The 230686-nt window shown below is 53.6% G+C and carries 208 protein-coding genes, 2 tRNA genes, 2 pseudogenes and 2 other annotated features (1 of these 214 cut by a window edge); of the genes and pseudogenes, 136 read left to right on the top strand and 76 right to left on the bottom strand.

What is annotated here, in order from left to right; all coding sequences use genetic code 11:
* The 3 genes from U8T64_RS01060 to U8T64_RS01050 form a co-directional block, all read left to right on the top strand.
* On the top strand, nt 1–604 hold the 3' end of the coding sequence (locus U8T64_RS01060; protein ID WP_322180097.1) for a xylulokinase. Its footprint begins 1022 nt before the window's first position; 604 of the gene's 1626 nt are visible here — the last part of the coding sequence; the start codon falls outside the window, past its left edge; its stop codon occupies nt 602–604.
* Nucleotides 605–703: 99 nt separating this feature from the next.
* Nucleotides 704–1771 (top strand): M23 family metallopeptidase, encoded by a 1068-nt coding sequence (locus tag U8T64_RS01055; RefSeq protein WP_322180095.1) that lies wholly within the window; start codon nt 704–706, stop codon nt 1769–1771.
* Between the two features lie 96 nt (nt 1772–1867).
* Nucleotides 1868–2701 carry a D-alanyl-D-alanine carboxypeptidase family protein gene (locus U8T64_RS01050; RefSeq protein WP_322180093.1) on the top strand — a complete coding sequence of 278 codons (834 nt, stop codon included), beginning with the start codon at nt 1868–1870 and terminating at the stop codon, nt 2699–2701.
* A gap of 169 nt (nt 2702–2870) precedes the next feature.
* On the opposite strand, the gene U8T64_RS01045 is transcribed toward U8T64_RS01050, so the two are convergent.
* On the bottom strand, nt 2871–4571 hold the full coding sequence (locus U8T64_RS01045; RefSeq protein ID WP_322180092.1) for a glycoside hydrolase family 2 protein: 1701 nt from the start codon (nt 4569–4571) through the stop codon (nt 2871–2873).
* 127 nt (nt 4572–4698) lie between these two features.
* Nucleotides 4699–5442: a helix-turn-helix transcriptional regulator gene (locus U8T64_RS01040; protein WP_322180090.1), complete on the bottom strand. Its 744-nt coding sequence runs from the start codon at nt 5440–5442 to the stop codon at nt 4699–4701.
* 622 nt (nt 5443–6064) lie between these two features.
* Between U8T64_RS01040 and U8T64_RS01035 the strand changes: the two genes are divergently transcribed.
* The 7 genes from U8T64_RS01035 to U8T64_RS01005 all read left to right on the top strand — a co-directional run bounded on the left by U8T64_RS01035 (nt 6065) and on the right by U8T64_RS01005 (nt 16534).
* Complete coding sequence (locus U8T64_RS01035; protein WP_322180088.1) at nt 6065–6985, top strand: ABC transporter permease; 921 nt, start codon at nt 6065–6067, stop codon at nt 6983–6985.
* Between the two features lie 37 nt (nt 6986–7022).
* A complete protein-coding gene (locus tag U8T64_RS01030; RefSeq protein ID WP_322180086.1) occupies nt 7023–7919 on the top strand; it encodes a carbohydrate ABC transporter permease in 897 nt (298 codons plus the stop codon).
* A gap of 38 nt (nt 7920–7957) precedes the next feature.
* Nucleotides 7958–9523 carry an ABC transporter substrate-binding protein gene (locus tag U8T64_RS01025; protein WP_322180084.1) on the top strand — a complete coding sequence of 522 codons (1566 nt, stop codon included), beginning with the start codon at nt 7958–7960 and terminating at the stop codon, nt 9521–9523.
* Nucleotides 9524–9882: 359 nt separating this feature from the next.
* The gene (locus U8T64_RS01020; protein WP_322180082.1) at nt 9883–11451 is read left to right on the top strand and encodes a response regulator; all 1569 of its coding nucleotides are present in this window, start codon (nt 9883–9885) and stop codon (nt 11449–11451) included.
* 34 nt (nt 11452–11485) lie between these two features.
* Complete coding sequence (locus tag U8T64_RS01015; RefSeq protein WP_322180079.1) at nt 11486–13333, top strand: cache domain-containing sensor histidine kinase; 1848 nt, start codon at nt 11486–11488, stop codon at nt 13331–13333.
* An 89-nt stretch (nt 13334–13422) separates the two neighbouring features.
* On the top strand, nt 13423–15648 hold the full coding sequence (locus tag U8T64_RS01010; protein ID WP_322180077.1) for a pyruvate formate lyase family protein: 2226 nt from the start codon (nt 13423–13425) through the stop codon (nt 15646–15648).
* Between the two features lie 4 nt (nt 15649–15652).
* On the top strand, nt 15653–16534 hold the full coding sequence (locus U8T64_RS01005) for a glycyl-radical enzyme activating protein (RefSeq protein WP_322180075.1): 882 nt from the start codon (nt 15653–15655) through the stop codon (nt 16532–16534).
* A gap of 68 nt (nt 16535–16602) precedes the next feature.
* Here the strand turns inward: U8T64_RS01005 and U8T64_RS01000 are convergent, their stop codons facing one another.
* From U8T64_RS01000 to U8T64_RS00980, 5 genes are all read right to left on the bottom strand, one after another.
* Nucleotides 16603–16797, bottom strand: coding sequence for a type II toxin-antitoxin system HicA family toxin (locus tag U8T64_RS01000; protein WP_322180073.1), 195 nt, complete (start codon nt 16795–16797; stop codon nt 16603–16605).
* Nucleotides 16790–17014, bottom strand: coding sequence for a DUF1902 domain-containing protein (locus U8T64_RS00995; RefSeq protein WP_322180071.1), 225 nt, complete (start codon nt 17012–17014; stop codon nt 16790–16792). The genes U8T64_RS01000 and U8T64_RS00995 overlap by 8 nt, the downstream gene beginning before the upstream one ends.
* A 95-nt stretch (nt 17015–17109) precedes the next feature.
* Nucleotides 17110–17838 carry a Fic family protein gene (locus tag U8T64_RS00990; protein WP_367575385.1) on the bottom strand — a complete coding sequence of 243 codons (729 nt, stop codon included), beginning with the start codon at nt 17836–17838 and terminating at the stop codon, nt 17110–17112.
* 173 nt (nt 17839–18011) lie between these two features.
* Nucleotides 18012–18087, bottom strand: a tRNA-Lys gene (locus tag U8T64_RS00985).
* A 97-nt stretch (nt 18088–18184) separates the two neighbouring features.
* Nucleotides 18185–20368 carry an alpha-galactosidase gene (locus U8T64_RS00980; RefSeq protein WP_322180069.1) on the bottom strand — a complete coding sequence of 728 codons (2184 nt, stop codon included), beginning with the start codon at nt 20366–20368 and terminating at the stop codon, nt 18185–18187.
* A gap of 179 nt (nt 20369–20547) precedes the next feature.
* Here U8T64_RS00980 and U8T64_RS00975 point away from each other — a divergent pair, with 179 nt between their 5' ends.
* Complete coding sequence (locus U8T64_RS00975) at nt 20548–21285, top strand: hypothetical protein (RefSeq protein ID WP_322180067.1); 738 nt, start codon at nt 20548–20550, stop codon at nt 21283–21285.
* Nucleotides 21286–21610: 325 nt separating this feature from the next.
* On the opposite strand, the gene U8T64_RS00970 is transcribed toward U8T64_RS00975, so the two are convergent.
* The 6 genes from U8T64_RS00970 to U8T64_RS00945 form a co-directional block, all read right to left on the bottom strand.
* Nucleotides 21611–22186: a DUF4364 family protein gene (locus U8T64_RS00970; RefSeq protein ID WP_322180064.1), complete on the bottom strand. Its 576-nt coding sequence runs from the start codon at nt 22184–22186 to the stop codon at nt 21611–21613.
* 44 nt (nt 22187–22230) lie between these two features.
* Nucleotides 22231–23430: an L-serine ammonia-lyase gene (locus U8T64_RS00965; RefSeq protein WP_322180062.1), complete on the bottom strand. Its 1200-nt coding sequence runs from the start codon at nt 23428–23430 to the stop codon at nt 22231–22233.
* A 107-nt stretch (nt 23431–23537) separates the two neighbouring features.
* Complete coding sequence (locus tag U8T64_RS00960; protein ID WP_322180060.1) at nt 23538–24389, bottom strand: TolB family protein; 852 nt, start codon at nt 24387–24389, stop codon at nt 23538–23540.
* 57 nt (nt 24390–24446) lie between these two features.
* Entirely contained in the window at nt 24447–25175 is a 729-nt protein-coding gene (locus U8T64_RS00955; protein WP_322180058.1) for a PHP domain-containing protein, read from the bottom strand.
* Between the two features lie 71 nt (nt 25176–25246).
* Complete coding sequence (locus tag U8T64_RS00950) at nt 25247–26638, bottom strand: MATE family efflux transporter (protein WP_322180057.1); 1392 nt, start codon at nt 26636–26638, stop codon at nt 25247–25249.
* A 36-nt stretch (nt 26639–26674) separates the two neighbouring features.
* Nucleotides 26675–27379, bottom strand: coding sequence for an HAD family hydrolase (locus U8T64_RS00945; protein WP_322180055.1), 705 nt, complete (start codon nt 27377–27379; stop codon nt 26675–26677).
* A gap of 555 nt (nt 27380–27934) precedes the next feature.
* Here U8T64_RS00945 and U8T64_RS00940 point away from each other — a divergent pair.
* Nucleotides 27935–29608, top strand: a complete 1674-nt coding sequence (locus U8T64_RS00940; RefSeq protein ID WP_322180053.1) for a glycoside hydrolase family 3 N-terminal domain-containing protein — start codon at nt 27935–27937, stop codon at nt 29606–29608.
* Between the two features lie 127 nt (nt 29609–29735).
* Nucleotides 29736–29990, top strand: coding sequence for a sporulation transcriptional regulator SpoIIID (locus U8T64_RS00935; RefSeq protein WP_322180051.1), 255 nt, complete (start codon nt 29736–29738; stop codon nt 29988–29990).
* A gap of 55 nt (nt 29991–30045) precedes the next feature.
* On the opposite strand, the gene U8T64_RS00930 is transcribed toward U8T64_RS00935, so the two are convergent.
* The gene (locus U8T64_RS00930) at nt 30046–31641 is read right to left on the bottom strand and encodes a glycosyltransferase-like membrane protein (RefSeq protein ID WP_322180049.1); all 1596 of its coding nucleotides are present in this window, start codon (nt 31639–31641) and stop codon (nt 30046–30048) included.
* Nucleotides 31642–31790: 149 nt separating this feature from the next.
* Between U8T64_RS00930 and U8T64_RS00925 the strand changes: the two genes are divergently transcribed.
* Together U8T64_RS00925 and U8T64_RS00920 are read left to right on the top strand one after the other, a co-directional pair.
* Nucleotides 31791–32876 (top strand): LB_356 family protein, encoded by a 1086-nt coding sequence (locus tag U8T64_RS00925; RefSeq protein ID WP_322180047.1) that lies wholly within the window; start codon nt 31791–31793, stop codon nt 32874–32876.
* Nucleotides 32877–32885: 9 nt separating this feature from the next.
* Nucleotides 32886–34343 (top strand): MBOAT family O-acyltransferase, encoded by a 1458-nt coding sequence (locus U8T64_RS00920; RefSeq protein ID WP_322180045.1) that lies wholly within the window; start codon nt 32886–32888, stop codon nt 34341–34343.
* Between the two features lie 780 nt (nt 34344–35123).
* Here the strand turns inward: U8T64_RS00920 and U8T64_RS00915 are convergent.
* Complete coding sequence (locus U8T64_RS00915; RefSeq protein WP_322180043.1) at nt 35124–36344, bottom strand: 6-phosphofructokinase; 1221 nt, start codon at nt 36342–36344, stop codon at nt 35124–35126.
* Between the two features lie 779 nt (nt 36345–37123).
* On the opposite strand from U8T64_RS00915, the gene U8T64_RS00910 reads away from it, so the two are divergent.
* The 5 genes from U8T64_RS00910 to U8T64_RS00890 all read left to right on the top strand — a co-directional run bounded on the left by U8T64_RS00910 (nt 37124) and on the right by U8T64_RS00890 (nt 43315).
* A complete protein-coding gene (locus U8T64_RS00910) occupies nt 37124–38149 on the top strand; it encodes a TRM11 family SAM-dependent methyltransferase (protein ID WP_322180041.1) in 1026 nt (341 codons plus the stop codon).
* A gap of 43 nt (nt 38150–38192) precedes the next feature.
* Complete coding sequence (locus tag U8T64_RS00905) at nt 38193–38873, top strand: response regulator transcription factor (RefSeq protein ID WP_322180039.1); 681 nt, start codon at nt 38193–38195, stop codon at nt 38871–38873.
* Nucleotides 38870–40135: a HAMP domain-containing sensor histidine kinase gene (locus tag U8T64_RS00900; protein ID WP_322180037.1), complete on the top strand. Its 1266-nt coding sequence runs from the start codon at nt 38870–38872 to the stop codon at nt 40133–40135. The genes U8T64_RS00905 and U8T64_RS00900 overlap by 4 nt, the downstream gene beginning before the upstream one ends.
* Before the next feature lie 77 nt (nt 40136–40212).
* Nucleotides 40213–40971, top strand: a complete 759-nt coding sequence (locus U8T64_RS00895) for an ABC transporter ATP-binding protein (RefSeq protein WP_322180035.1) — start codon at nt 40213–40215, stop codon at nt 40969–40971.
* 1 nt (nt 40972) lies between these two features.
* Nucleotides 40973–43315 (top strand): ABC transporter permease, encoded by a 2343-nt coding sequence (locus tag U8T64_RS00890; RefSeq protein WP_322180033.1) that lies wholly within the window; start codon nt 40973–40975, stop codon nt 43313–43315.
* Between the two features lie 365 nt (nt 43316–43680).
* Here U8T64_RS00890 and U8T64_RS00885 read toward each other — a convergent pair whose 3' ends face one another.
* Nucleotides 43681–44709 carry an aldo/keto reductase gene (locus U8T64_RS00885; protein ID WP_322180031.1) on the bottom strand — a complete coding sequence of 343 codons (1029 nt, stop codon included), beginning with the start codon at nt 44707–44709 and terminating at the stop codon, nt 43681–43683.
* 235 nt (nt 44710–44944) lie between these two features.
* Between U8T64_RS00885 and U8T64_RS00880 the strand changes: the two genes are divergently transcribed.
* The 4 genes from U8T64_RS00880 (at nt 44945) to U8T64_RS00865 (ending at nt 48350) form a co-directional block, all read left to right on the top strand.
* The gene (locus U8T64_RS00880; protein WP_322180028.1) at nt 44945–45355 is read left to right on the top strand and encodes a DUF4854 domain-containing protein; all 411 of its coding nucleotides are present in this window, start codon (nt 44945–44947) and stop codon (nt 45353–45355) included.
* Between the two features lie 114 nt (nt 45356–45469).
* Nucleotides 45470–46009, top strand: a complete 540-nt coding sequence (locus U8T64_RS00875) for a DUF4854 domain-containing protein (RefSeq protein ID WP_322180026.1) — start codon at nt 45470–45472, stop codon at nt 46007–46009.
* A 169-nt stretch (nt 46010–46178) separates the two neighbouring features.
* Entirely contained in the window at nt 46179–46991 is an 813-nt protein-coding gene (locus U8T64_RS00870) for a sugar phosphate isomerase/epimerase family protein (protein ID WP_322180024.1), read from the top strand.
* Nucleotides 46992–48350 carry a serine hydrolase domain-containing protein gene (locus U8T64_RS00865; protein WP_322180022.1) on the top strand — a complete coding sequence of 453 codons (1359 nt, stop codon included), beginning with the start codon at nt 46992–46994 and terminating at the stop codon, nt 48348–48350.
* A 610-nt stretch (nt 48351–48960) separates the two neighbouring features.
* On the opposite strand, the gene U8T64_RS00860 is transcribed toward U8T64_RS00865, so the two are convergent.
* Together U8T64_RS00860 and U8T64_RS00855 are read right to left on the bottom strand one after the other, a co-directional pair.
* Entirely contained in the window at nt 48961–49893 is a 933-nt protein-coding gene (locus tag U8T64_RS00860) for a M28 family peptidase (protein WP_322180021.1), read from the bottom strand.
* A gap of 15 nt (nt 49894–49908) precedes the next feature.
* A complete protein-coding gene (locus tag U8T64_RS00855) occupies nt 49909–51288 on the bottom strand; it encodes an MATE family efflux transporter (RefSeq protein WP_322180019.1) in 1380 nt (459 codons plus the stop codon).
* 321 nt (nt 51289–51609) lie between these two features.
* Between U8T64_RS00855 and U8T64_RS00850 the strand changes: the two genes are divergently transcribed.
* The 4 genes from U8T64_RS00850 to U8T64_RS00835 all read left to right on the top strand — a co-directional run bounded on the left by U8T64_RS00850 (nt 51610) and on the right by U8T64_RS00835 (nt 55976).
* Entirely contained in the window at nt 51610–51816 is a 207-nt protein-coding gene (locus tag U8T64_RS00850) for a DUF378 domain-containing protein (RefSeq protein ID WP_322180017.1), read from the top strand.
* Nucleotides 51817–51902: 86 nt separating this feature from the next.
* A complete protein-coding gene (locus U8T64_RS00845; protein WP_322180015.1) occupies nt 51903–53510 on the top strand; it encodes a peptidoglycan D,D-transpeptidase FtsI family protein in 1608 nt (535 codons plus the stop codon).
* 788 nt (nt 53511–54298) lie between these two features.
* Complete coding sequence (locus tag U8T64_RS00840; RefSeq protein ID WP_322180013.1) at nt 54299–55129, top strand: class I SAM-dependent methyltransferase; 831 nt, start codon at nt 54299–54301, stop codon at nt 55127–55129.
* 19 nt (nt 55130–55148) lie between these two features.
* Nucleotides 55149–55976 carry a phosphoribosylaminoimidazolesuccinocarboxamide synthase gene (locus U8T64_RS00835; RefSeq protein WP_322180011.1) on the top strand — a complete coding sequence of 276 codons (828 nt, stop codon included), beginning with the start codon at nt 55149–55151 and terminating at the stop codon, nt 55974–55976.
* Nucleotides 55977–56973: 997 nt separating this feature from the next.
* Here U8T64_RS00835 and U8T64_RS00830 read toward each other — a convergent pair.
* Nucleotides 56974–57423: a DUF6650 family protein gene (locus U8T64_RS00830; RefSeq protein ID WP_322180009.1), complete on the bottom strand. Its 450-nt coding sequence runs from the start codon at nt 57421–57423 to the stop codon at nt 56974–56976.
* Between the two features lie 316 nt (nt 57424–57739).
* Nucleotides 57740–57826 (bottom strand) — tRNA-Leu (locus tag U8T64_RS00825).
* A gap of 291 nt (nt 57827–58117) precedes the next feature.
* Here U8T64_RS00825 and U8T64_RS00820 point away from each other — a divergent pair.
* The 3 genes from U8T64_RS00820 to U8T64_RS00810 are packed head-to-tail and all read left to right on the top strand — an operon-like array spanning nt 58118 to nt 60910.
* Nucleotides 58118–58918 carry a DeoR/GlpR family DNA-binding transcription regulator gene (locus tag U8T64_RS00820; protein WP_322180007.1) on the top strand — a complete coding sequence of 267 codons (801 nt, stop codon included), beginning with the start codon at nt 58118–58120 and terminating at the stop codon, nt 58916–58918.
* On the top strand, nt 58893–59657 hold the full coding sequence (locus tag U8T64_RS00815) for an alkaline phosphatase family protein (protein WP_322180005.1): 765 nt from the start codon (nt 58893–58895) through the stop codon (nt 59655–59657). The genes U8T64_RS00820 and U8T64_RS00815 overlap by 26 nt, the downstream gene beginning before the upstream one ends.
* A complete protein-coding gene (locus tag U8T64_RS00810) occupies nt 59633–60910 on the top strand; it encodes an MFS transporter (protein WP_322180003.1) in 1278 nt (425 codons plus the stop codon). Before U8T64_RS00815 ends, U8T64_RS00810 begins: the two co-directional genes overlap by 25 nt.
* Before the next feature lie 56 nt (nt 60911–60966).
* Here U8T64_RS00810 and U8T64_RS00805 read toward each other — a convergent pair whose 3' ends face one another.
* The 6 genes from U8T64_RS00805 to U8T64_RS00780 form a co-directional block, all read right to left on the bottom strand.
* A complete protein-coding gene (locus tag U8T64_RS00805) occupies nt 60967–62364 on the bottom strand; it encodes a response regulator transcription factor (RefSeq protein ID WP_322180001.1) in 1398 nt (465 codons plus the stop codon).
* Nucleotides 62365–62371: 7 nt separating this feature from the next.
* On the bottom strand, nt 62372–62680 hold the full coding sequence (locus U8T64_RS00800; protein WP_322179999.1) for a sensor histidine kinase: 309 nt from the start codon (nt 62678–62680) through the stop codon (nt 62372–62374).
* Nucleotides 62577–63455: an MBL fold metallo-hydrolase gene (locus tag U8T64_RS00795; protein WP_322179997.1), complete on the bottom strand. Its 879-nt coding sequence runs from the start codon at nt 63453–63455 to the stop codon at nt 62577–62579. Before U8T64_RS00795 ends, U8T64_RS00800 begins: the two co-directional genes overlap by 104 nt.
* Nucleotides 63456–64184: 729 nt before the next feature.
* A complete protein-coding gene (locus tag U8T64_RS00790) occupies nt 64185–65480 on the bottom strand; it encodes a HAMP domain-containing sensor histidine kinase (RefSeq protein ID WP_322179995.1) in 1296 nt (431 codons plus the stop codon).
* 34 nt (nt 65481–65514) lie between these two features.
* A complete protein-coding gene (locus tag U8T64_RS00785; protein WP_322179993.1) occupies nt 65515–66189 on the bottom strand; it encodes a response regulator transcription factor in 675 nt (224 codons plus the stop codon).
* A gap of 56 nt (nt 66190–66245) precedes the next feature.
* The gene (locus U8T64_RS00780; protein WP_322179991.1) at nt 66246–67091 is read right to left on the bottom strand and encodes an arsenic efflux protein; all 846 of its coding nucleotides are present in this window, start codon (nt 67089–67091) and stop codon (nt 66246–66248) included.
* Between the two features lie 144 nt (nt 67092–67235).
* Here U8T64_RS00780 and spoIIR point away from each other — a divergent pair, with 144 nt between their 5' ends.
* From spoIIR to U8T64_RS00760, 4 genes are all read left to right on the top strand, one after another.
* Nucleotides 67236–67865 carry a stage II sporulation protein R gene (gene spoIIR / locus U8T64_RS00775; RefSeq protein WP_322179989.1) on the top strand — a complete coding sequence of 210 codons (630 nt, stop codon included), beginning with the start codon at nt 67236–67238 and terminating at the stop codon, nt 67863–67865.
* A gap of 372 nt (nt 67866–68237) precedes the next feature.
* Nucleotides 68238–69299 carry an A/G-specific adenine glycosylase gene (gene mutY, locus U8T64_RS00770; protein WP_322179987.1) on the top strand — a complete coding sequence of 354 codons (1062 nt, stop codon included), beginning with the start codon at nt 68238–68240 and terminating at the stop codon, nt 69297–69299.
* A gap of 524 nt (nt 69300–69823) precedes the next feature.
* A complete protein-coding gene (locus tag U8T64_RS00765; RefSeq protein WP_322179985.1) occupies nt 69824–71458 on the top strand; it encodes a putative polysaccharide biosynthesis protein in 1635 nt (544 codons plus the stop codon).
* A gap of 106 nt (nt 71459–71564) precedes the next feature.
* On the top strand, nt 71565–72083 hold the full coding sequence (locus U8T64_RS00760; protein ID WP_322179983.1) for a CarD family transcriptional regulator: 519 nt from the start codon (nt 71565–71567) through the stop codon (nt 72081–72083).
* Nucleotides 72084–72660: 577 nt separating this feature from the next.
* Here U8T64_RS00760 and U8T64_RS00755 read toward each other — a convergent pair.
* The 9 genes from U8T64_RS00755 to U8T64_RS00715 all read right to left on the bottom strand — a co-directional run bounded on the left by U8T64_RS00755 (nt 72661) and on the right by U8T64_RS00715 (nt 83863).
* Nucleotides 72661–73851 carry a uroporphyrinogen decarboxylase family protein gene (locus U8T64_RS00755; protein WP_322179981.1) on the bottom strand — a complete coding sequence of 397 codons (1191 nt, stop codon included), beginning with the start codon at nt 73849–73851 and terminating at the stop codon, nt 72661–72663.
* Nucleotides 73852–73863: 12 nt separating this feature from the next.
* Nucleotides 73864–74931, bottom strand: a complete 1068-nt coding sequence (locus U8T64_RS00750) for a uroporphyrinogen decarboxylase family protein (RefSeq protein ID WP_322179979.1) — start codon at nt 74929–74931, stop codon at nt 73864–73866.
* Nucleotides 74932–75419: 488 nt separating this feature from the next.
* Nucleotides 75420–77336 (bottom strand): helix-turn-helix domain-containing protein, encoded by a 1917-nt coding sequence (locus tag U8T64_RS00745; protein ID WP_322179977.1) that lies wholly within the window; start codon nt 77334–77336, stop codon nt 75420–75422.
* 145 nt (nt 77337–77481) lie between these two features.
* Nucleotides 77482–78429: a DUF1861 family protein gene (locus tag U8T64_RS00740; RefSeq protein ID WP_322179976.1), complete on the bottom strand. Its 948-nt coding sequence runs from the start codon at nt 78427–78429 to the stop codon at nt 77482–77484.
* A 177-nt stretch (nt 78430–78606) separates the two neighbouring features.
* Nucleotides 78607–80151 (bottom strand): extracellular solute-binding protein, encoded by a 1545-nt coding sequence (locus tag U8T64_RS00735; RefSeq protein ID WP_322179974.1) that lies wholly within the window; start codon nt 80149–80151, stop codon nt 78607–78609.
* A gap of 104 nt (nt 80152–80255) precedes the next feature.
* Nucleotides 80256–81140: a carbohydrate ABC transporter permease gene (locus tag U8T64_RS00730; RefSeq protein ID WP_322179972.1), complete on the bottom strand. Its 885-nt coding sequence runs from the start codon at nt 81138–81140 to the stop codon at nt 80256–80258.
* An 18-nt stretch (nt 81141–81158) separates the two neighbouring features.
* Nucleotides 81159–82118, bottom strand: coding sequence for an ABC transporter permease (locus tag U8T64_RS00725; protein ID WP_322179970.1), 960 nt, complete (start codon nt 82116–82118; stop codon nt 81159–81161).
* Nucleotides 82119–82440: 322 nt separating this feature from the next.
* Nucleotides 82441–83418 (bottom strand): uroporphyrinogen decarboxylase family protein, encoded by a 978-nt coding sequence (locus U8T64_RS00720; RefSeq protein WP_322179968.1) that lies wholly within the window; start codon nt 83416–83418, stop codon nt 82441–82443.
* Nucleotides 83419–83605: 187 nt separating this feature from the next.
* A complete protein-coding gene (locus U8T64_RS00715) occupies nt 83606–83863 on the bottom strand; it encodes a hypothetical protein (protein WP_322179966.1) in 258 nt (85 codons plus the stop codon).
* Between U8T64_RS00715 and U8T64_RS00710 the strand changes: the two genes are divergently transcribed.
* The 6 genes from U8T64_RS00710 to U8T64_RS00685 all read left to right on the top strand — a co-directional run bounded on the left by U8T64_RS00710 (nt 83843) and on the right by U8T64_RS00685 (nt 89971).
* A complete protein-coding gene (locus U8T64_RS00710) occupies nt 83843–84244 on the top strand; it encodes a DUF2089 domain-containing protein (RefSeq protein WP_322179964.1) in 402 nt (133 codons plus the stop codon). The genes U8T64_RS00715 and U8T64_RS00710 overlap by 21 nt on opposite strands.
* A gap of 1 nt (nt 84245) precedes the next feature.
* On the top strand, nt 84246–84506 hold the full coding sequence (locus U8T64_RS00705; RefSeq protein WP_322179962.1) for a hypothetical protein: 261 nt from the start codon (nt 84246–84248) through the stop codon (nt 84504–84506).
* Nucleotides 84503–85747, top strand: coding sequence for a DUF4097 family beta strand repeat-containing protein (locus U8T64_RS00700; RefSeq protein ID WP_322179961.1), 1245 nt, complete (start codon nt 84503–84505; stop codon nt 85745–85747). The genes U8T64_RS00705 and U8T64_RS00700 overlap by 4 nt, the downstream gene beginning before the upstream one ends.
* 38 nt (nt 85748–85785) lie before the next feature.
* Nucleotides 85786–86976, top strand: a complete 1191-nt coding sequence (locus U8T64_RS00695) for a DUF4097 family beta strand repeat-containing protein (protein WP_322179959.1) — start codon at nt 85786–85788, stop codon at nt 86974–86976.
* Nucleotides 86977–87549: 573 nt separating this feature from the next.
* Complete coding sequence (locus U8T64_RS00690; protein ID WP_322179957.1) at nt 87550–88407, top strand: DUF362 domain-containing protein; 858 nt, start codon at nt 87550–87552, stop codon at nt 88405–88407.
* 34 nt (nt 88408–88441) lie between these two features.
* Nucleotides 88442–89971, top strand: coding sequence for a DUF5605 domain-containing protein (locus U8T64_RS00685; RefSeq protein ID WP_322179955.1), 1530 nt, complete (start codon nt 88442–88444; stop codon nt 89969–89971).
* A gap of 489 nt (nt 89972–90460) precedes the next feature.
* Here the strand turns inward: U8T64_RS00685 and U8T64_RS00680 are convergent, their stop codons facing one another.
* The 4 genes from U8T64_RS00680 to U8T64_RS00665 all read right to left on the bottom strand — a co-directional run bounded on the left by U8T64_RS00680 (nt 90461) and on the right by U8T64_RS00665 (nt 94966).
* Nucleotides 90461–91471 carry a Gfo/Idh/MocA family protein gene (locus U8T64_RS00680; RefSeq protein ID WP_322179953.1) on the bottom strand — a complete coding sequence of 337 codons (1011 nt, stop codon included), beginning with the start codon at nt 91469–91471 and terminating at the stop codon, nt 90461–90463.
* A complete protein-coding gene (locus tag U8T64_RS00675) occupies nt 91468–92340 on the bottom strand; it encodes a sugar phosphate isomerase/epimerase family protein (protein ID WP_322179951.1) in 873 nt (290 codons plus the stop codon). The genes U8T64_RS00680 and U8T64_RS00675 overlap by 4 nt, the downstream gene beginning before the upstream one ends.
* 3 nt (nt 92341–92343) lie before the next feature.
* Nucleotides 92344–93498, bottom strand: coding sequence for a Gfo/Idh/MocA family protein (locus U8T64_RS00670; RefSeq protein WP_322179949.1), 1155 nt, complete (start codon nt 93496–93498; stop codon nt 92344–92346).
* Between the two features lie 100 nt (nt 93499–93598).
* A complete protein-coding gene (locus U8T64_RS00665; protein WP_322179947.1) occupies nt 93599–94966 on the bottom strand; it encodes a PepSY1/2 domain-containing protein in 1368 nt (455 codons plus the stop codon).
* Between the two features lie 188 nt (nt 94967–95154).
* Here U8T64_RS00665 and ruvC point away from each other — a divergent pair, with 188 nt between their 5' ends.
* The 14 genes from ruvC to spoVAD all read left to right on the top strand — a co-directional run bounded on the left by ruvC (nt 95155) and on the right by spoVAD (nt 110892).
* Nucleotides 95155–95679 carry a crossover junction endodeoxyribonuclease RuvC gene (ruvC, locus tag U8T64_RS00660; protein WP_322179946.1) on the top strand — a complete coding sequence of 175 codons (525 nt, stop codon included), beginning with the start codon at nt 95155–95157 and terminating at the stop codon, nt 95677–95679.
* Between the two features lie 60 nt (nt 95680–95739).
* The gene (gene ruvA / locus U8T64_RS00655; RefSeq protein ID WP_437125988.1) at nt 95740–96342 is read left to right on the top strand and encodes a Holliday junction branch migration protein RuvA; all 603 of its coding nucleotides are present in this window, start codon (nt 95740–95742) and stop codon (nt 96340–96342) included.
* Nucleotides 96343–96345: 3 nt separating this feature from the next.
* Complete coding sequence (locus U8T64_RS00650; RefSeq protein ID WP_322179942.1) at nt 96346–96885, top strand: AlkZ-related protein; 540 nt, start codon at nt 96346–96348, stop codon at nt 96883–96885.
* 24 nt (nt 96886–96909) lie between these two features.
* Nucleotides 96910–98031 (top strand): Holliday junction branch migration DNA helicase RuvB, encoded by a 1122-nt coding sequence (ruvB, locus tag U8T64_RS00645; RefSeq protein WP_322179940.1) that lies wholly within the window; start codon nt 96910–96912, stop codon nt 98029–98031.
* 64 nt (nt 98032–98095) lie between these two features.
* Nucleotides 98096–99448, top strand: coding sequence for a phosphoglucosamine mutase (glmM, locus tag U8T64_RS00640; protein WP_322179938.1), 1353 nt, complete (start codon nt 98096–98098; stop codon nt 99446–99448).
* Between the two features lie 295 nt (nt 99449–99743).
* Complete coding sequence (locus tag U8T64_RS00635) at nt 99744–100625, top strand: class I SAM-dependent methyltransferase (RefSeq protein ID WP_322179936.1); 882 nt, start codon at nt 99744–99746, stop codon at nt 100623–100625.
* Nucleotides 100626–100654: 29 nt separating this feature from the next.
* The gene (locus tag U8T64_RS00630) at nt 100655–102487 is read left to right on the top strand and encodes an energy-coupling factor transporter ATPase (protein ID WP_322179934.1); all 1833 of its coding nucleotides are present in this window, start codon (nt 100655–100657) and stop codon (nt 102485–102487) included.
* Nucleotides 102484–103296: an energy-coupling factor transporter transmembrane component T family protein gene (locus tag U8T64_RS00625; RefSeq protein ID WP_322179932.1), complete on the top strand. Its 813-nt coding sequence runs from the start codon at nt 102484–102486 to the stop codon at nt 103294–103296. The genes U8T64_RS00630 and U8T64_RS00625 overlap by 4 nt, the downstream gene beginning before the upstream one ends.
* 125 nt (nt 103297–103421) lie before the next feature.
* On the top strand, nt 103422–104141 hold the full coding sequence (truA, locus tag U8T64_RS00620) for a tRNA pseudouridine(38-40) synthase TruA (RefSeq protein ID WP_367575389.1): 720 nt from the start codon (nt 103422–103424) through the stop codon (nt 104139–104141).
* 17 nt (nt 104142–104158) lie between these two features.
* Nucleotides 104159–105430: a DUF5711 family protein gene (locus U8T64_RS00615; protein WP_322179928.1), complete on the top strand. Its 1272-nt coding sequence runs from the start codon at nt 104159–104161 to the stop codon at nt 105428–105430.
* Nucleotides 105431–105568: 138 nt separating this feature from the next.
* Nucleotides 105569–106258, top strand: coding sequence for a CvpA family protein (locus U8T64_RS00610; protein ID WP_322180470.1), 690 nt, complete (start codon nt 105569–105571; stop codon nt 106256–106258).
* Between the two features lie 67 nt (nt 106259–106325).
* Nucleotides 106326–106970 (top strand): CDP-alcohol phosphatidyltransferase family protein, encoded by a 645-nt coding sequence (locus tag U8T64_RS00605; RefSeq protein ID WP_322179926.1) that lies wholly within the window; start codon nt 106326–106328, stop codon nt 106968–106970.
* A 63-nt stretch (nt 106971–107033) separates the two neighbouring features.
* The gene (locus U8T64_RS00600; protein ID WP_322179924.1) at nt 107034–109310 is read left to right on the top strand and encodes an ATP-dependent Clp protease ATP-binding subunit; all 2277 of its coding nucleotides are present in this window, start codon (nt 107034–107036) and stop codon (nt 109308–109310) included.
* Between the two features lie 577 nt (nt 109311–109887).
* Nucleotides 109888–110892, top strand: coding sequence for a stage V sporulation protein AD (gene spoVAD / locus U8T64_RS00595; RefSeq protein WP_322179922.1), 1005 nt, complete (start codon nt 109888–109890; stop codon nt 110890–110892).
* 523 nt (nt 110893–111415) lie between these two features.
* Here spoVAD and asnA read toward each other — a convergent pair.
* Together asnA and U8T64_RS00585 are read right to left on the bottom strand one after the other, a co-directional pair.
* Nucleotides 111416–112417, bottom strand: a complete 1002-nt coding sequence (gene asnA / locus U8T64_RS00590) for an aspartate--ammonia ligase (RefSeq protein ID WP_322179920.1) — start codon at nt 112415–112417, stop codon at nt 111416–111418.
* 44 nt (nt 112418–112461) lie between these two features.
* Nucleotides 112462–113001 (bottom strand): DUF6106 family protein, encoded by a 540-nt coding sequence (locus U8T64_RS00585; RefSeq protein ID WP_322179918.1) that lies wholly within the window; start codon nt 112999–113001, stop codon nt 112462–112464.
* Nucleotides 113002–113453: 452 nt separating this feature from the next.
* Between U8T64_RS00585 and pheS the strand changes: the two genes are divergently transcribed.
* The 4 genes from pheS (at nt 113454) to U8T64_RS00565 (ending at nt 117627) form a co-directional block, all read left to right on the top strand.
* Nucleotides 113454–114482: a phenylalanine--tRNA ligase subunit alpha gene (gene pheS, locus U8T64_RS00580; protein ID WP_322179916.1), complete on the top strand. Its 1029-nt coding sequence runs from the start codon at nt 113454–113456 to the stop codon at nt 114480–114482.
* A gap of 62 nt (nt 114483–114544) precedes the next feature.
* Nucleotides 114545–116911, top strand: a complete 2367-nt coding sequence (gene pheT, locus U8T64_RS00575; protein WP_322179914.1) for a phenylalanine--tRNA ligase subunit beta — start codon at nt 114545–114547, stop codon at nt 116909–116911.
* 103 nt (nt 116912–117014) lie between these two features.
* Nucleotides 117015–117275 carry an IreB family regulatory phosphoprotein gene (locus tag U8T64_RS00570; RefSeq protein ID WP_322179912.1) on the top strand — a complete coding sequence of 87 codons (261 nt, stop codon included), beginning with the start codon at nt 117015–117017 and terminating at the stop codon, nt 117273–117275.
* A gap of 34 nt (nt 117276–117309) precedes the next feature.
* Nucleotides 117310–117627, top strand: a complete 318-nt coding sequence (locus U8T64_RS00565) for a hypothetical protein (protein WP_322179910.1) — start codon at nt 117310–117312, stop codon at nt 117625–117627.
* Between the two features lie 285 nt (nt 117628–117912).
* On the opposite strand, the gene U8T64_RS00560 is transcribed toward U8T64_RS00565, so the two are convergent.
* Nucleotides 117913–118350, bottom strand: coding sequence for a carbohydrate ABC transporter permease (locus tag U8T64_RS00560; protein ID WP_322179908.1), 438 nt, complete (start codon nt 118348–118350; stop codon nt 117913–117915).
* A gap of 266 nt (nt 118351–118616) precedes the next feature.
* On the opposite strand from U8T64_RS00560, the gene U8T64_RS00555 reads away from it, so the two are divergent.
* From U8T64_RS00555 to U8T64_RS00465, 19 genes are all read left to right on the top strand, one after another.
* Nucleotides 118617–119600: a DUF6017 domain-containing protein gene (locus U8T64_RS00555; RefSeq protein ID WP_008978068.1), complete on the top strand. Its 984-nt coding sequence runs from the start codon at nt 118617–118619 to the stop codon at nt 119598–119600.
* Between the two features lie 31 nt (nt 119601–119631).
* Nucleotides 119632–119853: a DUF5348 domain-containing protein gene (locus tag U8T64_RS00550; RefSeq protein WP_002569164.1), complete on the top strand. Its 222-nt coding sequence runs from the start codon at nt 119632–119634 to the stop codon at nt 119851–119853.
* A 41-nt stretch (nt 119854–119894) separates the two neighbouring features.
* The gene (locus U8T64_RS00545; RefSeq protein WP_002569165.1) at nt 119895–120371 is read left to right on the top strand and encodes a PcfB family protein; all 477 of its coding nucleotides are present in this window, start codon (nt 119895–119897) and stop codon (nt 120369–120371) included.
* Nucleotides 120368–122176: a VirD4-like conjugal transfer protein, CD1115 family gene (locus tag U8T64_RS00540; protein ID WP_016289916.1), complete on the top strand. Its 1809-nt coding sequence runs from the start codon at nt 120368–120370 to the stop codon at nt 122174–122176. The genes U8T64_RS00545 and U8T64_RS00540 overlap by 4 nt, the downstream gene beginning before the upstream one ends.
* Nucleotides 122163–122333, top strand: a complete 171-nt coding sequence (locus tag U8T64_RS00535; RefSeq protein WP_002569167.1) for a hypothetical protein — start codon at nt 122163–122165, stop codon at nt 122331–122333. The genes U8T64_RS00540 and U8T64_RS00535 overlap by 14 nt, the downstream gene beginning before the upstream one ends.
* Nucleotides 122334–122740: 407 nt before the next feature.
* Nucleotides 122741–122956 carry a Maff2 family mobile element protein gene (locus tag U8T64_RS00530; RefSeq protein WP_002569168.1) on the top strand — a complete coding sequence of 72 codons (216 nt, stop codon included), beginning with the start codon at nt 122741–122743 and terminating at the stop codon, nt 122954–122956.
* A gap of 19 nt (nt 122957–122975) precedes the next feature.
* Nucleotides 122976–123845, top strand: a complete 870-nt coding sequence (locus U8T64_RS00525) for a VirB6/TrbL-like conjugal transfer protein, CD1112 family (RefSeq protein WP_016289915.1) — start codon at nt 122976–122978, stop codon at nt 123843–123845.
* A gap of 177 nt (nt 123846–124022) precedes the next feature.
* Entirely contained in the window at nt 124023–124424 is a 402-nt protein-coding gene (locus tag U8T64_RS00520; protein ID WP_067539664.1) for a PrgI family protein, read from the top strand.
* The gene (locus tag U8T64_RS00515; RefSeq protein WP_067539662.1) at nt 124375–126813 is read left to right on the top strand and encodes a VirB4-like conjugal transfer ATPase, CD1110 family; all 2439 of its coding nucleotides are present in this window, start codon (nt 124375–124377) and stop codon (nt 126811–126813) included. The genes U8T64_RS00520 and U8T64_RS00515 overlap by 50 nt, the downstream gene beginning before the upstream one ends.
* On the top strand, nt 126810–127769 hold the full coding sequence (locus U8T64_RS00510; RefSeq protein ID WP_008978036.1) for a DNA-methyltransferase: 960 nt from the start codon (nt 126810–126812) through the stop codon (nt 127767–127769). Before U8T64_RS00515 ends, U8T64_RS00510 begins: the two co-directional genes overlap by 4 nt.
* Nucleotides 127770–127804: 35 nt before the next feature.
* Nucleotides 127805–129874 (top strand): C40 family peptidase, encoded by a 2070-nt coding sequence (locus U8T64_RS00505; RefSeq protein WP_322179889.1) that lies wholly within the window; start codon nt 127805–127807, stop codon nt 129872–129874.
* Between the two features lie 38 nt (nt 129875–129912).
* A complete protein-coding gene (locus tag U8T64_RS00500) occupies nt 129913–130191 on the top strand; it encodes a DUF4315 family protein (RefSeq protein ID WP_002569175.1) in 279 nt (92 codons plus the stop codon).
* On the top strand, nt 130184–130885 hold the full coding sequence (locus U8T64_RS00495) for a DUF4366 domain-containing protein (protein WP_002585094.1): 702 nt from the start codon (nt 130184–130186) through the stop codon (nt 130883–130885). Before U8T64_RS00500 ends, U8T64_RS00495 begins: the two co-directional genes overlap by 8 nt.
* Entirely contained in the window at nt 130882–131070 is a 189-nt protein-coding gene (locus U8T64_RS00490) for a hypothetical protein (protein WP_002569177.1), read from the top strand. Before U8T64_RS00495 ends, U8T64_RS00490 begins: the two co-directional genes overlap by 4 nt.
* Before the next feature lie 15 nt (nt 131071–131085).
* Entirely contained in the window at nt 131086–133176 is a 2091-nt protein-coding gene (locus U8T64_RS00485) for a DNA topoisomerase 3 (protein ID WP_008978034.1), read from the top strand.
* Between the two features lie 214 nt (nt 133177–133390).
* Complete coding sequence (locus tag U8T64_RS00480) at nt 133391–136963, top strand: YodL domain-containing protein (RefSeq protein ID WP_322179885.1); 3573 nt, start codon at nt 133391–133393, stop codon at nt 136961–136963.
* A 3-nt stretch (nt 136964–136966) separates the two neighbouring features.
* Nucleotides 136967–137920 carry a hypothetical protein gene (locus tag U8T64_RS00475; protein WP_322179883.1) on the top strand — a complete coding sequence of 318 codons (954 nt, stop codon included), beginning with the start codon at nt 136967–136969 and terminating at the stop codon, nt 137918–137920.
* 2 nt (nt 137921–137922) lie between these two features.
* Nucleotides 137923–138129 (top strand): transposon-transfer assisting family protein, encoded by a 207-nt coding sequence (locus U8T64_RS00470; protein WP_322179882.1) that lies wholly within the window; start codon nt 137923–137925, stop codon nt 138127–138129.
* Entirely contained in the window at nt 138126–138491 is a 366-nt protein-coding gene (locus U8T64_RS00465) for a cysteine-rich VLP domain-containing protein (RefSeq protein ID WP_002585089.1), read from the top strand. The genes U8T64_RS00470 and U8T64_RS00465 overlap by 4 nt, the downstream gene beginning before the upstream one ends.
* Before the next feature lie 177 nt (nt 138492–138668).
* On the opposite strand, the gene U8T64_RS00460 is transcribed toward U8T64_RS00465, so the two are convergent.
* From U8T64_RS00460 to U8T64_RS00445, 4 genes are all read right to left on the bottom strand, one after another.
* Nucleotides 138669–138920 (bottom strand): helix-turn-helix domain-containing protein, encoded by a 252-nt coding sequence (locus U8T64_RS00460; RefSeq protein ID WP_002585088.1) that lies wholly within the window; start codon nt 138918–138920, stop codon nt 138669–138671.
* A 65-nt stretch (nt 138921–138985) separates the two neighbouring features.
* A complete protein-coding gene (locus tag U8T64_RS00455) occupies nt 138986–140332 on the bottom strand; it encodes a relaxase/mobilization nuclease domain-containing protein (RefSeq protein ID WP_322179873.1) in 1347 nt (448 codons plus the stop codon).
* Nucleotides 140293–140622, bottom strand: a complete 330-nt coding sequence (locus U8T64_RS00450; protein WP_002569185.1) for a plasmid mobilization protein — start codon at nt 140620–140622, stop codon at nt 140293–140295. The genes U8T64_RS00455 and U8T64_RS00450 overlap by 40 nt, the downstream gene beginning before the upstream one ends.
* 269 nt (nt 140623–140891) lie before the next feature.
* Nucleotides 140892–141245 carry a helix-turn-helix transcriptional regulator gene (locus U8T64_RS00445; protein WP_016289106.1) on the bottom strand — a complete coding sequence of 118 codons (354 nt, stop codon included), beginning with the start codon at nt 141243–141245 and terminating at the stop codon, nt 140892–140894.
* 182 nt (nt 141246–141427) lie between these two features.
* Between U8T64_RS00445 and U8T64_RS00440 the strand changes: the two genes are divergently transcribed.
* The 11 genes from U8T64_RS00440 (at nt 141428) to U8T64_RS00390 (ending at nt 149530) form a co-directional block, all read left to right on the top strand.
* On the top strand, nt 141428–142072 hold the full coding sequence (locus tag U8T64_RS00440; protein WP_322179858.1) for a TetR/AcrR family transcriptional regulator: 645 nt from the start codon (nt 141428–141430) through the stop codon (nt 142070–142072).
* 78 nt (nt 142073–142150) lie between these two features.
* Nucleotides 142151–142987 (top strand): ABC transporter ATP-binding protein, encoded by an 837-nt coding sequence (locus U8T64_RS00435; protein WP_016289108.1) that lies wholly within the window; start codon nt 142151–142153, stop codon nt 142985–142987.
* A gap of 2 nt (nt 142988–142989) precedes the next feature.
* A complete protein-coding gene (locus tag U8T64_RS00430) occupies nt 142990–143760 on the top strand; it encodes an ABC transporter permease (protein ID WP_016289109.1) in 771 nt (256 codons plus the stop codon).
* A 90-nt stretch (nt 143761–143850) separates the two neighbouring features.
* Nucleotides 143851–144177, top strand: coding sequence for a PadR family transcriptional regulator (locus U8T64_RS00425; protein ID WP_016283901.1), 327 nt, complete (start codon nt 143851–143853; stop codon nt 144175–144177).
* 99 nt (nt 144178–144276) lie between these two features.
* The gene (locus U8T64_RS00420; protein ID WP_016283902.1) at nt 144277–145005 is read left to right on the top strand and encodes an ABC transporter ATP-binding protein; all 729 of its coding nucleotides are present in this window, start codon (nt 144277–144279) and stop codon (nt 145003–145005) included.
* Entirely contained in the window at nt 145005–145727 is a 723-nt protein-coding gene (locus tag U8T64_RS00415; protein ID WP_016289110.1) for an ABC transporter permease, read from the top strand. Before U8T64_RS00420 ends, U8T64_RS00415 begins: the two co-directional genes overlap by 1 nt.
* Before the next feature lie 34 nt (nt 145728–145761).
* The gene (locus tag U8T64_RS00410; RefSeq protein WP_016289111.1) at nt 145762–145950 is read left to right on the top strand and encodes a cysteine-rich KTR domain-containing protein; all 189 of its coding nucleotides are present in this window, start codon (nt 145762–145764) and stop codon (nt 145948–145950) included.
* 474 nt (nt 145951–146424) lie between these two features.
* Nucleotides 146425–146865, top strand: a complete 441-nt coding sequence (locus tag U8T64_RS00405; RefSeq protein ID WP_016289112.1) for an RNA polymerase sigma factor — start codon at nt 146425–146427, stop codon at nt 146863–146865.
* Nucleotides 146846–147106, top strand: a complete 261-nt coding sequence (locus U8T64_RS00400; RefSeq protein ID WP_016289899.1) for a helix-turn-helix domain-containing protein — start codon at nt 146846–146848, stop codon at nt 147104–147106. The genes U8T64_RS00405 and U8T64_RS00400 overlap by 20 nt, the downstream gene beginning before the upstream one ends.
* Nucleotides 147107–147585: 479 nt before the next feature.
* Nucleotides 147586–147753 carry a TnpW family protein gene (locus U8T64_RS00395; protein WP_244324802.1) on the top strand — a complete coding sequence of 56 codons (168 nt, stop codon included), beginning with the start codon at nt 147586–147588 and terminating at the stop codon, nt 147751–147753.
* A gap of 100 nt (nt 147754–147853) precedes the next feature.
* Nucleotides 147854–149530, top strand: coding sequence for a recombinase family protein (locus tag U8T64_RS00390; RefSeq protein WP_016289114.1), 1677 nt, complete (start codon nt 147854–147856; stop codon nt 149528–149530).
* Between the two features lie 311 nt (nt 149531–149841).
* On the opposite strand, the gene U8T64_RS00385 is transcribed toward U8T64_RS00390, so the two are convergent.
* Nucleotides 149842–150078 carry a hypothetical protein gene (locus U8T64_RS00385; protein ID WP_322179852.1) on the bottom strand — a complete coding sequence of 79 codons (237 nt, stop codon included), beginning with the start codon at nt 150076–150078 and terminating at the stop codon, nt 149842–149844.
* 247 nt (nt 150079–150325) lie between these two features.
* On the opposite strand from U8T64_RS00385, the gene U8T64_RS00380 reads away from it, so the two are divergent.
* Nucleotides 150326–150742, top strand: a complete 417-nt coding sequence (locus tag U8T64_RS00380) for a YjdF family protein (protein ID WP_322179850.1) — start codon at nt 150326–150328, stop codon at nt 150740–150742.
* A 165-nt stretch (nt 150743–150907) separates the two neighbouring features.
* On the opposite strand, the gene U8T64_RS00375 is transcribed toward U8T64_RS00380, so the two are convergent.
* The 13 genes and pseudogenes from U8T64_RS00375 to U8T64_RS00315 all read right to left on the bottom strand — a co-directional run bounded on the left by U8T64_RS00375 (nt 150908) and on the right by U8T64_RS00315 (nt 161063).
* Nucleotides 150908–151321 (bottom strand): hypothetical protein, encoded by a 414-nt coding sequence (locus U8T64_RS00375; protein ID WP_322179848.1) that lies wholly within the window; start codon nt 151319–151321, stop codon nt 150908–150910.
* Complete coding sequence (locus U8T64_RS00370; protein WP_322179846.1) at nt 151318–152481, bottom strand: relaxase/mobilization nuclease domain-containing protein; 1164 nt, start codon at nt 152479–152481, stop codon at nt 151318–151320. Before U8T64_RS00370 ends, U8T64_RS00375 begins: the two co-directional genes overlap by 4 nt.
* Nucleotides 152482–152682, bottom strand: coding sequence for a hypothetical protein (locus U8T64_RS00365; protein WP_322179844.1), 201 nt, complete (start codon nt 152680–152682; stop codon nt 152482–152484).
* Between the two features lies 1 nt (nt 152683).
* Nucleotides 152684–153040, bottom strand: a complete 357-nt coding sequence (locus tag U8T64_RS00360; protein ID WP_322179842.1) for a plasmid mobilization protein — start codon at nt 153038–153040, stop codon at nt 152684–152686.
* A gap of 463 nt (nt 153041–153503) precedes the next feature.
* Nucleotides 153504–153953 carry a DUF6194 family protein gene (locus U8T64_RS00355; protein ID WP_322179840.1) on the bottom strand — a complete coding sequence of 150 codons (450 nt, stop codon included), beginning with the start codon at nt 153951–153953 and terminating at the stop codon, nt 153504–153506.
* Nucleotides 153954–154156: 203 nt separating this feature from the next.
* On the bottom strand, nt 154157–154582 hold the full coding sequence (locus U8T64_RS00350; protein WP_322179839.1) for an RNA polymerase sigma factor: 426 nt from the start codon (nt 154580–154582) through the stop codon (nt 154157–154159).
* A gap of 62 nt (nt 154583–154644) precedes the next feature.
* Complete coding sequence (locus tag U8T64_RS00345) at nt 154645–154827, bottom strand: hypothetical protein (protein ID WP_322179837.1); 183 nt, start codon at nt 154825–154827, stop codon at nt 154645–154647.
* A 290-nt stretch (nt 154828–155117) separates the two neighbouring features.
* A pseudogene (locus U8T64_RS00340) lies at nt 155118–155304 on the bottom strand (cysteine-rich KTR domain-containing protein).
* Between the two features lie 18 nt (nt 155305–155322).
* Nucleotides 155323–155625, bottom strand: coding sequence for a response regulator (locus U8T64_RS00335; protein WP_367575384.1), 303 nt, complete (start codon nt 155623–155625; stop codon nt 155323–155325).
* 1 nt (nt 155626) lies between these two features.
* Complete coding sequence (locus U8T64_RS00330) at nt 155627–156385, bottom strand: ABC transporter ATP-binding protein (protein ID WP_322179834.1); 759 nt, start codon at nt 156383–156385, stop codon at nt 155627–155629.
* Nucleotides 156386–156403: 18 nt separating this feature from the next.
* Nucleotides 156404–158791, bottom strand: a complete 2388-nt coding sequence (locus U8T64_RS00325) for an ABC transporter permease (protein ID WP_322179832.1) — start codon at nt 158789–158791, stop codon at nt 156404–156406.
* A 764-nt stretch (nt 158792–159555) separates the two neighbouring features.
* Nucleotides 159556–159929 (bottom strand): annotated as a pseudogene (locus U8T64_RS00320) (TnpV protein).
* Nucleotides 159930–160037: 108 nt separating this feature from the next.
* Nucleotides 160038–161063 carry a GNAT family N-acetyltransferase gene (locus tag U8T64_RS00315; protein WP_322179830.1) on the bottom strand — a complete coding sequence of 342 codons (1026 nt, stop codon included), beginning with the start codon at nt 161061–161063 and terminating at the stop codon, nt 160038–160040.
* A 291-nt stretch (nt 161064–161354) separates the two neighbouring features.
* Here U8T64_RS00315 and U8T64_RS00310 point away from each other — a divergent pair, with 291 nt between their 5' ends.
* From U8T64_RS00310 to U8T64_RS00295, 4 genes are all read left to right on the top strand, one after another.
* On the top strand, nt 161355–162245 hold the full coding sequence (locus tag U8T64_RS00310) for a GH25 family lysozyme (protein ID WP_322179828.1): 891 nt from the start codon (nt 161355–161357) through the stop codon (nt 162243–162245).
* 46 nt (nt 162246–162291) lie between these two features.
* Nucleotides 162292–163200: a glycoside hydrolase family 25 protein gene (locus U8T64_RS00305; RefSeq protein ID WP_322179826.1), complete on the top strand. Its 909-nt coding sequence runs from the start codon at nt 162292–162294 to the stop codon at nt 163198–163200.
* A 163-nt stretch (nt 163201–163363) separates the two neighbouring features.
* Nucleotides 163364–163912 (top strand): sigma-70 family RNA polymerase sigma factor, encoded by a 549-nt coding sequence (locus U8T64_RS00300; RefSeq protein ID WP_322179824.1) that lies wholly within the window; start codon nt 163364–163366, stop codon nt 163910–163912.
* On the top strand, nt 163893–165449 hold the full coding sequence (locus U8T64_RS00295) for a DUF4179 domain-containing protein (RefSeq protein ID WP_322179822.1): 1557 nt from the start codon (nt 163893–163895) through the stop codon (nt 165447–165449). The genes U8T64_RS00300 and U8T64_RS00295 overlap by 20 nt, the downstream gene beginning before the upstream one ends.
* A 67-nt stretch (nt 165450–165516) precedes the next feature.
* Here the strand turns inward: U8T64_RS00295 and U8T64_RS00290 are convergent, their stop codons facing one another.
* From U8T64_RS00290 to U8T64_RS00280, 3 genes are all read right to left on the bottom strand, one after another.
* Entirely contained in the window at nt 165517–165837 is a 321-nt protein-coding gene (locus U8T64_RS00290; RefSeq protein WP_322179820.1) for a type II toxin-antitoxin system RelE/ParE family toxin, read from the bottom strand.
* Nucleotides 165824–166096, bottom strand: coding sequence for a type II toxin-antitoxin system prevent-host-death family antitoxin (locus U8T64_RS00285; RefSeq protein ID WP_322179818.1), 273 nt, complete (start codon nt 166094–166096; stop codon nt 165824–165826). Before U8T64_RS00285 ends, U8T64_RS00290 begins: the two co-directional genes overlap by 14 nt.
* A gap of 77 nt (nt 166097–166173) precedes the next feature.
* Entirely contained in the window at nt 166174–166842 is a 669-nt protein-coding gene (locus U8T64_RS00280) for an HAD family hydrolase (protein WP_322179816.1), read from the bottom strand.
* Nucleotides 166843–167039: 197 nt separating this feature from the next.
* Here U8T64_RS00280 and U8T64_RS00275 point away from each other — a divergent pair, with 197 nt between their 5' ends.
* From U8T64_RS00275 to U8T64_RS00265, 3 genes are all read left to right on the top strand, one after another.
* Complete coding sequence (locus U8T64_RS00275) at nt 167040–168215, top strand: NAD(P)-dependent malic enzyme (protein ID WP_322179814.1); 1176 nt, start codon at nt 167040–167042, stop codon at nt 168213–168215.
* A 25-nt stretch (nt 168216–168240) separates the two neighbouring features.
* Nucleotides 168241–168837, top strand: coding sequence for an ECF transporter S component (locus tag U8T64_RS00270; protein WP_322179812.1), 597 nt, complete (start codon nt 168241–168243; stop codon nt 168835–168837).
* A 463-nt stretch (nt 168838–169300) separates the two neighbouring features.
* Nucleotides 169301–170899: a trypsin-like peptidase domain-containing protein gene (locus U8T64_RS00265; protein WP_322179810.1), complete on the top strand. Its 1599-nt coding sequence runs from the start codon at nt 169301–169303 to the stop codon at nt 170897–170899.
* Between the two features lie 636 nt (nt 170900–171535).
* Here the strand turns inward: U8T64_RS00265 and U8T64_RS00260 are convergent.
* On the bottom strand, nt 171536–172237 hold the full coding sequence (locus U8T64_RS00260) for a DNA alkylation repair protein (RefSeq protein ID WP_322179808.1): 702 nt from the start codon (nt 172235–172237) through the stop codon (nt 171536–171538).
* 23 nt (nt 172238–172260) lie between these two features.
* Nucleotides 172261–173370, bottom strand: a complete 1110-nt coding sequence (locus U8T64_RS00255) for an MGDG synthase family glycosyltransferase (RefSeq protein ID WP_322180468.1) — start codon at nt 173368–173370, stop codon at nt 172261–172263.
* A gap of 317 nt (nt 173371–173687) precedes the next feature.
* Here U8T64_RS00255 and U8T64_RS00250 point away from each other — a divergent pair, with 317 nt between their 5' ends.
* The 5 genes from U8T64_RS00250 (at nt 173688) to U8T64_RS00230 (ending at nt 180607) form a co-directional block, all read left to right on the top strand.
* Nucleotides 173688–175253 carry a VanW family protein gene (locus U8T64_RS00250; RefSeq protein WP_322179806.1) on the top strand — a complete coding sequence of 522 codons (1566 nt, stop codon included), beginning with the start codon at nt 173688–173690 and terminating at the stop codon, nt 175251–175253.
* A 51-nt stretch (nt 175254–175304) separates the two neighbouring features.
* On the top strand, nt 175305–177218 hold the full coding sequence (locus U8T64_RS00245; RefSeq protein WP_322179804.1) for an NAD(+) synthase: 1914 nt from the start codon (nt 175305–175307) through the stop codon (nt 177216–177218).
* A 110-nt stretch (nt 177219–177328) separates the two neighbouring features.
* The gene (locus tag U8T64_RS00240) at nt 177329–178372 is read left to right on the top strand and encodes a D-2-hydroxyacid dehydrogenase (protein ID WP_322179802.1); all 1044 of its coding nucleotides are present in this window, start codon (nt 177329–177331) and stop codon (nt 178370–178372) included.
* A 375-nt stretch (nt 178373–178747) separates the two neighbouring features.
* Nucleotides 178748–179878, top strand: a complete 1131-nt coding sequence (locus U8T64_RS00235) for a cysteine desulfurase family protein (RefSeq protein ID WP_322179800.1) — start codon at nt 178748–178750, stop codon at nt 179876–179878.
* 33 nt (nt 179879–179911) lie between these two features.
* The gene (locus tag U8T64_RS00230) at nt 179912–180607 is read left to right on the top strand and encodes a DEAD/DEAH box helicase family protein (protein ID WP_322179798.1); all 696 of its coding nucleotides are present in this window, start codon (nt 179912–179914) and stop codon (nt 180605–180607) included.
* A gap of 65 nt (nt 180608–180672) precedes the next feature.
* Here U8T64_RS00230 and U8T64_RS00225 read toward each other — a convergent pair whose 3' ends face one another.
* The gene (locus tag U8T64_RS00225) at nt 180673–183015 is read right to left on the bottom strand and encodes a SpoIIE family protein phosphatase (protein ID WP_322179796.1); all 2343 of its coding nucleotides are present in this window, start codon (nt 183013–183015) and stop codon (nt 180673–180675) included.
* 320 nt (nt 183016–183335) lie between these two features.
* Nucleotides 183336–183546, top strand: a binding site (T-box leader).
* Between the two features lie 57 nt (nt 183547–183603).
* Between U8T64_RS00225 and U8T64_RS00220 the strand changes: the two genes are divergently transcribed.
* The 11 genes from U8T64_RS00220 (at nt 183604) to U8T64_RS00170 (ending at nt 201422) form a co-directional block, all read left to right on the top strand.
* Nucleotides 183604–184794, top strand: a complete 1191-nt coding sequence (locus tag U8T64_RS00220) for an aminotransferase-like domain-containing protein (RefSeq protein WP_322179794.1) — start codon at nt 183604–183606, stop codon at nt 184792–184794.
* Between the two features lie 37 nt (nt 184795–184831).
* Nucleotides 184832–185830 carry a tryptophan--tRNA ligase gene (trpS, locus tag U8T64_RS00215; RefSeq protein ID WP_322179792.1) on the top strand — a complete coding sequence of 333 codons (999 nt, stop codon included), beginning with the start codon at nt 184832–184834 and terminating at the stop codon, nt 185828–185830.
* A 39-nt stretch (nt 185831–185869) separates the two neighbouring features.
* Nucleotides 185870–189199 carry a PD-(D/E)XK nuclease family protein gene (locus U8T64_RS00210; protein WP_322179790.1) on the top strand — a complete coding sequence of 1110 codons (3330 nt, stop codon included), beginning with the start codon at nt 185870–185872 and terminating at the stop codon, nt 189197–189199.
* 5 nt (nt 189200–189204) lie between these two features.
* Nucleotides 189205–192708, top strand: a complete 3504-nt coding sequence (gene addA, locus U8T64_RS00205) for a helicase-exonuclease AddAB subunit AddA (protein WP_322179788.1) — start codon at nt 189205–189207, stop codon at nt 192706–192708.
* A gap of 381 nt (nt 192709–193089) precedes the next feature.
* Nucleotides 193090–194409, top strand: coding sequence for an alpha-L-fucosidase (locus tag U8T64_RS00200; RefSeq protein ID WP_322179786.1), 1320 nt, complete (start codon nt 193090–193092; stop codon nt 194407–194409).
* A 92-nt stretch (nt 194410–194501) separates the two neighbouring features.
* Entirely contained in the window at nt 194502–195251 is a 750-nt protein-coding gene (locus U8T64_RS00195) for a copper homeostasis protein CutC (RefSeq protein ID WP_322180466.1), read from the top strand.
* Nucleotides 195248–197704, top strand: a complete 2457-nt coding sequence (locus tag U8T64_RS00190) for a transglutaminase domain-containing protein (RefSeq protein ID WP_322179784.1) — start codon at nt 195248–195250, stop codon at nt 197702–197704. Before U8T64_RS00195 ends, U8T64_RS00190 begins: the two co-directional genes overlap by 4 nt.
* Nucleotides 197705–197789: 85 nt before the next feature.
* Nucleotides 197790–198311, top strand: a complete 522-nt coding sequence (locus U8T64_RS00185) for a nitroreductase family protein (RefSeq protein WP_322179782.1) — start codon at nt 197790–197792, stop codon at nt 198309–198311.
* A gap of 101 nt (nt 198312–198412) precedes the next feature.
* Nucleotides 198413–199804 (top strand): extracellular solute-binding protein, encoded by a 1392-nt coding sequence (locus tag U8T64_RS00180; protein ID WP_322179780.1) that lies wholly within the window; start codon nt 198413–198415, stop codon nt 199802–199804.
* A gap of 9 nt (nt 199805–199813) precedes the next feature.
* A complete protein-coding gene (locus U8T64_RS00175) occupies nt 199814–200119 on the top strand; it encodes a hypothetical protein (RefSeq protein ID WP_322179778.1) in 306 nt (101 codons plus the stop codon).
* 313 nt (nt 200120–200432) lie between these two features.
* Nucleotides 200433–201422, top strand: coding sequence for a LacI family DNA-binding transcriptional regulator (locus U8T64_RS00170; RefSeq protein WP_322179776.1), 990 nt, complete (start codon nt 200433–200435; stop codon nt 201420–201422).
* Between the two features lie 144 nt (nt 201423–201566).
* Here U8T64_RS00170 and U8T64_RS00165 read toward each other — a convergent pair whose 3' ends face one another.
* Nucleotides 201567–202445 (bottom strand): aldose 1-epimerase family protein, encoded by an 879-nt coding sequence (locus U8T64_RS00165; protein WP_322179774.1) that lies wholly within the window; start codon nt 202443–202445, stop codon nt 201567–201569.
* Nucleotides 202446–202583: 138 nt separating this feature from the next.
* Between U8T64_RS00165 and dtd the strand changes: the two genes are divergently transcribed.
* The 4 genes from dtd to U8T64_RS00145 all read left to right on the top strand — a co-directional run bounded on the left by dtd (nt 202584) and on the right by U8T64_RS00145 (nt 205150).
* Complete coding sequence (gene dtd / locus U8T64_RS00160) at nt 202584–203039, top strand: D-aminoacyl-tRNA deacylase (protein ID WP_322179772.1); 456 nt, start codon at nt 202584–202586, stop codon at nt 203037–203039.
* 10 nt (nt 203040–203049) lie between these two features.
* Nucleotides 203050–203406, top strand: a complete 357-nt coding sequence (locus tag U8T64_RS00155) for a VOC family protein (protein WP_322179770.1) — start codon at nt 203050–203052, stop codon at nt 203404–203406.
* Between the two features lie 210 nt (nt 203407–203616).
* Nucleotides 203617–204525, top strand: coding sequence for an acyltransferase domain-containing protein (locus U8T64_RS00150; protein WP_322179768.1), 909 nt, complete (start codon nt 203617–203619; stop codon nt 204523–204525).
* A 115-nt stretch (nt 204526–204640) separates the two neighbouring features.
* A complete protein-coding gene (locus U8T64_RS00145) occupies nt 204641–205150 on the top strand; it encodes a helix-turn-helix domain-containing protein (RefSeq protein ID WP_322179766.1) in 510 nt (169 codons plus the stop codon).
* Between the two features lie 122 nt (nt 205151–205272).
* On the opposite strand, the gene U8T64_RS00140 is transcribed toward U8T64_RS00145, so the two are convergent.
* Together U8T64_RS00140 and U8T64_RS00135 are read right to left on the bottom strand one after the other, a co-directional pair.
* A complete protein-coding gene (locus U8T64_RS00140; RefSeq protein ID WP_322179764.1) occupies nt 205273–206850 on the bottom strand; it encodes a serpin family protein in 1578 nt (525 codons plus the stop codon).
* Nucleotides 206837–207388 (bottom strand): RNA polymerase sigma factor, encoded by a 552-nt coding sequence (locus U8T64_RS00135; RefSeq protein WP_322179762.1) that lies wholly within the window; start codon nt 207386–207388, stop codon nt 206837–206839. The genes U8T64_RS00140 and U8T64_RS00135 overlap by 14 nt, the downstream gene beginning before the upstream one ends.
* A gap of 738 nt (nt 207389–208126) precedes the next feature.
* On the opposite strand from U8T64_RS00135, the gene thyX reads away from it, so the two are divergent.
* The 7 genes from thyX to U8T64_RS00100 all read left to right on the top strand — a co-directional run bounded on the left by thyX (nt 208127) and on the right by U8T64_RS00100 (nt 213926).
* On the top strand, nt 208127–208885 hold the full coding sequence (gene thyX, locus U8T64_RS00130) for an FAD-dependent thymidylate synthase (protein WP_322179760.1): 759 nt from the start codon (nt 208127–208129) through the stop codon (nt 208883–208885).
* Nucleotides 208886–208969: 84 nt separating this feature from the next.
* Complete coding sequence (locus U8T64_RS00125) at nt 208970–209650, top strand: dTMP kinase (protein ID WP_322179758.1); 681 nt, start codon at nt 208970–208972, stop codon at nt 209648–209650.
* Nucleotides 209647–210198 (top strand): DJ-1 family glyoxalase III, encoded by a 552-nt coding sequence (locus U8T64_RS00120; RefSeq protein ID WP_322179756.1) that lies wholly within the window; start codon nt 209647–209649, stop codon nt 210196–210198. The genes U8T64_RS00125 and U8T64_RS00120 overlap by 4 nt, the downstream gene beginning before the upstream one ends.
* A gap of 60 nt (nt 210199–210258) precedes the next feature.
* Nucleotides 210259–210831 (top strand): 5-formyltetrahydrofolate cyclo-ligase, encoded by a 573-nt coding sequence (locus U8T64_RS00115; RefSeq protein ID WP_322179754.1) that lies wholly within the window; start codon nt 210259–210261, stop codon nt 210829–210831.
* A 28-nt stretch (nt 210832–210859) separates the two neighbouring features.
* The gene (mltG, locus tag U8T64_RS00110) at nt 210860–212179 is read left to right on the top strand and encodes an endolytic transglycosylase MltG (RefSeq protein ID WP_322179752.1); all 1320 of its coding nucleotides are present in this window, start codon (nt 210860–210862) and stop codon (nt 212177–212179) included.
* Between the two features lie 26 nt (nt 212180–212205).
* Entirely contained in the window at nt 212206–213432 is a 1227-nt protein-coding gene (locus tag U8T64_RS00105) for a peptidase U32 family protein (RefSeq protein WP_322179750.1), read from the top strand.
* Complete coding sequence (locus U8T64_RS00100) at nt 213426–213926, top strand: GNAT family N-acetyltransferase (protein ID WP_322179748.1); 501 nt, start codon at nt 213426–213428, stop codon at nt 213924–213926. Before U8T64_RS00105 ends, U8T64_RS00100 begins: the two co-directional genes overlap by 7 nt.
* A 405-nt stretch (nt 213927–214331) precedes the next feature.
* Here the strand turns inward: U8T64_RS00100 and argS are convergent, their stop codons facing one another.
* The 6 genes from argS to U8T64_RS00070 all read right to left on the bottom strand — a co-directional run bounded on the left by argS (nt 214332) and on the right by U8T64_RS00070 (nt 220309).
* Nucleotides 214332–216023: an arginine--tRNA ligase gene (gene argS, locus U8T64_RS00095; protein WP_322179746.1), complete on the bottom strand. Its 1692-nt coding sequence runs from the start codon at nt 216021–216023 to the stop codon at nt 214332–214334.
* Between the two features lie 34 nt (nt 216024–216057).
* Nucleotides 216058–216393 carry a hypothetical protein gene (locus U8T64_RS00090; protein WP_322179744.1) on the bottom strand — a complete coding sequence of 112 codons (336 nt, stop codon included), beginning with the start codon at nt 216391–216393 and terminating at the stop codon, nt 216058–216060.
* 191 nt (nt 216394–216584) lie between these two features.
* Nucleotides 216585–217034 carry a YwiB family protein gene (locus U8T64_RS00085; protein WP_322179743.1) on the bottom strand — a complete coding sequence of 150 codons (450 nt, stop codon included), beginning with the start codon at nt 217032–217034 and terminating at the stop codon, nt 216585–216587.
* Nucleotides 217035–217082: 48 nt separating this feature from the next.
* Nucleotides 217083–217895, bottom strand: a complete 813-nt coding sequence (murI, locus tag U8T64_RS00080) for a glutamate racemase (RefSeq protein WP_322179741.1) — start codon at nt 217893–217895, stop codon at nt 217083–217085.
* Nucleotides 217896–217953: 58 nt separating this feature from the next.
* Complete coding sequence (locus U8T64_RS00075) at nt 217954–219048, bottom strand: D-alanine--D-alanine ligase family protein (protein ID WP_322179739.1); 1095 nt, start codon at nt 219046–219048, stop codon at nt 217954–217956.
* Between the two features lie 82 nt (nt 219049–219130).
* Nucleotides 219131–220309: an MFS transporter gene (locus tag U8T64_RS00070; RefSeq protein ID WP_322179737.1), complete on the bottom strand. Its 1179-nt coding sequence runs from the start codon at nt 220307–220309 to the stop codon at nt 219131–219133.
* 101 nt (nt 220310–220410) lie between these two features.
* Here U8T64_RS00070 and U8T64_RS00065 point away from each other — a divergent pair, with 101 nt between their 5' ends.
* The 7 genes from U8T64_RS00065 to U8T64_RS00035 all read left to right on the top strand — a co-directional run bounded on the left by U8T64_RS00065 (nt 220411) and on the right by U8T64_RS00035 (nt 225511).
* Nucleotides 220411–221190: a DUF7674 family protein gene (locus tag U8T64_RS00065; RefSeq protein WP_322179733.1), complete on the top strand. Its 780-nt coding sequence runs from the start codon at nt 220411–220413 to the stop codon at nt 221188–221190.
* A 238-nt stretch (nt 221191–221428) separates the two neighbouring features.
* Nucleotides 221429–221578 (top strand): 50S ribosomal protein L33, encoded by a 150-nt coding sequence (gene rpmG / locus U8T64_RS00060; RefSeq protein WP_322179730.1) that lies wholly within the window; start codon nt 221429–221431, stop codon nt 221576–221578.
* 12 nt (nt 221579–221590) lie between these two features.
* Complete coding sequence (gene secE / locus U8T64_RS00055) at nt 221591–221839, top strand: preprotein translocase subunit SecE (protein WP_322179728.1); 249 nt, start codon at nt 221591–221593, stop codon at nt 221837–221839.
* A gap of 43 nt (nt 221840–221882) precedes the next feature.
* The gene (nusG, locus tag U8T64_RS00050; protein WP_322179727.1) at nt 221883–222404 is read left to right on the top strand and encodes a transcription termination/antitermination protein NusG; all 522 of its coding nucleotides are present in this window, start codon (nt 221883–221885) and stop codon (nt 222402–222404) included.
* Between the two features lie 201 nt (nt 222405–222605).
* Nucleotides 222606–223031: a 50S ribosomal protein L11 gene (gene rplK, locus U8T64_RS00045; protein ID WP_322179725.1), complete on the top strand. Its 426-nt coding sequence runs from the start codon at nt 222606–222608 to the stop codon at nt 223029–223031.
* A 56-nt stretch (nt 223032–223087) separates the two neighbouring features.
* Nucleotides 223088–223780 (top strand): 50S ribosomal protein L1, encoded by a 693-nt coding sequence (gene rplA / locus U8T64_RS00040; protein ID WP_322179723.1) that lies wholly within the window; start codon nt 223088–223090, stop codon nt 223778–223780.
* 1059 nt (nt 223781–224839) lie between these two features.
* Nucleotides 224840–225511 (top strand): hypothetical protein, encoded by a 672-nt coding sequence (locus tag U8T64_RS00035; protein ID WP_322179721.1) that lies wholly within the window; start codon nt 224840–224842, stop codon nt 225509–225511.
* A 279-nt stretch (nt 225512–225790) separates the two neighbouring features.
* On the opposite strand, the gene U8T64_RS00030 is transcribed toward U8T64_RS00035, so the two are convergent.
* A complete protein-coding gene (locus U8T64_RS00030; protein ID WP_322179719.1) occupies nt 225791–226150 on the bottom strand; it encodes a helix-turn-helix domain-containing protein in 360 nt (119 codons plus the stop codon).
* A 122-nt stretch (nt 226151–226272) separates the two neighbouring features.
* On the opposite strand from U8T64_RS00030, the gene U8T64_RS00025 reads away from it, so the two are divergent.
* From U8T64_RS00025 to U8T64_RS00005, 5 genes are all read left to right on the top strand, one after another.
* The gene (locus U8T64_RS00025) at nt 226273–227532 is read left to right on the top strand and encodes an S-layer homology domain-containing protein (RefSeq protein WP_322179717.1); all 1260 of its coding nucleotides are present in this window, start codon (nt 226273–226275) and stop codon (nt 227530–227532) included.
* Nucleotides 227533–227569: 37 nt separating this feature from the next.
* Nucleotides 227570–227741, top strand: a sequence feature (ribosomal protein L10 leader region).
* A 27-nt stretch (nt 227742–227768) separates the two neighbouring features.
* Nucleotides 227769–228299, top strand: a complete 531-nt coding sequence (gene rplJ, locus U8T64_RS00020; RefSeq protein WP_322179715.1) for a 50S ribosomal protein L10 — start codon at nt 227769–227771, stop codon at nt 228297–228299.
* Between the two features lie 78 nt (nt 228300–228377).
* Nucleotides 228378–228761 carry a 50S ribosomal protein L7/L12 gene (gene rplL, locus U8T64_RS00015; RefSeq protein ID WP_322179713.1) on the top strand — a complete coding sequence of 128 codons (384 nt, stop codon included), beginning with the start codon at nt 228378–228380 and terminating at the stop codon, nt 228759–228761.
* Between the two features lie 218 nt (nt 228762–228979).
* Nucleotides 228980–230131: a glycoside hydrolase family 27 protein gene (locus U8T64_RS00010; protein WP_322179711.1), complete on the top strand. Its 1152-nt coding sequence runs from the start codon at nt 228980–228982 to the stop codon at nt 230129–230131.
* Nucleotides 230128–230331, top strand: coding sequence for a hypothetical protein (locus U8T64_RS00005; protein ID WP_322179709.1), 204 nt, complete (start codon nt 230128–230130; stop codon nt 230329–230331). Before U8T64_RS00010 ends, U8T64_RS00005 begins: the two co-directional genes overlap by 4 nt.
* Nucleotides 230332–230686: the final 355 nt, after the last annotated feature.

Here is a 230686-nt window from a genome sequence, read left to right as displayed (position 1 = left end):
GCTTTTAGAGGCGGCGGGCACAAAACCTTCCAAGTCTCGGCTTTACGAGCTGCTGTACCATCAGGCCCTGAAGGGAGAAGAGGACTGCGGCGGCGTGCTGAGCTACAACTGCTACTCCGGCGAACCGGTAGCGGGCCTGGAGGACGGCTGCCCCCTGATCGCGCGAAGCCCGGACAGCCGCCTGACGCTTCCCAATTTCATGCGGGCGCAGCTCTATGCCGCCATGGCTACCCTGCAAATGGGCATGGAGCTTCTGTTCCGGGAGGAACACGTCACGCTGGAAAAGCTGTATGGACACGGCGGGCTGTTCAAGACAAAGGGCGTGGCCCAAAGGCTTCTGGCCGGGGCGCTGAATGTGCCTGTGGCGGTGTTGGAAACCGCTGGGGAGGGCGGCCCCTGGGGCATGGCGCTGCTTGCCATGTACCGGAAAAACCGGGAGCCGGGCGAAACCCTGGAGCACTATTTGGAGCAAAAGGTATTTCAAAGCGCCGCCGGAAGCTGCGCCCAGCCCCTGCCGGAGGACGTCTCCGGCTTCCAAAGCTATATGAAACGGTATCGCGGGGGCCTTACTGCGGAGCGGGAGGCGGCAAGGGCGCTGAAATAATTTCCGGTTTCGGAGGTCAGGAGCCTCTCGCGGGTTCTAAAATCTCCCGATTTCAACATAGCATAGCCTGAGAGATTTTGAAACCCGGGTGGTATGGCTATGTTCCTGACACTGAGACTTCGTAAAAAGCTCCTGTTGACCGCGCTGGTATTTTGTTGTATTCTATTGGCATTGGCCGCCGGTTTTTTTCTGCTGCCGAATTCCTTTGCCGCCACAGCCCAGACGGAAAAGAAGGACTATATCAAATGGGTGGATTTCACCGTGCCGGAGGGCCCTTTGCAGGACGCTTTGGAGGCGGATCTTGCCACCTATGGCGATCCGGAAAATCCCCATGTGAGCTGGGTGGAGCTGCTGGCGTATCTGGGCGCGAAATACGGCGGGGATTTTTCCCGGTATCAGAAGAAAGATCTTACCGCCCTGGTGGAGCGGACAAAGGAAGGCGACTCCATCTCCGCGCTGGCTTCCGAGATGAAGTATTACAGCTATTACCGGGAGGCTTACGGCGCGGTACTGGACGGTCTTGTGGGCGAGTATGAAGAGGAAACGGAGACCGGCTGGGAAAAGCGGTATGGTCTTCGGGGCTGTTCCCCCATTGCCAAAACCTTTCCCTACAGCGATTACGATGATTTCGGTGCGGGCCGCAGCTATGGCTACAAGCGAAAGCACTTGGGCCACGATATGATGGCGGCGGTAGGCACACCGGTGATCGCTGTGGAATCCGGCGTGGTAGAGGCCATGGGCTGGAACCAGTACGGCGGCTGGCGGCTGGGCATTCGCAGCTTTGACGGAAAGCGCTATCACTACTATGCCCATCTCCGGCAGAACCGCCCCTATGCCGAGGGCCTGGCGGTAGGCCAAACCGTCATGGCGGGAGACGTGATCGGCTATGTGGGCCGCACCGGCTACAGCGCCACGGAAAATACCAACAATATCAATGTGAGTCATCTGCATTACGGTTTGCAGTTGATTTTTGACGAATCCCAAAAAGAGGGAAATAACGAGATCTGGGTGGACGTATATGCCCTGTGCAACCTGCTGCGAAGCCATCAAAGCGAGGTGAGGCGGGACGACGCCACCAAGGAATGGAGCCGGGTGCGGGCCTGCCGGGAAAAGATTCCGGAGGATTGCTTCACCCCTCCGCCTTCCTCGGAGGAAGCTTCTTCCTGAGAGCCTGAAGGAGCCCGGTTACATTTTTCAGGCAGCGGCGCTCTTTAAGATATAAGGAAGTCAAACAGCACGGAATGAGAAAAGGAGAAATGTTTCATGAATAAAGCAGAGCGGGAGCGCTCCCGTATGCAAAGAGAGCAGATCCGAAAACGCAATCTGCGAATCATAAAGCTTTTGGGGATCGGCGTGCTGGTGATCGCTTCGGTTTCCCTGTTTGCCTCCGCTCTTTCGGGCTTTGTCTCTTCTCCGGAGGAGGAAAACGCCTCTTCCGGCCAGCCTCATATTGCCGTTAATTCTTCCGCCGTGTCCGCGACGTCCGCCCTCACCCCTTCTCCAAAACCGGCCGATCCCCGGCTGTCCGATCCTCTTCTGGTACTGGTAAACAGCGAAAATTCTCTGCCGGACGGCTGGCATGTTACGCCGAGAACCATTGCGGGAGAGGAGCAGGTGGACGAGTGTGTTTATGAGGATCTCAGCGCTTTGCTGGCGGCGGCAAGCGAGGACGGCGTCACTCTCTGGATCGCTTCCAGCTACCGCAGCGTGGAGCTACAGCAGGAAATTCTGGACCGGGCCGTACAGGAGCGGGTCTCCCAGGAAGGCATGACGGAGGAAGCCGCCCTAGAGGACGCCCTTCGCACCATCAACCGCCCCGGCTACAGTGAACACCATACCGGCCTGGCTGTGGATTTCAACGATGTCAGCGACGATTTCGAGGAAACCGAGGCCTACCGCTGGCTGGAGGAGCACGCCGCAGAATACGGCTTTGTGCAGCGCTACAAAAAAAGCAAGGTCAGCGCTACCGGTATCGATAACGAAAGCTGGCATTACCGCTATGTGGGAAAAGAATACGCCCAGGAAATGGAACGCCTGGATCTCTGCCTGGAGGAATACCGGGACTATCTCAAAAACAATTATCAAAAAAGCGCCTGAAAAGGCGCTCTTTTTGCCTTGGAAGAGACGTTTTTTGCCTGAATAAGGCATTTTGCCGTCCAAGGTCCGGCCTCTGGCAGTCGCTCCCGAAAGAAATCTTAGAAACCAAAAAAAGCAGAAGAACAGCCTGGAAAAACGCTGTTCTTCTGTTTTTTTACTCAAAAATATATCAGTCCTCTATAGCGGCCTTTTTCCGGTTGATGCTTTGAATGCGCTCCAAATCGAATTTCGGCTGACGGTCGTAAGTATAAAGGCCGTTTACCTCCTGTTCGATATCGTACAGCTGGGTATAGCAGAAGCCCAGAATATAAGGGTTCTCCAGCAGAGCGGTGGTCAGGCCGTCGTAGCGCTTGTAGAAGGCTTCGTCGTCCTCCGGGGATTCTCCGTAGCCCCAGCCCAGCTCCTTGTCGGAGGCCCGGCTGATGCCGCCGTATTCGCTGACAAAAACGGGCTCGCCCAAACGGTACTGCTGGCGGTCGTTGCAGTGGTTTTCCAGGAGCCCCTCGGAAATCTTTTCAAAGCGCTTCGCGAAGGTCTCGGGGTTCTGGTCGTAATCGTGCACATCGAAAATATCGGTGACAACATGGTAATTTCCACTGGTATCGATACAGGGACGGGTGGGATCCAGATCCTTTGTCAAATCATACACGGAGGAAAGCAGGGGGTTCCACTGCCGTTTATTGTCGTAATCCCAGGTTTCATTGAAGGGGCACCAGCCGATGATGGAAGGGTGGTTAAAGTCCCGGTTTACCGCCTCCCGCCAGCCCCTGAGATAATCGGGAAGCGCCTCCATGCGGGAATGATCCAGCCCCCAGTTGGGGTATTCGCCCCACACCAGATAGCCCATTTTATCGCAGTGATATAAAAACCGGGGCTCAAAAACCTTTTCGTGCAGTCTGGCCCCATTGAACCCGGCGGCCAGAGAAAGCTCGATATCCTTCACAAGGGCCTCCTCTGTGGGGGCGGTATAGATCCCATCGGGGTAAAAGCCCTGATCCAGCACCAGCCGCTGGAACACCGATTTCCCGTTCAGCAGGAACCGGTAGCCGTCCATTTTTACTTCCCGCAGGCCAAAATAGCTTGTTACCCGGTCTTCTCCGAAGGTAAGCCGCACATCGTAAAGCCGCCCGTTTCCCAGCTCCCATAAATGCTCTTCGGCAAGGGCCACCTCGCCCCGGATCACGCCGGTACCGGAGGAAAGCGCGGCGCTTCCCATGGCTTTTCCCTGATAGGAAACGTCCACATGCAGGTTTTCTTTCCCGGTGTGGTACACTTCAAACAGCAGCCGGCGGTTTTTTACGTCGGGGATCAGGCGGAAGCGCTCAATATGATTTTCGGGAACATGCTCCAGCCATACGGTTTGCCAGATGCCGGTGGTTCTCGTATAATCGCAGCCGGAGGAAAAATACCGGTGCGCCTGCTTGCCGCAGGGCTGAAGGCCGCTTCGGTTGTCGTCCTCCGCGCATACAGTGACCACATTGACGCCATCGGCAAGAAGCCCGGTAATATCAAATTGGAAGGGCGTATAGCCGCCGGTATGCGTACCGGCCTCCTCTCCGTTGAGATACACGGTGGTTTTGTAGTCCACAGCGCCGAAATGAAGCAGTACTCTACCGCCGTCCCGCCAGGTATCCGGCACGGAAAACTCCCGGCGATACCAGACGCAGTTCATAAAATCCTTATATTCTATCCCGGATAGTTTGCTTTCCGGGCAGAAGGGGACCAGGATCTTTTTGTCCAGCTTTTGGGCCGTGGGAAGTCCACGCTCCCTGCCGGTGGCGCCGAAATCAAAGGAAAATTCCCATTCCCCGTTGAGATTTTCCCAGGCTTCCCGGTAAAACTGCGGATTTGGATGCTCCGGTCTGACCATACGATCAAGCTCCTTTTGTAGGCCTGCATTCCGGCAGGGCCTGTATTTTTTCAGCTTTTATTCTACCGGGAAAAGCGCTGCCTCACAATGATGAAAAGTCCCGCTCACTTGATGTTTTGTCCGGATTTTATCTCCGTGGGGGCTGCCCGTAATACTTTTTATAGGAGCGGGTAAAATGCTCTACGCTGTGAAACCCTACCTCTTCCGCCACGGCGGCCACGGTTTTCCACTGGTTGGTAAGGAGCACCGCGGCTTTTTCCATACGCACCCGCAGCAGATCTTGCTTAGGGGAAGAGTGAAAATAACGTCTGTAGGCCTCGTAAAATGCGGTTCGGCTCATGCACATTTTAGCGCACAGCTCTGACACGGAAGGGGTCAGGGAGCAATCGGCCAGTATTTCATACCGCAGCGCTTCCAACTGCTCCTTCAGAGGGTCGTTTTTGGGGGAGGCGGCGCTTCTTCGAAGCAGAATGAGAAGCCGGAGCATAGCGGCATGGATCATCTCACGGTGCAGCTCGCCTCCGGTCAACAGCTCTTCCTTGATCTCCAGCGCCAGCTGGTTCAGCTGCTCAAAACAGGCGGGGTAAAAGAAGCGGTTCGTTTCCACACAAAGCTCGTTCACTTCCTGCGCGGAAACAGTAAAGTGAATATAGGTGTTGATAAAATCAGGAGCTCCACAGAACCGATGGGCGTCCCGGGGCCCCAGCAAAATGCAGGCGTGACGCTTTGTAAGGATCTCTTCCTCTCCGCGCCAGTACTTCATAGGCGCGGGAAAATACAGGAACAGATAGTCCCCGCTGCCGCCGGGCCGCAGTATTTCGGCCCCTTCCGCCTCTTTTTTCATGTAGTCCGCAAAGTTTACTGTGATCACGGTGATCTCCGCCTTTGTAAGTTTTTGCCAAGGTGTATTTTGTCCAAGTTTCGCAAAGCTACCACAAAAGCATAGCACAGCAACGAGGGAAAGACAAGGCGGCTCCTGCTTCGGCTTCGGCCGGAAACGGCTGTCCCCGTTGTTTTCCGGCGAAAAACGGAAAAAGAATACAACTCAGCCTGTCGATAAACCCTCTTACCATCAGAAACGGAAGGGGGAAGAGTGTGAAAAAGCTGCTTTGCAGCTTCTAGGGACCATCAGGGGCGCTGGCCTCCGGTGGAGACTGCCCAGCGCCGTTCTCGTTTGTCAACTCGGTCGGTACTAAACGTGCCCCACTGGGGCACAGCACCCGAACCGACAGACGAGGCCCCTCTCTCGCGTTTCAATCAGCGCCTATTGGAAAAATCTATGATTTTTCCAATAGGTTTGTGCGGGGCGAAAATCTTTTTTGACTTGCACAACTGCATAGTATTTTCCTTAGAAACGCAGTTTTGTCTGGTTAATATTTCCCGAAAAATGTGGTACGCTTTCCTTAAAGCAGCACACGCAATACAACGTTTGAAATTGTGCGGTATTGCCTTAACAAAATTTTTGAATCAGGGAAACATAGGAGGGAAGGGCATTGAAAAGGCACGGCTTTTTTCATGAACTGAAAAAGAACAGGGCGTTGTTTTTGATGGCGTTTCCGGCCATGGCACTGGTGCTTGTCATGTCGTATCTGCCAATGTCCGGCCTGGTGGTGGCCTTCAAAAATTATCGCTTCAATTTGGGAGTGTTCGGCAGCGACTGGTGTGGCTTTGAAAATTTCCGGTATCTGTTTGTTTCCGGAACGGGCTGGAATATTACCAGAAACACGATAGTGTACAATCTGATCAATCTGGTCACCTCGCAGGCCCTGGCCATTGTTGTAGCGATCATTATTTCGGAACTAAACGGCCGAATCTTCAAACGGGTCACTCAGTCGGTCATTTTCCTGCCGTACTTTATTTCCTGGGTCATTGTGGGAACCTTCGTTTTTAATATTTTCAACTATGAAAGCGGTGTTCTGAATAATGTGCGGGCCGTTTTGGGAATGGAACCGGTGAACGTGTACTCCATGCCGGGGATCTGGCCCTGGATCGTCTGCGCTTTCAACGCGTGGAAGTGGGTGGGCTATAACTCCATCATTTATATCGCCGCCATCACCAATATCGACATGGAGTGCTATGAGGCCTCCGATATTGACGGAGCCAACATTTTCCAAAAGATCTGGTACATTACGCTGCCGTCCATGAAGCCCACGATCATCACCATGGTTTTGCTGCAGGTGGGGCGGATCCTGCGGGGGGACTTTGAGATGTTCTATCAGATCGTGGGAAACAACGGCCAGCTTTTTGATAAAACCGATGTGATCGATACCTACGTGTTCCGCTCTCTGCTGATGAACTCCAACCTGGGCATGACGGCCGCCGCAACGCTGTACCAGTCTGTCCTGTGTTTTGTGATCATCATGGTCGTCAATCAGGTCGTGAAGAAGATAGAAGCAGATTACGCGCTGTTTTAAGGTCAGGATGGGCATTGGATCGAACGGAGGGGTCGCTGTGCAGAATAGAACCAGAATCAAGCTTACAACATCCAGAATTATTTTCAATATCATTTCCTATCTATCTCTGACCTTTATCGCCTTACTGTGCCTGCTGCCGTTTATCATGCTGATTTCCGGTTCCTTTACTTCAGAGCAGGCGATCCGGTTTGAGGGCTACAGTATCTTTCCGCGGGAATTCACCACGGAAGCGTATGAAATGATTTTTAAGTATCCGGAAAAAATCCTTAAAGCCTACGGCGTTTCCATTTTTATTACGGTGATTGGTACGATAGCCGGCCTGTTTTTCCTGACCATGACGGCCTATGTTATCAGCCGAAAGGATTTCAAATACAGAAATGTGATCTCCTTCTACTTCTATTTCACAACTCTGTTTAACGGCGGTATGGTATGCACCTACATTTTCTATATCCAGTACCTTCACCTGAAGGATAATCTGCTGGCGCTGATCCTTCCGATGATGAATGTGTTCTACCTGCTGATCATGAGAAGCTTTATCGCCGCCATTCCGGTGGCGTTGATCGAATCGGCGAAGATCGACGGCGCGGGAGAATTCCGAATCTTTATCCAGATCATTCTGCCGCTCTTAAAGTCCGGGCTTGCGACCATTGGCCTTTTTATTGCGCTGGGCTATTGGAATGACTGGTACAATGCCATGCTGTATCTGAATTCGGAAGAGAAATATCCTCTGCAATACATGCTGTATAACATGCTGCAAAAGCAGGAGGCAATGGCGCAGATGGCCAGTCAGGTGGGAAGGCGCGTGGAAAACCTGCCTACCAGTGGCCTGAAGCTGGCCATGGCGGTGGTGGCTACCGGCCCCATTGTATTGCTGTATCCATTTGTACAGAAATATTTTGTCAAGGGAATTACGATCGGTTCCGTCAAAGGATAACCGACCTGTAAATAAAAATTTATCTGGAGGAAAATTCTATGAAAACCAAGCTAGTCAAAGCTGCGGCTCTGCTGTGCGCCCTTGCCATGATGCTGGGTGTTTTCGCAGGCTGTGGGAACCAGAATTCCGGCAGCAAAGCGCCGGAAAGCTCTGCCGCTGCCAGCACTCCCGAGTCTTCCAAGACACCGGAGTCCTCTGAAGTAGCGGACAATTCCAATGGGCTCGACACCTCCGAAGAGGTAGAGCTGACCCTCTATCTCATCGGCGACAGGCCCGCAAAGCAGGACGAGATCGAGGAGAACTACAATGCTCTCTTCAAGGAGAAGCTCAACTGCACCATTAAGACCAACTACCTGAGCTGGGCTGAGTACAGAAATAAGTACCCGCTGATCTTCTCCTCCGGAGAGGAGTTCGACATGGCGTATACCGCCAACTGGCTGAACTACTACTCTCTGGCGCAGAAGGGCGCTTTTAAGAGCCTGGACGAGCTGTGGCCCACCTATGCGCCCAACAATTTCTCCAAGCAGTCTGAAAGCGCAAAGCAGCAGGCCACGGTAGACGGCCACTACTATGCGATCCCCACGCTGTTCAGAACCTATAATATTTACGGCCCCATCTATCGTACTGACATTCTGGAGGGTACGGACTGGGATGGCAAAATGGAAAATCTGAACGATTACGAGACCTATCTTTCCTATGTGAAGGAAGCCGCTCCGGAAATGGAACCTGTGGCCATTGTTTCCGAGGGCTCTGAAATCGATGAGCTCTTCATGCAGGAGAGAGGCCTGTATCCGGTAAAGGGCGCCAACGGCGATTTCCTGTGGCTGGATCCTCAGGAGGCTGAGCCCAAGATCTTCACCTACTACGATTATGAGAAGACCCCTGAGTTCCTGGAGCTGGTAAATCGCTGGAACGAAGCAGGCTACTTCACAAAATCCGCTCTGTCCGATACCGATTCCGCCAAGGTGGAAAGCGGAAAGGCTGCCAGCCGTATTAAGAACGGCGGTACTTATGAGGGCGAGCACATGAAGCACCCTGAGTGGGGCTTCAAATTCGCAAACTTTATTGGAGATGTTTCCTACAGCTCCTTCATGCAGGACGGCTTGGCCATTTCCAACACCTCTAAGAATCCCGAGAGAGCCCTGGCTTGGTATGACCTGATCACTGGTGATGAGGAAGCCTTCCGCGCGTGGGACTACGGTATCGAGGGCACTTCCTATGAAGTGATCGACGGCCAGGTGAAAATGCTCAATACCGATGACTATGCCGAGTCCTCCCTGTGGGCGGCCCGCACCCCCGACTTCTTTCTGCCCGTATACGGCTCTCCCAGCGATCTGAGAGAGATGGAGAAGGCGAGCGACGCTAAGATCCAGGACGGCGTAGGCTGCCAGAAGTTCCGCGGCATGAACATCGATACCTCCAAGGTGGAAACCGAGTATGCCGCGTGCATCAACGCCCATCAGCAGTACTGGTGGCCCCTGGAGCTGGGCTACACCGACCCGGTAACAGGCCTGGAGGAGTACAAGCAGAAGATGCAGGCTGCCGGGATCGACAAAGTGATCGAGGAATTCCAGAGACAGCTGGACGAGTACCTGAAGCAGTAAGCACAGGCAGAGCTTTCTGTTCTGTCCGGGTGACGCGCATTGCGCGAGAGATCAAATACACGGAAATCATACGGTCTGTGAAGCTGCAGGTGAAAGCCTGTGGAAGGAAACAAAACCATGCAGCGTTTTGGCTGCATGGTTTTGTTATTCCGGGTTCAACGGGGAAATAGTGGACAGCTTAACCGGTTTGGAGAAGAGTCTTTTGGAATTTGTGGAAAACTTTGGAAGCATGTGATATGCTGAGCAGGGAAACACTAATTCTAAGTAATATCAAAAAAGGGACTCCTTTTCAAGCGAAGCTATCAGATCTTGTGAAAGCTTATACTTTTGCGGACGGGGGATTTGGAAAGGGGAGGCGCATGATACAACTGCTGCTTGTAGAGGACGAGGCCAAAACAAGGAATGGACTCTTAAATCATATTGACTGGAAAAATCTGGGGATAGATATGCTGCAAACAGCCCAAAGCGCGGAAGAAGCCCTGGAGCTTTGTGAAGAATATCAGCCGGATATCATTCTTTCCGATATCCGCATGAGAAAAATGAATGGGCTGGAGATGTGCTTTGCGCTGAGAGAAAAATATCCGCACTGTAAAATCATCATTATCAGCGGCTATGCGGATAAGGAATACCTGAAGGCGGCCATTGAGCTGGGGTCCATCAGCTATGTGGAAAAGCCCATTGATCTGGAAGAACTGGAGCATGCTATCAAGAAAACGGTAAAAGCTGTTTTAGAGGATCGAAATTCGATCCGAAACAATGAACGGCTGCTCCAAAACCAGGAATTCCTCAAAAAGGAAACCTTTTTGTCGCTGCTCAGGGCGCATAAGGCTGACGGTCCTTTGGAGCTTTCCGAATTGCTTTTGCGGGAGTACGAAAGCTATCGGGTCTGTGTGCTGCGGTTTTCCAAACCAGTGCTGCAAACAGTCTTAAAGAAAAAGGAGGTCCTTCAGCGCCTGAAGCCGGAAGAGCTTTCGCGGGCAGGCGGATTCCTTTACGGCGAATTTACAGATAACCGCCATATGGTGCTTCTTTTGTGCGGGGAAAGCTTACTGATCTCAGAAAAAAGTGAGATCGTCAAACGCCTGGAAGCAGTATGTGAAAAGCCCTGTGGGGAGTTGTCGGTTTTTCTGGCTTTGGGAGATCTTGTGGACACTCCCTGCCAAATTCACAGCTCCTACGAGCATGCCCGGGAAGCGGAGAAAGCCGTTTTTTACAAGGGTTATTCCCACCGGGAATCCTATTGTGAAAAAAAGGAAAAGAAGATCGTGCTGAACCAGGAGGATATGGGGAGCTTTAAGAGCTTTCTGATCCGGGGAGATCAGGAGGCCGCCCGGCGCCATATTCGGGAATTAAGTAAAACCCTTCGGGAAATGCAGGCGGAAGCTTCAGCGTATGTTTTGAGCATTTATTTTGAGCTGGAAAAGCTTCTGATCGCTGAGCAGGAAAGGCTTTCTCTGGAAAGCAGGGAAAAAAGAGAAGAAAAATATCAGGTGGAAATACAGGCTATCGAGGGAATGGATACCATCTCGGAAATTGAGGCACACCTGGTCTCACAAATCGAAGAGCTTTTCACCATGGCGCAGAAAGATCAAAGCAGCAGCCTTATGATCACACGGGTCATGCGGTATATCAACGAGCATTATCAGCAGAAGAATCTTTCCGTAAAACAGATCGCCGCCGAGCTCTACATTACACCCACGTATCTTTCCTCTCTGTTTAAGAGAAAAACCGGAAATACCCTTGGGGAGTATCTGACCAAAGTGCGAATGGAACGGTCCGTGCAGCTGCTTTCCGACCTGCGTTTGAAAACCTATGAGGTAGCGCTGGCGGTGGGCTATGAGGATCCCAACTATTTTGCGAAGGTCTTTAAGAAGGAGTACGGAATTGCGCCTTCAGAATATCGGGAAAGAAAGCTTGGGGCGGAATAATAGCATGCTTTTGCGGCGGAGAGGTGTGGGAACCATGAGAAAACTAAGAGCGCAGCTGGGCAAAATGATTCGCCGCTGTTCTATGTATATGAAGCTGACGATCTCCTTTTCCATTGCGATCATCAGCATATTGATGATCGTTATGATCGTGCTGAGTCATTTGGTCAATTACAATGATCGGGAAAAGATTTTATTTTCCGCAAACCAGTCCTTTGAACAGACGAATTCCTTTATCCAAAATTATCTGGATACCATGGTGTATGTATCGGATCAAATTTATTACAATCACGATGTGCAGGAGCTTTTGAAGCTGAACAGCTCCGGGGAAGAGCGGCAGCTTGGAGAGCAATACCGGGATTTTTTGCGCCTGGACAGTGTTTTGCGCACAGCAGAACTGGTGGAAACCATTTACATGGCCCGGCTTTTTGTGCCGGACAGATTGACCTATTCCAACAACATGCGGCATTTTGAAAAAGTGTCAGCGCTGGAAAACAGAGAAGATTACGGAGAGCTTCCAAGAAATGGAGATTACAGCTTCTTTACTGTTCCGGAAAAAATCATCATGCCGGGAACAAATTATGAGGTGGAGGTAGTTTCCCTGCTCCGGCTGATCCTTACAACAGACGGTACTATTCAGCCTATCGGCGTGGAGCAGATCGGGATCCAGACCTACAAGATAAAAAGTGTACTGGAAAAATCCAAAATCACAAAATCGGGTATTGTGTATCTGGTAAACAGCGAGGGGCAGCTTATCAGCTGCTCTGATGAAAACCACAGCCTGCTTCAGGAGCTGCGGCAAAAGAGCGGGACCCTTGATTTTTCAGCGAAGGGTTCCTGGAATGAGATCTCGCTGCTGGGAGACGGATATTATGTAAATAAAACTTATCTCGATACGGCAGACTGGTCTCTGATCGCGCTGATCCCCCAGGGAGAAATTTTGCAGCAGAGCAGGCAGCTGCAATCCATCATTTTTGTATTGACTCTTGTAGCGATCATTGCGGTATTCCTGGTTTCCAACAGGATCTCAAGATACTACACCAGCCGTTTATCTTATCTGACGGAGATGATGCGCAAAGTTCCAAACGGAACGCTGGAGCTTGACCTGGAAACAGAGGAGCTCGATGAGATCGGAGAACTGTTCCGCAGCTTTTCCAATATGACCCGGCAGCTGGATCTGCTGATGGAGGAAAAATATAAATCCGGCAAGGCGGTAAAGGCAGCCCAGCTGCAGGCGCTTCGGGCACAGATAAACCCCCACTTTTTGTATAACACCCTGGATTTGATCAACTGGGAGGCCATCGATCACAACGTGCCGGAGATCTCTCAAATTACAAAAAGCCTGTCCCGGTTTTACAGGATCAGCCTGAATAAAGGCATGGAAATTGTAACGATCGAGCAGGAGCTGAATCACGTTCAGGCTTATGTTACGATCCAAAATTATCATTTTGACGGCATGATCCGGCTGCATCTCGATGTTCCTGAAGAAATACGTCAATATTCCTGTATCAATATCATTATTCAGCCCATCGTGGAAAATTCCATCATTCACGGAATGGGGGAAACTCCGTGTGACCGGGAATATCCCATTTACATTTCTGCCTCTTTGGAAAACGGGGATATTGTGCTTACCGTTCGGGACGAGGGCATAGGAATGAGCGGTGAGCAGATCAAGGATATCCTGAATTCCAAATCCTCCCGGGACGCCGGCTATGGGATCAAAAATATCGACCTGCGCTTGAAGCTGAATTACGGCGAACAGTATGGGCTGAGCTATGAAAGCGAACTCGGAAAGGGTACCACCGCCAGGCTTCGGATCCCGGCCTGTAAGGAGGGAAAGGAGGAAAATTTTTCTTCCCAAAAGGAAGGCCCGGAAAACCCGTAGGTTTTTCCTTGAAATCACAGTTTTTCCCGGTTATTTTTTCCGGGGAATTGTGGTACTTTGAAGCTACTAAAAGAAAAGAGGGTGTCGTCATGGAGCAGAGCATACAGATGATCAAACACGCGGTGGAATTCACAGAGATTTATAAGCGCAACAGCGGCGATAAGTACCTGCGGGAAGCCAGATGTGTCGCTTACCAGCTGGAGCACATCCTGCAGCCTCTGGAGCCGGGGGACCGGCTGGCGGGGATGATGCGCCATGAACTGGTGGGATTTTCCTCGCAGTACGGCGGGATCTATACATACTATTTCCACGAGCCTGAGTTTTTGGCGGCCTTTCAGGACTGCAAGGAAGAGCTGGACGAGACGACCCGCAAAAAAGCGGAAGTCGCGCTGGAATTCTGGAAGCTGGAAAACACTAGAAAAAAGGTGACGGATCGTTTTATCCACCGATACGGCTTTGAAATGGGCTACAGCTTTCACAGCGCCGGGTTCGCAAACTGCGATTGCCGGGTAGCCGGAACCAATGTGGATTTTCAAAAGCTGATCCGCCTGGGCTTGGACGGCCTGGACGAGGAAATAGACCGCTGCGCCGCGGAAAAGGAAAACGGCGGTTTTTATCAGGCGCTGCACCTTTGGGTGGACGCCGTGAGAAATGCCTGTGCAAGATACGCCTGGGAAGCGAGAGCCCTTTCCGAAACGGGAACAGAGGAGCAGCAGGCCAGATTTCAGAAGCTTTCTCAGGCGCTGGAAAACATTCAGCACAAGGCGCCGGCAACCTTTTTGGAAGGCCTGCAGCTGATGTGGGTCTACTCCGTGTGCAGCGACCTGATGAACTACGGCCGTATGGACGACTATCTGGGAGACCTGTACGCCGAGGATCTTCAGGAGGGAAGGCTTACCGAGGAAGAGGGTGTTCAGCTGATCCTGGGCCTCTATCAGCATTTCAGAACTATCGATAAAATGCACGACTGCCGGGTGATCATCGGCGGGCTTGGCCGACATGCTCCCGACCATGCCGATCAGCTGGCCATGGCGTTTATGGAGGCCTCCAGAAGATTTAAGGAAACCGTTCCCCAGCTTACCCTGCGGTATCATGTGGGAATGAGCGAGGAGGTTCTCAGGAAAGCTCTTCAGGTCAATGCGGAGGGCTGTACCTTCCCCATTCTGTATTCCGATGAGACCAACGTTCCGGCGGTGGAAAAGCTGTACGGGGTAACGAGAGAGGAAGCGGAGCAATATGTGCCCTTTGGGTGTGGGGAATACGTTCTTGTGGGGCAAAGCACCGGCACGCCCAACAACGGCGTGAATCTCCTGAAGGCTCTGGAAATCCTGCTGCACCGCGGCTATGATAAATTCTTTGAGGTGACCGTGGAAAAGGAGCTGCCGGAGCTTCGGGAGTACAGCTCCTTCGAAGAGCTGTACCGGGCGCTGTTTTCCATGATGGAGCCCACGCTTCAAAGGCTGGCGGTACATAAATTTCTAAACTATCGGGTGGCGGGAGAAGAGGCGGGCTATCTCCACCTGAGCCTTTTGATGGACGATTGCCTGAAGCGGGGCAAGGGGCTTTTGGAAGGCGGCGTGCGTTATTTGAACGCGGCAAGCGAGGTCTTCGGGATCATCAGCGCGGCGGACAGCCTGACGGCTATCAAAAAGCTGGTGTTTGAGGAAAAGCGCCTGACTTTAGAAGAGTTGGTAGCCATTTTAGACGCAGATTTCGAAGGGTACGAAACAGAGCGCAAGTGGATGCAGGCAGCGCCCAAATACGGCAACGACCTGGAGGAAGCGGATCAAATGGCGGTGCGCCTCTTCAACGATATTGCCGCGCTGACCAGCAGCTGCGGGGAAAAGGCAGGGCTGAACCGGTATCATATCGTCAGCGTCAACAACTCTATGAGCGCGGAATGGGGCTATTACTGTGAAGCCTCCGCCTGCGGCCGGAAGCGCGGCGAGGCAATCTCCAACGGAAACGGTCCCTCCATCTCGGCGGATAAAAACGGCATTACGGCCCTGCTGAATTCCATGGCAAAATTCCCCGCGGAAAACCACGCGGGCGTCATCAACAATCTGCGGCTGACCAAGGAGCTGTTTGCCTCTTCTTTTGAAAAGGTCAAGTTCCTGGTGCAGACCTTTTTGGAAAACAACGGCGTACAGCTGAATCTCTGCGCGGTGGGGAAAGAAGACCTGGAAAACGCCATGAAGCATCCGGAACAGTACCAGAACCTGATCGTGCGTATCGGCGGGTTCAGCGCGCGGTTTGTTACGCTGGAGCCCTCCGTCCAGCGGGAGATCCTGACCAGAACCACCTACGAAGGGTAACGCCATGAAGGGGATCGTGTTAAATATTCAAAGATTCTGCACCCAGGACGGCCCCGGCATTCGGAGCACGGTATTCCTGAAGGGCTGTAACCTGCGGTGCCGGTGGTGCCACAATCCCGAAAGCTTTCAAATTGCTCCTCAGTTGGGGTATTCCAGCCGCAAATGCATCGGCTGCGGGGCCTGCGCGGCTGTGTGCCCCCAGGGGGTCCACCGGGTCTCACCGGAAAAAGGGCACGAGATCGATTTCTCAGCATGTATCGCCTGCGGAAGCTGTGTGGAGGCCTGTCCGGCGGAGGCCCTGAGCACGTTCGGAAGCTCCATGGAGGCGGAGGAGGTGCTTGCGGAGCTCAGAAAGGACCGAAAGTTTTACGAGCGCTCCCAGGGTGGGATCACCTTTTCCGGCGGCGAAGCCACCGTGCAGTTTGAATTTTTACTGGAGTTGCTGGAGCTTTGCAAACAGGAGGGTTTTTCCACTGCCCTGGAAACCAACGGCGCTTTTTCCCTGGAACGGGCGGAAAAGTTGTGCGGGCTGGTCGATCTGTTTCTGCTGGACTACAAGCTGGGGCCTTCCGGGGATCAAAAGAAATGGCTGGGGGGAAACGGCCTCGATATCCGTCCCCTTTTGGAATACCTGCGTCAAAACGGGAAGCCCGTCATTTTGCGCTGCCCGATCATTCCGGGGGTCAATAATACGGAAGAGCATTTTTCCCAGATCCGCGCCCTGCGGCGGGAGTTTTCCAATATCGGGCAGGCGGAGATCATGGCGTACCACGATATCGGAAAAGGCAAGTGGAGCGAGATCGGGCTGAAATACCGGCTGGGAGACCTCAAAACAGTCCCGGCGGTGCAAAAAGCAAGCTGGGAGTCCAAGATCGGAGAGGAATAAAGCTATCAACTGAAAACAGCCTGACTTTCTCGGAAAGGAAAGTCAGGCTGTTTGAGATTTTAGCTGATTCAAAATTTGTAATCAATGCCGCTTTGCTTCAAAACAGCATTTGCGGTATGGCGGGATTTTATTTTTGTGTCCACGGTAACGTGACGATTAGTAATAGGACTGTACCATATATCATGGTCTCCCTTACCTCTGCGAACAAATTTACAATGATTTTCCCGAAGAATATCCCGCACTTTTTTCTCATACTCAGCCATTTATCGTGATCCTTTCCCGGCGTTCTGATAAAAAACGTAAAGAAAGCGGTTTTTCGTCGGGGTGGTTCAGTTCAATAAGCTCCGGCGCGGCAAAGCGCACCCGCTCTAAAAGTGCATCGAACGAACCAGATTCCATTACTAAACCGGGTATATCCTGGCTTGTGGCAATCCATACCCCTGCTTCTTCATCCCATGACAGCTTTACAATATACTCCATAAACAAGCCTCCTTTTACTTATTATATAGCATTTTTTCTTTTTGAAAATCAATAGATTTAGAAATTTGGAAAAGGTCTATATCTGATCCTGCCAATCAGCAAATAATGCTCAGGTATTCGTCCAGACGCTGCTCTTCCAGGGCGGCAATGATCTCGATGAAGGGCTGCAGGTCGTGGTGTACGGCATAGGTGTCCAGCGCTTCGTAGTATTCCAGGCGGTTTTCCTTTGCAATAGAAACAGGCAGAAAATCAGCGGCCATAAGCTGGTAATTCATGATCATGCGAGAGGCTCTGCCGTTTCCGTCTGAAAACGGGTGAATACGTACAAATTCTGCATGTGTCCAGGCGGCAGACTTTATGGCGCTTCGGTTTGCTTTTTGAGAAAGAGCGGCAAAAAAATCTTTGATCTGCCAGTACATTTCGCTGGGAGGAGACGGTTTGTGGCTGGCGCCGGAAATCCGAACTTCCATATTCCTGTAAATGCCGCCTGCCTGAATATTTTCCATCAGCCGCGCATGAATTTCCTTGACGATGGGTTCGCTCAAGGAACTGCCCTCTGCAATGCGTTCTTTTACATAGGAGAACGCACGGGCATGATTTGTAATCTCGTAAATTTCCCGCAGAGTTTTGCCGGCTACGGACAGGCCGTCTTCCAAGAGGGCCTTGGTCTCAATAAGTGTTAAGGTGTTTCCCTCAATGGCAGTGGAATTGTGGGTGTATTCAATATCAAAGGCCAAATTGAATTTCCCTATCACATCACTTGGAATATGGCGCAGCATCTCCTGAAGCCGATTCCTTTTTTCGCAAAGCCGCTGATAGTCCAAATGCTCCGCCTCCCTTCGGATATCTCCTTGTTTCGTGGAAAAATTGCTTTTTATGATCGATTGCCGAAAGTGGTCTTAACTTTTCAAAAGATGGCATAGAATACGGTGAAAAATGAAGAGTGAATAGTGAAAAAGTAAAAATCGACAAGTTCCCTGGGAAACTTGCCGATTTTTGGTGACCCATCGGGGATTTGAACCCCGGACACCCTGATTAAAAGTCAGGTGCTCTGCCAACTGAGCTAATGAGTCAGATCGGCTGTCCGCCGGGCAGGTGGACAGCTTTCTTATTATAGCAAGGAAAAACCTGGCTGTCAACCAGAAATTCTTGCGGCCGGGATTCCGCTTTTTAGCGGGCGGTGAAATGCTTTACAAGGCTTTCGCCGTCCTCCGGCCAGCGCCCGGAGGCGGGGCTCAGGTTTATTCCGGCGTGCATCAGCAGGGCTCCGGAATAGGTTTCCCCGGTTTCCTCATCGGTATACCGCTTTTCCGGGTCAAGGCCCCGCAGGCATTTATGCTGGAACAAGTTTTCCGGTCTGCGCATGACCACACGGGTAAACAGAACCTCGGTTTTATCCGGGCTCACAAATTCCCAGTCGCAGAGGAAGGGATCCTCCGTGGGGGCGGTAAGGCGGTAAAAATCGCCGTAGCGGATCAGCTCGTAATACTTGTGGTATTCTGCCACCTGCTTCTTGACGGTCTCCTTTTCCTGGGCGGTCAGCTTCCGGGGGTCCAGCTCGTAGCCAAAGGTGCCGCACATGGCCACATTGCCCCGGGTGGTGATATCGGTTCTGGGGTTGGCGGACACGTGAGCGCCGATGGAAGCGATGGGGTAGCAGAGGGAAGCGCCAAACTGAATGGTCAACCGCTCAATGGGGTCGGTGTTGTCGCTGGCCCAGATCTGGGGGGAATAGTACAGCATGCCCGCGTCAAAGCGGCCGCCGCCGGAGGAGCAGTTTTCCAGCAGAATATGGGGGAAAGCGGTGGTGACCCGATCCATCAGGTCGTACACGCCCAGCACATAGCGGTGGAAAAATTCTCCCTGCCGCTCGGGGGGCAGGGCCAGGCTTGCCGCCTCGGAAATGTGGCGGTTGCAGTCCCATTTGATATAGGCGATATTGGCTTTGGAGATCACCTCGTACATCTGCTGGAAAATGTAGTCCCGCACGTCCTCACGGGTCATATCCAGCACGCACTGGTATCGGGAAAGGGACTTTTCCCGGCCGGGGGCGCAGATGGCCCAATCGGGGTGGGCCCGGTACAGGTCGCTGTCTGGGTTTATCATTTCCGGCTCATACCAGATGCCGAATTGAACGCCCAGGGCGTTGACCCGGTCTGTAAGCTCCTTTAAGGTGCCGCCCAGCTTTTCCTCGTTGACGGACCAGTCTCCCAGGGCCCGATGATCGTCAAAGCGGTTTCCGAACCAGCCGTCGTCCATGACCAGCAGCTCAATGCCCAGCTCTTTGGCTTCCTTGGCGAATTCTACCAGCTTATCGCCGTCAAAATCGAAAAAGGCGGCCTCCCAGCTGTTGATAAGCAGAGGACGCTTCTTTTTCGTCCATTCACTGCGCATCAAATGGTCCAGGTAGAAATGGTGGAAGGTGCGGCTCATGCCGCCCAGCCCGTTTTCGGAATACACCAGCACCGCTTCCGGGGAAACAAAGCTTTCTCCCGGCTCCAGCCGCCAGCGGAAGCCCTCGGGGTTCACGCCCGCCAGCACCCGGGGACAGCCCCTGGTATCCACCTCCACGTCCAAGGAAAAATTGCCGCTGTAGATCAAATTGATCCCGTAAGCGTTTCCGGTTTCCTCCGTGGCGCTGTGGTCGATCAGGGCCAGGAAGGGGTTGTGGTTCGGCCCGGTCATGCCCCGCTTGGAGCGGATCGCCTGAATGCCGTGCTGCAAAGGGTGGCGCACGGTGGTGTTTTCCTTGGCCCATTTGCCGTACATGTGTACCGCGTCCAGCTCCATGCCGGGCAGCTCCAGACAGGCGCTGGAAACCTGCTCCAGCTCTACCGGGAAAGAGCCGCCGTTTTCCACCCGCACACTGCGGGCCATGGCGCCGTACCCCTCGAATACGGTGTACAGCAGGAACACCTTTACCCCGGTAACGGCGTCTATTGTCTCAATTTCCAGAGTCTCCGCCTCGTCCTCCCTGGCGAAGGTGGCGGGCAGGCCGGGAAGCCCGGGCTTTCCTTTAACGATCTTATGGGAAACATACCGCGCGTCGGTGACCGTGTTGCCGTCCTTCCCCTGAACGGAAAGGGCGGAAATGCGGAAATCTCCCGCGCCGCTGCCGGGATATTCCATGGGGGTGATATCGGCGGAAAACAGGGGATCCTTCACACCGTGGGCATAGGGACTGAGAGAATCGAACCAGCCCCGGTACATCAGGTGCTTCAAATTGGTATCCGGCAGTTTTGCGCCGTAGTACAGATGCACCAGATAGCCCTGGTCATACACCAGAAAGGCATAGGTGGAGGTTTTGGAATCCAGCTTAAAAATTTTTGTTTTTTCGTCAAAACTGATAGGCATAAAACGCCTCCATATCCAAAATAATTACGGCACCATTCTAACACAGGAAAAACAGAGGAACAAGGCCTTTTGGAAAAGAAGCGTGTTTTTTGATAGAAAAGACCGGTTTCTTTCTCCTCGCTTACTTTTCGTTTCCTGAACCGCTCTATATGGACAGAGAAAAGGGAGAAGGGTACGGCATGGGAAAGCGGAGGAGAAAAAGCAGAAGAAGGAATCATTTTGGAAAATGGATTCTGGCTCTGACCGGCATCGCAATGGCGGTGGTCCTGTTTTCCGCTCAGCTCCTATTTCCGGAGGAGGCCGCCCCACCTCCCGCGCACCGGGAGCCGTCTGCGCCGCCCAGGGAAGAGAGCGGCGAGGAAGCGCTCCAAATACGCCTCCAGGAGCTGGAAGCCCGGTTCCCTTCGGGAAGCTACTGGAATCATTGCGGACACGAGCTGTCCCCCGGAGAAGAGAGCTGGAGCATTGTAACGGAAATTCCCTGTGACCATGAGGCCTTGGGAAAAGAATACTGCAATTCCTACCGGGGCGCCACAGACGAGTTTTTCCCCTTTTATGACGGCAGCCAGTGCCTGGGCTTCAGCAGCATGCTCAGCGACCAGCTTTTCGGGGCGGACGCGCCCGTCTCTATGCACCGCAGCTACGAAAGGCTCCGGCCCGGCGACCAGATCCGCCTGACGGTGGAAAACCACTCCATGCTGGTGATCGGAAAAAGCGAAGCCGGCGTCGCCGTGGCGGAGGTCAACGCGGACTATAACACCTGTCAGATCAGCTGGGGCAGAGAGCTCAGCCGGGAGACCCTGGAGAACTATGGAGAAGAGATCGAGTATTTTACCAGGTATTCCGATGACGGCGAAGCAGTTTTCCTGATCGACAGCGCGGAAGGGAACGATACGAACGGGTCTGTTGAGCTATAGGAGCTCCCGGCAGAAAAAGGGCAATGAGAAATTAGAAATGAACAATGAGGAATGAAGGGCAATGACAGAGCGATAAATGATAGTTTGTCTCCTTTAGGCTCCCCTTACCGTGTAAGGGGAGCTGTCAGCCAAAGGCTGACTAAGGGGATTGGAAGCCAGCGATTTTATACAGCTTTCTGCGCAAGCCCGATCCCTTCCACCGCCGTTCGGCGGTCCCCCTCCCCTTGTAAACAAGGGGAGGCTAAGGGCAAATAAATCCCAATTTATCGAACTCCGCCCCTAAAATTGCTCATTGCTCATTCCTAACTGCTCATTATTTCTGCTTCTATTTTTCAAAATAAGAGCGGGCGTATTCCTTGTCTCCGGTCAGGGCGGAAAGCAGCAGCTTGTAGATGCCTTCGGGGTTTTGGTAAAAATTTTGCTCAATGAGCTTTGCCTGGTTTTTGTCCGGCGCGTAGAGGGAAATTTCCATCAGATCCAGAGCGCCGCCGGAAATATGGCAGGTCACGTGAAAGCCGTTTTCCGTTTCCGCAAGCTCTACCCGGTTTTCCCGGCGAGCCTTGCTGTCCGCCATCAGCCGCAGGGCGGCCTCTAGCGCCTTATCCCGCACGGAAAGGGGCAGGGTGGCGTCCAGGCTTTGGGCAATCTCCCGCCCGGCGGGGGTCACGGTGTAAAGGCCCTCCTCGTCCTGCCGGAGGTTTCCCTGCCGAAGCAGGGCCGCTAAAGCGTCTCCCACCTCAAAATAATTTGCCAGGGCTTTTTCCTGTACGATTTGAGAAATGCTTTCGCCGGAAAGGGGCCCGTTTACGCTGTTCAAAATATAGCACAGCAAAATACGGATATCGTTCTGATTCCAAAGGCCGCCCGGCTCCACGCCGCCGGTAAAGGCGTTCGATTCCATAGGCTTTCTCCCTTCTTGGAGCTTGTACCGGTGGTGCAAGCTTTTTATTCCGTGTAGACCTTCGCAAGCCCGCCCTCGCTGGTTTCCCGGTACTTGCTGAACAGATCCCGGCCGGTTTCGTACATGGTTCTCACCACCATGTCAAAGCTGATCTTTCGGGTATAGGTGAGGAAATTCGCCAGGCTCAGGGCATTGATGGCCCGCATGGCCGCCACGGCGTTGCGCTCAATGCAGGGGATCTGCACCAGGCCGCCGATGGGGTCACAGGTCAGGCCCAGGTGGTGCTCCATAGCCACCTCCGCCGCGTATTCGATCTGATCCAGCTCCATGCCGAACAGCTCCGCCAGCCCGGCGGAGGCCATGGAGCAGGCGCTGCCGATCTCCGCCTGGCAGCCGCATTCCGCCCCGGAAATGGAGGCGTTGGTTTTGATGATGTTGCCGATGATCCCGGCGGCGGCCAGCGCGTGAAGGATCTCCGTGTCGGAAAAGCCGTGCCGCTCCTGTTCGTAAAGCATTACGGCGGGCAGTACGCCGCAGGCCCCGCAGGTGGGGGCGGTGACAATGGTGCCGCCGCCCGCGTTTTCCTCGCTGACAGCATAGGCGTAGGCGCACACCACCCGGTTTTCCCGGGTTTCCGCGCTTTCGTCAATGTGGCGCTGGCGGAAGAGAAATTTAGCCTTCCGCTGTACGTTCAGCCCGCCCCGCAGAACACCCTCGGCCTCCAGGCCGTTTCTGGCGGCGGCCTTCATGCAGTCCCAAACCTCTGCAAGATAGTCCCACAGCTCCGGGCCCTCGCGCTCTTCGGCGAACTGCCACAGCCTCAACTTTTTTTCCTGGCAGTAGGCCTTCACCTCCGCAAAGGTGTTCAGGGGGTAAATATCCTGCGGGGCCTCCGAGCCTCGTCCCTCGATCTCGATTTTTCCGCCGCCTACGCTGTACACCCGCCAGGAGCCCAGGCTTGTCCCGTTCTGAAAAGCCTCCAGCTCCATGGTGTTGGGGTGCTTCAGCTCCGTGACCTCCGTGTTGAAGAGCACCCCGGCATAGAGCGGCGCGAAAGCGTCCTTGACGGCCACATCGGTCAAGTGCCCTCGTCCGGTTTTGGCCAGGGAGCCGTACAGCGTGGCCTGAAAGCTGTCCGCCTGGGGAAAGGCCTTCCGAAACAGGGCGGCGGCGTGAGACGGCCCCATGGTGTGAGAACTGGAGGGTCCCCTGCCGATTCGATACAATTCCTTTAGTGATTCCATAGCTTCTCTCCAAAAGCAAGGTTGTTTGTAAGGCCTTGGCCTCTATGGCTTTAGTATGCCCGCTTCCCACAAGAAAGTCAAGGGGAGAAACAGCCCATTGAAAAGAATCAGCCCAGCCGGTAGCTGACAAAGGCGAGCCGCTTCCCGCAGGGGGACCAGCTGTTGACGTTTAAGGTGCCCTGTCCGCCGAACAGGCTGCACAGCACCGTGTCCTCCGTGCCGTCCGGATCCATGAGATGGATCTCCACGTTTTGATTGGCAGGGTGGTCTCCGGGTTCCACATCTCCCTTGTGATAGGCGATATAGGCTACTTTTGTACCATCGGGGGAAAGATGGGGGAACCAGCAGTTCAGATCCTCATGAAAGGTGACCCGGGTTTGGACGCTGCCGTCCGGGGTCATGCGCCATATCTGCATCAGCCCGGTGCGCACGGAATTAAACCAGATCTGTCTGCCGTCCGGGGAATACTCCGGGCCATCGTTCAGGCCGGGGGCGTCGGTAAGCCGCCGCTCCTCGCCGCCCTCCACGGGAATGGTGTAAATATCGAATTCGCCATTTCGCTCCGCGCAGTAGGCCAGGGTGCTTCCGTCAGGCGACCAGCCGTGCAGATAGCTGGGAGAAGCCTCTGTGACCGGGCGAAGCTCCCTGCCGGACAGGGGCATCACATAGATCCTGGAGCGCCAGTTTCCGGCAGTTCCCTGGCTGATGCCCACGAATTTTCCATCGGGAGAAAGCACATGATCGTTGTTGCAGTAATCGGCAAGTCCCTCTCCAATGCGGACGCTTTCCCCTGTAGCAAGGTCGAAAAGCCACAGCCCGCCGCCGGCGTTGTACAGAAGCTTTTTACCGTCCGGCAGCCAGTTGGGGGCTTCGATCAGGTGATCGAATTCCCGCAGGACCGTGCGGATGCCGGTGGAAATTTCCACGGTCTCTAAGATGGAAGTGACTTTTTGCTCCATGAAAAAGATCCCCTTATAGAAAAATGATATTGTACAAAGCTTCGCGCAAAAGGCGCTTCAGAGGCTTATGGGAACGGTTTCCCCGTTGATGATCAGCCCGTACTTTCCGCTTTTCAGAGCTTCCACCAGCTCTTTTCCCGTGGGAACCGGAGTTTTGAAGGCAAGGCCCGTCCTGCCGATGGAGGGACCGTTTGCCCGGTGCTCGTCGCCGCCGGAGGTGGGAAGAAGACCGTGTTTTTTCGCGAATTTGGCAGCCTTTTTGTTTTCTTCCTCACTGTTGTAAAAATTAAAGATTTCCACGCCGTCCAAAAACTGAGGCTGGGGCTTTACCGCCATGTTGATGTAGTCCCGGTCCCGGAAAGGGTGGGCCATGGAAAGAAACCCGCCCGCCCTGTGGACCAGATCGGCGTATTCCTCTAAGGGGAGCAGGTGCAGGCCGGGATTTTCCAGCAGAAAGGGCAGGTCGATTCCATAGGTGAGAACTTCCTTGCCGTCTCCATAGTGGTGCTCCAAGCCGAACAGCACGGAAAAGCCCCGGGCGGCGCCCCACGCTGCGGCGGCCTCATAGGCGGCATAATAGCGCCGCATTTTTTCCTCCCAGGGCAGGGTACGGTCCACAGCGGAATTTCCCCGCAGGAAATGATCGGTCAGCACCATGCCCGCATAGCCCGCACGAAAATAGGCCTCCGCCATCTCCTGGGGAGAGCTTCTCGCACAGGCGCTGCACCAGCAGCAGTGACAATGTGTCTCATAACGATAGGGGTAACGCTCTGAAAGTTCCTTCATACACAAGCATCCTTTTCTATGGCCGTCGTCTAAACGCCCTTCTCTAACAACTAACAACTGACGGCTAACTACTATTTCACTACATTATTGGCCCAAATGCCCGAGCGGATCATCAGCCCGCCGATCACGACCTTGATAATATCCGCGCACTGTACGCAAAAGAACACGCCCACCACGGAAAGGCTGGTAAAGGTACAGGTCAGGTAGGCGATGGGCAGGCAGACCACCCAGGTAAACACGCAGTCAAAGAGAAAGGTGATAAAGGTCTTTCCCCCGGAGCGAATGGTAAAGTAGCAGCCGTTGATGTAAGACATCAGGGGCATAAAAGCGCCCACTATCATCAGCAGCCGGGTGGCGGTTTCCCGCACGGCAGGCTCGGTGTTGTAAATATAGGGGATAAAGGGGGAGGTGCCAATGATGATCAGTCCCACGCCCAGGTTGGCGATCACTGTAAGAAACAGCAGTTTCCGCACGGCGTCCTTGGCCCCCTCAATATCGTTGGCGCCCAAAAGCTGCCCGGAAAGAATGCCCACGGCGTTTCCCGAGGCCATGATCAAAATGGAAAACAGGTTGTACACAGTAGATTCAATATTCGCGGCGGCCACCGCGGTAAGGCCCCGGGTGGCATAACACACCTGGATCGCCGCCATACCCATGGCCCACAGGGCTTCATTCAGCAGCAGCGGCGTGCCGGTTACGGCAATGCGCTTGACCAGGGGCAAGGGCACCCGGAAGCTGCGAAAGGCTCCTACCAGGAAAGGAAATTTGTGCTTGTGGCGGTAGGTGCGCACAATGAGATAAAAAGCCTCCAGATACCGGGCGATCACAGTGGCCAGGGCCGCACCCGCTACCCCCATTTTGGGGAAACCAAAGCTGCCGAAGATCAAAAGATAATTCAAAACCAGGTTGACGGAAATGGCGATCACGCTGGCGATCATGGGAGAAACAGTCTCCCCGGCGTCCCGCAGAACGCTGGAGAAGCACTGCACCGCCACAAAGGGGAGCAGGCCCCACAGGATCACGTTCATATAGCTTTTTGCATAGCCCAGGGTCGCCGCGATATCCGCCGCGCTGGAGGCCTCTTTGTTGAGGTACAACCCGAACAGCTGCTCCCCGAACAGAAAAAACACGCCGATCCCCAAAAGCAGCACCACAAAGGCAAACAAAACGCGGAAGCGGAAGGTGTCCCGCACGCCCTTCTGATCACCCTTGCCGAAAAACTGCGCGCCGAAAATGGACGCGCCGGACAGGCCGCCGAAGATGGTAAGGTTAAAAATAAAGACGATCTGGTTGACAATGGCAACGCCGGACATGGGCGCGGTGCCCAGCCGGCCTACCATCACGTTATCCAGCAGGTTTACGAACTGGGTAATGCCCTGCTGCACGATCATGGGCAGCACAAGCTGCATCACCGTGGCGTAAAAGGCCTTATCCCCTATGTATTTTTTCCGAAATTGGGACATCAAAAAGAATTCCTCCTCAAAATGAAACAAAAAAGCTTATAAAATGCCGGAAAGACTTTCCCCGAAGGGCTCCTCCGGGGGGCAGAGCTCAGTGATCAATTCTCCATAGTCCGAAATGCAGCGGCTGGAAAGGGTTCGGATCCCATCGGCGGTCTCCTCAGGGCAGTCCCCGGTTACGGAAATGCCGTCCACCACAGCCACTGTGGAAAACCCGGCGTTTTTCGCGGTGCGCAGGGCATAGGCGGAATCCTCAAAAACCACGCTTTCCCGGGGGGACGCGCCGAAGCTGTTCGCGCAGTGAAGAAAAACATCGGGATGCTCTTTGCTTTTTCCTACCTCCGTGCAGGTGGTAAGAAAATCTACATAGGGCAGAATACCGGCGCGCTCCAGTGCGGCCCTTACCCCATCTGCATGAGAGGCGGTAGCGACTGCTGTTTTAATGCCGTTTTCGTGAAGCAGGCGCACAAATTCCGCCGCGTGAGGCTTTGGGCCTACCCGGTCGCAATAGCCCCGGTAGGCCCAGGCCGCCAGTTCCTCCATGATCTGCGGAACAGTTCCGGAAGCGCCCAGGTTCCGGTAATATTCCGCGCACTGCTCTATGCTCAGGCGGTTCAGAGTACAGTGCAGCCCCTCCGGCGCCCGGATCCCCTTGCTGGCGGCGTATTCATAAGTAATATCCCGCCACATGGGCATGGAATCGATCAACGTGCCGTCCGCGTCAAAAATAGCGCATCGAATCATAGAAAGGCCCCCTTCCCTTATTCCAAAACAGGCAAAAACCGAGCGTGTCGAAAAAGATTTTCGCCCCGCACAAACCTATTGGAAAAATCATAGATTTTTCCAATAGGTTGCGATTAAAATGAGAGAGAGGGGTCTCGCCTGTCGGTTTGGGTGCTGGACGTGCCCCAGTGGGGCACGTCCAGCACCGACCGAGTTGACAAACGAGAACGGAGCTTGGCGGTCTTCGCCGGAGACCAGCGCCCCTGATGGTCCCCTCTCACACTCTTCCCCCTTCCGTTTCTGATGGTAAGAGGGTTTATCGACAGTCTGAACCAAATTATTATAAAGTATAGCACATGCGGCGCTTGTATTTCAATCCTTTGGCTTTGAAGATTTTATTGGTTTCTTTGACACGTCAAATGATTGAGAAAAAGCCAAAAGGCGGGACGCTTCACAAAGGCAAAACCCGCTATGGTCCTGGCTTGCTTTTTCACAGCAAAAATGAGTATAATAGAAAAAACGGACAACAACGCGTTTCTTTGCCGGGGACAAGCGCTGAAAAGAGGTGCTTCTTCTATGAAAAAGCTTTGGTTCTGCTTGGTTTCTGTTCTTCTTGCCGGAGTTCTTGTGTTCAGCCCCGCTTCGGCGGTATTTTCGCCCCACCCATTTCGGGACGTGAAGGAAAAGGACTGGTTTTCCGGGGCGGTGGCCTATACCTATCAGCAGGGGCTTTTTCACGGTGTTTCGGCGGACCGGTTTGAGCCCAACGGCGTTGTGACCCGGGCCATGGTGGTCACGGTGCTGGCGAATCTATCCGGTGTGAAAGGGGAGGAAGCCTCTGAACAGCATTTTCTGGACGTGCCTCTCGACCGGTGGTACGCTTCCTCCGTGGAGTGGGCGGCGCGGTATGCCATTGTTTCCGGCGTGGGGGGCTTTCTGTTTCAGCCCAACGCCCCCGCCACCAGGGAGCAGATCGCGGCGATCCTGTACCGTTACGCATGCTGTACCGGAAATGATGTTTCCGCAGCGGCCCAGGCCCCCTCTTTCCGGGATTATTCCCAGGTTTCCCATTATGCCAGGGAGGCGATGGACTGGGCCGTTGGCAAGGGGATCCTGCACGGGGAATCCGCCGCCGTGCTGAACCCCCGGGGGATCGCCACCCGGGCGCAGCTGGCCCAGATCCTTTACAGCGCCCGAAATGTGCTGTGCAAAAAAACGATCCAAACAGAGCCGGTTTCTCTTCCGCTGCCCTCCAAAATCGACCGCCTCCTGTCGGGCATGACGCTGGAGGAAAAGGTGGGCCAGCTCTTTTTGCCCCGTTGTCCCGGCAGCGGCGCGGCGGCTCTGACAAAGAGCCTTCAGCCGGCGGGCTATACTCTGTACGCCAGGGACTTTCAGGGGAAAACCAAGGCAGAGGTGCAGGCCATGGCCCGGAGCCTGCAGGAGTCCGCGAAAACTCCGCTTTTGATCGCCGTCGATGAAGAGGGCGGCACGGTGGTGCGCGTCAGCTCCAATCCCAAGCTTGCCTCCGCTCCCTTTGCCTCTCCTCAGGAGATCTACCAAAAAGGCGGGCTCGAGGGGATCCGCGCTGATACGGAAGCGAAGGCCGGGCTGCTGCTGGAGCTTGGCATCAACCTGAACCTTGCCCCGGTGTGCGATGTGTCCACCGATCCCGGGGATTATATGTACAGCCGCACAATAGGTGTTCCTGCCAGTGAGACCGCCGGGGTGATCGGCGCTATGGTGGAAACCATGGAGGAAAAGAACCTTTCCGGGGCGCTGAAGCATTTCCCTGGCTATGGCGGCAATTTGAACACCCATACGGGGATCTCCGTGGATAACAGGCCCTATGAGCAGTTTCAGAAGGAGGATTTCCTGCCCTTTGCGGCCGGGATCAGGGCCGGGGCCCCTAGCGTTCTGGTCTCCCACAATATCGTAACAGCCATGGATCCCCAGAAGCCCGCCTCTCTCTCGAAGCCCGTTCACGAGCTTCTGCGTGAAGAGCTTTCCTTTACAGGGGTCATTATGACAGACGACCTTTCCATGGACGCCATCAAGCTCTACACCGGCGGCCAGTCTCCTGCCGTTGCGGCGTTCCTGGCGGGAAACGACCTGCTTTTGACCTCCGATTGGAGCGAAGATTACCAAGCCCTGCTCACGGCGGCAAAAAACGGAGCGGTGCCCCAAAAGCGCGTGGAAGAATCCGTCCGCCGAATCTTAGAATGGAAGGAAACGAAGGGGCTGCTGTAAGAAAAAAGTTCCGCTCTGGCAGGCATTGACAATTTTTTCCTCAGAAAATAACGGAACCCGTGCTTTTCCCCATCATACCGGCTTACCCAGCCGCATACATATAGAACACCAAAAAGGGGTGTTCTATATGGCAAATAATGTGATCGACGACAGAGCCACAAGGTTAGGGGAATTCATTGTAGAAAACAAGGCCACTGTCCGCCGGGCGGCAAAGCAGTTCGGCGTCAGCAAAAGCACGGTACATAAGGACGTTTCCCAGCGGTTAAAATATATCGACAGCGGCCTGTACCGGGATGTGAAAAACGTGCTGGCGGTCAATAAGGCCCAGCGCCATATTCGGGGCGGCCTTGCCACCAAGCGGAAGTATGAGGCGAAAAAGTAGACGGTATCATTAAAAAAGCAGCCCAGGGGGCTGCTTTTTTATGTCGGGAGAAGGTTTATTTGCGGACAGGAATTCTGTCTTTCAGAACTTGAGCCTTTTTTCGAAGCTCTTGCCAGGTAGAGCGGATCCCCTCCGGGAGAGCCAGCATTCCCCATGCCGCCAGCAGAATAAAGATGGGGAACTGATGGAAGCGGTAGCGGGCGCCGGCTTCGAAGAGAAGCTGGAAGGCGGTAAGGCCCATTACGGTCAGGCGGAGAACGGTAACGGTTTTGTTCCGGTAGCCTTCCCGGCAGAAAAACAGGGGCAGCACCCAAAACAGGAAAAGAAGAACCCACAGGGCCTGCAGAAGCTGCATGTAGACGGAAAAGCCCTGGCCGCCCTGGCAGAAGGTTTGCTGCAGCGCCTTGCTCAAAGGATCTTCATTCAGAAAGGGAGTGCGGATCCACATATCCATGTAGACGCTGTGGAAAATATGGCGGCCCTTTTCCAGAAGGAACCTGCCATAGCCCACGATCCCCAAGTCGGAAAGGCGCTCGCCAGTTACCCGCAGGTTGTAGGCGATCTTTTCCTCCTTGGTGGAGAAACTGGTGGTGGCGGCATAATCCTCTTCGCTGATAAAGCCGCCGGTGCCGGGATTCAGGCCCATCATCAGATAATGGGTGAAGGGCGTTTCCTTTTCCGCCCGCAGCTCATCAGTCAGCACATGGCGGGTCAGGCCCCGCATACAGGCGTTCAGCGCGGCGGTGCAAAGCGCCAGCGCCAGAAGGAAGCAGAGAAAGCGCCGGCCCAAAAGCAGAAGCCGCTTTTTATCGATCCGATGGAAGAAAAGCTCCGTAAGGCCGATGGCAATGGCAAGAATGATCGTTTGTGGCTTTATTTTATAGCCCACGGCGGCGGTGAGGCCCATCAGGGCCGCGGTCAAACAGGCGAAGACTTCCTTTTTGGGACAGTACAGGTATAGAAACAGCAGAAATACGGGGAAAAGCATGCCAAAGGTATCGGAATAAGGGTTCACAATGCCATAATGCAGGATCACCAGGGGAATACTGAACAGAAAGGTCAAAAAAGCGGCCTTGTTTCCCAGCATTTTCCGGGCACACAAGCAGGCGAGCAGAATGGAAAGGTCTACCGCTATCACGCTGCACCCGGTAAGCACCGCCATGAAATTGGTGATCCCCAGCGCGCCGGAAATTTTGATGACCGCCGCGAAGGCCAGGGCCAGGAAGAGATTGTTGGGAAACCGGGCAAAATATTCCTGGCAGCCCCCTAAGGTCCGTTCCCAGGCCATGCCCCGGGCCGCCACGTACAAATAGTTGAAGTCATAGGCGATGTTGCCGTAAAGAGCCTTCGCCAGCCGGAGCTGAAAGGCCAGCAGAAGCCCGCAGCCGCAGATGATGCAAGCGTATTGCAGGCGCTTCGGCAGAGTCAGCGCGTCGATGCCCTTGGAGGCGCACCACAGGCCCATGGCGGCCAGGGGCAGGAAAAAGCACAGCAGCGGCAGCATTTCTCCGGTATCCGCAAAGCAGTAAAACAGCATGGGAAGGAAGAAAAGCCCCAAAAGCGTACCCAGGAGCACGCTTAAAACAAGAAAGACTTTTGTGGGTTTTTCAGTTTCCTTCGCGGCATTTTGAGCCGCCAGTACCTTTTCCATAGGCTCCTTCCCCCCTTTTCCTGAAAATTAGTATAATATGGGAATGGGGAAAGGTCAAGAGGTGGGGGAGTATTGAAAAGAAAGGCCTTTTATGGTATTCTGACCAATAGAAAAAGAGAAGTTTTTTGAGAAAGGAACTTACGGCGGCTATGAAACGAAATTTGGAAACGACTGGAAAAGCAGAACCGGCGGAAGCGGAGAAAAAGCCCATGTCCTGGAAAAAGGAGCTATGTGGCCTTCTTTGCCTGCTTCTGGCGCTGGCGTTGTTCTGCGCCGTCATAGTGCCGGTGCTGACGCCCAAGCGCCACGATTACGGCGCGGTGTGGGGCATGTACCGGCAGGAGCCGGAAAATTCCGTGGACACGCTGTTTTTCGGTTCTTCCCTGGCCTACTGTGATATCATTCCCTCTGTGCTCTATGAGGAAACGGGCGTTTCCTCCTTTGTAATGGCAGGGCCTACCCAGCCCATGCCCGTTACCTACCGCTATTTACGGGAGGCCTGCAAAACCCAGTCTCCCAAAACGGTGTTTATTGAAGTGACCGGCCTTGTTTTGAAGCGGGACCGTTCCTTAAAGACAAATCTGACCTTCCTGCCCTGGGGAGCAGAGCGGCTGAGCCTGATCTTTGAGGAGACCCGGGGCAGCGACCGCACGGGCCTGCTGTTTCCCCTGTATGCCTATCACGACCGCTGGGACAAGCTTTCCCTTCAGGACGTAAAGGAAGGGCTTTTGGGATATGAGGCCGATCCTCTGGCGGGCTATACGTTTCTGGACGAGGCCATGCCCATTGAGGGGCTTTCCCTGCGGAAGGTGGAGGTAACGCCGGAGGAATACGAGCGGGACGCGGCCTCTCTCGAAAAGATTGTGGAATTCTGTAAGGAGCAGGGGATACGGCCCGTATTTTTCCTTTCCCCGCTGCCCCAGCGGCTTGACGGGCAGTGGCTTCACAGGATCACGGAGGATCTGGAGGCCCTGGGCATGGAGCTGGTGGATTTCAACGAGGACTTTGACGAAATGGGCTTTACCCTTTCCACGGATTTTTACGACCCCAGGCATTTGAACTACCGGGGCGCGGAAAAATTTTCCCGGTATCTGGCGGAAAGGCTTCCGGAATGGGGTGTTTCTCCCGCCGGAAACGGGGACGACGCCCTTTGGCGGCAGCGGGCGGCGCGGTTTGACGAGCTGCGGAAGGAAGCGGACAGCAAGCCCGTCCGGCTGAATCCGGCAAAGGAGTGAGGAACGCTTATGAATTTTAATTCTCTCATGTATCTGCTGTTTTTGGCCGCCAATGTGCTGGTCTATTATCTGCTGCCCCAGAAGCTCCGCAATTTGCAGCTGCTGCTTTCCAGCTATTATTTTTACATGTGCTGGGACCCGAAATACGCGCTGCTGATGCTGCTTTCCACAGTGGTCACCTATGCCTGCGGCCTGTTGGTGGAGCGCTCGGCCTGGGGAAAGCGGCGGCTTTGGCTTTCTTTGAGCTTTCTCATCAATTTGGGGATCCTGTTTTTCTTCAAATACTTCAATTTCGCCTCCGGTCTTTTGACCCGGGCCTTTACCTTCTTCGGCCTGGGGCTGGAAGCGCCGCTTTTGGATGTGCTGCTGCCGGTGGGCATCTCCTTTTACACTTTTCAGGCCCTGGGCTATACCATGGACGTATACCGGAAGGAGACAGCCGCGGAGCGGAATTTTATCGATTATGCCCTGTTCGTGTCCTTTTTCCCCCAGCTGGTGGCGGGGCCCATTGAGCGCTCGGGAAATATGCTGCACCAGCTGAAGGAGCGCCACGGGTTCCGGCTGGAAAACCTGCGGGACGGGCTTCTCCCCGTGCTGTGGGGGCTCTTAAAGAAGATGGTGCTGGCAGATAATCTGGCCGTGCTGGTCAATCTGGTTTATAACGCCCCCAAAAGTCATACCGGGGCAGAGCTGGCCCTGGCCACTGTGGCCTTTGCCGTACAGATCTACTGCGATTTTTCCGCCTATTCCGATATCGCCAGGGGCTCCGCGAAAATGCTGGGCTTCACCTTGATGGAAAACTTCAACTGCCCCTACCTGGCCGTTTCCATTCAGGACTTTTGGCGGCGGTGGCACATTTCCCTTTCCTCCTGGTTTAAGGATTACCTGTATTTTCCCCTGGGAGGCAGCCGCTGCTCCAAGGGAAGGCACCTTTTGAATATTATGATCGTCTTTGCCGTCAGCGGCCTGTGGCACGGCGCGGCCCTCACCTTTGTGGCCTGGGGCCTCTTAAACGGCTTATATCAGGTGGTCTCCAAGCTGCTGCAGCCCCTGCGGGAAGGGCTGCTTTCCCTTCTGCGGATCCCGGAGGACAGCCGCCTGCTTCACGGCTTCCGGGTGGTTTTCACCTTTTTCCTGACCTGCCTTGCCTGGGTGCTGTTCCGGGCAAATTCTCTGTCTGAAGCGCTGTGGATCTTTCGGGCGCTGTTCAGTATTCCCGTTACTGGGCTTCACGCCAGCCTCAGCGGGCTGGGCGTTTCCTTCCCGGCCCTTGTGATGCTGGGCGCCTTTACCCTGCTGCTGTTTATCGTGGACTGGCTGATCCACCAAAAAGGGCTCCCGGAAAAAATTAACCGCACTGTGGCCCTGCGCTATGCGGTGTATTTCATGCTCCTTGCCGCGCTTTTGATCTTCGGCTCCTACGGCGACGGGTACGACCCTCAGGATTTTGTGTATTTTCAGTTTTGAAAACAAGAAGAGCGCGCCGCGGAAAGAGAAACCGCGGCGCGCTCTTTTTTTATAGATACTGGATGGTGGTGAGGCTGCTATACGGAAGGGCATATTCAATGAGCAATGAGGAATTCGTAATGAGCAAGGAAGGGCAAGGGCACAAGCGTTGTGGCCAACGCTAATAAATTATAGTTTAGCGAACTAGTCGTTAGCTGTTAGTAGTTAGTCGTTAGAAAAGGGAAAGTTCTCTCTTTTGTCATTCTGAGGAACGAAGCGACGAAGAATCTCGTCCTTAAAGCCCTTCAAAAAGTCCCGAAGGACGAGATTCTTCGCTTCGCTCAGAATGACAGGAGGGAGGTGAGTGGATAATCGCTAAATTATTGTTTAACACCCTTAGGCTCCACTTATTTATAAGGGGAGCTGTCACGGCGAAGCCGTGACTGAGGGGATTAAAACTGGCGGTTTTATCCCACTTTCTGCGTGTGACTATCCCTTCCACCGTTCTCGCCTGCCGGCTCAGCAACGACCGAGTTGACAAACGAGAACGGATCAGAGCGGTTGCTGTGCCTCAGTGGGGCACGTTCAGCAATGTCTGAAGCGACAGCTGAGTTCTCCACTGGTGACCCCCCACCGGGACGCGCTCACCGTTCGGCGGTCCCCGCAGACTGCGAAGCAGTCTGTTTCCCCTCTATAAATAAGGGAAGGCAAAGGGCACTAAATTCCAATTTATCGAACTATGCCCTTAAATTGCTCATTCCTCATTGCACATTGCTCATTCTACGCCAACAGTCAGTCCTCTCAAACCATAAAATAAGCGGGAAGTCCCGGCTCTTTCCGGCTGGGGCTTTGGATCAGGGGGGAGAGATATTCGATCAGCTGGGGCCGGATATCCATGCGCTCAGGGTCGATCCAGTCCACCGGCACGGTTTTTTCCACATTAGCAACCTTGCCGATCTCTACATAGCCGTAGCGAAGGAGATAGGGCTCATTGGAGAGCCGCTCAAAGGTGGCCATCACGCCGGTTTTTCCGGCAACGCCCAGGGAAACCGCCTCCGCCCCGATGCGGCCGGCCTCGTCAAGATCTGTCTCCGAGCTGAGATGGGCGGCGGCCCGCTGCAGCACGTTCAGCTCGATGGGCCGCACCTTGCAGCCGATTTTTTCCAGCAGCAGTCTTCCCAGGGAATGGGCCGCGCCGGAAAGCTGCCGGTGGCCGAAGGCGTCCAGCTTGCTTTGAGCCGCCACATAGGTACCGTCCGCATACCGGATCCCTTCGGACACGGCCACGATCACGTGGTTTTCCTTTGCCTGTACTTCCCGCACCCGGCGCAGAAATTTTTCTTCCTCAAAGGGAACTTCCGGCATGCAGATCAGCTGGGGAGCCGTGCAGCCGGGCCGCCTGGCCAAAGCGGCGGCGGCGGTGAGCCAGCCGGCGTTTCGCCCCATGATCTCCACCAGCGTAATGGAATCGGGGGTGTAAATAGCGCTGTCACAGGCGATCTCCGCCATAGAGGTGGCAATGTACCGGGCCGCCGAGCCGAAGCCGGGGGTGTGATCTGTGCAGGCCATATCGTTATCGATGGTTTTGGGAATGCCTATTACCCGAATCTCGTCTCCCAGAGACTTGAAATACGCTGAAAGCTTTTTTACGGCGTCCATGGAATCGTTGCCGCCAATGTAAAAAAAGTAGCGAATGTTTCGGCGGAGAAGGATCTCCCGCAGGGCGTCATATTCCCGATCGGGCTGTTCGGCTAAGCGTTTCCGGCAGGAGCCCAGAGCCATAGCGGGCGTAGCCCTCAGGCGGGCGAAATCTTCTTCTGAGCGCAGCAGCGTTCGCAGGTCGATGATATTTTCCCGCAAAATACCCTCTACCCCGTTTTTTGCCCCATAGATCTGTTCAATCTCCGGGCACTCCATGGCCTGCTTTACGGCCCCCGCCAAAGAAGCGTTGATAGCGGCGGTAGGTCCGCCGGACTGCGCGATCAGCATATTTCCCCGAATCGACATAATTTTGACTCCCATTTCCTTTTTCCAGGTTCCTTCCGGCAAAGCCGACAGGATCTGTCACTAGTTTAGCATAAAACGACAGAGAAGCCAAGCCCCCAAGTTTTCCGGAGGCTGGAAAGAAAATGAGGAATTAGCAAGGAGCAAGGAGCAATTTAAGGGCAAGGGAAAAGCGGGAAATTACAGTTTTACACACAGTTCCCAACTGTCATTCTGAGGAACGAAGTGACGAAGAATCTCGCCCTTTCATTGCCCACAAAAGGACAAAGAACGAGATTCTTCACCGAGAAAGCAAGGTTTCCTTGCTTTCTGTTCCGTAATGACAAGGAGAGGCCTTTTCCCCTTTCAAACAACTAACTACTTACGACTAACGACTAACACGCCAAATTCCCATTTATCGAACAGTTCCCCGCTGTCATTCTGAGGAACGAAGAGACGAAGAATCTCGACCTTAATACTCTAAATAAAAGGCTAAAGAGCGAGATTCTTCACCGCCTTCGGCGGTTCAGAATGACAGGAGGGTAGTAAGTACATAATCGCTAAATTCCAATTTAGCGCTCTGCTAATGGTCGGGTCAAAAACCGGTTTCCCGTACCAAGCAGCTTCACGAGTGCCTGCGCCGGCTCGGCGCCAAATTCCAATTTATCGAACTATGCCCTTAAATTGCTCATTCCTCATTGCTAATTGCTCATTTTTGCAGAGATCCCCACACAGCGGCGTCTATGAGCGCAGCCGCCGCCTTCGCTTGCCTTTTTTCGGGAGATGGGGTATGATGAAATGAAAAGGGGGGGAGCCTTGTGAATCGCTTTTTCGGCACATTTATTTCCGGAACCGGGGAGATCGTGGAAGAACTTCTTCGGCAAAGGCTGAAGGATCTGAAGATCCTCGCTTTGCTGGACGGCGCGGTGGAATTTGAGACCGGCGTACCCTACAGCGATCTGAACCTGTTTTGCTTTCACAACCTGTTTCTGGTGATCCACAAAAAGGAAGCCCCGGCGGAGGAAAGCTTAAACGGCTATTTGCGGGAGCTGCTGGCAGCCGGGATCGATTGGAGCGCGGCGGGGAAAAATTCTCCCAAGATAAAGACCTTCCGGCTGGTGACCTCCCGGCAGAATCAGCTTGTTTCGGTAGATTCCGCCCTGCGGGGAAAAATGGAGCAAAGGCTTTCCCGCCTTTCCGGCCTTCGGGTGAACAGAAGCCGCCCGGATACGGAATTCTGGCTGCTTTCCCGCAGCGAGGGGCTGTGCTATTTTCTGAAGCGGCTTTCCCGGCATACGGCCTATGATAAGCTGCTGGACCCCGGCGAGCTCCACCCGGAGCTGGCGTATATGATGTGCTGGCTCACTTCCCCGAAGCATACCGATGTAGTGCTGGACCCTTTCTGCGGCTATGGGGCCATTCCCCTGCAGCGGAGCAGGCGCTTTCCCTTTGCAAGGCTGTATGCCTTTGATAACGCGGAACAGCCTTTGGCCCGCACCCGGGAAAAGCTGCCCCGGAAAAAACCCGATATCGCTGTGGAGCTTCACGACGCCCTGGCCCTGCGGGAAGTCCTTCCCGCGGAAAGCGTGGACGCTGTTATCACCGACCCGCCCTGGGGGATCTTTCAGGAGGTGGGCATGGAGCTTGCGGAATTTTACCGGCGCATGCTGCGGGAATTTGAGTTCCTCTTGCGGCCCGGCGGGAAGCTGGTACTGCTCACCGCCAGGGGAGAAGAGCTTTCGCAGGCGGAAAAGGCCGCCCCGGGGCTTGTGCTGAAAAAGGAATATCATATTCTGGTTTCCGGCAAAAAGTCCGGGCTGTACCTGCTGGAAAAAACAGAGTAAAGCAGATCAGAGCCTCTTCAAAAAAGCGAAAGGATACCGAAGTATGACATACGACTGCTTGATCATAGACGATGAAAAGCTGCTGGCGGACAGTACGGCGGAATATTTTAACCTGTTCGGCGTGAAAACTGCCCTTGCCTACAGCGCTGCGGAGTGCAGGGCTTTTTTCAGGGAAAATACGGCGGAGCTGCTGCTGTTGGATATCAACCTCAGCGATGGCAGCGGCTTTGCCCTTTGCAAGGAGCTGCGGGAGACCATGGAGATCCCTATCCTTTTTGTATCCGCCCGGACAAGCGACGACGACCAGATCGCTGCCCTGAGCATCGGCGGCGACGATTATATTCAAAAGCCGTATTCTCTCAGCGTCTTGCTGGCAAAGGTCAAGGCGGTGCTCAAGCGCTGCAAAATCCGGGAGCCTGAAAAATACGAAGATAGCCGTCTGACCGTGGATCTTCAGGCAAAGCAGGTGTTTGTTCGGGGGAAGCCCGTAAGGCTGACCGCGCTGGAATTCAAGCTTCTGGCCTATCTGATCCAAAACGAGGGGCGAGTGCTTTCCAAGCAGGAGCTTTTTGAAAAGGTGTGGAAGGATAAATTCACGGGAGACGGAACGCTGAATGTACATATCCGCAAAATACGGGAGGCAATCGAGGAAAATCCGGGAAGCCCGGAATATATCCTCACCGTGTGGGGAGACGGCTACAAATTTGTCGGGAGGCGCCCATGAAAAACCGTGTTTTTTTCGGCGGCCTTCTGGTTTTATTCCTGATGGAGCTTGTGCTCCTGTTTCTGTTTGCGCTTCCGAGGGCGGAAAAGCCCCAGGACGCCGTGGAGGTGAATGAAGCGGTAAAAACCGTGCAGAGAGACTGGGGTTCTCTGGAAAATCACAAAAATTCCACAGCTCTGGACTATGTGGCGGTTGATTCAGACGGGACTGTTTTGTATCGCACAAAGCAGGGCCTCAGCGAAAGCGTGAACGCGGCCATCAGCCATAAGGACACCATTCTTCCGGTGGAGGTGGAAGGCAAGGCTGTGGGAAAGCTTTTTGTCTATAATCGCGACGCGCAGAGCCTGCAGGTGGAAAAGCAAACTGTCATTTTTGCCGTAATTGCGGTATCGCTTGGGCAGTGCGCCCTTTGCGCCCTCTATTTTTTCTATCTCCACCGCAGGGTGATCCGGCCCTTTTCTCAGCTGAAGGACTTTGCCCAGCGCGTTGCCCAGGGAAATTTGGAGATCCCCCTTCAAATGGACCGGCAAAATTTATTCGGGGCTTTTACCGAAAGCTTTGATCTGATGCGTTCCGAGCTGAAGAAGGCGAAGCTTGCCGAAGCGAAGGCGCAGGAAAGCAAAAGGGAACTGGTGGCAAAGCTTTCCCACGATATCAAAACGCCTGTGGCCAGCATTAAAGCGGCCTCCGAGGTGGGCGCAGCCCTGGCCTCTCAGAAAAAAATCAAGGCAAATTACCGGCAGATCGTTCAAAAAGCGGACCAGATCAACACCCTTGTCACCAATCTGTTTTCCGCGGCTCTGGAGGAGCTTCAGGAGCTTTCCGTGACCCCGGCGGAGCTGAGCAGCGAGGAGCTGCGGACCCTGCTGGAAAACGCCGATTACCTGCACCGCGGGGCCATACCACCGATCCCGGATTGCGTGCTGTTCGCGGACAAGCTTCGGCTGCAGCAGGTATTTGACAATCTTTTTGCCAATTCCTACAAATACGCCGATACGCAGATCACGGTAACGGCGGGCCTGGAGGACCGCTGCCTGGCAGTTCGAATCGAAGACCGCGGCGGCGGTGTGGAGGAAGCGGAGCTGCCTCTTTTGAAGGAGAAATTCAAGCGCGGCGGCAATGCGAAAAATATCGAAGGCGCCGGGCTGGGGCTGTATATCGCCGATACCTGCATGAAGAAGATGCGGGGAGAATTGGAGCTTGAAAACGGGCAGGCCGGACTGAGAGCCACTGTCCGGATAGCTCTCAGCAGCGCGATTTAAGGGATCATTAAGCTTTCCCTAAAGACTGTTAAGAAAGAAAACCGTATCATAGAGCGTGTAAAAAGGAGGCACGACCTATGAAGAAAGTTTTACTAAAGACCGAAAAGCTGAGCAAATCCTTTTCAAACGGCGGCGCCATGCAGCATGTTTTGAAAAACATCGACCTGCAGCTTTATCAGGGCGACTTTACCGTGATCATGGGGGCCAGCGGCGCGGGAAAATCCACGCTGTTATACGCTTTGTCGGGCATGGATACGCCTACGCTGGGGAAGATCACCTTTGGAGACAGGGTCATTTCCCAGCTTTCTCAGGACGGGCTGGCCGTGTTCCGGCGGGAGCATTGCGGATTCGTGTTTCAGCAGATCTATCTGATCAACACCATGAGCGTTATGGATAACGTGCTTGCCGCGGGGCTTCTGGTCAGCAAGGATAAAAAAGCGCTGACGGCGCGGGCAAAGGAATTGTTTCACGCTGTGGATATTTCCGAGGAGACCCAGAAGAAATTTCCCACCCAGATCTCGGGGGGCGAGGCCCAGCGGGTGGGGATCGTCCGCGGGCTGATCAATTCGCCGGAGATCCTTTTTGCCGATGAGCCCACAGGCGCCCTGAACAGCAAAACGGGGCTGGACGTGCTGGATACGCTTACCGGGTTCAACGAGCAGGGCCAAAGCGTTGTAATGGTAACGCACGATATGCGTTCCGCCCGCCGGGGAAACCGCATTCTGTACTTAAAGGACGGCGTGATTTTAGGGGAATGCCAGCTGGGCAGATATTCCCCCGGAGACCCGCAAAGGCATGAAAAGCTTTCCGGGTTTCTGAAGGATATGGGGTGGTAGTATGAAAAAAAGTCTACTGATTATCCGCTCCAACCTTCGGAAGTCCAGGGGCCAGACAGCCGCCATGATCGTTCTGATCCTGCTTTCCGCCTTTATGCTGAACCTTTGGCTGATGCTCTCTATGGACTACAAAGCCAATTTTGACAGATACCATAAAGAATTGAACGCCGAGCATGTTACCCTGTCTGTAGACCTTGCCGATGATGGCTTCCAGGAGTTTTTATCCAAGACCCTGGAGGAAGACGGACGCACCGCGGAATACCGGCTGGACCCCTGTATGCACATGGTGGGAACCTTTTCCTACAACGGCGGAGAGAGGAACAGCTGGTTTGTCTTTTTGGAAAAGCAGGCGGCCCTGACGCGCTCCATCGGCCGGCTCGAGATTGTGGAGGAGGGCGGTTTTACAAGCGGCGTTTACCTGCCGATGCTCTATCGAACAGAAGAGATCGATGTGGGAAAGCCCATTGAGATCTCCATCGGCAATCAGAAAAAAACCTACACGGTTTGCGGCTTTTTCAACAGCGTGATGCTGGGCTCCCATAATTGCGCTTTGACAGAGCTTGTGCTTACGGCCGACCGGTACGAGGAGCTTGCGAACAGCGGGTGCGCTCCCAGGGCGGCGCTTTGCTCTGTGCGGCTGAAGGACCGGTCGGAAAATCTGAGCTACGAGGCGTGGCTGAAAAGCGCGGTTTCAGAGCGATACCCCAATATCACCATGGTGAGCAACTGCTATGATATCGTTTCGCAATCCCGGTATATTTCACAGATGATCTGCTCGGGCATCATGAGCGCCATGGCGTTTTTCGTGCTTCTCATCGCCCTTGTGGTGATCGCCTCCAATATCGTAAACTATATTCAGGTGAACATGAAAAACCTCGGCGTGCTGAAGGCCGCGGGCTATACCTCGGGCCAGCTGATCCGCTCCCTGCTGGCGCAGTTTTTAAGCCTGACCCTTCTGGCCGCGGCAATCGGCACGGGGCTTTCCTACCTGCTGTTTCCCGGGGTCAACGCCATGATGATCTCACAGACAGGCATTCCCTATGTCATGCGCTTTTTACCGGCGCCGCTGGTCCTTTCCCTTGCGGTGCTGCTGGGCACGGTTGCCCTTGCCGTGTGGCTGGCGTCCCGCAGAATCAAAAAAATAGAGCCCCTCACGGCCCTGCGCTCCGGCATTCAAACCCACAGCTTTAAGCGCAATTTCGTTCCGCTGGAAAAAACGAAAGCGCCCTTAAGCCTTGCTTTGGCGCTGAAAACCACCTTTTCGGGAATCAAGCATAACGTCACGGTCTGTATTACCATGCTGGTGCTTTCTCTTGTTGTGGTATTCTCCGGCTTGATGACTGAAAATGTGATCGCGGACATTGAGCCGTTTCTAAATCTTATTGTGGGAGAAACTGCGGACAGCTGTATCAGCGTACAGGCCGATGCGGAAGCGGAGTTTCTCGCCGCCATGCGGGCAGACAGCAGGGTGGAGAAGCTTTATCTGTACCATTCCGTGAATGTGTCCCATGCAGGCGGCGCCGAGCTGATGGCAACGCTTTGCGAGGATTTTTCGGAGGTAAACAACCAGAACACAGTATTCGAGGGCAGGTTCCCGAAATACGACAATGAAATGGCGCTGGCCGCCAAATACGCAAACGAAAACGGCCTTCGGCTCGGCGATGAAATGGAGATCACTGCCAACGGGAAGCGGGAAAAATATCTGATCTGCGGTTTTACACAGATCAGCAACAATCTGGGCAGAGACTGTCTTTTTACAAGGGCGGGATATGAGCGGCTGGGAGAGCTTCCCGACGCCAACTATTACATCAACCTCACTGAAGAAACCGATATCGATGATTTTCACCTGGAAATGAAGGAAAAACTCGGCGGTAAGATCAATACCACCATCAATATTTTGACCACCATAGAAGGCGCGGCAGTGGTTTATGTTTCCCTGATGACGGTCATTGTAGCGGCGATCCTGGTGCTTTCCGCCGTCATCATCGCTTTTGTCCTGTACCTGCTTGTGCGCGTTCTGCTCAATAACAAGCAGCGCGATTACGGCGTTCTGAAAGCGCTGGGCTTTACCACAGGGCAACTTGTTCTGCAAACCGCCCTGTCGTTTCTGCCCACCATGATCTTGTCTACGGTGCTGGGGCTCCTTGTGAGCAGCCTGATCATCAATCCGCTGACCGCGTTGTTTTTGAGCGGCATTGGCATTGTAAAATGCACCTTCACACTTTCTGTCCCGTTTATTGCGGCAGCGGGAGCCGGGCTGATCCTGTTCGCGTTTTTAACGGTCTGCCTGCTGTCCCTGAAGATCAGAAAAATCGCCCCCAAAGAGCTGCTTACGGGAGAGTGAAGCGCGAAGGCAATGAGGAATTAGGAATGAGCAATTTAAGGGCAAGGGCGGATAAATGGAAATTTAACGGCTTGTTGCCTCCCCTTGCGAAGCAAGGGGAGGGGGACCGCCGATAGGCGGTGGAAGGGATAGTCACACGCAGGAAGTAGCATAGAATCGCTAGTTAGAATCCCCTCAGTCACGGCAAAGCCGTGACAGCTCCCCTTGCAAGCAAGTGGAGCCTAAGAGCTTAGCGCTCTATCCCTAATTGCTCATTTGTCTGACATCTAAAAAGGAGCCGCCGCAAAACGAAGCGTTTTGCGGCGGCTTCTTGGGGATTCCTCGCTTCGGCGATTATCACCGAAGCAAGCTGTGTGGTATGAAAATCACACGGTCACTTTTCCGGAAAGAATGTTTCTGTAATCCTCCAAATTTTGCTGAAGCAGAGTGGGGGTGTCCAGGCCGTAGGGACATTTCTTTTTGCACTGGCCGCAGTGGAGGCAATCCTCTATTTTTTCCATCATGGCCTGGCTTTCGGGGGTCAGCCAGTTTTGAGAAGGGCTGCGGCGGATCAGCTGACTCATGCGGGCGCACTGATTGATCACGATCCCCGCCGGGCAGGGCATGCAGTAGCCGCAGGAACGGCAGAAATTGCCGATCAGTTCTTTCCTGTCCTTTTCGATCACCGCCCGGATCTCCAGGTCGTCCATGGAGGGGGGCGTTTCCATATAGCTTAAAAACTCGTCCAGCTCCTCTTCCTTTTGTACGCCCCAGATGGGCAGGGCGTTTTCAAAGCTGGCCTGCCAGGCATAGGCTGCGGCGGAATTGGTGAGCAGCCCGCCGGAAAGGCCCTTCATGGAAATGAAGCCCACATTGTTTTCCCGGCAAAGCTCCACCAGGGCGATATCCTTGTCTGAGGCAAGGTAGCAGAAGGGAAATTGCAGGGTATCGTACAGGCCGGAGCGCACAGCCTCCTCCGCTACGTGCAGCCGGTGATTGGTCAGGCCGATAAAGCGGATCTTCCCCTGGGTCTTCGCTTCCTGCATGGCTTCGTACAGACCGGTGCCGTCTTCCGGCTTCGGGCAGAAGGAGGGGTTATGAAACTGGTAGAGATCAAGATAGTCGGTTTTCAGAAGCCGCAGGCTGGTATGCAGCTGTTCCCAAAAGCCCTCCACGGTGGTGGACATGGTTTTTGTGGCAAGAAAAATTTGATTTCGCACATCGGAAAGGGCCATCCCGATTTTTTCCTCGCTGTCGCTGTAAGCTCTGGCGGTGTCAAAGAAGGTCACTCCGGCGTCAAAGGCCTTGCGCAGAAGCTTGCCGGCGTATTCCGGGCTGACCCGCTGAATGGGCAGGCATCCGAAAGCATTTTTACTGACTGTGATCCCGGTTCTTCCCAAGGTGACTGTTTGCATATCCCATGTTCCTTTCCTACGGCTCTTACCGTTTTTTGCTAATAAAAGTATTGCAGGAAGCGAGCTGCTTGTCAAGCGCTTTTTCCCTTTGGTATTGTGAAATAATCAAGGTTTTATGAAAAGTATACAAACGGTGATTTTCACCTTGACTTTTACAAAGAGTTGGAGTATACTCTACAGTAGATTTTAGGTGTTCCCCGAAATTGAAATTTTTGGAAGAAAGGTACTGAGGAAAATGAAGAAAACCGTAATTCGCGCTTTGGCACTTGTGCTGCTGGCCGCCTGTTTGCTGTCTCTGGCTGCCTGCGGCGGAAAGTTTGCTACAGTGGAGGATTTTGTAAAGTCCGACACCATGCAGAAGCAGCTGGACGAAATGAAGGCCGAGCTCGGTGACCAGGCGGATTCTCTGGAGGTTACCGGAGAAGGCAATAAGCTGATCTACACCTTTACCGTCCCGCTGAATGGGCAGGACGCCGAGGCTATGGGCGCCGCGCTGGAGGGCGCTCTGGATTCCGCTTCCGGCACCTTTGAGACCGTCGCGGGCTCCCTGAAGGACGCTGTTAAGGTAGAAAATCCTGTGGTTGTAGTTATTTATCTGGCGGACGACGGCACAGAGCTGTGCTCCAAGGAGTTTGCCGCGAAGTAAGCAAAACAGAAAAATCTTCCGGAGGGGGCCGCTTTCAAAGGGGTCTCCTTTTGTCTTTCTTCGGACAAAGGAACAGTTCGGAAAAATTCTTTGGATAGAGAAAGGTTGAATGCTGTGAAAAAGAATCTCATTGGTGTGTTTGCCTGCGCACTGCTTGTAGCGTGCCTGTTATCTCTAGCCGCCTGCAGCTCTGGGAAATCCTCCGGTTCCTCTCTCGCTTCTTCTACCGGAAGTTCCGGCGCTGCCACCGGGAATACCAGCAGCGGGGAGATCTCTTCTGCGGTCTCTGCCGCCGGCGGCCGTACAGAAACCGGCAAATATGCCACAGTAAAGGATTTTGTCGATTCCGATCTGATGCAGAGCCAGCTGAAAACCATGAAGGAGCAGCTTGGCGGCGGAAACGGCCTGGAAGTGAATGTGGCCGGAGAGGAAAACAAGATGGTCTTCACCTTTCTCTATGAACTGGGAGACCGGGACGTGAAAACAGTTTCCGCTGAGCTGGAAACTGCCATGGTAAGCATGGAAAAGAGCTTTGAACTAACAGCGGCTTCCTTAAAGGAGGCCGTGGAAGCTGAAAATCCCGTTGTGGTGGTCACCTGTGTGGCAGAGGACGGCACAGAGCTTTATTCCAAGGAATTTTCCGCGAAAGAATAAGGGCAGATAGTTGCCTTAAAAAAGGACGGGCCGCGTTTGGCGGGGCCGTCCTTTTTGCATGCCCTTGACAGTCCCGCACAATTTAGGGCTTACAACGGAAGCGGTGCTGACTTTACAAATTCTCTTTCCCGGCGTATAATTTTTTTATTTGACAGGGGGAGAAGTGTTTATGATCACTACTTTTTATGACCACGCGCTGGAGATCTCCCGGCAGGAAAAAGTTTCCATGGCGGAGGCGCTGCGGGAAATCAGAGACCTGGGGATCGAGGGGGTGGAGGTTTCGGAAAACAAGCTTCTTGGCAGGGAGGACGAGCTGGGAAATGAGCTTGCCTGTGCCGGGCTGTGTATTTCCAGCATTCCCGCCTATTTTGATTTTGGCCGGGACACAGAGGTGAAAAAGCAGGCGGAGCCCACTCTGGAGGCAGCCAGGTTCCTGGGGATAAAAAGGCTTTTGGTGATTCCCGGCTTTTTTCGTCAGGAAGATGGGGAAGAGGAGCGGGAACGCCGGGTGGAGCGCATGATCTCCTGCGTCAATCAACTGGCGGAACTGGCCGCGAGCTATGGGGTCTCTCTGATCCTGGAGGATTACGATAATTCCCTGGCCCCCTTTTCCACCCTGCAGGGTGTGAAACGGTTTTTGGAAGGCTGCCCCGGCCTTTCCTGCTGCTTTGATACCGGAAATTTTGCCTTTTCCGGGGAGGAAGAGCTTTCCGCCTATGAAGCTCTGAAGGACAGAATCGCTTATGTTCACCTGAAGGATCGGGCCTATGCCGCTGTCAGTGGAGAAGCGCCCTCTATTTCTGTGGACGGAAAAGCCCTGTACCCCTGTCCTGTAGGAAGCGGAGAGCTGAAACTTTCCGAGATCCTTTCCCGCCTGAAGCGGGACGGTTATCGGGGAAATTTTGCCCTGGAGCATTACGGCGCAAAAGAGATGCTTTCCTACTTAAGGCGCTCCGCCGCCTGGCTGAAGGAACAGCTGTAAATGAGCTTTGCCGAATTCATTTCCGCCTGCGAGCAGGCAGAAGATATTCACATCAGCCACGTGATTCTTACCGGAAGGGAAAAGCGGCTGGGGGAATACCGCCAAGAGCCTTACCCGGAAAACGGCTTGCGGCTCCTGTTTTCCATGACGAAATCCTTTGCCTCCCTGGCTGTGGGCATTGCCTGGGATCGGGGGCTTTTGGGGCTGGACGACCGGATCACGGATTGGTTTCGGGAAGAACTGCCGGAGAGTCCTCACCCCAATCTGCGAAAAATCAAGGTGCGCCACCTGCTTTCCATGACCTCCGGGCTTCACGAAAACACCTATGACGGGCTTTTTCCGCAAAAGGACTGGATACGGGCTTTCCTGGCCCAGGAATTTCCCCACGAGCCGGGCTTTTATTACCGTTACAGCACCCATGGTTCTCATATGCTTTCCGCCCTGGTGCAAAAGGCGGCGGGAGAAAGCTTGGAGGAGTTTTTGAATAAAGAGTTGTTTTTTCCATTGGAAATTCGGGAAGCCCGATGGGAACATGCCCCGGAGGGCCTCATTGCGGGCGGCATGGGGCTGCGGCTGTATCCTGCCTCCCTGGAAAAAATTGCCCGGCTGCTGCTGAACGAGGGCTCTTGGAAGGGCAAGCAGCTGATCTCCCGGGAATATCTGGCCCACGCCGTGTTCCCTCAGGCCTTTAAGCAGGAGGCGGCGGAGGAAAAGCGTCCCTTTTCCGGGAACTCTTATGGATTTCAATTTCACCTGGGGCCCGGCGGCGTTTACCGTATGGACGGGGCCTTCGGGCAGCTTTGTCTCCTTGCCCCGAAGCAGGGCCTGGGCCTGGTGGCGCTGTCTCAAAACAGCAAAACAAAGCATTTGCTGGAGCTTGCCCACCGCCATTTGCTTTCCGGGAAAAGTAAGGAAAAAGAGACGATTCTGGAAAACTCTTCCCTGAAAACAAGAGGGGAAAAGCGCTTTTCCGAAAAAAGCTTCTCCTGCGGAGAAAATCCGCTGGGGATCGTCTCCGTTTCTTTTTCAGAGCCGGGGCAGGCGACGCTCCGGTACGCCGACGGTTCCCAAAGCGGGCTTTGTTACAGGGCGGATCACTGGACGGAAGGCCGCTCCCGCTTTGTGTGGGATCTGGAATGGGGCGAGCAGCCCCACGCCGTCTTTCCCCTGACTATGGAGCAGGACCGCCTGGAGCTGGAGGTGCGTTATCTGGAAACGCCCTATATCACCCGCTATGCCTTTTACCGGGAAGGGGAAAAAACAAAGCTGCGCTTTTCCCAAAACGCCGGGTTTACGCTGTCAGATTTTGTGGCAGAGCTCAGGGAAAATAATGAGCAATTAGAAATTAGAAATGAGTAATTTTTGGGCGGAGTTCGATAAGATTGGAATTTATCAAACCGACGAATCGCAATAACTCTTGCCTCCCCTGAAAGGGGAGGTGGCGCGGCGAAGCCGTGACGGAGGGGTTATAGGCACTGATGGATCATATGAAACTTATATTTTCTACTTCACCACCACGGAACCCCTCAGTCAGCCTGCGGCTGACAGCTTTCTACGCTTTCGCTTCGGTCGGTGCTGGACGTGCCCCACCGGGGCACAGCACCCCTTTCAGGGGAGCCAAGGGTGTGTGCTAAACTATAATTTAGTGATTATCCGCCTACTTTCCTCTTTGTCATTACTGAACAGACAAGCACAAAAAGCTATAGCTTTTTAACCTTGCTTTCTCGGTGAAGAATCTCGTCCTTTGTTCTTTTGCCTTGGAATTAAGGGCGAGATTCTTCGCCGGGAAAGCGGAGCTTACTCCGCTTTTTGCTCAGTAATGACAAAAGAGGCTTGTTCTTCTCTAACGACTAATATACTGTAGGGACCGACATCCTTGGCGGTCCGCGGGTTTTGTACGTAACCTGCGGACTGTCCGAAGACCGGTCCCTACAGTATATCTGTCCTTAAAATTGTTCATTGCTCACTGCTAATTCTTATAAACCAGCCCTTCTATCAATCGTTTACAGCTGCTCTGCAGCCAGCTGATATTTTCTTCCTGAAGCACGGTGTCCCGCTTTGTGTGGATACGGCTCAGGTACAGGCCGCAGAGCTTGCTTTTCCGAAAGGCCGCCATGGCGGTGTAGCAGGGAAAGCCCAGCTGGTCGGAGGGGTAAAGCGTGGAGGAGGATTTTTCCCAAAGCACGGTTTTCCCCGGAGGGATCTCCTGCTGGAAGGCCTCCCGCAGGGCGGGCTCCCAAAGGCTTCGCGCGGTTTTGTTCAGGATCATCATCAGATGGTCTCCATCGGAAACGCAGTCCAAATTCAAAAGCAGCGTTTCCGGCATTTCTTTTTTATGCCGCTTCAAAAACAGGCGGGAGCCAAACAGCCCCAGCTCTTCGTTGTCGAAAAAGACAAAGGCCGCTTTTTCCCGCTGCTCCTCCGTAAGAGAAGCGTAGACCTCGCAGAGGGAGATCACGCCGGAGGTGTTGTCGTTCACTGTATGGGGATTGGGCTTTCCGGCAAAAAACAGCAGAAAGAGAAGTAAAGCAGAGGCAAGGCTGCCGAAATAGGCAACCAGAAAAATGTGGGTCAGCCTCATTAGAAGAAAGGATACGCCGCCCGCCACAAGAAAGAAAAACACGCACAAAAGCAGATTGTAAAGCACATAGAGAGGAATGTTTTTCGGGGTAAGAAAATTGGGAACAGGCAAGGTAGTGCAGGTATCATAGTGGGCGGAAAATACGACCCGGGCGTGATCCGGATCACCTAAAACCAAGTTGTTGCTGCGAACCAGCCTTCCCCCGGTTTCTTCGGAAAGCCCCGGCAATTTCGCTTTCAAAAATTCCTGGAAGGCAGCCTTTTGCTTTTTGGTGTTTCTCACCTGATATCGTTCCAGGATTTCCTGGGAAAGCTCTGTCATTTGATATCCTCTCCTTTAGCGTGTGTTTGCCGTTTCCAGGTGCTTCAGCTCCTTGGAGTACAGCCGGAGAAAGAAGAAAATACTTGCCGCCAGAGACACGGTTTCCGCAATGGGAAAGGCCCACCATACGGCGCTCACATCACCTACCAGAGCTGCCAGCAGCCATGCCACGGGCACCAGCACAAGGAGCTGGCGCATCAAAGAAATGATCAGGCTGTAGGTTCCTCTGCCCACGGATTGGAACAGGGTAGAGGTCACAATGCCCAAGGCGGCAAACAGGAAGCAGGTACAAATGGTGCGCAGAGCGGGAACGCCGATTTCCAAAAGCTTCGCGGAGGCGCTGAAGATCCCCAAAAGCTGCTCCGGCAGCAGTAAAAAGACAAGCATTCCCGCCGTCATAATGACAAGGGCGATAATACACCCCTGCTTCAGCGCGGAAAGCATTCTGTGCTTGTTTCTTGCTCCATAGTTGTAGCCCAGTATGGGAAGAAGCCCCTGAGTCAGGCCGAACACGGGCATAAATACAAAGGATTGCAGCTTGAAATACAGGCCGAACACGGTATAGGCCTCTGTGGAAAAACCGGAAAGAATGCCGTTCATCGCCATGTTCATTATCGTGCCGATGGCCTGCATCACAATGGCAGGCAGGCCTACGGCGTAAATATCCCGAATGGTACGAAGACTCAGGCGAAAACCCCTGAAGCTGATCTTGATCTCATGTTTTCCGAAGGCCATCACCAGAATACATACGATCATGGAGACGATCTGTCCGGCCACCGTGGCCACCGCCGCGCCGGCCACACCCATGGCGGGCATGCCGAAATAGCCGAAGATAAAAATAGGATCCAGGGCGATATTGGTAATGGCGCCCACCAGCTGGAACACCATGGGCCAGATCATATTGCCCGTGGCCTGCAAGGTTTTTTCCAGCATCACGGAAATAAAGCAGCCGAAGGAGAAAATGCAGCAGATGGAAATGTATTGGTCGCCCATAGCCACGATCTCCTGATCAGACTCAAACATCTGAAAGAAGGGGGTGGTGAAAAAAGCGCCGTATACGGCGAATAGCAAGGAAGTGGCAATGCCCAGCAGCAGGCCGTGGGCCGCCGCCGAGCCGGCTTCTTCTTTGCGCCCCTGTCCCAGCCGCCGGGAGATCAGGGAAGTAACGCCCACCGCTGTGCCTACCGCAAAGGCGATCTGCAGATTTTGAATGGGAAAAGCCAGGGAAACGGCGGAAAGGGCCTTTTGGCTCAGCTGGGAAACAAAGTAGCTGTCTACAATGTTGTAAAGGGCCTGCACCAGCATGGAAAACATGGCGGGCAGTGCCATGGAGAGGATCAGGGGCAGCATGGGGGCTGTGCCCATTTTGTTTTGGGCCTGTGCTGTATTGCTCATAAAATCATCCTTTCTAAGTGTGTGCCGCCATCGTCCCGAAAAAGGCTTTGCGGCGCAGAGAAATCTTTTGAAAATTTCAAACAAAACTGTTTTTTTGTAAGCGCGGAACACGCCGGCTGAAATGATTATACCGAATCATTTTAGCACAAATCGACCGGTTTTTCAATCACAGAAAAGCGGTGCGCATAAATTTCCGCCGCAGGGTTACAATAAGGACGACCTGAAAATTTCAAGGGGATCTCTAATTTTGCGGAAGCGGAGAGTTTTGCCGTTTCCAGGCAGGTTTTTTAGAGGTTTCCTCAAGTAAAGAGGTAGAACAGTATGACGGTATTGGATCGTATCGCTTTAGCTCTTGCTATCATCGGCGGAATCAACTGGGGCCTGGTGGGCATTTTTCAGTTTGACCTGGTGGCCTGGATTTGCGGCGGACAGGGCTCTGTGATCGCCCGGATCATTTACGTGATCATAGCCATCGCCGCCCTGTGGTGCATTGCCCTGTTGTTCCGTGACGACAGAGAAAGAGCATAGCCATTTGTAAAATGCCAGCGGGCGGCGATAGGCTGCCCGCTGGCATTTTTTCTATCTGAAACAACTCCTAATATCGAGGTGAAATGATGAAAAGAAAGGCATATGCCGTATTTTTTTTGCTTCTGCTCTTATTTGGAGCCGCCTGCTTTTCCATTGTGAGCATTTCCGGCAGCGCGGAATATGTAGCGGCAGCGGAAGGGCAAAGCGTTTATCAACTGGACGTGGCCCAAACAAGAGGAGCTATTTACGATTGCCAGCTTCGTCCGTTGGTGGGGGAAAAGAGAAAGTGGATAGCGGCAATAGCACCGACCATAGAGGCCATCGGCGCGCTGGAAAAGGCCACCGGCGGCGAATACCGGCAGCGGCTGGCCCTGGCCCTGAAGGACGGTAAGCCCATTCTGATGGAGCTGGAGCGCAGCCTGGAAAATCCCTGTATCGATCTGTTCAATGTGCCGCAACGGTATCAGGAGGATCAGCTGGCCCCCCATGTGATCGGTTATTTGGACAGCATGGGAAGCGGGGTAAGCGGCATAGAGCTTGCCATGAACGATGTGTTGGAAAGCCATGCGGGAAAGGCCACTGTCTATTATCAGGTAGACGCACTGGGCCGGGTGGTAGCCGGGGGAGACCGGCAGGTGGCGGATTCCCTGCGGGAATCCCGGGGCGGTATTGCTCTGACCCTGGACAGCGACCTGCAAAGAGAAGTACAGAAGGCCTCCGAGCCCTTAAAAAAGGGCGCGGTAGTGATAACAGAGGTGCCGAATTGTGAAATTCGCGCGCTTGTGAGCCTGCCAAGCTATTCACCCACCGATTTGGGAGCCGCCGCGGAAGACCCGGACGGGCCGCTGGTGAACAGGGCCTTTTGCGCCTATGCACCCGGCTCTGTCTTTAAGCTTGTGGGGGCGGCCGCAAAGCTGGAAAATGGTGGGAGCGCCAAAGAAAGCTTTGAATGCACCGGTGTGGTAAATGCCGGAGGCATGCTGTTTCATTGCTTCGATGGTATGGCTCACGGTAAGGTGGATCTGAAAGGCGCTTTGGAGCAGTCCTGTAACTGTTATTTTATCAACAGCGGCAGAAGTTTGGGTGGACAAAATATTCTGAATATGGCCTATAATCTGGGGCTGGGGGCGGAACAGGAGTTTGGGCGCGGCCTGTTTTCCGAGGCTGGACGGCTGCCGGAGGCGGCTTCTCTGGAAAACGCCAGGGCCCTGGCAAATTTTTCCTTTGGGCAAGGGGAACTGACCGTTACCCCGGTGCAGATGTGCGGTGTGGTAAACGCCATCGCTTCCGGCGGCACTTACCGTTCTCCAAAGCTCATTGCGGGAACGGTAAACAGCGAGCTGAGGATGACGGAAACACAATCCATTGCGGATAAGACCCTGCGGGTGATGTCTGTTTCCACGGCGGAGACCATAAGGAACAGTATGGAGGGGGCGGTAAAGGAGGGCACCGCCAAGCCTGGCGCTCCCAAAAACTGCACGGCGGGGATCAAAACAGGCACTGCCCAAACGGGCGTGTACCAGGGAAAGGAAGAGCTGCTCCATTTCTGGTACTGCGGCTATGTCTGCGATGAAACCGGCCCCCGCTACTGCGTTACCGTGCTGCGGGAATCCGCTGTGGACGATCTGGGAGTCACTGCCAGAGTATTTCGCGCCGTTGCGGAATACCTGGGAAAAAGAATGGCGGAGGGGTAAAAAGTCCTTATATTAAGAGCCTGTCCCAAAATAATCTGCACACATCTTGCTCGCATATTTTCAACCGTACATCGTTGGTTTTCCTTGCCGGGCGACAGCCCGCCTGCGAAAAACCGCCTTGTCTGGCTGAAAATCTGACGGTGCAGTCTGCGCACGTCTCATTTCGGGATAGGCTCTAAGGCTTTTTCACTATCTCCTCTAACTTCTGATCTTTCGAAAATCAATCCTGCCTTTTCGTGAGAAATGAAGAGTGAAGAAGTAAAAACCGGCAAGCCTCTTTTGAGACTTTCCGGTTTTGTGTTTAAGGAGCACTGTATAGATGGCCGGCTCAGGGTAACTCTCGCCCCGTCTGTGGGCGGCAATTTCAATCTTCCCGAAAGGATGCGATACCTCTTCACCTTTCACTATTACTTCTTACCTCCAAAAATCGACCCTGGAAATAGTGAAGAAGGAAAATTGAACGTGAAGAAATAAAAATCGAAGTACTTCTGTCGAAGCACGTCGATTTTTGGTAAGAGTGTTCATAACGGATTTACTTAAAACAAGCAATCGGCAGGGGCACGCATTTTCAATTCGCACATTGCAGACGGCGAAGCGGCAGAGCTTGACGGAAGCTCTGAAAGCCGCCGATATTGATATGATGATGCGGGTGAGTTGCATAATCCTTTCTTCATTAGCCCTCACACTTCCTAATTCTACCAACAGTTGAGCCTTTCCTCGAATTCGCCAACGAAGTTATACCCTGCCGTTCCATTTGTGCTATACTGATTTTGAAAGGGGCGGTCAACATGGGGAACCAGATTGGCAAAAATATACATTTCTTACGCAAGCAGCAAGGACTGACCCAAGAAGAACTGGCAGACCTGGTGAAGGTGACCTTCCAGGCTGTGTCGAAATGGGAGAATGGGAACTCGCTTCCGGATGTTTCCACTTTGCCGCTGCTGGCCAATGTGCTGCACTGCAGTATCGACCGGCTGATGGGCTACGCGGCGGAGCAGAAACGCATTACGGATTATGAAGACCGCTATAAGGCAGATGGGTATTACTGGGGTGTGCAGCCCTCACAGATGTGCTATGAAGTGATGAAGCTGCGGCCGCCGGTGAGGCCCCTGCGCCTGCTGGACGTAGCCTGCGGGGAAGGGAAAAACGCGGTGTTTTTCGCCCGTAGCGGCTACAGTGTCACGGCTTTCGACGCGGCGCGGCTGGGGCTGGACAAGGCGGAGCGTCTGGCGGAGAAGGCTCGTGTGGAAATCAACTTCTTTCAGGCCGATATGCGCGATTTCCGTTTGGACAGCGAGTTTGACATCGTGTTTTGCTCCGGCTCCCTCCATTATATCCCCCAAGAGCTGCGGCGGGATATTCTGGAGAATTACCAAGGCCATACAGCCGAGTCTGGGCTCCACGCGCTGAATGTCTTTGTTCGCAAGCCTTTTCTCGTCACAGGATCCGACCGGCGGGAGGGCCGCTATAAGTGGGTATCCGGGGAGCTTTTCTCTTATTATACCGACTGGCTCATTTCTCACTGCGAGGAGAAAATTTTCGACTGCATGAGCGGCGGTTCTCCCCACAGGCACTGTATGGACACCCTGTACGCCGTCAAGCAGACTGACGTGATTTGAATGACAAAAGGAGTAGCATATGAAAAAAATCATTTCCGGCAAGGTAAGAGAAGTCTACGAAGTAGGAGAAGGCCGGCTGGCTATCGTAGCGACTGATAGGATTTCCGCTTTTGACGTTATTTTGGGGTCCGTCATCAAGGATAAAGGAATCGCGCTTACGCAGATATCCAATTTCTGGTTCGACTTTACCCGCCATATCGTGCCGAACCACATCCTCTCAGCAAGCCCGCCCAATGTGCCCGCAGCCTATGAGAAGCGCACAATTCTGGTCAAAAAGCTCAATATGATTCCTTACGAATTCATCGTACGGGGGTATATGTTTGGCAGCTTGTGGAAAGAGCACCAGATGTTTGGCAATTATCACGGAAAGAAGTATCAGCTGGCGGAAAAGCTGACGGAGCCTGTCTTGACTCCCCAAGCAAAGAACGGCGCGGGGCACGATGAAAACATATCCATGGAAAGACTGCGGCAGGAGCTAGGGTTGGAGGAGGCGGAAAAGATCCGTAACATCTGTATGATGCTCTACAAAACCTGTGCGGCGCACGCTTTACAAAAGGGAATTCTCCTTGCGGATACGAAGTTTGAATTTGGGTATGACAGTAACGGTACGCTCACCTTGGCAGATGAAATCTTTACCCCGGACTCCAGCCGGTTTTGGGCAGTGGAGGAGTATCGAACCGGTGTTTCGCCGAAGTGCTTCGATAAACAGTTTGTGCGTGACTGGCTTATAGACCATGGGCTGGATGGCGCAGAACCCGGGCCGGAGCTGCCGGAAGAAGTCGTTTTGGCAACGGAAGAGCTTTACAAGGAGTGTTTCCGGCGGCTTACGGGGAAGCTGGAATACTAACTGGGGTTTGTGCTTGCCAAAAATCTTTGCAGGCAAATAATTTGTCTTGCATAAAGCGAAAGCAGGACAGGACGGCGAGACTTTCGTTCTTGCTTAACGTGAAGGGGTGTTAGAACTCGGTGTGTTTCACGGCAACTATCCGCGAAAAAAGAGAAGTCCTCAAAGCTGTACGCTTTGAGGACTTCTCTTTTTGGCCCTAATGTGCTAAAAGGCGCCGCTAAAACGCGGGCAAAAAGGTACGCGCACCCACAAACATAGGTGCGCGTGCTGGCGCAGCGTCACGCTGCTGTGTCACCACTGCAATTCAGATATCTGAAACTGGTTTCAAGTCAAGAATATTGAACTCATGCGGCTTTGGGGAGCTTGTTCCACCGTGTGCTGCAAAGAAGATGCCCTTGCCCGCAAAAAATTGGTCGCGCCGTCGGAGCGTTGTGAACGCATTTATAAGTGAACAGCGGAGACAAGCGTGATTTTTTGCGGAGAGGGAGAAGCTGTCCGGTGGACAGCGTTCTGACCCGGCCGAGCCGATAGGCGAGAGGTAGCAGCCCGAAAAGCGAAGCCGCGGATTTCAAAATGAAAGCCGCAGCGAGCCACAAGGGCTCGCTGCGGCTTGGCGCCGGTATCACAAAGCAGCCTCGTGCCGCTCGGCTGCTTTGCCGGAGTTTACGCATAGCGGAAACTCCTATCCGTTCACAACAGACAAGGGACAGGGCTTGAACAAGGACTTCACGGCGTTCGCCCTTGATGGCTTGCCGCTCTGCCCTAAAAACACGTCACTGGCGCATTTTCTAAACGGTCAGGTCTCGCCTGCCGGCTCGGTCAATTCGCGGCAGCGTCCCGATGGGACGCGCTCACCCTTCTCAGGTTCAAATCCTGTGAAAGCCGTATAGTAATACAAAAAGAGACCCTGAAAGGGTCTCTTTTTGTATTATGTAATAGCGGAACACTATAGATACTATCGAAAAGGCAGAATTAACTTTAGCGATAAATCACTTATTTACCACACATCTGAAATGTGTCCCTTGAAGGTTATCCCTGTTTGCTTTTCTATTTCTTTAATAGGTTGTCTAAAAGACTCACGGAAAGTTTTCATTGCTGTGTCAAATCTTAAATCTCCCCATCTATCTTTATTTTTATATATGAGATGAGGATAATCTGTTTCATTAATATTATTAAGGAAATCATTACATCCACTAATCATTTGCCGAATGCTGTTGAGATTATTCTCAGAAAATGGAATATCTTTTGTTGCTTCTACTAATACGGATTTTATCTCTAACACAGAATTGATGCAATCGTCTACAACTTCCATTGACATTGGGTTAGTCAAAATTCGTTTAGACTCTAAATAGAAAAACAGATATTGAATCCGATCCTTTTCCGTAACACATTTTTCCCATGAGATTCCGCCTATCGGTATGCTAACTCCATTTAATCTGTACCCCATTCAAGTCCTCTCCCAACACAATACTTTATACTGGATACCAGTTTTGCCAAATGGTTTTTATTTTTAAATTATACCATAGTCGCTGTACTTGGGCAACAATATGTCTATAATTTTGAGAATATTTATAAATCTGTTTTATCGAGAAGTAGTGTCTAAGTAGCTGCTTTGCATAGAAATATTAGTTTTGCGTTTTAGGAGTTTTGGAAAAGCCATACTCTAATATGAAAAAGCGGAAAGTCCCATATATCAAGGCTTTCCGAATATGACAAGTCCCGCTTTTCGATAAAATGGTTCGAAAAGCGGGACTCATTCACTCTGGTGCAGGTGACAGGACTTGAACCTGCATGAACTTGCGCTCATATGGACCTGAACCATACGCGTCTGCCAATTCCGCCACACCTGCACATATGTCCCACATTTTTACACGGGTGGAACCCCCGAGGCGGGCAACTAAGCTGATCCGCAAACACCCACTTTTGAGTGCTTGACTATTATAGCACCCGTTGGGCGGGTTGTCAAGAACAGATTTTGGGAAAATTTTGTACTTTTTCCTGCTTTACTCCTGCGGAAATCTGTTGACAAGCAAGGATAAAGTGGTATAATATTGTAAAAACTTGTGAAAAGTTGGAATTTGCAACATTGCGTGCCGGTCTTGGAGAAAAAGCCGGGCGCATTGCGGAAAGGGGAGAGTGTATTGCTTACCAGCCAGCGAAGGGAAAGGATCGCGGCCCTGGTGGAAAAGGAGTCGGCAGTAACGGCGGCGAGGCTGCTGGAGCTGTTTGACGTGTCCGCAGAGACGATCCGAAAGGATCTCCTGTATTTGGAGCAGTGTGACAGACTCCTTCGTGTGCACGGCGGGGCGGTATCCAGAGGCAGCGCTCAGCCGTTTCACGATTTTGACAGCCGGGCGGAGGAGCGCAGACCGGAAAAGCGGGAGCTTGCGGCCCTGGCCCTGGGTCTTGTGCGGGAGCACGATATCATCGGTGTTGACGCGGGCACCACAGCTATTGAATTTGCGGAAGCGCTGACGGAGCGGTTTCGGCGCCTTACGATCGTGACCTATTCCATGGACGTTTTTGAACGGGTGCGGAGGGGCCGGGACTTTCAAGTGCTTCTTTGCGGCGGCAGCTACAGCAGGGAGGAGCGGGTGTTCTGCGGAGCTTTTGCCTCTGAAATGCTGGAAAACGTGCATTTGCAAAAATCCTTCCTGTTTCCCTCCGCGGTGTCTCTGAAAAACGGCGTGTGCGATTATTGCCCGGAAATTCTGGAGCTGCAAAGGAAGCTGGTGAAGCACAGCGACCAGGCTATTGTGCTGGCGGACAGCAGTAAATATGAAAAAAACGCCCTGTACAAGATCTGCGACATGACGCCAAAGCACATTTATCTCAGCGATTCCGCTCTGTCAGAAAGCATGAAGGAGATATACGCGGCCAACCAGTGCCGTGTGATAACAAGAAAGGGTGATTTGAATGAAGGTATTGTTGATTCTAAGTGACGGTATGCGGCCCGACGCGGCGGAGGGGCACCCTGCCGTGCGCTATTTGCGGGAACACGGAACCTATTGCATGAATTCCCGCACAGTGATGCCCTCGGTCACGCTGCCCTGCCATATGTCTCTGTTCCACAGCGTTGATCCGGAGCGCCACGGAATCACCACCAACACCTATGTGCCCCAGGTACGGCCCATTGCCGGGCTGTTCGACTGCCTGGCCGCGAAGGGAAAGAAATGCGCCATGTTCTATAACTGGGAGGAGCTGCGGGACCTGGGCCACCCGGGAAGCCTGTCCCGCAGTGTGTTCGTGTCCGGAGAGGCTTACGGGTACGGCGCCGCCTGCCGGGAATGCACGGAAAGCGCCAAGGCCGCCCTGAAAAACGGCGAGATCGATTTCGCGTTTCTGTATCTCGGCTGGCCGGACGCGGCGGGCCACGGTCACGGCTGGATGGGGAAGGAATATCTGGCCGCCCTGAACCAGTGCTGCGATATGACAGGGGAGCTGATCGAAGCATTGGGAGACGAGTACGCTGTGATTTACACGGCGGATCACGGCGGGCACGGCAGGTCCCACGGCACAGAGCAGCCGGAGGATATGACGATCCCCATTTTCTGCCTGGGAAAGCCCTTTGAGGCGGGAAAAGCGGTAGAGGGCCTCACCATTCAGGATATCGCGCCCACGATTGCCTCCCTGCTGGGGGTGGAGGCTCCGGCAGAGTGGGAAGGCAGGGTGATCCGGTGAAGGAGGGAAAAGCCGCGATTAAAGGCGCGGGGCTCCTGGTCTGGGCGCCGATCCTTTTCTGCTGGCTTGCCTATACCTCCGCCTATTTGGGGCGCTACAGCTACAGCTCCAACATTACGGGATTTCTGCGTGAACTCGGCGTTAGCTATGGAGATACGGGCCTGGTGACCACCTGCTTTTTCTTCGCCTACGGCGCGGGGCAGGTGATAAACGGCCTGCTGTGCAGGCGCTACCGCGCGAAGTATATGATCCCGCTGGCCCTGCTTGTGTCCTCCTTGCTGAATCTGGCTGTGCTTTTGGGCGTTCCCTTTTCCTGGATGAAATATTTGTGGCTCTTAAACGGCGCGGTGCAGTCGATCCTGTGGCCCACGCTGATCTCTGTTCTTTCCCGAACGCTTCAGAAAAAGGATCTGACAAAGGCCGTTGTGGCCATGAGCACCACCGTGCCTGTGGGCACGTTCCTCATTTACGGGCTCAGCGCCCTGTTGGCGATCTCCGGGGGATATCGTTTTTCCTTTCTGGCCGCGTCAGTGCTGATGCTGGCTTCCGCGGTCGTTTGGTTCCTTTTCTATGAAAAGGTGTTTCAGGCGGAGAGGGAGGAAAGCGGCAATTTGCCGTCCTCTGCGGCGGCTTCCGCTTCCCGGGGCATCGCCGGCGGCGCGCTGGCGGCCGTGATCGCACTGGGCGTGTTCGCCGTAGCGAACAACCTGGTAAAGGACGGCCTTACCACCTGGGTGCCCTCTATTCTGAAGGAAAAATTTGGTTTGCCGGAAAGCCTTTCCATTTTTTTAACGCTGCTTCTGCCCCTGCTGGGGCTGCTGGGCGCTATCTGCAATACCGCGCTGCAAAAAAAGATATCCTCCCTGGTGTCCCTTTCCGGGGTGTGGTTTCTGCTGACCGCCCTGTGCATGGGACTGGTGCTGCTGTTTGTGGATACCGGCCTGTGGGCCGTTGTGCTGGCGGCCTTTGGCTGCACCTCGCTGTTTATGCACGCTGTGAACAATGTGATCACCAGTATGGCGCCCCTCTACCTGCGGGAACAGATAGATTCCGGTCTGCTGGCGGGTCTTCTCAATGGCTGCTGTTACATTGGCAGCGCCCTCAGCTCCTATGGATTGGGAGCTTTGGCGGATCATTTCGGCTGGAACGGCGTATTTTTAACACTGCTATGGATCAGCTGTGTCCCGGTGGGGATTGCCGCAATATTCAGCCTGTTTTCGCGGAAAAGCATCTCCGGTGGAACAGTGCTTTAAAAAGAAGCTGCCGGAAGAATTCGAGAGCCTGCTTTCCTTTTTGGGAAAGCAGGCTCTCATTCCTTCATCTCTCGAAACGCGCCGGGCGATATTCCGTACATTCGCTTAAAGGCCCGGGTGAAGCTGTGGGCGTGGCTGTAGCCCGTCTTTTTGGCGATCTCAGACACAAGCTCTCCCTGCAAAAGAAGGCGGCAGGCCTCCTTCATTCTGAAATCCAGAATATATTCGGAAAAAGTGATCCCCATCTGCCTGTGAAAAAGCTCGCTGTAGTACTGATAGCTGAGGCCAAGCTTGTCCGCCAGCAGCGTCATGTCCAGGCCGGCGTCGCCGTAATGGCTTTCGATATAGGAGACGCGCCACTGAATGGGGTCTCTTTTTCGGCTGCCTGCCGCCCGGCTTTTTGCGGCGATCAGCTCTTTGAGCAAGGCCTTGATAGAGCTTTGCCAGCCCTGTTTCCGGTGGGGGCGCGAATACCCTTGCAACGGCTTGCCGGTAAGCCCGGCAAGGTCCTTCAGAAGGCCCTGCCGGACGCGATCCATAGATACGGCAAACGCGAACTCTTCCAGGGTTCCATGCCGCGCCGCGATATCGGCGAGAAGCTGGTCGATATTTGACTCGGTTACAGTCATGGCCTGCGTAAGGGTTTCTCTGACCACAAGGCTCAGCGCTTCGGCGCAATGCTCCGGCGCCTCGTAAAAAACAGTTTTCTTTTCCTCCCAAACCCACTGAAGGGAAAGAGCGTATTTTGCCTGCCGGGCAAGCTCCGCCGCATTGCCGCCGGCCAGGCTGACGCCGCAGGGCTTCCCCAGCTGATCCGCCAGCCGGAGAAGTCCGTTTTTGTCCTCAGGGGAAGGCCGCGCGGCGGGACAGGCGAACAGGGACTGCCCGTTTAAGCGCCTGTAGACCCAAAACCCAGGGGCCGTAAGCTCCTGAAAGACGCTTTCCTCCCAGACCATGAAATAGCCGCCGTTTCCCGGATAGCCCGGCGTGCCCTGAAAAATTTCCTCCAGAGTCTTATCCCCGGAAAGCACCGCTCCGGAAATGATCGTATCCAAAAGGGCTCGCGATTGATGCTGGTCAGACTGATATTCCTGGATGATCTCCAGCAGGGAAGCCCGCATTTCTTCCTCATTGACAGGCTTCAGCCAGTAGTCCCGAATACGCAGCTGGATCCCGCGCTGGGCGTAGGCGAACTCATCAAAGGCGGAAAGCAGAACGCAGATCAGCTCCGGCTGTATTTCCTTTGCTTTTGAAATCAACTCCAGCCCGTCCATGGGGGACATGCAGATATCCGTAATGAGAAGCTGGCAGTCTGTTTTCTCCAAAATACGCAGCGCCTCCTTTCCGGAACCGGCGCACAGCACCGCTTCTATCTCTCGAAGCCCAAAGGACCGTATTTTTTCCGCCAGCAATTCGCAGGTGTAAAATTCATCGTCTACCACTAAAATGTTCATAGTTTCCTCACTGCTCCTCGTAGGGAATACACACAGTTGCCACAGTAAGCCCGTCTTTTACGGCGATGCGCAGGGCCGCTCTCGTTCCATAGGTCAGATACAGCCGTTGGGCTAAATTTTGGAGGCCAATGTGTCCGGTTGTACTCGGCGGCGCGGGGCGGATAAAGCTGTCGTTCAGTTCCTTCAGCCTGTCTGGAGGAATAGGCCGCCCGTCATTGCTGACAGTGACCATAAACCCAGCCTCCGCCGCCTGAATGCGGATCTCGATATGGAGCGGCGCTTCCGGCCGCAGCCCGTGCTTTATGGCGTTTTCCACAATGGGCCGCAAGGCTTCCTAGCTCCTTCAGCCGGGTGAGAAAACGCTCCGCCTTTTCCAGGTTCATATGGCCGCAGAGCTCCGGGGCAGGGGTGTTTCCCATGGTGGCTTCCACAAAAACGCAGTGAAAGCGGTGCTTTTGAAGCTCCCGGTATACGTCTTCCTCATAGCCGCCGGTATCGGAGGCGTACAAAAGGGAAACGCCGTCCTTCTCCACAATATAGTTGACAGTATAGCCGGGGCGGTCATGCCTGGCGCTGAGTGCCGTGATGGAGCAGCCGCAGGTCTCAAAGCGGTCTCCGCCGCGAATTTGATGATACGTAAAGTGATAGCTCTTCCGGGGAAGGGTCAGGTCTCCGGCCGCATTGATGGCCTCCTCCACAAAGGAGGTGCCGTAAAGCTCCAGGCATGGCAGGGGCGTAACGCAGGGCGCGCCGTGTTTGGCCGTAAGCTGGGCCTCTGTAAACTGCTGAAACTCCTCAGGATAATTTCTTTCCCATAAATGATTGGGGGAAAAGTGGTCCGTATGGGGGTGGGTGACCAGCAGCGCGCGGACGCCAGAAAGGGAAACGCCGAAACGGGAGGCGTTCTGCAAGGCGCTTCCCGGCAGGTCGATCAAAAGCTCCTGGTCGATCAGCAGAGAGCTGCCGCCCCGAAGATTTTTTCCGCCGTGAGCCCTGGCGTAGGTGCAGTTTTGACAGGTGCACCATGAGCCGGGATAGCTTTCTCCTGCTCCTGATCCCAAAACGAGAAGCTCCATTTTTGTCACTTCCATTACTTTTTTTACTCTTTCTGACAAAATTATAAAGGAATTGCCATCTCGCGCCAAGGTACAGTATTTCATGTTCCGCTATCATTTTTTCGGGTTTTGCCGAACAGCACAGCGGATTACAATGAGCAATTAGGAATGAGCAATTATTAAGATCAAGGACATAGTTTCGGTAAATTGGAATTTATCAGCGTTGGTTACAACACTTGTGCCGCCGCAGGCACTCGTGAAGGTGCTTGGTGCGGGAAATCGGTTTCTGACCCGACCAATGGCGAGGTGTTCACTTCCCACCTGTCATTCTGAACGAAGTGAAGAATCTCGCCCTTTGCCAATTTCTGGAATTAAGGACGAGATTCTTCGCTTCGCTCAGGATGACAAAGGAGAGAGCTTGCTCTTTTCTAACTACTAATAACTAACAACTAACGACTAGTTCGCTAAACTATCATTTACCGCATTACCATTTATTGTTTTGTCTGTGCCCTTCCTTGCTCATTCCTCATTGTATCCGCCCTGCTTTTATTACAGGAAAGCTTCCGAATCACACAAGGAAGCTTTTTGCTGTGCAGCGTCACCACCGTCCAGCATCTAAAAGCAAAGCAGCCGCTGCAAAAAGGTAAATTTGCAACAGCTGCTTTGTTTCTTTTTGTGGCATTGTTTTAGAACATGCCCCTTTGTTTCAGAACTCTGTATTCATAACCGTGGAGCGCCCAAAGAACAACGTGTGTTACCGGGAAATTACGGCAGGCGCGCTTTTTCCAGCTGAAAAACCGCCGTGACCTGGGCCCCGCCAGAGGGCCTGTTTTGCAGAAGGAGGCTGCCGCCGTGCTTTTCGCACAGTGTTTTGCAGATGGTAAGGCCCAGGCCGAAGTGAGGGGTGCGTTCCTTCGCTTCGCTTTTTTCCCCTCGGTAGTAGGGATCTGTCCCGCGTTTTAAGGCTTCCGGCGGGAAACCCGGGCCATCGTCCGCCACGCGGAGGGAGAGGGTGTTTTCCCGCTTTGTCAGGGAGATTTCCACCTTGGCTTTCGCATAGCGCCCGGCGTTGGACATCAGGTTTTCAAACACCCGGAAGAAGAGCTCCTGATCCAGAAGGAGGCTGCCCTCCCCCTGGGCGGTCAGGGAAAAACCCTCCTTGCCCCGCAGGATCTCCGCAGTCTCTCTGAGCTGGCCGCAAAGGGTGGAAAAGCTTATTTCGGCGGGGCTTATGGAAAGTTCCTCCAGCCTTTGAATGGAGTTCATGCTTTCCACATACTGCTGAAGCCGGGTGAGGTTCTGCTTCATGGTAACAACTGTGGCCTCGGCCTTTTTCAGATCTATCTTTTCAGTCGGCAGGCCCTCCAGCAGATAGTCGCTGTAGCCCTGCAGCACGGTGAGGGGCGTGCGCAGGTCGTGGGCAAAGGCGGCGTTTAGTCGCCTGCGTTCCTCCACTGCCCGCCACATGGCCCTGTTGTTTTCCTCTAAAGAAGCGCGCATGGTCTCAAAGGAGCCGCAGAGCCTGCCCAGCTCATCGGCGCTGGTTTGCCTGACCCGGAAATCCAGGTCGTTTTTTCCGATTTTTTCCGCCGCCTCATTTAACACAGACAAGGGCTTTTTCAGCTTCCAGCGATAAAACCAGGCGGCGTCCAGCAAAAAGAAGAGCCCGGCAGTGAGAAAGCAGGCCAAAAGTTCAATAAGGCCGTTATTCAGCCAGAAAAAGCGCAGAAAGTCATTGGGGATAAATTGCGAGGGGCTGGTGTTCTCCAAAGAATACCGCTCTCCCGTTTCGGGGTCCTCGTAATACTGGGGCAGATCTTTTTCCAGGCGAACAAACGCCCCGTTTTCCACGTAAAAATACTGTTCCTTTCTCTCGGGGAGATAGACATGTACATAGGTGTCGTAAATGTTGTTGTTCAGCTGGTTCAGAAGAGAAAGCTCCGCAAGGCAGGCAGAGACCCCGCCGATGAGGCAGACAAGGGTGGTGAGGATCAAAGCGCCCCGCAGAGAAACCTTGTCCCGCCAGCGCCGTTTTCTTCCCGCTTCCTTTTTTCTTATCACAAAAACACCCGCTTTATCAAAGGGGAAGGCTTTATTACGCCTTCCATTTATAACCCACGCCCCAGATGGTTTCGATCCGGTCGCCGCAGCCCGCGGCGGTCAGCTTTGCCCGAATGCGGCGAATGTGCTCCGCCACCACGGCGCTGTCGCCCTCGCTGTCCCAATCCCACACCGATTCGTAAATATGCTCCCGGTCAAACACCTGGGTGGGGTGCATGGATAAAAGCTCGATGATATCAAATTCCTTTTTTGCCAGCCTGACCGGCTCTCCGTTTTGAAACAGGCAGCGCTGGCTGTAATCGATGACCATGCCCTCAGAGAATTTCACACGGCTTTCTTCCCTGCGCCGTTCCTCCCGGCGCAGATGAGCTGTGACCCGGGCCAGCAGTTCCTCGCTGGAAAAGGGCTTCAAAATGTAATCGTCGCCTCCGGCGGCAAAGCCCATCACCTTGTCGGCGTCTTCGATCCTGGCGGTCAGAAAGAGAATAGGGCAGGGCACAAAATCCCGGATCTGCCTGCAAAGGGAAAAGCCGTCCATGTCCGGCATGTTCACGTCCAACAGGATCAGATCAGGCCCTCCGGTACACAGCCCCAGGGCCTCCCGGGCGTTTAAGGCGGTAACTACCTCATAGCCCTTCAGGGTAAATAAGTCCCGAAGCATAAAGGCGATATCCTGTTCATCGTCCACCACCAAAAGCTTATAAGCCATGGAGATCCCCCCTTTTTTTCTATGGAATAGAATAGGCGGAGGCTATCAACTTTTTTTCAACTTAAACGGGCGAACAGAAGATCACAGAGAAGCCCCGTAAAGACAGCCGCCGCGTACAGCGCCCCCGCCAGCGTGAGATTTTCTTTGAGGCGGCGGTTTGCCTGAAACAGCACAATTAGTCCCAGCCCTGCGCCGGTGCACAGCCCGGCCATGGCGGAGCCGAAGGAAAGGGACCCCGCAAGATACAGCTCCGTCAAAAGCACGGAGGCGGCGCAGTTTGGGATAAAGCCCAGCAGAGCTGCTAAAAAGGGCTGTAAAATGCTGCCGGAAAGCAGAAACCGGGAAAGGGCTTCTTCCCCGATAAAATAGATCGCGTAGCTGAGAGCCAGATTGATGAGGAACAGAAGCAGGATCACCTTCCCGGTGTGGTGCAGGGCCGCCCAGAAAACGCCCCTTTCCTCGCAGCCGCATTCCTCGCAGAGCTCGTGAAAAGGGGGCTCCTGAAAAAGCTTCAGAAAGTGGTGGCAGACAAGGTCCGTCAGCAGGCCGAACAGGGTGGCGGCAAGAAGCTTTATCCCCAAAAGCCGCAGAAGATCCGGCATAGCGCCGGGGTGGGAAAGCAGAATGGGAACGGCTTCATCGCTGGTGGCAAGGAATACCGCCAGCAGCGTGCCGGGAGAGATCAACCGCCCAGCGTAAAAATTGGCCGCCGCCACGGAAAAGCCGCATTGCGGCACACACCCCAATACAGCCCCACCCACTGGCCCAAAGGGCCCCCGCAAAGCGGAAACCAGCTTGCCGCTTGCCCGGTGCTCCAAAAGTTCCAGCAGTAAATAGGCCCCGAAAAGAAAGGGCAAGGCCTTCAGCGTGTCAAAAACCGAATCCAGAAAAACCTCCAGCATAAAAGCTCCCCCAAAAAGATAAAGGCCCTTGCCCTTATCCAGTATCTAACATCTAGTATCCAGCATCTAGTATTATACTCCCTTTGTCAACTGTATATTTCCCGAAAAGCCGTCCCATACTCTTGGCGAAAGGACGGGGTACATATGAAACCTTGTACGGCGGAAGAGAAAAAAAGAACAGTTTTACGGGCCATAGTCTGCGGCTTTCTGCTGGCCGCGCTGGCATCGCTGCTTCCCTTCGCGGCTTCCAGCGAGGAGCTGCCGCAGCATGTGGTGCGCCTCCATGTGATCGCCAATTCGGATTCTGAGCGGGATCAGGCGATAAAGCTGAAGGTGCGGGACGCCGTGCTCAAAAAGGCGGAGCCATGGATCCGGGGCGCGGAAACCATGGAGGAGGCCAACGCCGCGCTGTGCGTCCACCTGGAGGCGCTTCGGGAAGCGGCAAATGAGGCGCTGCGGCAAAACGGAGCTTTGGAAACCGCCCGGGTGCAGGTAACGGATCAGTATTTCCCCACCCGGGAATATGATGCCTTCAGCCTTCCCGCGGGAAAATACAGAACCCTGCTGGTGACCATCGGGGAGGGCAAGGGAAAAAACTGGTGGTGCGTGGTGTTCCCGGCCCTTTGCCTGCCCGCCGCGGAGGAAAAGCCGGAGGACGCCCTTTCCCTCCTGCCGGAAAGCCAGCGGGAGCTGGTGAAGAACCCGCAGAAATACAAGGTGAAGTTCAAGGCGGTAGAGCTTTACGAGGAACTGAAAAAATGGCTGGAGCTTTGACAGGTACGGGATATGGTGTATAATAATGAGCAATGAGAAGTGAGCAAAGAAGGGCAAAGCAGAGTTTGGTAAATTGGAATTTGCAGCGTGCCGCTGCAGCCACTCGTGAAGCCGCTTGGTGTAGGAGACTGGTTTTCGACCCGACCGACGGCGAAGTGCTCACTTCCCACCTGTCATTCTGAACGAAGTGAAGAATCTCGCCCTTTGCCCTTTTTCCGGAATGAAAGACGAGATTCTTCGTCAAGAAAGCTATAGCTTTCTGCGTTCCTCAGAATGACAATAAAGGGGACTCGTCCTTCTCTAATGACTAACGACTAGTTCGCTAAACTACAATTTACTGATTTGGAGCTGATTTTCGTGGAAGCTCAAGCTGTGGAAGAAAGACAAATATTGGAAAAAATACCGGCTCTTTTACTGCGCTGGTACGATGGCTGCGCCAGGGTGCTGCCCTGGCGGGAGGACCCCGCTCCTTACCGGGTGTGGGTGTCGGAGATCATGCTGCAGCAGACCAGGGTGGAGGCCGTAAAGCCCTACTATGAGCGGTTTTTGGAGCGGCTTCCCACGGTAAAGGCGGTGGCGGAGGCTCCGGAGGAGCAGCTCCTGAAGCTTTGGGAAGGTCTGGGCTACTACAACCGGGTGCGGAATCTGCAAAAGGGCGCCCAGCAGGTGATGGAGCGGTTCGGCGGGGAGGTGCCCGCCGATTTTCAGGCCCTGCGCTCTCTGCCCGGCGTGGGAGACTATACCGCCGGGGCTATTGCCTCCATTGCCTTCGGCATTCCCGTTCCCGCCGTGGACGGCAACGTGCTGCGGATGGTTTCCCGCCTGCTGGCCCGCCGGGAGGATATTCTGGACGCAAAAGTGAAAAAGCGGGTAGAGACGGAGATTACCGGGATCATTCCCAAAGGAAGGGCCGGGGATTTCAATCAATCCCTGATGGAACTGGGGGCCATGGTCTGCCTTCCCAACGGCGCGCCGAAATGCGGGAACTGCCCCCTGGAAGCCATCTGCCTGGCTCACCGGGCCGGAATCCAGGGGGAGCTTCCGGTAAAAGCGCCGAAAAAGCCCAGAAAAGCGGAGAAACGCACGGTGTTTCTTTTGACTTGCAAGGGGAGACTGGCCCTGAACCGCCGCCCGGAAAAGGGCCTTTTGGCGGGTTTGTGGGAGCTGCCGGGAGTACAGGGAACGCTTTCTGCGAAAGAGGCGGAGGCTGTCCTAAAGGATTGGGGTCTGAAGCCCGCCGGAAAGCCGGAGCAGCTTCCGGCGGCAAAGCATATCTTCACCCATGTGGAGTGGCGCATGACCGGCTGGGCCTTTGAAACAGCGGAGCCCGCCCCCGCGTTCCACTGGGCGGACGCCAGGGAGCTTTCTCAGGAGCTCAGCCTGCCCTCGGCTTTTCAGGCCTATTTCCCGGAAATGGAAAAGCGGTTGAAATAGGGGAAAGCTCTGCCGCTCTCAAGGGCGTTTTGTGTGCCCATTGAATTTTTTCCAGCATCGAAACCATCGTAAAGCCGCCCTGTCTCCAGGCGTGCGGCGAGACGGAATATCTGGTAAACGGACAAAGGAAACGGTACACGGCCAGCGATGATTTCGGCTGGGGCTCGGAATTCCAGCGGATCGAAGAAATTCTGGAGGAGCCCGATCTCCACCGGGGAAAGCTGCTGGCCGCCAATGCGTATCTGGTGGATACCAGGGCTCTGCTGGCCGCGGCGCTTTTGAAAATGTCTGCCGAACCATATGCCTTTGTGACGGATATTTCAAAATGGATATGAGACGATAGAAAAGCAATAGGCCGGTCTCCCGAAAGCGGTGTGTTTTGCCGCTTTCGGGAGATTTTTGCAATTTTCAGAAAAAGCAAAGGGCGGCGTTGACCTTTGCCCGCCTTTGGGGTATACTTACATTAGTATTTTCTGTAGCTTCTATTGTATTCACAGATGAAATTTTCGGCATTGGGAGAGCGTATGGCGCAGGAGAAAAAGCAGAGCTTTATGAAAGGGGCGGCAATTTTGACCGCCTCCACCCTGATCGTAAAAATATTGGGCCTTCTGTTCTCCATTCCCTTGGCGAACCTGATCGATACGGAGGGTATGTCCTATTTTTATACGGCCTATGATGTGTTTGCCGTATTTTTGATGCTCTCCACCGCCGGGCTTCCCATCGCTGTTTCCCGCATGGTGGGCACAGCTTATTCTCAGGGCAGGAAAAAGGAAGCGGATCGCGTGTTTTCCGTGGCCTTTTGGCTGTTTTTTTTCATTGGCATCGCAGGCTGCCTTCTCATGTTTTTTGGTTCCCGGCAAATCGCGCGGTTTTACGGGAATCCGGACGCTCTGTATGCCATAATGGCCCTTTCTCCCACAGTGTTTTTCATTTCCGTCATGTCCGCCCTGCGGGGGTATTTCCAGGGGCGCTCCAACATGGTGCCCACCGCGGTTTCCCAAACCATTGAGGCCATCACGAAGGTGGCTGTGGGCGTGGGGCTGGCGGTGTATATCCTTCAGCGGTACGATTCCAGCGAATGGGCTGCTGTGGGGGCCATTGTGGGCGTTTCGGTCAGTGCCCTTCTTGGCACGGTCTACCTGGCCTTCTATACGCTGAACCAAAAGCGGAAGGATCGGGCACAAGGGGAGGGAGACCCTGCCTCTGCCAGCCGGAAGGAGCTTTTGACTACCCTGTTGAAATTTGCTGTTCCCATTACCATCGGCTCCTGCTTTTTAAGCCTATTGGATCTGGTGGACGGGGGCGTGATGATGAATCAGCTTCAGTATACCGCAGGCTTTACGGAACTTCAGGCAAAGGATATGCAGGCCCTTTTAGGCCATGCCAGGAAATTTTACGACCTGCCCGGCGCGTTCGTGATCCCCATTTCCACAAGCCTTTTACCGGTGCTTTCCGGGGCAGTGGCCTCCGGGGACGTGGAAACCTCGGATCGCATTTCCTCTACTTCTTTGCGGGTAACGCTTCTGATTTCTATTCCCGCTTCGGTGGGAATGTGTTTGTTCGCGGAGCCCATTTGCGGGTTGCTTTTGGCTGGCTCGCCCAGCGCGGCGGCAGGCACCGCGCCGCTGCTTAGCATGCTCAGCGTGGCCATTGCCTTTAACAGCACCCTGTATGTGACAAACGCCATTTTGCAGTCCTTTGGCAGGCCCACTCTGCCGGTAATCAATATGGCGATCGGCGGTGTAGTAAAAATTGCCATTTCTTATGTGCTTACCGGTATGCCGCAGATAAACGCAATGGGCTCGGCTATCAGCACGGTAGTGTCCTACTGCCTGATCATGGTGCTGAATTTCCTTGCGATCCGCCGTGCTCAGCCCAATTTGGACAGCATCATAAAAACCGCCCTGCCTCTCATTTTTTCCGCCGCCATCATGGGTGCGGTTTCTTATGCGGCATATTGGGGCATGTGTTTCTTTCTGCCTTCCCGGGCAGCGGTACTGCCCGCCATTTTACTTGCCATTATCGTCTATGCCGTGAGTGTGGTGCTTTGCCGGGCCGTTACCTATGACGATGTGGCCATGCTGCCCAAGGGAGAAACTATCGCGCGGCTGCTTCATATCAGAAAAGCGGTAAAGCCCCGGCATATGAGGAAAAAATAACAGATCGCTTTGGAAAATTTTCTTACATTTCAAAAAAGATATGTTATACTGAAATATATAAAAAGTTCTTAGGCCCTCTTTGCGGGAAAGGAAAAAGGTCATTTTCATGTATCAGGTAGGTGAGCTGGTTCTGTACGGCAGCACAGGTGTGTGTAAGGTAGAGGAAATTCGGGAGCAGAATTTTCCCAGCACGGGAGAAAAACGGCTCTATTATACCCTGCGCCCTTTATATGAGGACTGTGTGATCTCCGTGCCGGTGGATTCCGATAAGGTGTTCATTCGCCCCATCATCTCCAGGGAGGAAGCGGAGCGGCTTATCGCGGGTATTCCCAAGGTGCGTGTGGAAATGTATCACAGTCGGGTTTCCCGGGAGCTTACGGAGCATTATGAAGCGATCCTGCGCAGCCACGATTGTGGGTCGCTGGTGGAGCTCACTATGTCGATTTACGCAAAAAAGCAATCGTTTCAGGAGCAGAAGCGAAAGTTCGGCACAGTGGACGAAAGATTCCTGAAGCGCGCGGAGGATCTGCTGTTTGGCGAGCTGGCCGCGGCCCTGGAGATCCCTAAGGATCAGGTGCAGGGCTACATTGCTTCCAAGCTGGAATACGATAAAGCGGTGGGCTGATACACAAAACGGATTCCATATCGGAAAGCCGAAGAAAAGCGCGGCTTCGCATTTTGAAAGCCGCTCACGGGCCAAAATTCATGGCCCGTGAGCGGCTTTTTCGGTGGGAATTTCGTTTATAATGAGGAATGAGCAGTGAGCAATAAGCAATGAGCAATTAAAGGCGAGGAAGCTGTGCGGTAAATGATAGTTCGGCGGTGGGTGCCGCTGGCACCTGTGTCCCTGCTTGGTACAGAAGAATGGTTTCTGGCCCGACCGCAAACTGAGCGCTAAATTATAGTTTGCGGCGAGGCGCCGCGGCCACTTGTGTCCCCGCTTAGTGCGGAAGTTTGGTTTCTGACCCGACCGGAAGATAAGATGACAAATTGTAGTTTAGTACATAGTTCCCTCTACTGTCATTCTGAGCCGCAGGCGAAGAATCTCGCCCTTAATTCTTGGTAAAAGGTTAAGGACGAGATCCTTCGCCGAGAAAGCAAGGTTTCCTTGCTTTCTGCTCAGGATGACAGGCGGGAGGTGAGTGGATAACCGTTAAATCCCAATTTACCGAACCCTGTTTTTGATCTTTCATTGATAATTCCTAATTTTCCAAGCGCTTCAGTTCTTCCTCGATTTTGTCCAGGTTCAGGGGGTATTGTCCGAATTCCCGCACAACGTTCACCATTTCGAAAATGTTTTCTTCCGGTGTGTCCCTTGGTACCTGGTCGCCGGTGGAAAGCACAAAGCCGCCGTTTTGACCCGCGTCCCGGATAGCCCGGAGGCTTTCCCGCCGCACTTTTTTCACATCTCCCATCAGCATAACGCCTGTGGTTTGCAGGTTTCCCATGAAAGCGATCTGAGAGCCATGGGAGGCTTTGAGTTCTGCCAAGTCGCAGTCGCCTCCGGGAGAGATCTCCAGTGGGTTTACATAATTCAATTCTGAGGTTTCCGCCATGACCCGAACCAGGTGGCGCTCCTTTCCGCAGGAATGAACGCCGGAGATCACCCCGGCCTGAGAGGCCATGGAGACGATCTTGCGCAGGGTAGGCAGGGCCAGCTCCTCCCAAATCTCCGGAGACTGCATGGTAATGGAGCCGCTGCCGCCGGTGAGGATCGAATCCGGCTTCGCGTCTAAGATCATTTCCGCCTGCCGCAGCACGTGGGCGGCGTAAAGCTCGTTGAGCTCCTGAAAGAGCTCCGGCTCATCGTAATAGGCATAGATCACATTTTCCAGGCCGCCATCAAAGAAATCGCAAAACATGTGCATGCCAGGCGGGTAAATTCCTACGGCCATGATCCCTTGCTCGCCCAGTTCTTTTTCCTGCTGCCGCAGGAGAGAGTCATCATAGCCGGTGATCTCGGGGAACAGGTACTTGAATTTTGGAAAATCCTCTTTGAAATTCTTAATGAGCTTTTCTGTGGGCACGCAGCAGTCATCGTCAAAATACCGATAAGTTCTGGTCAGTGTCCCGGCGGGCGTGTCAAAGCAGTGCTGCACATGGAGCAGCCCCTGCCCGTCGCGATATTCCCGTGTGGTTTCCGTGTACTGCTTTTTCATTTTGAAGTCCAGTTCGCCATAGGTGAACCAGCCGTCCATGCCAAAATGGCGGATCGCCTGTAAGTAAGCCTTCCAAAGGGGCGGCTTGTTCCGCAGTAAAACATCGGTAAAGGTATGTCCGCTCAGCTTACAGGGCACCATGGTGGAAATATCGGGGGCGGCGGGGACTCTGTCGGGGATTCCTCCGGTGAGAGCGCACCGCATTCTTTCCCGGGAGGTCATTTCCTGTTTCATAAAGCTTTTCTCCTATTCTCCGCGCCAGGTGCGCACGGTGCCCACCATGGTCATATAGCCGTCTACGGAAACGTAGTCTGGAATGGAATTGCCGGAGCCGAAGGCAATGCCGCCATGGCCCTTTACCTTTTCCAGGCAGTCCAGCACATAGTCCCGAATCTCTTCCTTCGAGGCCCGGCAGACCACATCGGTATCGATGCCGCCGAAATTGGCGATCCGATCTCCATAGCGCTCCACCCACAGGGAAAAATGGCCGATCTGATCCTCGTTGGAGTGCTTCGCGTCAATGCCGGTAGCGGTGATGAGCTCGTCAAAGATCTCAAACAAATTGCCGCAGGAGTGAAGCAAAAAGGGCTTCCCGGCCTGATGCACACGATCCACAATTCTTCGATAGCCCGGCAGCACCAGGTTGCGAATGTCCTCGTGGGAGATCAGCGTGGAGGAATTAAAGCCCAGGTCGTCGCCGAAGCGCATCAGGCAAAAGGCGTCCGCATATTTTTCCAGGAAGGTATTCCAGATCTGAAAATGGATCTCGCCCATTTTTTTGAAAAGATCCTCATAAAGTTCCTCGTCGTCTGCTTTGATATAGCACAGATCCATATACCCCACCAGGTCCTGTACACATTCAAAAATGCCGTTTCCCACGCCGCCGATGGCCTTCATGCCCTGGGGCCTTGTTTTTTCAAACAGCTCCATCAGGGACCGGTAGGTCTCGAAAAAGCGAACGGGCAGCTCTTCCCAGGGATATTTTTCAAAATCCTCCCTGGTTTTGATGCAGCCCTCCTTGTGGGCGCCCAGGGCTCCTCCGCCAATGAGGATCCCGGTGATCTGGAATTCCATGGAGGCGGTGTCATAGCCCATGCCCCGCCAGAACTCCCAAAATTCCCGGCAGCCTTCTTCCTGCTCCTTCAGGCTGCCCCGCCACATTTTTTCCTGGGGCCGTATCCCGGCAATTTCTTGCATAATGCCGTCGCCGATCCCATGCTCATAGAGGGGGATCCGGTCTACCCACTGATTGTTTGCCGTTTTGACAATGTTCCGGAAATCCGGTGCAAAAGCTTCTTTTTTCAGGTAATCCATGTGATATCCTGTCCTTTCCAAGGGATTGTTGTTAGTGTAGCACAGGCTCCGTGAAAAAGATATTTTAAAGTTGTGAGAAAAACTTTGAAATTTTGAGAACCCGACAATTGCTCCGCAGTCGAAAGCCAAATGAAACTGATAAATTGGAATATATATAGCACCCTTGGCTCCCCTGAAAGGGGAGCTGTCACGGCGAAGCCGTGGCTGAGGGGTTCCGTGGTAATGTGGCAGAAAAATTAGGTTTTATGCGGGTCGCCAGCGAGCTGGAACCTCTCCACCGAGTCTCACCTGCCGGTTCGGTCGGTTCGCATCAGCGTCCCAGTGGGACGCGCTCACCCTATCGGCGGTCTTCCCCTATTCAGGGGAGGCAAGGGTGCTGCTGGTCATTAGTCCGCCCAATTCCAATTTATCTGCCTGGCTGTGGTCGGGTTGAAAACCAAGCTTTCGCATCAAGCAGCTTCACGAGTGCCAGCGGTGCAACCGCCGTTTTATTTCAAATTATTCCGATATACGGAAGGGGTCATTCCATAGGCGCCCTTAAATACGGTGGCATAGTACGAGGAATTGGCGAAGCCCACCTCCAGAGCGATCTCACTGATGGGCTTAGAGGTTTCCAGCAGCAGGGTCTTAGAGCGCTCCAGCCGGTAATTGGTCAGAAAAACAGAGTAGGAGCACTTTTTGATGGATTTGAAGATCTTTCCCAAATAGGTGGGAGATAAATTGAAGGTCTGCGCAATGCTTTTCAAGGAAAGATCGGGGTTTGCGAAGTGCAGTTCCGTGTAGCTTTCCACGGAAGCCACCAGCTTTTCATTTTTTTCCCGGTAATTGACGTTGACGGAGCTGGCGGAATCGATCAGGCTGTTTCGCTTTACCAGATGTCCCATTTCCATGTACTGCACCGCGTTTTTATAGGAAAGATAGATCTCCTTTTGAGAAGCCACCGTATTGCCCAGAGAGCCGTAAAGCTCTAAGTCCAGATTGTCCCGGCTGAATTCCTGAAGCCGGTTATAGCAGAGAATATGCTCTTCTCCCAGCTGCTCCTCCGTCATCAGGAGCACTGCCACGCTTTGTCCGCCCAAGTCCACCGATTTGCAATGATAGTGAGCGCCGAAGATCTCATCGGCAATGTTGCATACCATGAACCGCAGAATGCTGTATTCCTCCGCAAAAAGCTTTTCTGAAAATTCGATGTGGCTTTCCAGCTTGAGCAGCAGCACGGTATAATACTCCGCCAAAAAGGATTCTCCCATTTTTCGCAGTTTCTCCCTGGAAACGAAGAAGGGCATTTCCTCTCCCAGCAGGGTGTTTTTCAAGAACTGTGAAACAATGTATTTGTCGTTGAGATAGCGTTCATGCTCGATTTTCTGAAGGGTGCTGTCAATTTTTTCAAGCTCGTCCCGCTCGGTTCTGTCCTGAACGTCCTTGGGATTTCGATATTTATTGACCAGGGCAATTAAAGGCGCCTGCGCTCTTTTACTGAAAATGACCGAAACCACAATGCAAAGCGTTAAAAACAGAACGGCGATCACAGTGAAAATGGTAAATACATATTTGTATGCCTGGGAAAACGAGGAAGAGCTTTGCGCGTCGATATACCACCAGTTCATATGGGAGGACTTGGAGAAAAACAGCATCATCTGATGGCGGGGATCGCTGTAAACGAAATTGTCTTTTCCATCGGAATACTCTTTGATGATCTCTGCGAAATATTCGGAATAGGTTTTACCGTCCTCAAAAAGCTCTGAGGTATTGGTGGAAATTCCCTGGCCCTCATCGTCCACCACAAATACACTGCGGGCCGCTTCCTCAGAGCTGATGACATAATTGAAGCGATCTGCGTTGATGTCTACGATCACAGCGCTGTTGCTGGTAGGGATATATTTCAAAAAGGAGACCACGGTATATTCCTGCCGCTTCAGAAACAGGCTGATCTGCCTTGGGGCCACCGTTTTGCCGGAGTTCATCATTTCCATCAGAAAATCGTAATTGTGGGAGCCGGCCACATTGATACCATAGCTTTGGATGCAGACCTGGTTATTCAGGTTGATGACGGAAATATCCCGGATATAGGTGTAGGTGGCCTTCAGATCTGCCAGAGTTTGATAGAGATGGTAATTTGTAAGCTTGTTTTCCACGTTGGAGGTAACAAAATCGAGGGTATCAGATTCGCTGTATACCAGAGTAAAAATGTGCTCTACGTCATTCTGGATCGCATAGGAATTTTCCAGCAGCTGATCTAAGACCAGCTCCGAGTTTTTCAGGGAATTTTTCTGAAAATAATAGGAAAAAACAGAAAAAGTACTGACCAGGATCAGAACCGTAAGGATCACAACGCTGACGGCATAGGTGATCAGCGTTTTCCGGTATGGGGAGTAGGACAGCAGCTTTTTGAAAAACCTGGGCATCGATCTCTTCCTCACTTTCTTTTCCGGTGGAAGCAAGCTTTACCAGGGCATGTTCCCATAAGATAAGTGCACGCCCTAAGAAACAGGAAAACGAACCTGCCCGGCGGGGGCGATTCCCCCGGCATAGGCAGGCTCTTGTTCCGTTTTATTTTACCTTTGCGTCAAAGGGATAATCGATCACAATGCGCCCTTCGCCCACATCGCTGAGCCCGCCGTAAAGGTCGGCCTTTCCGTCCTCCCGCACCACCATGCCGGAGGTAAAGGTGCAGTCTACAAGAGCGGGGATCTTCGCCGGGCCTTCCGGATAGCATTTCCGGGTGCCGATCACCTTGCGGTTTGAGACCTCGAAGGTTTCCGGATCAAATTCAAAGGAAACGTTCAGATACACGGCAAGCTTTTCCTCTCCCTCGCCCTCTGCGTAGCTCTGGTGGCCAATGACGCCGATCTTCCCGTTTTCCAGCAGATAGGCCTGGTTGCAGCCGCCCCACTCTCCGGTATCAAAAATGCCTTCGATGGGCTTCGCGTTTAAGATCACCTCATCCGTCAGCTCGTCCAGGTCATGGATCACCGCAAAGCCGATCATGGAGGCGGAGCCGTATTTCTTTTCGATCTCTTCGTTTCTTGGACGGGAGAACACGCCGATGCGTCCGTCCTTCAGATCCACCAGCCGGATATCCTTCATCTCGTTGGGGCCGGTGGTGAAGTAAAACAGGTCATTCAGGTCGGTTCCACGGTAGAAATAGCCGTAATAGGTGTCAATTTTACCGCTTCTCTTGCGCACATGGGTGCCGCCGAAGGTGAGCTCATCGCCAATCATGGCAATGTAGGGATCCTCCAGCTGGTAGATCATGTGATCCTTCACCAATGTGTATTCGTCCTTCCCGGTTTTTTCAAATAGCCGGACCCAGGACCTGGCCCATTCTTCCCGCTTTTCCACGCGGCCGTAAATGTATTCCTTCCCCTCCCAGCGGAAGGGAATGGAACAGTTGTACACGTCAAAGCCATCGATCCCTAAAAAGGTTAGCTTGACGCTTTCATAGATCTTTTCGGAAATATGCCGTTCAAATTCCGCTTTTCTTTCCTGAATAGACAAGGAAACCATCCTTTCTGAACGAAAAATATTTGATTTAGGCAGCCAGCGCACGATCCTTGCGCGGCCTTGTCTTTACTGCCCCAGCGGGGAAGCAGCCGCCAAAGATACGTCCGCTTCCCCGCCTTGAGAACAGTAATTTGATCTTTTTCCTAAAAAGCCATTATTTACAGTATAGCATTATTTCTGGCTTTCTTCAAACTGCTTTTGATATTCCGCGATCACGTCGTCCACACCGGCTGTTTTGAGCATCTCCAGCGCCGCGTCGATTCCGCTGTCATAGTCGGTGATACCCCAGGCCATGGGAACCAGGGTGGAGGAGATCACAGTCTGCACGTCCGCCAGCTGAGTCTGTACGGGGGAGGCATCAAAGGCAAAGGCTGCCGCAATGCCGTCAACAGCGGTCTCGTCAATGGTGTACAGGTGCTTATTGACATCGGGAGCGGTGTTGTTATCCACGTAGCCGAAGTTGATGTTGCCGCCCATCCAGCCGGAGAAGGAATAAAGCGCCTGGCCTGCGGTGGCATCGATAATGGGAGTGTAGCTTCTGTTTTCGCCCAGGGTGTAGTCTACGCCCTCAGTGCCGTACATGAAGAGGTCAAAGTTTGCCTGGTCGGTGTAAACCCAGTTGAAGAATTTCACAGCGGCTTCCGGGTGCTCACTGGCCAGAGGCACTGCCTGCTGGTTCTTGACCGCATAGGGGCGGATCTGCTGAGCGCCGTTTGTCAGATCAAGCCAGGCAATGTTTTCGGGCTTAAAGTCGGGAATGTTTTCCTGAATGCCGGATACATTGCCCACAGTGCCGTTCATAACAAACCAGTTTCCGGAATTCAGCTGATTGCTGAGCTGATCCTGGGTAAAGGTAAGAACATCGGGATTGATCAGGCCGGCGTCATACCAGGTTTTGGCGTTCTTTGCGGCTTCTTTGAAATCCTCTGTTTCAAAATAGTTGGCAATGGTGCCGTCCTGATTGACGTAGATCACATTGCTGTAAACACAGAAATCATCAGAGCTGGTGAAGAAATAGGGCAGGCGCTCGTTGACGGCAACAGAGGGGAAATAGGGGAGCTGATCTCCGTCCCACTGCTCCATGACCTGGATATAAGCCTGGGTCAGTTCTTCCATGTTTGTGGGCATGGGGATATTGTACTTGTCGAGAATATCCTGCCGAATAGTGGCCTGCTCGTTCAAGGCGGTCTCTACCCAGAAGGCGGGGATACCGTACTGCTGGCCGCCGATCTTACCGTTGGTCAGAGCCAGCTCGGGCACATTGGCCTTGATGTTCTCGCCGTACTGCTCCATGGCGTCGGTGATATCGGCCAGAGCGCCTCTGGAAGCATAGTTCGCCAGAGAAACACGGTCGTCCATGACATGGAAGGCGTCAAATTTTTCACCGGTGGAAAGCATAATGTTCAGCTTCTGATCCCAAACATCCCAGGAAATATAGTTGAACTCAGCTTCTACGCCCACGCCGTCTTCAGCCATCTTATCGTTGATAGCCTTAATGCCGCGGTCATACTCGGGCGGCGCATCGCCGGGGATTACATAGGTCATCTTCATGGTTTCGGCGGGCTCGCTGCCGCTGGTGCTTTCTGTTTTGCTTTCGGCAGGCTTCGACGCGGCGGAGGACTGAGGCTGCGAGGAATCCGCGGGGGTGTTGGAGCATGCGGCGAACGCGGTGATCAAAAGCATGCATGCCAACAAAAGAGCGATCGATTTTTTCATGTTTCTTTTCTCCTTTTGAATTGAGGCAGCGCCGCGCAATTTGCGACCGCCGATTTAGCCAGACGGCGCAAATTTGAACCACGGTTTTGCCTCGAATTTATAGTTCAGCCCTTTACAGAGCCTACTACCAAGCCTTTTACATAGTATTTCTGCAAAAATGGGTACAACAGCACAATGGGGCCGACTGTTACAATGGCCGTAGCCATTTTCAATGACTCCGTAGGAGCGGTGGTTCCGCCGGCTATGCCCGTCATTCGCTGTAGATCCTTTATCATGGTGACCTGGGATTTCAGCTGCAGCAGAAAATACTGAATAGGATAAAGATTTTTATCGTCTACCAGCATAATGGCGTTCCACCAGTCGTTCCAATAGTTCAGGCCATAAAACAAACCCACAGTAGCCAGTGCCGGAACTGTCAGAGGGAAATAAATGCGGAAGGCGATCACCGCGTCGTTGGCGCCGTCAATGGTGGCGGATTCCCGCAGGGAATCCGGCAGCCCGCTCATGAAGTTCCTCACTAAAAAAAGATTAAAAGTATTAAATAACAGGTTCGGAACGATCAGAGCGAAGATGTTGTCCCGCAGGTGCAGCATATTGCAGATCAAATACCAGGGCACAATGCCCGCCCCGAACACCATGGGAATAAAGAAGTACATACCCAGCACATTGCGGTATTTTACATTTTTATTGGCCAGCGTGTAGGCGGCCAGGCCCGTAATGAGAATGGCGCCCAGCGTTCCCACAACAGTGACTGCAATGGAGATCAGATATCCGTGAAGAATACTTGCTCCCCGGAACATCAGCTCATAAGCTTCCGTGGAAAATTTCTGCGGGAAAAAGCTGTAGCCGTTTCGCAGAATCGTGGATTCGTCCGTAATGGATACCATAAAGGTGAGGATCATGGGAAGCAGGCAGAACAGAGCGAAGATCAGAATAAAAAGCCCAATGAAGAAGTTCGGCAGAGAAAATTTCCGTTTGATCGTTGTCATAGCTTCTACCCCCTTCCTTTAATACAGCGCGCCATCGGGGAAGAATTTCCTGGCCAGCCAGTTGGAGCCGTATACCATCACAAATCCAATGGCTGATTGGAACAGACCGATGGCGGTGGATTGCGACATATCGCCCACCTGCCGCAGCGCCCGGAACACATAGGTGTCAATGATATCCGTGGTGGGGTATAGCACCCCGTTATCTCCCACCAAAGCATAGATCATACCGAAATCGCCATACATGATCTTGCCCAGAGATAGCAGTGTCATAATGACCACCGTGGGGGCGATCAGCGGCAGGGTGATCCGGCGCAGCATCTGAAAGCGGTTGGCCCCGTCAATGGCGGCAGCTTCGTACAGCGAGGAATCGATACTGGTGATGGACGCCAGGAAAATAATGGCGTTCATGCCCGCACCCTTCCAGATCCTCATAACAACTAAAATGGCGGGCCAAACATTTGGCTCTGTATACCAGTTGATCGGCTTCATTCCCAAGGAGCGCAGGGTGGAATTGACCAGGCCGTATTGATTGGCAAACAGGCTCAGCAGAATATAGCTGACCATGACCCAGGAAATATACTGGGGAAACAGCATCACGGCCTGGGTGGTTTTCGCGAACCACCTGGAACGCAGCTCATTGAGCAGCAGAGCCAGCAGCACGGACATAAAGGTTCCGGTAAGAATGAACAGAATGTTCAGGAACATGGTGTTGAAGGTCACCCGAAACGCATTTTGCGAAGCAAAGAAGAACTGAAAGTTTTGAAGCCCGCACCAGTCGCCGTGAAAAATAATATCCCAAACAGAGCTGTTTCTGTAGTCGTAACGCTGGAAGGCCAACAGCATATAGGGGTATGCCATATAGCTGAACAGAAACACATATACGATCGCGGGCAGGGCGATCAAATAGGAAAACTTATTCTTTGAAATATCGCGCAGCAACCCGCCCTTTTTCTTTTTTATGGTTTTTTCCGACGCCATAGTTTTTCGTTTCCTCCTTATGCGGCCGGGCCTGTTCTGTGAAAAGAGAAAAGACTGCGGAACAGACGGGCCCCTTTTGCGGTGACACGTTACAGAATTCTTTTAAATACTGTAATTCATTTTTTTACGGACGTAAACAGAACGATCTGCAAAAATATTTCAAAAATTTGATATTGGGTTTTTGAAAACCGGATATCTTTTTCAAATATTCCATATTTTTTCCTAAAAAGTGGAAAAAATACGCTGAAAAACCGAACTGCGAATACTCCAAACAGTTCGGCTTTTTCCGGGGCATGAACACGCCCTGGCGATTTTTATCGGGTCAGGGCGTATTTTGCCGCCGGTCATAATTTCCATAAGTGCGCCAAAGTTCTATCATTCTTTCATAGCGTTCCAGGGGCAGGCCGGTGTAGGCGCAGTTGGAGGTGGAAAACACATAGCCTCTGCCTGTTGCCATACCCTCCCGCAGAGAGCGCATCACGTCGGCATCGCACTGCTCGTCTGTGCCGGTTTGCAGCAGGCCGCAGTTTACGTTGCCGATCAGGCAGATATTCTCTCCCACCAGCTTTCGCACCTCCGGGATCGATACGCCGCCCTGGGGATCCAGAGAGTGAATAGCGTCGGGGCCGCAGTCCGCCAGTCTACGGGCAAGGGGCATAATGTTGCCGTCCGTATGCTTGATGGTGTAATACCCCAACCGCCGGTATTCTGAGAGGACTGCCTTCAGGTAGGGAGCAATCAGCTCGTCAAATTTTTCCGGGCTGAAAAAAGGATTGGTGTTAAAGCAGTAATCCGAGCAAAGGGTGAAGCCGTCCAGCAGATGGCCCCAGCTGTCCAGCTTGTAGGCATATTCCAGCATGCTTTCCATGCGCCGCTCTGAAATCTCATTCAGCTCTTCGGGGGCTTCGTACATTTTGGCGGAGAATTCCATCATGCTTTCTCCGTCTGGAATGGCCCAGGTGGGGTCTCGGTCAATGAGCAAGCAATATTCCTGGCCGGTTTTCCCGCGTACCGCCTCCAGCAGGCGCTGAGTGTCTTCCACATTGTAGGGATTCGGGTGCAGCAGAATGGCGCTGTGGCCGTAACGGCGGGCTGTTTCTATATAAAGATCCGCCATGTCTTTGATTTGCAGCTCCCGTTCTCTGGGGCTCATCTGCTTCCACTGCGAATAACTCCGCTGGTGCGGGTGTACCTTTCCGAAAGCCTCCATGGTCAGGAAGAACACCAGCTCAAAGGTGGGTACCTGGCCGCCGATGGGCTCGCATTTCAGCGTCTTGAGAAATCTTTCCCGGTTCGTCATAAGCGTATGGCTCCTTTTGTGGTTTCTTTTTCTTCAGGATACCTTTTATCCTCCATGGGCTTCAAGCTTGAATACCGGATTTTCTCTTTCTATTTTAGCAGTTTGGGCGAGCGTACCGTGAGCTCGAGGTGAATTTGGCGGCAAATACAGGCAGGTTTCATGCCGCGAAAGCCTGAAATTAAAAAAATTAAGCGAAAATCTTAAAAAAGTTAATTTTTCTATTGACAAAGTTAATACAAGGGGTTATAATGCGGACAGAAAGCAAGAAAATATTAGATTTTTTTGAAATCCCAGGCAGGCTTTTGAGAAATACACAGGAAAAACCTCCGAAGCCCGCCGCCGAAGAGAAGTCTTTGCCCCGGCCGCCTGTGGAAGCCGGAAAAGAAAGAGGCTTTTCCCAAAACGCTTGAAAGGAGAAATCGTTATGGCAAATCAATCGTTTCACGCTCCCTCCCAATGCCCGGTATGCGGAGGCACCATGGCAGTGACCCGCCTGAAGTGCGGAAACTGCGGCACGGAGCTGACAGGCAGCTTTTCGCCCTGCCGCTTCTGCCGGCTGGAAGAGAAGCATTTGCAGTTTGTGGAAACCTTTCTGCGGTGCAGAGGGTCCATTAAAGAAGTGGAAAAGGCGCTGGGGGTCAGCTACCCCACGGTAAAGAACATGTTGGACGCCGCTTTGAACGCCCTGGGCTTTGATGAGAAGCCGGAGCTGCGGGCGCTGCGGGAGCAGGAGGAGCGCGCCGAGATCCTGTCCCGGCTTTCCAGCCGGGAGATCGATGTGGATACGGCCATCGAGGCCTTGAACCAGTTGAAGGGAGGAAAATAACATGCGCGCTGTCAATACGGCTCTGTACCGGCCTCCCTTTTGCGGGAACTGCCGGTTGCAAAGAGATGTTTTAGGAGATATGGCGTTTCAAAGAGAAACGGGAATGCTGGAAAAAGGTTTTACGGGGCTTTTGGCGCTTCTGCGGAAAGCAAAACGGTCTTTTTCGGCAAGGCCGCGGCTGATCCGGCGCCTGGGCCAGCACAGCCTGTATTTATGGCAGATAGATCCTGAAAAGGTGTGGGAAGGGAGGAATGTTCTGTGAATGAGGGAAAACAAAAGATACTGAATATGCTGGAGGCCGGGATCATCTCCCAGGAGGACGCTTACCGGCTGCTGGAGGCGCTGGGAGAAGAAACGGAGTTTCCCGAAAAGCAGCAGGCCGATGCGCCGCCGGAGCAGCGGGAGGAAAGCGGCGGGGTCCCTTCGCTGACGCTGTACCCCGAGGGAATGGAAGAGAAGCTGGAAAAAGTTTTTGCGGAGGCCGACGCACCCGAAGCGCCGCCCGCACCGGAAATACCGGAGATCCCTGAAACACCGCCCATTCCCCAAGCTTCCTCGATCCCCTTTGTCTCTGAGAGCTCCCCGGCGGAACAGACGGGGGTGGAAACGCCCCACGAATATCCGGGGCTGGGAAGCGCCATTCGTTCCCTGGACGTGGAGTGGGTGAGCGGCTCGGTGGAGGTGTTCTACGGCGAAGGCGACCAGGTCAAGGTGGCGGAATATGCCAAACGGCCTTTGTCCGATGGGGAAAAGATGGAGGTTTCCATGGTGAACGGAAGCCTGCGCATTGCCTGGAGCAAAAGCCATATCCGCTGGCCCTTTTTCAAATCCGTCGCAAAGCGGCTGGTGGTGGAGCTGCCCAAAACCGGTTCGCCTTTGGAAACCGTGGACATCGGCGTCGTATCCGCCTCGATTTCCTTAAATGGTCTGATGGCGAACAGCCTGTCCGCCCATACCGTTTCCGGAGAAATTTCAGCCTTTGGCCTGCAGGGAAGGCGGATCGGCCTTTCCAGCACCTCCGGCAGGATCGACGCCCGCGCCCTTTCCGCCGAGGAGTTGAAGCTTTCCACCGTTTCCGGAAAGCTTACCGGAGATTTTTCCGCAGTCAACGCCGGTATTTCTTCCACCTCCGGCAAAATCGAGCTGCGTGGAGACGCGGCGGGAACGCTGAAGCTTTCCTCGGTTTCCGGCTCTGTCCGGTTTGAGGGAACGGCGGGCGGAAGCGTGAAGGCGAAAACCACCTCCGGCAGCTCCTGTCTGGCCCTTGGCACAATGCCGGAGTCCCTGCAGAGCAGCAGTGTTTCCGGAAGCGTTACCCTGCTGCTTCCTGACACGGCCGAAGGCTTCTCTGCGGAGTACCACACGGTTTCCGGCGGCTTTGACTGTGACTTCCCCGTGACCGGAACCAGGGAAAAGAGATCCGGCTCCCTTCGCTGCGGCATGGGAAAAACAAGGATCGATCTTTCCACCACCTCCGGGAGCATGCGGATCGAAAAGAGCTAGAGGCCCGGATTTTTGAAGAAGGAAGAGGTGTTTTCACGATGAATGACGAACAGAGAAAAATTTTAGATATGGTGGAACAGGGGATCATCACCTCAGAGGACGCGGCCAGGCTTTTGAAGGCGCTGGACGGCGGCCCGGCGGCGCCTCAGAAGCCGGCTGCTCCACCGCCTCCCCCGGCGGCAGAGCCCGCTTCAGGATTTCATGACCTCCGAAGACTGGGCAAAGAGCTTCAGGAGGGCGCGGCGGAGGCGGCAAGGCTTGCCATGGAGGAAGCGAAAAAGGCGCTGAAGGGCTTGGGGAAAATTCAGTTTCCCACAGATTCGCAGGAGGCAGAGAATATTCTGGGGGCCAACTGGGAACAGGAGGACGAGGATTTTCGGGAGGCGCAAAATAGCCCGCTGGAATATCCCCTGATGGCGGGAGAACTGGAAAACCTGAACATTCAGTGGATCCGGGGCAATGTGGAGCTGCGCCCCACAGAGGGCGGTGAGATCAGGATCACGGAATATTCCCGCATGCCTTTGGAGGAGCGGGAAAAAACGGTGGTCACCCTGGAGGACGGCGAGCTTTCCATTGCCTGGGGAAAAGAAAAGATGCGGCAGAGCGTTCCTTATTCCAAACATCTGCTGGTGGAGCTTCCTGAAAATTGCTTCCACGGGCTGGAGGAGCTGGAGATCAAAAGCATTGCCGGCAATATTCGGCTCCAGGGTTTTTCCGCAGAGAACATCACCCTTTCCCAGGTTTCCGGCCGCATTGAGGTTTCCGAGCTCCATGCTGAGGAACTAAAGCTTTCTGCGGTATCCGGGCAGATCACGGCAAGAGACCTTCAGGCGGAGGATCTGGATGTTTCCGGAGTTTCCGGGGAAGTGGGGATTACGGGCTTCCACGCGGAGGACGCGAACCTGCGTATTGTGACCGGCTCTCTGAATGCCTTTGGAGATTGCGATGAGCTCTCGCTGGATTCTGTGTCCGGCCTTGCCTCCGTGACCCTGAACAGACTTCCGGAAGAGGCAAACGTTCACACTGTTTCCGGCCGTTCGGTCCTTTATTTACCCGATTCCGAAGATGGATTTACGGTAAATTACCACGCAAAATTCGGTGCCTTCCATTGCGATTTCCCTCTCACAGGAGAGCTGAACGCCAAGTCCGGCGAAGGCGCCTACGGGGACGGAGACGCGGAGATCGATATGAATGCCATCAGCGGCGCCGTGGAGCTGCGCCGGGCCTGACCGATTTTTTACAAGCAAGCGCAATTCAGATAATCTCCTTTTGAACCCCCAAGCCCCGGCGGAAGCTTCCGCCGGGGCTTGGGGGTTTAGATGATAGATGCTGGATAATAGATGCTGGACGGTGGTGGCACCTTCGGTGCAAGGAAGGGCAAGGGTACAAGCGTTGTAACCAATGCCCGGCTATAGTTTAGCGTCCTTAGGCTCCACTTGCGCGAGTAAGGGGAGCTGTCACGGCGAAGCCGTGACTGAGGGGATCAAAACTGGCGATTCTATCCCACTTTCTGCGTGTGACTATCCCTTCCACCGCCGTTCGGCGGTCCCCCTCCCCTTACAAAGTAAGGGGAGGCTTTCGCTCACCGCCCAGTTCCAATTTAGCGAGCACTGTAAGTAACGCTCGTGCTACTTACAGTGCTCGCACTCTTGCTCTTAAATAATTCCTCATTGCTCATTCCTAATTCCTCATTACCTTGTCGTTTCCCCCATTTTCTTCTTGACTTACAGTGGGCTTTAAGCTGTATAATAATGGCAGAAAAACCGGCGGAGCGCCGGAACAAAAGGAAAAGAGGAGTCAGTATGGCAAAGGTTTATTTTACGAAGGAGATCACACCCGAAGCGGTGATCCGCCTGTATGACGCGCTGGGGACAGAACTGCCCGGCAAGGTGGCGGTGAAGGTGCATTCCGGCGAGGTGGGGAACCAGAACTTTATCCGCGCCGATTTCATGAAGCCCATGGTGGACAAGGTACACGGCACCATTGTGGAGTGCAATACCGCCTATGAAGGCAAGCGCAACACCACCGAAGCCCACTGGGAAACCATGAAGCTCCACGGCTGGACGGAGATCGCCCCGGTGGATATTCTGGACGAGGAAGGCGATTTTGAGCTGCCTGTCCACGGCGGCAGGTGTATTGACAAAAACTTTGTGGGCGGCCACATGAAGCAGTACGATTCTCTGCTGGTGCTGTCCCATTTTAAGGGCCATCCTATGGGCGGCTTTGGCGGCGCGCTGAAGAATATCTCCATCGGCCTTGCCTCCTCCCACGGTAAGGCCTATATCCACGGCGCGGGAAAGCCGGAGGAGATGTGGAGCGCCAGTCACGATTCCTTCCTGGAATCCATGGCGGACGCGGCCAAGACCATTGTGGAATATTTCGGCGAGAAAATCGCCTTCGTAAACGTGATGAAAAATATGTCGGTAGACTGCGACTGCTGCGCGGTGGCGGAGGATCCCGCCATTGGGGATATTGGCATTCTCGCTTCTCTCGATCCGGTGGCGCTGGATCAGGCCTGCCTGGATCTGGTCTATGCCAGCGACGACCCCGGCAAGCCCCATTTGCTGGAGCGTATTGAATCCCGCCATGGCGTTTATACCGTGGAGGTGGCGGAAAGCATTGGCATGGGCAGCCGGAAGTATGAGCTTGTGGAGCTGTAAGCTCTGAAATTCGGAAAGAAGTGGAGGCTTTCGTATGGAAAAAACAGTGGAGCGCTGGGGCATGCTGGAGCTGGAGGCGCATGGCCCGAAGGAAGGAAATCCTTTTACAGAACGGCAGCTTACCGCCGTGTTTCGGGGGAAAAACGAGGAAGTAAGGGTTTCCGGCTTCTATGATGGAGAAGGAGTGTACAAGGTTCGTTTCATGCCGTCCTTTGAGGGGGAATACACCTATGAGACCAGCGGGAATTTCCCGGGGGCTCAAACAGCGGGAAGCTTTCTTGTTACGCCTGCGTCCAAGGGAAACCACGGTCCCATGCGGGTGGTGAACACCTACCATTTTGCCTATGAAGACGCCACGCCCTATTATTCTGTGGGAACCACCTGCTATGCCTGGGCCCACCAGCCGGAGGAGGTTCACCGGCAGACGCTGGAGGAGCTTTCCAAGGGGTATTTCAACAAAATGCGCTTCTGCGTATTCCCAAAGCACTACATTCACAATTTCCGGGACCCGGAAACCTTTCCCTATGAGGGCACGCCGGTGGACAACTCCGGTCTCAGCGAAGAAACCTTCACCTACGAGGCGAATCTTTCCGGAAACAGCTGGGACTTTACCCGCTTTTTCCCGGAGCATTTCCGCCGGATCGAGCGCTGTATTCTGGAGCTTCAGGAGCGGGGGATCGAGGCCGACCTCATCGTGATGCACCCCTATGACCGCTGGGGCTTCTCCCAAATGACAAGGGAGCAGGACGACCTGTACTGGCGCTATGTGATCGCCCGGTTCTCCGCTTACCGGAACGTGTGGTGGAGCCTTGCCAACGAATATGACCTGCTTCGCACCAAAACGCTGGAGGATTGGGAGCATTACGCCGCCCTGCTCTGTGAACTGGATCCTTACCGCCACCTGCGGGGCATTCACAACTGTATCAGTTTTTACGACCACAGCCGTCCCTGGATCACCCATTGCAGCCTGCAGCGGCAGGATCTGTACCGCCATGTGGAATATACGGACGAGTACCGCACCCGCTGGGGGAAGCCTGTTGTGTGGGACGAAATTTCCTATGAAGGCAATCTTGATATGGGCTGGGGCAATATTTCCGGGCAAGAGCTGACCCGCCGGTTCTGGGAGGCCGCCATGCGGGGCGGCTATGCCGGGCACGGAGAAACCTTTGTGGATCCTGAGCACGATATTCTTTGGTGGAGCCACGGAGGCCCTCTGCACGGGGAAAGCCCCGCACGAATCCGTTTTCTCCACCAAATTCTGAAGGAAACGCCGGGCTATGGGCTGCGCCGGGGCCAGGGCTCCTTTGACGAAACAGTGGGCGTACCGGATTCCCCCGGCTTCCTGATGGAAGGCGCCGGCGGCTATGAGATCCATTATTACGGCTTCGGCAGACCCTCCTTCCGGGATTTTATCAAGCCGGAGGGAAAGTGGCAGGCCGAGATCATCGACACCTGGGAAATGACCGTCACCGACGCCGGCGTGCACAGCGGTAAATTCCGTGTTGCGCTGCCGGGAAAGGAATACATGGCGATCCGCTTAAAGAAATTAGCAATTAGTAATTAGAAGTTAGAAGGTCAAGGACATAGTTCGATAAATTATAGTTTAGCAGAAAGCTCCCTTTTGTCATTCTGAGGAACGAAGAATCTCGTCCTTCATTTCCTGAATAGAAGGGAAAAGGGCGAGATTCTTCACTTCGTTCAGAATGACAGGAGAAAAATAAGCGGTACGCCGCAAATTCCAATTTGTCTGCTTGCTAATGGTCGGGTCAGTAATTAACTTCCTGTACCAAGCAGCTTCACGAGTGGGCGCAGCGGTACGCTGCAAATTCCAATTTATCTGCCTAGCTGCGGTCAGGCCGGAAACTTACCTCCCGCACCTAGCAGCTTTACGAGTGCCTGCGGTGCAACCGCCTAATTTATCTCTCAGTCCCTGCCCTTCCTTGATTGCGCCGAAGGCGCCACCACCGTCTAGCTTCTAGTATCCAGCATCTAAATGAAACAGGCTGCCGCAAAACTCACAGTTTGCGGCAGCTCCTTCTTTTCAGCAACACTCTTATAGTAAAACTTCCCTGTGCTCCCGGGCGGAGCGGTAGGCCGCCAGCATCAGCTCCACGGTATCGGCTACGCCGGGGATATCGTTTCGGAAGGGGGTCTCTTCCAAAACGGCATGGTAAAAATCCGCGATGCACAGGCTGTGGCTTTGTCCCCAGTAGGCTTTTCCGGTAATAGGGGAAAGAGGCTCAGGAAGCCGGTGGAATTCCCTGCCGCCGTTTTTCCAAAGCAGGGTGACCTCCTGCTCCTCCATGCGAACGGTAGCGTTTTCGCAGACCAATTCCACCAGCACCGGGGAATCGGTACAGTGGGCGGTGGTGGCGAAAAATACTGCCGGGCTCCCGCCGAAATCGATAGATGCCTCGAAGGCGTCCTCCACCTCAATGACGTTTTTCAAGTGGTGGTTCGTCATCGTGGCGTCTACCGAAACGGCCCGGCCTAAAAACTGCCCCAAAAGGTCCAGCGTGTGAATAGACTGGTTGATCAGCACCCCGCCGCCCTCGGTTTCCAGGCTGCCCCGCCAGCCGCTTTCCGTGTAATAGGAAGCGTCCCTGTGCCAGGTGACAAAGGCCCTGCCGCCCAGGAGCTTCCCCAATTTTCCGGAAGCGAGAAGCTCCTTCAGCAGCCCCACGCCGGGGTTATAACGGTTTTGAAAGCAAACGCCCACCCGCGTTTTTTCACCCAGCTCTTGAAATTCCTTCCACTGGGTTTCGTTTATCACGGGGGGCTTTTCCGTAAAGACCGCAATGCCCCGCTCCGCCGCCAGCTTTGCCATGGGGGTATGCAGCACATGAGGGGTGCAGATATGAAGCACCTCCGGGCGTTCCCGCTCTAAAAGCTCCTCCAGCGAAGAATAAGCGGCTCCGCCGTAGGCGCCTGCCAAGGCCTCCGCCCGCTCCGGGCGAATATCGCAGGAGGCCAGAAGCTCCGCCGTGTCCTGCTCATGCAGGACGGCGGCGTGTACCTGGGCAATGCCGCCGCAGCCGACAATGGCGCATTTCAGCCGCTTCATACCATCAGCTCCTTTGCTTCGGGAATTTCCGATAAAAGCTCCCGCAGGGCGGTAAGAGCCAGCTTCCAGGCGCTTTTTCCGTCCAGCGTGGAGTTTCTTTGCTTCGCCTCCTGCTCCAGGGCCGCAAGGCCCGTAAAATCGGTAAGGTGGGGCTCCAGGGAAAGGAAGCCCCGCCAGCCGCTGTGCAAAAGCTCGGTAAGAAGGGCCTTTACCTGCCCGTTTCCCTGCCCGGCGGGGACGATTTTTCTCTCCGCGCGCAAAGCATCTTTGATATGAACATATTCTATGTAAGGAAAGAGGCTGTCAAAGGCGGCGCGCGTGTCCTGGCCCACCTCTACAAAATTGGCAAAATCAAATACCGCCTTGAAGTGGGAACCGGAAAAGGCTTGCAGCAGTTCCAGGCAGCGGGGGGCGGTATCGCCGTAAATACCCTTTTCATTTTCATGGAGCAGCACGGAATCCCACCGGGCCGCTTCCTCGATCATGGCGTGAATTTGCTCGAACACCTTTTCCCGGAATTCCTCCGGGGCCTTCCCGGCGGGAAGGTAAAAGCTGAACATGCGCAGATAAGGGGCGTTCAGCTCCTTCTGGATCTCCAGGGTGCGCTTCAGCTTTTCCAGGTGGGCGGAAAAATTGTCCTCTATGGAAATTTTGCCGATGGGCGAGCCGATGGAGGAAACGGAAACGCCGAAGGCCGAAAGCTTTTCCTTTACCTCCCGCAGTTTTTCGGGGGAAAGCTCGGAAACATTGACGCCATCGATCCCCCGGGGCTCTATGTAGGAAAGGCCGAATTCCCGGATAGCGGCAAGCTGCTCGTCAAATACCGGGGAGATCTCATCGGAAAATCCGGATAATGCCAGTTTTTTCATTCTTTAATACGTACCTTCCGTGGAGAAGGTGATCTCCTTTCCCTCTTTTTTCCGGGAGTTTTCCCGGCGCTTTGTGAGCTCCCTGAGGAACAGCTCCTCGTCAAAGGGGATCTCCACCGGCCTGTGAAGCCAGCTGGAAAGGTGCATGGCATTGGAAAGTGTCAGTCCCCGCAGGCCTTCTCTGCCCTCGGCCACCAGGGGAGTTCCGTGAAGGATCTTTCCCGCAAAGGCGTTCAGCACCCCAACATGCTGGGGATTTTCCCCATCGGTTTCCACGGTGAATTCCTCCCATGCCGGCTTGGCGAAGCCCTCCCCGGAGGTTTTGCAGAAGTCCCGCTCGTCGGTGTTCAGCTTCCAGAAGGTGAGGGTATCGTTTTCGCACACCAGTTTCCCCCTGGTGCCGGTCACCTCAAAACGGTTGGTGCCGGGCGCATCTCCAGTGGTGGTGACAAACACGCCGGTGGCGCCGTTTTCAAATTCCAGATAGGCGGTCACGTCGTCCTCCACCTCGATATCGTGCCATTTTCCCTCCTGGCAAAAGGCCTGCACGGTTTTGGGCAGGCCGCAGATCCACTGCAAAAGATCCAGCTGGTGAGGGCACTGGTTTAAGAGCACGCCGCCGCCCTCGCCGTCCCAGGTGGCCCGCCAGTCGCCGGAATCATAATAGATCTGGGTGCGGTACCAGTCGGTGATGATCCAGTTCACCCGTTTCAGCTTTCCCAGCTCTCCGCCCTGTACCAGCTCATGCATTTTGCGGTACAGGCAGTTGGTGCGCTGATTGAACATCATGGCAAAGACCCTGCCGCTTTCCTCCGCGGCCCGGTTCATTTCCCTGACCGCCTTGGTGTAGACCCCCGCCGGCTTTTCGCACAGCACATGCAGCCCCTTTTGAAAGGCCTCCTGCGCCAGCACTGGGTGCTGGTAATGGGGGGTGGCGATCAGCACCGCGTCGCACAGGCCGCTTTCGATCAGCTCCGAGCCCTCGGTAAAAACCGGGGTGCCCTCCGGCAGTGTCTTTTTGGCCCATGCCCGGCGCTCCTCCCGGCGGTCCGCCGCCGCGGCGACCTCGATCTCAGGGGTTTTCCCCGCCAGAATATTTTGGATATGTCCGCTTCCCATGTTTCCTATGCCGATCATGCCCAGCTTGACTTTTTCCATATGCCCGCCTCCTGCCGTTGTTTTCCTCATTTTACCAGAACCCGCGGGGAAAAACAAGCCGCCGGGCATTGTTTTCCCGACAGCTTATAAAAAGAAATATTCACATGGCCAAAATTCCGTGGTCGTCCTTTTGCAGCAGATAAAGCTGCTCCTCCAGGCCTGTTTCTCCGTTGATATAGACCAGAAACTCGCGTCCGTTTTCGGCAGTGCAACGAAATTCCCAGCACAGCAGCTCTTCTAAGCCGGGAGAGGGGATCACCGCCGGCTGCGCGCTTTCCACGGTCAGCCTGGGGCTGAGGTTTTCAGCGGCTTGCTCCTTGGAAAGGGCGGGGCGGGAGAGCTCCCGCTCCCGGCGGTTCATCAGGTAGCCGGAAGCGTCGTATTCCACCATGCCGCCCTCCTGCAGCTCTATGGTGACCTTGACAAGATCCGGGTAACAGACGATTTCCTCCGCGGAGTCGGAGCCTTCTCCGGAAAAGCGGGCGGTTCCGGCAAAGTTGATAGTACACAGGTTATCGCTGCTCACGTAATACGTTTCCCGGAACTCGGAGATCCCCAGCTCCTTCAGCATGCGGCAGGCTTCTGTCAGCGCGTCGGTGTAGTCCAGCCTCGCTTCGGAAATGGGCCCTGCTTTTTTGAAATAAGCGATTTGACCGCCGGCTTTTGTCACGGTGACGTGAGCTTCCCTCCCGGAGAAGGAAAACACGGGCAGCTGGGACCCGCCCTCTCCCTGAGGCTCCAGCTCGTCCGGGGAGCAGTGAAGAAATTCGGCGGCTTTTCGGGCGGCCTCCTGTTCGTCAATTTCCGGCATGCCTTCTAAAAACAGCGGAGTCCGGCGCTGGATATGGTCGGAAAAAGGACCGTCGTACAGCAGGGCCGGGAACTGGGCGAAGGCCTCCGACGCCTCATCGAATTCATCGGAAAACAACGGCTGGTCAGCTGGCGCTTCCACATTGCGCAGCAGGCTTTTGAACCGGCCGAGAGAAATTCCCTCCGTGTCGATCCTGGCCTGGGTCTTTTGCAATGCCTCGGAAAGAGTTTCCGCGTATTCCTCCAGCACGGAGAGAATTTCCAGGTCGCTTTCTTCCTGGCTCCGCCCCGCCGCGGCATGGCGGGAAAGGGAAAGGGCGTAGCTTCCTGTTTGAGAGAAAAACTGGCTGATCCGTTCCGTTTTTTCCTGGGGGAAGGGAAGGATTGCCATAGCACTTTTTGCCCCGCTGCTCTGCTCCAGCAGTTCGGCGGACACCGCATTCTGCATGGTGGGCGTGTTGACATAAGGGGCTTTTTGCAGCACAGACCGCATGGCGGTCACGTGATCCGTCAGGTCTCCCAGAGCCCGGCGGTAGGAATATTCCAGCTCCGTCCGGCTGGAGGCCAGGGCATAGCCCGCGTCCGCCCAAAGCCCGCATAGGGTAAGAAAAACTGCCGACAGCAGTGTAAAGGCTCTGATTTTGCCTCGCTTTCGCATGAAGCAGGCCTCCTTTATCCAAAAATAAGATTGAAATTAGCCTTTGCTGAAATCGGGCTAACATACACGGGATTTTTTCCTTTGAAAATTCACGGTGCGTTCAAAATATTTTATCTGTTCAAATCCCCGGTTTTATGGTATACTTTCCCTTGTATCTGCGAAATCATCGGGAACAGGGGGGAAGCGGCTTGCGTATCCTGGGGATCGACCCTGGCTATGCCATCGTGGGCTATGGCGTGATCGAAGCGAAAAACGGTCTGTACCGCCCAGTGGAATACGGTGCCGTCACTACCCGTGCCGGGGATGATTTTGGCCTGCGCTTAACGGAAATTTATGAGGGTATGACTGAGCTGCTTGCTCTGCATAAGCCCCAGGCCGCTTCCGTGGAAAAGCTGTATTTTACCAATAACAAAACCACCGGCATCGGTGTGGCGGAGGCAAGGGGCGTGATCCTTCTGGCCCTTTCCCAGGCAGGGGTTCCTCTGTTTGAATACACGCCCATGCAGGTAAAGCAGGGGGTAACGGGGTACGGCAAGGCCCTGAAGCCCCAGGTGCAGGAAATGACCCGGCGGCTTTTGAAGCTGCCCTCGATCCCCAAACCGGACGACACGGCCGACGCCTTGGCGCTGGCCATCTGCCACGGCCAGGCGGCAGGCTCTGCCCTGCGCCGCGGCCTGCTGGAAAAGGCAAGAAAGCCGGGAAAAGTGATTTGAAGGATCAGGAAGAAAAAACGCTTTTGAAAGCGCGCGGTGAACAAGGAGCGTGAGGAAACCATGTTTTACAGTCTGACAGGAAGGGTTGCTCATACGGAGCCGGGACTGGCGGTGATCGATGTGGGGGGCGTGGCGTTTAAATGCTTTACCTCTATGAACACCCTGCGAAATCTGCCCCGGCTGGGAGAAAACGCCACCCTGTATACCCATTTGAATGTGCGGGAGGACGCGCTGGATCTTTTCGGGTTCCTCACCCAGGGGGAATTAAACTGCTTTAAGCTGTTAACGGGTATCAGCGGTGTGGGCCCCAAGGTGGGCATTGCCATTTTGTCCGAGCTTACTCCGGAAAACGTGGCCCTTGCGGCGGCTGCGGGAGATTCCAAGCGCTTTACCAAGGCAAGCGGCGTTGGGCCAAAGCTGGCCCAGCGCATTGTGCTGGAATTAAAGGACAAGGTAAAAAGCCTGTCCGCTTCCGGCCTCAATATGGAGGAACTGCAGGCAGGAGGCCCTTCCGCCTCCGGCAGCGCGGCTCAAGCGGTGGAGGCCCTTGTGACCCTGGGCTATTCCCCCTCGGATGCCGCCGCCGCCGTGGGCAGGCTGGATTCCGCCCTGCCTCCGGAGGAGCTGATCCGCCTGGCGCTGAAGTCCTTCGGGAGCAGATAGCCTATGAACAGCTTGCAGGCGTGGCTTACGGAAAACGGGATCTTACTGTGCAATACCAACCCCCTGCTGCCCGCCCTGGAGGATATCGGCTGTACCTGGCAGGACGTGACGGAGCTGATCGACAGTCATGGGCTCTTTTACTCCAAGGCGTTTCAGGGGCGCACCACCTATCTTTCCCCGGAGGCCTATTACCTTTTGAAGCGGCTCCGGCGGCAAAGGCCTCTGACGGAACCGGCCAAAAAGCTTCTGGCGCTGCTCAGAGAAAACCCGGGTTCTGAAACGGAGCTTTTGAAGGAGCTGTCCGCCCTGCCGGGGAAAGAATACCAAAAGGGCTTTGAGCTTTTGTTGAAGAATTTGTACGTCACCGCCCTGAGAAACGGCCGGTATCTTCAGGAAAACTGGTCGTCCTTCCTGTATGGAACGGCAGAGCAGTGGGAAAAGGACGCGCCGAACCGGTATGGCTGTGAAGCTCCCAGGGAACGGCTGTGGAAGCTTTTGTCCGCCGTGATGACGGAAAAGCAGTTTCTCTCATTCATCAAATAAAAAGCGTGAAAGGAGGAAGGCTCCATGATCGAAAAAACCAGCGGGCAAGCCACGGAGTACGGGATCGATTGGGATTCCCAGGACGACCTGGACCTGGAAAACCGCTTGACGGAAACCGGCTACACCCCGGAGGACAGAGAAGTGGAAAACCCGCTGCGCCCTCGAACGTTTTCGGAATATATCGGGCAGGAAAAAGCCAAGGAAAACCTGAAAATTTATATTGAGGCGGCCAAAAGCCGGAAGGAGACCCTGGATCATGTGCTGCTGTACGGCCCTCCGGGCCTGGGCAAAACCACTCTGGCGGGGATCGTGGCCAACGAAATGGGGGTCAACCTGCGCATTACCAGCGGCCCGGCCATTGAAAAGCCGGGGGATCTGGCGGCGCTGCTGACAAATCTCAGCCCCGGCGATGTGCTGTTTATCGACGAGGTGCACCGCCTGCCCCGCACGGTGGAGGAGATACTGTACCCCGCCATGGAGGACTTTGCCCTGGATATTATCACCGGCAAGGGGCAAATGGCCGCTTCCTATCATCTGCCCTTGCCGAAATTCACCCTGGTGGGGGCCACCACCAGGGCGGGCCAGCTTTCCGCCCCCTTGCGGGACCGCTTCGGAGTGGTGCTCCGGCTGGAGCTGTATTCCCCGGCGGAGCTTTCCAAGATCGTCCTGCGAAGCGCTGGAATTTTACAGGCGGAGATCGAAGCCGACGCGGCGCTGGAGATCGCTTCCCGTTCCCGGGGCACGCCCCGAATCGCCAACCGCCTCTTAAAGAGGGTACGGGATTTTGCCGAGGTCATGAGCGGCGGGGTGATTACCCTGAACACGGCCCGCATTGCTTTAGACAGAATGGAGATCGATGAGCTGGGCCTGGACCAGAGCGACCGGAACATGCTTTCCGCCATTATCAAAAACTACGGCGGCGGCCCGGTGGGGCTGGAGACCCTGGCGGCGGCCATCGGAGAAGAGGCCGTCACCATCGAGGACGTAAACGAGCCCTATCTCATGCAGATAGGCTTTCTGACCCGCACCCCCCGGGGGCGCTGCGCCACCCCGGCGGCCTATCTCCATTTGGGGCTGCCCGTGCCGGGCAGGCTTCGGGAAAGTGGGGCAGCCGATCAGTTGAGCTTAAACGATCGGCTTTCGTAAGCTCAGAAAAATCGTTTTTGTAAACGCGGCAGATAGTTTTATATCTTAAAAGGAGAGATCGAGTATGGGCAGACTATTCGGAACAGACGGAATCAGAGGGATCGCGAACAAGGATTTGACCTGTGAGCTGGCCACACAGCTGGGCAGGGCGGCAGCCTGCGTGCTGACTAACAAATCGAACCGGCACCCCAAGGTGCTCATCGGTAAGGACACCCGGCTTTCCTCTGACATGCTGGAAACCGCCATGGCGGCGGGCTTGTGCAGCATCGGGGCCAGCGTGGTGACTCTGGGCGTGGTGCCCACTCCGGCTGTGGCTTATCTGGTAGAAAAATACAAGGCGGACGCGGGGGTGATGATCTCCGCCTCCCACAATTCCTATGAATACAACGGCATCAAGATCTTCTCCGGAGACGGGTTCAAGCTGCCGGACGACCTGGAGGAGCGCATTGAAGATATCATTCTCGGGAAATCCGATATTTCCGGGGAATTCCCGGAGGAGGACGGCATCGGCACCGTCAGCCAGGCGGAGAACGCTGTGCGGGATTACATTGACCATGTGAAAAATTCCGTTCACTTTTCCTTAGACGGCCTGAAGATCGCCATCGATACCGCCAACGGCTCCGCCAGCGCCACGGCGGAAACGCTGTTTACCGAGCTGGGGGCTGAAGTCACTATGCTGAATGACAAGCCCGACGGCATCAACGTAAACCGGGATTGCGGCTCCACCCACATGGAGGGCCTCATCGAATATGTAAAGGCCCACGAAGTGGACGCCGGCGTGGCCTTCGACGGCGACGCCGACCGCTGCCTGATGGTGGACGAACAGGGCAATTTTATTGACGGCGATTTTATGATGGCCATCTGCGCCATGGATATGAAGAGCCGGGGAAAGCTTTCCAAAAACACGGTGGTAGGCACTATTATGACCAATATGGGCTTTCAGCGGTTCTGTGAGGAAAACGGCATGAGTTTTGAGGCCACCAAGGTGGGCGACCGCTATGTGCTGGAGGAAATGCGCCTGAGCGGCTACAATTTCGGCGGCGAGCAGAGCGGCCATGTGATCTTCCGGGATTTTGCCACCACCGGTGACGGCCAGCTGACCGCCTGCCAGCTTTTGAGCCTGCTGCGCAGGAGAGAGGGTAAGCTTTCTTCTCTGGCTACCCTGATGCAGCGGTTCCCCCAGACCATTGTGAACCTGCAGGTTTCCCCTGAAGGGAAGCTGGCGTTCTACACCGACCACAAGGTGCGGGCCGCCATCGACAAGGTGACGGAAACCCTGGGCAAGGACGGGCGGATCATTGTGCGCCCCTCCGGCACTGAGCCGCTGCTCCGCGTGATGGTGGAGGGCCAGGACGAGGCGCTGATTCAGAAGCTGGCAAACGATGTGGCGGAAGTGATCAAGGCGGAGCTTTGCTGAAGGAATTGTTAGTCAGGAGTAGTTAGTTGTTAGAGAAGGGCGCCTTTTCTTGTCATTCTGAGGGAAAGGGAAAAAGAACGAGATCCTTCACTTCGTTCAGGATGACTGGCAGGGAAGTTCAGGATGACTGGCAGGGAAGTTCAGGATGACTGGCAGGGAAGTTCAGGATGACTGGCAGGGAAGTTCAGGATGACAGGCAGGAAAGCTCAAGACGACAGAGAGGGAAGCCTGCTGAATGCACCGATTACTACTTCCAGAAATTGGCATCTAACATCTGAAAAAACGGTGATGAACTATGAGAACAGCCAAATGGCAGGATTATGAATTGCTTGATACGGTGGACGGAGAACGGCTGGAGCGGTGGGGGGAGATCCTGCTGATCCGGCCGGACCCGCAGATCATCTGGTCCGGGGAAAAGCAGGATCCCCGCTGGCGCTCGGCCCATGCCCGGTATCGCCGTTCCAGCTCCGGCGGGGGAAGCTGGGAAGCATATCAAAAGCTGCCCGACGTCTGGAAGATCCACTGGCAGGGCCTGACCTTCCGCTTAAAGCCCATGGGCTTTAAGCATACGGGGATTTTCCCGGAGCAGGCGGTGAACTGGGATTTCGCTATGGAGCGGATCCGGGCCGCGAAGGCTGAGAATAGTGGCCGGCCCATCAAGGTGCTGAATCTTTTCGGCTATACCGGGGCGGCCACCCTGGCCTGTATGCGGGCGGGAGCCGCCGTGACCCATGTGGACGCCTCCAAGGGCATGGTGCAGTGGGCAAAGGAAAATGCCGAGGTCTCCGGCCTCAGTGACCGGCCCGTGCGCTGGCTGGTGGACGACTGCGTGAAATTTGTCCAGCGGGAGCAGCGCAGAGGGAACACCTATGATGGCATTATCATGGACCCGCCCTCCTATGGAAGAGGCCCCGGCGGAGAGGTGTGGAAGCTGGAGGAACAGCTTTACTCCCTGGTGGAAATGTGCTTGCCCATTCTTTCGGAGCGCGCCCTGTTCTTTTTGCTCAATTCCTACACCACCGGCCTTTCTCCGGCGGTGATGGAGTATCTTTTGGGCACGCTTCTTCAAAAGAAGCTGGGCGGGCAGGTTTCCTCCGATGAGATCGGCCTGCCGGTAACGAGCACCGGCCTGGTGCTGCCCTGCGGCAGTACGGCGATTTGGGAAAGTAGTTATTAGTTGTTAGTCGTTAGCTGTTAGAAAGGATTTTGGACGGATCGAAAGGGAAGGAGATGCAGATGGCCCTGCTGGATTTGAAGGAAGTCCGGTTTTCCTATGAGCCGGAGGCTGTGGAGCCAAAAGAGGCTTTGCGCGGCGTGACATTACAAATAGAGCAGGGAGAATTTGTGGCCCTGCTGGGACATAACGGCTGCGGCAAGTCTACCGTGGCGAAGCTCTTAAACGGCATGCTTGTGCCCACCTCCGGCAAGGTGCTGGTAGATGGCATCGATACCGCTGAGGAGGCCCGCCAGCTGGAGGTGCGCCGCCGGGTGGGGTTGGTGCAGCAGAACCCCGATAACCAGCTGGTTGCCGGTGTGGTGGAGGAGGACGTTGCCTTCGGCCCGGAAAACCTGGGCATTCCGCCTTTGGAGATCCGCGAAAGAGTGGACGCGGCTTTGCGGGCCGTGGATATGTACGAATACCGGGAGAGTGCGCCCCACAAGCTTTCCGGCGGACAGAAGCAGCGGGTGGCCATTGCGGGGATCATTGCCATGGAAACCGCCTGTATCGTGCTGGACGAGCCTACCGCCATGCTGGATCCCAGAGGCCGTGGGGAGGTCATGGAGACCATCAAGCGCTTGAATCGGGAAAAAGGGATCACCATTGTGCTTATCACCCATTATATGGAGGAAGCGGTTCAGGCCGGGCGAGTGGTGGTCATGGATCAGGGCGCGGTCTTGACAGACGGTTCTCCGGAAGAGGTGTTCGGCAAGGTGGAGTTTTTGAAGCGCCATGGGTTGGACGTACCCCAGGCCACGGAACTGGTATACCGGCTTTCCACCGCAGGCGCGAAGCTTTCGGGTATGCCGTTGGGCACGGAGCGTTGTGTGGAGCTGTTTCGGCGGTATCGGGAACAGAATGCCGCCGAAGTGGAGCTTTCAAAACAAGAGTCTCCCTCCGTATTCCAAAAACCTTCCAGGGAGGGTGGCAAAACAGTTCTGGAAACAAAGGAATTAACGTATGAATACGGGGCCGGCACGCCCTTTCGGAAAACGGCGCTGGATCATGCGTCCATCTCCATCCGGCAGGGGGAATTTCTGGGTGTGATCGGTCATACCGGCAGCGGAAAATCCACTTTGATCCAGCTTCTGAACGGCCTTTTGAAACCCACCGCCGGTCAGGTCATTTTGGAGGGCCGGGATATTTGGGCAGAGCCCAAAAAAATACGGGACGTGCGGTTTCAGGTGGGCATGGTGTTCCAGTACCCGGAATATCAGCTGTTTGAAGAGACCGTGCTGAAGGATATCATGTTCGGGCCGAAAAACATGGGCCTTTCCGAGGAGCAGGCAAAGGCCAGAGCGCTGGAGGCCGCGCGGTTTACCGGGCTTTCCGAGGAGCTTCTGGAAAAATCCCCCTTTGAGCTTTCCGGCGGAGAAAAGCGCCGGGCGGCCATTGCCGGGGTGATCGCCATGGACCCGGACGTGCTGGTTCTGGACGAGCCCACCGCCGGGCTGGATCCCAGGGGCAGAGACGTGCTGCTTTCCCAGATCAGCCAGTATCATAAGGAGCGGCACAATACCGTGCTGCTGGTTTCCCACAGCATGGAGGATATCGGCCGCACAGCAGACCGGCTGCTGGTAATGAACCGGGGGCAGGTGGTGCTGCTGGAGGATACCCGCACGGTATTTTCCCAGGGCGAAAAGCTGGAGCAGATCGGCCTTCGGGTGCCGCAGATCACCAGGATCATGCAGGAGCTGGAGGCCATGGGCTATCCGGCTGATCCTGCCACCCTCACGGTGGACGAGGCCCTAAAGCAGCTGCTGCCTGTTTTTCAGGGCGGTAGGACGCAGCCCGTGCAGAAAGGAGGGCCTTCCGTATGATTTCCGATATTACTCTGGGCCAGTATTTTCCCGCACCCTCTGTAATGCACCGAATGGATCCCCGGCTGAAGCTGTGTCTTACGGTGTTTTCCATTGTTCTCATTTTTGTTTCGCGAAATTTCTTTTCTCTGGCCGCGGCGGTGCTGTATATCTTTTTGGGGATCGCTTTTTCCAAAATCCCCCCGAAAATGTACCTGAAAAGCCTGAAGCCCATTTTGATTTTGCTGGTGTTTACCGCTGTGCTGAATATCTTTTACGGCACGGGAGAGCCCCTGGTGCAGTGGGGCTGGCTGAAGATCACAAAAGCCGGGATCCTGAACAGCGTTTTCATTTCCCTGCGGATCGTGCTGCTGATCCTGGCAAGCTCCGTGCTGACCTTTACCACCTCTCCCACCCAGCTGACGGACGCCATTGAACGGCTGTTAAAGCCCCTCTCAAAGCTGCGGGTGCCCGTGCATGAATTCGCCATGATGATGACCATTGCCCTGCGCTTTGTTCCCACTCTGCTGGAGGAAACGGAAAAGATCATGAGCGCCCAGAAGGCCAGAGGGGCCGATATGGAAAGCGGCGGCGTGATCCAGCGCATCAAGGCGCTGGTGCCGGTGCTGATCCCCCTGTTCGTTTCCGCCTTCCGCCGGGCCTACGACCTGGCCACCGCCATGGAAAGCCGCTGCTATCACGGCGGAGAGGGCCGGACAAAAATGAAGATCCTGAAATTCGGAAGAGGAGACTGGCTTTCCCTCTGCTCTGCCGTTTTGGCCCTGGGAATTTTCCTCACGCTGAACCTGCTGTTTCCAAAAGTGATCTAGCCGCCAAATAAAAAGCTTGTCCTTCTCTAACAACTAACGACTAACAACTAACAACTAACAACTGATATGGGGGTGCTCCTGTGGAGGCCTTTGAAACGAAAGAAACAAAGCGGAATCTGCTGTTGATGCTTTCCTACGACGGTTCCCGCTATCATGGCTGGCAGGTGCAGGAAAACGCCCTGACGGTGCAGGAGGTTTTTCAAAAGGCCCTGCGGGAGGTGACCGGGCTTTCCGAGGAAATCAAAGCCTGCTCCCGCACCGATACCGGCGTTCACGCCAGAGAGTTCTGCGTGAGCCTGAAAACGGAAAGCAGAATTCCCCCGGAGCGGCTTTTAGCCGCCTTGAACCACTATTTGCCGGAGGATATCGCCGTAAAGGGCTGCCGGGAGGTTCCTTTGGAGTTTCACGCCCGGTATTCCTGCAAGGGGAAGGAATATGCCTATGAGATCTGGAACCACCCTGTGCGGGAGCCCTTTCTGCTGGGGCGGGCGTTACACTACTGGTACCCCATAGATGCGGCACGGTTGGATAAGGCTGCGAAGCACTACATCGGGCGGCACGATTTTTCCTCCTTCTGCACGCTGGACCGCAGAGACCGGGGGGACCTGACCCGCACGGTGACGAAGGCCGGAGTAGAACGCCGGGGGAACCTGGTGGTATTTACCGTGGCAGCGGACGGGTTTCTTTACAACATGGTCCGCATTATGGCGGGCACGCTCCTGCGGGTGCAGCAGGGAAAGCTTGCGCCGGAGGACATCCCCGGCGTGATCGAAGCCAGAGACCGCAAGGCCGCCGGGCCCACCGCCCCTGCCTGCGGGTTGTATCTGAACCGGGTGTTTTACTGATTTAGCGAGGGCAAATTATGGCAAAGCACAAGAAAAAAGTAGATTCCAAGGCCAATACCAGAGAGATCGTGCGCCTCAGGGACTATCAGGAGGCGGAGGCCTTTTTTGAGTATGAGGACGAAGAAGCGGAAGCGGCGGGAGAAGCAAGACTAAAAAAAATGCGGGTCCCAAAGGCCGTTTACCGGGTGGTGATCATTCTGATCCTTTTGATCCTCGGCCTTGCCCTGTGGATCAACCGTTCCAGCCTGACGCTGGAGAATATCACCACCTGGGTAAAGCTGCAATTTGTGGGAGAAGGCCAGGGAGACGGATTCCCCGTTTCCATTACCGGTTCTTCGGTGTTTGCCTCTAATTTTACCTCCTACGGAGGCGACGCGCTGATCCTGAGTGATACCGCCCTGACTATGGTGGATCCCACGGGAAAAACCGGGCTTTCCCTGCGGCACAGCTTGAATCAGCCGGCCATGCGCTCCGCTCATGGGCAGACACTGCTCTATAATCAGGGCAGCACCGGGTACATGGTGCTTTCCGGTACGGAAGTGAAGCTCAAGGGCACGGCGGAGCGGGAGATCCTCTTTGGCGTTGTGGCCCAAAACGGCAGGTTTGCCCTGGGTTTACATGGCGCAGACGGGGCCTCTGAGTTGAATGTTTACCAAAAAGACGGCTCTTTACAGTATACCTATGCCTTCGCGAAGGACTACATCACGGCCATCGCCATGAATTATGACGGGGTTTATGGAGCGGTCTGTACGGTGCGCAGTGAAAAGGGTGAGCTGATCTCTAAAGTCACAGTATTTGATTTCAATCAGGCAGAGCCGCTGACAAGCTATGAAACCAGGGACAATCTGCTGATCGACGCGGCTTGGACAGAAAGCGGAGATCTGTACGCCGTGGGGGATTCTGCCCTGCTGCTGGCGAAATCCACCGATTACGTTTTTCGGGAATACAGCTATGACGGGCGGCAGCTTACCGCCTACCGCCTGGATCAGAGCAGGGCGTTTTTGTCGATCTCTGCCTATGCCCATGCCGGCCCCTGTACGCTGCTGGTATTCCGTGGGGAAAACGACCCCGTGCGGGTGGAATCCCCGGAGCGAATCGTGTCCCTTTCTGTTTCCGGCGGCACGGTGGGGGCTTTGGTAGACGGCGAGGCGGTGTTCTACGATTACTCCACCGGGCTGGAGCAGGGCCGCGCGGACGCAGGAAGCGACGCGAAAAGCATTGCTCTCAGCAGTGAACGGGCCGCCTATGTGCTGGGCGTCAGCGAGATCCGCACGGTGGGAATACAGTGACGTGGGCTTTGTCCTTCTGTAGTAAGATATCTGTAAGGGGAATGGCCCTTGTGAAACTGGAAACTTTGTGATAAACTTATAACCTACAGGTTCTGCGCCTGGATTTGCCGTAAGGGGGAGAAAAGCGCTGTGAATATCATGCTGGATCTTGTGCTTCTCTGTGTTTTTCTGCTGTTTATCTTCATAGGGATCCGCAGAGGATTCGTGAAATCCGCCGCCCACTTTTTGGGTTCGATCCTGGCGGCCTTTTTTGCCTCCGCCTTGGGCGGCGCCGCCGCCAAATGGGTTTTTGACGTGATGTTTCGGGACGCGCTGGTGGAACGGATCGGCAGTTCTATCGCGTCTCTGGGAACGGGAAGCACCTCTGCCGCCGTAAACGGGCTGCTTTCTTCCCTTCCCGATTTTATTGTCCGTGCGCTGGCGGAGGCGGGTATCACCGCCAACAGCCTGGAGGGTGTGGTTTCCACCCGAAGCGGGGAGGCCGCGGAGCTGATAGCGGATTCCCTGGCTCCGGTGTTTATCGGCTTTTTGAAGGTGCTTGCGGTGATCGTGCTGTTTTGCCTGTTTATGATCGTGGTGCGGGTACTGGCGGATATGGTGGCGGGGTTGTTCCGGCTGCCTCTGCTTCGGCAGTTAAACGGCGCCTTGGGCGGGCTGTTCGGCTTTCTGTTGGCGCTTGTTTCCGTGTGGATCCTCGTTTCCGCCTTGCAGGTATTTCTGCCAATGCTGGAAACGGAGGCCCAGGCGGACGTGAAAATTATGCTGGACCGTTCTGTGATCGCCGGGCTTGTGACCCGGCTGAACCCGCTGGGAGCTATGTTCCGCTGAGAAGCTTCCGAGGCGCTTCGCCTCCCGCGGGAAAGGGAAGAGACTGGAAAAGAGAGGAATTTAGGCCATGGCTCTGGAACGTAAACCGAGAAATCAAAATCTTACCATACCCAATGCGCTGTCCTTGCTGCGCATTGTTGTGGTACCCTTTTTTGCCATGGCTTTTCTGAATGGAGATCTTCTTACGGCGGCGATTTTGCTGGCGGTTTCCGGCCTTTCCGATCTGTTTGACGGGATGATCGCCCGCAAATTCAACCAGATCACGGAGCTGGGGAAAATGCTGGATCCACTGGCGGACAAGCTTACCCAGGGCGTGGTGGCTCTTTGCCTTGCCGTAAAATTTCCTGTGATCCGTCCGGTGCTGGTGATTTTTATCTGTAAGGAACTGGGCATGCTGTGTTGTGCGGCGGTGCTGCTGAAAAAAAGAAAACGGCCCTGCGCCGCCAAATGGTACGGAAAGATTGCCACGGTGATGTTCTATATTTCCGTGGGCGTCATAGTGCTTATGGACGGGGCGTTTCAGTTATCCGGCCCGGTGTTCAGCGGCGTTTCCTACGGCTTGCTGCTGCTCACGGCCTTTATGATGATCTATTCCGGCATTCGGTATTTTCAGATTTTTTTGGAAATACTGCATTCCAGCGATGAAAAGTATGAATTGAATCTGCCCGATGAGATCCGCACAAAAACGGTGCGGGAGCCAAGGAAAAAATAAATCGTTTGAAGCTTTGTTAAGGAAGCTGTTCCGTTTACCGGGCAAGGAAGGTGGTTAGCAGCTATGCTGATGTGTTCGCGTTGTCATAAAAGGCCCGCTGTGGTGTTTGTTTCTCATTCCATCGATGGAAAAAACACCCAGGGGCTGTGTTTTACCTGTGCAAAGGAGCTGGGCATCAAGCCGGTCAATGATATTATGGAAAAAATGGGGATCAGCGAGGAAGAGCTGGAGGCCGTTACCGGCCAGATGGCAGAACTGATGGACCTGGAAGACATGGAGGACGAAGAGGATTCCTTTGTGCCGGGCGGGGCGGCAACCATGCTGCCCACCGATATGATGCTGGGCGGCGCGCCCGGAGAGAACGGTGGAGCTTCCGAAGCTGGAGTACGGGAAAAGAAGGAAAGCTATCACAAAAAGAAGCGGAAGCATATTCAAAATTACTGCACCGATCTCACAGGAAAGGCCCGGCAGGGCCAGCTGGACGCCATTATCGGCAGAGAGCGGGAGATCGAGCGGGTGGTGCAGATCCTTTCCCGCCGCACCAAAAACAATCCCTGCCTCATCGGCGAGCCCGGTGTGGGAAAAACCGCCATTGCGGAAGGCCTTGCCCTGCGCATTGCGGCGGGAAAGGTGCCTGCCTGCCTGCGGGAAAAGGAGGTTCAGCTGTTGGATCTAACCTCTTTGGTAGCGGGCACCCAGTTTCGGGGGCAGTTTGAAAGCCGGATCAAGGGCCTGGTGGACGAAGTGAAGGCTGATGGTAATATCATTTTGTTTATCGATGAGATCCACAACCTGGTGGGTACAGGTGATGCGGAGGGCAGCATGAACGCCGCCAATATCCTGAAGCCCGCGCTTTCCCGGGGAGAGATCCAGGTGATCGGCGCCACTACCTTTGCGGAATATCGAAAATACATTGAAAAAGACGCCGCCCTGGAGCGCCGGTTCCAGCCCGTTACCGTCACTGAGCCCTCCATCGGCGAGGCGGTTCAGGTGCTGCTGGGTATCAAGGGCTACTATGAAGCCTACCACCGGGTCACGGTGTCGGATCAGCTTGTCCGCCGCATGGTGACGCTGGCGGAGCGCTATGTCACAGACCGCTATCTGCCCGATAAGGCCATCGACCTGCTGGACGAGGCCTGCGCCTGTGCCGCCCTGCGCAATAAGAAGCTGGAGGAATACGATTCCACGGAGCTGTCCCTGAAAAAGGAGAAGGCCAGAGAGCAGGAGCTTTCCGAGCAGGCCAATGAAGGCACAGTGGATTATGAGGAGCTGGCGAAAACCCACTACCGCATCGCCACCCTGGAGGAAAACCTGGACGCCTTGCGGTCTGAAGGGGCCTTTGCCGCCGTGGAGGAGCAGGACGCCGCCCATGTCATCGAGCTGTGGACGGGGATCCCGGCCGCCCGGATCGCGGAAAACGAGCTGAAAAAGCTTTTGCATCTGGAAGAGGTGCTGTCTCAGAAGATCATCGGCCAGGAGGAGGCCGTCAAAGCCGTGTCCTCCGCCGTGCGCCGCAGCCGGGTGCAGATCAGCCCCCGCAGGCGGCCCGCCTCCTTCCTGTTTGTAGGCCCCACCGGAACAGGGAAAACCGAGCTGGTGCGGGTGCTTTCCCAGGAGCTGTTCGACAGCCCCGAGACCCTGATCCGGCTGGATATGTCCGAATTTATGGAAAAGCATTCCGTATCGAAGATCATCGGTTCCCCTCCCGGTTATGTGGGGTATGACGAAGCGGGGCAGCTCACGGAAAAGGTGCGCAGAAGGCCCTATTCCGTACTGCTGTTCGATGAAATTGAAAAAGCGCATCCCGATGTGATGAATATTCTGCTGCAAATTCTGGACGAGGGCCGCATTACCGACGCCCATGGCAGAACGGTGAATTTTGAGAACACCGTGATCGTAATGACCTCCAATGCCGGAAGCGACCGAAAGGACGGTTCCCTGGGTTTTGCGAAAACCGCCGCCGACCTAAGCCGGGAAAAGGCCATGAAAGCCCTGAAGGAATTCCTGCGGCCCGAATTTCTGAGTCGTATTGATGAGATCGTTTTGTTCCGTCCCCTGGAGCAGGCGGATTATGAAAAAATCGCCGCCCTGATGCTGGAGGAATATGTGGGCTCCTTAAAAGAAAAGGGCATAGAAATGAAATATGAGCAGGCTGTTTGCGCCCTGCTTGCGGAGAGATCCATACATGGCGCCAGCGGCGCAAGAGACCTGCGGAACAATATCCGCCGCATGGTAGAGGACAAAATTGCCACGCTTCTGGTGGAGCGTGGAGAGGGCGGGCTTTTCGGTATATCGGTAGCTGTGAAGGAGAATGAGCTTGTGATCGAGCCGCTGTTGTAAAAGGCCGACAGAACAGAAATACTGTGTTTTTGGATAGCTGTCCTTTCCAAAGTAATTTTAAGCACCCTTTTGGGTGCTTTTTTATGCAAAAATTTCCGGAGGATAATAAAAGATCCACCGGAAAAAATAAGTAACGCAGAAATCAGCGGCAGTTGGCGCTGCTGCGCTGCTATGCATAATGAGCAATGAAAAATTAGCAATGAGTAATGTGAAGGGTGTTCGATAAATTATAGTTTAGCACACAGTTCCCCACTGTCATTCTGAGGAACGCAGTGACGAAGAATCTTGTCCTTAATTCCCGGAAAAAGGGCAAAGGACGAGATCCTTCACTTCGTTCAGGATGACAGGCGGGAAGTGAGCGAAGAACCGTCAAATTCCAATTTACCACCCTGCCAACGGTCGGCTCAGAAACCGGTTTCCCGTACCAAGCAACTTCACGAGTGCATGCGCCGGCTCGGCGCTAAATTCCAATTTAGCGAACTAAGTCTTTGCTCTTAAATTGCTCATTCCTAATTTCTCATTAAAAAAGATACATTTCCCCTTGCTTTCCTCAAATTTTTGAAAGGATGATTTCACTATGAAACGGATCGGACAGCGTACTTTGGAATTCTCGGCGCCGCCCACGGTGCTGGGCCATGCCGCCATCGGCGGGAAAAAGGAGGCTCAGGGTCCTCTGGGTCAGGACTTTGACCAGACCTTTCAGGACACCAGCCTGCAAATGGAGAGCTGGGAAAAGGCAGAGGCTCAGCTGCAAAAGGAAGCGGTGGCTTTGGCTATTGAAAAATCCGGTATGACCGCCCAGCAAATGGATATGATCTTTGCGGGAGATCTTCTGAACCAGTGCATTTCTTCCACCTTTGGCCTTCTGGATTTTCAAATTCCCTTTTTGGGCCAGTATGGAGCCTGCTCCACTATGGCGCAAACGCTGTTTATGGCCTCTGTCATGGTGGAAAGCGGGGCGGCGGAACGGGCGGTGGCTGTGACCAGCTCTCATTTCTGTTCAGCGGAACGGCAGTTCCGCACGCCGTTGGAATACGGCTCTCAGCGCACTCCCACCGCGCAGTGGACGGCCACGGCTTCCGGCTGCCTGGTGATCGGCAAGGGCGGAAAGATCAAGATCCGTCACGGCCTGGCAGGGAAGATCGTTGACCTGGGCGTAAAGGATCCTGCCAATATGGGGGCTGCCATGGCACCCGCCGCGGCGGACAGCATTTACCAGTATTTACAGGACACCGGCACAAAGCCGGAGGAGTATGACGGCATTTTTACCGGAGACCTGGGCTTAGTGGGCACGAAGCTTTTGTACCAGGCCCTGGAGGATAACGGCGTGACGATCCAAAAGGTTCACAACGACTGCGGCCTGATGCTGTACGACAGAAGTGCCCAGGACGTGCATGCGGGAGCCTCCGGCTGCGGCTGCTCCGCTTCCGTGCTCTGCGGCCATTTGCTGAAGCGCATGGAACAGGGAAGGCTGAAGAATATCCTGTTCTGCGCCACCGGCGCGCTGATGTCCCCCACCTCCCAGCAGCAGGGAGAGGCCATTCCCGGCGTGTGCCACGTGCTGCACCTCACAACGGAATGAGCAATGCGCCGAGCCGGAGCGGGCACTCGTGTCCCCGCTTGGCGCAGGAAAATGAGGAATTAGCAATGAGCAATGAAAGGGCAAGGGCATAGTTTGCTAAATTGGAATTTGGCGGTTATTTGCACACTGCCCTCTTGTCATTCTGAGCGAAGCGAAGAATCTCGTTCTTTTCCTTTTTGCCCTGGAATTAAGGACGAGATTCTTCGTCACTTCGTTCCTCAGAATGACAGTGGGGAACTGTGTGCTAAACTATAATTTGTCATTTTACTTCTGGTCGGGTCGGAAACCAAACTCCTGCACCAAGTAGGGGCACGAGTGGCCGCGGCGCCTCGCCGCTAAAACTATAATTTACGGGGCGTTAGTTACAACGCTTGTGTCCCTTACTCTTCCTTTCAATGCACAAATAACCGAGCGTAGCTCGGTTATTTGTGCCACCACTATCTAGAATCCAGTATCCAGCATCTGGTATCTAAAAAACGGGCGCATTGCAGAAAAACTGCAACGCGCCCGTTCCCTTGCTTTTTCAAAGTAGCGTGATATTTCCTTCCCTGCAAAGCCTGCGGGTCTCCTGGTCCCACAGGGAGGCCTGCACCTCGCCGATATGGGCCTTGCCCAAAAGCAGCATGCACAGGCGGCTTTGGCCGATACCGCCGCCGATGGTCAGGGGCAGTTCTCCTTTTAAAAGCATTTGATGGAAGGACAGCTTTCTCCGGTGGTCACAGCCGGCCTCTGTCAGCTGCCTGTCCAGAGATTCCGGGCTGACCCGAATTCCCATGCTGCTGATTTCCAAAGCACAGCCCAGGGGCTCGTGCCAGAACAGCAGGTCGCCGTTTAATTCCCAGTCGTCATAGTCCGGCGCCCGGCCGTCGTGGGGCTTGCCGCTTTTCAGCTTTCCACCGATCTTCTTGATAAAGACGGTTTTGTGCTCCTTCACAAAGGCGGTTTCCCGCTCCTTGGGAGTAAGCTCCGGGAAGCTGTCCTCCAGCTCCTGAGAGGTGAGGAAGGTCACGTCACGGCAAAGCTCTGTTTCCAGCTGGGGAAACTGCCACTGCAATTCGTCCAGTGTGCCGCAGATGGCGCTGACAATGCGCCGCACCGTATCTTCCAGATAGCTTTCGGTGCGCATTCCATCGTCAATGACCTTTTCCCAGTCCCATTGATCCACATAGATGGAGTGAAGGTTATCCAGCTCCTCGTCCCGGCGAATGGCGTTCATATCCGTGACCAGGCCGTTCCCCACATAGAAATCGTAATCGTGCAGGGCAAGCCGTTTCCACTTTGCCAGAGAATGCACCACTTGGGCGTCCACGCCTACCGCCGGTACATCGAAGCTGACAGGGCGCTCCACGCCGTTCAGGTCATCGTTCAGACCGGTGGCGGGATCTACAAAAAGGGGCGCTGTGACCCGCTTCAGGTGCAGGGCGGCGCACAGCTTTACCTGAAATACATTTTTGATCAGCCCAATGGCCTTCTGGGTCTCATAGAGAGAGAGGGCGGCCTGATAGTCTTTGGGAACAATAGTCATGGCGCTTACCTCCTTATGGCGGAAAAGCTTTTCCGAAGAAAAGCTCAGTTCCTCCCAAATTTTTCAAATTTCAGCTGCCTGGGAATAAATTTCTTTACCGCCTCCTGAAACTCCTCGTCCGGGTCGAATACCAGAAGGGTTTTTCCGGTCTTTTTCCCGCGGACGATCATATACCAGGAGCCCTGGCGGTTTTCATACCGGGTGGCGAACACCCTGGTATCAAAGGAACGGTTTTTCAGCCGCGCTTCGTTTTCCAGGTAGATACCGATATCCTCGCAGCTGTCACACTCAAAGGCGGTCATGCGCTTGCGGGTAGAGCGGTTTAAAATCTTATCCACGGTGATATAGCCATTTGTCAGGCTGTATTCATATTCCAGAAGCCGGGCACCGATCAGCTTGTAGCCGCCGAAAATAGCCCCCGCCATGATCAGCAGGGTCAGTGTGGGGAACTGAATGATGAGAAAGCCCACCACAAAGCCAATGAAGGAGAGAAGCACAATCCCTACCACCACGGCCGCCAGGATCAGCGCGTCCTTTCCCTCGAATTTTTTCTTTACCATGCGTTCTATAAATACGTCATTCATAGATATGTTTCCTTTCAAAAAGCCAGTTTCTTTTATGGAATTTTTATCAAGTATAGCATATTCTTTCTTTTGTTTCAATAAAGTTTTTGAATTTCCGGAAACCCCTTGAAAAGCCCCGGTCTCTGTGCTAAAATAAGAAAAACGCTGAGAAGAAAGAAAGTAGTTCCGTGCGGCGAAAGCTGCTTTTTGCACACTCAGAGAGCTCGCGCCGCCGGCTGAAAGCGCGAGTGTGGGGCGGACGGAATGAAGTTCCTTTCGGAGCGGCAGGGCTGAACCCGGATTTCGGCGGTAGGCTCTGACGGCATAGGCCACGTTACAGGCCGGAAGAAAGGGCAGGCATTTTTTAGCGCCTGCTGAACTTGGGTGGTACCGCGTAGTTTACACTTCGCCCCGGGAACGAGGGGGCGAAGTTTTTTTGTCTCCGAATCTGAAACAGGAAGGACGGTTCTGAAATGAACGAGAAGATCGAAGCACTGCAAAAACGCTTTGAGCAGGAGCTGCAGGAGGCCGGAAACAGCGAGGCTGTGGAAAAGCTGCGGGTGGCTTATCTGGGCAAAAAAGGCTCTGTCACGGAGCTTTTGAAGGGCCTAAAGGACGTGAGCGCCGAGCAGAAAAAGGAAATGGGTCAGCATATCAATCTTCTGAAAAAGCAGGTGGAGGAAAGGATCGCGGGCCGGGTAGAGCAAATTCGGGCCATGGAGGAGGAGCGGCTGATCGCTTCGGCAGAGCGATACGACGTTACTCTGCCCACCGCGGCACAGGGGGGCTCCTATCACCCCGTCACCATCATTCAGCGGCAGCTGGAGGAAATTTTCGCCTCCATGGGCTTTGTGGTGGAGGATTTTAAGGAAATCGTTACCGACTATGAATGCTTTGAAGCGGTGAATATCCCCAAGGATCATCCTGCCAGAGACATGCAGGACACCTATTATCTCGACAACGGCCAGCTGCTGAAGACCCAAACCTCCGCCGCCCAGAATTTTATTCTGCGGAAATACGGCGCGCCGGTGCGTGCCATTTTCCCGGGGCGGTGCTTTAGAAACGAGGCAACCGACGCCAGCCATGAGACCACCTTCTTCCAGATGGAGGGCATCATGGTGGATAAGAATATCTCCATTTCCAACCTGATCTATTTTATGAAAACCATGCTTTCCGAGGTGTTTGAGCGGGACGTGAAGGTGCGCCTGCGCCCCGGCTTCTTTCCCTTCGTGGAGCCCGGCTTTGAGCTGGATATCAACTGCCAGATCTGCGGGGGGGAGGGCTGCTCTACCTGCCACCATTCCGGCTGGGTGGAGCTTTGCCCCTGCGGCATGATCCACCCCAACGTGCTGAAGGAGGGCGGCATCGATCCGGAGGAATACACCGGCTTTGCCTTTGGCCTGGGCCTGACCCGGCTTGTGATGATGAAATACGGCGTAAAGGATATCCGGGACCTGAACAGCGGCAATCTCAAGGCGCTGTCCCAGTTCCGGCACGAATGATGGGAGAAAAGCCCGCCTATCGGCACAGGGCGAAAGAAACAGGAGAGAAAGGAAGAACTTATATGCTTATTTCAATGAATTGGATCGGGGATTTTGTAGATCTTTCCGGCTTGGATCTGGAAGCGCTGATCCATCGTTTTACCCTTTCCACCGCCGAGGTGGAGGAAGTATTTCACATGGGAGAAAACCTGCGGGACGTAGTTGCGGGAAAGATCCTGACGGTGGAGGATCACCCGAATTCCCAAAAGCTTCACCTGCTTACGGTAGATGCCGGAGACAAGGTGTATGGCGTGGTCTGCGGCGCACCCAATGTGCGGGCGGGCATGATCGTTCCCTTTGTGAAGGAGGGCGGCATGGTAGGCGGCGTGGAGATCGGCTGTGCGAAGATCGCCGGGTGTGAATCCCACGGCATGTGCTGCTCCGAGCACGAGCTGGGCGTTTCCGCCGATCACTCCGGCCTGTGGGAGCTGCCGGAGGACACCCCCGTGGGTGTGGATATGACCGAACTTTATGCCATTCGGGATCTGGTGTTTGAGGTGGATAACAAATCCCTGACCAACCGCCCGGATCTGTGGGGCCATTACGGCATCGCCCGGGAATTCGCGGCCCTGACAGGCCGGGAATTAAAGCCCCTGGAAACCGTAGAGCTTTCTCAGTTCGACAGGCTGGACCCCATTTCCATCGAGGTGCTGGACAAGGAGCTTTGCTTCCGCTATTCCGGCTTAAAGGTGCGCAATATCACAAAGAAGGTAAGCCCGGTGAATATGCGGATCCGCCTGTTCTACTGCGGCAGCCGGGCCATCAATCTCCTGGCGGATCTCACCAACTACCTGATGCTGGAAATGGGCCAGCCCATGCACGCCTTTGATTGCGCCAAGGTGGACAGCGTTGAGGTGAAGCGCTTCTCCGAGCCCTTTGTGTTCCAAACCCTGGACGGCGTAGAGCGCTCTATTGACGAAAACACGCTGATGATCTGCTCCAAGGGCCAACCGGTGGCGGTGGCTGGGGTTATGGGGGGCCTTGCCTCTGAAATTGAGGATGATACCGACAGCCTGCTGCTGGAATCCGCCACCTTTGACGCGGTCAGCGTGCGCAGGGCCTCTACCCGGCTGGGCCTGCGGACAGACGCTTCCATGCGGTATGAAAAGACCCTGGATCCCGAAATGACCGTGCCCGCCATTGCCCGGTTTTTGAAGCTGCTTCTGGAGATCGATCCTCAGGCTCAGGTGATCTCCCGGCTGACAGATGTTTATGTGAAGCGCTACCCTGAAATTTCTTTGCGCTTTGACAAGCGGTATGTGGACCGCTACACCGGTATTGAAATTTCTGACGACCAGGTACTTTCCACCCTGCGCTCTTTGGGCTTCGGGGCGGAGTATGACGGTATGGAGTTCCGGGTAACGGTACCCTCCTGGCGGGCTACCAAGGACGTGACCATCAAGGCGGACATCATTGAAGAGATCACCCGGATCTATGGCTATGACAATTTTGAGATCGCCACTACCCTGAGTCCGCTGTATCCCAGAAAAAAGAGCGCGGCAAATAAATCCGACAATTTTGCAAAGGATATTCTGGTAGAGCGATACGGCCTGCACGAGGTGCATTCCTATATTTGGTTCGATGCCAAAAAATGCCGGGAGCTGGGCATTGCGGTGGAGGAAAACGTAAAGCTTTTGAGTCCGCAGTCTCCCGACCATGAGACCTTGCGGACCAACATGGGGCCCACGCTGCTTTCCTTTGTACAGGAAAACCGATCCTTTGCGGCGGATTTCGGCCTGTTTGAGATCGGCAGAGTGTGTGAAGGAAAGAGGGAAAACGGCGAATGCGCGGAGCGCAAGGCCCTTGGCATTGTGCTTTACAGCAGAACGCAGAGCGAAAAGGAGCTGTTTTTCCGGCTGTTGGAGATCGTAAAGACCTTGGGCAGAGAGATCAAGCGCACAGAGCTTTCCCTGGAACGTCGGGAGCCTGTTCATGCCTGGCAGCACCCCGGAAATACGGCGGAAATTTCCTGCCGCGGGGAAACGCTCGGCTGGCTCTGCACGGTGCACCCCTCTGTGCTTTCCAACCTTGACCGGAAAGCGGCGGTGGTCTGTGCCCAGCTTACTATGGACGCCTTTGCCGCCCTGCCCGCGGAGGCTCTGGAATATCGGGAGCCCTCCCGGTTCCCCGGCATCGATTTCGATTTGTCTCTCCTGGTGCCGGACGGTCTGAAATACGCCGATCTTTCCCCGGCCTGGGCTGAAATAGACCCCTCTCTGCTTACCGGCGTAAGCCTGATCGATTCCTTCTCTCAGAATGGGAAAAAGAGCCTGACCCTGCGCTTTGCGTTCTCCTCTCAGGAAAAGACCCTTTCCAAGGAAGAAATACAGCCTGTGGTGGACGGTATTGTGGAAAAGCTGAACAGAGTCGGGGCGGCTTTGCGCTCCTAGAGAAGCGCTGAAAAAAGTTTTTCACAAAAAGGGAGCCGGAAAAACTTGCAATTCCCGTAGATATCCTGTATGATAAAAGGTACACGAAAGGTAGGTGTTCCACATGCCGGAGGATTTTTCCAGCAACAATACCATCACCTTTTCCATGGAAGAGGTGCGGGAAGCAGACATGAAGCGTATCCTGCTTACAGTGTACGATGCGCTGAAGGAAAAGGGGTATAACCCCATCAGTCAGATCGTGGGATATCTGCTGAGCGAGGACCCCACCTACATCACCACCCACAATAACGCCCGCAGCCTGGTGCGCCGGATCGACCGGGATGAGCTTTTAAAGGCGATGGTCCGTTCCTATTTGGGTGAGTAACGGGGAATCTGATGAAGGAAAGCGCGGTGATTTTTTGAGCGAGCAGAAAGCGGCGCCAAAGGCGAAGCAGGAAAAAAGCAGCTTTCCCACTTATAAGGGAAAGCCCCTGGTACGCTCGGGCGATACCATTTATTATGGCAGTATGAAGGATAAATACGTCATCAAGATCGATGTAAAAACCAAGAAAAAGGTGGGAGATCTTGAGGTAGCCGATAAGGTAACGGTACAGCTGATGTATACCGATCCCGAGATCCGCACCAGAAAACAGATCGTAAAGACCAGTGAAAAGAACGGGCTGTACCTGGCCCTGGATATCGCCGAGGCCTGGCTTACTAGAGCCTTGGCAGAGTAAAAAACAGCCGCCCAAACAGGGCGGCTGTTTTTTGTCTAATGAAAACCACTCGCAAGGCGAGTGGTTCAAAGGAAGGCTTCTGCCGATCATGAAGAAAGAAGAACTCCTTTTGTTGTAGAATAAAGGAGCGGTCTGGCAACTGCACCAAAAACAACAAAAGGAGGACATTCAGATGGATACCAACAAAAGTTTAGCACACACAAAGTAGAATTGCAAATATCATAGGGTGATACCCGCTTATGAAATACCCCCGGCTCCGCCGGGGGATATTTATATCAGAAAGGTTTACCCCTTTACAGCGCCAGCCACCATACTTTCCATGATCTGATTTTGCAGAAGCACGTATACCAAAATGGTGGGGACAATGCACATAACCAACGCGGCAAACATAGGCGTATAGTTAAAGGAAAACATGGAGGTGAAATATTTCATGGTAAGGGGTAGCGTGCGGTTGACCTCTTTAGAGGTAAGCAGCAGGGCATAAAGAAGCTCATTCCAGGCGCCGATAAAGGTCATGACTGCCGAGCTGGCCAGGGCTGGCTTTGAAATGGGCAGCATGATCTTGAAGAAGGTGCGGTAAAAGCCTGCCCCTTCTATGTAAGCCGCCTCTTCCAGTTCCTTTGGGATGGAGAGAAAAAAGCTGCGCATCAAAAACAGGCACATAGACATGGAAAATCCGGTATAGATAAAGCTGACGTTAGATAACGATACTTTTGAAAACACTGGAAAATCAAGGTTTTTCGAGCGACGGACAAGCAGGGTATTGTACTAAAAACTGAATACGACGCAGAAGCGGCGTTTCTTACTCTCTACATGGGAGAACAGGAACGCCGCTTTTTTCATGCCCTTTGTTACGCAGTAGGGGCAGAAAAAGCCTTGCTACAAGCGGTTTTGCGGGTGTGTATCTGGCGCGGCAAGGGATTTATACCTTATTCCCCGAAACCGCGCTTCTACTGCGTAACAAATCCAAAGCAAAGGAGCTATGAACTATGGCAGTTTTCAGAGTGGAACGGAACAAGGGCTACACCGTAATGAGCAACCACCACCTACGCAACAAGGAGCTTTCCCTAAAGGCAAAGGGGCTGTTGTCGCAAATGCTGTCACTCCCCGAAGATTGGGACTACACCTTGAAAGGCTTATCCCTTATCAACCGGGAGAAGATAGACGCTATCCGCGAAGCCATTAAGGAGCTTGAACGCGCCGGGTATATCGTCCGTTCAAGGGAGCGCGACGAGAAAGGACGCTTGCGGGGCGCGGACTATGTGATATTCGAGCAGCCGCAGCCGCCTACGCCGGATTTACCAACATTGGAAAATCCAACATTGGATAATCCAACACAGGAAAAACCAACATTGGAAAAACCTACGTTGGAAAATCCAACGCAATTAAATAAAGATATACAAAGAACTGACTTACCAAAAAAAGAAAAAATAATTACTGATGAACAAAGTACCCATTCCATTCCTATCCTTTCCCCTAACCCCTCTCCTTGCAGAGAAGCGGCTACGCCGCCGGAACGGAAAGGAACGGAAGCGACAGCACAGAGCGCAGTTGATATATACCGGGAAATCATCAAGGACAATATCGACTACGACATTCTCAAACAGGACATGAAGTTTGACAGTGACAGGCTTGACGAGATTGTAGACCTCATGCTTGAAACCGTATGCACCGCCAGAAAGCGGGTACGGATTGCGGGGGACGACTACCCGGCAGAGCTTGTGAAATCTAAGTTTATGAAACTGGACGGCGAGCATATCCGCTTTGTGCTTGACTGTATGCGGGAGAACACAACGAAAATCCGCAACATCAAGCAATATCTGAAAGCAGCCCTTTTCAACGCCCCGTCCACTATCGGCAATTATTACACTTCCCTTGTCGCCCATGACATGGCAAGCGGCGCACTGTCACCGAAAAAGCCGCAGTACGGCGACCCGGACTATTATTCATGCAACGAGGGCGAAAGCCTGTAACCACCCACAACCACAAAAGGAGGATTTTATTATGGCACAGAAAATGACAGGAGCATTGGTATTTGACGAGCGCACCGACCGTTACGACATCCGCTTTGACTTAAACAGCTACTACGGGGGCTTGCATTGCGGCGAGTGCTTTGACGTATTCGTGCGGGGCAAGTGGAAGCCGACCCGGATTGAGTACGGCGACAACTGGTATCTTGTGGGTATCAGAGCCGAGGACTTGAACGGGCTGCGGGTGCGTATCTGACCGCCGCCCCATAAAGAAACGCGAAAGGAGGACGCGACAAATTGCAGGACGAAGTAAACGAAAAGACCATAGCCCTTTACATCAAGACCGGGAAGCTGACCGCGCAGACGCTCCAAAAGGCAATGAAAGCCATACTGTCAAAGGGCAAAAAGCAGCTTGCAAAACCGCCACAGGGCAAGCAGAGCTTAAAGCAGCTTATGAAGCAGAACGCGGGCGTTTCCAACATTGAGATTACCGAGGGCAATATCAAAGCCTTTGAGAGTACGGCGAAAAAGTACGGTATCGACTTTGCGCTGAAAAAGGACGCGACGGAAAGCCCGCCCCGCTATCTGGTTTTCTTCAAGGGGCGGGACGCGGACGTGCTGACCGCCGCCTTTAAGGAATTTTCCGCAAAAAAGCTGACACAGGAGAAAAAGCCCTCAATCCGAAAGCTGCTCTCTACCCTCAAAGAAGCTGCACAGGGCAAGAACGCGGAACGGGCAAAGGTCAAGAACAAAGACAGGGAGGTATCGCTATGAAGCCGGAAATCAAGAAGCTGCTTATCTTAAATCTCCCGTATCTGCTCTTTGTCTGGCTCTTTGATAAAGTGGGCGCGGCTGTCCGGCTCTCCCCCGGCGCGGACGCGAGCGCAAAGCTGCTACATCTTGGGGACGGTTTTACCGCCGCCTTTTCCAGTATCGCGCCGAGCTTCCACCCGGCAGACTTAGCTTTAGGCATTGCGGGGGCGGTCATTGTCCGGCTGATTATCTACACCAAAGGCAAGAACGCGAAGAAATACCGCCGCGGGACAGAATACGGTTCGGCGCGTTGGGGCGGGGCTGACGACATAAAGCCGTACACCGACCCGGTATTTGAGAACAATATCCCCCTAACGCAGACGGAACGGCTTACCATGAACAGCCGCCCGAAGCAGCCGAAATACGCAAGAAACAAAAATATCCTTGTAATCGGCGGTTCCGGCAGCGGCAAGACCCGGTTCTTTGTGAAACCGTCGCTCATGCAATGTACGTCAAAGGATTTTCCAACGTCGTATATCGTCACTGACCCGAAAGGAACACTGATTTTGGAAACCGGGAAAATGTTGCAGCGGTACAAATACCGTATCAAAGTGCTAAATACGATTAACTTCAAAAAATCCATGAAATACAATCCCTTTGCCTATCTGCGGAGCGAAAAGGACATTTTGAAGTTAGTCAATACCATTATCGCCAACACCAAAGGCGACGGGGAAAAATCCGGCGAGGATTTCTGGGTGAAAGCGGAAAAGCTCTACTACACCGCGCTAATCGGCTATATCTGGTATGAAGCCCCGGAGGACGAGAAGAACTTCACGACGCTGCTTGAAATGATAAATGCGTCGGAAGCCCGCGAGGACGACGAGGACTTCCAGAACCCGGTTGACCTCATGTTTGAACGTCTGGAAGAAAAAGACCCGGAGCATTTTGCAGTCAAGCAGTACAAAAAATACAAACTTGCGGCGGGCAAGACCGCAAAAAGCATACTTATCTCATGCGGCGCGAGGTTAGCCCCATTCGACATTAAGGAGCTGCGGGAGCTTATGGAAACCGACGAAATGGAGCTTGACACCATAGGCGACAGAAAGACAGCCCTTTTCGTGATTATCAGCGACACCGACGACACCTTTAACTTTGTCGTGAGTATTCTCTACACACAGTTATTCAACCTTTTATGCGACAAAGCAGATGATGAATATGGCGGGCGGCTTCCCGTCCATGTTAGGTGCTTACTTGATGAATTTGCGAATATCGGGCAGATACCAAAGTTTGAAAAGCTCATTGCAACGATACGGAGCCGGGAAATCTCCGCGTCAATCATCTTGCAGAGCCAGTCACAGCTAAAGGCAATCTACAAGGACAACGCCGATACCATAGTCGGCAACTGCGACACCACGCTTTTCTTGGGCGGCAAGGAGAAAACCACCCTCAAAGAAATATCGGAGATTTTAGGCAAGGAAACGATAGACAGCTTCAACACTTCCGAAACCAGAGGGCGGGAGCTTTCGCATGGGCTGAACTATCAGAAATTGGGAAAGCAGCTTATGACGGAAGATGAAATCGCAGTCATGGACGGAGGGAAATGTATCTTGCAGCTACGCGGGGTGCGCCCGTTCTTTTCGGACAAATTCGACATAACGAAACACCCGAAATACAAGTACCTATCCGACGCAGACCCGAAGAACGCCTTTGACATGGAAAAGCACCTTAAACGCCGCCCCGCCATTGTCAAGCCCGACGAGGTTTTTGACTATTACGAGATTGACGCAGCAGACTTACAGGAGGACGCAGACCATGAGGAAACGTAGCGCAGAGGAAAAACAAAAGCAGCTTGAACGGTTTTTAATGAATGTTGCGGAAGCCGCCGACGCTGCATTATGGGAGTATTGGCGGGAAAAGGAAGCGGAACACCGCCGTTTTGCAACGGAGTATGTCACGCGCCGGGGGCTTATCCCGCAACAGTGACAGCATGGCAGACCGCCGGGGGACAGGGGAAGCTACACTTCCCCTACGCTGCCTTGCGGCAGCTACCCCTTTGTGAACTTGCGGGAAGCGAACACCTTGCTACGCAAGCTATTCACTTCCCGCAAGTCTGAAAAAAACGTCCGGCAGCACAGCGGGACACAGAAAGGAGCGATTGAAGCAATCACATCTATCCATACCGGCTACATGATACGCGCCCCCACTTTCCGGCGCAGTACACAGCGGCAGGAGCCGCACCCCTTACAACTGAATACCGCCGCGCCGCAGAACTTACGCAGCGCGGGGACAGCCGCCTTTACCAGAGGGCGGTTTTTTTATGCGGCGGCATATGCTGACCGCCTTTTGTCCGCTTGCCGGACAGCCGCAGACGCGGCAGAAAGGATATATTTATGGCATTTTTCAATAGCGCAGTAGACGTTTTGCAGACCCTTGTTGTAGCACTTGGAGCCGGGCTTGGTATCTGGGGCGTGATTAACCTCATGGAGGGCTACGGCAACGACAATCCGGGCGCGAAAAGCCAGGGCATGAAGCAGCTTATGGCGGGCGGCGGCGTTGCCCTTATCGGCATGACCCTTGTACCGCTGCTTTCCGGGCTGTTCGGTTAAGAAGCGTGGGTAAAGGCTTATGCAGAGCATACTTGACGCGATTAACGAATGGATAAAGGAAATCCTCATAGGAGCCATAAACGGTAATCTGTCAACTATGTTCGGGGACGTAAACGAGAAAGTCGGCACTATCGCCGCAGAGGTAGGGCAGACCCCGCAAGGGTGGAACGCAAATATATTCTCCATGATACAGACGCTTAGTGAGAATGTAATCGTACCCATTGCGGGGCTTGTCATTACCTACGTCCTATGCTATGAGCTTATCAGCATGGTAACGGAAAAGAACAATATGCACGACGTTGACACTTCCATGTTCTTCAAGTGGGTGTTCAAGGCGTTTGTGGCAGTCTACCTTGTGACGCACACCTTTGACATCACTATGGCGGTGTTCGATATGGCGCAGCACGTTGTTTCCGGCGCGGCGGGGGTAATTGGCGGCAGCACAGAGATTGATGTTGCCGCCGCCCTTGCTTCCATGCAGAGCGGGCTTGACGCTATGGAAATCCCCGAACTGCTCTTACTTGTCATGGAAACAAGCCTTGTGAGCTTGTGCATGAAAATCATGTCCGTACTGATAACCGTTATCCTCTACGGGCGCATGATAGAGATTTACCTTTACTGTTCGGTATCGCCTATCCCGTTCGCAACAATGACTAATCGGGAATGGGGACAGATAGGGAACAACTACCTAAAATCCCTGTTCGCGCTTGGCTTTCAAGGCTTCCTCATAATGATATGCGTCGGCATTTACGCGGTTTTGGTGAACAACATGATAATAGCGGACAACCTGCACAGCGCGATTTTTTCCCTTGCAGCCTATACCGTTATCCTCTGTTTCTCCCTGTTCAAATCCGGCGCACTGGCGAAGTCGATTTTCTCCGCGCATTAGCGGCGTGTCAAGGGTAGGGTGGAGATTTTCAGAGCAAAGCGGCGAAAATACTACCCGACCTTGACGCGGGAAAACCCCATAGAATAGGGACGGGCAAAGGGCAGAAATTGACCTTTGCCTTGATTACCCCTATGGGAACTTACAGCAGCAAAAAACCCAGAGAAAGGAGGTTTCCACTTGGCGTATGTACCCGTACCCAAAGACTTATCCAAAGTCAAGACAAAAGTAGCTTTCAACCTTACCAAACGGCAGATTGTATGTTTTGCGGTAGCTCTCCTGTTAGGGCTTCCGCTTTTCTTTCTGCTCAAAGACAGCACAGGCACAAGCCTTGCGTCTATGGCTATGATTGCCGTCATGCTGCCCTGTTTCCTGTTCGCCATGTATGAAAAGCATGGACAGCCCCTTGAAGTGGTGGTGAAGAACATCATACGGACGAAATTCATAGCCCCCAAAGAACGACCATACAGGACAGACAACTTTTATTCCGTCTTAGAACGGCAGAGAAAACTTGAAAAGGAGGTATCAGCGATTGCAAAAGGAAACACGAAGAAACAGCGCGGCGGGAAGCGCAAAGCCTAACCCGCCCCGCAAGCTCACCCGCGCCGAGAAAAAGCAGATTGCGGAAATCATCAGACAGGCAAAGGGCGACGGGAAAGCCCACACCGCACAGCAGACAATCCCCTATATCCAGATGTACCCGGACGGTATCTGCAAGGTTACGGGACGGAAATACTCAAAGACCGTCGCCTTTGAAGATATTAACTATCAGCTTGCACAGGCAGACGACAAGACCGCCATTTTTGAGAACTGGTGCGACTTCCTCAACTACTTTGACGCTTCCGTTTCGGTGCAGCTCTCTTTCATCAATCAGGGGACGCAGCGGGGCGAAGCGGAAAAGGCGGTCAATATCCCGGCACAGGAGGACGCTTTCAACTCTATCCGCACAGAATACCGGAATATGCTGAAAAACCAGCTTGCAAAGGGAAACAACGGGCTTGTCAAAGCAAAATATATCACCTTTGCCATTGAAGCCGACAGTCTGGGCGCGGCGAAATCCCGCCTTGCCCGTATCGAAACGGACGTACTCAACAACTTTAAGCTCTTGGGCGTGTCTGCCCGCCCCATGACAGGCTATGAACGCCTTAAAATGCTGCATGGCATTTTCCACCCGGAGGGCGGGCAGTTTGCCTTTGATTTTTCATGGCTTGCCCCGTCCGGGCTTTCCACAAAGGACTTTATCGCCCCATCCTCTTTCCGTTTTGGCGAGGGGCGTTATTTCCGCATGGGGCGCAAAATCGGCGCGGTTTCATTCCTTGAAATCCTTGCGCCGGAATTAAACGACCGTATCTTATCGGATATTCTGGACTTGGAAACGGGCGTTATCGTCAATCTGCATATCCACAGTATCGACCAGACCGAAGCCATAAAGACAATCAAGCGGAAAATCACCGACCTTGACAAAATGAAAATCGAGGAACAGAAAAAAGCGGTACGCAGCGGCTACGACATGGATATAATCCCGTCCGACCTTGCCACGTTCGGCAGCGAAGCGAAGAACCTCTTACAGGACTTGCAGAGCCGGAATGAAAGAATGTTCCTCTTGACGTTCCTTGTGGTGAACATGGCGGACACGAAGCGGAAACTGGAAAATGACGTATTCGCGGCGGCGGGCATTGCACAGAAGAACAACTGCGCCTTGACCCGCCTTGACTACCAACAGGAAGCGGGGCTTATGTCCTCTGTACCGCTTGGGGAGAACCTTATCCCCATTCAAAGAGGGCTTACCACGTCAAGCACCGCTATCTTTATCCCCTTTATCACACAGGAGCTTTTCCAGACGGGCGCGGCTTTGTACTACGGCTTAAACGCCCTGTCTAACAACATGATACTCTGCGACCGCAAGCAGCTAAAGAACCCCAACGGCTTAATCTTGGGTACGCCGGGAAGCGGGAAATCCTTTGCCGCCAAACGGGAAATGACAAACGCTTTCCTCATTACCGACGACGACATAATTATCTGCGACCCGGAAGCAGAGTATTTTTCCCTTGTGCAGCGGCTTGACGGGCAAGTGATACGGTTATCGCCTACGGGCAAGGGCATTGACGGGAAGCCCCAGTATGTGAACCCTATGGATATTAACCTCAACTATTCCGAGGACGACAGCCCCCTTGCGCTGAAATCCGACTTTATCCTCTCCCTCTGCGAGCTTGTAATCGGCGGCAAGGAGGGCTTGCAGCCCGTCGATAAGACCGTCATTGACCGCGCCGTTAGGAACGTGTACCGCCCTTTCCTTGCAGACCCCGACCCGGAGAAAATGCCTATCTTGGGCGACCTCTACGACGAGCTTTTGAAGCAGCCGGAGCCGGAAGCGGCGCGTATCGCGGCGGCATTGGAGCTTTACGTTTCCGGCAGCTTGAACGTCTTTAACCACCGTACCAACGTGGAACTTTCTAACCGCCTTGTCTGCTTTGACATCAAGCAGCTTGGGAAGCAGCTCAAAAAGTTAGGTATGCTCATTGTGCAGGACCAGGTATGGAACCGCGTCACCGTCAACCGGGCAGAAAGGAAATCCACCCGGTATTTTATGGACGAATTTCATCTTCTCTTGAAAGAGGAACAGACCGCCGCCTATTCCGTTGAAATCTGGAAGCGTTTCAGAAAATGGGGCGGCATACCCACAGCCATTACGCAGAACGTCAAGGATTTGCTTGCTTCCCGCGAAGTGGAGAATATCTTTGAAAACTCTGATTTTGTCCTCATGCTCAATCAGGCGGCGGGCGACCGGGCTATCCTTGCAAAGCAGCTCAACATCTCCCCGCAGCAGATGAAGTATGTCACCCACACCGAAGCGGGCGAGGGGCTTATCTTCTACGGGAACGTGGTGCTGCCCTTTGTAGACCGCTTCCCGAAAGACACCGAGCTTTACCGGGTAATGACGACGAAGCCGGAGGAAGTGGGCGAAGCATGACAAAATTAAGGACAGACACCATTATCAACCGGGACGCGCTCTATGCCTTGCGGGAGCTTCCAGAGGAAAGCGTACACTGTTGCGTCACAAGCCCGCCCTACTATGCGCTTAGGGATTACGGGCTTGATATGCAGATTGGGCGGGAGGACACGCCGGAGCAGTACATTGACAGGCTGACCGAGGTTTTCCGCGAACTGCGCCGGGTACTGCGTTCTGACGGTACGCTCTGGCTGAATATCGCGGACACCTACTGCGGCACAGGAAATAAAGGCTACCATGCAGACCCGAAGAACCCGAAAGGGAGAAACGGACAGCAGATTGCAAGAAACAACCGCGTTTCCGGCTGCAAACAAAAGGACTTAATCGGTATTCCCTGGCTTTTAGCTTTTGCCCTACGCGCTGACGGGTGGTATTTAAGGAGCGACATTATCTGGCAGAAAGAAAACCCCATGCCGGAGAGCGTGAAAGACCGCCCTACCCGCTGCTATGAACATATCTTTCTGCTTACGAAGTCAAAGAAGTATTTTTATGACGCAGCCGCCATAGCCGAGCCGTTAGCCCCCACAACGGCGGCGCGGTACCGCACCGGGCGCAGCGCGGGACAGAAATATGCGGACGAAGTACCCGGACAGGGGAACGTACAGGGGCTTAACCGGGCGCGAAGCGGCAGCTACTACGACGAAGCCCTCATGCCGACCATGCGGAACAGGCGGGACGTGTGGCTTATCAATACCGTTCCCTACAAGGGCGGGCATTTCGCCGCGTTCCCGCCAAAACTTGCCGAAACCTGTATCAAGGCGGGCTGTCCGAAAGGCGGCGTTGTGCTTGACCCCTTTTTCGGCAGCGGCACGACGGGGGCAGCCGCAAAGCAGCTTGACAGGCATTATATAGGCATTGAGATAAACGCCGAGTATTGCGCCCTTGCAAGGGCGCGGATTGGAGGGACAGACACATAAAACAATATAAGGCGCGTGAAAAAGTCACGCAGAAAATGACCCGCGAGGGGGCTGTCGAGGTAAACGCCGCTACCGGGAAAAAGAAACGTATCAGCAAGCGGATAAGGGACGCGGACTTTGCAAAGACCGAAGCCCCACCGCAGCCGGAACAGGCAGCGCAGCCCCTACCGGGCGGCGCAACTTCCCCGCCCTTAACCGACACGCCGCCGCTTCCCCATGCGCCGGGGGCAGAACGGGAACAGGACACCGCAGCAGCCGAGCGCGTCTTGGAACGTATCGACGGGGCGCGTACCAGAAAGGCGAGCAAAAAGGCGGCGAGGAAAGCACAGGCAGAAGCCACAGCAAAAGAAAAATCTTCCCGCTTGCAGTTTACCGACGAGGAACGGGCAACGCCGGAGCTTGAAAGGTATATCCGAAAATCGGACAAAGCAGCCGACCGTCTGGACGCGGCAAAGGCGGCTATCCCCAAAGAAAAGAAACTTGTACGGGAGCGCACCTTTGATGAAGCCACCGGGAAAGGCAAGACCCGCCTACATTTTGAGGAACAGGAAAAGCCCATAGGAAAGAATAAGCCCCACAATAACCCGCTATCCCGCCCCGCACAGGAAGCGGGTATTTTCGTCCACAACAAGATACATTCCGTTGAAAAGGACAATTCCGGCGTTGAGGGGGCGCACAAATCCGAAGAACTGGCAGAGCGCGGCGCAAAGTACGGGGCGCGGAAAGTCAAGGAGGGCTACCACAGCCACAAGCTCAAACCCTACCGGGCGGCGGCAAAGGCAGAGAAAGCGGCGTTCAAGGCGAATGTGGATTTCCAGTACCATAAAGCCCTGCATGACAATCCGCAGATTGCGGGCAATCCCCTTTCCCGCTTCATGCAGAAGCAGCAAATCAAGCGGCAGTATGCAAAGTCGGCAAGGAAAGGCGGCGCAAAAACGGCGCAGAAAGCCGCAGAGAACACCCGCAAGGCGGCAAAAAAGACCGCCGAGGAAACAAAAAAGGCAATCGCTTTTGTAGGGCGGCACCCGGCGGGCGTATGTATCGCCGTTGCCGCGCTGCTCTTATTCATCATGGTATCGGCGGGGCTTTCCTCTTGCGGTTCCATGTTCTCCGGCTTGATGAACGGCATACTTGGGACTTCCTACACGTCGGAGGACAGCGACCTTGTGGCGACGGAGAACAATTACGCCGCAAAGGAAAACGAGCTTCAGCAGCAGATTGACAATATCGAAAGCACCCACCCCGGCTATGACGAATACCGCTATGACCTTGACAGTATCGGGCATAACCCCCATGAGTTAGCGTCCTACCTCACCGCCCTTTTGCAGACCTACACCCCGCAGAGCGCACAGGCAGAGCTAAATCGCGTCTTTGCCATGCAGTACACTTTGACGCTGACAGAAGAAACGGAAATCCGCTACCGCACAGAAACAAGCACAGACCCGGAAACAGGGGAAACGACCACCGAGGAAGTACCCTACGAGTACCATATCCTCAACGTGAAGCTGACGAACAAGCCCATTTCCGAGATTGCGGAGGAACTTCTAACGCCACAGCAGCTTGAAATGTACCGCGTCTATCTGGAAACAAGCGGAAACAAACCGCTGATTTTCGGCGGCGGCTCCCCCGATATGGGCGCGTCCGAGGATTTAAGCGGCGTACAGCTTGTAAACGGCACACGCCCCGGCAACACCGCCGTTGTAGACCTTGCGAAGCGGCAAGTCGGCAACGTGGGCGGGCGACCCTTTTGGAGCTGGTACGGATTTAACAGCCGCGTGGAATGGTGCGCCTGTTTCGTTTCATGGTGCTACAATCAAGCCGGAAAGAGCGAGCCGCGCTTTGCCGGGTGCCAGTCACAGGGCGTACCCTGGTTCCAGTCACGCGGGCAATGGGGCGCGAGGGGCTATGAGAATATCGCCCCCGGCGACGCTATCTTTTTCGACTGGGACGGGGACGGGAGCGCAGACCATGTGGGGCTTGTTATCGGAACGGACGGGGAGCGCGTCTATACCGTCGAGGGCAATTCCGGCGACGCCTGCAAGATAAAGAGCTATCCCGCCAATTATGGCTGTATCAAGGGCTACGGCTTAATGAATTGGAACTGACAACAAAAAAATGAAAATCTGAAAGGAGAAATTGATTTATGGCTATGAACAAAATTGAACGTATCGACAAGGAGATTGCAAAGACCCGCGAGAAAATCACCGAGTACCAGAACAGATTAAGGGGGCTTGAAGCGCAGAAAACCGAAGCGGAAAACCTGCAAATCGTACAGCTTGTGCGCTCCATGCGCCTTTCCCCGCATGAGCTTTCCGCTATGCTTTCCGGGGGCGGTATTCCGGGTATGGAAGCCGCGCCGGGCTACCCCGCAGAACCCGCAGACCATGACACCGAAGAAATGGAGGACACCGAGAATGAATAAGAAAATCCTTAGAACCTTGACCGCACTTTGCGCCGCCCTTGTACTTATGGGCGGCTTTTCCGTCACCGCTTTTGCACAGACCCCGGAGGGAGAGGACGACACCAACGACAGCGGCGTTGTCTACGAGGAACCCCAAAAGGAAGAACCCCTTACCCCGGACGGGAACGCGACCCTTGTAGACGATTTCGGCGGCAACAAGCAGCTTATCACCGTAACGACCAAAAACGGCAATTACTTTTATATCCTCATTGACCGGGACGACGAGGGCGAGGACACCGTACATTTCCTTAATCAAGTGGACGAAGCCGACCTCTTAGCACTTATGGAGGACGGAAGCACCGAAGCAGCCCCGCCCGCCGTTTGCAGTTGCACCGATAAATGCGAAGCCGGAAAGGTAAATGTGAGCTGCCCTGTCTGCAAGGACAACATGACCGCTTGCAGCGGCAAGGAAGCGGAGCCGGAAACCGAGAAACCAACAGAGCAGCCCAAAGAGAAAGGCAATACAGGCGGGCTTGTGCTTTTCCTTGTCGTGGCACTTCTTGGCGGCGGGGGCGCGTTCTATTATTTTAAGTTTATGAAGCCAAAGCAGAACGTCAAGGGCGACACCGACCTTGAAGATTTCGATTTTGACGATTACGACGAGGACGAGGGGGACGGGCTTTCTGATGAAGAACAGGAGGACGAGGAAGCATGACGCTTTTCACCGAAAACCCTTTAGAAAAAATGATGGTACAAAGACCCACCGGGCGGCGTGACAGTGCGCCGCCCGTTCCAAAATCCCCGGCGTGTATGCGTTGCCCTTATAAGGCGCAATCCCCCTGTATCGGCTATTGTCTGAAACAGGCACAGGAGAAGAAGCACACCGCGCCGGAACGCTGAAAGGAGGATTTTTTCATGGCATTTAGACTTGTGATTGCAGAAAAGCCGAGCATGGCGCAGACTATCGCCGCCGCGCTTGGCATTAAGGGGAAACAGGACGGGTATATCGAGGGCGGCGGCTACCTCATTTCATGGTGCGTCGGGCATTTGGTACAGCTTGCGGAAGCTGCCGCCTACGGGGAGCAATATAAAAAATGGAGTTTTGACAGCTTACCCATTCTGCCGGAGGAATGGCAGTACGCCGTTGACCCGGACAAGGGGAAGCAATTCAAAACCATTAAAGAGCTTATGCACCGCGCCGACGTTTCCGAAGTGGTAAATGCGTGTGACGCGGGGCGCGAGGGTGAATTGATTTTCCGCTTTGTCTACGAAGTGGCGGGCTGCAAGAAGCCCATGCGCCGCTTGTGGATTTCTTCAATGGAGGACGGGGCGATTAAGGCGGGCTTTGCTTCCCTCAAAGACGGGCGGGACTATGGCGCGCTCTTTGCGTCCGCCCTCTGCCGCGCAAAGGCTGACTGGCTTATCGGCATTAACGCCACCCGGCTTTTCTCCTGCCTGTATGGAAAGACCTTGAACGTGGGGCGCGTCCAGACCCCGACCTTAAAAATGCTCACCGACCGGGACGCGGCTATCTCCCATTTCCAGAAAGAAAAATATTATCATGTTCGCCTTGATTTATCCGGCGCGGACGCGGCAAGCGAAAGGATTTCGGACAAGGCAGAAGCCGACGCGCTGAAAGGGGCTTGCGAAGCGGGAAAGGCGGTATGCGTTTCCCTTACCAGAGAGAAGAAAACCGCAGCCCCGCCAAAGCTCTTTGACCTTACCTCTTTGCAGCGGGAAACGAACCGCATTTTCGGTTACACCGCAAAGCAGACCCTTGACCTTGCACAATCCCTTTATGAAAAGCGGCTCCTTACTTATCCGAGGACGGACAGCAGCTTTCTTACTGACGACATGGGCGGCACCGCAGCGGACATTATCGCGCTGCTTTGCGAAAAGCTCCCCTTTATGGCGGGCGCGGACTTCACGCCGGAGATTGCAAAGGTATTAGACAGCAAGAAAGTATCAGACCACCACGCAATCATTCCCACTATGGAGCTTGCAAAGGCTGACCCGGACGCGCTGCCGGAAAGCGAGAAGAATATCCTTACCCTTGCGGGGGCGCGTCTGCTTTTTGCCACCGCCGAGCCGCATATTTATGAAGCGGTTACGGCGGTTTTCTCATGCGCCGGGACAGACTTCACCGCAAGGGGAAAGACCGTACTTGCGGAGGGTTGGAAAGAGCTTGAACGCAGATACCGGGCGACGCTGAAAGATAAGCCCGAAGCAGAGGACGGGGAAAATGAGGGCGTGACGCTGCCGGAGCTTTCCGAGGGACAGAACTTTCCTAACCCCGCCGCAAAAGTAACGGAGCATACCACAACGCCGCCGAAGCCCCACAGCGAAGCGTCGCTTCTCTCTGCTATGGAGCGAGCCGGGAACGGGGACACCGACCCGGACGCGGAACGCCGGGGGCTTGGCACTCCCGCCACCCGCGCCGCCGTCATTGAAAAACTGGTAAAGGGCGGCTTTGCAGAGCGCAAGGGGAAGCAGCTTATCCCCACGCAGAACGGAGCCGCCCTTATATCAGTCTTGCCGGATATGCTCACTTCCCCGCAGCTTACCGCAGAATGGGAAAACAATCTGACGCAGATAGCAAAGGGAGCCGCAGACCCCGGCGAATTTCTGTCCGGCATTGAAGCTATGGCGCGGGAGCTTGTGCAGACACACGCCGCAGCACTGGACGGGAAAAAGGATTTGTTCCGGGAGGAAAAGCCCTCTGTCGGCAAATGCCCCCGTTGCGGTTCCCCCGTCCATGAGGGGAAGAAAAACTATTATTGCAGCAACAAAGAATGTGCCTTTGTCATGTGGAAGAATGACCGCTTTTTCGAGGAACGCAAGACCGCTTTTTCCGCGAAGATTGCCGCCGCGCTCCTTAAATCCGGCAAAGTGAATGTGAAGAAGCTCTATTCCCCGAAAACAGGCAAGACCTATGACGGAACTATCGTTCTGGCTGACACTGGCGGGAAATACGTCAACTACCGTATCGAAGTACAGAAGAACTAAAAACTTGAATAGCAAGCATAGGAAGCGGGTACCCACTTCCGTAAATCCCTGTCCTGCCGCTGACGCGCCGGACGGGGATTTTGCTTGTTGGGAAGTTTCCCAAACCCTCTAAAAAAATCAAAAAAATTTTTGGCAAAACGCACCGCCCCGCCGTAATAGGGAGCGTACCCAAAAAGCGCGGCGGTGCGCCGCCATTTCAGAAAGGAGCGAATGAATGGAAAAGAAAAAAGGCTACTCCATGTTTGAGCGTGACAAGTTAGACCCGGCTGACAGTATGCGGATAGAGCGAAATATTTATTTTGAGGAACAGACCGCCGACCTTTCCGGGCTTACCGCCCTGCCCTCAGAACAGTTACAGGCATTACGGGAAGAATACGCGGCGGCTGAACAGGCAGCTTTTGAAGCCTTGCAGGAACAGGCGGCGGCCTGGGACGAACAGGCGGGAAAGACGCTTGCCATTGACAAAGCCATTGAGTATGTGAGGACACCCGAAGCCACGCATACCGCGAACCAGTGGGAAGCTACGGACTATGGGAAGCACATCAGCAACCGCGTCTACCAAATGCGCTACCACATATCCGAGAATACCCGGTATGACAGGGAAAAAGAGAAATCCATTCCCTATTCGTGGACGCTTTCATGGAGTATTTACACCAACAGCCCCCACAATTACGGACAGGCAAAAATCGCCGGGCAGGAAAGGAAAGTCTTTGCAGACAAGGCAGCTATGGAAAAATATCTGAATGGGCGTATCAAAGCCTATCAGCATTTATTCACCGAGGTATCGCCGCCTATCCCGCCAGAGTATGCAGACCATTTCAAAGTAAACGGGCAGCTTTTACCGGGCTATGCTATCGAGGGCGAGGAACGGGCGCAGCCTACCGCTGAAAAAGCAGCCCCCGCCACAGCAGAGCCGCCACAGGACACCGAACAGAGAAAGGAGCGTGAAACCATAAACGAGCAGTTTTCAATTCTTATCGACAGCCGCAGCCGCTTTGAAACAGGCGAACCGGGCGGCGTGTGGCTTCCCATGCCGACCACAACGCAGCAGCTTCACGCGGCTATGGAAAGCGTCGGCATTACCGCAGACAATCCACAGGATTTTTTCATCAACGGATATTCTTCTACGGAGGACTGCCCCTTTGACTTGCCGCTTTCCGTTATCCAAAGCGCAAGCATGGACGAGCTGAATTATTTTGGTAAACTTCTGGAAATGCAGAGTGACGGGGACAAGGATAAATTTACGGCGGCGGTTGCACATGGCGAGTATGCCGGAAGCATGAAAGACCTTATCAACCTTGCACAAAACCTTGACTGCTACTGGCTTTATCCCACTGTCCGCAGCGAAGAAGATTACGGCTATTATCTTATCGACGAACTGGACGAGCTGGAGCTTCCCGAAGAAGCAAAGAAATATTTCAAGTATGAAGAATATGGGAGGGACGCAGTTAGCAAGGATAAGGGGCAGTTTACCGAACAGGGGTATATCTATAATAATCAGAACACCTTTACCGAATGGTATCGGGGAACGGAAAACGAGATACCCAAAGAATACCGCGTTATGAGCTTCCCGCAGCCGGAACGCGGCGGACAGGACAAGACCTTTATGGACGCAGCCGCCACAGAGCAGACCGCCAGAACCGCCGCAAAGCAGCCACAGGAGCCGCGCCCGGTTATCCCTATCGTGCTGACTGCCGGGAAGCCCGCCGAAAAACTCAAAGAGATTACCGACCGTCTGGAACAGGGCATTGCGGAACTCTTTGACAGCGAGCGTTACAAGGAATATCTGAAAGTCATGTCAAAATTCCATAATTACAGCTTCCGAAACACCGTCCTTATCGCCATGCAGAAGCCGGACGCTTCCCTTTTGGCGGGCTTTTCCGCTTGGAAGAACAACTTTGAGCGAAATGTGATGAGAGGGGAAAAGGGAATTAAAATCATTGCCCCGTCGCCCTATAAAATCAAACAGGAAATGCAGAAAATTGACCCGCACACACAGAAGCCCATAATCGGCAAGGACGGAAAGCCCGTCACCGAGGAAAAGGAAATCACCATACCCGCCTACAAGGTGGTATCAGTCTTTGACGTTTCCCAGACCGAGGGAAAGGAGCTGCCGGATATTGCCGTTGACGAGCTGACGGGCGACGTTGACCGCTACAAGGACTTTTTCGCAGCCCTTGAAAAGACTTCCCCCGTTCCTATTGCCTTTGAGAATATCGGGGGCGGCTCTCATGGCTACTACCACTTGGAGGACAAGCGCATTGCTATCAACGAGGGCATGAGCGAATTGCAGACCTTAAAGACCGCCATTCACGAAATCGCCCATGCGAAGCTGCACGACATTGACCTCAACGCGCCAAAGGACGAGCAGCCCCGCGTTGACCGCCGCACCCGCGAAGTCGAAGCGGAAAGCGTCGCCTATACCGTCTGCCAACATTACGGGCTTGACACGTCGGACTACTCTTTCGGCTACGTCGCCGGGTGGAGCAGCGGTCGGGAGCTTTCCGAGCTGAAAAGCTCCCTTGAAACGATACGCAGCGCAGCCGCCGAGATTATCAATTCCATAGATGGGAATTTAGCGGAGCTGCAAAAGGCACAGGACAAGGAGCAGACCGCCGGACAGGAGCAACCCACCAGAGAAGAACAGGCAGCCCCGCCGGAGAAGCCGGAGCCGGAAGAAGCCGCACCGGGAAAATCCGGCGCACAGGAAAAGGCGGGCGCAGCCCCGAAAGAAGCCTTTACCCCGGAAACGATTTACAAGGTGCGCCGGAACCCTTACGGCGACAGCCGGGAAAACAGCCACCTCTTGCAAGCCTATGTGACACAGGAGAACGGGCGGGCGAAAATGGGCGACGTGCTTTATACGGGAACGCCGGAGAAATGCCGCGAGCTTATGGGGCAGCTCAAAAGCGGCGGGCTGACCGAGGGCGACGTAAAGCAGCTTTACGCAAAGGCACAGGAAACGGCGCAGACCGCCGGACAGGACAAAGACACCTTTTCCATTTACCAGATAAAGGGCAGGGACGAAACAAGGGACTTGCGCTTTGAGCCATACGACCGCCTGCAGGCGGCGGGAAATGTGGTTGACAGGGCGAATTACGAGCTTGTCTATTCCGCGCCCCTTGCGCCGGAAACTTCCCTTGAAGATATTTACGCCCGTTTCAATATCGACCACCCCAAAGATTTTAAGGGACACAGCCTTTCCGTTTCGGACGTGGTAGTGCTTCATCAGGACGGACAGGACGCGGCGCATTTCGTTGACAGTGTAGGTTTCCGGGAAGTGCCGGAATTTTTACAGGAGCAGAAGCAGCTTACCCCGGACGACTTGGAAACGGGCGAAACTGTCAAAACACCGAGGGGGACTTTCCATGTGACCGCCATGAGCCGGGAGCAGATAGAAGCCGCCGGATATGGCTTTCACCACCAGTCGGACGACGGAAAGTATCTGATTATGGGGAATGGGACGCGGGCGTTTGCCGTTGCCGCAGAACATGCGCAGCGGGACAATCCCTTGAAAACCGCCGAGCAGACCACAGAGCAGAACGGGAACATGATTGACGGTATCATCAACAACACCCCCACCGTTGACGAACTGGAAGCAAAGGTAAAGGCGGGCGAGCAGATTTCCCTTGTTGACCTAGCTAATGCTGTCAAAGCCGACAAGGAGCGCGGCAAGGGAGCGAAGCCGGAAAAGAAGCCCTCTATCCGGGCGCAGCTTAGAGCCGACAAGGAAAAGGCGCAGAAGAAAAACGCAAAGCAGAAGTCACAGGACTTGGAAAGGAGCTGACCCATGCCGGAACAGAGCAAATTTGAAAACGTGGATTTGTTTGCTTCCCTTGAAGCGATTATGAAGCAGAACACAGGCTTTTACCAGAGCGACTTAGACATTGACAAAGAGATTATCGCAAAGGCGGCGGCAAGCCCCAAAAAAGAGGACAAAACCCTTTTGTGGTTCTGCCGCCCGTCCGGGACGCACTGTTTCCGGGAGCGCGACGTTTTCCTCAAAGATACCGCACCCCACAACACATGGCGTTTCTACATGGAGCAGACAAGCGACCGCGTACTTGCCTATGCAATCGAGCTGACGGGCAAGGAGCGCGGGAAAATCAAGGGCAATCTGTACGAACTGGACTACGCTAAACATTATGAGCGTGTCAAGGAAAAGGAGCTGCCCGCCGATACGGTGAAGCTGATTTATGAGCATGGGGAAAGGGTACAGGAAGCCGGGAGATATTTTGACGGAACCCCAGACCCGCAGCTTGGGAAGTTTGAACGCTTTGAAGCCCTACCCAACGACCCGGATGCGTTGCAAGCTCTTTTACAGGAAGAACGGCGCAGCCGGGAGCAGCTTTCGCCGGGGGATTTCAAGGCGCATATCGCAACCTTGCGGGACGGGCTGATTGAAACGGAAGCGCGGCGCATTGTGCGGGAAATGAAGCGGCACGACACGCCAAACAGCCCGAACAAGACCCATTTCATGGCAGAGCTTTCCCCGGCGTTCATGCGGCTTGCGGCTACAAAGGACACTGACCGCCTTTTCTCCATGCTGCCCTACAAGACACTTTCCTTTTCCAAAATCGAGGGCAGACATGGGACGTATGCGCTGATTGACAAGGGGGAGAACCGGGACAGGGAGATAAGGAAGCCCCGCCCCTCTATCCGGGCGCAGCTTAAAGCGGACAAGGCAAAGACCACCCCGAAAAAGGCGGCGGCTAAAACAAAAAATCACGATATGGAGGTATGAGCATGATTAGACTGACTGTTGAAGAAACAAACCTTTTGAGCATTTACAACGAGGGCGGAAAGCGGGCTTTGATTGAGAATATCAACGCCGCGCTGCCCTACATGGACGCGGATATGCGGGAGCTTGCAAAGCGCACCCTTTCCAAAGTGGACGCTTTGACCGAAGCGGAATTTGCAGAGCTTCCCATTTACGCCGCTGATGAAGTATGAACGGGGTTAAGCGGCTGACGCCGCCCCAGAGCCGGAAAGTCAACGCCCTTGTGCGCCGGACGTGCTGCAATTATGATAACGGGAACTGTATCTTACTGGACGACGGGGACGAGTGCGTATGTCCGCAGCTCATTTCCTATTCGCTTCTCTGCAAGTGGTTCCGGGTTGCGGTGCTTCCCGCCGACAGGCTGCTTTATGCGGAGCTTTACCAGACAGGGGATAAGAAGAAATGTACCGAGTGCGGCGCGTTCTTTGCGTCAACCTCTAACAGTGTCAAATACTGCCCCGTCTGCCGGAAACGTATCACCCGCAGACAAGCCGCCGAGCGCATGAGGAAAAGACGCGCCCCTGTTACGCAGTAGGCGCAGAAAATCCCTTGATTTACAGGGCTTTCCGGGCGTGAAAACCGGATAGGCGATACTTTATACCTTTACCCCCGAAAATGGCGTTCTACTGCGTAACATTCACGAAAACAGCACCCATAAAAAGACAGGGCGCGGAAGTCATATACCGGCTTCCGCGTCCTGTTCTTTTTTTGCCTATCTGACATTTCCCTTTTCCATTTCTTCAAGCGGGAACTGCGGGAGGGCTTCTATCAGCTTCTTTGTGATAGACTGGCGCATATCTTCGTTGATTTCCTGTTTCGTGCTTCCGTCCGGCTGTCTGACCGCTACCGTCGATAGCCTGTCTATTTCGTCCTTGTAGCACTCCACGACTTTCTCAACCGCCCATTTCTCCCCGGCGACGGCGGCGCGTATGGTTTCATATTCCGGCATTTTCTGGTTTTCCATGCTTCAATGCTCCTGTCTGTATTTGATAGCCTTATCATAGCACAGCGGCGGGGATTTTGCTATCCTTATCCGCGCTCTGTTCCCTTTTCCCGTTCCGGCTGCCTGTCTGCCTGTAAAATGCTGTCAATGTTCTGCTTGATAATATCGTATTCCCGGACTTTCTTTTTCAGCTTCCCATAGTCGGCGTAAAGGGCTTCTTTCTGCGCTTGGAGGGCTTCATATTCCGATTGCAGCGCGGCAAGGTTCGGGAGTTTTGCAATGCCCGCCGCTTTCAATGACCTTGCGGCGGCTTCATGTAGGATAATCGCCTGTTCCTGTCCGGCGCGGTACTTCTCCCTGTTCCTTGCCTTGCGGTATGCGTCATAGACGGGCTTTGTCTTTTGGTAGGTGGAAACATTCTTGATAAGTACCGCCATATCCGCAAACCGCTTTTCGGCGTTCTTCAATGCGTCTGCCGCCTGTCCGCTTTCCGCTGACATTTCCTCAATCCGGCTGACTAAATCCGCGTACTGTTCAATCTTGTGTTCCGTCAAGAAATTCATGGTTTTAGCTGCCTGTTTCAGATTGTGGATTTTCGCCCACTGTTCATAGCCCTTACTCTGCGCCGCCTTGATACTGTTCTCAATGTCGATAAGCAGCGACACGCCGCGCTGCTCTCTGGGAGCTTTCGCCGCCTTTGTCCGTCTGCCCGCTATCCGTTCCCTTATGGCTTCCTCTGTATAGTCTGCGCCGAGGGTTTTAAGGCGGGTGAAGCGTTCCTGTCCGGGGGCGCGGCATGATACATATTTCCCCGGCTTTATCTCATAGCCCGCCGCCTGTAACCGCTGCAACAATTCCTCAAAACTGGAAACTTGGGGGATAAGCGCGTCAAGGGCGGTTTTTAGCTTGCCTTTCCAACTTGTACCCGTCTTTTCTGCCTGGTACTCTGCATAGCTTTTTCCCTTGCTGCCCTTGCCGGGAACAACGACGGACAAGCCATTTTCCCGGCACAGCTTGTCGCTCATGTTCCGTATGCCGTAATAGCTCCTTTTGTTGGAATTGTATTTGCGGTGGTCTACGAAATTTACGGCGCAGAAAATAATGTGATTGTGGACGTGTCCTTTGTCAATGTGCGTCGTGAGTACATATTCATGCTGCCCCTTTGTTACCGCGTCGGCAAGCTGCTTTCCGATTTCATGGGCTTTCTGATAATCGACTTCCCCCGGCTCAAAGGACTGTATCAGATGAAAGGCTAAATTGTTCCCCTTTTGGAGTGCTTGGGACAAGGTATATTCAAATTCAATATCTGCCGTTTCATAGGAGCAGCCGAAAGAGGACACAAGCATTTTTCCGTCCGTCTTGTCCGGGTTTTCGATATAGTCAAGGGCTTTGCTTAGAGTGCTTTTAATAGGCTTAATCTTTGTAACCGCCATATCTCCGCAAGCACCCCCTTTATTTCCTCTATGTCCTCTTGGTATGCGTTCCCCGTCGCGTTTACGCGGCGTGCTATCTGGTTGACGTTGACACCGATTTTCTGTATCTCTGCGGTCATTGCCTTTATATCGGCATGGTCTATCTGAATGATATACCCGTCAATGGCAATCTTCCGCAGATATGCCGCCATGTTCCGGGTGGGTACGAGCTTCATTTTTTCCAGTATTAAATCCCGTTCCGCTTCCGTCACTCTGAATTTGATTTGCACCGTCCTTTTGCGTCCGTCCATGTGTTCGCTCCTTTCCTTTCCGTTCCGAGGGTTTGGGACACTTCCCAACAAGCCATTTTCAACCGACGAGCCGCAGCGCGGGAGGGCGAAAATACGGAAGTGGGTACCCGCTTCCTATGCTTGCTACGAATGTTTTTATCCTTTAGGCTCTTATCCCTTACTACGGAGAAAAAGCGATTTTGCCAAACTTACGCAAAAGAAAAACGCTGCAATCTCAAAAAAAGATTACAACGCTCTCTAAATACTGTTCAGTTTTAAGCCGGACATTCCTATTCGCCCTCTTTTTCGACTTCGGAAATCTCTTTTGCCGTTGCGGTCACAATCCGTATGCCCGTATCGCTCATACCGTCAAGAAGCGCGTCGAGCTGCCGCCGCTTTGTGTCCTTTGCGGCGGGCGTGTCTAACAGGAATTGGTCTACGGATATATTGTAGCGGAGCATAAGCTCAAAGAAAATCTGTAAACTTGGGTGCTGCCCCTTATTCTCAATGTTCGCAAGGTAGCGCGGCGAGATAAACATTTCGTCGCTTACTTTCTTGCGGCTCTCCTTGCGCCCTGTCCGCGCCGCCTTTATAGCTGCCCCAAAAGCCTTGAAGTCGTATTTTGGTACTGGTCTTTTTGCCATAGTTATTCACCCTATTACATTTTACTGTTCACCTTTCCTTTTGGATATGTCTACACAGTTCTATTAGTTAGTCAAAATAAAGCATATATACTTGTAACCTTTTCCTTGAAGTCTATTGACAACGCAAAGAATAAGAGCTATAATGGGTAAAACATACATACGTATGTTTTGGAGGTGATTGTATGCCACGTTCTGATAAAAAAACGAAACAGGAGATATTAGAAACAGCCACACGTCTTTTTGCCGAAAAGGGATTAGAAAATGTCAATGTTGAAGATGTTGTAAAGGAGCTTGGCGTAACTCGCGGAGCATTTTATCATTACTTCAAATCACGTGAAGAATTGATTTCTGGCGTTATGTATAAGTCTTTTAATGACAACAATCCGTTTCTCCTTGCTAACAGGCAGAAAGAGCTAAACGCCCTTGAAAAACTTAGGTTTGTATTCAAACTTGACCTCACGCCCCGTTTGGATATGAGCGATAGTTTAAGAGCAGAAATGAAAAAATTATCAGATAGCCCTGTTGTCTTTAAGAACGAAATGCTCACGCAAGTAAATATAGTAGCTCCCTACGTTGAAAAACTGTTGATTGAGGGAAATACGGACGGTTCGATTTCCGTAAAATACCCAAAGCAAACAGCACAAGTTATCTCTATGCTGATTGCTTCATGGTTAAGTCCTTTTACATTTCAAGTATCTTACAAAGAGTATTCCGATAAAGTATCATTTCTCGAACAGTTGGGACAAGTGTTGGGCGTACCCTTTATGGATAAAGAAATGAAAGAGCTTCTGGACGAAATAGGCAAACACGAATTTGAAAAAGAATAAAGTCTTAATTTAACTGCCCATATAGGCAGTTAAATTAAGACCTAAAACATACATACGTATGTATTTAAGGAGGGTAATATGATAGAAACTATGATTGACGTATCGGGATTAAAAAAATCTTATAAGGCAAATCACGTCTTGAAAGATGTTAGCTTTACTGTCCGTAAAGGCAGTGTTTTTGCCCTGCTTGGCTCAAACGGCGCAGGGAAAACAACTGTCGTAAAAATCCTTTCTACATTGATGAGGTCGGACAGCGGCAAAGCAACCATTAACGGCTTTGACGTGGTTCGTCAAGGATATTATGTGCGTGAGTGCATTAGTCTGACAGGGCAATTCACAGCGGTAGATGAAGTTTTGACAGGCAGAGAAAACCTAAACCTTATCGGACAGCTTAAACGTCTGAACAATGTCAAAAACAAGGTGAATGAGTGGTTGTCTTTCTTCCATTTGCAGGACGCAGCAGACAGCAAAGTATCTACTTATTCTGGAGGTATGCGTCGCAGATTAGATATAGCCATGAGCCTTATGGGAAAGCCACAAATTATTTTTCTTGATGAACCCACCACTGGACTTGACCCTCAAAATCGTATTGCCATGTGGGATTTAGTAAAAGAATTAGCTGCCGGAGGAACAACGGTATTCCTTACTACACAGTATTTGGAAGAAGCAGAATATCTTGCGGATTATATCGCCATTCTTCATGGCGGTAAGATACTTGCAGAGGGGACACCGCAATACCTAAAAACGATAATGCCGCAGCGCGGCGCGCAACTCAATTTTCAAAGTGAAGAACAAGCAAGCGAAGCAATGGCATTATTAAATGAGAACGGTATAACGATTGACAGCTTTGAGCAAAAACTTCCCTCTTTGGAAGAAGTGTTTTTAGCGTTGACTGATGAAAAAGGAGGAAAATAATCGTGCATAAACTCAAAAGTATATCATTTCTTGACTCTTGGATAATGTTTAAACGCTGCCTGCTTATTTCTTTGCGAAACCCCGAAGCATTGTTGATGGCAACAATAACACCGTTCTTTTTAATGCTCCTGTTTGGAACGGTATTTGGGAATATAGCAGATGTGGGAAGCCTAAATTACATTGATTTTATTGTGCCGGGAATTATTATGCAAAGTCTTGGGCAGGCTTCTCAACACTCGGCAATGAACGTCGCAACAGATATGACAAAAGGCATAATAGACCGTTTCCGTTCTATGTCAATTTCAAAATCTGCCGTACTGATAGGTCATACTGGCGCGGGAGTAGTGAGAAATACAATTTCAAGCACCGTAATCATTATTACTGCCTTTGTCCTTGGTTTTCGGCCACATAGCGGCTTTGTGGATTGGCTTATTGTTGCAGCCTTGCTTATCTTAGTAAACATTGCGATTTCATTGCTTGCTGTACTATGTGGACTAATTTCAAAATCGCCGGAAGGCTCCAGTGGTTTAATGTTTCCACTCTTTATTTTGCCTTTCATCAGTTCCGGCTTTGCTCCTACTGATACCATGTCCGGCGGTATTAGGTGGTTTGCAGAAATACAGCCTATGACACCGATTATTGACAGTATTCGTGCCTTGACGCTTGGCTTGCCTTTGGGGAACAGCTTGTGGATAGCTCTTGCTTGGTGCATAGCAATAATTATAATTGCGTTTACCGCAGCAGCACAAGTTTATAAGCGCAGACTATCATAGGCACATTATACCTTTTACATAATTTTTTATATGTTCACACATGGAGAGAACTTTATAAGATATATAAATAACAGGAAAGGAGTATATTGCATGGTTTTTAACACAGGTGCGGCATTGCTGGATGCCGTTGTGCTGGCTATGATATCCCATGAGCCAGAGGGTACATACGGGTATAAGATTACACAGGAGGTACGGCAGGTCATTGAGATTTCCGAATCTGTGCTATATTCAGTTCTGCGCAGGTTACAGAAAGATGAGTGTCTGGAAGTGTACGATATGGAATGTGGGGGGCGCAACAGGCGTTACTACAGGATTACGGAGAAAGGAAGAACACAGCTTAATCCGTATATTAGCGAGTGGTATCGGTATTCTGCCAAATTGAACGGTATCTTTGAGGAATGTTTAAAGAATGGATAGAACAGAATTTATGAGCAAACTGTCGGCTCTGCTTGGTAATGTGCCGTCTACGGAGCTGGAAAAGGCAATATAATATTCAAAATACGAGGAGGAAATCTAATGTCAACAGAACAAGCCATTCACACGAAAGGATTATGCAAATCCTTTGGAAAAAATGAGGTGCTTCGTAAATGTTCATTAACCGTAGAAAAAGGAACAATATACGGCTTTTTGGGAATCAATGGAGCAGGCAAAACAACTATGTTCAAAATACTAACCGGCTTATTAACCCCTACTTTGGGCGAGGTTCAAGTATTAGGAAAAGATGTTACAGTACAGAAAGCTGATATATTACGGCATATCGGCAGTATGATTGATGTTCCTGTTTTTTACGAACATTTATCAGCAAAAGAAAACCTAAACATACATCTTGCCTATATGGGTGTTAAAAAAGCTGATACGGAAACGACCTTATCCAAAGTCGGATTGCAGAGCGTCGGAAATCAGCCCGTTTCGGAGTTTTCACTTGGTATGAGGCAACGTTTGGCTATTGCACGTGCTATGGTACATCAACCTAAACTGCTTATACTGGACGAGCCTGTTAATGGGCTTGACCCCGTAGGTATTCGTGAAATGCGTGATTTATTCAAAAGCCTTGTAGAAAAGGACGGAATAACTATTCTTTTTTCAAGTCATATTTTATCTGAGGTAGAACATATAGCGGATAAAATCGGTATCATTTCAAATGGTGCGATTGTGCGGGAAATGACATTGCAGGAATTGAAAAAAGACAACTCATTTAACCTTGAAGAATATTTCATTTCGATTGTGAAAGAGGGGGAAAGATAATGTTGAATTTAATAAAACTTGAAATTAAGCGTAACCGATTGAAAGGCTACATAACTGCGGGACTTTTAATTACATTTGCAGTATTAGGTCTTGTTTACTTATTTGCTGCAATACCACATCTTGACGCTTCTGATACAGATGTTCAGATATTTATTACATATAACGGCATAGCCACCTTATCGTTAGTTGTTGCTACGGCTTGCTTTTCTATCTTATCGTCGGCAATGTATAACAGATTTATTGTTGAAGAATATGCAAGCAAAAAAGTTTTTTTGCTTTTCTCATACCCTGTTAAGCGAAGCCGAGTATTATTGGCAAAAGTTATAACTGTATTTTTGTTTACATTTGTTTCCATGCTGTTTAGCGGAGTGATTACTTTTGTAATATTCTTTACCACCGAAGCGTTTGTTCCTATTTGTCAAGAAGCTATAACAATGTCAACGCTATTCGGGGTTGCAATATCGCTTATTGCTTACTCTATAATAGCTGCTGCATTGGCGGTAATATCTTTGTGGTTTGGATATTGGAGAAAATCCGCTTCTGTAACAATTATAGTGGGCGTGATTGTTTCATGTATTTTCGGTAGCTTTGCGTCTGAAATCCTTTTAGCAGGAGGGATATTTAACAGCGTTATTGTTCTTGTGATTGCGGCGGCAAGTATATTAGTTGCTTTCGTTTTGACAAAAGCACTCTCTAACAAAATTAGCACCATGGAAGTGTAACACTTTCAACTTGGGCGGAAAACAAGGATTTGCTATGATAGCTGAACAATGGTTATTATGCCCGGTATGCGGCAACAAAACGCGGGTAAAGATACGCGGCGACACGATACTTGAAAACTTCCCATTGTTCTGTCCGAAATGTAAACAGGAAACGCTTATAAATGTAAAGCAACTGAATATGTCAGTTATCAAAGAGCCAGACGCACAGACGCAGAGCCGATAAACTTGCGAGTAATCGCAGTTTGTCGGCTCTCTTTATATCCCCCAATATTAAGCCGTTTCTATAAACTCATTACCCTGTCTATCAGCGGCGGCTTTGAATAAATCAAGGCTGCCGTTTCTTTCTATCCTCTGAAAAGGAATGACGCCACAAACGCCAACAGATACGGCGGCTAAAAGGAGGTAGCCGCCATGAAGCGCAAAGCGTATCGACAAAATCCGACGGTCATTGACTTGTTAAAAAAAGCCCGACCACCACCGGGGGAAATTACGCTTTTATATATGAACTGTCTAATCATCTAAATACTACTTATAATACCTATGCGCCTGTCCGGGCTTTTCGGACGGGCGCATTTTGCTGCTCAAAAAATTTTTTGAAGAAATTTCAAAAAATCTTCGGCGTTTTTGAAAACCGCCGTATTGCCCCGCGAAAAGGGGGAAGCACCACCAACTTTCCAACGAGAAAGGAGGTGAGAATGTGGAACCTAATAGCAGGGAGTTTTACAAACAGTGTGCTTTTCAGAAGTTTTGTAATACGGTACTTCACAATGAAGCGTGCGACACTCATAGAGAGCTTCGCAGACACAAGGCAAAGGAAGTGACCTTTTCCGACATGACCTTAGACGAAGCGCGACAACTTCATACGTTTGATGAATATTTCAAACGGGAAACTGTTGAAACCGTCTTTGAGAAAGCCGGGAAGAAAATCACGCCGAAGCTGCTTCTTGAAGCAATCCGTACTTTGCCGGAAGAAAAGCGCAAAGCCATATTGCTGTATTATTTCGAGGGAATGAACGACACCGAGATTGCGGAGCTGTTCAATACGTCGAGAAGCACGATACAGTACAGGCGGACAAGCTCTTTTGAGAAATTAAGAAAATATCTGGAGGAAAATGCTGATGAATGGGACGAATGGTAACGAACCTGGCTACCCGGAAAATGCCCTTGTTCCCTATCCTGTCATTGTGGCAGCGACAAAGGGCGACCCGGACGCTATGAAGATTGTCTTGCAGCATTTCAGCGGCTACATAGCCCGCCTCTCCATGCGGAAGCTGTACGACGAGCGCGGGAACGTCTATTTCGGCGTAGACCACGACATTCGGGAACGGCTGCAAGCAAAACTGATGATGGCTGTCCTCACCTTTAGGACAGAGGAATAACCGCAACGGCGGCGGGACGCTTTCACTCTTACCCCCTTTTCCGTTCCGCTGCTGACGCAGGCAGCACAGCCATTTTGAACCTTGAAAAAGAAAGCGGCGTAAGATAACGGCGGCGCAGCATAGGGCAAATCGGATACGTTCCTTTTGCGTCGAGCCATACGGCGGGTGCGCCATGACGCTATCCCGGTGGGAGTATTCCCGCCCGGACAGCCGAGCGACCAACACCGCGCCGGAAAGCAAGTGTAGCGGCTTGCGGGCGACGACACGCAGAATATACAATGATACTTCCTTACAGCCACAGTCCGAGCGTTAAGAGCGTCGCAGGCAATGGGTAGGGCTGCATGAGAACCATGCGGGGGTGAAATTCCCATGAGGTTATGCTAATAACCGTCCGATTAAAGCCTTTGTTTTCTTGAATAGTGGACTTGCTGCTATTCATAGACTGTATTATATGTTTGCGAAAGAAAGGGGGATTTTCTTTGACGCAAAACCAAACGCCCGTTACCACAACGGAGCATAAAATCGGAAAAGTTACTTACCTTGTATGTTCGTCCGCAAGTGAACGTGCGACGGACACACTGGATAAAAAGATAAAAAAGCTCATTCGCAAAGACATGGAGCTGAACCCCACAAACGCCCGGAAATAGGGCGTTTCTTCACATTTTATACATGACACAGGCAGCGGTATGTGGTATAATATAGACAGTACAAATACCATGCTTGTCTGTCGTCGGAAAGGAGGACAAAATGTTACAGACAGACAAGATTACCGCTTTATATTGCAGATTGAGCCAGGAAGATATGCAGGCCGGGGAAAGCGAGAGCATACAGAACCAAAAGCTGATTTTACAGAAATATGCTGACGAACACCACTTTTTCAACACGCGCTTTTTCGTAGACGACGGATTTTCCGGCGTGAGCTTTGAGCGTGAGGGGCTTCAAGCCATGCTGCATGAGGTTGAAGCCGGGAACGTGGCGACCGTCATAACAAAAGACCTTTCCCGTCTGGGACGTAATTATCTGAAAACCGGGGAACTGATAGAGATTGTTTTCCCCGAATACGAAGTGCGCTACATTGCCATTAACGACGGTGTAGACACAGCAAGGGAAGATAACGAGTTTACCCCTCTGCGGAACTGGTTCAACGAGTTTTACGCCCGCGACACTTCAAAGAAAATCCGGGCTGTCAAACAGGCAAAGGCGCAGAAAGGCGAGCGCGTCAACGGCGAAGCCCCTTACGGCTACCTTATCGACCCGGATAACCGCAATCATCTGATACCCGACCCGGAAACGGCGCACGTCGTAAAACAGATTTTTGCAATGTATGTACGGGGCGACCGTATGTGTGAAATCCAGAACTGGCTACGGGACAATGAAATACTGACCGTCGGGGAACTGCGCTACCGCAGAACAGGAAGCAACCGCCACCCCCGCCCACAGCTCAACGCATGGTACAACTGGCCGGATAAGACGCTGTACGACATTCTGACAAGGAAAGAGTATTTAGGGCATACCATAACCGGGAAAACCTACAAGGTATCTTATAAGTCGAAAAAGACGAAAAAGAACCCGGAGGAAAAAAGGTATTTCTTCCCCAACACTCACGAACCTTTGATTGATGAAGAAACCTTTGAACTTGCACAGAAGCGGATTGCCACCCGGCACCGCCCGACAAAGGTTGATGAAATCGACCTGTTTTCCGGGCTTCTCTTTTGCGGGGACTGCGGCTATAAAATGTATGCAGTACGCGGAGCCGGGACGCTTGAACGGAAACACGCCTACACTTGCGGCAACTACCGCAACCGGGCAAGAAATGATATGCTCTGCACTACACATTATATCCGCAAAAGCGTATTGAAAGAACTTGTCCTTGCAGACTTGCAGCGCGTAACGTCTTATGTGAAAGAGCATGAACAGGAGTTTATCGAAACCGCCAACGAGTGCAGCGCAAAGGCAGTACAAAAGACGCTGACACAGCAGCGCAAAGAGCTTGACAAGGCACAGAACCGTATGAACGAGCTGAATATCTTATTCCGCAAGCTCTACGAGGACAACGCTTTAGGGAAACTTTCAGATGAACAGTTTGCTTTTCTGACTTCCGGCTATGATGAAGAAAAAAAGACGCTGACCCGGAGGATTGCGGAGCTGTCACAGGAAATCGACAACGCCACCGAGCGCAGCGCGGACGTGAAAAGGTTTGTCGCACTGGTATGCAAGTACACCGCCATTACCGAACTGACCTACGAAAACGTCCATGAATTTATTGACCGTATTCTTATTCACGAACTGGATAAGGAAACGAACACCCGCAAAATCGAAATCTTTTATAGCTTTGTCGGCAGAGTTGATACAGGCGACAAGCCTACCGAAAGTATCTCCTATTTCAGACAGATAGGAGCCGACGTAAAGAGTTATGCTATCTAACATACATCAAAAAGAGGTAAGATAACGCCCTCTGCAAAAAAGGTTACGTTATCTTACCTCAACAAAATTCGTACCCGTATAGCCGTCGTCCACGTAGAATTTCGGGTTAGGGAAACTGTGTTCTTTTGCGTATTTCATCAGATATTCTTTCTGGGATGTATTGTGTAAAGGGTGGTTTCACCATCCAAATACACATTGACTGATGGTTCATTTGTGGCAAAATGACACAGGCTGGAAAGGCGGTGATCGACTAGCAGGAGGGAACCGAAGCGGGAGCGTCTGGGAATGACCTGGGCGCTCCGTTCTCTTTGTCAGCCCTCTCGAAGAGCGCACTTACTCACCACCGACAAGCGGGTGGTAGTACCGCCTGCGGCCGCCGTGCGCTCTCCAGGGGCGGCTCCGCCGGGGTGTCCTCCCCTGCCGGTATATACCAGCAGACGCCAACGGCGGCTTGTGCATCGGACGCAGCTGCGCCGATCACCGGGGGCTTGGGGGCCATCGGCCACCAACAAGCTGCGCCGGGTATATACCGGTGCATTGCTTGCCACTACGATCAGCGTCTATAAATAAGGGTTGAACATTGTACCAAACAGTGATATATTCAATACATGGTAAACTTTGTGTCTGGCCGAAAGGCTTGATATAAATGACAAAGATAAAAACGCAACGCACATCTAATGAGGTGTGCCAGAGCCGGTAGGTAGCCCGGCCGTCTCGTCATACTGATGAGGTAAGTAACCTGCCCCTCCTGGGTTGTCCATTCTTTGCCCATAACGCATTTTAGGAGGGAATGCTATGGACGCAGAGAGCGAAAAACTGACAGTATTTTTTGAGGGGCCGTTCTGGGTTGGAGTTTTTGAACGAATATCAGGCGGTAAACTGTCCGTGTGTAAGGTCACATTTGGAGCAGAGCCGAAGGATTGTGAGATTTGGGACTTCATCCTCAAACACTACTATGAGTTGAAGTTCAGTCCGGCTATTGAAACTGAGGTGAAGCAAACTGCGAATAATCCAAAGCGCAGACAGCGCAACGCCAAAAAACAATTACAGATTTTGGGCGTTGGAACCAAGTCACAGCAGGCATTGCAGATGCAACGTGAGGAGATGAAAACCCAGAGAAAACAAACCAGCAAAGAACAGCAGGAAACCGAGAAGCGGCGTCAGTTTGATTTGAAACAGCAAAAACGAAAAGCGAAGCACAGAGGTCACTGACCGCATTGTCTTTCAGCTTCCAGCTTATCAGGGGGATTTCATCTTTTGGGTGAAATCCCCCTTGACAAATGTTCTCCTGGTTTACAATGCTGTTGCTTTCACCTTCCCGCCCATCATCCTGGCTTAATCTACAATATAATGCCGTAAATTCTTCCTGCTGTCTTTTCATAAAGTTCTCCTTTCCGACAGCAGACACGGTATTGTGAAGTGTAGGTACAGTGTACCACATCTGCCCTTAAACTTCAACGCTTTAAAGCGATAACTCTTCCACTGCCTGTTATTCTTCGTCGTCATCACCCCAATTCCCATCATCATAAAATCCATATCCCTGTGCGCCACGCCGAAAAATATTCGTAAGCATTCCAAGCAAATCCCGCCCGTCTTTTCGGAAATGGGCGTTGACGGTGTATTCCGTGCCGCCGATTTCTCGGTAAGGCTCATCGGCTCTGGAATACGGACAAGTGGCGTGACGTTCTGGACAGGCGGCAGAGGGGGATATATCTTATCGGGATTTATCATAGGGGCGTCCTTGTATTCCTCCATAATTGCTTGTATTTCTTCCTCTGACAGTCTGCTCATCGCAATGGTTCCTCCCTCCTGCGGGCTGCCCTGCCTGCTCTGGCGTTTATATTTGACCGCTGATTTTCAATCGTGTCGTGGATTTGGTTTAAGCAGTCGTCGATATGGGCAGAGCGTTTCTCAATCCCGCCTGCATATTTTAGCCGCTTTCTAAGTTCCGTTATCTGTTCTGTCACATTCTGTTTTTCGGCTCGGAGTGTTTCTTTTTCGGCTGGTGTGGCACGGCGTACCTTGTTCCGCAAGTGCCGACGGTAGTCAATCAGTTTATTCATTTCGGTCTGGTTTTTCTCCTTGTCGGCGTGTAAATCGGAGAGGGTGGAGATGCCCTGCTTTGACATATACCATACCTGTGCGGTAATCTCGTCCAGTTTCCGCAATTCTTCTTTCATCAGCGGGCTTGTCGGCTTGTAGTCCGTGCCTTTGGGGAATATCCCCAACTGATAGCACCAGTAGAAATATAACGCTAAAATCCCCGTGGTTTTCTGATGCGGTTTCCATGCGTTTTTATACTGCTCTGGCATATGGGGAGAGTAGGAAATCCTTGCTTTGTAGTTCCCGTATCGGGAAGTCCCGCCTAAACATGACCGTATGAAATCGGGTGTCAGCCGCTCGTCAAGCGTGTCTAACCTTGTGAAATGCTTGTACTGCGGCAGCTTCATTTTCCAATGGCTGCCCGAAAAATCAACCTCATGTCCCTTATCGGTAAGATATTTCATCATGTGCTGTAAATCCCTGCTCCCGTTGATTGCCTCCCTTAAATCCTCCCGATAGACGTTGTATCTTGTCAGCTTTCCGTTCTTTTCATCCAGATACAGCGGTCTTGATGGGGCTTTCTTGGGGGCTTCAATCACCGATAATCCGTACTTTCGGCATAAGCGGTCGGACACTTCCCGCAACCTTTTCTGCTCTGATTTTGAGTAATTGTACTTGCTCCCGTCCAGATAAGAAACGGAGTTAAAACAGAAATGGTTGTGCAGATGCCCTTTATCAAGGTGTGTGGCAACGATTATCTGGTATTTATCGCTCCACATTTCCCCTGCTAATTTCAGTCCGATTTCATGGCACTGTTCAGGCGTTACCTCGTCTGGCTTGAAGCTCTGGTAGCCGTGCCATGCGATATACCCGCCTGTCTTTTGGTACTGTTTCTTTGTCAAAATCATCTACTGTAAGGCGGTTTCTTTCAAACAGTTGATAGCGGAAACATACTCACCCTCATTCGTTTTTGACGGATTTCTTACATAGGAGAACACGTCAAAGAAGTCCTGCATATTCTCCTTCGGCACGGTCTTTTCTGGATTTTCTATATAGTCAATCACGTCTTTTATGCTCCCTTTGACATGCCATAGGCTCGTTACTGCCATATCAGACCGCCCCCTGTTCCATCAATTCTTCTACGTTAAATTGTTGCGGGATAGTTGTTTTCTGTTGCAGTTCTAAGACAAAATCCTCAATCTCCTTACAGACTTCGGCGGCAGTTGGATAGTAGGGAACACATTTTTTGAAAGCGTCATGCACCTCATAGAGCTTGTCCAACAGCTCCCAAAACTCGGTTTTGGGCTTTGGCTGCGGGGCGTTTCCTTTGCATAACTGGCGCATAAATTCTGCTGCGGACAGACCGCAAGCGGCGGCGCATTGCTTTAATTTTTCATGTTCTTCCTCGTTCAATCGGACAGTAATCGGGACATTCCGCACTTCCTTTTCTGATTTTTCTCTGCTCATTTTCCTTAATCCTCCAGTCTTAAATTCCTTTCTTCGGGGTATTCAGGGGCTGTCCCCTGAGTTAGTCCATGCCCGCAAGCAGCATGGATTGGGATTGTGGCTGACACAATCCGATGCTCGCTATCTCTGTGGACATCGCCGCAGAGCATTTTTCCTGTGCAGTGGCATTCTTAACGCCTGTCTGACCCGCCGAAAAGAAAATCCTATGTCCCTGCACCTCCGTTCTGGATTCGTTTTCTCTTGACTTTTGGATAAATGAAAAAGCCGCTACACCGCACCACGAACGACAGGAGTATTTTCTCCTGCTCGGATTCGCAATGCTATGTAACGGCTTTGAGATTCAAAACCATGCTGCCATACGCCAGCCGAAAAGAGCAGCTTACGTTCGGCGGCGGTCAGCCTTGTCCATTGGCTGACATTCCATTCTTCCATCTATGTGCTATTTCATTTTCAATCTTCAAGATTACTTCCTGCGTTTCTTAAACTTCTCCTTTGCATACTCGTAGGCTTCTTGGATATATGGTTTCATTTCCTCAAAGGTCTGTTCAGAGGGGTTCAATGCACATATCCACGCCATCCATGCGTAGACGGGATGGGGGAGTATCTCATCCAATACGGTAAAGTCGTAATCCATATCTACAACGCCGCCTGCTGGCGGGCGTTGTGGGATTGCCCCAAACAATTCCGCAAAAGTGCTTTTCCGTATTCCCAGATTTACACGGTAGACGTTCTCTCTGTTTAAACCAGAACCTTTGTCATTATCACCGTCTTTTTCCTTAACCGTCAATATATAAACGCCACGCTTCAGCACATGGTCTGGGTTATAGAAAATCCCTTTCTCGCCCCAACTCTCAACTAAGACTGTTCCCTCAAGATTTTGAAGGCAGTAATTCAATATTTTATCTGGTGTCATTCTGACAGCTCCATTTCTGACTTACTTCTAATTTTTCCTATGAGTATTTCAGAATATCATAGTGGCTGTATTTGTGTCAAGATTTTGGGCAAACTTTTTAGTATTCCCTGTGGACGGGAATTTTATTCATTTAATTTTAAATTGGATGGGAGAACTTTATCCCCCACCCAATAGCCCGCCGAAAAACCGTCTATCTTAGATGATTATAAAATCTTCCGCAGCTTTTTCCGCAGATGGTCTAGCCTTGCATAGATAGCACCCGTTGTCAATCCCACAAGCGGGGCAATCTCCTTTGTGGAATACCCCTGCATTTTCAGCAGAATGATTTGCAGGGTACGCCTGTCCACAGTAAGCAATACCCGATACAGAGTTTCGTCCTCCATCTCATCCAGTAAATCAGCAACAGTCTTTGGCTCGGTATTCTGTTCCCTGTCTGCCATCCCCTCAAGGTATTCACCGAAGTCACTTGTCCAATGATAAAACCGCCTGTTGGAATTGAAGTCAGCCCTGTCGTCTATGCGGATTTGCGGGGTGGTGGTTTCATCAACTCCATGCTCCCGCAATATTTTTTCCTCGGCTTCTTTCCAGATAAGCCATTTCCTGTTTTCCCGTCCGTTGTTGTAGGCCATTTTCCTTTTCCTCCAATCTGAATTGAGCAGGCTTCTGCCTGCGATGCTTCTTGACCATCAGGTCAAGAAGATTGCTGTTTAACTAATCCAGATGGAAAAGGCGGCGAACGGCAGACAACATCAGAAAAAGCCCTGCGGCGTATTCTGATAAAAATTGACAAAATAAAAACCGCAAAGGCACTGTGACCTTTACGGTTATAAATAATCATAATTCTGTTAAGTGGAGATTCTACTTCTTGTTTCATGGCGAGAAGCAGCCTTACATATGCAAGGATTTTTTTAACTGGCTTCCTGCCAGTCCCCGATATGCTATGTATAGATGAACATTGCGTTGTATGGACAAATAAGTAACCGCCCGAAAAAAGAACATAAAAAATCCCCCCAAACTTAAAAACAGGTCTGGGGAGTGTCTGTTAAGTCTTTTCGGGCATAGCAATACCGCCCACCATACGCCGTTTTTTTATTTGGTGGGCGTTTGGCTTAAAACCTTATGAAATAAAATAGAGCCAACGAACTATGATATAAACTCACAAATTCATCGGCTCTGCGTCTTAAGCGTCTGGCTCTTTGATGACAGTTACTTGTAACTCTTTTACATTAATCAACGTTTCCTGCTTACATTTCGGACAGTAGAGCGGATAGTTTTTCATAATCGTATCCGATCTAATTCTGTCACGAGTTTTACTACCGCAGATGGGGCAGCGTATCCATTCTAATTTCATTTTTCAAATACCTCTCTATTATTTTCGAATATAATCGTCTGCGCCGAGATTCAGTCCGTTCAGCTTGTCATCCTTTTCCGTTTTCGCACTTACAATCAATACGGGCGTGTTACTCGACCTGCGGATTTTTTCCAGAACATAAAATCCGTCCTTATCGGGCAGCATGATATCAAGCACGACAAGCCTTGCGCCGTATCTTTCGTACAGCAGCAAGGCTTTTTCGGCTGTTTGAACCGCCGATACTGTATAATTTTCCGCACGGAGAAAATCACACAGCAGGTCGGCAAGCTCCTTGTTGTCCTCAACAATAAGAATATCCATATTACCACCCTAATTCCAGAAGCCAGTTATTCAATGTGCGCTCCCGTTCTCTTATCTGTGTGGAGCAATCGCTTAAGTCAAACTCTCCCTTTATGTTCCCGTCAACAATGTACATGACCCTTGTACATTTTGCCGCGACCTTAACATCGTGAGTAACGAGCATGATTGTTGTTCCCTCAGAATTTAATTTTACAAGCTCTTCCATTACCTCATCGGAGGAAGCGCGGTTCAAAGCCCCTGTCGGCTCGTCGGCAAAAATCATTTTCGGGTTGTTTATCATACTGCGGCAAATGCACGCCCGCTGGAGCTGACCGCCCGAAACCTCATTGATGTCGTTGTCGGCAATGTCGATAATGCCGAGCTTGCGCATGAAATCTTGGCCGCGCCGCGCCGTTTCCCTGCGGGGTTCACGCTGCTTTTTGGATTGCGTTGCAGGAAGTATGATATTATCCAATATGGTGAGGTTTTTCAGCATATACATTTGCTGAAAGATAAAACCCATTTCGTCAAGGCGCAGGGCTGCAAGTTCTTTTTCTCCTATCCCTGCGATATTTTTCCCACAGAAACTCACTTCTCCTGCGGTAAAGTTATCCATGCCCGAAACTGCGTACAGCAGCGTGGATTTTCCAGAACCTGACGGACCCATAACGGCGACCATTTCTCCCTCGCCAATCGTGAAATTTACATTTTTCAGTACATTATTCTGCCGCTTGTTTACGATATACGTTTTGCAAAGGTCTTTTACTTCGAGAATATTCATAATTGCTTCTTCCTTTCATTATTCAATGTTTGCCGTATCAGAGGATTTGATTTTTCTTGTGTACAGAGCGGTCAAAAACGCGCTTACGACTGTGGCGGTAAGGACGATAACGGGAAATACTGCGTATATCTCCATGGGGGTTTGCATATATTCTACGCCCATTTCAAGCCCCATCGTCCCGAAAATAGGGTCGAAGAAAAGCTTTGTAAGGGGCATACCCAAAAGCTCCGCAAGAAGTACAGCCACCGCTGTCGAAATGAAAAATCTTAACGTGTGCTGTCCGTATATTTTGGCGTTCCTCATGCCTATGGCTTTCATGAGGGCAATCTCCGCCTGCTCCTTTGCGATAAAGGAACGCTCCATAAGCACGGTTATAAGCGCGGCTAATATTACCGTAAGGACGGCGGACATTTTTTTAAACGCGTCTATGGCATCGCCGACTCCGGTGGTGTCCTTTACGGTTTCGCCCGCTGTTTTAACGCTTGAAAATTCAGGGTAAAGCTCCTTGATCTTTTCCATTCTGCGTAATATTTCCTCATCGCCGGGGTCGTCGGTAAATTTTATCTGTGTACCGGGGGAACCGCTTGCTGCGAGATAGTTTATGTCGCAGCCAGTATAAACCCTCATGGAAATACCCTGATTAACCATTGACTGATACAGAGCGGTTATGATGAACTCCGCCGTTTCGCCCGTTGGGTAGGACACAATAGCGGTATCGCCTATTTCCACACCCAGCTTTTTTGCCAAAAGGGTCGTCACTGCAATTTCGCCGCTGTTTTGGGGAGGACTACCCTCTAAATATTCGTACATATCCATTGTTGTTCCCGTTCCCTGAAGTATAGCTGTCTTGCTTTCATATTCGCCGTGTCCTATCATCGAATAAATATAATATTCTGTCATACATTCTGCGGGCATACCGTTTTCTGCAAGGGTCTGCTCCATGTCCGCAAGATATTTTTCAACCTTTTCATGTCCGTCCGCGGCCATAAACTTCATAGCCTCATCGCCGATGTCCGTAACGGCGTGGCAGTCCGCCTGCCCAAAATATTTCAGCAGCTTTCCGCTTTTAAGAGACGCCGTGACATTGGAAAGCATTATCAGCAGCGACATACACAGAAAAAACGTAAGGATAATGACAGCGTAGCGTTTAGGACCGCTTACAATATCGTTTGCGGCAAGGAAAGCCGTCGTGCCAAGTCTTGATTTTCCAAGGCGCATAACACTCTTTTTGTGGAAGCGTTCCCCCGTCTGCCCGTTTCTTATAGCATCGATTGGGGACATTTTGCTTACCCTGCCCGTGCAGCCGAGACAGAACAGGAGAATGATAGCCGCTACCAGAACTGCGCAGATAACGTTGACAAAAATGGTATTTCCTTCATTGATAATAATCGAATTTGTTGACAAGCTCATAAGCATTTTGCCAAACGGATAGCTGAACACTAAACCAATTGCCGCGCCAACAACGGAAATAGCAAAGTATTTTGTAAGGTACAGCCCTCGGATTTTTATGTTCCGTATACCTATTGCTTTCATAACACCTATCTCGCGAAATTCCTCGGAGAGAGTAAAAGATATAGTGAATCGCAGCACCGCAAAGGATATGATTATAAGAATAAGGCTCACCACAAGGACAAAACCCGTGATTATCATATCAAAAATATAGGATTGATTCAGTGTATCTGCGTCACATTCAAATGTAAAACTGTCCGATATATCCGCTATCTGAGACAGGGTCTTGTCAAGGTCGGCGGTGTGTATATATAAGAACTTTCCGCCATACACATTTTTTATCGTCTCGTCGGACATATATTCGTCAAATTCCTCGCCGTTAATGATAAACCTTTTAATGCCTATCAATTCCGTGCCGCAGACAGCGTCCCTGAAACTGCCCGCAAAGGTAAACTCACGACTTACGCCCTCTATTTCGACAGTAATTTTGTCGCCTACCTTAAGTCCCATGTTTTCCTCTATGTAACGGGCAACGTAAATTTCTCCTTTTGGTACGCTTTTAAGAATACTTTCATCGTCCAAAAAATAATTCATCCCCATATCTCTGTCGCTCTGTAATACTAATATTTGATTGACGTTGGAATCGTCAAGCGGCTCGCCGAACCGCGTAATATTGGACTGGGACATACGGATAAACTCCTCAATACGGAACTCGTCTATCGCGGAGGCGTTTTCAAGTGTCCCGCAAATGTCCTTGTCCGAGGATTTGTTTTCGCTCAATACCCAGTAATCTGGCACGTCCGCCATTTCAAAATAGCTGTCCAGCGCGGTTGTCACCGTGATGATATTGCTCACGCCTGAGGACATGAACATCGATGCGAGTATAATAAATACCAGCAGTATCACGTTCATCGCCTTTTTGCGTTTAAGGTCTTTTTTCAGTATTTGTAAATACATTTCTGCTACTCCTTTCGCTTTGTGATTCGATTGTAGCATAGAAGTTATTAAATAATCCTTAAATCAGTTTACGGCAATCAAATTATGCGTGATGATGAAAAACGTTTACCCATTCCCAATGTTCATTAGCCTAATTTCACCGCATATTTTTCTACCCGCTCTATGCCAGCAAATAATTTAACATAAAGAAAATAGGCAAATCTATTTCGTCCTCGTTGAAATCTGTAAATAGCAACTTCAAAAACTGTGAATGGCGTTCTCCTATTTCTTCGGCATATTGACCTGCTTTATCCAGTTAGCTCAATACGGACAGAATTATTTCCCCTAATAGCAAACGGACAAATCCTTTCTTTTCAAGAGTTAAAGCTAATTTTTTTATATTCTGTCTGGAACAGCCCATAAGGTTTCTGATATTTGTTCATGTTCGTGGCTCTGGACAGCAAGTTGTCATTACAAGTAATAACCATTGCTTCAGGGATATTTCCGTTTGAAGTTTTTCACCCGCTGTCTGCATACGATTTTGTAGTATAAAGATACTTGAAAATATCGCTTGTACTCTGTGTTCGGTATCACAGTCGTATTCTTCAAAAAGTTTGTCCATTTTCATCTATTTTTGCCACCGTATTTAGTAGGAACAAGTTCCTGCCGAATAGCATAGTAACTCATTACTGCCATGTCAATATATTCAGAAAAAAATCACTATTAAATCAGATGCTTCCCGAAAAGAAAAGCGACAGAGCTTTTCCCCTCTGTCGCCTTGCTGTCTATGCGTAAATGATTTCATCATATACAATATCCCTCGCACAAACTCTTATGTTATTCATTTTTCCTGTCCATTCTAAGGCGTTTTCTTCCTTTAGACGTCCGTTATGCCCTGTGTCTGTTTCATGCCCTCTATGAGTTTTTCAAAGCGTTCCTGTGCCTGCCTGTCAATGTCGGCAAGGTAAATGTTCAGCATGCCGCTTGTGAGAAGATTGGTGTATGTAACCTTGCGGTACTGCTTCAGATAGTCCAGATGCCGCTGCCCCCATACGCCTATTAGCTGTTCTTCTTCGGCGGGTACAGTCAAGCATGGTATTAAGTAATCACTTTCTTTCCGATATGTACCGCCTAACTGTTCAAATAAAGATTTTGCCATTTTGTAATTCCTCCAAATAAGATATTCACTTCACATTGTTGTGTCTACTGCCTTAAACACAATTATAAATTTTCTCCTTATCTGGTTTCATTCATGTTACATTCTCTATTATTTCCGGATCTTCGCCAGCAGCCGCAAAAGCGTGTCCTGTTCCTCCTCTGACAGGCCGGTGGCTACGCTTTGGCCCCATTGGGAAAGGTTGGTGCGGATCAGGGGAATGAGCTCCTTTCCCTGCTCGGTGAGGTAGAGGTTGTTTTGGCGGCGGTCGCTGAGATCTGTTTCCCGGCGAATATAGCCCAGCTCCTCCAGCTGCTTGATCCGCCTGGCCACGTTGCTTTTATCGAGATACATGTGAGTGGCAAGGCCGTCCTGGGTAGCGCCGGGGTGGCGGTCCACATGGAGCAGCATCATGTACATGGCGCCGGAAAATCCATACTGCCGCAGCCGTTCGCCCATAAATTTGCTGCGATTCCGGTAAAGGAAGGTCAAAGATCTGCCCAGCTCTCTGCCGAAGCTTCTGGGCTGTTCTGATTTGCCGGACCGGAGAAAGCAGCGGCATACCTTTTGGTAAGCGGACTCGTCATTGTCCGTAAGAGGTGTGACGAAAACACGATAGAGCTTTTCCAGGGAGGTTTTTACTTCCTCCGCGCTGGGAACAGAAGCGTTTCGGAGCGGTAGCAGGAGGATCTGGTATTCCACTCCGAACAGGAAGGAATACACATCTGTGAGCAGGCAGCCGCAGCTTTGGTAAAACCGCAGGCGGCGCTGCCTCTCCAAAAGCTGTTCTGGCGTTTGGGCGCTTTCCGGGCTTTCCGCCTCGATCAACACGTAGGGAACGCCAAATTCCGCGGAAACGCTTTTCAGCTCTGAGAGAAAGCGGGTTCCCACCCCCTGTCCCCGCAGGGAAGGGTCTACCGCAAAGTAATCCAGCAGCGCCGCCCCTTCCGCATGGATCAGCAAGGCATAGGCGGCGGTTTTTCCCTGCTCCCGAAAGGCAAAGCAGCGGTACATGCCAAGCCCCAGCAAATATTCCATGCTGGAATAGGGGCGAAGCTCATCAGGCGGAAAATCCTCCTGAAGGCGGGTATGATAAAGGTCTTTCAGCTCGTTTTCACAAATGGTTTCTATTTTCATGCAAGTACCCTTTCCATGATCAGAAAGCAGCCTTTTTGGCTGTTTTTTTCTATTGTATCAAAAAAAGCGGCTTTCGGCAAGAAAACTTGGGAGGATTGTTTGCTTGACCTTATTTCTCTGCTTATGTTACAGGCCGCAAAAACCGATCCTTGAAAAATTTCCTGTAAAATACCGGGATTTTCCCGGAATATCTTGCGTTTTCGGCAAAACTCTTATATAATAATCCTGTATAGCTCTCCGAGTTCAGCAAAGCTATGCTGTCCTGCTTTTTATGGAAAGGAAAAGACCAATATGGATTCTGTGAAAAAGCGCAATATTTTTCTGGGCGTGATCCTGCTTCTGGTTGTTATTCTGGCAGTGATCTCCATTGTTACTTTGGTGAAGGGCCCCAGGCAGAGCAGTGTGGAGGTGATTTCCAAAACCGGCCCCACGGAGCTCACCGTCAACGATATGTATGAGGGGAATATGACCATTCCTTACTTTGATATCCCCACAAGTAACTATCCTCCCGATAAATTTTTGGAAAACAAGGGCGTGATCACCTACGAGGGCGGAGACTCCTATGTAGGGATCAATGTGAACTCTCAAAAGGGAGAGATCGACTGGAATCAGGTTGCGGAAAGCGGCGTGGACTACGCTATGATCCGCGTGGGCTGGCGCGGCGATGAGAGCGGTAAGATCGCGGCTGATGAAAAATTTGAAGATAATATTCAGGGCGCTCTGGACGCCGGGCTTCCTGTAGGCGTGTATTTTTATTCCAAGGCGGTCACCGAAGCGGAAGCCGAGGAGGAGGCCACCTTTGTACTGGAGCAGATCCGGGGATACAATGTCAAATACCCGGTGGCCTTTTATTGGGAATACGGCACCAAGGACGACGGTTCTCTGGACGAGAGCAAGCGTACCGTTCGCTGCAACGGCAAGCAGGTGACCGCCTTTATTGATACCTTCTGCAAAAAGGTAAAGGCCGCCGGGTTCACCGCAAGCTATTACTGTGATAAGACCATGGGCTATACCAGACTGGATCTTTCACAGCTTTCCGGCTATGACATGTGGTATGCCGAATTCAGAAGCGCACCCAGCTTTTATTACGATTACGGAATGTGGCAGTACACCAAGGCCGGAACGGTTCCCGGCATTGAGGGCAGTGTGCCGATCAATCTTTCCCTGAAAAAGTACGGATAAGTGTTGAGGCCTGATCTAGAAATCCCGGAAGAAAGGAAGTGGCGGTATGCAGCTGGAGCCCGCACAGAAAAAGAAGCTGTTTCTCGCTGTGTTTGGCGGGCTGGCAGCCCTGATCGTTATCATAGCCGCCGTGGCTATTGCCCTGGAAAGCGGCGGCCCTTCCGATAGCAGGGAGACCTTCAGCGGCGTGGCGGTACCGGAGGACGAGCTTCTGGTCAGCGACATCTACAACGGCGAAAGGCTGATCCCCAAGTTTGATTTGCCGGTCAATCAGTATGATACCAAGAAATTTTCCGGCAAGGACGGCCTGCTCCGCTATGACGATCCCCAGGCCCGGTTGGGAGTGGACGTGTCGGAATATCAGGGTAATATCGATTGGAACGCCGTGAAAAACGCCGGGATCGATTTTGCCATTCTGCGCCTGGGCTATCGGGGAACCACCCAGGGGCTGCTCAATGTGGACGAAACCTTTGAACAGAATTTTACCGGCGCTTCTGATGCGGGGCTTTCTGTGGGCGTCTATTTCTTTTCCCAGGCGATCACAGAGGCGGAGGCTCGGGCGGAAGCGGATTTTGTAGCCCAAACGCTGAACGGCCGGAAGCTGGCTTACCCGGTGGTGTTTGACTGGGAGCCTCCCACTCCCACGGAAAAGCTTCCCGCGGAGGATCTGCGGGCCTATGGCATGACCGGCGAGCAGGTAACGAAGCTGGGCACGGCCTTTTGCCAGCAGATCAAGGAGGCGGGATATACGCCCTGCGTCTATTTTAACAAGCACCAGGCCTATGAGTTCTTCGATTTGGAGCAGTGGAAGGAATACGACATGTGGTACGCCGAATACGCGGAGCTTCCCAGCCTGTACTACGATTTTCGCATCTGGCAGTACACCGATGAGGGGCAGGTTCCCGGTATCGAGGGCGGCGTAGATGTGAATATCTGCTTTCGACCATTTTCGTGATTTCTCATAACAAAAAATTCCTGGATTAGGGGGCGTTTAAGAAAAACGTCCTTTTTTCCGGGAATTTTTTTATGGCCGCTGTAACCTTTTGGAAAAACTGTGTCTCTAATGATCGTAAAAGCTTTTATGAAGTGAAAAACGAAAAGCAGGAAGATGAAAACCCTTGGACAAACTGGAAAAATTGGCGCGCCGGGCGCAGAACGGAGAGAAGGACGCGTTTGTGGAGCTGATCGAGCAGTGCAAGCTTTCCATGAGCCGCACCGCCTTGGCGATCCTGCACAGCGAGGAGGACGCGGCGGACGCCATTTCGGAAACGGTGCTGATCGCCTTTACAAAGCTTTGCGGCCTGCGGCAGCCGAAATATTTCAAGACCTGGCTCACCCGAATTTTGATCTATCAATGCTACCACCTTCTGCGCCAACGGCAAAAAGCCATCTCGCTGGACGCTGTGCCGGAAGGCCTTGGGGAGATCGATTGCGGGGAGGAGCGCGACAACGTGATCGATATCCAATGCGTTCTTCAGGAGCTTCGGGAAAATGACAAATTGATTCTGACGCTGTTTTACCTGGAGGACCTGTCGGTGCGGGAGATTGCCGAAATGCTGCATATCCGGGAGGACGCGGTAAAAACCCGGCTGAGCCGAAGCAGAAAACGGTTTCGAGAATTATATGAGGAAAGAGAGGCGCGTTGTTGTGAAGCGTGTGAAAAATAGAAGCTGGGAAGAAAGCGCTATCCGGAAAAGCTTGGAGCTGCCTGCCGTGCCGGAGATCATCAACGAAAGGCTTCGGCAGGTCTACGGGGAGCTGCCGGAGCAGCTGCCGAAGAAGCGTCCCCGACCTGTTCGGCCCCTGAAGGCCGCCGCGGGGGCGGTTTCCGGCCTTGCCGCCGCTTTCCTGCTGCTGTTTGGCCTCAATGGGCTGAACCCGGCCCTGGCGGAGACCCTGCCGCTGATCGGGGGAATTTTCCAGCAGTTGAACCAATCCCAGGGCTGGGTCAACCTGACGGAAACCCAGCTGCGCGTGGAACAATATGCCGAGTCCATGGAAGGAGTGGAAGCGCAGGTGCCCGCAAACGGCTTGTTGGAAAGGCCCATGAAGGTCACCGTGCGGGAAACGTATTTTGACGGGGAGTTCTTGTACGCCGGGCTCTCCATGGAGATCAACACCCGAGACGACCGGCTTTTCAGCAGACGCTCCCCCGGATATGATGTTTTGCTTGATGGCGTCAGCCAGCTGGAATACGATGAGGAAGCGGGAGATATCCGGGGGGCGCGGGACTTTATTCTGATGGGAGATCAAACCTGGCAGCCCAGCGGCAGCGGAGAGTATCTTTCCCAGGTCGCCTTCCACGTGCCGGAGCAATACCGCGATTTGGAGCGGCTTGACGTGACCCTGCAATACAGTGGGATCTACGCGTTTCAGAACGCCTTTGAGCTGGAGCGGAATTCCTCTCCCTTTACTCTGAGCTTTACGGCGAAGAAAGACACAGCGCGGGTGAAGCGGATCGAGGGCGGCGCGGAGAAAAACGGCATAAGGCTCGTTTCTGCCGCGGCCTCTCCTGCCGGGACGGTCTATACGCTGGAGATCCCTCCGGAATATGTGAACCCCGCCAATGGCCCAATTTTTGAGGATGGCTGTGCGGTAGGCGCGCTGGGCAACGCCTGGCCCCAGACCACAGAGGAGGGCTGGACCCGTCTGACCAGTGTATTCGGCGGCCTGCGGGAAGCAGAGACCAGAAAAATAGTCTATTCCGTGTTTGATAAAAACAACACCGATGAATATGTAGCGGTATTCCTGCTGGATTTTGAGGCCGGCACGGCGGAGCTTGGCACAGAAAAGGACATCAAGCGCTTTACCCCGGCGGCATACTGCTGCGGGGAGGAGGAAATCCGTAGCTTCTCCGGCGACTATAAAATTTCCCTTGCCAGCCATAAGGAAGACGGAAACTATCTGCTGCTTTTTGTGGAGACAAAGGATGCGCATCCCAAAACAGCGCGGCTGGAGATTTGGCAGGAGGGAAGCCTGCTGGGCAGCCGGGTAGAGAAGCAGGACAAAAGGTTTTACGACGAACACCAATATGTAAATGCGGCGGGAGACACGGTGAAAACCGAAACGAACCGCTATGTATTCGGCATTGTCGGCATGGAGGCGCTGGATCCCGCAAAGCCAGTAACTGTCAAGCTTTTCGACGCCCGCTCCGAAGAGCAGCTCATGGAAGAGACGATCGTCCTGACGCAGGAAAAGGACTGATTTTATAGAAGAAAAATCCCTTGTATCTTTGTCTTTAGGATACAAGGGACTTTCTTTTTTGAAAAATTTATTCTTTTAGTAATTCGATCCAATTTCTTTTTCCGTATAGAAATCGAATCAGGTAAACTGCTTTTGCATCTTCGTTTACGGTATAAAAAGCCAAATAATTTTTGACCGGTATCATCCGGATCCCATAAGAAGGAAGAGAAATTTCGGGAATGACAGGAAACTGTTGGGGCATAGTTTCTAAGGATAGAACGGTTTCCTCAAAGCAGTTCAGCAAGTTTTCCGCCGCAGCCGGTTCACACAGGTTTTTGGCAATATAATTGACAGCGCCGCGAAGATCCTTTTCTGCTTCTTGCGCCAGAATAATTTCATAGCGCCTCATGGGAAAGCTCCTCCCTGATAGAGGAAACAGCTTCTGACGCTGATATGGTTTTTCCTTCCTTGAGATCGGCAAGTCCCTTTTCCATAAGTGCGTGAAGCTCAAATTTTCCAACAAGACGTTCATAGGCTTCAATGCTCAAAACAGCCAAATCACCGGTACCGTTTTTTGTGATGTAGACAGGCTCATTGTGCTGGTGGCAGAAGGCGGAAATTTCGTTATAGCTGTTTCGTAGATCGGAGCTTGGTCGAATAGCAGGCATGGCGGGACCTCCTTTTCTTCTTGGTATCGATATTATATCAAAATGTTGATATCGTGTCAAGGGAGAGCCGATTCCTTTTACCCGGATATCAGCTTTTCCAGCTCATGGGCAGAAGAAACCAGATACTTTGCGCCGTAGGTCAGCAGCTCTTCCCTGTCCCGGAAGCCCCAAAGCACGCCGCAGGGGTCCATGCCGGCGTTTCTTCCGGTTTCCATATCCACGCCGCTGTCTCCGATGTACAAAACCTGCTCGGGGGGCAGGGAAAACCGCTGTGCCATTTCCAGCACCGCCGCGGGGTCAGGCTTTTTCGGCACGCCTGCCTTTTGGCCCTGCACCAGATCGAAGAGGTCGCCGTATAATTCCCGGACGATGGCGCGGGTCATGTTATCCGGCTTGTTGGAAAGCACGCCCAGCCGGAGCCCCCGGGCCTTCCAGCCGCCGAGCAGCTCCCAGAGGCCCGGATATGCCGTAACAAGCCTCATGGGCTCGCTTTCATACCGCCGGTCATATTCCTCACGGAATTTTCGAAATTCCTCTTTGGAAAGGGAAGCGCCTACCGCAAACAGCATGCGCTTCATCAAAACATCCGCGCCGTTTCCCACCAGATACCGGTATTCCTCTGCCGGAATCGGCGGAAAGCCAAAGGCTTCGAGGGTGCTGTTTCCGAAATAGGCAATAGATTCCAGGGTATTTGCCAGGGTGCCGTCCAGATCAAAAATACAAGCTTGATAATTTGTGTTTTTCATGTTTTTCAGCTTTCTGTAATATTTTTGGAAATAGTAAGGCAGAAGCGGAAAAACCACCGCTCCGGTCAACTGTATTATAGAACGGGAAAAAGGGAAAAGCAAGGCGGGAATATTGATTTTCCCGGAGCCTGCTGATATAATAGTCGTTAGTTATTAGATGTTTGATTTTTCCGGAAAATAAGGGAAGAAGTGGTTTTTTGGATTACGCAGCGCAGGCTTTGAAAATGCACCGGGAATGGAAAGGAAAAATACGGGTGGAAACCCCGTGTCCTTTGACGAATAAAGATGAGCTGTCCGTGGCCTACACGCCAGGGGTGGCGGCCCCCTGTTTGGAGATCGCCAAGGACGTGGAAAAGTCCTATGAATACACCCGCCGGGGAAACCTGGTGGCCGTGGTGACAGACGGCACCGCCGTGCTGGGGCTGGGGGATATCGGCCCGGAGGCGGGTATGCCGGTCATGGAGGGAAAATGCGCGCTGTTCCAGGCTTTTGCCGGGGTAGACGCCTTTCCCATCTGTGTCAGAAGCAAGGACGTGGAGGAGATCGTCCGCACGGTGGAGCTGATCGCCGGCTCCTTTGGCGGCATCAATTTGGAGGATATCGCGGCTCCCCGGTGCTTTGAGGTGGAAAGAAGGCTCAAGGAGCGGCTGGATATTCCGGTATTTCACGATGACCAGCACGGCACCGCCGTGGTCACTGTGGCCTCTATGCTGAACGCCCTGAAGGTGACGGGAAAGCGGCTGGATTCCGTTTCCGCCGTGGTCAACGGCGCGGGAGCGGCAGGCACGGCCTGTACCCGGCTGCTGATGGCTCTGGGGCTGAAAAATGTGGTGGTATGCGATAAGCTTGGCGCGCTTTCCGAAGGCCTGCCCGGCATGACGGAGGCTCAGGCGGAGCTTGCCGCTTTGACAAATCCCCAGAAAAAGCGGGGAAGCCTTGCCGAGGTGATCCGGGGAGCGGACGTGTTTATGGGCTTTTCCGCTCCCGGCTGTCTGACCGGAGAGATGGTGCGCACCATGGCAAAGGACGCCATTGTGTTTGCCTGTGCCAATCCCACCCCGGAGATTTTCCCCGAGGAGGCCTTGGCGGCAGGGGCCAGGGTGGTGGGGACCGGGCGCTCCGATTACCCGAACCAGATCAATAATGTGCTGGCCTTCCCGGGGATCTTCCGGGGGGCGCTGGACGTGCGGGCCAGAGAGATCAATGACGAGATGAAGGTGGCCGCCGCGTATGCCATTGCGGGGCTGATCCCGGAAAACGAGCTGCGGGAGGACAATATTATCCCTTCCGCCCTGAACCGGCAGGTATCGGAGGCCGTGGCCCGGGCTGTGGCAGAGGCCGCCCGAAAAACCGGCGCTGCGAGACTTTACTAAATTTACGATAAGGGGTTTGAGTGACATGGAAAAAGGACAAAAGGAAATGCAGTCTGCCTTTAAGATCATTCTCAAGATCGTTCTCACAGCGCTTTTCGCGGCGCTTACGTTTATCGGCAGTATGATCTATATTCCCATTCCGGCAGTGGTGGGAAATGTCAGTCGTATCCATTTGGGTAATATTTTCTGCCTGCTTTCTGGCCTGATCTTAGGCCCGATCGGCGGCGGGCTTGCCGCAGGCACGGGCTCCGCTCTGTTCGATGTGATGAATCCAAAGTACATTGCGTCCGCCCCCTTTACCTTCGTGTTTAAATTTGCCCTGGCGGCTGTGTGCGGCGTGATCTCCGCCTGGGCGGAGAAGAGAGGAAAATCCGTTCACGCCTGGAATGTGGTGGCTTCCATTGCGGGCAGTGTGTTGTATATGGTGTGCTATTTGAGCAAGGCCTTTGTGGAAAGCACGCTGCTGGGAAACGAGCTTCAGGTCACCATGCTGGCGCTGGGAACAAAGGCGGTCACCTCCGGTATCAACGCCGTCATTGCCGTCGTGGTTTCCGTGCCGCTTTATACCGCGATCCGGGCGGCGCTGAAGCGAAGCGGCATGGCGGGAAAGCTGGCCTGGTAAGCTTCCACAGGGCTTTCCAAAAAGTTTCATAGAAGGATTCAGGAACCGTCACACCTTTTTCACAAAGCGGGGGCATACTATTGTCATAACAAGCGCGGGAGCTTTCCTGCAGCCAGACGGCGCGAATTTGAACCACGGTTTTGCCGGGCGTATTTTCGCCCGCCCGTTGTTAAAATGCTCGTGAATCCGAAAGGATTCACTCCGCTTTTGCCTAGGTCGGACAAAAATCCACTCCGGCAAAACTTCTTCGAACTGAAAACTGGTGAGATGTTGTCGATTTTCAGCGCAAAAAGCTTGCTTCGCAAGCTCCGGACGACGGCAGGCAAATGTTCCGCTTGCGGAACATTTGCGCCTTTGCCTAGGACGATAAACTGAAAAGCGGCAATATATCGCCCGTTTTCAGCGGGTTCAAATTTGCGCCGTCTGGCTAACCCAAAGCTTTGTGAAAGGAGTGGCGGTTTTTATGTATAACCCCTATGATAACAAAAATTATGATACAGCGGCCCCTGCCGGACAAAATGGAGAACAGCGGTCCGATCCGCAGAAGCCCGCAGCCCCCGGCTACGGTACCGGCGCGTCGCCTTACACTGCTCAAACCGGAAACCATACTGGAGCAGCCTATTCCGAATCCACCCATTCGGGAACCCCGCAGAGCGGAAGTACTTATTCCGGCGGCGGGAACGGAGCCGCGTTTTCTCAGCCCCAAACCCCTGCTTCCCCCTACGGAAGCGCCCAGCAGCCTGCAAGAGCGGCCTATACCTGGAACTCCCAGGGAAACCAGCCCTATGCTTCCCAGGGGAATCAGTTTTACTATGCCTCCGCGCAGCCGGCAAAAAAGAAAAGCTCCGGCAAAAGGGCGGGGAAAACGGCCTTAAAGGTATTGGCGGCGGTGCTGCTCTGCGCGGTGGTCTCCTTCAGCTCGGTGGGGATGTTCGCCCTGCTGATCCAAAATGGTGTGATCGATGTTCAGAGCACAGGGGAAAGCGAAAAAACAGCGGCCTTTACCCTGTATAAGAACGCGGACAGCGAGAAAAACGCCACGCCTACCGTAACGGGGGAGGTTCTGACAAACCAGCAGGCGGCCCAGAAGCTGATCCCCTCTGTGGTCTGTGTGCAGAATTATCAAATTACCCAGCAGGGCGGCTTTTTCTTCGGTTACGGCGGCTATGAAGATACCGGGGAGGCGAATCTTTCTCCCACCGGGGAGGGCTCCGGCATTATCATTTCCAAGGACGGCTATATTGTCACCAATCAGCACGTGATCGACGGAGCCACCAGTCTGAAGGTAGTTACCTCCGAGGGCCTTACCTATGAAGCGGAATTGATCGGTGAGGACACCCAGACAGACCTTGCCGTGATCAAGGTAACTACCGAGGATGAGCTGACTCCGGCGGAATTTGGCTCCTCCGAGGATCTGCAGGTGGCGGACGAAGTGATGGCCATCGGCAATCCCGGCGGACTGCAGCTGAATTCCAGCGTGACCTTCGGGCATATTTCCGCCTTGAATCGGGAAGTGACCAACAGCGATACCGGCTACAGCATGAAGTGCATTCAAACCGATGCGGCCATCAACCCCGGCAATTCCGGCGGTGCGCTGGTGGATCAAAACGGCCGCGTGGTGGGAGTCAATTCCTCCAAGATCGTGGCTACCGGCTATGAGGGCTTAGGCTTTGCCATTCCCTCCGACACGGTACAGCCTATTGTTTCCGATCTCATTGAGTTCGGCTATGTGAAGGACCGTGCCATGCCGGGCTTCTCCGGACAGTATATCGACCGCCTTACCGCCGGGTTCTATGGCATGAACGCAGGCTATTACGTGACCCAGGTCACAACGGAAACAGCGGCGGAATCCGGTCTGCGCCGGGGCGATATGATCACCGCCATCGATGACACGCAGATCACCTCAGCGTCCACCATTACAGCTTATATTGCCAATAAAAAGCCGGGGGACACCGTGACCCTTACGGTAGACCGCAGCCTGACCGGCCAGCAGGGCGGTAAAATTGAGCTGACCCTTTCGGAAAACACCGGAAAGTCCGATATCGTATCCCTGAGAGGATAACCTTTCCTCCTGAAACAATAAAAAGAGCCGCTGCGAAATGATAAGTTTCGCAGCGGCTCTTTTTTTAGATACTGGATTCTGGATGCTAGACAGTGGTGGCGCTGCACGGCAACGCAATAAAAGAAGGGCACTGGCTGCGGATACAATGAGTAATGAGAAATTAGCAATAAAGAACTGGGGGAAAATGACAAATTATAGTTTAGCGAACTAGTCGTTAGATGTTAGTTGTTAGTCGTTAGAGAAGGGAAAGTTCTCTTCCCTGTTGTCATTCTGAGGAACGAAGTGACGAAGAATCTCGTCCTTAACTCCTGTGCGGAAAGCCAAAGGACGAGATTCTTCGAGAAAGCGAAAATCGCTTTTTGCCTTCGGTGACTCAGGATGACAACCTGGGGGGCTTTTTCTTTATCTAAATAACTAACTACTCACGACTAGACTAACAACTAACACGCCAAATTCCAATTTATCAAACTAGCCCTTAAAATTGCTGTATTCCTAATTGCTCATTGCTCATTGCTCATTGCCCATTTATTTCCCCTGCTTTTTCCAACAACCCGCACTCCCTTTTTTAGCTGTGGGAAAATTTGTCAGGAAAAGGTTACTTTCCGGGCCGCCGAGTTCTCTAATCATGGAAAGGGGCTACAGCTTCCAAGCCAGCAGCGCGTCCTTTTCTTCCCGGCTTACCCGGCGGGATTCCCTGATTTTCTGAATGGCTTTATTCTGCACAAATTGGGAAAGGCCGCGCTTTTTTAGAAGCCTTTCGGTTTCCCGCGGGAATTTGACATAGCAGATGGAAACAGCCCAGGCCACAGCCATCCGTACGTAATACTGCTCCTGCCGCATGCCTTCCAACAAGGCCAGCGCCTCCGAAAGCTTTTCTTTTGTCGTAAAATGGCTCAGCAGCATCACCGCGGCGAAGCGGGCGTAAAATTCCCGGCTGTCCTGAAAAAGCGGCTGAAGGAATTGCCACATGACTTCCCGCTCCTCCGGCTTTTTTAAGGAAAAGGTGCCGCAGAAAATATCACACACCGCCCAGTTATCGATGAGGGGAAGAAATTCTTCCGTGAGAGCAAGACGGCGCTTATGGTCCGTTTTCATAGAGGCGATCACAATGCCCCGAAGCAGAATTTCCTCATAGGAGTCCGTGCGGGAGACTGCCAGAAACCCTTCCGGGTCATTTTTTACAATGGCCCTCGCCATGCGGCGCATTTCAGGTACGCGCACACCGTAGGCAGTCTGAGTACCGGGGATCAGGCTTTCGTTGAATTTTTTATAGGCCTCGTCGGAACGCTCCCGAAATTCCTTCAGAAGCTCCTGGTAATCCTTTTCTGTAAAGCTCATGGGAACGACTCCCTTTCCGGAGATCAGGCTTTTTCCACCAGCTTGTGGATCAGCTCCAGCAGGTTGGGAATGGATTGGGATTTATCAAAGCCCTCGCAATTTTTTCGCATGGCGGAAAGCCGTTCCTTTTCCCGGAGAAGGGCGGAGATCTCCTCGGAAAAGCTGCTGTTTTTCCGAAGGCGCACACACATTCCATGGGAGGCGAGAAAGTCGGCGTTGTCCTCCTCCTGGCCGGGAATGGCGTCAAATACCGCCATGGGCAGACCGCAGGCCAAGGCCTCGGAAACCGTAAGGCCGCCCGGCTTTGTCACCAGCAGATCGGAGGCGTGCATGTATTTTTCCACCTCATCGGTGAAGAAAATCAGCCGGGTGGGGATCCGGGAGCCCACGGCAAGCTCTTTTTCAAAGGCTTCATAGAGCTTTTTGTTCCGTCCGGTGATCACGATGATCTGCATGCGCACATCGGTGGATTCCAGACTTCGGTAGAGCTTGATGATATTAGAAACGCCGAAGCTGCCAGCCATAAACAGCAGCGTGGGAAGATCGGGATCCAGCTTTAGCTCCTGAAGCAGCCCCTCCCGGTCGCCCGGATCAAAAAACACGCCGTGTACCGGAATGCCGAAAGGGTACACTTTTTCCGCCGCCACTCCGAATTCCATCAGTTCGGGGATCATATCTTCACTTGCCACAACGTAAGCGCTCACATGCTCCGCAATATAGGCCCTATGTACGCCGTAATCGGTGATGATGCAGATCAGCGGCGCGGCCACCAGCCCATCTTCCTTCAAATCCGATACCATTTCTGTGGCAAAGGGGTGGGTGGTGATGATCACGTCCGGCTGGTATTCGGCAATGGCGGGGAGCAGGAGGTTGCTGAACAGGCCGCTGAGCTTCGGCACCAGGCCGGAAAAGCGGTTCTGCTTGTTGGTGCGCTTATAGAGCCTGCCGAACAGAGCGGGAACCTTTTTCGCCATGAAAAGGTAGCTATCGCACACGGTTTTATCCAAAAGGCGCCCGATGGCCTTTAAGGCGTCTACGGTGACTACGTCGCAGTCGGTATTGTCCCTGATATATTGCTCTACCGCGTGGGCGGCCCGCAGATGGCCGCCTCCCGTGGCGGCGGTGAGAAGCATGATCTTCACAAAAAGCCCTCCGAATTTAGATGTTAGTCGTTAGAAAAAGGAAGTGGTGATTTATAGACCGTAAAAATTTTATCATATCCCGAAAAGAAAAGCTAGTTCTGTAAGGAAATGTTAAGGGCTTTTTTATGAAATACTAAAAGACAAAAATTCGGAGCGCTTCGTAACGAATTTGAAACTTTTCCATGCTTTACTTTTCCGGAAAATCAAGGTATACTGAGAAAAGAAAAAATAGTAAAATATATTATGAAAAACCAGGCGTTTTTTTGGAACGCTATGTTCAGTTAGAGAAAAAGGGAAAGGGTGCTTTTATGCGGAATTGGAAGAGAAAGCTTATTTTAGCGGCGGCTGTTCTGCTTTTGATCACGAGCTCTGCGGCCTGTTCACAGAAGCCAAAGGAGGAATCCTCCATGGTGTCCTCTGAGATCAGCGATCCCACCCTGTTTGCGGAGGGGACAAGCATCGGCGGAAAGAATATTTCCGGAAAAACAGTAGAGGAAGCGCTGAAAATTGCCCGGGAGGCCATGGAAGAGAACATGAAAACCCTGGAGATCACCGTGAAATTTAAGGACGATACGGTATCTCTTTCCAAAGAGGATTTTCAAGTCAAAGAAACGCTGGAGCTGACGCTGCCCCGGCTTTTGGAGGAACGGAAGGCGGAGGATCACAAGCTTCCCTATGTGGTAGATCTTTCCGAAAGCGGCAGAAAGAAGCTGGAGGAAGCGGCGAAGGCCTGCCTGGTGAAAGGACAGAATGCCTCCATTGCCAGTTTTGACAGCAGTACCGGGGTGTTCCAATTTACGGAAGAAAAAAGCGGCAGCCGGGCGGATATGGTAACCACCCTGAAAAGCGTGCGGCAGCTGCTTTCCCAAAAGCAGAGCGGCGCGATCCAGACCACCTTTCTGGAAACAAAGCCGGAGCTGACAAAGAAATATCTTTCCGAAAACTTCAAGCTGATGTCCTCCTATACCACGGAATCCACCAATACGGAAAACGGCAACAGTAATATGGCTTTGGCACTGTCCCATGTGAACAAGACCGTTGTGCAGCCGGGGCAGACCTTTTCCTATAACGGCACTATCGGTGACAGCACCGATCCTGACGCGGGCTGGCGATCTGCCGGAGGCCTGGTGGGCGGTTTGCATGTGCAGGTATACGGCGGCGGGATCTGTCAGGGGTCTACCACTCTCTATAACGCTGCGCTTTTGGCGGGTATGGAGATCATCGAGCGGGACTGTCACAGCGAGCCCTCCAGCTACTGTCCCATCGGGCTGGACGCCACAGTTGACTATGGTAACATTGATTTTCAGTTCCGCAATCCATTGGATACGCCTGTTTATATTGCCGCCTGGATGGACGGGGTAACGCTGCATGTGAATTTCTATGGCTGCTTTCCCAAGGAGTGGAATAAGATTACTATTGGCAGCGAGCAGACCGGCTCGGAGCCGCCTCTTTCCAGCGTCAGCTTCACGGAGGATTCCCAGCTGGCAAAGGGGCAGTATGTACGCAAATCCTCCGGAAACACCGGCTATTCCGCTCGGGCCTGGAGAACGTATTATAAGGGTGACACAACAGTAAAAACAGAGGAATTGAGTTCCTCATATTATGAGCCCACCGGTACGATATACGCTGTAGGCCCCGGCACGGACACCGGCAAGGTGGATACCTCCAAGGAATCCGGCAATACCACGCCCGAGGCCACTCCCAGCCCTGTACCTACAGTTGCTCCCAAGCCTACTGACACGCCTACCCCCGAGCCTCCTCCGGTGGTCACGCCCGACCCGATCGTTACGCCCGATCCCGTTCCGGATTTCTCGCCGGAACCGCCGCCTTCTTCTCAGCCGGACGACGATAGATTCTGGCAGCCGGAGCCGTGATCCGCGGTTCGGTGAACAGAACAGCGTTTATCAGGAAAGGGGATCTCCTTTTTGAAAGATGGATTTATAAGGCTTGCCGCCGCTACGCCGAAAGTATGTCTGGCTGACCCGGCGGAAAATGCCCTTCACATTGCGGAGCTGATCCGGGAAGCGGCGGAATTGGGCTGCGGTGCGGTGTGCTTTCCGGAGCTTGCCCTGACAGGGTATACCTGCGGCGATCTGTTTCGGGAGCAGGCGCTGCTTGCGGCGGCGGAGCGGGGCCTTGCCCGGCTGATGAAGGAAACTGCCAGGCTGGATATTCTTTGTGCCGTGGGCCTGCCGGTGCCCCAGGGCGGGGCGCTCTATAACTGCTGCGCGGTATTCCACCGGGGAAGGCTTTTGGGCCTGCCCGCAAAGGAAAATATTCCGAACTACTCGGAGTTTTACGAGGCCAGGTATTTTTCCCCCGCTCCTGCTCCCTTTGAGGTACAATATGCGGGGCAGACCGCACTGCTGGGGAAGGACTTGCTTTTCTCCTGTGAGAACATTCCGGAGCTTTGCTTTGGCGTGGAGATCTGCGAGGATCTTTGGGGAGCGCAGCCGCCCAGCGGAAAGCTGGCGCAGAACGGCGCTACCGTGATTTTGAACCCCTCCTGCAGCGATGAGACCGTGGGAAAGGCCGAATACCGACGGGAGCTGGTTCGTTCCTGGTCCGCTCACTTGCTGGCGGGCTATGTGTACGCAGACAGCGGCCTGGGGGAATCCACCACGGATATGGTGTTCGCCGGCCACGACCTGATCGCTGAAAACGGCTCTCTGCTGGGGGAAAGCAAGCTTTTTACCACCGGGCTTCTCACAGCGGAGCTTGATTTGGAACGGCTCATACAGGAGCGCCGCCGGATCAATACCTGGCGGGAGAAGCGGAATGCGGAGGTGAGAAGGCTTTCCTTCCGCTATGAGGAAAAAACGCTGCAGGGCTTTGTGCCCAGCCGGGAATTTTCCCGCTACCCCTTTGTTCCGCAGGACCAAAAGGGACTTTCCGACCGCTGCGAGCGAATTTTGACCATGCAGGCGGTGGGCCTTGCCACCCGTCTTTCCCATATCGGGTGTAAAACCGCGGTGCTGAATCTTTCCGGCGGGCTGGATTCCACCCTGGCCCTGCTGGTGGCCGTGCGGGCCTTTGACCGCCTGGGGCTTCCCAGGGCAGGGATCCACACTTTATCCCTGCCCTGCTTCGGCACAACTTCCCGCACCAAGAGCAACGCCCAGAGGATCGCGGAGGAGCTGAGCGTAAGCTTCCGGGAAATCTCCATTGAAAAGGCGGTGCGCCAGCATTTTGCGGATATTGGCCAGAGCGAAAACAGCCTCGATGTGACCTTTGAAAATTCCCAGGCCAGAGAGCGCACCCAGGTGGCGATGGACGCGGCAAACCAGTGCGGCGGCATTGTGATCGGCACGGGAGACCTTTCCGAGCTGGCCCTGGGCTGGGCCACCTATAACGGCGACCACATGTCCATGTACGGTGTGAACGCTTCCATTCCGAAAACCCTGGTGCGGTATTTGGTAAAATACGAGGCAGAGCGCAGCGCGGGCGCTCTGCGGCAGGCTCTGGAGGATGTGCTGGCCACGCCGGTCAGCCCGGAGCTGCTGCCGCCGAAGGATGGAGAAATTGCCCAGAAAACAGAAGAGCTGGTGGGCCCTTATGAGCTTCACGACTTTTTCCTTTACTATATGCTTCGCTTTGGCTTTACGCCGGGAAAAATCTATCGTATGGCATGCCGGGCCTTTGCGGAAGAATACAGTCCTGAAACGATAAAGCGCTGGCTTTCCGTTTTCTACCGGCGTTTTTTTATCCAGCAGTTCAAGCGCTCCTGTCTGCCGGACGGTCCCAAGGTAGGTTCTGTAACGCTTTCCCCCAGGGGTGATTTCAGAATGCCCAGCGACGCCTGCCGGGCGGCGTGGGAAAAGGAAATAGAGAGCCTGTGATTTTCCGCATCGCTTGTGATGCGCATTACGCAGGATACAAAAAAGTTTTTGATAGAGATTACAAAAAGCTGCCTTGTGCAGCTTTTTCTCTAAAAGGAGGAAGGTTGCAGATGGAACGCGCGCTTCATATTTTATCGGTGCTCCCGTTGGAGCAAAAGCATAAAGAACTGCTGGAGGCCGCGGCGCCGGAAGGGGAATTTCGGTTCCGCGTCCCGGAGGGGGAAACGGTCGATCCCAGGTTGCCGTTTCAGGATTTGATCGACCGGCCCGTTTTGACCGGGGCGGATCTGGAATGGGCCGATGTACTGTTGGGAAATATTTCTCCCCAGGCGCTTTCCACCGCCGATCTTCTATGGGTGCAAACCGGCAGCGCTGGGGTGGAGCCTTATCTGAAGCCCGGCGTGCTGAAGGAGCACACCTTACTTACCAACGCCACCGGGGCCTATGGCCTGGCCATTGCGGAGCATATGCTGGGCATGCTGCTGGAGCTTTTGAAAAAATTAGAGCTCTACCGGGACGCGCAGGGAAAGGGCAGCTGGGGCTCTCAGGGGGCGGTAAAGTCGATTTTCGGCTCCACCGTTCTGGTGCTGGGCATGGGGGATATCGGCGGCGAATTCGGCTGGCGCTGCAAAGCGCTGGGAGCAAGGGTCATCGGCATGCGCAGGACCAACCGGGAAAAGCCGGACTATGCCGACCAGGTCTGCCTGCCGGGGGAGCTGGACGAGCTGCTGCCCCAGGCGGATGTTGTGGCGATCACCCTGCCGGGAACGGAAGCCACCAGGGGCTTGATCGGCCGAGAGCGCATGGCCCGCATGAAGGACGGCGCGGTGCTGCTCAATGTGGGCCGGGGCAGCATTGTGGATACCGAAGCCTTGTGCGATGCCCTGGAAAGCGGTAAGCTTTCCGGAGCGGGCCTGGACGTAACAGACCCCGAGCCCCTGCCGCCGGATCACCGCCTGTGGAAGCTTCCCACCGCTGTGATCACGCCCCACATTTCCGGCTTCTATCACCTGAAAGAGACCCATGAACGGATCGTAAGGATCTTCGCGGAAAACCTGAAACGCTTCTCCGCGGGAGAGCCCCTGAAAAACCAGGTGGACTTTGCCACGGGGTACAAGAGGACAGAAGGAGAACGGCAGGGGAGTGAGCAATGAGCAATTTTAAGGGCATAGCTTGTTAAATTGGAATATATATGACGCCCTTGGCTCCCCTGAAAGGAGAGCTGTCAGCCGTAGGCTGACTGAGGGGTTCCGTGGTGACGAGGTTGAAAAGGTGGATTTTATGCGGGTTTCGGTGCCCTACAACCCCTCCGACACGACTTCGCCGTGCCGCCTCCCCTTTCAGGGGAGGCAAGGAGTTAGTGCTATTTGTAAATTCGCCAATTCCAATTTACCGCTCTATCCCTGCCCTTCATTGCTAATTCCTCATTGCTCATTGTATATAATGCTGTCGTCCAGCATCAAAAAAGCCCTTTCTAACAACTAACTACTCATAACTAACAACTACTTTCCCGGGAGGCGGAATACAAAATGGCGGAGCATTACTTGGACAACAGCGCTACCACTCCCGTGCTGCGGGAGGCGGCTGAAAAGGCCTGTTCGATGATGACCGGGGAATTCGGGAACCCTTCGTCGCTTCACGGAAGGGGGTTCCGCGCCCGTCAGGAGCTGGAGGCTGCCAGGGGCGTGATCGCCTCCCGGCTGGGGGCAAGCCCGGGGGAGCTCGTGTTTACCTCCGGCGGCACGGAGGCCAATAATCTGGCCCTGTTCGGCGCGGCGGAGGCGGGAAAGCGCCGGGGAAACCGGATCGTCACCACGGCAGTGGAGCACGATTCTGTGCTGAAGCCCTTAAAGGAGCTGGAAAAACAGGGCTTTGAGTTGGTCTTTTTGAAGCCGGAGCCGTCCGGCGGGCTTTCTGAAGAGCAGCTCCAAAACGCCATAGACGAAAAGACGATATTGGTCAGCGTGATGCTGGTCAATAACGAGACCGGGGCCATTTTCCCGGTACAGGCGGCGGCAAAGGCCATTCAGCGAAAAAAAGCGCCTGCCCTGCTGCACACGGACTGTGTGCAGGCCTTCGGCAAGCTGGATTTTACCCCCAAAAAGCTGGGGGCCGATCTTATCACGGTCAGCGCCCACAAGCTTCACGGCCCCAAGGGGGCGGGAGCGCTGTATGTGCGAAATGGGGTGCGTATTTTACCCCGAGCCCTGGGCGGGGGCCAGGAAAAAGGCCTGCGCTCCGGCACAGAGAGCGTTCCGCTGCTCTGTGCCTTTGGGGAAGCGGTGCGGCTGCTGCCGAAGGCGGCGGAAACCTTGCCGCAGGTGGAAAAGCTGAACCACCTTCTGCGGGAAAAGCTGTCCGTCCTGCCAGAGGTGGAGCTCCATTTTCCGCCGGAGGGGCTGCCCTATGTTTTGAATTTTTCCGCCGGAGCGGTTCGGGCGGAGACCATGCTGCATTTTCTTTCCCAGCGGGGGATCTTTGTATCCTCCGGCTCCGCCTGCGGGAAGGCGAAGCCCAGCCATGTGCTGACCGCCATGGGGCTGCCGAAGGAGCGCATCGCCTCGTCTCTTCGGGTCAGCTTTTCCCGCTTCAGCACCGAAGAAGACGTGGAAGCGCTAATTTCGGCTTTGGAAGAAGGGCTGAGGACGATCCGTCATTAGGGTTTTCCGGCAGCCGGAAGCGAAAGGAAACTTATGAATATTGAAAACAATGTGCTGAAGCACTATTTGAGAAACGTTTATTTCATTACGGGCACCGCCTATGCGGGCAAATCCACCACGGCCAAGCTGCTGGCGGATCGGTACGATATGGTCTTGTGCGGCGAAAATTACCACAGCACCGTTTCCGATTTGGTGGCAGACCCCGAAATTCAGCCGGATCTGTGCTATATGCGGCAGCTGAAAAGCTGGGAGGATTTTGTAAAGCGCTCTCCGGAGGAGTACGAGCGCTGGATCTACAATACGGCAAGGGAATCCGCCGGCTTTGAAGTGGCGGAGCTGATCTCCCTGTCAAGGGACAAAAAAGTGATCGTCGATACCAATATTCCCACCGAGCTTTTGCGGGAGATCTCCGACTACCGCCGGGTGGTGGTGATGCTGTCGCCCCAAAGCATGAGCGTAGAGCGCTTTTTTGACCGGGATGACCCGGAAAAGCAGTTTCTTCTCAGCGTCATAGAAGGCTGTGAAGAGCCCCAAAGGGTCATGGAAAACTACAAGGCCGGGCTGAAGCGAATCAACAGCAAGGAGCATTTTGAGGAGTACGAGAGCAGCGGCTTTTATACGATCCTGCGGGAGGATAACGGCAAGGATACCAGAGACGCGGTGTGCGATGAGATCGCAAAGCATTTTGGCCTGAGCGATCATGAGCGTCAGATCGATCCATTGCTTTAAGCCGCTCATGGCGGTAGATAAAAAAGTCTGGCTTTTCGGGACGGCCCTGAAAAACCAGACTTTTTCTATTGTACAACAAGAGCCAGAGCGGTGATATCGTCCTCGTGGCCGTCGCTGCGGCGCTTCTGTGCCTCTTCCGTAATGCGCTCTGCCAGCAGATTGGGGTTTTCGCTTTCGTCCCAGTTCAGCACCATATCCGCAAGCCACCCGGTGCCGGAAACCATCACGCCGTCGGAGATCATCACCACCAGGTCTCCCTCCGTCAGCTCCCGCTCATAGCAGGCAAACTCCACATGGGGCATAATGCCCACCGGAACACTGGAGGCTTCGATCACATCGATGTATTTTCCCCGGCGCACAATGGTACAGGCGGCGCCCGCCTTGCGGAATTCCGCTTTTCCGGTAAACAAGTCGATGCAGGTCACGTCCAGGGTGGCCAGGGATTCGTCCCCGGATTTTGCGATCAGGGCGGAATTTACCGTTTGCAGCATGCTGTTAAACCCGATGCCGGCCTTCAAAAGGCTTTCCGCCATGGCGGAAGTCATAGCGCCGTCCACTGCCGCCCGGCCCCCGGTGCCCATGCCGTCGCTCAGCACGGCGATAAGCCTGCCGCAGCCGTCGTAAAAGACCCCGGCGCTGTCGCCGCAGAAGGAGCCGTTTCGGGCGCAGTACTGGGAGAAGCCCCTGCCCACCTCAAAGGCGGGGCGCTGGCACATTTGAATGCGGCAGGTCTCCTCTGAGGAGCTGACGCAGGGCGGGGAGAATACCCGGCCGCAGGCGGCGGAGATCTCCTTGGTAAACACCGCCCGGTTCAGCCGCTTTTGGCGCTCTCTGTGGATCTCGGCCTCTACGGTCATGCGCCCGAAGCGATCCAGGCGGCAGCACACCTCCAGGGGCTCCACACCGTTGTCCCGCAGGATATCCTCCACCCGCTGGGCGGCCTCTTCATCGAAATGCTGGTACAGGGAAAATTCCCCGGCCATTTCCTCCAGGATCCCGGCGGTGGTGCGAAAATGCTGCTCGGCGGCCTCCCGCACCTGGGCGGCCCGAAGCTCCGCGGCCTCCTTCATGAGGTAGCGCCCGTAATTTTTATTGATCTCCTCCTTCATTTCTCCCGCCCGCTTGCAGCGGTCTGAAAATTCCTGGGTAAAATCGGCGGTTTCCACTTCTCCCTTTTCCTTCAGCACCTTTTGAAGCTGGGAGAAGTTGTCCAGTGTTTGCTCCTTGTGCTTTCGCCAGCATACGGCGCTCATGGCACAGCCCGCACAGATGGCCTCTGTAGAACGGTTATAAACCCCCTGCAGGTTGGGGGCGCAGACCTCGGAAAGCTTTTGGGAGATCTCCTCCACAGAGGAATAGACATTGGAAAGGGCCTCTGAGGCGTGGCGCAGGCGCATGACAATATTGTTCCGCAGCGCGCCGCCGCTCAGGGTGTCCTTCCGTACCCCAAAAAGCTCAGTCAGCCGCCTGCTTCTGGGCAGAAGCATATAGACCACGGTAGCGGCGGCCACCTCAACAGCACCGGAGATCATTTGGGAATCCCCTGTTCCGGCCTGCAGGGAGGCAACACCGTGGGAGATGATAAAGGCCGCCGCCGTAGCCACCTTTCCCATGGGAGAAAATACGCCTGCCATCAGGCCGCCAAGGCCATAAGCGCCGGATAAGTAAGAAAGCCCCGCCGTGGAAAGCCCCTGAATGGCCCCGGCGGTAACGCCCGCCACCGTGCCGCCGCTGATACCGCCTACCCGGGCGCAGTAGATCACCATCAGCACCATGAAAATTCGCCCGATGGAAACGTTTGCCACGGTAACGCCAGAAAAGGAGAGGACCAGCACGCCCACCGTGACTGCCAGGGCGGCCACATCGCCGCTGTCATATAAGCCGCTGGATTTGGAGCGCCCATCTCCGGACCGGCCCTGCAGCAGATTTGCCGTGCGGCACAGAAAATAGGAGACTCCCGCGCCTAAAAAAGATTCCGCTAAGTACAGGGCGGCCGAATAAGTCACGGAGCCGCTTAGAAACACCATGGTAAGCCCTGTGAGCAGCAGGGGAAGAAAGGTGACTGCCGGGGCGTACAGCGGGTGGGTATTTACCGCCTTTAATTCCGAAAGCGACCAGCGAATGGCCGCCACCGCCAACAAAGCCGCCGCATAGCGCACGGAAACGTAAACCGGCGAGGGCAGAAGATAGCCGAAGAACGCGCCGAACACCGCCGCCCACATGCCGCTTTTTGGTACGGCGGCTGCCGCCGCCACGCCAAAGGGAGCATATTTGCCGAACACAAGCCCCCGGGAGCAGAGCAGCCCGGAAAAAAAGCTCCCCAGTACTGTAATGACTTTTCGCGCGTAGATGGAGTGTAAATACTCCTCTAAGCGGCCGAATATTTGCCGAACCCTGGATCCTTCCATCGAGAACACCGCCTCATATAAAAATTATGGGAAACCAGCTATGCCGTTGGTAACGAAATTATACCTATCCTGGAAAAAATTTCCTGTCACTAAATGGTAGGTGTTTTCTGTCATCTTATGGAATAAAAATTCAAGATAGAGGGCTTTTGAGGAGCTTCGCCTTCATTGTGGCGAAAAAATTATGTAAAATGAGTTATGAAAATCAAAAGAGAAAAGAGCACGGCGGAGAAATCGTACTTTTTTGCGGCGGGAGATTTGACTTTTTTCACACAGGAGAATATAATAGCAGAAACGGCAGGAAGGTCCTGCCGCAAAATCAGGAAAAACCAAGGAACGGGAGTAGTAGCGCATCGGCCTTCCCTTCAGAGAGCCGCCGGGTGGTGGAAAGGCGGCGGAAGAGGTGCGGGAATGGGCCCGTTGGGTCCGGGCAGGAAATGGCCCGGCGCGGTTCCGGCGTTATCGGGAAAGAGTGGGTATGAGACGGCTCATGCCAAGCTGGGTGGTACCGCAGGAAAATCTCCTGTCCCTGTGCGCAGTAGCGCGGGGACAGGTTTTTTATTTTGAACAGGTGTGAAAGGAGACGATACCGTGAAATATGAGTTTTCCGAACGGGTAAAAGGCCTGAAGCCTTCGGCGATCCGGGAAATTTTGAAAAATTCCTCCGCCCCGGGAGTGATCCCCCTGTCGGCGGGCAATCCCGCCCCGGACGCTTTCCCCTATGAGGACATTCGCCGGATCTCGGCGGAGCTTTTGGAAAGCACCCCCATAGAGGCCCTTCAGTACAGCGTGACAGAGGGCTATCTTCCCCTGCGGGAGCACCTGCTTTCCTATATGAGGGAAAAGCACGGGGCAGGCGGGGAAAACGATGAGATCCTCATCACCAGCGGCGCCCAGCAGGTGATGGATCTTTTGACCAAGACCCTCTTAAACGAGGGGGATACCGTGCTGTGTGAAGCCCCCAGCTTTATCGGCTCTCTCAATACCTTCCGCTCCTATCGGGCAAAGCTGCGGGGAATTCCCATGGAGGAGGACGGCCTTTCCCTGGAGCAGCTGGAGAATGCCCTGCGGCAGGAAAAGAAGATCAAATACCTTTACACCATTCCCAATTTCCAGAATCCTTCCGGCATCACCATGAGCCTTGCAAAGCGGAAGCGGGTGTATGAGCTTTGCCGGGATCACAATGTGCTGATTTTGGAGGATAATCCTTACGGTGACCTGCGGTTTGCCGGGGAAGAACTTCCCCCCATCAAATCCTTTGACCGGGAGGGCGTTGTGCTGTACGCGGGCTCCTTTTCCAAGGTGGTGTCCCCCGGCATGCGGGTGGGCTATGCCATCGGGCCCAGGGAGATCGTTCAGAAAATGGTGGTCTGCAAGCAAGGGGAGGACGTTCACTCCAATATTTGGGCGCAGATCGTCTGCCACCGGTTTATGACGGAATGCGACTATGAGGCCCACCTTTGCCGTCTGCGGGAGATCTACCGCCGGAAAAGCCAGGTGCTTCGAAACGCCATGGAACAGTATTTCCGCCCTCTGATCACCTGGAGCGAGTTTCAGGGCGGGTTATTCGCCTGGTGCACCCTGCCGGAACGTGTGGATATGTTGGATTTTGTGAAGCGGGCGGCGGAGGAAAAGGTCTGCGTGGTGCCGGGCACGGCGTTCCTGACCGATGAGACAGAGCCCTGCCGTTCCTTCCGGGTGAATTTTTCCACCCCCACCGACGAGCAGCTGACGGAGGGCATTAAGCTTTTGGGAAGCCTTGCCGGAAAAATGGCCGAATAAAAGAAAAAGCAACTTTCTGGGAAAAGGAGAATTTTTTATGGAAAACCAACGCAAAAAAAGGGTGCTCAGCATGTACCAGTGCACAGGAACCTTTACCTTGGGGAATTATCTGGGAGCAATACGGAACCATGTGCGGCTTCAGGACGAGTATGAGTGTGTCTATGCCTTAGCGGATTTGCACGCCATCACTGTGCGGCAGGAGCCCGCGAAGCTGCGCCGGTACACGCTGGAAGCCTATGCCTATCTGCTGGCCATGGGGATCGACCTGGAAAAAACGATCCTCTTTATCCAAAGCCAGGTGCCGGAGCATTCCCAGCTGGCGTGGATCCTGAATTGCTATACCCAGTTCGGCGAGCTTTCCCGCATGACGCAGTTTAAGGACAAATCTCAAAAGCACGCCGACAATGTAAACGCCGGGCTCTTTACCTACCCCTGTCTGATGGCGGCGGATATTTTGCTGTACCAGGCGGATCTGGTTCCGGTGGGGGCGGATCAGAAGCAGCATGTGGAGATCGCCAGAGATATCGCGGAGCGCTTTAACGGCCTTTACAGCCCTACCTTTACCGTGCCGGAGCCCCTGATTCCCCAGCGCGGCGCCCGGGTCATGTCTCTGCAGGATCCCACGAAAAAAATGTCCAAGTCCGATGAAAACATGAACGGAACTATCCTGCTTTCTGATGACCCGGATACCATTCTGCGGAAATTCAAGCGGGCCATTACGGACAGCGATTCCTGTGTGCGCTATGGTGAGGGAAAGGCCGGCATCAACAATCTAATGGATATTTATTCCTGCGTGACAGGAAAGACCATGGAGGAGATCGAACGGGAATTTGAGGGAAAGGGCTATGGAGAGTTCAAGCCCGCTGTGGCGGAAGCGGTCATTTCCGAGCTGCGCCCTATTCAGGAGGAATTCCGGCGGCTGATGGAGGATAAGGCCTACCTGGAAAAGTGCTATTCGGAAAATGTTTCCAGAGCTCGGCGCATTGCCGGGAAAACACTGCAAAAGGTGATGAAAAAGATCGGGTATGTGCTTTAAGCGGCTGTCGCTTAAGCCGAAAAGAGGAGGAGCTTTGAAGTGCTGCAATTTGTGCTGGGCCGGGCGGGAAGCGGAAAAACGGAATATCTTCGCCAGCTGCTGGCTGGGCACAGCGGCAAGGGAAAGCTGATCATGCTGGTGCCAGAGCAGTATTCCTTTGAAACGGAAAAGGCCATGCTTCGGCTCTGCGGGACAAAGCAGGCCAACGGCATTCAGGTGTACAGCTTTACCCGTCTTGCGGAGGCCGTGTTTCGCCGGGAAGGCGGGGCGGCAGGACGCAGGCTCAGCGACGGAGGACGGCGGATCTTGATGTCCTCCGCCCTTATGGCCTGTGAGGATCAGCTGGAGGTGTATCTGAACGCCGCCAAAAGCGGCAGGGTAACGGATCTTATGCTCACGGCGGTCAACGAAATGAAAATGTGCGGTATTTCCCCGGAGCAGCTGTCGGAAACCGCCCGAAAATTGGGGAACACAGGGCTTTCCAAAAAGCTTTCGGAGATCGCACTGCTGTACGGCGCCTTTGAAGCGCTGGTGGAGGCTTCCTATCTGGATTCCCGGGACGACCTGACCCGTCTGGCGGAGGCCCTTCGCGCCAGCGAGTTTTTCCGGGGCTGCACGGTGGCGGTGGATTCTTTTGAGGGCTTTACCGCCCAGGAAATGGCGGTGCTTACGGAGATCCTGCGCAAGGCGGAGCATGTGGCGGTAGCGCTTTGCACCGATGGCAGAGACCAGGGCGGCACCGGGCTGTTCGCCCTGGTGGAGCGTACCCGGCTTCGGCTGCTGCGGGCGGCGGAGGAAAACGGCGTGGCGGTGTTGCCCCCCGTAGAGCTTACCTCCGCTCCCCGGTTTCAAAACGAAAACCTGAAGCTTTTGGAAACACAGCTTTTTTCCGGGGAGGAGCTTCTGCCTTCTTCCGACCATGAGGGGATCGAGATCTTTGAGGCAAGAGATCCCTATGAGGAAGCGGAATTTGTGGCGGCCACCATTCGGCGGCTGGTTCAGGAAAAAGGCTGGCGCTATCGGGATTTTTCCATTATCTGCCGAACGCCGGAGCACTATTACGGCAGCCTGGACGTGGCTTTGAAAAAACGGGGGATCCCCTGCTTTGTATCAGAGCCCGCCAGGGTGGACGCGGAGCCTGTGATGCGTTTTTCTCTGGAAGCCTTTGAGGCCGTGCGCTCCGGCTTTTCCACCGACAGCCTTTTGGAGATGCTGAAAACGGGAGTCTCCGGCTTTACTACCGAGGAAATTTCCGATCTGGAAAACTATGCCTTTCTCTGGAAAATAAACGGCTCGGACTGGCGGGCGGAATTCGTCCGCCACCCCAGGGGCTTCGGCCAAAAGCTGACGGAAGAGGACAGCCTTGCCCTGGAAAGGCTGAACGGCCTGCGGGAAAGGCTTATCGGGCCTTTGCTGCGGTTTTCCGCGGCTACCCGGGACGCTTCCGGGGCGGAGATCTCCCAGGCGGTGTACGACCTGCTGGCGGCCTACGGCATGGAGGAAAATCTTCCCGCCTACTGCCGGACTTTGGAGGAAGCCGGGGAAGACGGCCTTGCCGCCAAGCAGCTTCGGGTATGGGAGCTGCTCATGGAGCTGCTGGATCAGCTCCACAGCATTTTAGGGGATCGAAAAACGCCCCGGGACAGGTATTTCCGTCTGCTGAAGGAGGTGGTCTCGGCGGAGGACGTTTCGGAAATTCCCCAAACTGTGGACGAGGTGATCTTCGGCACGGCGGAGCAGGTGCGGCAGTCCTCTCCCAAGGCGGCCTTTTTGATCGGCTGTTCTCAGGGAGATTTCCCACTGACCCCAAAGGCCTCCGGTGTGTTTTCCGACGCGGAGCGCCGGGCGCTGATCGCCCTGGAGCTGCCCCTGGGAGACCCGCTGGAGCAAAAAGCCATCGAAGAGCGGTATTTGGCCTATTCCGTTGCCTGCCTTCCCTCTGAGCGTTTGACTCTCTGCTGGCCCAGAACCTCCGGCGGAGAGGAAAAGGGGCCGGGGGAACTGGTTTCCGCCGTGGGGGAGATCTTTCCCACGCTGGAGCCGCTGCGCGGGCTGCCGGACAAGTATTTCGCCAATTCCGAGGAAGCGGCCTTTTCCCGCATGGCAGCCCGTTTCACGGAAAATACGGAGGAAGCGGCGGCCCTTCGGCTGCTGTTTCAGGGAAACGATGCCTATGAGGGCAGGCTTGCGGCGCTGGAACGGGCCGCGGGGCGAAAACCGGCGGAGCTTGCGGATAAAAGCCTTGCCCAAAGGGTGTTCGGAAAGGATATGTTTCTCTCTCCCACCCAAATCGAGGTTTTTCACAGCTGCCCCTTCAAATATTTCTGCCGGTACGGTATCAAGGCCAGAGAACGCAGACCCGCCGAGGTGGACGTGATGCAGTACGGCACCCTGATGCACTATCTGTTTGAGCAGGTGTTCCAACAGGGCGGAGAAACCCTGAAGCAAAGCACGGAAGAAGAGCTGCTGAGCTGGGTGCGGCGCTTGATCCTGGAATACGCCGGGGAAAACATGGGCGGACTGGAGCTGCTCAGCAGCAGGGAAAAGTACCGTCTGGACCGTATGGCAAGATCTGCCTGCAAGCTTATTCGCCATGTAGAGGAGGAGCTGGCCCAAAGCCGGTTCCAGCCCAAATATTTTGAATTGGGCCTGGGAGACGACCGGGAATATCCGCCCCTGCGGGTGGAAACAGGAGACGGCGGCGTGGTGACGGTGGGGGGCACCATCGACCGGGCGGACGCCGTGGTGCTGGAGGACGGAAAAGAATATGTGCGGGTCATCGACTACAAAACCGGGAAAAAGGTGTTTCGGCTGGCCGATGTGCTTTACGGCCTGAATATGCAAATGCTGGTATATTTGGCGGCGCTGGTGGAAAGCGGCAAAGAGCTTCCGGCGGGGATCCTGTATATGCCGGCGGCGGAGCCCTCTGTTTCCGTGGAGCGGGGGGCGGACGAGGAAAAAATCAAAAAAGAAGTGGATAAGCAGCTTCGCATGAGCGGCCTGGTGCTGGATAACAACGAGATCATTCAGGCCATGGAGGCATCGGCCCGGGGAAAGTTTATTCCGGCTTCCTTAAACAAGGACGGAACACCGGGGAGGTTCAGCTCCGTTTTGGGGGAAGAGGAACTGCGGCAGGTGCTGAACTATTCCAAGCGCCTTATCGCCTCTATGGGAAGGAAACTGACAGAGGGCTGTGTAGAGGCTTCCCCCGCCATGGTCAACCAGAATTCCTGCCGGTACTGTCCCTATGGCGCGGTGTGCGGGCAGGAGCAGGGAGAAAAGGACCTGGTGCAGGATAAGTCCTCTTCTGAAGAGGTGCTGGAAAAAATGCGGGCGGCCCTGGAAAGCCCGGTGGAGAAGGGAAGGTGAGCGCGGTGGCGGAAAACAGATGGACAGAGAGCCAGCAGGACGCCATTTCCGCCCGCCGGGGGACGGTGCTGGTAGCCGCCGCGGCGGGCTCCGGCAAAACGGCGGTGCTGGTACAGCGGGCCATTGAACGGCTGACAGATCCGGAAAATCCCACCTCCGCGGACAGGCTGCTGATCGTCACCTTCACCAAGGCCGCGGCGGCGGAAATGCGGGGCCGACTGGAAAAGCGGTTATTTGAGCTTCTGCGCAAAAACCCCGGCGATCCCTTGCTGCGCCGCCAAAGCCTGCTGCTCTCTCAAGCCCATATCGGTACAGTAGACAGCTTCTGTGCGGAAATGCTGCGGGAATTTTTCCATCTGCTGGAGCTTTCCCCGGATTTCAAGATCGTATCGGACAAGCAGGAGGAAGAGCTGATCTCCGAAGCGCTGAACGAGGCCCTTTCCGAGGCCTTTCAGCAGGGCGGGATCACCGAGCTGGCGGACGCTTTTACCGGGGAACGGGACGACAGGCGGCTGATGGAAATGGCCCTTACCCTCTACCGCTTCATGCAGTCTCACCCCTTTCCGGAAAAGTGGCTGCGGGAAAAAACCGCGCTGTATACCGGGGGAGACTCTTCCCAGTGGGAAGAAGTGATCCTGCGGTACGCGGAGGAAACAGCGGAGCACTGTGAAAGCCTGTGCGCCGCCGCTTTGGAGGAAGCCCTGGAGGGCGGCGAGGTAGGAGCCGCCTTTTCCGACGCTCTCACGGCGGACCGCTTGGAATTTTCCCGCCTGCGGGAGCTTGCCGGGAAGAAGGATTGGGACGGGGCAGCCTGTTTTCTGGAGAGCTTTTCCCCGAAACGGAGAGGCCGGCTGACCGGCTTTGAGGAGGACCCTCTCCGGCGAAGGCTGGAGGCGGTGCGCAAGGAATGCAAGCGGGCGGTGGAGGAGCTTTCCCGCAGTCTGTTCGGCAGCAGGGAGCAGTGCGGGGCAGAGCTGCTGGCCGCCGCGCCCCTTCTGGAAAGCTTGATGGAGCTGACCCTGGATTTTTCCCGGAGATACGATGAAAAAAAGCGGGAAAAGAATTTTCTGGATTACAGCGACCTGGAGCATTTCGCCATTCGCCTGTTTCTGACCCCGGAAGGGGAAAAGACCCAGGCGGCAAAGGAAGTGAGCGCCAGGTTCGATGAGATCATGATCGATGAGTATCAGGACATCAACGAGGTGCAGGATTCCCTGTTTCGGGCAGTGTCCCAAAATTCGGACAATCTATTTATGGTGGGGGACGTAAAGCAAAGCATTTACGGCTTTCGCCGGGCCATGCCGGAGATCTTTCTCCGGTGTCGCCGCTCCTTTCAGAAATATGACCGGGAGAAGGACGGCTACCCCGCTTATTTGGTATTGGACCGAAATTTCCGTTCTCGCCGGGAAGTGACCGATACGGTGAATTTTGTGTTTTCCCGTCTGATGTCCCAGGCGGCGGGAGATATGGATTACACCGGGGAGGAGCGGCTGGTCTGCGGCGCTTCCTATGAGGAAAAGCAGGGCTGTGAAACAGAGCTTGCCCTGCTTTCCCGGCCTGCCTCCGTGCCCGCGGAAACAGCAGAGGGGGAATGGATCGGCAATCGAATCCGGGAAATGGTAGAGTCTGGTTTTACGGTCACTGAAAATGGCCGGGAACGGCCCTTGACCTACGGCGATTTCTGTATTTTGATCCGCAGCGCCAATCAGCACGCTCATGCCTATGCGGTAGAGCTGCAAAAGCTGGGGATCCCGGCAAAGGCTTCTGTGACCGGCGGCTTTTTTTCCGCCGCCGAGATCGGCGTAATGCTTTCCTTTTTGCAGGTGATCGACAACCCCAACCAGGATATTCCCCTTCTGGCGGTGCTGATGAGCCCCATTTACGGCTTTTCCCCGGACGATACGGCCCGGCTCAGAGAGAAAAGGAAAGAGGAGTCGATCTATGTTTCCCTTTTGCGGTCGGCAAAGGGAGAGGAGCGCTGCGCGAAGCTTCTGCGGGAGCTTCGCGAGTACCGAAGTCTGGCCGCCACCATGCCCTCCGACGCCTTTCTCACCTATCTCTATGAGAAAACCGGTTACCCCGATATGGTGCTGGCCATGGAGGACGGCGGGGATCGCATTCAAAACCTGCGGCTTTTGCAGGCCTATGCCCGGGAATATGAGGACTCCGGCTATCACGGAATATCCGGCTTTGTCCGGTTTCTGGATAAGCTGCGGCGGAACGATTCCGATCTGCAGGCGGCGGAGGCCCCGCCGGAGCAGCGAAACGCCGTGTCGATCATGAGCATTCACAAATCAAAGGGGCTGGAATTCCCTGTGTGCATTGTGGCGGGCTGCGGCCGGAATTTTGTTTCCGACCAGCGGGCCGATGTGCTGCTGCACCCCGAATTGGGCTTGGGGGTAAAGCTGCGGGATCCAAAGCGCTCTGCCCGGTTTACCACCACAGCCCGGGAGGCCATTTCGCTGGAAACTGCCCGTTCCGCGGCGGCGGAGGAGCTTCGGGTGCTGTATGTGGCCATGACCCGGGCTAAGGAAAAGCTGATTTTGGTGGGCTCCGGCGAAGCCATGGAAAAAAAGCTGGAACGGCTGGCCGCGGAGGTAACGCCGGAGGGGATTTCCCCCTATACGGTGCGAAAGGCCAAAAACGCGGCGGAATGGCTGCTGTTATGCGCCTTGTGCCACCCGGACGGCCAAGAGCTGAGAAGCAGAGCGGAAGCCGCCTTCGGCATTGTCTGCCGGGAGGACTACTCTCCCTGGCGGATCACCTTGGAGGAATACGAGCCCTTGCCCGGGAAGGAAGTTCCGGAGGAAGAAGCGGAACCGGCGGCGCCCGATGAAGATTTGTACCGGCAGCTGAAGAGAGAGATAGAATTTTCCTATCCCCAGGAAGCTTCCCTGGGGATCCCCGTAAAGGTGGCGGCCTCCAAACTGGCGGCAGAGCAGGGCGGCAGAAGAGAGCTGACCCTTTCCCGCCCCGCCTGGATGGGCGAAAAGGGAATGACCCCCGCCGAGCGGGGCATCGCCCTCCATGAATTTATGCAGTTTGCGGATTTTCAGGCAGTGCTGGAGGATCCCCAGGCAGAGCTGCGGCGGCTGGTGGACTGCGCGTACCTGACCCCTGAGCAGGCAGACGCCGTAGAGGTAGAACGGGCAAAAGCCTTCTTGAAAAACGACCTGGGCCGGCGGGTGCTGGCGTCTGAGGAAGTACAGCGGGAACGGCGTTTTACCGCCATGATCCCCGCCTCTCTGGCGGAGCCTGATCGAAAGGCTGGCGCGGAGGAAGAGGTAGTGCTGCAGGGCGCGGTGGACTGTACCTTCACAGAGGGCGGAAAGCTGCACATTATTGATTTCAAAACAGATCGGGTAAAAACCATGGAAGAGCTGTGGGAACGCTATGCCACCCAGCTCCACTTGTACGCCGCCGCCATGGAGCGCGTCTCCGGTATGGAGGTAGGAGAGCTGTTCCTCTATTCCACCCACCTGAACGAAGCGAGGGGGATTAGTAATTAGTAATTAGCAAGGAAGGGCAGGAACGATAAATTGGAATTTAGAGGTTACTCGCTCGCTTCCCTCTGTCATCCTGAGCGAAGCGAAGGATCTCGTCCTTTGCCCTTTTACTCAGGAAGTAAGGACGAGATTCTTCGTCGCTATGCTCCTCAGAATGACAAGAGAGAACTAGCTGCTAAACTATAATTTAGCGGTGTCCCTGCGGTCGGGTCAGAAATCATTTTCCTGCACTAAGTAGGGGCATGAGTGGCCGCGGCGCCTCGCCGCTAAACTATAATTTATTTCTTCTCGCGCTCCAGCCTGAACCCCCAAAGAAATTTTCATTGCACTCTTTCCTGCCGTATGCTATATTGAGGATAGCATACGGCAGGGAGGAGTTTTTTTATGTTTCAGTTTGACAGAGCGGAGTACGAAAAGCGTATGGCCTGGTATACGGAAGCCAGGTTCGGTATGTTTATCCACTGGGGGCTTTATGCCATTCCGGCCAGGGGGGAATGGGTGCGCAGCACAGAACGGATCCCCAAGGAAGAGTACATGAAGTACTTTGAGGAATTTGACCCGGTGGATTTTGATCCGAAAAAGTGGGCGCGTACCGCAAAGGAGGCCGGTATGAAATATGTGGTGCTCACCGCAAAGCACCATGACGGCTTCTGCTTATTTGACAGCCAATATACGGAGTTTAAGTCCACCAATACAAGGTGCGGGCGGGATCTGGTAAAGGAATACGTGGAGGCCGTGCGGGCCGAGGGGCTGAAGGTGGGGCTGTATTTTTCCCTGCTGGACTGGTACCACGAGGATTACCCCCATTACCACGATGCCCATCACCCTATGCGGGACGACCCCGCCTATGAGAACAGCGGGCGGAATTTTGACCGCTATCTGGAATACCTGCACAACCAGGTGCGGGAGATCTGCACCAATTACGGAAAAATCGATGTCCTCTGGTTTGATTTTTCTTACGGCGAGGGGCCCGACGCCCTGCGGGGCGAAGCCTGGAGGGCCTCTGAGCTTGTGGAGATGGTGCGTACCCTTCAGCCAGGTGTGATCATCGATAACCGCCTGGAGGTCAGCGGAGAAGGCTTCGGCTCCCTGTGGGAGGGAAACCCCACCCCTTATCACGGAGACTTTGTCAGCCCGGAGCAGATCATTCCGCCCAACGGCCTGCTGGATAAAAACGGAAACGACCTGGTGTGGGAGGCCTGTGTCACCATGAACAACAACTGGGGCTACTGCCAGAACGACAGGTTCTTCAAGCCCTCCTCCATGCTGATCAAAAAGCTGGTGGAATGCGTTTCCAAGGGCGGCAATCTCCTGCTGAACGTGGGGCCGGACGCCAAGGGCAATATTCCCCCGCAGTCCATGGCGATCCTTTCGGATATCGGGGATTGGATGAAGCTCAATTCCAAAAGTATTTACGGCTGCGGCAAGGCGGGAATGGAAAAGCCGGATATGGGCCGCATTACCCGGAAGGGCAATAAGCTCTATTACCATCTTTTTGAAAACACCGTGGGCTGTATGCCGCTGATAGGACTTCGCAGGGAGGAAGTAAAAGAGATCCGTTGGCTGGCAACCGGGGCGGAAGTGCCGATCGCCAAGGGCTGGATCTATGACAATTACCCCGATATCGTGTTTGCCGACCTGGGGCCGGATCCGGTACTGCCCGACCCGGTAGACACGGTGCTGGAGGTCACTCTGGCGGAATGAGGGGGGAAGCTTCCCCCGCGGCACAGCCGCTTAAATAAAAGAAAGGAAGGCCTTTTCCGGAGCTTTTGGAAAGGTCTCAGGTTTTGAGAACCATGGAAAAAATTCTGGAGGTCTGTGTAGACAGCCTGGAATCCGCTTTGGCTGCAAAGGCAGGGGGGGCTTCCCGTCTGGAGCTTTGCTCCAACCTGGTGATCGGCGGCACAACGCCTTCTCTTTCCCTGTTACGGGCCGCAAAACGGGAAACAGAGCTACCGGTTCATGTTCTGCTCCGGCCCAGATTTGGGGATTTCCTCTATACGGAGCGGGAGTTTTCTCTGCTGCTGGAGGACGCCGCCGCCCTGCTGGAAAACGGCGCGGATGCTTTGGTGTGCGGATTTTTAACGCCTGACGGAGAGTTGGACGGCCCTCGTATGGAGCGGCTGGTCTTCCTTGCCCACAGCGCGGGAAGAAAATTTACCCTGCACAGGGCCTTTGATGTATGTAGGGACCCCTTTTCCGCCTTGGAGCGCTGCAAGGAATGGGGAGTAGATACGATCCTGACTTCCGGCCAGGCCCCCTCCTGCCTGGAAGGAGGGGCACTTTTGGAGCAGCTTTTTCCCAGGGCGGGGAAAGTTGAGCTTCTCCTGGGGGCCGGAATAACTGCGGCGGCTATCCGCGAGCTGCGGCAGAGACTGCCGATGGCCCACAGCTTTCACATGAGCGGAAAACGGGTGCTGAGCAGCAAAATGTGTTACCGGAAGCAGGGGGTCAGCATGGGGCTTCCCGGTATGAGCGAATTTGAAATTTGGCAAACGGAGGAAAACGCTGTCCGGGAAGCCTGGAAGGAGCTGGATCGAGCATGAGCTTGTCTGAACGGTTGAAACGCTATACCCATCGCTTTTGGCAGGAAAGAAGAGCATTCGTGGGAGAAAAAGCGGACGGAGTTTTAGCGAGCTGCCTGCCGGAGGAACGGGAGTATTTGGAATTTGTCCTGGCAACACTTCCACTGTCCGATTTAGGGGACTATGAGCCGGAACTGTTTTTAAGCTTTGTGCGAAGCGCCATGCGGGCAAGAGAGGAATTTCCCTGGTGTGCGGCGCTTTCAGAGGAGCTTTTTCTTCTGGGCGTGCTGTATCCCCGGATCAATACGGAAGAGCTGGCGGCTTGTCGCGATCTGTTTCACGACGCCTTAATAGACCGGGTGAAGGGCCTTTCTCTGAAAGAAGCCATTTTGGAGGTGAACCGCTGGTGCGCAGAGGAGGTTACCTACCGCTCTACCGATGACCACACGGCTTCCCCTTTGGCGGTATACCGCTGCGGCTATGGGCGGTGCGGGGAGGAATCCACCTTTGCCGTGAACGCCTTCCGCAGTGTGGGGATCTGCGCCCGGCAGGTCTATGCGCCCTTCTGGTCTCATTGCGACGACAACCACGCCTGGGTGGAGGTGTTCGATGGCAAGGCCTGGCGCTATTTGGGTGCCTGCGAGCCGGAGCCGGAGCTTGACAGGGGCTGGTTCACCAGCGCGGCTTCCCGTGCCATGTTGATCCATGCAAGAGCTTTTTTGCCCGGGGAACCGGCAGATTTTTCCTTCCTGTTTCCGGAAACGGATCCCGCTGATTTGTGGGCGGAGCACGGAGTAGTGTATGAGGCCGTTACCGCCCGATATGGGGAAACAAGGCCCTTTACGGTTTTTTTGAAGGACGACCGTGGAACTCCCCTTTCGGAAGGAGTGGTGACCTTTTCCATTCTGAATATGGCACGGTTCTTTCCCATTGCAAGGAAGCAGGCCGGAGAAAACGGCGCGGCCCAACTGCCTCTGGGGCTGGGCAGCATCGCCGTTTCCGCAGTATGGGGCGAGCTTTCGGCGGAAGCGCTCGTCGATACCTCGGAAACGGAGGCTGTGGAGCTGGTGCTGCAAAGGCGGGTGGTTTCCGGCGGAGAGGCGGTTTTGCAGGAAGCAGCCTTTTTGGCTCCCGCCGGCGCGCAGGGCTATCCCGCGCCGCTGACGGAAGATGAGCGGAAAAAGCGCCGGGAATGGCTGGATTCCGCCGCTCTGCTTCGAGAAAAAAAGCAGCTTCGTTTGTCTCAGCGGCCTGTGGAAAGCAGAACCCAGGAGGAGCAGCGGATCCTTTCCCTGCTCACGGAAAAGGATCGCGCCGGTGGAATCCGGCGGGAGATACTTCAGGACAGCTTTTCGGCCCTTTCCTGGGAAGCCTCCTATCCCCGGGAGGTTTTTGAGCAGGGCCTGCTTTCTCTCCGGATCGGTCTGGAGCCGCTGCGCCCCTGGCGGGAGAAGCTGGCGGCGGCCTTTTCCCCGGAGGAACAGGGAGAATTCCGAAAGTTCCCCGAAAAAGTATGGGAGTGGATCGGGCGGCAGATCCGGGAAGCGATATGCTACCCGGCCCTTCCGGCCACACCCTGGGGAACCTTTCAGCTGCGGGCGGCCAATCCCACAGGAAGGGCTGTGCTGTTCTGCGCCCTGTGCAGAAGCCTTGGAATTCCCGCCCGGCTTTCCCCGGTGGACGGAACGCCGGAATATTACCGGGAGGGCTGGCGAAAAGTCAGCGGAGAAGAACTCTGCGGTACCCTGTCCCTTACCGCGCCGGAGGAGCAGGAAGCGCTGTGCGGGCAGAATTATTCCTTGAGCCGTTTAGAGCGGGGAGGGGAAGTGTTTCTTACTACGGCGGACCTTTCCCCAAAGGAAAGTGCGGAGATTTCCCTAAGGCCCGGCAGCTATCGGCTCCTTACGGTGAGCCGCATGCCGAACGGAAACCAGCTCAGCCGCCAGCTTGTGTTTTCTCTGGCGGCAGGAGAAGCCCGGCGGTTTTCCCTTTCCTTCCGGGAGGGACAGATCTCCGATATGCTGGAATCCCAGGGCTTGCCGCCTTTTTCGCTGAAGAGCGGAGAAGGGCAGACGGTAAACAGCGGCGAGCTGCTTCAGGAAAGCCCCGCTTCCATTTTCTTTTGGCTGGAAGCCGGGCGGGAGCCAACGGAGCACATTCTAAACGAGCTGCGGGAATCCGCCCAGGTCTTTGAGGCCGCCGATTGCGCGCTGCATTTTCTGCTGGAAAGCCCGGAGCAGGAGGGAGACCCCACCCTGCAAAAAACTCTTCCGCTGCTGCCGAAAGCCCGCCTCTGGCAAGGGGATTTTCAGGACACGGTGCCCCTTCTGGCACGCCGGATGTTTGTAGACCCGGAAAAGCTGCCTCTGGTGATTTTGGCAGATCGTAAGGGGAACGGTCTTTACGCATGCAGCGGTTACAATGTGGGCACCGGAAAGCTTCTTCTGCGGCTGCTGGCAGAGCTTGACAAGTAATTTTGCTTTACAAATAAACCGAGTCCTATCAGGGCCTGTAACGATACAGGCCCTGTAAAACAAAAAGAAGAAAGGATGCTGACCTATGGAAAACAAAATGCTGGAGCTGCTCAAAACCCGGCGCAGTGTACGGCGCTATCAGCCCGTTCCGGTGGAGCGGGAAAAGCTGAACGCCATTTTGGAGGCGGGCACCTATGCCCCCACTGGCATGGGAAAGCAGTCGCCGGTGATCGTGGCGGTGGAAAGCCCGGAAAACCGGCAGGTGGTACAGGAGCTGAACTGTCGGGCCAGAGGCAGCGCGGGAGACCCCTATTACGGCGCGCCGGTAATTTTGCTGGTGCTGGCAGATCCGGAAATCCACACCTGTGTGGAGGACGGCTCCTGCGTGCTTGTTACCATGATGCAGGCGGCCCATGCCCTGGGCCTTTCCTCCTGCTGGATCCACGGTGAGCGGGAAATGTTCGAGCTGCCGGAAGGCAGGGCGTTTCTGAGAAAGCTGGGCCTGGCGGAAACTCTGCGGGGCGTAGGCTCCCTGGCCCTGGGCTACGGTGACGGCCCCGCGCCTCAGCCGAAGGAACGGAAAAAGGATTATATTGTAAGGGCGTAAAAAGTACGTTTGCGCTGCTGGGCTCCGGTCTTGTATTTTCAACCCTGTCCGGTTATAATAAACAGGAAAGTAGCTTGGCTCTAAAAAGAAAGGAATTTGCTATGAAGTGGAAAAAGGCGGCGCTTTTGCTTTTGGCAGCGCTGATCTGTATGAATGCCTTTGCGGGGTGCGGCAAAACGGAGGAGGAAGCGCCTTCGGAGACTCCGGTCAGCCTGAAAAACGACGGCAGAAAGGTCACGCTGGTGCTGGGAGAGCTTTTGGGCGAAAGCCGGCGGATCGCGGTACTGGAAGAGATCGCGGAGAAATACCAGGCGGATTTTCCCAATACCAGGATCGAGGTGCGCTCCTTTTCAGACGCGCAAAGCCTGAAGGCCGCCATGGAGGCCGGGGAAGTGGATATCGGTGAGGTGCCGGGTGAAGAGCAGGCCTCTTTTGTGCGGGACGGCGTTTTACTGGACTTTTACCCCTACCTGCTGGCCTGGAAGGAAAGCGCCACCCTGACCCAGGCGGCAAGAACAGTGGCGGGCTCCATGGGAGCAAGCCGGGCCTATCTGCTTCCCAGTGAATTTCTACAGGATATTCTCTACTACCGGGCCGATTGGTTCGAGACTTATAATGAGGGCTTGGAGCCGGATCAGAAGGTATACTGCCGCACCTGGGAGGAAATTGCCGGGGGTCCCAACGCCAACGGTACCATCATCACCGGGGCGGTGGAGCAGCTGGGAGAGCGGGGCAGGCTCGCCTTTGCCGGAAAAAACAATCTGCTGCGGTATTTTGACGCTATGGTGTGGAGCTCTCTGCACCAAAACCGGCTGGCCGACCCCGGCGCAGGCTATTTTTCCGTTGCCGATGAGGGGAAGTCCATTTTTTCCACAGAAAAGGCGTCCGCCGCCGCAGAGGAATTCACCAGAGTTGTAAACGCCGCTGTACAGGGGGCGCTGGACTGGACGGAGGAAGAGGCCGTCAAGGCCTTTCAGGAGGGAAAGGCCGGGCTGCTGCTGGCGGACCGTTCCGCGGCGGAAAGCTTGCGGGCCTCCATGCCGGAGGGCTCCTGGGCGGTAGAGCCCTTCCCCAGGGGTTTGAGCGGAACGGCGGCACTTTCTCCCAATTCCTTTATGGGCTGGGGGATCTCAGCCTCGGCGAAGGAGCAGGAGATCGCCGCGCATTTTCTCACCTTCCTGTCAAACGCGGATAACAATACCCACCTCTCCAGGGAGTGCGGCTCCCTGCCCATTCATTTGGGCGCGGCGGCCATGGAGGATTCCCTGACCGAGGGGGACCTGGCGGCGGAGCTTACCATGGCCGCCAGCGGAGACCGCTACCGCTATGCCTTTGAGCCCACAATGTACAAAGCCTATACGGGCTACCGGGAAGAAGCGGAGGAAAAGGTTTCTCAGTTTGCCCGGGGCGAGCTTTCCAAAGCCGACCTGCTGAGCTATCTGGACGATTATTGGAACACCGCCTGCGCGGAGGAAGGAAAGCTGTGGAAATAGTTTTATAAATTGGAATTTGGCGGCGAGCTGCCGCTGGCACTCGTGAAGCTACTTAGTGCAGGAGGACAGCTTCTGACCCGACCGACGGCGATTTGCTTATTCTCCTCCTGTCATTCTGAGCAAAAGCAAAGCAAGCTTTGCTGCCGCGAAGAATCTCGCCCTTCGGGTCTTTTAAAGGGCTTTAAGGACGAGATTTTTCGTCACTTCGTTCCTCAGAATGACAAAGAGGAAAGTGATCGGCGTACCAATAAATTCTGGGGCGTTGCAAGTAACACAAAGCGTTGCTTGCAACGCCACTTTTTGGTAATCGAATAAGAAAGCAACACCGCACAATACAACGTCTAATGCTTTAGTCGTGATTGTACGGTGTTGCTTTTAAAAATCTTGAAATAATATAATAATATTGGTAGATTTTCGTGAAAAAGCCTATTTTTAAGGGCTTTTACAAATTTTAAATTAAACGTTTAACCAAAACCGAGTATACGAGCCGTGTGCTTTTCTGTCAATACTTTTTTTGCAATTCCACAAAAGATTTTTTCTTCCTTGGAGTTTTCTGCGCACTATTGTATAATAAAAAACAAAACTTAAGAGGCGTTCTCGAAGCCTTGGCCGGGGAGGCAGTTTTATTATGGGCTGTACAATAAAGGATGTGGCAAAGGCGGCCAATGTTTCGGTGGCAACGGTATCGTATGTTATCAACAAAACAAAACCCGTCAGTAAGGAGACGCGAGAACGAGTGCTGAAGGCTGTGGCGGAGCTGGGATACATGCCAAGCTCCGTAGCCAGAAGCATGAAGGGGAAGAAAAGCCGCACGATTGGCTATATATCGCCTACCTATTCCACAAAATTTTATTCCAACGTTTTTTCGGTGTGTGGGGCGGAGCTTGCGAAAAGCGGCTACAGAATTTTGGGAGCAAGCAGTAATTTTGACCTTGAAACGGAGCGGCTTCTTATCAACAGCACCTTAAGCCGCGGAGTGGTGGACGGGCTCATTGTATTTACTTCGGCGCAAAACACCGAAGAGCTGGAAAAGGAACTACCGAAGGATTTCCCCAGTGTAATATTGGACGCGCACTTTCCCTTTTCTGCCGATGGGATCACCCATACCTTTGCGGACGCACTTTCGGAAACGGTTTCTTATTACCAGAGAAACGGTCACAAAAAGGCGGCTCTTTTTTCAGGAGTGCCGGGATTAAGCTCTGTACAGGAGCAGCGCAAAGCTTTTCAGCGGGCGCTGAAACATTATGATATGCCCTGTGACACTGAGCTTTATGATGGTGAAATGCCCAGAACGAAAGAGGCGGTTTTGCAGTTTGCCGAGCGCAATCACTGCACTGCTTTGTGCTTTATCGATTTTGACCGTATGTTCAATATGTTTTACGACGCGAATACGCAGGGGATCCTGATACCACCGGAATTTGACGTGGTGTGCGGCAGTGAGGACGAGACCGACTATATGCTTCAAACATCAATTCCGCGAATCATCGTACCGACTAAGGACATTGGCGTGCTGGCGGCAAAGCAGATCCTTTACCGCATCAAGGAAGAGGAAAGTGGTATGAACCGCGTTCAGGCACAGCGCATTATTCTGCCCTGCGGACTGAGATACCCACAGTAAACGGATCGGAAGCATATCTGTTTTCCTGTGCTGCCGCAATAAAAAAGCCACCGGCACATACAGGCATTACGCCGATATGTGATTCCGGTGGCTTTTTGTTGTTTATAGATTTTCCCCTACAAGGAGGCACTGCTTTCAATCAGATCACAAGATTTTTGTGGAGAACGAAAACTCCGCGGTTCCGCCCGCGGGAAGGAAGGTCATGCCCTTTTTCTGCTCGAAGGTGTCGTCCTCGTCTGTGCGGGTGGCACAGCCCGTCCAGGGCTCCAGGCACACATAGGGGCCATCGTTTTGAGCCGACCAGATCCCCAGCATGGGGAAGCCGGAAAAATCCATTTCCACGCCCCTGCCCGTTTTCGGGTTTACCAGCTGTACCTTGGAGGAGCGCAGGTTTTCAAAAATCAGCGCGTCCTCATAAAAAAGCGAATGCCGCAAGGGGATCTCCCGCTGGTTTTCCAGGGTAAAGGCGGTTTTTCCGGGATCGATGAGCCCCTTTCCCATCACGATGGCTGGACAACGCTGGGTTTCCGGCTCTTCAAAGAGGATCACATAGTCCTCAAAGGCGGCGGTTTCGTTTACGGGAAGGTTGAAGCCGGGGTGGCCGCCAATGGCGAAGGGCATCACCTTGTCCCCGGTGTTTTTCACGGAAAAGCCGGTTTCTATGCCGTTTTCCAGCAGGGTATAGGTCACGGTAAGGGAAAACGCGAAGGGGTATTGCTTTTTTGTTTCAAAATCGGAGGAAAGGCACAGAGAAATTCGCCCATCTTCCTGGTTGACCGGGGAAAATTCCCGGTGGCGGGCAAGACCGTGCTGGCCCATCTGGAACCACTCGCCGCCGATTTTTGCCTTGCCTTCCCGCAGTGCGCCCACCATGGGAAACAGCACCGGGGCGTGGCCCTTCCAGTAGCTGGGGTCGCCTGTCCAGATGTACTCAAAATTCTCCGCGTTCTTCAGGGAGATCAGCTGCGCGCCCAGAGAATCCACCTGGGCGGTGAAGGTATCGTTTCTGATTTCATAGATCATAATTTTGCCTCGCTTTTCACAAGGAATAGGTGTTACCTTCATTATAGCAAATTTTTTGGGAAGATACAATCGAATCCGGTTTGCTTTTTAGTTTGCGGTATGTTAGGATACCCTTAAGGACAATTTAGGGGGGATTTCATGCGGGCAGTGATCCAGCGGGTACAGGGTGCTCAGATCACCATAGACCATGGAGAGACCCGGGAGATCGGGCAGGGACTTACCGTGTTTTTGGGGGTACTGGAGGGAGATACGGAGAAGCAGGCGGATTTTCTGGCAGAAAAGATCCGGGAGCTGCGGATCTTTTCCGATGAAGTCGGCAAGATGAACCTGTCCCTGCTGGACATCGGCGGGGAAATGCTGGTGGTCTCCAATTTCACCCTGAGCACCGATTGCAAAAAGGGCCGCCGCCCTTCCTTTGACCGGGCCGCGCCTCCCGTGGAAGCAAAGGCCCTGTATGAGCGGTTTGTAGAGCAGGCAAGGACAGGCGGTGTAAAAAAGGTGGAAACCGGCGAATTCGGCGCTCATATGGACGTGCTGGTGCAAAACGACGGCCCTGTTACTATCATCATCGATACGGAAAAAATCGGAAAATAGGAGGGGCAGCATGAAGCTCGGAGAGGTGTGCCTGCTGACGGAGGACGTGAGAAGGCTGGCGGATTTTTACAAAAAGCTTTTGCAGGTGGAAAACGGCAGCGAGGACGAGACCCATCAGTGTATCCTTGCGGAGGAAACGATGCTGACGGTTTACCACGACGGCGCCAAGCGGGAGAAAAATTTCCAAAATATCCAGCTTGCCTTTACGGTGGAGGATCTGGACGCCGCCTATGAGCGGGTCAGGGCACTGGGAGCGAAGGTGGTGGAGCCGCCCGCGAAAAGGCCTTGGGGCGCGGTGAACATGAGCTTTTTAGACCCGGACGGGAATTTGCTGTTTTTCAGAAGCTTTCCGGAGAAACAGCCCTAAGGCAACGCCGCGCAAAGATTGTGCGCAAGTTGTACAGTCAGATTTTTCGTCAGAGTGCACAGATTGAGTGCAGCCAATCTTGCGATTGGCAACGAAAGCTGTGTGCTATGACGGAAAATATGCAAGCAAATTGTGTACAAAGGCCTCTGGCCGGTCTTTGTGCGGTGTTGCCTTAAGCTTATTTGCTTTTTCAGAAAGGAGAAACACGTTATGAACAAGGATTTTTTACGGCTGCTGATGGAGAAAACCGCTTTTCCGGAGGAGGCCCGGACAGAGCTCTTGAAAAACGCCGATACCCTTACCGCCGCCGGGCAGGAGGAGGCGCTGGACGGCGCGGTGGAGTTTTTTTACGACAATGATTTCAGCATTTCCCTGTCGAAGCTGCTGATCGAAGAGATCGCGGCAAAGGCGGGGCTTTCCCCCTACACGGTATGGCTGTTGTTCCTGGTAGAGGCGGCAATTCCGGTGCGGGAGGCCTTCGCCGCCGAGGGGCTCCCGGAGCAGATCTTCTGGGACACCTTCTCCGACCTGCGTTATAAGGTGCTGGAATGCAAGGAGGTACAGGGCGTATGGGGCAATTTTGTGGCCTTCTGGTACCCCATTTTCTATTCCCGGGATATTGTAAAGCTGGGCAGGCTGGAATATGAAAACGTCACCTATTCCGAGGATATCCCCTATGAAAAGAACGGGTATACCGTAAAGAAGGGGGATAAGGTAAAAAGCATTCATATCCCCGCCAGCGGCGAGCCCTTTGATGAGGCGGCCCGGCTTGCTTCCTACAAAAAGGCCTATGCGTTTTTTCAGGACGAATTAAACGGTGGCCCCCTGGTGTGTGTTTGCCATTCCTGGCTTTTGTACCCGCCCTATGGGGAAATTTTATCCCCCACCTCCAATATTGTGAGCTTCCAGCGGGATTTTGATATTACAGGCCAGGAAGCAAGTGAAGAGTTCGATGATTCCTGGCGGCTGTTCGGCGGGGACTATAAAAAGCCCCTGGAAGACCTGCCGGAGCGTACCTCCATGCAGCGGGCCTTTAAGAATTACCTGCTGGCGGGCGGCAAGGCCGGAGAGGGAAGAGGCGTCCTGATTTTTGACGGGGAGAAAATTGCCAATCGCTGATTTGTTTTCGGTCGTTTTCCATGGAGCGCAACGGAAAATTGCGGAAACGCACGGTTGCCGCGGTGGATTTCCCACCCTCTCCATGCTAAAATAGCTGGGAAAGGAGCGATGAAGCGTGAAGCTTGGAGAAAAAATTGCCCTCTGCCGGAAAAAGGCGGGGCTTTCTCAGGAGGAGCTGGCGGCCCGGTTGAACCTTTCCCGGCAGGCGGTTTCCCGGTGGGAAACCGGAGCGGCGGCGCCGGATCTGGAAAAAGTGGCGGAGCTGAGCAAACTCTTTGGGGTAACTACCGATTACCTGCTTTTAGAGGATAGAGAAGAGCCGGAACCCTCTTCCCTTCCGGGGGAGGAAAGGCGGAGCGAACCGGCTTTTGATCCGGTAGCGGAGCGCCGCCGGAAATTCCGGATCGGCTTCGGCGTTGCCGCCGTGATTTTGGGCCTGCTGACAGCGGTAGCCGCCCTGGCCCTGACGCAGCAGTACGCGGAGACCCTGACGGAATGGTGGACGGACCTCGGAAGGTTCGGCACCGCCCTTCAAAGCTGGCGAGGCGGCCTTTTGGCCTTCGGGATCGTGCTGTTTCTAACAGGCGGCACAGTGCTGCTACGGGAATATTTCCGAAAGGACTAAGGTAATAACCCGCAATTCACGGCTACTGTCTTAAGAAGAGAACAACACCCCGAAGATGGCTCTAAAACCATCTTCGGGGTGTTTTGTGTGAGTATTCAGAAAGTGTTTCCCGATGTGCTTTTTCAGCTTGCGGCGGCATGGCCGCCATTGCCGGAGGCGGTGGGGTCGCCGCAGGCGCCCAGGAATAGCAGGGAGCTGTTCCTGGTTTCCTGCTGGTTTTCCCAGGTCATGCCCTCGGAGGCATCGCTGCTGAGAATGGCAAAGAGGAAAGGGCGGTCGAGCTTCATCTCAATGATCTTGTCGGGCGGCGCGGCGGCTCCTGCTTCGAAGCCCAGTTCCGTATAGGCGGCGGCCTCCACACCGTCCTCGTTAACGCCGATGTGGGCACCCTGTCTGGCCTCGGAAAGATACAGCTCTACCTTGCCCATGTTGGAGAAATCGGCGATCACGGGATCAAAGGCTTTTTCCAGGCCCAGATCGATCAGCATGTTTTTCAGATCGTACTCGCAGTCAAAGCTGAATTTCGGAACGCTCCAGCGCAGTTGGCAGCTGGTGAATTCTTCAGAAGCCTTCGGATAAAACATATTTTCAAAGGCGGCGGGGTCTGAAAGCAGCTCTTCGGTGGAAACGCCTTCATCGGGCAGAATGAAAATCATTTCATCGCCGTTCCTCAGGGAAAGGGAGGCTCTTGTAAAGCCGGTTCCCTCGTAAGCTCTTCCAAAGCCTTTCCCCATGTGCATAAATTCCGCGGTAACGGTAGAGCCGTCCGCCTTGTGGAACTCCTCGTTTGTATTGTATTCCTGGGAAAATTGATCTGACCACTGGGCATTGTAGTAAACGGTGTTGATGATGGAAAGCATTTGCTCCTCACTGAAGGTGAATTTCGGATTTAAGAGGCCGCCTGTGTTTTCCGAGACCCATTTGGTCATTTCCTCGCCTAGGGAGGGATCGGTGAAATCCACCTGGAACAGGGCGGAATAGAAATTTTTCTCCGCGCCGGAAATGAAGTCCTCTCCAAAGGAGTAGCGGCCGTCCATCCAAAGGGAATTTGCCAGCCAGAACTTGCTTTCCTCGTTATCGTGATAGTGCTGGCGGTAGTATTTCCCGCACTGGTCTTCCACCCAGCCAACCTGTGCCCCCAGCACGCTTTCAAATTCCCGCTTTGTGGTGCCGCCCGCGCCGGAGCCGGTCAGGGCCAGGGCATAATAGAGGCTCAAAGGGGAGTAGCAGCTGTTTTCCGTAAATTCCTTACTCAGCAGAACTGTGGAGCTTCGGGCAAAATCGTTCAGAACTGTGGAAAACGCCGGGTCGATCAGCGCCGTTTCGGAAAGCTCCTTCAGCTCGCTTTCCTCCAGCCCCCAATACCGGTCCCCGTCAGAGGCGGTCATCGCTTTGGAATCCCCCTCCTTGGAATCCCCCGCCTTTTGCAGCTGGGCGTATTCCGCGGATTCCATCAGGTTGTAAAACGACAGGTCCTTCGGGGCGGCAGGCGTTCCCACCTGCAAGAGCCGGGGGATATTCCCTGTTCTGGGCTGAATGTGCTTTCCGTGGAACAGCCTGGGGGCAAAAACGCTGCCCAGCACTACCAGAAAAGCCAGGGGCACGCAGAGCAGCGCTTGCTTTTTCACGCGCCTTCTGGCGGCTAATTTCCGATCGCGCTTTTCATACACCTCGGCCTTGAATTCTTCAGAGGTCTTCATAAGAAAGCTCCTTTCCCAATTTCTCCCGCAGGGCCCTTTTGCCCCGATAGGAGAGGTTTTCTATTTGTTTTTTGCTTTTTTTCATCACACAGGCGGTTTCCTCCAGAGAAAGCTCCTCAAAATATTGAAGATACAGCGCTTCCCGGTATTCGGAGGCAAGAGAATCCAGGGCCCGAAGCAGGCTTCGGTGCTTTTCGTCCCGGCACAGCCTGTCCTCCAGGGCCAGATCCTCTTCCAAGGGCAGAAGGGAAGCTTCCCGAAAGGCGTCCTGCCGTTTCTGCTTTTTCAGAAGATTCAGGGCCCGGTTCCTGCCCAGGGTAAACAGATAGGTTTTCAGGGAGCTGCCCCTTCCTTCCCGGTAGGGGTGGAGCAGCAGATCCACAAAGGCGTCCTCCGCCGCGTCTTCCGCGTCCTCTATGCTGGGCAGATACCGCAGCAAAAAGAAGATCAGGTTTTCCCGGTACAGCTCAATGAGCCCGTCAAAGCCGCTTTCCTCCCCGCTTCGATACCGGCGGTAAAGCTCCTCGCCCTTTCCCATGGCTCTTCCCCCTTTTTCATTCCTTCACTCATTATACAACGCCGCCGGGAAAAACACTCACCTGTTTTGAAAAAAATTTGCAGGCCCGCCGGGCTTTCGCTTTCTGGGAAGGAATGAAGGAAATGCTTCAGGAGGTGCTTTCCCCGGCGGGCCTTTTCGCAGCTGCACCTATTATACAAGCGGGAGGGGAAAAACACTCACGGGAATTACGAAGGAATGAGCAGTTAGCAATGAGCAATGAAGGACAAAGCTTGATAAATGATAGAATAGCACTTACTCTTGGCTCCCCTGAAAGGGGAGCTGTCACAGCTGCGCCGTGACTGAGGGGTTCTGGCTAGGAAGCTGAAAAGTTTAGTATTTATGCGAATTTCCAGCGAGCTGGAACCTCTCCACCACCTAACGGTGGTCCCCCTCCCCTTTTTTCAGGGGAGGCAAGGGTTGCTGCTATTCGTAAGCCCTGCAAGTTCCAATTTAGCAAATAGTCCCCTCCTGTCATTCTTCGTCAAGAAAGCTATAGCTTTCTTGACGAAGAATCTCGCCCTTCATTCCTAAAAAAAAGTAAATCTTCGCCTGCGGCTCAGAATGACAGAAGGAGGACTGCCCTTCACTGCTCATTGCTCATTTCTAATTCCTCATTTTTTGAAAAAAACAAAGGGTTGCCCCTGGGGGGCGATTTTGATATAATAGGAAAAGAATTTTGAAAAGTTCGCCTCTAGCTGTTTGGAAGGAGAAAAGAAAATGCTGGTAAAGCTGCTTGCTTATACGCCGGAGCCGGAAAAGGCTGTGGCCTGCGCCGCGAAGCTGTGCTATTCCGCGGCGGATATCGATACTCTGTACGAAGGGCTGACGGAGGAAAAGGTTTCTTCCTTTTTGGATCACCTTTCCGCCATCGGCCATGAAAGCCCCATCGAGCACGCCAGCTTCACCTTTGGCATCGAAGGGGTGTCCCGGTCGCTTTTGGCGCAGATCACCCGGCACAGGCTTGCCTCCTTCAGCGTCCAGAGCCAGCGGTATGTTCGGGAGAATGCCTTTTCCTTTGTCCTGCCGCCGGAGATCGAGGCGGTTCCCGAAGCAAAGGAAGAGTTTTTGAAGGCCATGGAGGAAGATCAGAGGCATTATGAAAGCCTGACCTCTATTCTGGCGGCAAAGCATAAGAGGGAGCTGCTGGCACAGGGCGAAGAGGAAAAGGCAGCCGTCCGTAAGGCGGAGAAGAAGGCCATCGAAGACGCCCGCTTCGTTCTGCCCAACGCCTGCTGTACCAAAATGGTCTGCACCATGAACGCCCGCTCCCTGATGAATTTCTTTGCCCTGCGGTGCTGTAACCGGGCCCAGTGGGAAATTCGGGAGCTGGCAACGCAGATGCTGCGGGAGGTCAAGGCCGTAGCGCCCCACCTGTTTCAAAACGCCGGGCCCGGCTGTGTGCGCGGCGCCTGCCCCGAGGGCAGCATGTCCTGCGGAAAAGCGGCGGAAACGCGGGAGAAATTTAAGGCGCTGTAAGGAAAATTCACCCCGAAACGGGAAAACTATAAGGAAAGGGAAGAATATCGCTTTTTTGAAAAGGCGGTATCCTGTGGCGGCAGTATGAGCTTGATCGTATTGGAGGGGCTGGACGGCAGCGGAAAGGGAACCCAGACACAGCTGCTCCTGGAGGCGCTGACCACCCGGTCTGAAAAAGCGGGCGGCTTGGGAGCGAGAAAAATCACCTTTCCGGATTACAACTCTCCTTCCTCCGCCTTGGTGAAAATGTATCTGAACGGGGAGTTCGGCAGCGACCCCCAGGACGTAAACGCCTATACCGCCAGCACCTTTTACGCGGTAGACCGGTTCGCAAGCTTTCAAAAGGACTGGAAGGCGGATTACCAGCGGGGGAAAACCATTCTGGCAGATCGCTATGTCACCTCTAACTATATCTATCAAATGGGAAAGCTGCCGGAAGGCCGGTGGGAGAACTACCTTTCCTGGGTAGAGGATCTGGAATATGAAAAGCTGGGGCTGCCGAAGCCCGATCAGGTGATCTTTCTCAATATGCCCATTGAGATCTCCCAAAGGCTTTTGTCCCAGCGGTATCACGGGGACGAGAAAAAAAAGGATATTCACGAAACCCACTTGGAATTCCTTCGCAGGTGCGCGCAGTGCGCCAGGTTTGCGGGGGAAAGGCTGGGGTGGTCGGTGATCTCCTGCGCGGAGGGAGACGAGCCCCTGCCGGTAACGGAGATCCATCAAAGAGTGCTGAGCTGTCTGAAAGGAGAAAAGCTTTTATGATCGCTATCTTGTTTGCGGAAGGCTTTGAGGAAGTGGAGGCGCTGGCCCCTGTGGATATCCTGCGCCGGGCCGGACTTTCGGTGGTAATGGCCGGCGTGGGAGGAAAAGAGATCACAGGCTCTCACGGGGTCACAGTGAAAATGGACCGCGAGGTTCAGGAGCTTGACCCGGAAGAGCTGGAAGCGTTGGTATTGCCGGGCGGTTTGCCGGGCACCCTGAATTTAGAGGGTTCCCAGGCGGTGCAGGCGCTTTTGGAGCGCTGTGCGGCCCAGGAGAAAACCATTGGCGCCATCTGCGCTGCGCCCTCTGTTTTAGCCCACAAGGGTCTGCTGAAAAACCGGGAGGCCACCGCGTTTCCCAATTTCCAGAAAGACCTGGAAGACGGCGGGGCGAGCCTTGGTGAGCGCTATGTCTGTGAGGACGGCAATTTCATCACTGCCCGGGGCATGGGAGTGGCCACCGAGTTCGGCCTGAAGCTGGCGGAAAGGCTTGCTTCTCCGGAGAAGGCGGCGGAGATCCGGGCTTCGATCCAAATGGAGAGAAACTGAAAACGCTTTTGCACCGCAAAGGGGGAGGGCCTTCTGCAAAATCGGGAATTTTGTGAGCCGATGCGGGAAAAGGAACGGCTGCGCCGGGAGCTTCTTGCAAGGCGGGCCGCTCTGCCGGAGCGGGAAGCAAAAAACCGCGCCATTTTTGAGGCGGTTTCCGCACTGCCCAGTTACCGCCGTGCGGGCCGGATCCTGTTTTATATCAGCTCTTCGCAGGAAGCGGATACCCGCAGGCTTCTGAAGGCGGCATTGCGGGAGGGAAAAGAAGTATTTGCCCCGGTCTCCCTGCCGGGAGGGGAAATGGTGTTTTACCGCCTACTGTGGGAAGAGGGCCTGCGCCCCGGGCGCTTCGGCATTTTAGAACCTCCGGCTCTGCCGGAACGGGCGCTTCGGCTTCGGGAAGGGGAAAGCTGTTCCGATACGCTGTGCCTGGTGCCCGGCCTGGCCTTTGACAGGCTTGGATATCGCCTGGGATATGGGAAAGGCTATTATGACCGCTTTTTGGCGAAAGCTCCCGTGCTTTCATTGGGCCTATGCTATCAGGAGCTGGTACTGCCCGCTTTACCTGTTGGAGGCTATGACAGGAGGGTAACGTATTTGGCGACAGAGCGGGGAGAGCTTTTGGAGGGATAAAAAACCACCCTTGTTTTGAGAAAGGAAGATGGTGATCGCAGTGAACGAAAATCCTAATCTGAACCGGAGAGATCCGGGAAAGCCCGGCGCTGCCGGAGGCTTCAAGGTAAATATCGATGAAAGAGATCTGGCAACGGGAACCTTTGACCCCGCCCAGTATCCGGAGAGCCGCCCTTCCTACGGAGAGCCCGCCCCCAGCAAAACTGCCTATTACGCTTCCGAAAAAGAGCGCAAGGCGGAGCAGAAGGCCCACAAGAAGCGGGATAAGCTGAAGGCGCGGAAAAATAAGCGGGTCTTTTCTCTGGTGTGGCTGTGCATGGTGCTGCTGCTTTCTTTTACGCTGGCCTCCTACCTGATCGGCGGCTCCAACGATTTTTTCGCGGTGGGGCGTAGCGAGGGCTCCACAGAAATAGAGCTTCCCGCCAAGCTGGACGCCGATTCCCTGGCGCAGCTCCTGTACCAGCGGGGCGCTATCAGCAAGCCGGAGTTCTTTTCTCTGTACTGCAAGGTCACCGTGGACGATGATGAGTGGGAATGGTTTCAGCCCGGTGTGTATCGGATCGGCACAAACCTGGATTATGAGGACCTCATCAATACCTTGCAGGGCGGTAACGAAACAAAGGAAGAGGTGCGCGTCACCTTCCCCGAGGGCGTGAATATGCTGGAGATCGCGCAAATTTTGGCGGAGAACGATGTTTGCACCCAGGAGGATTTTCTCGCGGCCGTAAATTCTGTGGATTTCAGCAGGTATGACATGATCGGAAGCCTAGGAGATACCTCTGGAAAATATTACAAGCTGGAGGGCTATCTTTTTCCCGACACGTATGATTTCTATAAGGGCGAGGAGCTGGAATCCGTCATTGGAAAAATGCTCAATAACTTCCAGTCTAAGCTGTCCGATACCACCATGAGCCTGGTAGAGCAGTCCGGCATGACGCTGGATCAGATCATTACTCTGGCTTCCATTATTCAGGGCGAGGCCGCCAACGCCAGCGATATGTACAATGTTTCCGCCGTGCTCCACAACCGTTTGAACTTCGGCGCGGATTACGGCATTTACCGGCTGCAGTGCGATTCCACCAGCACCTACCCCTATAAAAACCCCCAGGCAGTGCCGGAAACAGGGGCGCTGTCCTATGGAAATTACGACACCTACCAAATCGACGGCCTGCCTGCCGGAGCCATCTGTAACCCCGGTATGGAAGCCATCATGGCGGCGCTGAAGCCCAGTAAGGAAGGGGACGCCCCGGATTATCTGTATTTCTGCCACGCGGACGATGGCACGGCGTACTATGCCACCAATGAGGAAGATCACTGGTATAACCGGGAGCTGGCCGGTTTGAACTGAGAACCTGATAAAGAGGGTACATGGAAATGAGCCATACAAAATTGGAGCTGCTGGCCCCGGCGGGGGACATGGAACGGTTGGTTTCCGCCGTGCGGTACGGGGCAAACGCAGTCTATCTGGCGGGAAAAAGCTTCGGCATGCGGGCCGCTCCTCAGAATTTTGGGGAGCGGGAGCTGGAGCAGGCGGTAGCATTCTGCCACGAAAACGGTGTGAAGGTCTATGTGACCTGTAATACTCTGCCCCGAAATGGAGAGCTTTCGGAGTTGCCGAAATTTCTCAGCCTTTGCGGAGAACTGGGGGTAGACGCCTTTATCATTTCCGATTTGGGCGTGCTCAGTATGGCCAAGCAATACGCACCCCGGGTAGACCAGCACATTTCCACTCAAACGGGAATCGTCAATTACGAAGCCGCCAGAACCTGCTTTGAGCTGGGCGCCAGCCGGGTAGTACTGGCAAGGGAGGTCACTTTACAGGAAATTGCGGAAATTCGGGCAAAAACCCCGCCTGAATTGGAGCTGGAAGCCTTTGTGCACGGGGCTATGTGCGTCTCCTTTTCCGGCAGATGCCTGCTTTCCAATTACATGACAGGCCGCGACGCCAACCGGGGCCAGTGCGCCCAGCCCTGCCGCTGGGAATATTTCCTTACGGAAAAGGAACGGCCCGACCGGCACTTCACCATTGTACAGGAGGAAAAGGGCGCTTACATTTTCAACTCCAACGATCTGCGCATGATCGAGCATATCCCGGAGCTTGCGGCGGCAGGGGTTACCAGCCTGAAAATAGAGGGCCGGGCAAAATCTGCCTATTATGTGGCGAGCGTGACCTCCGCCTACCGGCAGGCGATAGACTTTTTTGAAGAGCGCCCCGGTCAGCCTCTGCCTCCCGAAATTTTGGAGGAAACGGAAAAAATCAGTCACCGGGAGTATTCCCATGGCTTCTATTTCGGCGGAGAGCCGGGGCAAACGCCGGATCGCAGCCAATATACCAGAAAGTATGAGCTGGCGGCGGTCTGTGAGGGCCGCCGGGGAGAATACATAAAGCTTCGGGAGCGGAACCGCTTTTTCCGGGGGGAGATCGTGGACATTTTGCAGCCCGGGAAGCCTTCCTTTACAGTGGAACTCACCGAGCTTTTCAATGAGGATTGGGATCCTATCGAAGCCGCGCCCCATGCGGAAATGACCGTTTACTGGAAAACCGGTGCGGAAATCGCGGAGGGCGCTTTCCTGCGGATCAGAAGGGAGCAGCCATGCTGAAAACAGAGCGTTTGACCATCAAGCCCTTTGCGCCGGAGGATCAGGCGGACGCCATCGAGCTTTTGACTAATGCGGAGATCGGCAAAACCTACATGCTCCCGGAATTCCGGGAAAAGGAAGAGGCAATTCCGCTGTTTCAACGGCTGTGTGAGCTTTCCCGTTCGGAGGAGCACTATCAGAGGGGGATCTATCTGGAAGGAAAGCTCATCGGTTTTCTGAACGATGTGGAAATTTCAGCCGAAACCATTGAAATGGGCTATATGCTCCACCCGGACTACTGGGGCCGGGGATATGCAACAGAGGCCTTTTCCGCCGTGATTCGGGAGCTGTTTCGCCGGGGCTTTTCTCAGGTGACGGCAGGAGCCTTTGCGGAAAATGCCGCCAGCCGCAGAGTCATGGAAAAATGCGGCATGCGCCGGCTGGAAAAGGAAGAAGACCTGGAATACCGCGGAAAAACCTTCCACTGTGTCTATTACGGGATCCAAAAGGAATAGAGAAACAAAAAGCGCTGTGAAGACAATCTTCACAGCGCTTTTGCGGGTTTATAGATGATGGATGGGAGGTACAATGGCAAGAAAGAGTAAAACAATAAAAGGTGAGGCGGTAAATGATAGCTTAGCGGCGAGGCGCCGCGGCCATTCGTGTCCCCGCTCGGCGCGGGAGAATACTTTCTGACCCGACCGCAACTGAGCGATTGTAGTTTAGCAAAATAGTAGTTAACTGTTAGTTGTTAGAGAAGGGTGAGCTTCCCTTATTGTCATTCTGAGGAGCATAGCGACGAAGAATCCCGCCCTTCATCTCTGAGAAAAGGATAAAGGGCGAAATTCTTAATTTCGCTTTAACTAACAAAAGAGCACTTTAATTTCTCATTCCTCATTGCTCATTTCTAATCCGCCCTGTCACATCGCCTCCGGCGCGGTGACCTTAAAGAGTGCCAAGGCGTTTTCGATGACGGTGCGGGCCGCCACGCACAGGTACAGGCGGGCGGCGGTAAGGCTTTCGTTTTCGCCCTTTACGCGGCAGTTGTTGTAGAATTTGTGAAACAGGGTGGAAAGGTTTGTCACATAGCGGGTAATGCGGGCGGGCTCCCGGTTTTTCGCGGCTCCGGCGATCTCTCCGGTGAAGCCGGAAAGGAAGCGGATCAGCTCAATTTCCTCCGGGGAGGAGAGCAGCAGCAGCTCTTCCGCAGAGCACTCTCTGGGCTCTACGCCGTCCGCCTTCAGGTTTTTCAGAATACTGCAAATTCTGGCATGGGCGTACTGTACGTAGTAGACGGGGTTCTGGGCGTCCTGCTGTACCGCCAGATCCAGGTCGAAGTCGATCCGGGTGTTGGGTTCGTAGGAGTTAAACAGGAAGCGGGCCGCGTCTACCGGCACCTCCTCCAGCAGGGTAACCAGAGTGATAGCCTTGCCGCTGCGCTTGCTGGCCTTGACGATCTCGCCGTCCCGCACCAGCCGTACCATCTGCATCATAACCACCTGTAGGCGGTCGGCGTCCACTCCCAAAGCGGTGAGAGCCGCCTTCAGCCGGGGCACATAGCCGTGGTGGTCCGCCCCCAGCACATCGATGGCCAGGTCAAAGCTTCGGGTAACAAGCTTGTCGTAATGGTAGGCGATATCCGGCACCACATAGGTGGGTACGCCGTTGGAACGCACCAGCACAAAATCCTCCGAGCCGTATTCCTCGCCCTTAAACCATATGGCGCCGTCCTTTTCATAGGTCGCGCCCTTTTCCTGGAACAGCTTTACCACGCGCTCCACCGCGCCGTTTTCATGCAGGGTGGATTCCCGGAACCAGTTGTCGTATTCCACCCGGTAACGGAGAAGATCGTCGTGAAGGCCCTGAATGTTCAGGGGCAGGGCGTAGTCCACCAGCGCCTTTCTTCTTTCTTCCGACGACGAGTTTACATAACTATCTCCGTGCTTTTCCGAGAAGCCCTTGGCGTTTGCGATCACGTCCGGACCGAGATAACCATCTTCCGGGAACTCTACCGCATCTTCTCCCTGGTAGATCTGGAGGTACCGGGCCTCCAGGGACAGACCGTACCGGTTGACCTGGTTCCCAGCATCGTTTACATAAAATTCTCTTTCCACCTGATATCCGGCGGCCTCCAGCACAGCGGAAAGGGCGTCGCCCAGCACGCCACCCCGGGCGTTGCCGATGTGCATGGGGCCGGTGGGGTTGGCGGACACATATTCCACCAGAACCCGCTTGTTCTCTCCGGCATTGCTTGTCCCATAGGCGGAGCCCAGGCGGTGGATATCCTGCAAAACCTCACCGTAAAAGCGCTCGTCATAGGTGAAATTCAAAAAGCCCGGCCCGGCAATCTCACAGGACTTGAAATAGGTGCCGGAAAGCTCCAGATTCTCCGTGATCGCCTCGGCGATCTTCCGGGGCGCGGCGCGGAAGGTCTTTGCCCCCGCCATGGCGGCGTTGCAGGCCCAATCGCCGTGGGCACGGTCGGCAGGCACCTCCAATACAAATTCCGGCAGGGCCGCTTCCGGGAGGGTTCCCTGCTTCATGGCCTGCTTTAAAGCGTTTTCCACCGCTTCCCGCAGCTGCCGCTGCGCCTGTTCCACTAATTGAGACATACTGTGATCTACCCTTTCCTTTTCTGTTTGCTAGTCAATAAAAGAACTTTTCTTTGCGCAGGAGCTTGCAAAAATCGTATAAGCCTTCTCCTGTTATCTCAAAAGGCAGGCGAAACTGAATCCCGATCTCAGCTTCCCCGCTATTTTTCAGGTTGGTATGAAACTGCTCCATGGTCATTTCTTCTGTGTAATAGTCCACAAGATAGTCCTTCACACTGAAGGCTTCAAAGGGAATTCCGGAAAATTTTGAAAAAGAGTATTCCAGGGCCGTTTCCCGGTTCAGCTTTGTACTGACTGTGATTTCCGAAAGGCCGATCTCAATATCACAGAGGTTTGTTACGGTCAGTACGGGAATAGGATAAAATTCCATTTGCCAGGCTCCCGCCGCCCCTTTGGTGTAATGCCCGTTATGCTAGCCAGCCTCCAGCCGAAAAATTCGGTGAGAAAGTCCTTGGATAAGCTCTGTCAGCTTGTCCTGCAGGGCGGAATAGACCCGGTTCAGCTCCGGAATATCGGCTTGTATCATAAGCGCTCCACTTTTCCTTTCGCAAAAATTCCCGCCTACTGTGCCAGCCCGGAATAAGGCTCGACCTTGATTTGGATCTCGTTGCGGCTGGAAAGGTTGGAATCGATATCCAGCGTATATTTCACATTGAGCTTTCCGCCCCGCTTGCCTAAAGAAGAGCGAAGCTCGCTGGTGAACACCCCCACGGAAAGGGTGCCGTACCCGGTATCGTACAGGCAGAGATGCCTGCGCCCCTGCTCCAGGATCAGACGGGTGGCGGAGCCTGCCCGCATCATGGTGACCCTGCCGGGCTCTATTTTCAGCACAGAGGTATAGGAGACCTTGGGGTCATCCTCATCATATTCCTTATAGGCGATAAAGCGCGCGCCGCCTCGCTCGGTATAGGTACCCGTGGTGCGCAGCGTGATCTCGCCGGGCCCCGTATCGGCGCTTTCCTCATAGAACTGCCTGCCGGTAATGTCGATTTTATAATCTTCCTTTAGCATAAAATGTTTGTTCCTTTTCTGTTGCTTTGTGCCGCTTTGGCAGAAGCCTCAGCAGCCTTCCATGGTGATCCGTTCGGTGCGCCCTTCCACGCTGTGACCTAAAAACAGCTCGGCCACCGCCGTAAAGCTTTCCGGAGCGTCTGTCACATAGTAGCTTGCCCGGCGGGGGGAAGCGCCGTCGCAGAGCAGCTCCTTTTCCCGCAGCGCACAGGCCAGTGCCAGGGCTGCTTCCCGCCCGCTGTTTATCAGGGTGACGCCACGGCCCATCACAGAGCCGATGATAGCGCTGATAATAGGATAATGGGTACAGCCCAGGATCAGGGTGTCCACCCCCATTTCCCGAAGGGGAGAGAGATACCGTTCCGCCACCAGCCGGGTGACCTCGTCCTGGGGAGAGATAAAGGCGTTTTCCACCAGCGGCACAAACAGGGGACAGGCCTGGGGGTACACCTCCAGGCTGTAGTCCAGTGCCAGCAGAGCTTTTCGGTAGGAATCGCTGTGAATGGTGGCGCTGGTGCCGATCACGCCGATTTTTCCGTTTTTCGTGGCCGCCGCTGCCGCTTTGGCGGTGGGCGCCACCACATCAAAATAGGGAACGGGCAAGGCCGCCCCAATGTCCGCCGCGGTGGAGCTTACGGTGCCGCAGGCCGCTAGCACAGCCTTTACGTTTTTGCTCATGAGAAAATCCATATCCTGCCTGGCGTAGGAGCGCACGATCTCCCTGCTTCGGGAGCCATAGGGCACCCGCCCCGTGTCTCCGAAATAGATAATGCTTTCCGCCGGCAGGGCCTTTTCCAGCTCCTTTACGGCGGTGAGCCCGCCCAGGCCGGAATCAAATACGCCGATGGGCCGATGATCCATAAGAGATGAAGTCACTTCCTTTTTCAGACTGAAAACGAGATTTGTGAAAAAGCAGCCCTCAGCCCTGGGCGGCTTTCTTTTGCAGGGCCAGCGCTATCAGCCGGTCTAACAGCTCGCTGTAGCTCATGCCCGCTTCCATCCACAGCTTGGGGTACATGCTGATGGAGGTAAAGCCGGGGAGGGTGTTGATTTCGTTCAAAACAACTCTGTGATCGCCCTCGGTGACGAAGAAATCCACTCTGGCAAGGCCGGAGCAGCCAAGCCACCGGTAAGCGCGCACAGCGGTCTGCCGGATCTTTTCGGCAATTTCCGGCTCCAGCCGGGCGGGAATGAACAGCTGGCTGGTGCCGTTTACATACTTGTCGTCGTAATCATAGAAAACGGCGGAAGCGCCGATCTCGCCTACCGGGGAGGCGTCCGCTTCCCGGTTTCCCAGCACGGCGCATTCTACCTCCTGGCCCACAATGCCTTCCTCCACCACGATTTTGAAATCCTCGGCGGCGGCCTTGCGAATGGCGGCGTCCAGGTCCTCCCGGCGTTCCACCTTGCTGACCCCCACGGAGGAGCCGGCGTTGGCGGGCTTTACGAAAACGGGGAAGCTGAGCCGGGCCTCGATCTTGCTTTTGATGGTGTCCGGCGCGGCGTCAAAGCGATCCGCGTAAAACCACAGGTAGTGGGCCTGCTCGATATTGGCGGCGGAAAGCAGCGTGTGGGTGACCGCCTTATCCATGCACACGGCGGAGGAAAGGGTGTTGCAGCCCACATAGGGAATCCCCGAAAGCTGCAAAAGCCCCTGTACCGTGCCGTCCTCGCCGTTTTTGCCGTGAAGGGCAGGGAACACGCAGTCCAGCCGGAGCACTTCGGCGCCTTCCTTCTTCAGAAGCAGCAGGCCATGCACGGTGGGGTCAGGGGAAAGAAAGGCGGGGGCGGTGTACTCCGGCTTTTCCCAGCTGCCGTCGCGGAGGCCGGAAACAGGGCCTGTGTAAAGCAGCCATTTGCCTTTTTTGGTGATCCCTATCATAAAGATCTCGTACTTTTCCCGATCCAGATTTTCCAAAATGGAAGTGGCGGACATCAGGGAAACCTCATGTTCTGAGGAAGCGCCGCCGAAAAGCACGGCAAGCCGTTTTTTCTGTTCCGCGGAATTTATCACAGGATCGCACCTCGATTCAGATTTTTAGTTTAAGAAAGAGACTATAGGAGAAACAATATTATACTATATAGAGGAGGAATTATCAACCTTTTCCGGCCCGCCGCTGCAAAAAGCGGTCCAATCTCCGGCAGAACAGCGCCATCAGCCCAATGGCAAGGAGAAGAAACCAGGGAAAAACGGAAACGGAGGTATACTGGGCAAGCAGCCCCAAAAGAGGCGGCATTACGGTAGAACCAAAGTAGGCTACCGCCATTTGCAGGCCCATGACGGTTTGAGAGGCCTCCCTGCCAAAGCGGTTGGGGGTTTCCTGAAGCATGGCGGGATAGAGGGGCGCGCAGCCCAGGCCAAACAGCGCCATGCCGAAAACCGTAACGGGCAGGGGAAGGGGCAGAAGCAGAAGCAAAGCACCCAGCGCGCAAAGGCTTTGCCCCAACCGGATCATCAGCCGGCTGGAAAGCTTTTCGGAAAGGAGCCCCGCCAAAAATCTGCCTGCGGCGATCCCCCCGTAAAACAGAGAGGTGCATAAAGCCGCGTCTCCGGCGGGCACTCCCCGTTTTTCCACCAGGTAGCTGCTGGACCACAGTCCGGCGGAAAGCTCTAAGGAGCAATAACAAAAGAAGGCCGTCAACCCAAGTTTTACTCCCGGCAGCCGCAGCGCTTCCAAGTTGCCCAGGGGCTTTTCTCCGGCTTTCCGTTCCTTCAGCCGTTCCGGCTCTTTTTGCTTCCACAGCGGCAGAGACAGGCCCAAAAGCAGCACTAGAAAAAATTGGACGCAGGCCACTGTGCGGTAGCCCATACCCCAGCGGTTTCCGGAAGCGATCCAGAAGGACATGATCACGGGGCCGCTCATAGCCCCCAGCCCCCAAAAGCAGTGAAGAAAATTCATGTGTTTCGGCCTGTAGTGCAGCGCCACGAAATTATTGAGCCCCGCGTCTACCGCGCCGGCTCCCAGCCCTAAGGGAACAGCCATCACCAAGAGCCAGAAAAGGCTGTGAGAGCAGGAAAATCCAAACAGGGACAGGGCAGTGGAAAGCACGCTGAAAAAAGCGACAGGGCCGGTGCCGAATCGGCTTAACAGGCGGCTGCCCAGCAGGCTGGAGACCACGGTTCCCAGGGAGATCACCAGGGAAACTGCTCCGGCTGTGCCAAGGCCCGTACCCAGCTCTTCCCGCATGGCGGGCCAGGCGGCTCCCAGCAGAGTATCGGGCAGGCCCAGGCTGACATAGGCAAGGTAAATAATGAGAAGCAAAGCGATTGCCATGAAAATTCCTCCTTCAGGCACGGCAGGGAAAAAAAGATAGACTTTCCCACCAAATTATGCTATACTGTAGCCCATATCACATAGGTGGAGTTGATTTCATTTTGGATTTTAACGCGTTTTCACTGATACAGGACGGTCTTGCGGAAGAGCTCTCCAAGCAGGGCTTTCACGGGCCGGAGCCTTTGGAATACGAGGGCGGCCGGGCGGCCTCCTACGCCACGGAGGAGGTAGCCTACTGCCTGCGGTATGACCGGGGGCACCAGCGCTTTGAGCTTTGCTCCGCCACGATCTCCGCTTCCGGCGAGGTGGGGGATTGGCGAAGCCTTTCCCTGTGGCTTTTCGATGAGAAGGAAGGGGACAAGCGGGATGCGGAAAGCATTCTGAACGACTTTCTCGACGTGGTGCGGGGCCCGAAGCGCGTGGCCGTTGTGCAGCAAAAGCGCAAGCGCGGCAAAGACGAGGAGCGCAATGTGGATCCCCTGTTCTTCCTCAATCGTCTGGTCAATATTTTTCCGGAGTTGAAAGACGAACTGAACGAGGAAAAGATCGTGTACGGCCAGGTGCGGTTTGTCACCTTCGTCAAGCAGCTTGTGGTCCCCAAATGCGAGGGGCTGGCCATCAAATACCCCGGCAGCGAGCCCTACAAAAAGCTCTGCGCCCTGCTGGACGATATGTACAAGAACGGCGACCTGGATCTGCGTGCTGTCGTTACGGTTTCCCTCCTTAATACTATGAGCGACGAGGCCTTTGCGTCACTCCGGGAGGGCCTGGGCGAGGAGCTGCAGAAGGATCTGAAATATACCCGAAAGCTCAAGGGAAAAAAGATCAAGCCAGAAAAGCAGAAGAAGCAGAAAAAGGTGGAGTCCAGGCTGAAGACCTGACGCGGTAGTTGTTAGTCGTTAGATGGGCTCCTTTTCGGGGCCTTTCTCTTTGTTGGAAATTCCGCGAAAAAAGCGGTTGACAGGCTTTCAGGGGTATGATATACTGTTATTACCTCGGAAAAGAGGTTCTTTTTTTGTTGCCTTTTTCACGGCGTCATAGCTTTTCCCGAGGGAGGCAGGGGACGGGTTTTTGCCCGGGTTCCCACAAAATTTATCCGAATCACGGAGGTGCCGAAACATGCGAGTGAAGATCGTGCTGGCCTGCACTGAGTGCAAGCAGAGGAACTACCTCAGCAAGAAGGAAAAGAAAAACAATCCCGACAGGCTGGAAATGAACAAGTATTGCAGATTCTGCCGGAAGCACACCCTGCACAGGGAAACCAAGTAAGGAGCGGAGAACATGGCGGAAACCGAAAAGAAAAACGACAAGAAGCCCAACGCTGTTGTCAGGTTCTTTAAGCGCATCGTAAAGTTCTTCCGCGATTGCAAGGGCGAGCTGAAAAAGATCGTGTGGCCCACACCCCGGGCGGTGTTCAAAAGCACGGTGGTGGTATTGATTACCATGGTCGTGCTGGGTTTGTTTGTATTTCTGCTGGATACAGGCTTTATGAACCTTTTGGGCCTGGTGATGAATGTTGCCAAGGTTTAAGACCCCGGCGGCGTGTCCGTCCGGCTGGAAACGGAGGTAACTGATGGCAGACGAAGCAAGATGGTATGTGGTGCATACCTATTCCGGCTATGAGAACAAGGTGGCTTCCAATCTGGAAAAAACAGTGGAAAACCGCCAGCTTCAGGAGTTGATCCAGGAGATCCGCGTTCCCACCGAAACGGTAACGGAGATCACGGAGGCCGGAAAGCGGAAGGAAGTAGAACGCAAAATATTCCCCGGTTATGTCATTGTGAAGATGATCATGACCGATGAATCCTGGTACGCGGTGCGGAATATCCGCGGCTGCACAGGGTTTGTAGGTCCCTCCTCCAAGCCTGTCCCTCTCACGGAAGAGGAAGTGGCTAGGCTGGGCATTGAGAAGCGGTCCATCGAGGTGAGCTATCAGGTAGGCGATTCCGTGAATATCGTGGATGGCCCCCTGGAAGGTTTTATCGGTGTTGTGGAGGAAATGGACGTGGAGAAAAACCGCATTCGCGTGGTGGTATCCATGTTTGGGCGGGATACGCCCGTGGAGCTGGAGCTGGATCAGGCCGAACCGGTCTAGGAAAAGCGTTCCGGCTGTCTTTTCAAGTGTACGAAAAGCTCAGGTAAGAAACTCAGCGGTTTTCCGCTTTGAGGAGGAGCAAGCCCTTTTCGGGGCCTGTTCCCTTGTGGGAGGCGCAGACGAAATCTGATTCTCACGGCTGTGCCGCAGACCCGGCCGCAAATTGCGGGCGGTTTACCACGAATTTTGGAGGTGCAAAACATGGCACAAAAGGTTACGGGCTTTATCAAGCTTCAGATCCCTGCCGGAAAAGCGACCCCGGCACCGCCTGTAGGCCCTGCTCTGGGCCAGCATGGCGTAAACATCATGGCCTTTACGAAGGAATTCAACGAGCGTACCAAGAACGACGCCGGGCTGATCATTCCGGTAGTGATTACGGTATACGCGGATCGTTCCTTTACTTTCATCACCAAGACCCCGCCTGCCGCCGTTCTCATCAAGAAGGCCTGCGGCATCGAAACGGCCTCCGGTGAGCCCAACAAGAAGAAGGTGGCGAAGATCACCCGCGAGCAGGTGCAAAAGATCGCCGAGCAGAAGATGCCCGACCTCAACGCCGCTACCATTGAAACGGCTATGAGCATGATCGCAGGCACCGCCCGCAGCATGGGCATTGAAGTAGCAGACTGATTCCCGGGTGGGAGGAAACAAACTTCATCCGATATTTACCACTGGAGGAAAAAGATATGAAGCATGGAAAAAAATATGTGGACGGCGCGAAGTTAATCGACCGTTCCAAGCTGTATGATACCAACGAGGCGCTGGATCTTTGCGTCAAAACTGGTACCGCCAAGTTCGATGAAACGGTAGAGCTCCACGTGAAGCTGGGCGTTGACGGCCGTCACGCCGATCAGCAGGTGCGCGGCGCCATCGTGCTGCCCAACGGCACCGGCAAGAACGTGCGTGTTCTGGCGATCTGCAAGGGCGATAACATTGAGGCTGCCCAGGCCGCTGGCGCCGATTTTGTAGGCGCGGACGAAATGGTGCAGAAGATCCAGTCCGAGGGCTGGATGGACTTTGATGTGCTGATCACCACCCCCGATATGATGGGCCTGGTTGGCCGTCTCGGTAAGGTGCTGGGCCCCCGCGGCTTGATGCCGAACCCCAAGGCCGGCACCGTAACTCCCGATATCGCCAAGGCGGTTCAGGAAGCCAAGGCCGGTAAGATCGAGTACCGCCTGGATAAGACCAACATTATCCACTGCCCCATCGGCAAGGTTTCCTTTGGCGCTCAGAAGCTTCAGGAGAACTTCGATACCTTGATGGACGCCATTGTGAAGGCAAAGCCCTCCGCCGCCAAGGGCCAGTATGTGCGTTCCTGTGTGGTCAGCTCCACCATGGGCCCCGGCGTAAAGATCAACCCCGCCAAGTTCCTGTAAAAAAACAAAAAACTGCCCGCCGAAGCATTCGCTTCGGCGGGCGTTTTTGTTTTTTCAGTTGCTGGCCGTAAGACGTCAGTTGTTAGAAGAGGTGCAAAAATAATGGGGAATTAGCAATGAGCAATGATTAGTTTGATAAATTCGAATTTGGCGGTTATTTGCACACCGCCCTCTTGTCATTCTGAGCGAAGCGAAGAATCTCGTTCTTTGCCCTTTTGTCCTGAGGTTAAGGACGAGATTCTTCGTCACTATGTTCCTCAGAATGACAATAGTGATAGCGGAATCAGGACGCTAAACTATAATTTAGCAGGCGAGTGCACGGTGCGAAAGCCTTCCCTTACTTGTAAGGGAAGGGGGACCGCCGAACGGCGGTGGAAGGGATAGTCACACGCAGAAGGCGGAATAAAACCGCTAGTTTTGATCCCCTCAGCCAGCCTTCGGCTGGCAGTTTTCTCCGCTTCGCTCCGGTCAGTGCTGGCTGTGCCCCACTGGGGCACAGCCAGCACCCCTTACTCGCGCAAGGGGTGCCTAAGGGCACTAAACTATAATTTATCGGCGAACCACTTGCTTTCTTCCTGCCATTGCAGGACAAAAAGTGAAGCTTGTTTTGCTTTCTCGGCAAAGCAGACTTTGCTTTTTCGGAAAATCTTGTCTCTTGGTTTTTAGTCAGGAATTAGCAACGCAATTTCTTTGTGAAAAGTGCGGCCTCATTTTTCACCTTTTGGAAGGGTGCTTTCAAAAATCAAAAAATGATTACTTATACTATATTGATGAAAATGTTTTGTTCTGAGTGATCGCGAATACACCACTTTTCTTTTTTCTTATTCTGCGGTTTTTTGGTTCTCGTCATTTTTCTAAAATTTAAAAGCTGATGAGAACTTAAAAACAAATGGTGACAGTGATATTCATTGACAAAGCAAAAATGTGTGATATTATAAAAAAAGAGAAATCTATATGCTAACGAAGGGAAGATGAATCCAATGCAGACTGAGAGAGTGAACTAAATTATTGGCGTTTTGCTTAAAAACCTTTTACCTCAAAATTTTGGAGGTGGATTTTATGCAGGCTGTCAAAAATCGGGAACGTAGGGTTTTGCTGGCGCGGCTGCTTTCTTGTTTGTGGCTGCTGGCTTTGTCTGGCTGTGTAACGCCGCAGCAGGGGAAAGCCCCGGCTGTGGAAAGCCGGCTGGTAGAAAATTTCAGTAAGCCCAGGGAGGCGGTTCTGAAAGCTTTGACTGCTCAAGAGCTCCCCGATGGCAAGGGGTATCTGGCCCAGTTCTCCTGGTGTGGGAACCCGATGGATACAGAGCTGCATTTTGCCGGGGAAGCGCCCACGCTTTTTGAAGGGAAAGAGGAATACCCCGTCACGGATGACACAAAGCAGTTGGCCCTGGAAGCCATCCGCAGCTTTCAAAAGCAGTTCCCGGAATTTCGGGATAATTTTCTTCATACCCCAGAAGGGCAGCAGGGCGGAGATGAGCAGGAACTGAACGAAACGCTTCTTGATCGCTTCTGGGAAGCAGAGCCCCCAAAAGCAGAAGGAGAGGAAGCCGTAAGCCTCACCTACCGGTTTTCCTTTCCCGGCGGGGAAGTGGAGCAGGAGTTGCTGCCCGAAGGCGCGGCGCAGCTTATGGTCTGCGCGGAATGCATTTTTGAAAAGCGGGCCCAAGCACCGGAAAAGGTGCGCTTTCATTTCAGGTTATCTCGTTATATGAAGCTGAACGGAAAGTAAAAACACAGAAAAAAGAGCGCGGAGCCGGCAAGAGAGCTCCGCGCTCTTTTTGATAAGATAACACCGCACAAAGATTGCGCGCAAGAAGTTGCGCAAGAGTTAATCTCCGATTAACTCTTCAGATTTTTCGTCAGGGTGTACAGATTGAGTGCGGTCAATCAGACCATTTATGGTCTTGCGATTTGACAAGCGAAAGCTGCGCGTTATGACGGAAAATCTGCAAGCAAATTGTGTACAAAGGCCTCTGGCCGGTCTTTGTGCAGGGCTGCCTTAAGCTTTCTATTCCTTTGCCCCTGCATTTTTCAGCCGCAGGGCTTTTTTCAGGCTCCTTGCCTGGGAAAGCATCAGGTACACTTCATCGGGCGTGCAGTTCTCAAACACCTCCGCCACGTCCTGTAGCAGGAGAGGCGTTGATTGAGTGACGGAATCCATTAAAATATCGTTGGGGGTCGTGTTCAGGGCGTTGCAGAGCCGCACCAGGGTAGGCAGAGAGACCTTTGCGCTTCCGGTTTCGATCCCGCTGAAGTGCTGGGGAGAAATATTGGCCAGCTCCGCTACCTGCTCCTGGGTCAGCTTCTGCTTTTTTCGGATCGCCCGCAATCTTTGCCCCAACAGGTGGTAGTTCAGATCTATTTTCATAGAAACCTCCAAACAAAGGATATTCCCTATTGTAATTTAATCTATGCTGTGATATAATCGTCTATGTAAAGGAACTTCTAGAATATAGAAGTTTCAAAAATGATACTGATGGAGGAAAAGGTATGAAAAAGAAAATCTTATCCGCTCTGTTGGCAGTGTGCCTGCTAATAGGCTGTTTGCCCTTAGGGGCCGCGGCAGAGGCGGCAGGAGCGCCGGATCTGGAAAACAGCTTCGCGCAGAGAAAGTCTGACTTTTTAGAGCAGTGTGAATTGCGGGCAAATGATGCTCCTATGCTGAGCGCCGCAAGAACCAATAGAGCAGCGTTAGTCTTAATTTCTTATATACAGAAAAACGGTGACTTTGATCCTGAGGGGGATCAATATGTTGACATTCCCTATTTTGATGGCGAACACCACTCAATAACACGAATCTACTATCTGCCACATTATCAGGAGATCATGTTTATTGGCTTTCACTATCTTACTTCCGCCACCTCTACGGCAACTATGGGCTACAATTTGCAAACGCAAAATATCACAAATGGAATGGTGATTGCTTCTCTTACCACAGATGACGGAGTCGAAACAAAAGGAAAATGCACCAGCTTTGATATGTATTCTTATACAAGAAGTACACAGCTGTATTTTTCTATCATTGAAAACGGAGACAGAATAAGCTTATCAGTTTTTCAGGATTTGTGTAATGCGATTGTGCAACTTTCGGTAACTACTTGGGAATTGGCATTGATGGAAACAGGTACGGGAGTATCTCTATATGATATAGGTTTTGTTCGCTATTTCCCAGAGTTTTTTCCTACGCCTGACCCGGATCCGAATCCTGACCCCACGCCGGTCACTCCCAGCTTTGCCGATGTGAAGCCCAGCGACTATTTCTATGACGCCGTGAATTGGGCGGTGGAGCAGAAGATCACCGCAGGTACGGACGCCACCCATTTCAGCCCTGATCATTCCTGTACCAGAGCTCAGGCGGTCACCTTCCTCTGGCGTGCCGCCGGGGAGCCGGAGCCGGAGAATACGGCGGTGACCTTTACTGACGTAGCCCCCGGCGCATATTACGCGAAGGCTGTGAGCTGGGCGGTAGAGCAGGGGATCACCGCCGGTACCAGTGCCACAAAATTCAGTCCGGAGGCAGTTTGTACCAGGGCCCAGGTGGTAAGCTTCCTGTATCGGTCCGCAAATTCTCCGGAGGTATCCGGCGAAGGCTCTTTTTCCGATGTGGCTTCCGGCGCTTACTATGAGAACGCTGTGAGGTGGGCAGTGGCAAACGGGATCACCGCCGGTACCGGGCAAAACAGGTTCAGCCCCGACGCCCGCTGTGTTCGCGGCCAGGTAGTGAGCTTTTTGTATCGGTACTACGCGTGAGAAATTTTTCCTTGACAAAAGAGCCTTCTCATGCTATGATAAACAAGCTGTCCAACCAAAGACAGCAGGCGTTCGCTTTGCGAACTGAAATGGGAAACCGGCCTGCCGAGGAAAGATAAGCGTATGGAACAGGGGAGACTCCCCTTCATTTGCTTGAATTCCAGCGCCTTTCCCCGTCCTTTGGGGAAAGGCGCTTTTGATTTGGACGGATCTTTCTATAACGGAGGTGAAGATCATTGCCCAGCGAGAAGATTCTGGAACAGAAAAAGCAGCATGTCGCGGAGCTGGCGGAAGCCTTTAAGGCTGCCAACGTAGGTGTGCTCGTGAACTACCTCGGCATCAATGTGGAGGACGATACCAAGCTGAGAAAGCAGCTGCGTGAGGCTGGCTGCCAGTACAAGGTAGTCAAAAACACTCTGCTGCACCTGGCTTTTGAGCAAGCTGGTATCGAGGGCTTGGACGAGTCCCTGAAGGGTACTACCGCTATCGCTTACAGTGAAAACGGCTATACTGAGGCTCCCAAGATCCTTTCCGACTATGCCAAGGGTCACGAGAATTTCACGATCAAGTCCGGCTTTATCGATGGCAGCACAGTAGATGCCGCCGGTATCACCGAGCTTGCGAAGCTGCCTTCCAAGGAAGTGCTTATCGCTCAGGTTCTGGGCGGCTTCAATGCCCCGATCCAGGGCTTTGCCAATGTGCTCAACGGCACACTGCGCGGCCTGGTGATCGCCCTGAATGCCATTGCCGAAAAGCAGTCCGCTTAAGAAGGTGTCTCAGGCTTTGTGCCTGAATGTCTGAAAACAAAAACTAAAAAAGAAAAATCTATTTCGGAGGTATTATCCATGTCTGAGAAAGTAACCAATCTGATTGAAGAAGTAAAGGCCCTTACTGTTCTGGAGCTCTCTGAGCTGGTCAAGGCTCTGGAAGAGGAGTTTGGCGTATCTGCCGCTGCTCCCGCCGCCGTTGCCGTTGCCGCTCCCGCCGCTGGCGGAGCTGCTCCCGCCGCGGAAGAGAAGACCGAGTTCGACGTGGTTCTGAAGTCTGCCGGCGCCAACAAGATCAACGTGATCAAGGTCGTGAAGGAAGCTACCGGCCTGGGCCTGAAGGAAGCCAAGGAACTGGTCGACGGCGCTCCCAAGACCGTGAAGGAAGCTGTTTCCAAGGACGACGCCGAGGCTCTGAAGGCCAAGCTGACCGAGGCTGGCGCCGAGGTAGAGCTGAAGTAAGCTTTTCTGCCGGATCAAAAGGACGGGTATTCTGCCCGTCCTTTTTTGTATGCGGAAAAAGCTTTTCAGGGGCGGCTGCGGGCTGTTTCCCTTTTCTTCATTTTTTAAAAACTTTTCATTGTATCTGCAGGGGAAGTGTGCTATGATGGCGAAGTGCAGCGGCAGGAGAAACACTGTGCCGTAAAAAATTGCGAAAAACCAGAAGAGAGGATTTTATCATGCATGACAAATATCTTGGCCTTACCCCGCCCATGGGTTGGAATTCCTGGAACACCTTTACCTGGAACATCAACGAGGAGCTGATCAGGGAGACTGCCGATATCATGGTGAGCTCCGGCCTGAAGGACGCCGGGTACGAGTATGTGGTCATCGACGACTGCTGGAGCCTGAAGCAGCGGGACGAAAACGGCTGTCTGGTGGCGGATCCGGAAAAGTTTCCCCACGGCATGAAGGCTGTGGCGGATTACGTGCATTCCAAGGGCCTGAAATTCGGCATGTATTCCTGCGACGGTACCCATACCTGCGCGGGGTATCCCGGCAGCTTTGAGCACGAGTTTCAGGACGCCGCCACCTTTGCCTCCTGGGGAGTTGACTATCTAAAATACGATAACTGCTATAAGCCCCATCACATGGACGGCGAAACCCTGTACCGGCGCATGTCCCTGGCTCTGCGGAACTGCGGACGGGATATCATGTTCTCCGCCTGTAACTGGGGGCATGAGGACGTGCATAGCTGGATCCAGGGCTCCGGCGCGCACCTGTTCCGCTCTACCGGGGATATTCAGGACAACTGGGAATCCATCAAAACGCTGGCCCAGTCTCAGCTTGCCAAAATGCCCTTCTCCGGCCCCTTCTGCCACAATGATATCGATATGCTGGTGGTGGGAATGCACGGCGGCAGCAACAACGAGTATATCGGGAAAATCGGCGGCTGTACCGACGAGGAGTACCGCACCCATTTCTCCCTATGGGCCATGATGGATTCCCCCTTGATGATCGGCTGTGATATCCGTTCCATGAGCGAGGTCACAAAAGAGACCCTGACAAACCCTGAGGTCATTGCCATCAATCAGGATATCGAGTGCCGGGGGCCCTATGTGATCTCCCATGTTGATAACACGGTGTTTACGCTGGTAAAGCCCCTTTCCGAGGGGGAACTCGCCATCGGCCTGTTTAACCTGGGAGACCAGAAAACGGAGCTTCCTCTGCAGTTCTGGGATATGGGGATCCCCGCCGCGGCCGGGCTGGGCCTGGAAATGCGCAACTGCTGGACCCATGAGAACGAGGGCGTATTCACCGAGCGCTATGCCGGGCAGCTTGAGCCCCACGGCTGCCGGATCTTCCGTGCTAAGCTGGTGAAGGTACGTTGAGCAATTTTGAGACCTGCCGGCAGTGCGGCGCCCCTCTGGGCCTGGACGATATCGCCATTTACCGAAAGCTGGTATTCCGTGCCGCTGAGGATTTTCTCTGTATCGGCTGCCTGGCGGACTATTTCAAATGCCCCAGGGAAGAGATCGAAAAGCGGATCCGCTACTATCGGGAAAGCGGCGAATGCACCTTGTTTCGCTGATTTCTGGGTAAAAAGCGCGGCATAGAAAGTATAAGAACTTGTACACGTATCCTATCGGTACAAGCTTTGAAGCTGCAAACGGTTTTTCCGGGGGACTGCTGCAAATGTCAGCCTGTCGATAAACCCTCTAGCTAAAAGAAACGGAAGGGGGAAGAGTGTGAAAAAGCTGCTTTGCAGCTTCTAGGGACTATCAGGGGTGAGCGCGTCCCGGTGGGGGGAAGGTCTCCAGTGGAGACCTCAGCTGTCGCTTCAGACATTGCTGAACGTGCCCCACTGGGGCACAGCAACCGCTCTGACCCGTTCTCGTTTGTCAACTCGGTCGTTGCTGGACGTGTGCCACCGGCACACAGCAACC

It is taken from the genome of Neglectibacter caecimuris (genome assembly GCF_034335015.1).
In the GTDB taxonomy this organism is placed as follows: Bacteria; Bacillota; Clostridia; order Oscillospirales; family Acutalibacteraceae; genus Acutalibacter; species Acutalibacter caecimuris_A.
Note: the sequence above shows the minus strand (reverse complement) of the source record. Positions and strands in the feature narration are given on the sequence as shown.

Bases quoted from the DNA above. Each gene is read 5' to 3' on its own strand.
- U8T64_RS00745 (WP_322179977.1), bottom strand. From the start codon at position 77,336: ATGCCCAGGTTTTTCAAAAAGCTGCTGTCCTACTCCCCATACCGGAAA.
- U8T64_RS00260 (WP_322179808.1), bottom strand. From the start codon at position 172,237: ATGAGCTTTACAGAAAAGGATTACCAGGAGCTTCTGAAGGAATTTCGG.
- U8T64_RS00725 (WP_322179970.1), bottom strand. From the start codon at position 82,118: ATGGCGTCGGAAAAAACCATAAAAAAGAAAAAGGGCGGGTTGCTGCGC.
- U8T64_RS00730 (WP_322179972.1), bottom strand. From the start codon at position 81,140: ATGACAACGATCAAACGGAAATTTTCTCTGCCGAACTTCTTCATTGGG.
- mltG (WP_322179752.1), top strand. From the start codon at position 210,860: ATGGTGATCGCAGTGAACGAAAATCCTAATCTGAACCGGAGAGATCCG.
- U8T64_RS00380 (WP_322179850.1), top strand. From the start codon at position 150,326: ATGGACGCAGAGAGCGAAAAACTGACAGTATTTTTTGAGGGGCCGTTC.
- U8T64_RS00460 (WP_002585088.1), bottom strand. From the start codon at position 138,920: ATGGAAAACCAGAAAATGCCGGAATATGAAACCATACGCGCCGCCGTC.
- U8T64_RS00705 (WP_322179962.1), top strand. From the start codon at position 84,246: ATGCGCGCTGTCAATACGGCTCTGTACCGGCCTCCCTTTTGCGGGAAC.
- U8T64_RS00625 (WP_322179932.1), top strand. From the start codon at position 102,484: ATGATTTCCGATATTACTCTGGGCCAGTATTTTCCCGCACCCTCTGTA.
- U8T64_RS00505 (WP_322179889.1), top strand. From the start codon at position 127,805: ATGACCCGCGAGGGGGCTGTCGAGGTAAACGCCGCTACCGGGAAAAAG.
- U8T64_RS00845 (WP_322180015.1), top strand. From the start codon at position 51,903: ATGAAAAGAAAGGCATATGCCGTATTTTTTTTGCTTCTGCTCTTATTT.
- U8T64_RS00150 (WP_322179768.1), top strand. From the start codon at position 203,617: ATGAACAAGGATTTTTTACGGCTGCTGATGGAGAAAACCGCTTTTCCG.
- U8T64_RS01010 (WP_322180077.1), top strand. From the start codon at position 13,423: ATGGAGCAGAGCATACAGATGATCAAACACGCGGTGGAATTCACAGAG.
- U8T64_RS00105 (WP_322179750.1), top strand. From the start codon at position 212,206: ATGAGCCATACAAAATTGGAGCTGCTGGCCCCGGCGGGGGACATGGAA.
- U8T64_RS00920 (WP_322180045.1), top strand. From the start codon at position 32,886: ATGAATTTTAATTCTCTCATGTATCTGCTGTTTTTGGCCGCCAATGTG.
- U8T64_RS00225 (WP_322179796.1), bottom strand. From the start codon at position 183,015: ATGGAAGGATCCAGGGTTCGGCAAATATTCGGCCGCTTAGAGGAGTAT.
- argS (WP_322179746.1), bottom strand. From the start codon at position 216,023: ATGTCTCAATTAGTGGAACAGGCGCAGCGGCAGCTGCGGGAAGCGGTG.
- U8T64_RS01015 (WP_322180079.1), top strand. From the start codon at position 11,486: ATGAGAAAACTAAGAGCGCAGCTGGGCAAAATGATTCGCCGCTGTTCT.
- U8T64_RS00200 (WP_322179786.1), top strand. From the start codon at position 193,090: ATGTTTCAGTTTGACAGAGCGGAGTACGAAAAGCGTATGGCCTGGTAT.
- U8T64_RS00680 (WP_322179953.1), bottom strand. From the start codon at position 91,471: ATGAAGCGGCTGAAATGCGCCATTGTCGGCTGCGGCGGCATTGCCCAG.
- U8T64_RS00610 (WP_322180470.1), top strand. From the start codon at position 105,569: ATGCTGGATCTTGTGCTTCTCTGTGTTTTTCTGCTGTTTATCTTCATA.
- U8T64_RS00780 (WP_322179991.1), bottom strand. From the start codon at position 67,091: ATGCTGGAGGTTTTTCTGGATTCGGTTTTTGACACGCTGAAGGCCTTG.
- U8T64_RS00355 (WP_322179840.1), bottom strand. From the start codon at position 153,953: ATGACACCAGATAAAATATTGAATTACTGCCTTCAAAATCTTGAGGGA.
- U8T64_RS00870 (WP_322180024.1), top strand. From the start codon at position 46,179: ATGATCACTACTTTTTATGACCACGCGCTGGAGATCTCCCGGCAGGAA.
- U8T64_RS00965 (WP_322180062.1), bottom strand. From the start codon at position 23,430: ATGGAATCACTAAAGGAATTGTATCGAATCGGCAGGGGACCCTCCAGT.
- rplL (WP_322179713.1), top strand. From the start codon at position 228,378: ATGTCTGAGAAAGTAACCAATCTGATTGAAGAAGTAAAGGCCCTTACT.
- U8T64_RS00100 (WP_322179748.1), top strand. From the start codon at position 213,426: ATGCTGAAAACAGAGCGTTTGACCATCAAGCCCTTTGCGCCGGAGGAT.
- U8T64_RS01050 (WP_322180093.1), top strand. From the start codon at position 1,868: ATGAATAAAGCAGAGCGGGAGCGCTCCCGTATGCAAAGAGAGCAGATC.
- U8T64_RS00305 (WP_322179826.1), top strand. From the start codon at position 162,292: ATGCAGCTGGAGCCCGCACAGAAAAAGAAGCTGTTTCTCGCTGTGTTT.
- spoVAD (WP_322179922.1), top strand. From the start codon at position 109,888: ATGAAACGGATCGGACAGCGTACTTTGGAATTCTCGGCGCCGCCCACG.
- U8T64_RS00585 (WP_322179918.1), bottom strand. From the start codon at position 113,001: ATGAATGACGTATTTATAGAACGCATGGTAAAGAAAAAATTCGAGGGA.
- U8T64_RS00495 (WP_002585094.1), top strand. From the start codon at position 130,184: ATGAATAAGAAAATCCTTAGAACCTTGACCGCACTTTGCGCCGCCCTT.
- U8T64_RS00465 (WP_002585089.1), top strand. From the start codon at position 138,126: ATGAACGGGGTTAAGCGGCTGACGCCGCCCCAGAGCCGGAAAGTCAAC.
- U8T64_RS00925 (WP_322180047.1), top strand. From the start codon at position 31,791: ATGAAACGAAATTTGGAAACGACTGGAAAAGCAGAACCGGCGGAAGCG.
- U8T64_RS00415 (WP_016289110.1), top strand. From the start codon at position 145,005: ATGTTGAATTTAATAAAACTTGAAATTAAGCGTAACCGATTGAAAGGC.
- U8T64_RS00930 (WP_322180049.1), bottom strand. From the start codon at position 31,641: ATGGAAAAGGTACTGGCGGCTCAAAATGCCGCGAAGGAAACTGAAAAA.
- U8T64_RS00735 (WP_322179974.1), bottom strand. From the start codon at position 80,151: ATGAAAAAATCGATCGCTCTTTTGTTGGCATGCATGCTTTTGATCACC.
- U8T64_RS00675 (WP_322179951.1), bottom strand. From the start codon at position 92,340: ATGAAAAAACTGGCATTATCCGGATTTTCCGATGAGATCTCCCCGGTA.
- U8T64_RS00525 (WP_016289915.1), top strand. From the start codon at position 122,976: ATGCAGAGCATACTTGACGCGATTAACGAATGGATAAAGGAAATCCTC.
- U8T64_RS00685 (WP_322179955.1), top strand. From the start codon at position 88,442: ATGGAAAAAACAGTGGAGCGCTGGGGCATGCTGGAGCTGGAGGCGCAT.
- secE (WP_322179728.1), top strand. From the start codon at position 221,591: ATGGCGGAAACCGAAAAGAAAAACGACAAGAAGCCCAACGCTGTTGTC.
- pheS (WP_322179916.1), top strand. From the start codon at position 113,454: ATGAACGAGAAGATCGAAGCACTGCAAAAACGCTTTGAGCAGGAGCTG.
- U8T64_RS00420 (WP_016283902.1), top strand. From the start codon at position 144,277: ATGTCAACAGAACAAGCCATTCACACGAAAGGATTATGCAAATCCTTT.
- U8T64_RS00500 (WP_002569175.1), top strand. From the start codon at position 129,913: ATGGCTATGAACAAAATTGAACGTATCGACAAGGAGATTGCAAAGACC.
- U8T64_RS00090 (WP_322179744.1), bottom strand. From the start codon at position 216,393: ATGGAATTTTATCCTATTCCCGTACTGACCGTAACAAACCTCTGTGAT.
- U8T64_RS00535 (WP_002569167.1), top strand. From the start codon at position 122,163: ATGAGGAAACGTAGCGCAGAGGAAAAACAAAAGCAGCTTGAACGGTTT.
- U8T64_RS00350 (WP_322179839.1), bottom strand. From the start codon at position 154,582: ATGGCCTACAACAACGGACGGGAAAACAGGAAATGGCTTATCTGGAAA.
- U8T64_RS00510 (WP_008978036.1), top strand. From the start codon at position 126,810: ATGACAAAATTAAGGACAGACACCATTATCAACCGGGACGCGCTCTAT.
- U8T64_RS00650 (WP_322179942.1), top strand. From the start codon at position 96,346: ATGAACAGCTTGCAGGCGTGGCTTACGGAAAACGGGATCTTACTGTGC.
- trpS (WP_322179792.1), top strand. From the start codon at position 184,832: ATGGAAAACCAACGCAAAAAAAGGGTGCTCAGCATGTACCAGTGCACA.
- U8T64_RS00255 (WP_322180468.1), bottom strand. From the start codon at position 173,370: ATGCTTCTCACCGCCGCCACGGGAGGCGGCCATCTGCGGGCCGCCCAC.
- U8T64_RS00950 (WP_322180057.1), bottom strand. From the start codon at position 26,638: ATGTCCCAATTTCGGAAAAAATACATAGGGGATAAGGCCTTTTACGCC.
- U8T64_RS00330 (WP_322179834.1), bottom strand. From the start codon at position 156,385: ATGAATATTCTCGAAGTAAAAGACCTTTGCAAAACGTATATCGTAAAC.
- U8T64_RS00310 (WP_322179828.1), top strand. From the start codon at position 161,355: ATGGATTCTGTGAAAAAGCGCAATATTTTTCTGGGCGTGATCCTGCTT.
- U8T64_RS01005 (WP_322180075.1), top strand. From the start codon at position 15,653: ATGAAGGGGATCGTGTTAAATATTCAAAGATTCTGCACCCAGGACGGC.
- U8T64_RS00815 (WP_322180005.1), top strand. From the start codon at position 58,893: ATGAAGGTATTGTTGATTCTAAGTGACGGTATGCGGCCCGACGCGGCG.
- U8T64_RS00135 (WP_322179762.1), bottom strand. From the start codon at position 207,388: ATGGGAAAGGGCGAGGAGCTTTACCGCCGGTATCGAAGCGGGGAGGAA.
- U8T64_RS00410 (WP_016289111.1), top strand. From the start codon at position 145,762: ATGATAGCTGAACAATGGTTATTATGCCCGGTATGCGGCAACAAAACG.
- U8T64_RS00345 (WP_322179837.1), bottom strand. From the start codon at position 154,827: ATGAAACAAGAAGTAGAATCTCCACTTAACAGAATTATGATTATTTAT.
- U8T64_RS01045 (WP_322180092.1), bottom strand. From the start codon at position 4,571: ATGGTCAGACCGGAGCATCCAAATCCGCAGTTTTACCGGGAAGCCTGG.
- U8T64_RS00070 (WP_322179737.1), bottom strand. From the start codon at position 220,309: ATGGCAATCGCTTTGCTTCTCATTATTTACCTTGCCTATGTCAGCCTG.
- U8T64_RS00185 (WP_322179782.1), top strand. From the start codon at position 197,790: ATGGAAAACAAAATGCTGGAGCTGCTCAAAACCCGGCGCAGTGTACGG.
- U8T64_RS00750 (WP_322179979.1), bottom strand. From the start codon at position 74,931: ATGGATTACCTGAAAAAAGAAGCTTTTGCACCGGATTTCCGGAACATT.
- U8T64_RS00445 (WP_016289106.1), bottom strand. From the start codon at position 141,245: ATGGCAAAAAGACCAGTACCAAAATACGACTTCAAGGCTTTTGGGGCA.
- U8T64_RS00025 (WP_322179717.1), top strand. From the start codon at position 226,273: ATGAAAAAGAAAATCTTATCCGCTCTGTTGGCAGTGTGCCTGCTAATA.
- U8T64_RS00195 (WP_322180466.1), top strand. From the start codon at position 194,502: ATGGAAAAAATTCTGGAGGTCTGTGTAGACAGCCTGGAATCCGCTTTG.
- U8T64_RS00600 (WP_322179924.1), top strand. From the start codon at position 107,034: ATGCTGATGTGTTCGCGTTGTCATAAAAGGCCCGCTGTGGTGTTTGTT.
- U8T64_RS00670 (WP_322179949.1), bottom strand. From the start codon at position 93,498: ATGGAAAAAGTCAAGCTGGGCATGATCGGCATAGGAAACATGGGAAGC.
- U8T64_RS00335 (WP_367575384.1), bottom strand. From the start codon at position 155,625: ATGGATATTCTTATTGTTGAGGACAACAAGGAGCTTGCCGACCTGCTG.
- U8T64_RS00010 (WP_322179711.1), top strand. From the start codon at position 228,980: ATGCATGACAAATATCTTGGCCTTACCCCGCCCATGGGTTGGAATTCC.
- U8T64_RS00085 (WP_322179743.1), bottom strand. From the start codon at position 217,034: ATGCTAAAGGAAGATTATAAAATCGACATTACCGGCAGGCAGTTCTAT.
- U8T64_RS00250 (WP_322179806.1), top strand. From the start codon at position 173,688: ATGCGGAATTGGAAGAGAAAGCTTATTTTAGCGGCGGCTGTTCTGCTT.
- U8T64_RS00360 (WP_322179842.1), bottom strand. From the start codon at position 153,040: ATGAGCAGAGAAAAATCAGAAAAGGAAGTGCGGAATGTCCCGATTACT.
- U8T64_RS01020 (WP_322180082.1), top strand. From the start codon at position 9,883: ATGATACAACTGCTGCTTGTAGAGGACGAGGCCAAAACAAGGAATGGA.
- U8T64_RS00455 (WP_322179873.1), bottom strand. From the start codon at position 140,332: ATGGCGGTTACAAAGATTAAGCCTATTAAAAGCACTCTAAGCAAAGCC.
- U8T64_RS00895 (WP_322180035.1), top strand. From the start codon at position 40,213: ATGAAGAAAGTTTTACTAAAGACCGAAAAGCTGAGCAAATCCTTTTCA.
- U8T64_RS00765 (WP_322179985.1), top strand. From the start codon at position 69,824: ATGGCGCAGGAGAAAAAGCAGAGCTTTATGAAAGGGGCGGCAATTTTG.
- U8T64_RS00890 (WP_322180033.1), top strand. From the start codon at position 40,973: ATGAAAAAAAGTCTACTGATTATCCGCTCCAACCTTCGGAAGTCCAGG.
- U8T64_RS00315 (WP_322179830.1), bottom strand. From the start codon at position 161,063: ATGAAAATAGAAACCATTTGTGAAAACGAGCTGAAAGACCTTTATCAT.
- U8T64_RS01055 (WP_322180095.1), top strand. From the start codon at position 704: ATGTTCCTGACACTGAGACTTCGTAAAAAGCTCCTGTTGACCGCGCTG.
- U8T64_RS00885 (WP_322180031.1), bottom strand. From the start codon at position 44,709: ATGCAAACAGTCACCTTGGGAAGAACCGGGATCACAGTCAGTAAAAAT.
- U8T64_RS00125 (WP_322179758.1), top strand. From the start codon at position 208,970: ATGAGCTTGATCGTATTGGAGGGGCTGGACGGCAGCGGAAAGGGAACC.
- U8T64_RS00285 (WP_322179818.1), bottom strand. From the start codon at position 166,096: ATGCCTGCTATTCGACCAAGCTCCGATCTACGAAACAGCTATAACGAA.
- U8T64_RS00760 (WP_322179983.1), top strand. From the start codon at position 71,565: ATGTATCAGGTAGGTGAGCTGGTTCTGTACGGCAGCACAGGTGTGTGT.
- U8T64_RS00850 (WP_322180017.1), top strand. From the start codon at position 51,610: ATGACGGTATTGGATCGTATCGCTTTAGCTCTTGCTATCATCGGCGGA.
- U8T64_RS00695 (WP_322179959.1), top strand. From the start codon at position 85,786: ATGAATGACGAACAGAGAAAAATTTTAGATATGGTGGAACAGGGGATC.
- U8T64_RS00035 (WP_322179721.1), top strand. From the start codon at position 224,840: ATGCAGGCTGTCAAAAATCGGGAACGTAGGGTTTTGCTGGCGCGGCTG.
- U8T64_RS00115 (WP_322179754.1), top strand. From the start codon at position 210,259: ATGCGGGAAAAGGAACGGCTGCGCCGGGAGCTTCTTGCAAGGCGGGCC.
- U8T64_RS00490 (WP_002569177.1), top strand. From the start codon at position 130,882: ATGACGCTTTTCACCGAAAACCCTTTAGAAAAAATGATGGTACAAAGA.
- U8T64_RS00290 (WP_322179820.1), bottom strand. From the start codon at position 165,837: ATGAGGCGCTATGAAATTATTCTGGCGCAAGAAGCAGAAAAGGATCTT.
- U8T64_RS00435 (WP_016289108.1), top strand. From the start codon at position 142,151: ATGATAGAAACTATGATTGACGTATCGGGATTAAAAAAATCTTATAAG.
- U8T64_RS00785 (WP_322179993.1), bottom strand. From the start codon at position 66,189: ATGGCTTATAAGCTTTTGGTGGTGGACGATGAACAGGATATCGCCTTT.
- truA (WP_367575389.1), top strand. From the start codon at position 103,422: ATGCTTTCCTACGACGGTTCCCGCTATCATGGCTGGCAGGTGCAGGAA.
- U8T64_RS00830 (WP_322180009.1), bottom strand. From the start codon at position 57,423: ATGGGGTACAGATTAAATGGAGTTAGCATACCGATAGGCGGAATCTCA.
- U8T64_RS00570 (WP_322179912.1), top strand. From the start codon at position 117,015: ATGCCGGAGGATTTTTCCAGCAACAATACCATCACCTTTTCCATGGAA.
- U8T64_RS00540 (WP_016289916.1), top strand. From the start codon at position 120,368: ATGAAGCCGGAAATCAAGAAGCTGCTTATCTTAAATCTCCCGTATCTG.
- U8T64_RS00795 (WP_322179997.1), bottom strand. From the start codon at position 63,455: ATGGAAGTGACAAAAATGGAGCTTCTCGTTTTGGGATCAGGAGCAGGA.
- U8T64_RS00755 (WP_322179981.1), bottom strand. From the start codon at position 73,851: ATGAAACAGGAAATGACCTCCCGGGAAAGAATGCGGTGCGCTCTCACC.
- U8T64_RS00530 (WP_002569168.1), top strand. From the start codon at position 122,741: ATGGCATTTTTCAATAGCGCAGTAGACGTTTTGCAGACCCTTGTTGTA.
- murI (WP_322179741.1), bottom strand. From the start codon at position 217,895: ATGGATCATCGGCCCATCGGCGTATTTGATTCCGGCCTGGGCGGGCTC.
- U8T64_RS00120 (WP_322179756.1), top strand. From the start codon at position 209,647: ATGATCGCTATCTTGTTTGCGGAAGGCTTTGAGGAAGTGGAGGCGCTG.
- U8T64_RS00690 (WP_322179957.1), top strand. From the start codon at position 87,550: ATGGCAAAGGTTTATTTTACGAAGGAGATCACACCCGAAGCGGTGATC.
- U8T64_RS00635 (WP_322179936.1), top strand. From the start codon at position 99,744: ATGAGAACAGCCAAATGGCAGGATTATGAATTGCTTGATACGGTGGAC.
- U8T64_RS00400 (WP_016289899.1), top strand. From the start codon at position 146,846: ATGAATGGGACGAATGGTAACGAACCTGGCTACCCGGAAAATGCCCTT.
- U8T64_RS00370 (WP_322179846.1), bottom strand. From the start codon at position 152,481: ATGATTTTGACAAAGAAACAGTACCAAAAGACAGGCGGGTATATCGCA.
- U8T64_RS00995 (WP_322180071.1), bottom strand. From the start codon at position 17,014: ATGGAGTATATTGTAAAGCTGTCATGGGATGAAGAAGCAGGGGTATGG.
- spoIIR (WP_322179989.1), top strand. From the start codon at position 67,236: ATGAAACCTTGTACGGCGGAAGAGAAAAAAAGAACAGTTTTACGGGCC.
- U8T64_RS01025 (WP_322180084.1), top strand. From the start codon at position 7,958: ATGAAAACCAAGCTAGTCAAAGCTGCGGCTCTGCTGTGCGCCCTTGCC.
- rplA (WP_322179723.1), top strand. From the start codon at position 223,088: ATGAAGCATGGAAAAAAATATGTGGACGGCGCGAAGTTAATCGACCGT.
- U8T64_RS00980 (WP_322180069.1), bottom strand. From the start codon at position 20,368: ATGCCTATCAGTTTTGACGAAAAAACAAAAATTTTTAAGCTGGATTCC.
- U8T64_RS00030 (WP_322179719.1), bottom strand. From the start codon at position 226,150: ATGAAAATAGATCTGAACTACCACCTGTTGGGGCAAAGATTGCGGGCG.
- U8T64_RS00840 (WP_322180013.1), top strand. From the start codon at position 54,299: ATGGGGAACCAGATTGGCAAAAATATACATTTCTTACGCAAGCAGCAA.
- U8T64_RS00450 (WP_002569185.1), bottom strand. From the start codon at position 140,622: ATGGACGGACGCAAAAGGACGGTGCAAATCAAATTCAGAGTGACGGAA.
- U8T64_RS00555 (WP_008978068.1), top strand. From the start codon at position 118,617: ATGGCAGTTTTCAGAGTGGAACGGAACAAGGGCTACACCGTAATGAGC.
- U8T64_RS00375 (WP_322179848.1), bottom strand. From the start codon at position 151,321: ATGAGCAGACTGTCAGAGGAAGAAATACAAGCAATTATGGAGGAATAC.
- U8T64_RS00945 (WP_322180055.1), bottom strand. From the start codon at position 27,379: ATGATTCGATGCGCTATTTTTGACGCGGACGGCACGTTGATCGATTCC.
- U8T64_RS00855 (WP_322180019.1), bottom strand. From the start codon at position 51,288: ATGAGCAATACAGCACAGGCCCAAAACAAAATGGGCACAGCCCCCATG.
- U8T64_RS00170 (WP_322179776.1), top strand. From the start codon at position 200,433: ATGGGCTGTACAATAAAGGATGTGGCAAAGGCGGCCAATGTTTCGGTG.
- U8T64_RS00165 (WP_322179774.1), bottom strand. From the start codon at position 202,445: ATGATCTATGAAATCAGAAACGATACCTTCACCGCCCAGGTGGATTCT.
- pheT (WP_322179914.1), top strand. From the start codon at position 114,545: ATGCTTATTTCAATGAATTGGATCGGGGATTTTGTAGATCTTTCCGGC.
- rplK (WP_322179725.1), top strand. From the start codon at position 222,606: ATGGCACAAAAGGTTACGGGCTTTATCAAGCTTCAGATCCCTGCCGGA.
- U8T64_RS00835 (WP_322180011.1), top strand. From the start codon at position 55,149: ATGAAAAAAATCATTTCCGGCAAGGTAAGAGAAGTCTACGAAGTAGGA.
- U8T64_RS00280 (WP_322179816.1), bottom strand. From the start codon at position 166,842: ATGAAAAACACAAATTATCAAGCTTGTATTTTTGATCTGGACGGCACC.
- U8T64_RS00615 (WP_322179928.1), top strand. From the start codon at position 104,159: ATGGCAAAGCACAAGAAAAAAGTAGATTCCAAGGCCAATACCAGAGAG.
- U8T64_RS00190 (WP_322179784.1), top strand. From the start codon at position 195,248: ATGAGCTTGTCTGAACGGTTGAAACGCTATACCCATCGCTTTTGGCAG.
- asnA (WP_322179920.1), bottom strand. From the start codon at position 112,417: ATGACTATTGTTCCCAAAGACTATCAGGCCGCCCTCTCTCTCTATGAG.
- ruvA (WP_437125988.1), top strand. From the start codon at position 95,740: ATGTTTTACAGTCTGACAGGAAGGGTTGCTCATACGGAGCCGGGACTG.
- U8T64_RS00940 (WP_322180053.1), top strand. From the start codon at position 27,935: ATGAAAAAGCTTTGGTTCTGCTTGGTTTCTGTTCTTCTTGCCGGAGTT.
- U8T64_RS00140 (WP_322179764.1), bottom strand. From the start codon at position 206,850: ATGAAGACCTCTGAAGAATTCAAGGCCGAGGTGTATGAAAAGCGCGAT.
- U8T64_RS00905 (WP_322180039.1), top strand. From the start codon at position 38,193: ATGACATACGACTGCTTGATCATAGACGATGAAAAGCTGCTGGCGGAC.
- U8T64_RS00915 (WP_322180043.1), bottom strand. From the start codon at position 36,344: ATGGGAGTCAAAATTATGTCGATTCGGGGAAATATGCTGATCGCGCAG.
- dtd (WP_322179772.1), top strand. From the start codon at position 202,584: ATGCGGGCAGTGATCCAGCGGGTACAGGGTGCTCAGATCACCATAGAC.
- U8T64_RS00475 (WP_322179883.1), top strand. From the start codon at position 136,967: ATGCCGGAACAGAGCAAATTTGAAAACGTGGATTTGTTTGCTTCCCTT.
- U8T64_RS00970 (WP_322180064.1), bottom strand. From the start codon at position 22,186: ATGGAATCGAACGCCTTTACCGGCGGCGTGGAGCCGGGCGGCCTTTGG.
- U8T64_RS00230 (WP_322179798.1), top strand. From the start codon at position 179,912: ATGAATATTGAAAACAATGTGCTGAAGCACTATTTGAGAAACGTTTAT.
- U8T64_RS00710 (WP_322179964.1), top strand. From the start codon at position 83,843: ATGGCAAATCAATCGTTTCACGCTCCCTCCCAATGCCCGGTATGCGGA.
- U8T64_RS00325 (WP_322179832.1), bottom strand. From the start codon at position 158,791: ATGTATTTACAAATACTGAAAAAAGACCTTAAACGCAAAAAGGCGATG.
- ruvB (WP_322179940.1), top strand. From the start codon at position 96,910: ATGATCGAAAAAACCAGCGGGCAAGCCACGGAGTACGGGATCGATTGG.
- U8T64_RS00665 (WP_322179947.1), bottom strand. From the start codon at position 94,966: ATGCGAAAGCGAGGCAAAATCAGAGCCTTTACACTGCTGTCGGCAGTT.
- U8T64_RS00440 (WP_322179858.1), top strand. From the start codon at position 141,428: ATGCCACGTTCTGATAAAAAAACGAAACAGGAGATATTAGAAACAGCC.
- U8T64_RS00480 (WP_322179885.1), top strand. From the start codon at position 133,391: ATGGAAAAGAAAAAAGGCTACTCCATGTTTGAGCGTGACAAGTTAGAC.
- U8T64_RS00180 (WP_322179780.1), top strand. From the start codon at position 198,413: ATGAAGTGGAAAAAGGCGGCGCTTTTGCTTTTGGCAGCGCTGATCTGT.
- U8T64_RS00265 (WP_322179810.1), top strand. From the start codon at position 169,301: ATGTATAACCCCTATGATAACAAAAATTATGATACAGCGGCCCCTGCC.
- U8T64_RS00235 (WP_322179800.1), top strand. From the start codon at position 178,748: ATGGCGGAGCATTACTTGGACAACAGCGCTACCACTCCCGTGCTGCGG.
- U8T64_RS01000 (WP_322180073.1), bottom strand. From the start codon at position 16,797: ATGGCTGAGTATGAGAAAAAAGTGCGGGATATTCTTCGGGAAAATCAT.
- glmM (WP_322179938.1), top strand. From the start codon at position 98,096: ATGGGCAGACTATTCGGAACAGACGGAATCAGAGGGATCGCGAACAAG.
- U8T64_RS00860 (WP_322180021.1), bottom strand. From the start codon at position 49,893: ATGACAGAGCTTTCCCAGGAAATCCTGGAACGATATCAGGTGAGAAAC.
- nusG (WP_322179727.1), top strand. From the start codon at position 221,883: ATGGCAGACGAAGCAAGATGGTATGTGGTGCATACCTATTCCGGCTAT.
- U8T64_RS00805 (WP_322180001.1), bottom strand. From the start codon at position 62,364: ATGAACATTTTAGTGGTAGACGATGAATTTTACACCTGCGAATTGCTG.
- U8T64_RS00935 (WP_322180051.1), top strand. From the start codon at position 29,736: ATGGCAAATAATGTGATCGACGACAGAGCCACAAGGTTAGGGGAATTC.
- U8T64_RS00155 (WP_322179770.1), top strand. From the start codon at position 203,050: ATGAAGCTCGGAGAGGTGTGCCTGCTGACGGAGGACGTGAGAAGGCTG.
- U8T64_RS00900 (WP_322180037.1), top strand. From the start codon at position 38,870: ATGAAAAACCGTGTTTTTTTCGGCGGCCTTCTGGTTTTATTCCTGATG.
- U8T64_RS00720 (WP_322179968.1), bottom strand. From the start codon at position 83,418: ATGACGAACCGGGAAAGATTTCTCAAGACGCTGAAATGCGAGCCCATC.
- U8T64_RS00485 (WP_008978034.1), top strand. From the start codon at position 131,086: ATGGCATTTAGACTTGTGATTGCAGAAAAGCCGAGCATGGCGCAGACT.
- U8T64_RS00975 (WP_322180067.1), top strand. From the start codon at position 20,548: ATGGGAAAGCGGAGGAGAAAAAGCAGAAGAAGGAATCATTTTGGAAAA.
- U8T64_RS00365 (WP_322179844.1), bottom strand. From the start codon at position 152,682: ATGGCAGTAACGAGCCTATGGCATGTCAAAGGGAGCATAAAAGACGTG.
- U8T64_RS00955 (WP_322180058.1), bottom strand. From the start codon at position 25,175: ATGAAGGAACTTTCAGAGCGTTACCCCTATCGTTATGAGACACATTGT.
- thyX (WP_322179760.1), top strand. From the start codon at position 208,127: ATGCTGGTAAAGCTGCTTGCTTATACGCCGGAGCCGGAAAAGGCTGTG.
- U8T64_RS00880 (WP_322180028.1), top strand. From the start codon at position 44,945: ATGAAGAAAACCGTAATTCGCGCTTTGGCACTTGTGCTGCTGGCCGCC.
- U8T64_RS00605 (WP_322179926.1), top strand. From the start codon at position 106,326: ATGGCTCTGGAACGTAAACCGAGAAATCAAAATCTTACCATACCCAAT.
- U8T64_RS00865 (WP_322180022.1), top strand. From the start codon at position 46,992: ATGAGCTTTGCCGAATTCATTTCCGCCTGCGAGCAGGCAGAAGATATT.
- rpmG (WP_322179730.1), top strand. From the start codon at position 221,429: ATGCGAGTGAAGATCGTGCTGGCCTGCACTGAGTGCAAGCAGAGGAAC.
- U8T64_RS00425 (WP_016283901.1), top strand. From the start codon at position 143,851: ATGGTTTTTAACACAGGTGCGGCATTGCTGGATGCCGTTGTGCTGGCT.
- U8T64_RS00390 (WP_016289114.1), top strand. From the start codon at position 147,854: ATGTTACAGACAGACAAGATTACCGCTTTATATTGCAGATTGAGCCAG.
- U8T64_RS00960 (WP_322180060.1), bottom strand. From the start codon at position 24,389: ATGGAGCAAAAAGTCACTTCCATCTTAGAGACCGTGGAAATTTCCACC.
- U8T64_RS00550 (WP_002569164.1), top strand. From the start codon at position 119,632: ATGGCACAGAAAATGACAGGAGCATTGGTATTTGACGAGCGCACCGAC.
- U8T64_RS00470 (WP_322179882.1), top strand. From the start codon at position 137,923: ATGATTAGACTGACTGTTGAAGAAACAAACCTTTTGAGCATTTACAAC.
- U8T64_RS00240 (WP_322179802.1), top strand. From the start codon at position 177,329: ATGGAACGCGCGCTTCATATTTTATCGGTGCTCCCGTTGGAGCAAAAG.
- U8T64_RS00270 (WP_322179812.1), top strand. From the start codon at position 168,241: ATGGAAAAAGGACAAAAGGAAATGCAGTCTGCCTTTAAGATCATTCTC.